This is a genomic window from Agrobacterium sp. LMR679, assembly GCF_027157905.1.
Taxonomy (GTDB): domain Bacteria; phylum Pseudomonadota; class Alphaproteobacteria; order Rhizobiales; family Rhizobiaceae; genus Agrobacterium; species Agrobacterium leguminum.
On the sequence record NZ_JAPVOJ010000002.1, the window covers coordinates 333,709 to 562,125 of the forward strand.

Below are 228,417 nucleotides of genomic sequence, written 5' to 3' on the forward strand. Positions count from 1 at the left end.
CCGGCCCTTATGCCGATCTCGCCGGATACGATTATATCGTGCAGGGCATGTCCGGCTTCATGTCTATCACGGGCGAAGCCGACGGCCAGCCGATGAAGGCGGGCGTGGCGGTGGCCGATATCTTCACCGGCATCTATTCGGTATCGGCCATTCAGGCGGCTCTGATCCATGCCATCCGCACCGGCGAAGGCCAGCATATCGACATGGCGCTTCTCGATGTGCAATCGGCCGTGCTCGCCAACCAGAACATGAACTATCTGATTTCCGGCAAGCCTCCCGTCCGGCTCGGCAACGCCCACCCGAATATTTCCCCCTATGAGGTGGTGCCGACGGCTGACGGTTTCCTGATCCTTGCGGTCGGCAATGACGGCCAGTTCCGCCGCCTTTGCACCATTCTCGGCATCGGCGCGATTGCCGATGACGAACGTTACGCGACGAACAAGGCCCGCGTGGCCCACAAAGCGGAAGTCCGGCAAATCGTTTCCACCGAAACGCTGAAATGGCAGAAGCGCGATCTTCTGACCGCCTGCGAAAAGAACGCCGTCCCCGCCGGGCCGATCAATTCCATCGAGGAAATGTTCGCCGATCCGCAGGTGAAGGCGCGCGGCCTCCGCGTCGATCTGGAGGCGGAAGACGGCACCGTCATCCCCGGTGTTCGCACACCCATTATCATGTCGCAAACGCCGCTGCGCTATGAACGCCCAAGCCCGAAGCTCGGCGAACATCAGGCGCAGGTGCTGGCCGAACTGGAAAACATCGAAAGGACCACGACGCCATGACTGCAGCCGGAATGAAAAGAACAGGCGGGCAACTGATCGTCGAAGCGCTGAAGGCCAATGGCGTCTCTCGCGTTTCCTGCGTTCCGGGCGAAAGCTATCTCGCTGTGCTGGATGCGCTTTATGAAAGCGGCATCGAAACCGTGGTCTGCCGCCAGGAAGGCGGCGCTGCGATGATGGCAGATACATGGGGCCGGCTGACGGGCGAACCCGGCATCTGCATGGTGACCCGTGGACCGGGTGCCACCAACGCCTCGGCGGGCCTGCACATCGCAAGGCAGGATTCCATTCCGATGATCCTCTTCATCGGCCAGGTTCAGCGCGAAGCGCGTGAGCGTGAGGCCTTTCAGGAAGTGGAATATCGCCGCGCCTTCACCGAATTCGCCAAATGGGTGGGCGAGATCGACGATGCCCGCCGCATTCCCGAATTCGTCACCCGCGCCTTCACTGTTGCCACCTCCGGCCGTCCCGGCCCGGTGGTTCTGACGCTGCCCGAAGACATGCTGGTGGAAGAGGTCGAAGCGCCTGAGGCAAAGCCCTATACTCCGGTCGAGGCACATCCCGGCCCGTCGCAGATGGCCGCCTTCGCAAACATGCTGGGCGAGGCAAAGCGCCCGGTCTTCATCATCGGCGGCACCCGGTGGTCCGAGGAAAGCGTCGCAGGCTTCAAGGTTTTTGCCGAAAACAACAAGCTGCCCGTCGGCTGTTCCTTCCGCCGCCAGATGCTGTTCGATCACTTCAGCCCCTCCTATGTGGGCGATGTCGGCATCGGCATCAATCCGGCGCTGGCCAAGGAGATCAAGGAGGCCGATCTCGTGGTGCTGCTCGGCGGCCGCCTCTCCGAAATGCCGTCTTCCGGTTATACGCTGCTCGACATCCCCTACCCGTCGCAGAAACTCGTCCATATCTATCCGGAAGCCGAAGAGCTTGGCCGCGTTTACCGTCCCGATCTCGCAATCTGCGCCGCACCGGAAAATTTCGTCGCTGCCCTCTCCTCCATCTCGCTTCCGGCAAAAACAGCATGGGCCGAGCGCACGGCCGCCATGCACGCTGCTTATCTCAACTGGTCCACCCCACCGCAGACCGGCCCCGGCGCGGTGCAGATGGGTCCGATCATGGACTGGATCGAGGCCAATGTGCCCGAGGATGCGATCTTCACCAATGGAGCGGGTAATTATGCCACCTGGGTGCACCGCTTCCACCGCTTCCGCCGCTTCAACACGCAATCGGCCCCGACATCAGGCTCGATGGGTTACGGTCTGCCGGCGGCGGTCGCCGCGAAGCACCTTTTCCCCGAGCGTGAGGTGATCTGCTTTGCCGGCGACGGCTGTTTCATGATGCACGGACAGGAATTCATCACCGCGGTCCGTTACGGCCTGCCGATCATCACGGTACTGGTCAATAACGGCACCTATGGCACGATCCGCATGCATCAGGAGCGGGAATATCCCGGACGTGTCAGCGGCACCGATCTTGTCAATCCGGATTTCAACGCCTTTGCCAAAGCCTATGGCGGCCACGGCGAAACGGTGGAAAAGACCGAAGACTTCGCCGCCGCCTTCGAACGGGCGCGGGCCAGCGGCAAGCCGGCCATCATCGAGGTGAAGCTCGATGCGGAAGCCATCACGCCGACGCGTACCCTGACGCAGATCAGGACCGGAAGCTGACATTATGCATGGACACGGCTCCGGCATGGTGTAAATCCTGACGCTCGCTTGACGTCATCCTCGGGCTTGTCCCGAGGATCCAATCACGTATCGTAAAGTTCATCGGTTGCAGATGCTCGGGACAGGCCCGAGCATGACGAAAGAGGGATCTCGCACTTCTTTCAGCAGCCCTTTGGATCAGGAAACGACATGCCGGATGCAGCCTCTCCCGTCATCACCCCGCGCGGCGCAAAAATCGAGCCCTCGGCGGGCGCGCCTTTCGAGGCCGTGCGCGTGGCCCGGGATGTGCTGCACACTTCCCGCACGGCAGCGCTTGCGACCCTCGATCCCGTCAGCGGTTATCCCTACACGACCGCCACCAATATCGGCATCGAACCGGATGGCACGCCGTTCTTCTTCGCGGCGGGGCTGACGCTGCATGCCCGCAACATGGAGGCGGACGCGCGCATCTCGCTGACGCTCGCCCCCTTCGGCAAAGGCGATGCACTGACGCTGCCGCGCCTGACACTGGTGGGCAAGGCGGAGCAAATCGACCCGGATGAAGCGCCGCTCGCCATCGCGCGCTACATTGCCCGCTACCCCAAAGCGAAACTTTATCTCTCCCTTCCCGACACGAGGCTTTATCGGCTGCGGACGGAAGGTGTGCAGATCAATGGCGGCCCGGCCCGCAATGCCAGCAACATCACCCCCGCCGATCTGCGCACCAATCTCTCAGGCGCAGACGAACTGATGGCGGCGGCGGAAAGCGAAGCAACCCGCCTTAACGCCATCAAGGGCGAAGCGGCCCGGCTTGCCGTTCTGGCCGGCGCAAAAAGCGGCCGCTGGACGATCACCTCCATCGACCCGGATGGTATCGATCTCGCCTCGGCCAGCGATCTGGCCCGGCTTTGGTTTGAGGAGCGGGTGACGACGTTGAAGCAGTTTGAGAAGGCGCTTGCTTCGCCGGTGAGGTGACGGACGCAAGCGATTCAAAAAACATGAAAATTGCTTCTACTTGGCATTTTGTGGCCATGTCGCCACGCCGCGCCGTCACCCCGGACTAGATCCGGGGTCCAGCGCGATCAAGTCCTTGATCGCGAAAGACTCTTTTCACGGCGCAGACGCGCCGTGGCTGGATGCCGGGTCAAGCCCGGCATGACGGGGAGCGTTTTTGACCCCATCCCATCAAAAAAGGCCGGGCCGCATTCCGCGACCCGGCCCTTTCTTAAAAACTCAGACGGATGCTCAGAGAGCAGCGGTCACGATGAATTCAACCTTGTAGTCCGGCGTTGCCAATGGTGCGCCGCTGGTGGCGCGGGCCGGCGGGTTTGCCGGGTCGATCCAGCCTTCCCAGACAGCGTTCATTTCGCCGAAGGTGGACATGTCGGAGAGGTAGATGATCGTCTGCAGGATCTTCGACTTGTCCGAACCGGCAGCGGCCAGCAGGCGGTCGACTTCAGCGAGAGCGGACTTGCTCTGTTCCGTAACGCTCGTGCCCTCGCCAACCTGGCCGGCCAGATAAACGGTGTTGCCGTGAACGACGGCGCCGCTCATGCGCTTGCCCGGCTCGATACGCTTGATGGTCATGGAAAACTCCTGTTGATTGGCATTTAAAACAAAATGAAGCGCGAAAAATCAGCCGCGCAGGTGATGGGTCTTTTCGTAAATCGCCGTGGAGCGCGCGCCGGAACGGCAATAGCCGAGCATCGGGCGCTGCAATTCGTCCAGCGCATCCACCATGCCGGCAACGGCGTCGGCGTCGACGCCATAGCGACCGACCGGCACATGCATGATGGTGAGGCCAAGCTGTTCGGCACGCTCGGCAATATCGGCGAAAAGCGGCTGGCCGTCTTCTTCACCATCAGGGCGGTGGCAGACGATCGACTTGAAGCCGAGCGCCTTGATCTCGTCGAGATCGGCGACGCTGATCTGTCCCGTTACCGAATATTCGTCGTCTATGCGCCTGATATCCATGTCATGCCTCCGCTGAAACCGGCGTCCGCGCCGCTGGCACGCTCTCGCCACCCTTAGAAATCCGCATCCGATGTAAGGGCTCAAAACCCATGCGTCAATGATGTGGTGTCCTCATTCGGTACGGCATTCAGAGGATGGAAAAGCGCAGGCCGAAGGAGCGACTTTGACCCGGCTGGACAATATTGAATTCGCCGGCGGCCTCAAGCTCGCTCCGCCCCACCCAGCGATGCGAAACCGGCTCGATGCCGAGCACATTGGCGGGCTCCTGCTGGTTCCGCCACATCTGCAGATAGGGCAGCGTCTCCGTGCGAAAATGCACGGTCAGCGTCTTCCCGCCAATGGCCGCGACGGGACCAAGCTTCAATTCCGCCCAATCATCATTGCCGGCGGGAACACAGAAAACATTGCCCGGCTCCTCGCCGAAACGCCAGCCATGGCCGCCGTCATCCAGCATCACACCCTTAAGCCGCACGGCATCGTCAAACAGACGAGCACCGATATTCATGTGATACATCAGGAACACCGGGATCGGCCGCTCGGACGTGTTAACGATCCGGTCATCGAGGCTGACTTCGCCGCTTTCCCCGTCGATACGCCATGTCCGTTCCAGAAGTGCGGTGCCACCATCGGCAAGCTTCACGGGAACCTCGACGCGCGCCAGTGCATTGGACTCATGAACATCGAACGCGATGATCGTCGCGGGATGGGAGGAAAAGGATCCATGCAGCGGATATCGACGCCCCTCACCGTCGCCATGGATCGGCTCGGGATGGCGGATATGGTCGGGGCCGCAGGTGAACAGAAAGCCTTCCAGCGAATGGTCGATGCGCGCATCGCCATCGTCGGGGATGGCGCGGCCGGGCGCGATGTCGATGCCATCGACAACACAGGCGCCGATATCGAAAACGGAGGTTTCATCGAGGAAAATGCGTGGCGATCTGCCGGCCTGAAACGAACGCAAGACAACCTCCCTGTGGCAGTAAAAACGCATGAATCACGGAAACGCTACTAGTCGTGACGGAAATTAAGATTGCATTAACCGCGAATTCACCTTTTTCACAATAGGGTCAAGATTGCGGTGTGTTTATCGGTGAACAAGCAAGGGATAGCAGAATCGTGAAACAGTTTCTTAACGCAGCTCTGGGTCTGACAGTCGCGCTGGTGGCAGCTATCGCCCCGCTACAGGCTGGCGCGCAGCAGCGTTATGGCGATCAGCAGACGATGCTGGTCACTCCGGACGGTCGCGTTCTCGACTTCATGCCGGAGCGCGGCGATATCGTCATCAGCCGCGATTCCATGGGACGCACGGTGTTTTACGACCAGTACGGCAATCTTCTCGCCACCGAAATGCCCTCCGGCTACCAGCAGCGGCAGCAGGCGCGCCAGCGCGACACCACCTATTATCCGCCGGCCCCCGGCGGCCAGTATCGCGAGCCGCAGCGCGACTACGGCTATCAGGACAATGGCAGCGTGCGCGATTACCGCGAATATCGCGGCGACGGTTCCGACGAGAATTTCTATACCGGCTCCGTTCCCGCACCCGGTGCGGTGGAAAGCGGCCCGCTCGGCCAGCCGATGCCGGGCGAAAGCACCACGGCCGCCGTTCCGCAGCCGGACCACCTGATCGAGCGCCATACGCCGGTAACAACGCCGGTCAATCGCTCGCGCCAGGAAATCGTCGCGCTTCAGACATTCCTTGATCGCGAGGGCATCTCGCCCGGCGTGATCGACGGCAAGATGGGCGACAACGTCAACAAGGCGATTGCCGCCTGGCAGGACATGACGGGCGAGAAGCTCGACCCCAACAATTCCGATGACATTCTGGAGCGTCTGCGCGCTTCCGGCGGCATGCCTATTGTCGACTACACCATCACCGCCGCCGACGCCGCCGGCCCCTATGTCGCCTCCATCCCGGACGACTATGCAGAGAAGTCGCAACTGCCTGCCCTCTCCTTCACCTCGACTTCGGAAGCGCTCGCCGAACGCTTCCACATGGATGAGAACTATCTGAAGGAACTGAACCCGGGCATCGATTTTTCCGTTCCCGGCACCATCATCAAGGTCGTCAATCCGGGCGAGACGAAAAAGGGACAGGTTGCCCGCATCGTCGCACATAAGGGCATCAAGCAGGTCTTCGCCTATGGTCAGGACGGCAATCTGATTGCCGCCTATCCGGCCACCATCGGTTCCACGGATACGCCCTCACCGAGCGGCACGCACACGGTGGAGCGCATCGCGCTCAATCCCGGCTACACCTATAATCCGAAGATCAACTTCAAGCAGGGCCAGAACGACAAGATCCTGCAGATCCCGCCGGGTCCGAACGGCCCGGTCGGCACGGTCTGGATTGCCCTGTCGAAGCCGACCTACGGCATTCACGGCACGCCGGAACCTTCGAAGATCGGCAAGACAAACAGCCACGGCTGTATCCGCCTGACCAACTGGGATGCAACGGAACTGGCAAAGATGGTCCGCCCCGGCGTAGTGGTCGAATTCGCGGAATAGGATCGACCGGAATAAAGAGAAAAAGCCCGGCGGTTTGGTCCGTCGGGCTTTTTTCATTTGGCGGCGTTTCAGTCGTGCTTTTCCGTCAGGAAATACAGCAGGGCGGCCACCGGCAAGGCGAAACCGATCCATGAGGCGGCTTGCCATTCGCCGACAGCATAAGCCCAGCCGCCCACGGCGGAACCGATTGCGCCGCCCATGAAAAACGTCGCCATATAGATGCCGTTCAGGCGGCTGCGGAATTCCGCCCCCAGCGTGAAGATGGCGCGCTGGCCAAGCACCAGATTGGTGGTGACGCCGAAATCCAGAACGATGGCAGCGACCACCAAGATGGCGAGCGCCAGATGCGAGCCTTCGGGCGCAAGATGCGTGATGGCGAAGGAGAGCGCCACCGCCACCAATGCAAGGAAAGTGGCCGCACGGGTCCAGCCGCGATCGGCCATCCGCCCGGCAATTGGCGCAGCCACGGTGCCCGCAGCCCCGGCAAGCGCAAACAGCGCGATCTCACCCTGGCTCAGGTTGAAATGCGGCCCGCTCAGATAAAGCGGCGTCGTGGTCCAGAACAGGCTGAAAGCGGCAAACAGGAAGGCATGGTAAATTGCCCGCCGCCGCAGGATCGGCGTGTGGAGGGCAAGCCTGCCCATCGAGGCCATCAGCGAGCCGTAACCCAGCCTTGCCTCCGGCATGCGCGGCGGCAAAAGCCGGAAGAGCACGACGGCAAGAAGCGCCATGACTGCCGCCGACGTCAGGAAGACGCCGCGCCACGAAACGACTTCCGACAGCAGGCTGGAGACCGGCCGCGCCAGCATGATGCCGGCCATCAGCCCGCTCATGACATTGCCGACCACCCGGCCGCGAATCGCGTGCGGCGCCATGTGGGCGGCATAGGGAACGATGACCTGCACTGCGACCGAACTGACGCCGACCAGAAAGGCCGCAATCAGAAACGGGGCCGCATGCGGCGCGAATGCCGCTGCCACAAGGGAAAGCACCGCCATCGAGACGGAACCGACCACCAGCTTGCGGTTTTCAACGAGATCGCCAAGCGGCACGACGAACAGCAGGCCGACACCGTAACCGATCTGCGTCAGGGTCACGATCAAGCCTGTAGCGCCGGCGGAAAGACCAAGCTCCGCCCCGATGATGCCGGCAAGCGGCTGGCCATAATAAAGATTTGCGGCAATCAGTCCGCAGGCTGTCGCCAAGAGGAACGTCAAGGCCGGGGAAATGGATGTTGCCTCGACATCATCCCCTTCAATTACACGCGTCGTCATCATTTTCTCCAATATGGAAACAATCGTTTCCTAAATAGTCACAAAATCAATCGGCAAGCTTCATGGCGATATCCACCACGGCCACCATGTCTTTGAGGCTTCGCCCCGTTTTTCCCACCACACGCATGCCGTACATCATGCACAGCATCGCCCGGGCGAGATCGTCGGGATCGGCCTTCGAACGCACGGAACCATCCTTCTGCCCTTCGGCAACGAGGCGGGCGACAATTCGCTCCCTCGCCTTCACCGCCCGCTCGACCACGATTGCAATATCGTCATCCAGAGCCGCCAGATCGGCAGCAGCACCAACCACCAGACATCCGTCAGAGCCGACACCGCCATGCGACCGTTCCGCATAGAACATCAGGCCCGCTCTCAGACGCTCATAACCGGTGTCACAACCGGCCACCGCCGCCTCGAAACGCTCTGTCTGCACGATCCTGTAGCGCTCCATCGTGGCGATGAAGATGGCTTTCTTGTCCTTGAAAGCCTTGTAAAGACTGCCCTGCGCCAGTTCCATCGCATCGGTGAGATCACCGACGGAGGTGGCATGATAACCGCGTCGCGAAAAAACACGGATCGCCCCATCGAGCGCACGGTCGACGTCAAACTCGCGCGGCCTGCCGCGATGGCGCTGTTCCGGTGAAAGGGTCTGGTTGATATTGCTCATGGCCGGAATATAGGAAACGATCATTTCCAAATCAAGCAAATAATGAAGCCATCGCTGAAAAGCGACGACTGACACGCCGGCAAGCCTGACGGCCGCCAATGGTCCGAGGCAGCATCATCCGTCTGCGGTTATGAGCGCCGCAGACGGATCGAAAATTGAAAGCAATATTTCAGGCGGCTTTACGGGTGAAAAGGCGCGCGGGTGGCGTACCGAGCCGCAACAGGCGTTTCGGCAGCAGGCCAAGCACTTCGTCCGCGAATGCTCTGGCATTCTCGACCGCCTTGTCGATATTGCTCACCTTGGTCTTATCGAGACAGAGAAGCGTGCCGCCAAGGTCGAAAATATCGCGATAGGCGGCTCTCTCGACGATCGGGGTGTTGAGAACCGAGACATTTTTCTCGGCCAGCAGCATCTTGACCAGCAGCAGCGAACGCGTCGCCACCATGGCGTTGACCCGCGTCAGCACGATGGAATGGGCAATCTCCTTGCCCATCTTTCGGTTCAGAAATTCGATATGGTCCAGAACCTCGGCGGCCCCGCGTGCATCCATGGCGCAGCCCTGAACCGGGATCAGCACATGATCGGAAATGCCAAGAGCCATGGTCAGAAGCGGGGTCTTCGCTCCCGGCAGATCGATGATGAAACAGTCGGTGCTGGTTTTATTCACGCGAATATGGCCCTCAAGCGACGCCATCGTCACATGCGAAATCACCGAAAGATTTTCGATATCGCCTGATAATTCGTGCCAGCGGGAAATCCACAATTGCGGATCGGCATCCAGAACCGTCACGCGGTGACCGCTGCGGGCCAGTTCGGTTGCCAGAAGCAGCACGGCGGTGGTTTTTCCAGCACCGCCCTTGGTATTGGCGAAAGTGATGACTGACATGACACCCCTGTTGGTCAGAGCCGTTTCATGCTCATTCACGCACCGAAGCAATTCATGGTGCTTTCCACAATCTTAACGAACAGGGTTAATAAAAGGCTAAGAACGGTTATGCCGGGCAACGAAAAGCCCGCGACCGGGTCGTCGCGGGCTTCTCCAGTTCAGTGGATTACATCAGCTTGCGGCAGGAGCCCACATCGTCCGCCCGCAACCGGCCGGCTTTAAGATCTTCATATTTGGGCAGATTCAGCGAACCGCCCAGCCTTTTCTCAACGGTATTGCGATCAAGCGAAATCATGCGCCCGGCACTGGTGAAGGACACGATGCCATTTTTTCCGGAATAGGCCATGGTCGCGCGCATCTCGCAAAAATAGCGGTCAGAACCTTTAGACAGGTTCCAGCCTCGAATTCCCGCCTTGTTGCTCGAGAGGGCTCCAACTTTGTAGCCCTGCCCTGACAGTTCCTTAAAAGAAGCAGCCTGCGCAACGACAGGCGCCCCCAACAACGCCACCGCGATCAGTGACGAAAAAAGTGAGAATCTCGCAGTCACTCTGCCCAACCTTTAAAAGCAATCCTCGAACAACTTCCTGGTATTTTCCAGCGTCATCGGCACTGGATTACCACCGCAGCTCGGATCCTTGATCGCTTCCGCCGCCAGTTCGTCGATACGATCCGGCTTGATGCCCATGGCGGTCAGGTTTTCCGGTACGCCGAGTTCCTTGCGAAGCTCCAGCACGTAATCATAAAAACCGTCGAAACCGCCGGAGATACCGAGATAGGCGGCCGCGCGGGCAATCTTGTCTTCGATGGCAGGGCGGTTGAAGCGCAGCACCGCCGGCATGACGACGGCATTGGTCATGCCGTGATGGGTGTTGTAGACAGCGCCTATCGGATGCGAAAGCGAGTGAATGGCGCCAAGGCCCTTCTGGAAGGCCACCGCCCCCATCGCCGCCGCTGCCATCATATTGGTGCGCGCTTCGATATCCGTGCCGTCCTTGTAGGCGCGCGGCAGGAATTCCTTGACGAGACGCAGGCCCTCCAGCGCCACGCCGGCGCTCATCGGGTGATAGAACGGCGAGGAATAGGCTTCAAGGCAATGGGCGAAAGCATCCATGCCCGTGCCGGCCGTGATGACCTTCGGCATGCCGACCGTCAGCTCCGGATCGCAGATGACGACGCCCGGCAAGAGCTTCGGATGGAAGATGATCTTCTTCACATGGGTCTGCGAATTGGTGATGACGCTGGCGCGGCCGACTTCCGAACCCGTACCAGCGGTTGTCGGAACGGCGACAATGGGCGCGATCTTGGAAGCATCCGCCCGGGTCCACCAGTCACCGATATCCTCGAAATCCCAGACCGGGCGTGTCTGCCCGGCCATGAACGCGATGGTTTTGCCCAGATCAAGGCCAGAGCCGCCGCCGAAGGCGACGACGCCGTCATGGCCACCATCGCGATAGGCTTTCACGCCGGCTTCCATGTTGATCTCGTTGGGGTTCGGATCGACCTCGGCGAAGATCGCCCGGCCGAGGCCTGCCTCTTCCAGCACATCCAGCGCATGCGCGGTGATCGCCATATTGGCAAGGCCGCGATCCGTCACGAGAAGCGGCTTCCTGATGCCGAGCGTCTTGCAGGCTTCCGCCAGTTCCTTGATCCGGCCACGGCCAAGCTTGACGGCGGTGGGGTAGCTCCAGTTGGCGACGATATTCATTTCGTGACTTTCTTCAGATGGTAGGACTTCGGGCGGGTCAGGTTCTGGAAACCGAGGACGGAAAGTGAACCGCCACGGCCGGTTTCCTTCACACCGGTCCAGCAAAGCGCCGGATCCAGATAATCGGCGCGGTTCATGAACACGGTTCCGGTCTCGATTTCGCGGCCGATCCTTGCTGCCCGTGTCGCATCCTGCGTCCAGAGCGAAGCGGTGAGGCCGTATTTGCTGTCATTCATCAGCGCGATGGCTTCATCGTCGTTCTTGACCTTCATGATGCCGATGGCGGGACCGAAAGTCTCTTCGGTCATGAATTCCATGGAATGATCGACATTGACGAGGATCTGCGGCGCGACATAAGCACTCTCGCCATCATCGGCCGGGAAAAGCGTCTGATCGACCAGCGCCTTGGCGCCCTTGGCAACGGCGTCGGCAATCTGCGCCCGCACCACCTTGGCAAACCGCTTGTTGGCCATCGGCCCGAGCGTGGTTTCCTGCTCCAGCGGATTGCCGAGCTTGTAGTTCGAAACCCACGCCACCGACTTCTCGACGAATTCGTCATAGAGGTTTTCATTGACGTAGATGCGCTCGATACCGCAGCAGCATTGCCCGGAATTATAGGTGCCGCCATCCATCAGCGTATCGACGGCGGCATCGAGATCGGCATCCTCCATCACATAACCGGGGTCCTTGCCGCCGAGTTCAAGCCCGAGGCCGGTGAAGGTGCCGGCAGCGGCGCGCTCAATGGCGCGACCGCCTTCCACCGAACCGGTGAAATTGACGAAGTTGAACAGGCCCTCGGAAATCAGCGCAGAAGTCGTTCCATGGTCGAGGAAGACGTTGATGAAGACATCATCAGGCACCCCAGCCTCGACAAAAGCCCGCACCATGCGTTCGCCGACCAGCAACGTCTGCGCCGCATGTTTGATGACCACCGTATTGCCGGCCATCAAAGCGGGCGCGACGGTGTTGATCGCCGTCATGTAAGGATAGTTCCACGGCGCGATGACGAAGACCACGCCATGCGCCTCGCGCTCGATGCGACGTTCGAAATTGCCGCTTTCCTCGATGACGAGCGGCGCCAGCGCATCGGCGGCAATCGACGCGACATAATTGGAGCGCTCGTTGAAGCCCTTGAACTCGCCGCCATAACGAACCGGTCGGCCCATCATATGCGCCAGTTCCGGCACAACATCCGCCACCATTTCGTTGAGGCGCGCCACACCCTTCAGAACCAGCTGAACGCGGTCCTCAAGCGGACGTCGAGCCCAGTCTTTCTGCGCCTTGCGCGATTTCGAAACGGCGGCCCGCGCCGCCTCCAGCGACATCGCCTCCCGCTCGGCATAAACCGAGCCGTCGATGGGCGAGATATTCTGGATCATGGTCATGATATTTTCCCGTAATGATTAGGCCCGTTCAAAACCGCGCGCCACTTCCCAGTCGGTCACGCGGCGGTCGTATTCTTCCTGTTCCCACCGTCCGGCATGAACGTAATGATCGATCACATCGTCGCCGAAGGCGTTGCGCAGCATTTTCGATCCGTCCAGAAAGGCAGTGGCGTCACGCAGGGTCTTGGGTATCTCGCGCACATCCTTGCCGCCATAGGCGTCACCGACAAAAGCGGGCTCAAGTTCAAGTTTATTTTCGATGCCGTCAATGCCCGCCGCAAGAAGAGCCGCCATCGCGAGATAGGGATTGAGATCGGATCCGCCGACACGGCATTCGATGCGGATGCCCTTCGTGCCCTCGCCGCACAGGCGATATCCGGCCGTGCGGTTGTCGAGGCTCCAGATCGCCTTGGTCGGCGCAAACGTGCCGGCCATGAACCGCTTGTAGGAATTGATATAGGGCGCGAGGAAATAGGTTATCTCGCTGGCATGGGCGAGAAGCCCGGCAACATAATGCCGCATCAGCTCCGACATGCCGTGTTTGGCGTCCTTGTCGAGGAAGGCCGGCGTCTTGCCGTCAGCGCTCCAGAGAGACTGGTGAATATGCGAGGAACTGCCGGCGGCGTTGTAATTCCACTTGGCAAGGAAAGTCACCGCCTTGCCCTTCGACCACGCAATCTCCTTGGTCGCGTTCTTGATGATGGCGTGCCGGTCGGCCATGGTCAGCGCTTCGGCATAACGAACGTTGATTTCCGCCTGGCCGGGAGACGCCTCACCCTTGAAGTTTTCAACCGGAATACCGGCGCCCTGCAGGCCCTTGCGCAGCGCCCGCATGACGTCCTCTTCCTTGGTCGTCTGGAAGATGTGGTAATCCTCGTTGTAACCGCTGGCGAGGTTCAGGCCCTTGTAACCGCTGGCGCGCGCCGCGTCGAAAGTCTGGTCGAACAGGAAAAATTCCAGCTCGGTCGCCATGAAGGCTTTCAGCCCCATGGCCTCCAGCCGCGCCACCTGCTTTTTCAGCAACGCACGCGGCGAATGCGGCACCTCTTCATGGGTGTGATGGTCAAGCACATCGCAGAGCACCAGCGCCGTGCCTTCCAGCCACGGCACGCGCCGCAGCGTCGAAAGATCGGGTTTCAGCACATAGTCGCCATAACCCTTTTCCCAGCTGGAGGATTTATAGCCGGGAACGGTCTCCATCTCCATGTCGGTGGCAAGCACGTAATTACAGCTATGGGTTTCCTCAAAGGCGCTTTCAACGAAGAATTCGGCCTGAAATCTCTTGCCCATCAGACGCCCCTGCATGTCGACAAGGCAGGCCAGAACCGTGTCGATGCGCCCCTCGGCGACATCCATTTTAAGCGCGTCGAATGTATAGCTCGTCATTTTGTCCGTTCCCTTTATTGTCGTGGCCGGGCGGCCGGCATGCGGCCGCCCGTTTGTTTGAACATCAGGCCTTTGCAGCCGCTGCGGCAACCGCAGCCTGCTTGTGCTCCAGCGCGAATTCCTCTTCCGGCGACAGGATGAGGCGATGGCGTCCGACAAAGGCGAAATAGGCAATCGCCACGGCGAACCAGACCGCCACCCAGAGCACGCCCTTGGTGAAGTTCGGATCCTGGATCTGGTAAAGCAGCGTGACGATGGCGATGATAACGGTCAGCACCGCGCCCGGAATGCCGAAGGGCGAACGGAACGGCCGCTCGATATGCGGCAGGTTCTTCCTGAGCAGGATGAAGGAAATCGCCTGCATGATGTAGGAGAACATCGCACCGAACACGGCCATGTTCAAAAGTACGCTGCCGATGATGCTGCCGCCCTGTTCCGCACCCAGCGCGAACCAGATGACGAGCATGACCGCGAGACCGACAATCGCGCCGGAAATATTGGCCACGTATGGCGTGCGGTATTTGGAATGGGTGATCGACAGCACCGTCGGGAAGTAACCCGCACGCGACAGCGAATAGATCTGGCGACCCTGCGCGTAGAGGATCGTGTGGAAGCTGGCGATCAGGCCGGTAAGCGCGACGAGACCGAGCAGCACCACGCCGCCATCGCCGTAGATCGCCTTGAAACCATCGAGCAGCGGCTCCAGCGAGGAGCCGAGATGGAAGGCGCCGACGCCCGGCAGGGACGGGTTGAGCAGCACGATCATGAAGGCCGAAACCATCAGCGTCACCATGCCGAGGATGATGCCCTTTGGCATGTCGCGCTTGGGATCGACCGATTCTTCCGCCGCCAGCGGCAGCTGCTCGATGGCGAGAAACAGCCAGACCGCGAAAGGCAGCGTGGCGAGAACGCCCGAGAAGCCGAAGGGGAAGAAGGAACCGCCGCCCTCCGGCAGCTCCACCGCCTTACCGTCAGGTCCGACACCGATATTGAGCGCGAAACGCGAAAAATCGATGTTCGGGATGGCGCTGATCCAGAAGAACACCAGAACGGCAAGCGAAATCAGCGTGATGACCAGCGTCACCTTGAAGGAAAGCTCAAGCCCGAAGACATTGAGCGCAAGGAATATCGCGTAAAATGCTATCCACACGAAGGGTGAATAGGCCGGATCGAGGCCCAGAATGGAGTTCACATAGGCCGTGATGAAGGTGACGACGACCGCCGGCGTCAACACATATTCGACATTCTCGCAAAGTCCGGTGATGAAGCCGCCCCATGGGCCCATGGCCGTGCGGGCAAAGGAATAGGCCGCACCCGTATGCGGCAAGGCCGGGCTCATTTCCGCGATCGAAAATGTCAGCCCGAGATACATGATGGCGATGATGATGCCCGCCACCAGCATGCCGCCCCAGCCGCCGGTGGAAAAGCCGAAATTCCATCCGGAAAAATGCCCGGAAATGACCGCGCCGACGCCGAGCGACCAGAGCGACCACACGCCCGCATAGCGGGATAGTCCGCGTTTTTCGAAATAGGATGCATCAGCCTTCTTGTAGCTGACGCCTGACGATGAACTGTCCATGCCCTTCTCTCCTGAATAAGAAAAAAACAAGCCAGTCAGCCGTTATTGGCCGATTGTGCCCCAGTTTTTGGCCTCACCCGGGAGTCTCCCGCGATTGGCCGCACGCACTTGCTGTTCCCTTGCCGCTTCGTGTTTTTCCGGCTGCATGGCCGGTTTTTATAAAATGGCGGCAGTCTCATCTGGCAGCCGGCCCCGGTGTTTTCACCATCGGCCGGCCATAGCTCCCTCACTCATCGATAGATGAGAGCGCCTTCCCCATAAGCTCGTGGAGAAAACCGGCGATTGCCGCCTGCTCTCCTTCATTGGTGATGAGATCGTTGCGGATCTCGATCATGACGTTCAAAAGCCCGTCCGGCAGCGCATGCAGCCGCAGCGTATGCGTCACGCCGTCTTCCGGGCCATAGGGATCGTTACGGTTGACCGTAAGCGAGGACCCTTCGGCGCCCGCCAGCATCGCATCCGCGAGACGGCTGTCGGTATCGTGCAGGATGCCGATCTCAACCTTTCGGAACCGGCCGTGATAAACCGGCGTGAAACTGTGGATGGTCACCACCACCACGTTACGGCCATCCGCCTGCCGCGCGGCGATGATCTCGCTCACCCGGTCATGAAACGGCACATAAAGTGCTGAGGTGCGGGCGAACCGCTCCGCTTCGCTGAGATCGAAATTGCCGGGAATATCGTAAATCTCGCTTTTCACCGGCATGGCGGAAGGCGATTCGGGCGGCCGGTTGCAATCGTAGACAAGGCGCGAAAATCGCTGGTAGACGAGCGTGGCGTCAAACTTTTCCGAAAGCAGCCGGGCAACGGCCAGAGCGCCCGGATCCCACGCCGCATGGCTCGAAAGCACCTCCGGCGAAAGACCCAGTGTACCGAATTTCTGCGGGATGGTGGCGGAGGCATGTTCGCAGACGAGAAGGACGTCGCCCTTAGCCCCAGCATTCTCGATGCCGACGGCCTGCCCTTCCGCTTCTGTGAAAAACCGTGACCGCACCGTCATGCACGAACCCCGCCCGGAAACCCCGCGCTCCGTCAATACCGAAAAGAATTCTTCACATTATTGCGAGTGTCAAATGGAATTTTGAAATTTTCTCTTCATTTTCCCATTGACTCGATAGCTGGCACAGATGTTTATTTTAGCCATGCACCGGCAGAAGACCGGAAGGGGAAAAATTTGCGCAGCACGACGGCGACCGTGTCGGATGTCATCCATGCCCACTACGATGCGCTGACCCGTTCGGAAAAACGGCTGGCGGAGAGCCTGCTCGGCAACTACCCCGTCTCCGGCCTCGGCAGCATCACCACCATTGCGGAAAATGCCGGCGTTTCGACGCCGACGGTGGCGCGCATGGTGCAGAAGCTCGGCTACAAGGGCTATCCGGAATTTCAGGCGCATCTGCACCAGGAACTGGAAGCGACGATCTCCGGCCCCATCGCCAAACATGACCGCTGGGCGACCAATGCGCCCGGCCTGCACATTCTCAACCGCTTCGCAGATGCCATCACCGGCAATCTGCGCGATACGCTGAGCGATCTCGACACCGCCGTCTTCGACAATGCCGCAGCGCTGCTTTCCGACCGCAAGCGCAGCATCTATTTCGTCGGCGGACGCATCACCGGTGCGATTGCCGAATATTTCTTCACCCATATGCAGGTGATCCGGCCGAAGACGGCGCTGATGTCGTCGAATTCCAGCGCCTGGCCGCAATATATGCTGAACATGAGCGCCGGCGACGTGCTCGTTATCTTCGACATCCGCCGCTACGAGCACGACATGACGACGCTGGCCGAAGTGGCGAAAGCCAACGGCGTGCAGATCATTCTCTTCACCGATCAATGGACATCGCCGGTGGCGCGCCACGCGCTGCACATTTTCCGCGTCAGGATCGAGGCTCCCTCGGCATGGGATTCCTCCGTTGTCACCCTGTTCGTGGTCGAAGCCCTGATCGAAGCGGTGCAGAGCGGCACCTGGGATGAAACCAGGGAACGCATGAATGCACTGGAAGGCCTGTTCGAACAGACGCGGCTGTTCCGCAGGCCGCAAAGAACATGAATTTGCATAGCCGGCATACGACTTGACGCGGATGCCGCACGCTGATTGGATACCTGCGATCGCCGCCAGCACGATAAAGCAGGGGAAAACACCAAGCTGGGGAACGCATCTGATCTAACGGACGACAACGGGCAACTCCCGCAATTGCAGGCACACAAGCCTGATAATGGCGGAAAACGAGTGTAAAGTGGCGGAATCCGGATAAATAAATTGCAATCCAGCCGTCACATTAGCTTCATCGAGAATCCGTATCAGCGTCCGCAATATGAGAACACGAAGAGGAGAAAAAAGTGATCTCTCACTGCCGCCGACTGCTTGCTACGACCACCGCACTGGTCATCGCTTCCACCGCGATCGCCGCCGCTGAGCCGAGCGCCGAACTGATCGCTGCCGCCAAGAAGGAAGGCATGCTGACCACGGTCGCGCTGCCGCACGACTGGTGCGGTTACGGCGACGTCATCGCCGCTTTCAAGGCGAAGTACCCGGAAATCACCGTCAACGAACTGAACCCGGACGCCGGCTCCGCCGACGAAGTCGAAGCCATCAAGGCGAACAAGGACAACAAGGGCCCGCAGGCTCCTGACGTCGTCGACGTCGGCCTCGCTTTCGGCCCGCAGATGAAGGCCGAAGGCCTGCTGCAGCCTTACAAGGTCTCCACCTGGGACGAAATCCCTGACAACGTCAAGGATCCGGAAGGTTACTGGTACGGCGACTATTACGGCGTCATGTCGATGTTCGTGAACAAGGACCTCGTCAAGAACACGCCGAAGGACTGGGCCGACCTGCAGAAGCCGGAATATTCCGGTCAGGTAGCGCTTGCCGGCGATCCGCGCGCCTCCAACCAGGCGATCCTCGGCGTTCTCGCCGCCGGTCTTTCCACCGGTGCAAAGTCTGGCAAGGAAGCCGGTGAAGCCGGCCTGAAATATTTCGCCGACCTCAACAAGGCCGGCAACTTCCTGCCGGTCATCGGCAAGGCCGGTACGCTGGCGCAGGGCGCGACCCCGATCATCGTCGCCTGGGACTATAACGCCCTTTCCTGGAAGAAGACGCTGAACGACAACCCGCCGACGGAAGTCGTCGTCCCTGAGAAGGGCGTTCTCGCCGGCGTTTACGTGCAGGGCATTTCCGCCTACGCGCCACACCCGAACGCTGCCAAGCTGTGGATGGAGCACCTCTATTCCGACGACGGTCAGCTCGGCTGGCTGAAGGGTTATTGCCACCCGATCCGCTTCAACGCCATGGTCAAGGCCGGCAAGGTTCCGCAGGAACTGATCGACAGCCTGCCGCCGGCAGCAGCCTATGAAAAGGCGATCTTCCCGACGCTCGAGGAAGTCGACGCCAACAAGGCTGCCGTCACCGGCGGCTGGGACAGCGTTGTCGGCGCGAACGTGAAGTAAACTGTTGAAAACGCACCCCGGCCGATCAAAGCCGGGGTGCTTCTTTTATAATGAATACCTTAATAGACAGACCGTTTTGAAAGCGGCGTTTGGGGACAAGGCATGTCATCGACCAACACCGGCGGACCTTCCGACGCGGGCAGAAAACTGCCTCTTCACTGGATAGGGATCGTACCTTTTGCCGTTTTTGTTCTGCTGTTTCTGATTCTGCCGACGATGAAGATCGTCATCGGCGCGTTTCAGCGGACGGATGGCAGCTTCACGCTGGACAATATCGCCGGGCTTTTCACCTCCTCCATCCTTGCGGCCTACTGGATTTCGATCAAGATCAGCCTCGCTTCGGCGGCGCTGGGCTGCCTGATCGGTTTTGCCGTGGCGGCCGCCGTGGTGCTTGGCGGATTGCCGCAGCGCATTCGCGGACCGCTTCTGACCTTTTCCGGCGTCGCTTCGCAATTTGCCGGCGTGCCGCTCGCCTTCGCCTTCATCGCCACGCTTGGCCCGGTCGGCCTCCTGACCGTCTTTCTGAAGACGCAGGTCGGCATCGATCTCAGGCTCCTCGGCTTCAACATCCTGTCCTTCTGGGGTCTCACCGTCACCTATCTGTTCTTCCAGATACCGTTGATGATCCTCATCATCACGCCGGCGCTGGACGGGCTGAAACGCGAATGGCGCGAGGCTGCGGAAATCCTCGGCGCAACCGGCCTGCAATATTGGCGCATGGTGGCCTTCCCCATCCTGCTGCCGTCGCTGCTTGGCACCATGTCGCTGCTCTTCGCCAACGCCTTCGGCGCGGTGGCGACCGCAATCGCGCTCACCGGCTCCTCGCTCAACATCGTGCCAATCCTGCTTTTCGCACAGATTCGCGGCGACGTTCTCGGCAACCCGCATCTCGGCTACGCGCTCGCCTTCGGTATGATCGTCGTCACCGGCATCGCCAATGCGCTTTATATCTGGCTGCGCGCCCGCAGCGAAAGGTGGCTGAAATGAAGCGGTTTTTCGCCTGGGGCGCGCTGATCTTCGGCCTGCTCTATTTCGCCCTGCCGCTGATCGGCATGACCAACTTCTCGCTGAAAATGCGGCGCGGCGAATATTCCTTCGACGCCTATGCCAAGGTGCTGACCGATCCGCGCTTTCAGGAAACCTTCAGCTATTCCGTGGTGATGGCGCTGTTCACCATCGTCTTCGGGGTTCTGCTGGTGGTGCCCACCGCCTATTGGGTGCGCCTGAAACTGCCAGGCCTGCGCCCCTATATCGAGTTCATCACGCTTTTGCCGCTGGTCATTCCGGCCATCGTCATCGTCTTCGGTTACATCCGGCTTTACAACACGTCGAGCTGGCTGCCGCTGACCGGCACGAGCTTCGGCACCAACCTGCTGTTGATGTTCGGTTATGCCACACTGGCCTTGCCCTATATGTACCGCGCCGTCGATACCGGCCTCCGAACCATCGATGTGGCGACGCTCACGGAAGCGGCTCAGAGCCTTGGCGCGGGCTGGACGACCATCCTCTCGCGCATCATCCTGCCCAATGTTCTGGTCGCCGTGCTGTCCGGTGCGTTCCTGACCTTCGCCATCGTCATCGGTGAATTCACCATGGCAGCCCTTTTGAACCGCCCGGCCTTCGGCCCCTACATGCAGCTGCTTGGCGCCAACCGCGCCTATGAACCGGCCGCACTTGCCGTGATTTCCTTCGGCATCACCTGGGGTTGCCTGGGTCTGATCCAACTCGTTTCACGCTACCAGAAGGGCGCGCCTCCCAAGGCCTGAGGACAATATTTCATGAGCTTTTTGACACTTAGCAACATCAAGAAATCCTTCGGCTCCGTGCAGGTCGTGCATGATTTCAACATGGCCATCGAAAAGGGCGAGTTTGTCTCCTTCCTCGGGCCATCGGGCTGCGGCAAGACCACCGTGCTGCGCATGATCGCCGGCTTCGAAACCCCGAGCGGCGGATCCATCGTCATCAACGGCAAGGACCAGACGGCGCTCAGACCGAACCAGCGCAATATCGGCATGGTGTTCCAGGCCTATGCGCTGTTCCCCAACATGAATGTTTATGAAAACGTCGCCTTCGGCCTGAAAGTCGCCGGCAAGCCGAAAGCCGAGATCGACGCCCGCGTGAAAGAAATGCTCCAGCTCATCCATCTGGAGCATCTCGCGGACCGTTACCCCTACCAGATGTCCGGCGGCCAGCAGCAGCGCGTGGCGCTTGCCCGCGCGCTCGCGCCGAAACCGGAAGTGCTTCTGCTGGACGAACCGCTCTCCGCGCTTGACGCCAAGATTCGCGTGTCGCTGCGTGAGGAAATCCGCCAGATTCAGCAGAAACTCGGCATCACCACCATTTTCGTAACCCACGATCAGGAAGAGGCCCTGTCGATTTCTGACCGCATCGTCGTCATGAATGGCGGCCGCGCCGACCAGATCGGCTCCCCGTTCGATATCTACAACAAGCCCGCGACCCGCTTCGTCGCCTCTTTCGTCGGCACGCTGAACCTCATCGACGCCGCTGTGGTCGATTCCTCATCCAACACCATCCGTGTCGGAGAGCAGCAGATCACCCTCCACAGGCCGGTCGATGCGGCAAATGGCGAAAAAATCACCCTTGCCCTTCGGCCGGAAGCGGGCTCGCTCGGCAGCGATGCGAAAGGCGATGTCGCCATTTCCGGCCTCGTCACCTCCAGCCAGTTCCTCGGCTCCGTGATCCGCACCCGCCTCGATCTCGGCGGCTCGACCCTGTCTTTCGACATGTTCAACGATCCCGGCACAGCACCGCCCGCCGTCGGTGAGCAGGTGACGCTGAAATTCGCAGCCGGCGACCTGATGGTCATCAAGGACTAAAGCGCTTTTCCAGACGTAAAACCGCTTCGCCCATTTGCGGGAAATGGTAGAGCAGGTATGACTTCGAACCTGCATACCAACCATGTGAGGCCATGATGCGCGCGCTTTTTTACGAACTGTTCGGCGAGACCCCGGTTGTCGCGTCCCTGCCCGATCCGGAACCGACCGATGGCGGCGTGGTCATCGAGGTAAAGGCGACCGGCCTCTGCCGCAGCGACTGGCACGGCTGGATGGGGCATGACCCGGATATTCGCCTGCCGCACGTTCCCGGCCACGAATTCGCCGGCGTGATCGCCGCTGTGGGCAGGAACGTCACCCGCTTCAAGACCGGCGACCGCGTCACCGTGCCCTTCGTTTCCGGCTGCGGCCATTGCCATGAGTGCCGTTCCGGCAATCAGCAGGTCTGCGAGGCGCAGTTCCAGCCCGGTTTCACCCATTGGGGTTCCTTCGCCGAATATGTCGCCATCGATTATGCCGATCAGAACCTCGTGCATCTGCCGGATACGATGAGCTACGCCACCGCCGCCGGCCTCGGCTGCCGTTTCGCCACCTCCTTCCGGGCCGTGACCGATCAGGGGCGCCTGAAGGGCGGCGAATGGCTGGCGGTCCACGGCTGCGGCGGCGTCGGTCTTTCCGCCATCATGATCGGCGCTGGCCTCGGCGCGCAGGTCGTCGCCATCGACATTGCCGAAGACAAGCTCGAACTTGCGCGGCAGCTTGGAGCAAGCGCCACCATCAACAGCCGCGCGGTTGCCGATGTTGCCGAGGCGGTTCGCGAGGTGACGGGTGGTGGTGCACATGTCTCTGTCGATGCGCTCGGCCACCCGCAGACCTGCTGCAACTCCATCAGCAATCTGCGTCGGCGCGGCCGCCATGTGCAGGTGGGGCTGATGCTGGCAGACCACGCCATGCCCGCCATTCCCATGGCGCGGGTGATCGCGCATGAGCTGGAGATCTATGGCAGCCACGGCATGCAGGCGTGGCGTTACGAGGACATGCTGGCGATGATCGAAAGCGGCAGGCTCGCGCCGGAAAAGCTGATCGGCCGCCACATCTCACTGACTGAGGCAGCAACCGCCCTGCCCGCCATGGACAGCTTCAGGGAAAGCGGCATCAGCATCATCGACCGGTTCGAATAGTGCAGGCTCCTGAGACCGTCTGAGGTTTAAGGATTCCGCACCGATCAGGCGCTCCTGCGTCCGAATGTCCGGACCGGAGCGGCTCCCGGGGCAGACGCGTGGACCGACGATGCTGCCGGGATACGCGCCGCGTGATCCGTCTGGCTATCGCTCCATTGACGGTTCATCAACTGCTTCTTGCGGACCTCCAGGGGGTCGGGAGTGTCCTCCTCCTCCTGCCGCTGACTTCCCGCAACTGCGGAGATCGTCGCCAGTCGCGAAATCCACCGCACTAGCTGCATGCCCTTGTGAACAAGCACAAAGATACCAGCAATTGCGACCGCTATGATAATCACAAGGTTCCAGGGCGCGTCGCTGTCCCTCGCCGCCCGCTCCATGCGGTCTTTTGTCGTCGGATCAAAACCAAGCGTCGCCTTCAGCCTGGCGATATCCGCATCGCTGAGCCTGCTGTACCGCTCGCCACGATACAGCACATAACCGCTCCTATCCCCGCTGTTGAGATAACCAACGTCGAATGCTTCCCCGTCGCGAAGAAAAGGCTCGTTGTCCGGCAGATCATAAACGAGATCGACGGTCTCGCCGCCGCCGAATCCGGGGATGACAAAAAAACGGGACTTCCGCGCCTCAGCTTCGCTCACGAATATCGCGGAAAATAGAAACGCGACCGAAAAAAGCGCAGTATGCTTCATTCACTCTCTCCAAAAACAACGAGAATGATGACAACTGGCATTACTGAATTAATTTGAAGTATATAATTACGATAACATCTTAAATTTAAGATATATATTGCATATATCTAATGTAGATCGATTTATTACTTATAATTAGACCCACTAATTTATAATAAAATGGACTTCTAACGATGCGACATGACGTATCTCCGCCAACGCTATAAACCATTGGTGCGAACAGCGCCCCACGTTAAGCCGCAATCACACGCAATTGCTTTGAGCATAGCGCCGCGATGATGCGACAGAGCGCAACGTCGGCGAACATGACGGATGAGATACAAGGAACGCGACATGCTGTTTCTCGATAGCGTAACCAAGAAAGAAACCCCGGGCGGACGGGATGAATATCCTTTCTCGGTTCCGGCGCTGCGCCATCTGGAACGCCTCGAGTTCAAGACGCCGATCACCTTTTTTGCCGGCAATAATGGTTCGGGTAAATCGACGCTGCTGGAAGGGCTGGCGGCGGGAATGACGGCCTATGCCATCGGTAATCACGGCCAGGTTGCCGGCGACCTCTACCTTCAGCATGCCGAAACCGTGGCGAAGTCCTTCTATTTCGCCCGCAAGAAATATCCGAAAATCCGCATGTTCATGCGCGCGGAAGACGTGCTTGGTTATATCCGCCGGCAGAACGAGGATGCGCTGGACGATTTTCGCTGGGAGCGGGAAAAGGCCCTCAAGAAGGGCGAAGACTTTCCGGAAGAAACCCCGGATACGTTTCGCAGGATCGTCAGGAACAATGTCATCGACCGGCGTTCCCATGGCGAAGGATTTCTCGATATCATGCAACAGCGGCTGCATGGCGCCGGCCTCTATTTTCTCGACGAACCGGAAAGCCCGCTTTCGCCGCAAAAGCAGCTCGAACTGGCGGCCCTTATCCGTGACGCCGCCGATAGCGGCGGTCAATTGATCATCGCCACCCATTCGCCGGTGCTTTTGGCCATTCCCGAGGCGACCATCTATCATTTCGACGCAGACGGCATCACCGAGCGCCTCTATGACGAGCTGGAGAACATCAATTTCCTGCGCCGCTTTCTTGATCGTCCCTCGAAATACCTGAGCGATTGAGCGTCGATTAGGCTTGAAATCGCGCCGCGCTTGCCGCATGCCCATAAGTAATACGTAATTTAGAAAAGAAGCAGCTTCATGTCTCCCACCACCACACCGGCGGCAGCCCGGCCCCTCAACGGTCAGGATTACAGAACTCTTGGCCTTTCGGCCCTCGGCGGCGCGCTGGAATTTTACGATTTCATCATCTTCGTATTTTTCGCCACCGTCATCGGCCATCTGTTCTTCCCGCCGGAAATGCCGGACTGGCTGGTGATGATCCAGACCTTCGGCATCTTCGCCGCCGGTTATCTGGTGCGGCCGCTGGGTGGCATCGTGCTGGCGCATTATGGCGACCGTTACGGCCGCAAGCGCGTCTTCGCCTTCTCCATCCTGCTGATGGCGCTCTCGACCCTCGGCATGGCGCTGATGCCGACCTATGCCACCATCGGCGTGGCCGCCCCCATCCTGCTCATCATCCTGCGCATGCTGCAGGGTGCCGCCATCGGCGGTGAAGTGCCGGGCGCATGGACCTTCGTTGCCGAACACGTGCCCTTCCGCCGCGTCGGCCTCGCCTGCGGCTTCCTCACATCGGGCCTTTCCTTCGGCATCATGCTGGGTTCGCTGATCGCCTTCGCCATCAACTCGCTCTTCACACCGGAAGACGTGGCCGGTTACGCCTGGCGCATCCCCTTCCTGCTCGGCGGCATTTTCGGCCTCATCGCCGTTTATCTGCGCCGCTGGCTGGAAGAAACGCCGATCTTCACCGAGATGAAGAAGTCGAAATCGCTGACGGACAAGCTGCCGCTCGGGCTGGTGCTGAAGCACCATATGCGCGGCGTGGTCATTTCCGCCCTGCTGACCTGGGTTCTCTCGGCCGCCATCGTCGTCACGACGCTGATGACGGCCACCTTCCTGCAGAAGCTTTACGGTTATACCCCGACACAGGCGCTAGCCGGTACCAGCTTCGGCACGCTGTTCCTGATCTTTGGCGTCATCATCGCCGGCGGGCTGATCGACCGTGTCGGCTCCGGCATCTTCTTCATGGGGGCGAGCATCTTCTTCGGCATCGCCACCTTCACCTTCTACAGCTATGCCGGCACATCGCTTCAAACCATGTTCGTGCTTTACGGCGTCATGGGCCTGTCGGTCGGCATGGCGGGGGCCGTACCCTATGTCATGGTCCGCGCCTTCCCGGCCTCGGTCCGCTTCTCGGGTCTCTCCTTCGCCTATAACGTCTCCTATGCCGTCTTCGGCGGGTTGACGCCGATTGGCGTGACCACGGCGCTCGCCGTCAACCCCATGGCCCATGCCTGGTACCTGGTCTTCATCGCCGTCCTCGCCTTCGCGATCGGGCTCTATCTTTACCTGCGCGGCAGCGAGGTCGAGAGCCATGTCGGCATCGAGGAACTGGCGGCGTTGCGGTCTTAAACACCCAATGAACGCAAAAAGCGCGGGCAAGACCCGCGCTTTTTTATTGAATGGCAGCACACCGAACCATCACGCCGCGCTGTCGATTTCCTCCGCGCCGTTCGTCGGCACGTAATTGAGGACAGGACCGAGCCAGCGCTCCACCTCTTCCACCGGCATGTCCTTACGGCGCGCATAATCGAGAACCTGATCGCGCTCCACCTTGGCGACACCGAAATAATAGCTCTCGGGATGGCCGATATAGATGCCGGAGACGGAAGAGCCGGGCCACATGGCGTAGCTTTCCGTCAGTTCCACACCCGCCGCATTGGTGGCGTCGAGCAGGGCGAACAGCGTCTTCTTTTCGGTATGGTCGGGCTGGGCCGGATAGCCGGGTGCCGGGCGAATGCCGGCATAGGCTTCGCCAATCAGCTCATCGCCGTTGAAGTTTTCCTGCGGTGCATAACCCCAGAACTCCTTGCGCACCCGCTCATGCATGCGCTCGGCAAAGGCTTCCGCGAAACGGTCGGCCAGCGCCTTGACGAGGATGGACGAATAATCGTCATTCGCCCGCTCGAACCGCTCGGCAATCGCCACTTCCTCGATGCCCGCCGTCACCACGAAACCGCCGACATAATCGGCAACGCCGCTATCGACAGGCGCGACGAAATCGGAGAGCGCCACATTGGGGCGACCGTCGCGCTTGGAAAGCTGCTGGCGCAGCGTGAAGAAGGTCGCCAACTCTTCGCCGCGGCTTTCATCCGTGAACAGCCGGATATCGTCGCCCACCGCATTGGCCGGCCAGAAGCCTATCACCGCGCGCGGCCGGAACCACTTCTCGTCGATGATCTTCTTCAGCATCGCCTGCGCATCGCTGTAAAGCTGCCGCGCCGCCTCGCCCTGCTTTTCATCATCGAGAATGGCCGGGAAACGACCCTTCAATTCCCAGGTCTGGAAGAAGGGCGTCCAGTCGATGTAACGGGAAAGCTCTTCAAGATCGTAAGTCTCGAACACCCTGGTGCCGAAGAATTGCGGCTTGACGGCGCTATAGGCCGACCAGTCGATCTTGTGCGCATTCTCGCGGGCGCGGGAAAGCGGCAGGCGCTGCTTTTCCCGCTCATTGCGGGCGTGCGCCTCCGCCACCTTGGCATATTCGCTGCGAATACCATCGATATAAGCGGGCTTCTGCTCGGCGGAAAGAAGCGCCGACACGACGCCCACCGCACGCGAGGCGTCGGTCACATAGATTGCCTGTCCCGCCTCGTAACGCGGATGGATTTTCACCGCCGTATGCACGCGGCTGGTCGTCGCACCACCGATCAGGAGCGGAATGTCGAAACCCTGCCGCTCCATTTCGGCCGCCACATGCACCATCTCGTCCAGCGACGGGGTGATGAGGCCGGAAAGGCCGATCACATCCACCTTTTCGGCAATCGCCGTCTCAAGGATTTTCGTCGTCGGCACCATGACGCCGAGATCGATGATCTCGTAATTGTTGCAGGCGAGAACGACGCCGACGATGTTCTTGCCGATATCATGCACATCGCCCTTGACGGTCGCCATAAGCACCTTGCCGGCGGCACTGCGCTCAGACCCGCCATTCAGGCGCTTTTCCTCTTCCATGTAAGGAAGCAGCACGGCCACGGCCTGCTTCATCACACGGGCGGATTTCACCACCTGCGGCAGGAACATCTTGCCGGAACCGAAGAGATCGCCGACCACATTCATGCCGGCCATCAGCGGCCCTTCGATGACGTGCAATGGACGCTCCGCCTTCTGGCGCGCCTCTTCCGTATCGGCCTCGATATAGTCGGTAATGCCGTTGACCAGCGCATGTTCCAGCCGCTTCTCGACGGGCAGTTCGCGCCAGGAAAGGTCCTGAACCTTGGTATCCTTGGCGCCCGTGCCACGGAAACGTTCCGCGACCTCCAGCAAACGCTCGGTCGCATCTTCGCGGCGGTTCAGCACCACGTCCTCGCAGGCCTCACGCAGTTCCGGATCGATATTGTCGTAAACCGCAAGCTGCCCGGCATTGACGATGCCCATATCCATGCCGACCTGAATGGCGTGGTAGAGGAACACGGCATGCATCGCCTCACGCACCGGCTCATTGCCGCGGAAGGAGAAGGACAGGTTGGAAACGCCGCCGGAAATATGCGTCAGCGGCATGGTTTCGCGGATGGTTCTGGTGGCCTGAATGAAATCCACACCGTAATTATTGTGTTCCTCGATACCGGTCGCAACGGCAAAGACGTTGGGATCGAAGATGATGTCTTCCGGCGACAGGCCCGCTTTCTCGGTCAGGAGCTTGTAGGCGCGCGAGCAGATCTCGACCTTGCGCTCGTAAGTATCGGCCTGCCCGACCTCATCGAAGGCCATGACCACGACCGCCGCACCGTAATTATGGACGAGCCGCGCCTGCTGGAGAAACTTCTCCTCGCCTTCCTTCAGCGAAATCGAATTGACGATCGACTTGCCCTGAACGCATTTCAGGCCGGCCTCGATGATCTCGAACTTGGATGAGTCGATCATCACAGGCACACGGGCGATATCCGGCTCGGCGGCGATGAGGTTCAGGAACTCCACCATCGCCTTTTCGGAATCGATCAGACCCTCATCCATGTTGATGTCGATGATCTGCGCACCGTTTTCCACCTGATCGCGGGCAACAGCCAGCGCCGCCGTGTAATCACCGGCGGTGATGAGCTTGCGGAAGCGGGCCGAGCCGGTGACGTTGGTGCGCTCGCCGACATTGACGAAGGGAATGTCCTTGGTCAGCACGAAAGGCTCGAGGCCCGAAAGCGACATGAAGGGCTTGTGCTCGGGAATTTCGCGCGGCTTGTAGCCTTTCACAGCCTCCGCAATCGCCCGGATATGCTCCGGCGTCGAACCGCAGCAGCCGCCGACGATGTTGACGAGACCGTCCCGGACAAAGCCCTCGACCTGACGCGCCATCATCTCAGGTGTTTCGTCGTATTGGCCGAATTCATTCGGCAGGCCGGCATTCGGATAGGCGCAGACGAAGGTATCGGCCACGTCAGACAGTTCCTGAAGATGCGGACGCATGGCGTCGGCACCCAGCGCGCAGTTCAGGCCGATGGTGAAGGGATTGGCATGGCGCACCGAGTTCCAGAACGCCGAAGGCGTCTGGCCGGAAAGCGTGCGGCCGGAAAGGTCGGTGATCGTGCCCGAGATCATCACCGGCAGGCGGATGCCCTTCGCCTCGAAACGCTCCTCGCAGGCAAAGATCGCCGCCTTGGCGTTCAGCGTATCGAAGATCGTCTCGATGAGGATGATGTCGGCGCCGCCGTCGATCAGGCCATCGATCTGCTCACCATAGGCGATACGCAGGTCGTCGAAACTGACGGCGCGATAACCGGGATTGTTGACATCAGGCGAAATGGAGGCCGTGCGGTTGGTCGGGCCGATGGCGCCCGCCACGAAACGGCGGCGGCCATCTTCCCGCTCGGCGCGCTGGGCGGCGCGGCGGACAATCGCGGCACCCTCGCGGTTGAGGTCGTAGACGGCATTTTCCATCTCGTAATCGGCCTGCGCGATGCGTGTGGACGAAAACGTGTTGGTTTCGAGAATATCCGCACCCGCCATGGCGTAGCGATAGTGGATGTCTTCGATGGCATCAGGCTGGGTCAGGATCAGAAGGTCGTTATTGCCCTTCTGGTGACAGGCACAGCCGATAAAACGATCGCCACGAAAATGGTCTTCGTCAAAACCCAGCCCCTGGATCTGCGTGCCCATGGCGCCGTCGAGAATGAGGATGCGTTCGCTGGCGGCTTCGCGCAACGCCTTGAAAATTTCCGCGCCGTCACGCTTTGCCCCTTCAGGGCCGAACAGATCGTCAAACACGGGCACACTCCTCATTTCGATTTGCAAGATCGCAAGCCGTCAAGTCACATAAAGATATGTTTATGTCAATATATCTTCAAGGGACAGGCATGGCTTTGCGCAGTTGCGGCACGTTACGAAATATCGCTGACAGATGACAGGTTTATACGGCAAGGATATAAGCCGAAGCAGCAAACCGCATGGAGGACGAGAATGCCCGAGGACGATCACAACAGCCGCAACTGGAACACCCTGCCCTGGCATCGCCAATGGCTGGTAAAACAGGCCGAGGGACTTTTCGATTTCTTCCAGTATCGCGCCGTCAACCCCGCCGGCGGCTTCTTCGATCTCGATGCCACGGGCGCACCGCTGCAGCCAAACGACCCCGTGCGCGGCATCCATGCTTCGGCCCGCATGGTGCATTGCTTCTCCATCGGCCACCTGCTTGGCCGCCCGGGCTGCGGCGATATCGTCGATCACGGCATGACCTATCTCTGGAACAGGCACCGCGATGGCGAGCATGGCGGTTATTTCTGGCAGGTGAACGATGCCGGCCCGGTGGACGCCACCAAGCAGGGTTATGGCCACGCTTTCGTGCTTCTGGCCGCTTCTTCCGCCAAGACCGTCGGCCACCCGCTGGCCGACAAGATGCTGGCCGATATTACCGAGGTTTTGGAAACCCGCTTCTGGGAAGAAAAACACGGCGCCATCGCCGAGGAATTCCATCGCAACTGGTCGCCCATCGAGAATTATCGCGGCCAGAACTCCAACATGCACCTGACCGAGGCGCTGATGGCGGCCTATGAGGTCACCGGCGACAATAGCTACCTCAGCAAGGCGGAGCGCATCGCCGATCTCGTCATCCGCCGCCGCGCCGGCGAGCTGGACTTCCGCGTGCCGGAGCATTTCGACGAGAACTGGACACTCGACAAGGAGTATCGCGGCAACGAAATGTTCCGCCCCTCCGGCTCCACCCCCGGCCACTGGCTGGAATGGGCCCGCCTCATCCTGCAATTGTGGGTGCTGGGAGAGCGCCGACACGACTGGATGCCGGTGGCCGCTAAATCGCTGTTCGTGCAATCCATGGCGCTCGGCTGGGACCGGGAAAAGGGCGGCTTCTTTTATACGCTCGACTGGAACGACAATCCCGACAAGCGGGCCAAGCTGTGGTGGCCCATGTCCGAGGCGGCGGGCGCTGCCCACTTCCTCAACGAGAACCTGCCGGCGGACAACTTCTATGAAGACAGCTATCGCCGCATCTGGAGCACCATCGCCAACAACTTCATCGACCATGCCAATGGCGGCTGGCATGAGGAGCTGACGGAAGATCTGGTTCCCGCCCACACGCTGTTCCCCGGCAAGGGCGATATCTACCACGCGCTTCAGGCCTGCCTCATCCCGCTTTTCCCGGCGACGGGAAGCCTGACGAAGGTGATCAGGGAAAGCGGCGGGGATTATTGAGGCGCGCTGCGCAACCGTTCGTCATGCCGGCCTTGAGCCGGCATACAGCCACGGCGCGTCTGCGCCGTGAGAGGAGCCTTTCGCGATCAAGCACTTGATCGCACTGGACCCCGGATCAAGTCCGAGGTGACGATGTATGGCGACGTCTCAAAACCCGATGGTTTCCTCGAAATCGTCCCAGGACTGGTACATTTCATAACGCCCGATACCGGGGATCGGCACATGCCCGTAATAGGGCGAAAGCTGGAACTCTGCAGCCGCCTCGCTCTTGCCGGCCACGGCGGCCACATAGATGGCGGAGGCGAGCCCGGTGCGGTTCGCGCCATGTTCGCAATGGATGAGGATCGGTTTTTCCGCATTGCGCAGCACGGCCGCCAGCGTTTCCGAATCTTCCACCGAGACCTTTTCGCTTGAACTCAGCGGATAATCGACAAGCCGGATGCCGTTGTTCTTGGCCGCAAGACTTTCGGCATCATACCAGCCTTCACGCTTTTCATCGCGCAGGTTGATGATCGTCTTGATGCCATAAGCCTTGGCATAGGCCGCGATGTCCTTGCCGCTCGGCTGGGCGGAACGATAGAGTTCGCCGGGAATGACTTCGTGAAAATTTCCGGTCAGTTGACCGATGCCCATATGCGCACCCGCCAGAACCGGCAGGGCGACAAGGCCGATGGCGGTTATTTTCAGAAACTTCAGCACAATACGCAAAACATCAACCCGCGACATTCATCGAATGGAGGGGGAAATGGCATCGCAAATGGACGAAAACAAGTCAGCGACTGCCCCAGCCGGTTCCGTTGCGAACGATGGCAATTCACCCATCCGCCTGAAACCTCTGTGATGCAGGGATTTTTCGGCCGCGGCTCACCGGCGCGAAATTTTTCAAAATGCCGTGATAACCGGCAGCCGCACGAACCGCTCAGTCGAACTCCGCGGAAATGACGGTGACACGCCATTCCAGCCGTTGCGGCTCCACCCTTTCATTGTTGCGCATCCGGAACGCCCGGCAGGCCGAGAAAGTCTCCCCGGCCTCGATCCGTCTTTCGCTCACCTGATAGGGATCGAAGGAAACGGAGGCACGGAAGGCCGGTTCGAACCCTTCGAGCGTATAGGTCAGCCGCTGTACGGCGACATTATTGTCGTTGCGGAAGCTGACGCGGATCGGCAATGCCGCATCCGGGCAGGCCGCATCGAATCCGGCGCTCGCGACGATATGGTCAAGCCGCTGGTTGCCGCGCCACCAGTCATAAATCACAAAGGCGGCGGTGGCCGTCCAGATCAGCAACAGGCAGATGACAACGGGTTTGAGATGCCGCGGAAATGCAATGAGGGTGAGAAGAAGAATGGCGCTGAGAACGGCTCCGACAATCACGTCGCCCCTCCTCCGCTAAAATAAAGCCTCATGCGATCTCATCCTCCCATGCCCTTTCCGCCCGCAACGATCCCCCTCACCGGGAAGCCGCAACGGTGTAGTCTCAACCGCAGCTCATGCCGCCGGCAATGCAGCGAAAAGCATCGGCACCGCCATAGTCTACCACAACTCTATGGTCGCGCCCTGCGCTGTCAAGACAACCAAGCGTGACGTCGGCCGGCCGCCCTGCCGGACTTTTGACGAAACGGCGAAGGGAACCAAACACGGCCAAAGACGTTCGCCGCATCAGAACAGCATGGCGGGGCGATAAAAAGCCGCGATCCGGGGCAAGACGGCCAGCAAAGCCGGGAGGACAAGAGCGCCTCTTGGAACCGCCGAACCCCGACCCATATTAAAAGCAGCTAATCTATGCTATGGATGTCAGTCAGCTCAGGGAGAAAAACGATGAAAACGCTGATCGTAACGTCACTCCTGGCCCTGTCGGCCAGCACCGCAATGGCCGCGGATGCCGTCTACGAAACGCCCGCACCTCCGGTCGCGCAGGAAACCCTGCCCGTCTTCACCTGGTCTGGCCCCTATCTTGGTATTCAAGGCGGCGCGGGCTGGGCGAATGGCGATTTTTCGGCGGGCGGTCCGGTCGCCTCGGATAATTTCGACGGCGGCATTCTGGGCGCCTTCGTGGGTTACAATTACCAGTTCGACAATAATCTGGTCCTCGGCATCGAAGGCGACGTCGATTATAACTGGAACGACAATGACTATGCGGGCACCGAAATCGGCACCGACTGGCAGGGCTCCGTTCGCGGCCGCGTCGGTTATGCGTTCGACCATGCCCTGCTCTATGCCACCGCCGGCTGGACCGCGACACGCGGCTTCATCGAAACGCCCGGCGCCGGCAAGGACAGCACCACCTTCAACGGCTATACCGTTGGCGCGGGTCTGGACTATGCCTTCACCGACAATGTGTTCGGCAGGCTGGAATATCGCTACAACGATTATAGCGACAAGGACATCTTCGGCATCAACACCGATGTCGACCAGCACACTGTGAAGGTCGGTCTCGGCGTGAAGTTCTGATCGCGACCAATCGATTTCGACAAAAAGCCCGGCCATACGCCGGGCTTTTCCGTTACTGAAAGCCTGAACCGGCTTGAATTCTTACATTCTGAAATCAGAAAAATATGAACTGTGCTGAAATGGAATATTCACAGGCCGTTCACCCGTCCCGTGCCATGATCCGGGCATAATGAGCCTCTATCTCCCGAAGCAGGCTTATGGAGTAGCCCCGATGAAAAAGATAATTCTTTCCACTATTGCCGCGCTGGTCGCCACCGGCAGCATTTTTGCATCCTATGGCACCGCTGCCGCGCAGGACTATCCCTATCGCCCGCGCTATGACCGTGGCTACGACCGCGGCGGCCCACCCCCGCCGCCCTATCGCGAGCACCGCCGCCACAATGACGGCGCAGCGATTGCCGGCGGCCTCGCCGCAGGCGTCATCGGCGGCCTGATCGGCGGCGCCATCGCCAACAGCAATAACGGCCCGCGCTACTACGAGCCGCCACCGCCGCCCCGCCCGCGCTGCTGGTTCGAAGACCGCCGCGTTCCCAATTCCTATGACGGCGGCTGGCATACGGAAAGTATGCGGGTTTGTAACTGACATTAAAGCTTTCTCGATCCGGCTTGCCCCATCGGCACGCCGGATCGGCTCCGACGCATTCATTCCGCAGCCGGAACTTGCCATCGGCATAGCAGAGATCACGCCTCAGACGTGACAGAGGCGCGCTCGCGAAGAGCCACAAAACATCCCAAGCAATTGATCTTGAAAGAAAATGGTGGGCCCGGAGGGACTCGAACCCCCAACCAAGCGGTTATGAGCCGCCGGCTCTAACCATTGAGCTACAGGCCCTTTTCGGAAAAACCAGTCCGAAACACCGATTTCGCAATGGCTCGAATCCGGTGGGTCACGCTCTAACGTAATTTTTTGAGCCCGACAAGCCAATGATGCTTTCGCAAAGCAGTGCCGCCGTATTAGCTACACAATCTAAGGCAATACCCTTCAAAGGGACTCAATCAACGAGGAAACACCATGAAGACAAAAACGGCCCGCCTTTTCGCACTCACCGTAATGACCGCAGCAGCCATGATGCCGCTCGCCGCCCAGGTGTCTGCGCAGGAGGCTACCCCGCGCGAAGCCACCATCAGTGTTTCCGGTGAAGGCCAGTCGGCCATTGCCCCCGATATGGCGATCCTGTCCTTCAGCGTCGTCAAGCAGGCGGAGACCGCGGCTGCGGCGCTTACCGAAAACTCCAAGGCGCTTGCCGATGTTCTGAAGGCGCTGAAAGAGGCCGCCATCGAGGACCGCGACCTGCAGACCAGCAATTTCTCGGTGCAGCCGCTCTACAAGCACTATGAACCCAAGGATGGCGTCTATGTCGCGCCCGAGATCACCGGTTATCAGGTGTCCAACGGCCTGACCGTGCGGGTGCGCGACCTGAAGAAGCTCGGCACGATCCTCGATACATCCGTCAAGCTCGGCATCAACCAGGGCGGCGACATTACCTTCACCAATGACAAGCCCGAAGCGACGGTGACCGAAGCCCGCAAGCTGGCCGTTGCCGATGCTCTGGCCAAGGCGAAAACGCTGACGGAAGCGGCAGGCGTGAAGCTTGGCCGGGTCATTCAGATCAGCGAAAACTCGCAGCGCCCGATGCCGGTACCGGCGGGCATGATGCGCGCTTCGATGATGAAGGAGGCCGACAGCGTGCCGATCGCTTCGGGTGAGAACAACTACAGCGTGGTGGTCAACGTCACCTTCGCTCTCGAGCAATAAGATCGACGGCGGGCGGCGCCCAGGCGCCGCTCCTGCCCCATCTCGCGTTCACCCACTCGCATAACCCGAAATGAAATGCCCCTCGCCTGCCTTTCCGGACAAGCGAGGGGCATTTTTGATCCATCTGCCGTACGGGGATATCGGCAGATCGATAAGGTCGCCGCTGTTAGCGGCGGATGACATATTAGCGGCGGATGACCGGGCAGCCGCGCTCATTGGCGAAAACGACGCGGTCACGGCCGCGACGGTCGAAGCCTGCAACCACGACACGGCGCGGCGATACATCAACGACGCGGGCGCGGCGAAGGCCCATGCGGCTCGCTTTTTCTTCCGCCAGCCAGGGCGCGCAGCCACGGCGCGGGCGATCCGGGCGACCCCAGCCGGGACGATGGCCATAGCCATCCTGAACCTGAACTCTGAACTGAACGTCCGAGCCTGCGGAAGCCGCCGGCGCAGTAAAGGAAATTCCACCGAGGGCGATGAGGGCAGCCAGGCCGGCTTTTGCGAAGGTGCTGAACATGAACTCACTCCGTTTGTTGCTTTGCCGACAGGGGAACATCCCCCGGCGATTGACGAGACCCTAGACCCGCCCGCCTGAATATCAGCAGAACCGAATGTTCAGCAGGCGTTCAGGGAGGTTAACGCGGAACGCCTTGATCCGGATCCAGCTATCACGGCGAGATATGCAGCACGATTTCGCGCCGATGCGACTCATCGCGGTGTTCGAAAAGATAAAGGCCCTGCCAGGTGCCGAGCACGAGCCTGCCATCGCTGATCGGCACGCCGATGGAAACCGTGGTGAGCGCCGATTTGATATGGGCAGGCATATCGTCGGGGCCTTCGAGCGTGTGGATGATCCAGCGCATGGAAGGATCGTCGGAAGGCGGCACGAGACGGGAGAAAAACACCGTGAGATCGCGCCGCACATCGGGATCGGCATTTTCCTGAATAAGCAGCGAGCAGGATGTATGGCGGACGAAGATCGTCAGCAGTCCTTCTTCCACGCCGGCGTGGCTGACGAATGCCTTGGCCTCGGATGTGAATTCATAAAGACCCTGCCCACGGGTAGCGACGATCATTTTTCTCTGCGGCACATTTTTTCCTTCAACGCGTTGGAACAAAATCGGCGCTGCCAACGTTTCAGCATGTCAAATTGTATCCGATGACGTAAGGGATACGACAATTGCGTGACGACGGCTTATAAAAGCAGAACGGAAAACCGGCGTCACAGTTGCAAAAAACGGGGAAGGGTTGGCACTATCAGAATGAATTATTCAAGCTTACCCGTTCCTCGACGAACAAAACACTCCCCGTACAAGACAGGCACAGGGTGCGAAAGACTTATTCATGGCCCCCAGTGACTATCATGTCGACCTGACCAATTGCGACCGCGAACCCATCCACATCCCAGGCTATATTCAACCGCACGGCTGTCTCATCGCCTGCGACAACGCCATGCGCATGGTGCTGCGGCATTCTGAAAACTGCCGCGAACTGCTGGGCGTCCAGGGCGATATCAATGGCAGGACCGCCGAGGAGGTGCTCGGCAAAAAGCTCGTCCACGATCTTCGCAATGCGCTCACCGTCACCGGCAGAACCACGCGCCCCGCCATGCTGCCCGCCATGGAAATGAGCGACGGCCGCAGTTTCGATATTTCCCTGCACCGCTACAAATCCACCACGATCATTGAATTCGAGCCCTCCCGCAGCGAAACGCAGCCGCTCGGCACCGCGCGCAAGATGGTGGACCGCATCCGCGAGGCGGACAGTGTCGAAAGCCTGATCTCCAGAACGACGCGGCTGATAAAGGCGACGCTCGGTTACGACCGGGTGATGATCTATCGTTTCGAGGAAGACGGCGCCGGCAAGGTCGTGTCGGAAGCGAAGCAGCCGGAGCTGGAAAGCTTTCTCGGTCAATATTTCCCCGCCAGCGACATACCCCAGCAGGCCCGCGCGCTCTATCTCAAGAACACATTGCGCATCATCTCCGATGCCAGTGGCGCCCGGGTTTCCGTCCTGCCGGCGCTCGACGCATCGGGCGAACCTCTCGATATGTCCTTTGCCCATCTGCGCAGCGTCTCGCCCATCCATTGCGAATATCTTCGCAACATGGGTGTTGCGGCTTCCATGTCGATTTCGGTGATTGTCGACGGGGCGCTCTGGGGCCTGATCGCCTGCCATCATTATTCCCCGCGCGTGCTGACCATGCCGGTCCGGATCGCCGCTGAAATGTTCGGAGAGTTTTTCTCCATGCATTTGCAGGTTCTCAAACAGAAGCGCAGGCTCGATACCGTCCACCATGCCCATGCCGCGCTTGACCGCTTCCTTCGGCTTGCCGCCCATCACGCCAACATCGAAGAACTGCTGATCGACAGCTTTCAGGATTTTGCCGATCTGATGCCCTGCGATGGCGTCGGCCTGTGGGTGGGAAACAACTGGCACGGCCATGGCGCAACGCCGCCGCATGACGCCATTCCAAGGCTGGCGCGCTTCGTCGCCTCAACATCGGAAGGTAAGGTCTGGGCGACGCACGCGCTGTCGCAGGCCATACCGGAGGCGGAAATCTATGCCAGCACGGCAGCCGGAATGCTCGCCATTCCGCTGTCGCAGGTGAAAAACGACTACCTGCTGTTTTTCCGCAAGGAGATCGTGCAAAACCTGAACTGGGCCGGCAATCCGGAAAAATCCTATGAGACCGGCCCGATGGGCGACCGCCTCACCCCGCGCAAGAGCTTTGCGATCTGGAAAGAGACGGTCCGCCTGCAGGCGCAGCCCTGGTCGGAAGCCGACCGGGAGATCGCGGAAGCGGCGAGGATCGCGCTGGTCGAGGTCGCATTCCATCACAGCGAGCTGATGGCGGGCGAAAGAGAACGCGCGGAAGTGCGCCAGCGCATGCTGAACGAGGAGCTAAACCACCGCGTCAAGAATGTTCTGGCCATCATCAAATCGCTGGTCGGCAATCCCTCGCAGGAGGGCAAGACCCTGCAGGAATATGTGACAGCGCTGAAGGGCCGCATTCAGGCATTGTCCTTTGCCCATGACCAGATCATTCGCGGTGAAGGCGGCGGCGCGCTTCGCGATCTTCTGGATGCCGAACTGTCGCCGCATCGCTCGCCGGAAACGGTTGTGAAACTGACCGGCCCGCAGGTGACGCTCGATTCGCGCGCTTTTTCCGTCATGGCTCTTGTTCTGCATGAGCTGGCGACGAACGCCGCCAAATACGGCGCGCTTTCGCAAAATGGCGGGCAATTGCACGTGCGCTGGACCCTCGACGAGAACCGCGATTGCGAGATTGAGTGGCGCGAAATCCTGCCCACCAAACTGCCCCCGCCATCGCGCGCGGGCTTCGGCACAGCACTCATCAGCCGCAGCATCCCATACGATCTCGGCGGACGCAGCACGTTACGCTATTTGCCTGATGGGCTGGAGGCGGAAATTCTCCTGCCCTCCCGTCACGTTTCCTCGGCCACGGCAGTCGCCGACACGCAAACCGAAGATGAAACCGCGCCGCAGCCCAGACGCTATAACCGGGAGGAGCCGTTGAAAGTATTACTCGTCGAAGACCAGATGCTGATCGCCATGGATGTCGAGAACATGCTGGAAGACAACGGCATCAAGGCAATCGAAACGGCAACCTCCTCGGCAATGGCCATTGAAAAATTGAAGACCTATGTGCCGGATGTCGCCATTCTCGACATCAATCTCGGCTCCGATACATCGATCCCCGTCGCCCGCGAACTCCACCGCCGCGGCGTCCCCTTCCTCTTCGCCACCGGTTATGCGGATGGCAGCATGGTGCCGGATGAATTCGGTACCGTGCCGGTGATCAGGAAGCCCTATGATGAGGATGCGCTGATGGCAGGCATTGGGCTGCTGGTGGGGGATGCGGAGCGGGTTTAGGAGACTTATGTGAACGAGGCTTCCTGATTGGGAAAACCCGCCCTCACTGAAATCTCGTAAAGCCCCGCTTTTTCGCGTCTTCCGGGCTGACCTCATTTCCGATTTTAAACCGGAATTCCGTCACGGTGTAGTTTTCCAGATCGACTTCGCACTGGAACGAGACGTCATGCCAGCCATTGCCCGTGTTGAAGGCGCCGCCGGAAGCATCGATCGAATTACCGGAAATCCTGCCGCCCGTGTCCGAATAGGGGATCATGCCTCTGGCGGCAAATCCCGCGCCCTGAATCTGGGCCAGGGCTTCGGTGCTGCAAAGCTGAACAACGCGGCGACGCGGTGGCAGATCGCCAAACATCTGGCGTCTCTGGGCCGGTGACAGCATGGACGAAGACAGGAGGTTTTTGGCCACCGGAAGTTTCGCGGGCTTCTTTTCCGTCACTTCCGCCGGCTTTTCCTCAGCCGGCTTTGCCTGCGGCACGGGCGGCTGATCGGGCTGCGCTTCTTCCTTCACCGGTGAAACCGCGATCTCCCCCTGTGCGGCGGAAGCCTGAAGATCGCTGTTGGCGGCAGGAGCTGCGGGCTTTTCCTCAGCCGTTTTTTCAGGCTGGCTTGCAGGCTCCTCGGCAGGCTCGGTCTTTTCCGTTTCCTCCGTCTTGCCCGGCTTGTCCTCGGGGTCCGCCTGCGTTTCCTCCGGCCTCATGGCGATGGCAGGCAACGTCGCCTGCGGCTGCGGCAAAGGTTTTGCCTCTTCCGCCGGAGGAGCGGGCGGCGGCGGTGGGGGTTGCGGCTTTTCCTCTTTCGCCTTCTCTTCACCCGGCGGCGGGGCCTCCTCCGCCTTTTTCTCCTCGGGCGGAGACACGAGATCGACGCTGATGCTTTCCGGCTCCTGCGGCTCGGCTATCCGCTCCGGCAGCTCGAAAAAGAAAAGCGCGACGACGGCAAGATGCAGCAGCACGGAGACGGGCACAGCCCATCCTCCCCTCCGCCATTTGCCTGCCGAAATCTGTTGCATCTCATCGAACCAAATCGAACCCGGGCTTATCCAGCAAAAGCGGAATGCCTGTTTTCACACATAAGGCTTGTCGCAGAGTTCGCCAGTGCGGGAAACAAAAAACCCGGCCAGCACTGACTGACCGGGTTCAATTTTAAAGGAAGCGGAACGCTTAGCTGTCGAGGAAGCTGCGGAGCTTTCGCGACCGGCTCGGATGCTTCAGCTTGCGCAGCGCCTTCGCTTCGATCTGACGAATACGTTCGCGCGTGACCGAGAACTGCTGGCCGACTTCTTCCAGCGTATGGTCGGTGTTCATGCCGATGCCGAAACGCATGCGCAGAACGCGCTCTTCACGCGGCGTCAGCGAAGCCAGAACGCGGGTGGTCGTCTCGCGCAGGTTCGCCTGAATGGCGGCGTCGATCGGCAGCAGCGCGTTCTTGTCCTCGATGAAGTCACCGAGATGCGAATCCTCTTCGTCGCCCACGGGGGTTTCGAGCGAAATCGGCTCCTTGGCGATCTTCAGAACCTTGCGCACCTTTTCCAGCGGCATGGCCAGCTTCTCGGCCAGTTCTTCCGGGGTCGGCTCGCGGCCGATCTCGTGCAGCATCTGGCGCGAGGTGCGAACGATCTTGTTGATCGTTTCGATCATATGCACCGGAATACGGATCGTGCGGGCCTGGTCGGCAATCGAACGGGTGATCGCCTGCCTGATCCACCAGGTCGCATAGGTGGAGAACTTGTAACCGCGACGGTATTCGAACTTATCAACCGCCTTCATCAGGCCGATATTGCCTTCCTGAATGAGATCGAGGAACTGCAGGCCACGGTTGGTATATTTCTTCGCAATCGAGATCACGAGACGCAGGTTGGCCTCAACCATCTCCTTCTTGGCGATACGTGCTTCGCGCTCGCCCTTCTGCACCATCGAAACGATGCGGCGGAATTCGGCGATGGAAATGCCGGTTTCCGTGGAGAGGTTCTGGATTTCCTGACGGATTTCCCGGATCGTGTTGCTTTCCTCGCGGGCGAATTCCTTCCAGCCACGGGCGGCCAGATTGGCAATCGACTTCATCCAGTTCGGATCGAGTTCCGCACCGTGATACTGCTCAAGGAAGCTGTCGCGCTTGACGCCGTAGGATTCGGCGAGGCGCAGCAGCCGGCCTTCATTCTGCATCAGACGCTTGGAAATGTCGTAGAGCTGCTCGACAAGGCTGTCGATACGGTTCTGGTTCAGCGACAGCGACTTGACGGCCGTGATCAGCTGATCCTTCAATTCCTTGTAACGACGCTCCTGACCGGAAGACAGGGTGCCGGTGCAGGCCAGACGCGCCTCAACCTGCTGGTCCTGAAGCTTGCGCAGCTTCTTGTAGGTATCAGCGATGGTGTCGAGCGTTTCCATGACCTGCGGGCGCAGTTCGGCTTCCATCGCGGCAAGCGAAAGATTGGACTCGTCGTCGTCCTCTTCTTCCTCTTCCGGCGGCAGGCCATCGCCGCCGACATCCGTCACATCCTCGTCGCCGGTCGGCGCGCGCAGCTTGCGGGTCTTTTCCTTCTCTTCGGCAGCCTTGCGGTCCGCCTCGATCTTTTCCGGGCTCTGGAACTGCGGAGCCGCCTTGGCTTCCGGACCGGAATAGGTGGTTTCGAGATCGATGATCTCGCGCAGCAGCGTCGTGCCTTCGTTCAGTTCGTCGCGCCAGATGATCAGCGCCTGGAACGTCAGCGGGCTTTCGCACAGGCCCGAAATCATCGTTTCGCGGCCAGCCTCGATGCGCTTGGCGATGGCGATTTCGCCTTCGCGCGACAGAAGCTCGACGGAACCCATTTCGCGCAGATACATGCGCACCGGGTCGTCGGTACGGTCGGTCGGTTCTTTCTTCTTGGCGGTCGCAAGCGCGGTGCCGCTGGAAGGGGCAAGTTCCCCACCCTCGGAATCGTCGCTATCGGAATCGCTGTCGTCGTCGCTGCTGGCGGCTTCCTCGGCGTCCTCGTCCTCGATGACATTGATGCCCATGTCGGACAGCATCGCCATCGTGTCCTCGATCTGCTCGGAGGTCACCTCTTCAGACGGCAGAACGGAATTCAGCTCGTCCATCGTCACATAGCCGCGCTTCTTGGCGGCCTTGATCATTTTCTTGACCGCGTCATCCGAAAGGTCGAGAAGCGGGCCGTCCGTCGCACCGTCGCGTTCGTTTTCTGCTTCTTCGTTTTCTTTGACTTTGGTTGCCATCTATCTCGTCGCTTTCCCTGACGCTAACACCTGTTCCGCCGCATCGCCGTCCGCCCCTTGAGCATCCGGCGCATTGCCGCGAATCACTGTCAGACACCTAACGGAGTGATCTTTAATTGCCGATTAACCACGGCAGCCTCAGGCAGAATGCAAAGACAGTGCACCCGGAAATGCTTGCTCATGCAATTTCTATCCGCCAAGGCTCATTCCACCTTACTTTTCCTGAAATGGTGATTCCCGCTATTTCCCGCCCCGTCAAGCCTTTGAGGGCGAGACAGCCAAGGAAATTCTTAAAAAGAGCCGCATTTTGCGGGTTATCACCAGACTATCCCCTATTTAGGACGCCTGCCGCAAAAGGCAACCCCAAACACCTTTCAATTCTGCCGACCACCCTCAGCCATGGCCGACGGCCGGCCCCTTCACCCGGCCGGACATGACCCCGAAACCATCGATGATCGCCTCCTGATTTTCCATGCGGCCGATTTCCAGCTGCACTTCGGCCAGCGCCCGCACCAGCAATGTACCGCGTTCGTCATCCGTCGCCTCGGCGATTTCCCGCTCCAGTTCCTTTTTCTGCCAGAGCAGGGATTTCGTCCTCTTATGCAGGGAAAGCGCCTGCACGTAACCCTCGCGCGCATCCTCCATCGCCGCCTGCTCCGTCGCCGTCCACAGGCGGGCATTGCGAACCTGCTGATCCATGGCCTTCAAAAGCACCTCGAAACCCTGCTGCGACAGGCGCTCGATCAGCCCTGCCCGCGAAATCTCCGCCGCACTTTCCGCCGCATAGGTCAGCACCGTCGACCACAGGCGCTGCAGATCGCGGTTCTCATAGTCGATGGCGGCGATCTCGTCATATTCCTCGAGCAGCAATTCGGGATGGTTGACGATGGTGATGGCGAGAACGCTTTCCCGGAGCGAAGGCTTTGTCTGATAGCCCCTGACGAGACCGGATTGCACCAGCCGGTCTGAAATGCTGCTGGCCGGCGCGGCCATCGCCCCGCCCCGCCCCGGCGCATTGCGCTGGAAACCGCGTCCCGCCGGCTGCGCGCCGTTGCGGCGGAAACTGCCGTTCTGAGCCCCGCTTTGCTGAAAACGCGGCTGGAAAAAGCCGTTCAGCCTGTCGCGCATATCCTGCTGGTAAAAACGGCGCACCGTCTCGTCGCCGATAACGGCCACGATCTGCCGCAACCGGCTTTCAAGCTGCGCGCGTTTTTCCGGCGTATCGAAAGTGACGCCGGAGGTCTCGCGGCTCCAGATCATCGCGGCCAGCGGCTTGGCTTCAGACAGCACCCGGTCGAAAGGTGCACGTCCCTCCAGCCGCACGAGATCGTCCGGGTCCTTTCCGTCAGGCAGAAGCGCGAAGCTGACGGAACGATCCGGCTTGATATGCGGCAGGGCAAGATCGGCCGCACGGTTGGCGGCGCGAATGCCGGCGCCATCGCCATCGAAGCAGAGAACCGGCTGCGGCGACATTTTCCAGAGAAGGTCGAGCTGGCTTTCCGTCAGCGCCGTGCCGAGCGGCGCGACGGCATTTTCCACACCCGCCTGATAGAGCGCGATGACATCCATATAACCTTCGACGGCGATGACCGAACCGCCGGCCGCCTGCGAGGCGCGCCGGGCGCGGGCGAAATTGTAGAGAACATTGCCCTTGTGAAAGAGCTCCGTTTCGTTGGAGTTCAGATATTTCGCCACCGCATCCGCGGCCATCGCACGGCCGCCGAAAGCGATCACCTTTTCCCGCGACGACAGGATCGGGAACATGATGCGGTCGCGGAAGCGGTCGTAGGAGACCGGCACATTCTCATGCACCACCAGCCCGCAGGCCTCCATCTGTTCCTTCGTCACGCCCTTGCTCGCCAGATGCTCTTTCAGCGCATTGCGGCTATCGGGCGCATAACCCAGTCGGAAAGTCTCGATGGTGCGCCCGGTCAACCCGCGATCGCGCAGGTAAGCCCGCGCCCGTGCACCGAGCGCGGTCTGTAACTGGTCCTGAAAGAACAGCGTCGCCATTTCCATGACGTCCTGAAGCGAGGTGCGCTCACGCTCGCGCTTTTCCGCCTGCGGATCGGGCTGCGGCATGGAAATGCCGGCCATATCGGCAATCTGCTGCACGGCCTCCGGAAAACTCAGGCCCTCAAGCTCGGTCAGAAAGCGGAAGTGATCGCCGGAAACGCCGCACCCGAAACAATGATAGCGCCCCTTGCGGTCCTCGCAGTGGAAGCTCGGACTTTTTTCGCCATGGAAAGGGCAGCAGGCCCAATAATCCCCGCGCGACGTGTTGGTCTTCTTCTTGTCCCAGGACACACGTCGGCCGATCACATCGGAGATGTTCACGCGGTCGCGTATCTCATCGAGGAAAGAATTGGAAAAGCGCATGGGTTACCTATTCGAGGCCAGTCTTTCATATAAGCGCAGAAAAGCCGCAATACAAAACGGGCAGGTAAATAATACCCACTATTCACAGGCGGTGTTGACATTGATGTATATACAGATGAACATACAAAAGTGGCGCATGAGGGCCTTTGAAGTGGAACCCGTTTCAGGCTGCTCATGGACATTGTGACGAAAGATTTCATTTCCTTTGAATGGGATGAAAACAAGCGGCAGATTAATATTCAGAAGCACGGCATCGACTTTCCACGGGCGGCGCGGGCGCTTTCGCAACCCCATCTGGAAAGTCGCTCCGATCAAAACGGGGAAAGTCGTATTCTGGCGATATGCCCGGATACAGACGATCTCATCGCCATCATTTATACGATGCGGGGCGAGGTTTGCCGGATCATATCAGCAAGGGCGACGAGGAAAAATGAGCGAAGAACGTATCGTCAGATATTCTCCGGATGAAATCCGCAAAAAGATCGCCAAGGGCGAAGATGGAACCGACTGGGCGCGCGTCGACGCCATGACCGACGAGGACATCGAACGCGCCACACGTGACGACCCGGACTGGGCGGGCTTTGAGGATATCGACTGGTCAAAGGCTGAGGTGGTTTTCCCCACAGCCAAACAATCCATTTCCATCCGTGTCGATCAGGACGTCGTGGACTTTTTCAAGTCCACCGGCAAAGGATATCAGACACGTATGAACGCCGTTCTGCGCCATTATGTGCATGAACAGAAAAAGCGGCAGGGTTGAAGACAGCAAATCGCCATTGCGCCTGCTTCGGGCAAATTTATGGCACCGCAGCATCACCCAAAATTATGTTTTTGTAATTTGAGCAAGCCGAAGCGGCGATGTAAAAACATCAGCGAAGGCAGCAATTGACCTCCGTATAATCTGCCGACGCCCGCAGGCACGTCCCCCGAAAAAAGCCTGTGAAGGATCGCATTTTGATCCGCCGGAATGCGTTTTCGTCGACAGAAAAAAGGCAGGGCAGCCCACATCTGCCCTGCCTTTACTTTTTAAGGATGCCCGAACTTACTTCAGCAAATCCTTGACGACGCCGGAAGCCTTGGCGAAGTCGATCTGACCGGGATAACGCTCCTTCAGCGCATTCATGCACTTGCCCATGTCGCGCAGGCCCGAGGCGCCGGTCTCGGTGATGACGGCCTGGCAGAGTTCGCGCACCTTCTCGGCCGGGATTTCTTCCGGCATGAATTCCTTGATGATGACGATTTCCTCGCGCTCCTGAGCGGCAAGCTCGGGGCGGCCGGCGCCTTCATAGATGGTGGCGGATTCTTCCCGCTGCTTCACCATCTTCGTCAGGATCTGCATGATATCCTCATCGCTGACGGGGTCCTTGCCCACGCCGCGATTGGCGATATCGCGATCCTTGATGGCGGTCTGGATGAGGCGCACGGTCGAGGTGCGGCGTGCATCACGAGCCTTCAATGCGTCCTTCAAAGCGTTTGCGAACGTGTCGCGCATCATTTTTCTTCTCCTTAGGAAAGCGCTTTCCGCAGCTTCTCGATACGGAAACTTTCCACCTCATTTTGCGAAACGACATAAACGAGCAGACACGCTCAAGCAAATCAAATGCATAAGACCTTGAAAATACGGTGGTTTAATTCCACGTAAATCTTGGCCCTGCGGTTGACCGCTTGGGCTGCTTTCGTTATTTTCCGGCACCTGCACGAGATTTTAACGAAGGGTCGGAACGCGAGCTTTATCGCGCGCCCCTTTATGTCACGAAGCCTGCGACAAAAATGGCCCCTTCCCCCCTGCCTTTCAAGAGGCGGGGTGCGAAGCGGCAGAAACGGAACGAGATGACCGAGACAGCGCCCTGGACTACCCGCAAACCGACCGCAATGCTTGTTCTTGCCGATGGCACGGTGATTGAAGGAACGGGCATCGGCGCAACCGGCAAGGTTCAGGCCGAAGTCTGCTTCAACACGGCGCTGACGGGTTACGAGGAAATCCTCACTGACCCTTCCTATCTCGGCCAGATCGTCACCTTCACCTTCCCGCATATCGGCAATGTCGGCACCAATGAGGAAGACATCGAAGACCTGACGCCCGCCGCCCGTCGCGGCGCCGTCGGCGTCATCTTCAAGGCCGATATCACCGATCCGTCGAACTTCCGCGCTGCCAAGCATCTCGATGCCTGGCTGAAGGCCCGCGGCGTCATCGGCCTTTGCGGCATCGACACCCGCGCGCTCACCGCATGGATCCGCGAAAACGGCGCGCCGAACGCGGTCATCGCCCATGACCCGAACGGCGTCTTCGACATCGAAGCGCTGAAGGCGGAAGCCAAGGCCTGGAGCGGCCTCGTCGGTCTCGACCTCGCCATCGAAGCGACCTCCGGCCAGTCCTCCACCTGGTCTGAAACGCCGTGGGTCTGGAACAAGGGTTACGGCACGCTCGGCGAAGCCGATGCGAAATATCACGTCGTCTGCGTGGATTTCGGCGTCAAGCGCAACATCCTGCGCCTTTTCGCAGGTCTTGATTGCAAGGTCACGGTCGTTCCGGCCCAGACATCGGCCGAAGACATTCTGGCGCTGAAGCCGGATGGCGTGTTCCTGTCCAACGGCCCGGGAGACCCGGCCGCGACGGGCGAATATGCCGTGCCGGTCATCCAGAACCTCATCAAGAGCGAGCTGCCGATCTTCGGCATCTGCCTCGGCCACCAGATGCTCGGTCTCGCCGTTGGCGCAAAGACCGAGAAGATGCACCAGGGCCACCACGGCGCCAACCACCCGGTCAAGGACTTCACCACCGGCAAGGTTGAAATCGTCTCCATGAACCATGGCTTTGCGGTCGACACCAAGTCGCTGCCCGAAGGCGTCGAAGAGACCCATATCTCGCTGTTCGATGGCACCAATTGCGGCCTGCGCATCGTCGGCAAGCCGGTCTTCTCCGTCCAGCACCACCCGGAAGCATCGCCCGGCCCGCAGGACAGCCACTATCTCTTCTGCCGCTTCGTCAACCTGCTGCGCGAGAGACAAGGCGAGGCAGCGCTCGCCGAGCGCTGATACCTCGTAAAATCAGGAAAGATTGTACGGCCCGCTTTTCAGCGGGCCGTTTGCATTTCACGCTTCACCAGAAGGATGAAGCGGATGGTGAGCAGAACGGCCGCCGTCGAAAGGCCGATCACGAAACCGAACCAGACGCCGCGCCCGCCAAAGCCGAGCGGAAAGGCCATGGTCCAGGCAAGCGCCAGCCCGATCGGCCAATAGGAAATCAGCGCCAGCATCGCCGGAATGCGTGCATCCTTCAATCCGCGCAGCAGGCCCGCCGTGACGGCCTGAATGCCATCGACAAGCTGGAAGATGCCGGCGATCACTACCAGGCTGCTGGCATAGGCGAGCACTTCCGCCGCCTCTGGCAATTTCGCATCCAGGAACCATTTCGCCAGAAATTCCGGCACGGCCGCAAACAGTATGCCGCCGCAAATGGCAATGCCGCAGGCAATCGCATAGACCATGATGGAGGCGCGGATGAGGTTCTTGAAATCCCCCTGACCGCGGGCGATGCCCACCCGCACGGTCGCCGCCTGCGAGAGGCCGAGCGGAATCATGAAGGCAATGGAGGCGAGTTGCAGGGCGATGCCGTGCGCCGCAAGCTGCACGGTGCCGATCTGCCCCATCAGGATCGAAGCGGCGGCGAAGAGCGTCACTTCGGCAAGGATGGTGATGCTGATCGGCAAGCCGAGGCGCAGCACTTCGAAGAGCGCATGCCAGTCCGGCCGCCAGAAACGCACGAACAGCTCGTATTTTTTGGTTTCCTCCCGCGTCTGCACATAGGCGACGATGAAGATGAAGCTGAAGGCATTGACGATGACGGCAACGACGGCAGCACCGTTCATGCCCATGGCCGGCAATCCGAAATGGCCGAACACCAGCGCATAGGCAAGCAAGCCGTTCATCACCAGCATGATGATGGTGACATAAAGAATGATGCCGGCGCGCCCGATGGCGCTGACGAGCCCGCGCAGGACATAAAACAGCAGCGCCGGCAAAAGGCCGAACTTGGCGATGGCGAGATAATGACCGGTCAGCGCCGCCACATTGGGGTTCTGCCCAAGAGAAATGAGAATGCGCTCGGCATTGAAGAAGATCGGAAGGGCGAGCACCCAATAGGCGATTGCCACCCACATGCCCATGCGCAGCGAGCGACGGGCCGCCGTCGCGTCTCCCTGCCCGTAGGCCTGCGCTACCATCGGCACCACGGCCACGGAAAAGCCGGAGCCGAAAATGAAGACGACGAAGAAGAACTGGCCGGCCAGCACCATGGCCGCCAGCTTTTCAGCGCCAAGCTGTCCGACGATGACCATATCCGTTGTATGGATGCCAAGCTGTGCGAGCTGCGCACCGATGAGCGGAATTCCCAGCGCAAGCGTAGCCTGAAAATGCGAAAACCACGACCCCGATCCGGACGGAACGGTTTCTGCAACAACCGACGAAGACATTGTAATTCACCTGAACTTTGGCCGTTGCCCGCGAATTGCGCAACGGCAGCATGGTGATGAATAAAATATTCCCTTCCTGCACGCAACCTTTGCGGATGAGTGATCAAAATTTACGCAAACGAATGGCCCCGCGCCGGCCTCGGCGTAAACGACATGACATAAGATAAATTTAGCTGAATTTTACCATTCCGCTTTATTCATTAGAACATCGCGTAGTTCTTTTAAATCACAAGCTGCATGATGCAGAATATTCCCGCCTTTCTGGCATGTCTTTCCCACCATTTCACAAGATGAGCCGAACGGTACATCCTGTTCCAAGGACGTGTAGCTTGCCCAAAAAAACCAACCTCATGACACGCATCCTCTTTGCGGCGTCTTCGCTTGTCGTCGCCGCCTTTGCCGGTTTTTCCTTCTACATCGACAGCCTGCAGCACCGCGTCACGACGGAAGCGGTGGCGGAAAATATCGATTCTTCCGGCAAGCAGGCCGCGCAAAGCATCGCCAACTGGCTGAATGGCCGCATCATGCTGACGGAAACAGTGGCAAAGACGCTTGCCAAGCTTCCCGAGGAAGAGGCGAAGCTGCGGTTTCTGGAAAACGACGTTCTGACCGCGCAGTTCATGTCGACCTATTTCGGCAATGCCGAAACGGGAAGCTTCACCACCTTCCCCAAAACGCCGCTGCCGGAAGGATATGACCCGCGCAAGCGTCCGTGGTATCTGGATGCGGTCAAGGCCGGCAAGACGGTTCTGACCGAACCCTATAACGACGCCTCAACCGGCGGGCTCATCATCACCGCTGCCATTCCCGTCTCCATCGACGGCAAGCTGGCCGGCGTGACGGGCAGCGACTTCTCGCTCAATTCGCTGGTCAACATGATCAAGTCGGTCGATGCTGGCACGGACGGATATGCGTTCCTCGTCAGCAAGGACGGCAAGATCCTTATTCACCCCGATCCGAAATTCGTCGACAAGCCGCTGACCGATCTCTTCAAGGTCAATGCGCCGGCCATTTCCTCCGCCATTTCGCAGACGGAAATCGACGGCAAGGGCAAGATCGCCAGCTTCATTCCGGTTGCCGGCCTGCCCTCGGTCGACTGGTATCTCGGCTTTGTCGTTGATTCCAATGTTGCCTATGGCGCCATTGGCCAGTTCCGCCTGGCGGCGACCATCGCCACAATTCTCGCCGCCGCGATCATGATCGGTCTTTTGGCCACCGTGCTGTCCCGCTTCATCGTTCGCCCGGTGACGCAGATGACGTCAGCCATGGAAGGCCTCGCATCCGGCAATCTCGAGGTCGCCATTCCCGGTCAGGAGCGCACCGACCAGATCGGCTCCATGGCCGCAGCCGTCGCCGTGTTCCGGTCGAACGCCATGGAACGCCTGCGCCTCGAGGGCGATGCCGAAGAAAACCGCACGCTTTCCGAACGGGAGCGCAGCGAGCGCGAAAGACTGGCGGCAAAGGACGCCGCCGACATCCAGTTCGCGGTCGATTCGCTTGCCCATGGACTGGCGCATCTTTCCGATGGCGACCTCAACTACCGCATCGACACGCCCTTCGTGACACGCATCGACCGCCTGCGCGATGATTTCAACAATTCCGTCGCCAAGCTGAACGCAGCGCTCAGCACCGTCGGCCAGAACGCCCGCGCCATCGACGCCGGCGCCGGCGAAATCCGTCAGTCCGCCGACGATCTGGCGCGGCGCACCGAGCAGCAGGCCGCTTCCGTGGAAGAGACCGCGGCGGCGCTTGAGGAAATCACCACCACGGTCAAGGATTCCGCCCGCCGTGCGGAAGAAGTCGGCCGTCTGGTCGACCGCGCCCGCAACAATGCCGAACAGTCCGGCGTCATCGTCGAAGATGCGGTGCGCGCCATGGAGGGCATCGAAAAATCGTCGTCCGAGATCAGCAACATCATCGGCGTGATCGACGAGATCGCCTTCCAGACCAACCTTCTGGCGCTGAATGCCGGCGTGGAAGCTGCGCGTGCGGGTGAAGCCGGCAAGGGTTTTGCCGTCGTCGCCCAGGAAGTGCGCGAGCTTGCCCAGCGCTCCGCCAATGCGGCGAAGGAGATCAAGACACTGATCAACGCCTCAACGTCGCAGGTGCAGTCCGGCGTCGACCTCGTCGGCAATGCCGGCAAGGCGCTGGAAACCATCGTTCGCGAAGTGCAGGAGATCAATCGCCACATCGACGCCATCGTGACGTCGTCGCGCGAACAGTCAACCGGACTTCAGGAAATCAACACCGCCATCAACACCATCGATCAGGGCACGCAGCAGAATGCCGCCATGGTCGAGGAGCAGACGGCCGCAAGCCACGGGCTCGCCTCGGAAGCGGCGGCGCTCAACGAGCTGCTCGCGCAGTTCCAGCTCGCCACGGCCACCCGGCGGCAGGCGGAATATGGGCGCGCCGCTTGAGGGGGAGACAATATTGGCCGGATCGCTACTGCAACCAGATCACGGCCGACAGTCACCCGACGTCATCCTCGGGCTTGTCCCGAGGATCCAACCACGCCTCGTTTAAAAGATACGTCGCAGATACTCGGGACAAGCCCGAGCATGACGGAGGTGAGGTCTTGCGCCTTTCTCACCCTCATGGCCGGAGCGATCCGGCCATTTTTTTGTCCACCCTCATAATAGTCGGTTCCCGCCATTCACACGATCCGCTAGAGCTTGATCGATCACGATATGCGGAGGGATTCATGCTGGAACTGATTTGGCGCGGCATTGCCATGGGCATTGGCGGCACCGTGTTTATGGATATATGGGCAATCGTGCTGCACCGGTTCTTCGGCCAGTCCGCGCCAAACTGGGCGCCGGTCGGCCGCTGGTTCTGGCACGTGCCGAAAGGTACGATATTTCACGATAGCATCGCCACGGCGGAACCCTATGAACATGAACTGGCGCTCGGCTGGATTTCGCATTATGCCGTCGGCATTGTTTATGGCGTCATTCTTGCGCTGGTGGTCCCGGCCGCGTGGTTTGCCAATCCTTCGTTCATTGAGCCGTGGATCGTCGGCATCATAACGGTCGGTGCGGGCTGGTTCCTGTTGCAGCCGGGGCTCGGCATCGGCTGGGCGGCGTCGAAGACCCCCAACCCGAACAAGGTCCGCTTTCTCAACCTTGTGGCCCATACGGTTTTCGCCCTCGGCATGTATGCCGTGGCGCTTTTGATGCGCTAAATGAAAAGGGGGCTGAAAAGCCCCCTCTCCTGTCCGGTTCTCAGATATTCGCCGAGAACGTATCGCAATCTTCGACACGGCCGCTCTGGAAACCGCGCTTGAACCATTCCGCGCGCTGTGCCGAGGTGCCGTGGTTGAAACTGTCAGGCACCACATAGCCCTGGGTCTGCTTCTGCAGCGTATCGTCACCGATCTGGTGAGCGGCGTTCAGCGCTTCCTCGAGGTCGCCGGTTTCGAGAATGCCCTTCTGCTCGGTGAACTTGCCCCAGATGCCGGCATAACAATCGGCCTGAAGCTCGACGCGCACCGACATCTTGTTGGCATCCACCTGGCTCATCGACTGGCGGCGACGGTTGAACTCCGGCAGGACGCCGGTCAGGTTCTGGATGTGGTGGCCCACCTCATGCGCAATCACATAAGCCTGCGCGAAATCGCCGGCCGCGCCGAAACGCTGGTCCAGTTCCTTGAAGAAGCTGGTGTCGAGATAGACCTTACGGTCGCCCGGGCAATAGAACGGGCCGCTGGCGGCGGAAGCATAACCGCAGGCGGAAGACACCTGACCGGAGAACAGAACCAGCGTCGGCTTCTGATAGGTCTCACCGGCGGACTGGAAAATGCCGCTCCACGTATCTTCCGTCTCGGCCAGTACGGTGCGCACGAAAGCCGTCGTCTCGTCCGACGACTGGCCTTGCGGACGCGTGCCAGCCTGCTGGCCGCCGGATTGCTGCGTGGTGCCGCCGCCATCCAGTGAAATATCGCCGCCCGAAAGCAGCGTCAGCGGATTGATGCCAAGCACCCAGCTTATCAGCAGGATGACCAGAATGCCGCCAATACCGATACCGCCGCCGCGCCGCCCGATAGGCACACGCATTCCGCCACGAGAAAAAGGATCGCTACCGCCTGGCCCCGATCCCGCCGACATGCCGCGCCGGTCCTCGATATTGTCCGACTGGCGGCGCCCTCTCCATTCCATGCTATTCTCCCGGCGGATATCGCCTTAACAAGCTGCCTTATAACGGCACTATAATACATCTTGTTCCGGAAGGAAGCGTGGCCTCTCTCAGGCGGCTCGCCGTCTTTGCCTGAAGACCGCGACGAACAGGAAAACAAACAACAGGCCGCCGACCAAAAGTGTCAGAAAATCATCCCCGCCATTGCCGAAAACAACCTCGTTCATAATACGCGTGGGAAGGAAGGTGAGGCCGCCCGCTATGACGATACCGCCGAGATAGACGCCCTGCATGATGCGCATATGGTGCTTTATTTCACCCCTGCGCGCGAAATAGACCGATTGCAGACAGCCATATATGGTGAAAATCGACATCAGGTGGATCGGGCTGAAACCGTAGAAAACATTCAGCTCATGTATAAAAAATGTCGAGAACGACGTGACAATCATCAGGACAACCCAGATCTTGCCAAGCAGTCGATGAAAAGGCGTGCCTTTCGGAGAGAATAAAACCACCGCACCGATGATGGCGGCGGGAATGACCGTCGCCACATGCAGTTGAACGGCGAAAGGCGCATCAAGAAGAGGCTGAAGGGACATTTATCTCACCCGGTTGAACTCGGCGGCAATTTCAGCGAAACATGGCGCGGCTCAACCGGAATGGCGCAAACAGCGGGAGAATTTCGTGAACGGCACTGTCGTGCAATCCACGCTTCGCCAATTGCAAGCGATGGGGCGTTCCCGTTCGCTGTGGAGCACGTTTCTCGCCATCCTCTTTCTCTTCATCTTGACCGGTCCCTATGGTACGGGCCAGAAAATGACCTTCTGGCCAAGGGCTGCCTATTGGACCCTGCTTTTGGGCTCGGGCTGGATCATTACCACCGGTTTTTCGGCCTTCGCCAATGCCGCGCTGGCTCGGGCGCTGACAAGCCCGCTTGCCCGGATGATGGCCGGAGCCATCGCCGCCGCCCTGCCCATCGGCGCAATCATAACCCTCGCCAACCATGCGTTTTTCGCGCAATCCATCGACACGGCATCGATTGGTGAGGATGCGCAGGCTGCGCTGCCGCTTTGCCTTATATTCTGTTTCCTGAGTTATCTGACCGCCGGTCTCGGGCATAGAGACGAACCGGTGGAAGCGGCTGAGGCGGAAAACCCGCCATCGCCGTCAGTCAGGGAGCGCCCGGCCATTCTGGATCGTCTGGAGCCGGCACGGCGCGGCCCGCTGCTGCGGCTTTCCGTGGAAGACCATTATACCGAAATCGTCACCACACGCGGCAGACAACTCGTTTTGTTGCGTTTTGCCGATGCGCTGCGGGAAATCGGCGATACGCAGGGCTTGCAGGTGCATCGCTCCCACTGGGTGGCAGATGCCGGCGTGGCCTCGCTGCTGAGAAAGGCAGGACGTCTTTATGTGGTGATGCAGGACGGCACGGAAATTCCCGTCAGCCGCTCCTATAGTGCAGCGGTCCAGGCCCGTTTCACCGCACACGCCCCTGCCGGTTAAGAGTTTCTGTCGATTCCGGAATTTATGGGGTTCCGTTCTCAAAAACATTTGCCTATAAGCCGCTTCTAGCCTGAAAACATTTGAATTGCGCCCCCCGACCGGTGATCCTTCACCCTGGCCGGTGTTTTGCGCAACCGAAAAGCGGAACGAGAGAGCCATGCCGAAGCGCCAAGATATCAAGTCCATCCTCATCATCGGCGCGGGACCGATCGTCATCGGTCAGGCATGTGAATTCGACTATTCCGGCACACAGGCCTGCAAGGCGCTGAAGGAAGAGGGTTACCGGGTCATTCTGGTCAACTCCAACCCGGCGACGATCATGACCGATCCCGGCCTTGCCGACGCCACTTACGTCGAGCCGATCACGCCGGAAGTCGTGGCAAAGATCATCGCCAAGGAGCGTCCGGATGCGCTTCTGCCGACCATGGGCGGCCAGACCGCGCTCAACACCGCGCTCTCTCTCAAGCGCATGGGCGTTCTCGACCGTTACAATGTGGAAATGATCGGTGCGAAGCCCGAAGCCATCGACATGGCCGAAGACCGCGCCCTCTTCCGCGAAGCCATGGCCCGCATCGGCCTTGAAACCCCGCGCTCCATGCTGGCAAACGCCACCGAAATCAAGGACGCCGACCGCAAGAAGCACGAAGCCGCCCGCACCGAGCTGAAGGGCAAGCTTTCCGGCCCCGATCTCGACAAGGCGCTGGACGATCTCGAAAACCAGTGGAACCTCGGCGAAACCGACCGCAAGCAGCGCTACATGGCCCATGCCATGGCAATCGCCGCGCAGGCAATCGATCATGTCGGCCTGCCGGCCATCATCCGCCCGTCCTTCACGCTCGGCGGCACCGGCGGCGGCATTGCCTATAACCGCTCGGAATTCTTCGACATCGTCTCCGGCGGTCTCGACGCCTCGCCGACGACGGAAGTCCTGGTCGAAGAATCGGTTCTCGGCTGGAAGGAATATGAGATGGAAGTCGTCCGCGACAAGGCGGACAATTGCATCATCATCTGCTCCATCGAAAACATCGATCCGATGGGTGTCCACACGGGTGACTCGATCACCGTCGCGCCGGCGCTGACGCTGACCGACAAGGAATACCAGATCATGCGCAACGCCTCGATTGCGGTGCTGCGCGAGATCGGCGTGGAAACCGGCGGCTCGAACGTGCAGTTCGCCGTCAACCCGAAGGACGGCCGCCTCGTCGTCATCGAAATGAACCCGCGCGTCTCGCGCTCGTCGGCTCTGGCATCGAAGGCGACCGGTTTTCCCATCGCCAAGATCGCCGCCAAGCTCGCCATCGGCTACACGCTGGACGAACTGGAAAACGACATCACTGGCGGCGCGACACCTGCTTCCTTCGAACCGTCGATTGACTACGTCGTCACCAAGATCCCGCGTTTCGCCTTCGAGAAATTCCCCGGCGCTTCGCCGATCCTCACCACCGCCATGAAGTCGGTCGGCGAAGTCATGGCCATCGGCCGCACCTTCGCGGAATCGCTGCAGAAGGCGCTGCGCGGCATGGAAACCGGCCTCACCGGTCTCGATGAAATCGAAATCCCCGGCTACGAGGAAGGCGAAGGTTCCAAGAACGCCATCCGCGCCGCCATCGGCACGCCGACGCCGGACCGCCTGCGCATGGTCGCCCAGGCGCTGCGCATGGGCATGAGCGAAGAGGAAGTCCACGAAAACTCGAAGATCGATCCGTGGTTCATCGCCCAGTTCAAGGCCATCGTAGACATGGAAGCCCGCATCCGCGAGCATGGCCTGCCGCAGGACGCCGAAAACCTGCGGATGCTGAAGGCCATGGGCTTCTCCGACGCCCGCCTCGCCAGCCTGACGTCCAAGCGCCCGAAGGAAGTGGCCGAGCTGCGCAACAGCCTGAACGTCCGCCCGGTCTTCAAGCGCATCGACACCTGCGCTGCCGAATTCGCGTCGCCCACCGCTTACATGTATTCGACCTATGAAATTCCCTTCGTCGGCGCAGCCCGCTCGGAAGCGCAGGTTTCGGATCGCAAGAAGGTCGTCATCCTCGGCGGTGGCCCGAACCGTATCGGCCAGGGCATCGAGTTCGATTATTGCTGCTGCCACGCCGCCTTCGCGCTGAAGGATGCCGGCTTCGAAGCCATCATGATCAACTGCAACCCGGAAACGGTTTCCACCGACTACGACACCTCCGACCGCCTCTATTTCGAGCCGCTGACGGCCGAAGACGTGATCGAGATCATGCGCGCCGAACAGGAAAAGGGCGAGCTGGTCGGCGTCATCGTGCAGTTCGGCGGCCAGACCCCGCTGAAGCTCGCCGAAGCGCTGGAAAAGAACGGTATCCCGATCCTCGGCACCGCGCCTGACATGATCGACCTTGCCGAAGACCGCGACCGCTTCCAGAAGCTGCTGATGAAGCTGGATCTTGCCCAGCCGAACAATGGCATCGCCTATTCGGTCGAGCAGGCCCGCCTCGTGGCTTCGGAAATCGGCTTCCCGCTGGTCGTTCGCCCGTCCTACGTTCTGGGTGGCCGCGCCATGCAGATCATCCATTCGGAAGGCCAGCTCCAGACCTATCTGCTCGACACGGTTCCGGGCCTCGTCCCCGAGGACATCAAGCAGCGTTACCCGAACGACAAAACCGGCCAGATCAACACCCTGCTCGGCAAGAACCCGCTGCTGTTCGACAGCTACCTGACCAACGCCGTGGAAGTGGACGTCGATGCGCTGTGCGACGGCGAAAGCGTCTTCGTCTCGGGCATCATGGAGCACATCGAAGAAGCCGGCATCCATTCGGGCGACTCGGCCTGCTCGCTGCCGGTCCGTTCGCTGTCAAAGGAAATCGTTGACGAGCTGGAACGCCAGACGACCGCGCTTGCCAAGGCGCTCAATGTCGGCGGCCTGATGAACGTGCAATATGCCATCAAGGACGGCACGATCTACGTTCTCGAGGTCAACCCGCGCGCCTCGCGCACCGTGCCTTTCGTCGCCAAGACCATCGGCGCGCCGATCGCCAAGATCGCCGCCCGCGTCATGGCCGGCGAGAAGCTCGATCCGGCGATTGCCGCTTACGGCGAAAAGCCCGATCCGCGCAACCTGAAGCACATTGCCGTCAAGGAAGCCGTCTTCCCCTTCGCCCGCTTCCCCGGCGTCGACATCCTGCTCGGACCGGAAATGCGCTCGACCGGCGAAGTCATCGGCCTCGATACCGATTTCGCGTTGGCCTTCGCCAAGAGCCAGCTCGGCGCAGGCGTCGACCTGCCCCGCTCCGGTGCAGTCTTCGTCTCGGTGCGTGACGAGGACAAGGAAGGCGTTCTGCCTGCCATCCGCATTCTCGTGGAAAGCGGCTTCAAGGTGCTGGCCACCGGCGGCACCCAGCGCTTCCTCGCCGAAAAGGGCATCAACGCCGAAAAGATCAACAAGGTGCAGGAAGGCCGTCCGCACATCGAAGACGCCATCCGCAACCGTCAGGTCCAGCTCGTCATCAACACCACCGACAGCAACAAGGCGATTTCTGACTCGAAGTCGCTGCGCCGCGCGACGCTGATGCAGAAGGTGCCTTACTATACGACGATGGCCGGCGCGGAAGCGGCAGCGCTTGCCATCAAGGCGCTGAAGGCCGGCAATCTGGAAGTAAAGCCGCTGCAGAGCTACTTCCAGTAAGCTGCGGGAACCCCAGGTTCCAACGCTGAATGAAAACAAAACGCCGCGGGTCACCATGCCCGCGGCGTTTTGCATCGCGTAATCCTGCTGCAATTCATTACCGGTATCAAAACATCAGGTTCGAACGAGGCCCATGATGTCCCTATTCCGCAATGACGGATCGCCCGCAGCCATTCGCCGCGGCGTTGCCAAAGCTCCGGCCAAATGGTCCATTAAGATGCTGAATCGCCCCGCCATCCGGTCCCGGCGATGGGAACATCTGGCCCCGATAAGCCAAAACGCCTTGAGGAACTGACCATGGCTGGACGTCCACCGGGACCGGAGCGTGTGGCTTTTCCGCTGCGGATCGAACCCGCAATATTGAACATGATCCGGCACACCGCGAGCGGTGAATTGCGCAGCGTCAATGCCCAGATCGAGGTTCTTCTGAAAGAGGCCCTGTCCCGTCGCGCCACGGCGGATGAAGCAGACAAGCCGCCCTTTTAGACCGAAGGGCAACAACGACGCTACACGACAAAAAGACGCGGTGCGGCCCTGCGGAAAGATCGACGGCCCGCAGCCCCGCCTATGCCGCCTGCGCCTCCCGAACGCAATTGCGCCCTTCCATCTTCGCGCGGTAAAGTGCGCGATCCGCCATTTCCGCGAGCGTCTGGAGATCGCAGCGCATCTCGCCAGTGGCGGCAACGCCGATGCTGATGGTGACGCCGACGCGCAGGCCGCCGCAATCGACCTCGGTTACCGCAATCGCATCGCGAATGCGTTCGCCGATCATGCAAGCCTTGCGAACGCCGGCGCCCGGCAGGTAGATGATGAATTCCTCTCCGCCGTAACGCGCCAGCACATCCCCGCCGCGGATGCTGCCGCCGATGCGCTTCGCCACTTCCTGCAGGACGCTATCGCCGACGGCGTGGCCGAAACGGTCGTTGATCGACTTGAAGTGATCGATATCCAGCAACATGGCCGCATCGGCGGGATCGGGCGTCGCAGGCATGGTCTGGAAGAAGAAGCGCCGGTTCTTGACGCCCGTCAGCGGGTCGGTATTCGCAAGAACCAGCAGTTTGCGTTCTGACCGCTCGGCTACAAGCATCATCACGAACAGGGCAATGGCGAAGTTCAGCATGATGATGAAGAAGAACGCATTGACCAGATTGATGGTGGCAAAATCGGGGAAAAGCACGCTTTTCACCACCGATAGCGAAATGAGACCGGAGATGCCGGTGATCCCACCCAGCGCCAGACGCGAGAGCAGCGGCTCCCTGCGCCATCTGGCGAAAAGCCCCAATGCCCCGGCGAGATAGGCGAGCGACGCGCAGCCATTGAAGAGCGCCGCGCGATACGCATTATTGTCCGCCACCTGCTGCGCGACAACCATCGCCAGCACGGAGATGAGGCAGACAAGGGATACGGTCCGTCGGTCGACGGAACGCCCATCGCTCAACGCCTTCAAGCCGAGCCAGATCAGCGCGTACCCCACAATACCGAAAACGACACTGCCGAGCCGCCATAAGGCGGGCGACAATATTCCCCATTCGCCGTAACCGGCAAGCGTGGAGCCAATCGCCATCGAGGCGAAACCCGCCGCAAGGGGGATGGGACCGCGCAAGCCGCGATTGGTCATTTTCAGATAGATAAAACTCAAAAGCCCAACGATGTAAGAACACTTTTGCATCAGTATGACTGTCGCAAGGTCGAGTTCACCCAACATGATTTGTCCATACGGTAAATAAATTCGGAGAAATCAATTATAATAGAAAGTATAAAATTTCAATAAAAATAACAGATAAATAATCAGCGAATGATACTACTGCAAGTTTTGGCCAGAGACCTGAATAAATCCCCAGCGAGCAAATAAAAATTCATTAGAACATTCTAATAAAACTAATATCTTTCTTGAACCGCATCATTTCCACCTCTTTCGCCTGCCCATCGGCAAGGCGCAGGAGATAAGACGGGTGCACGGTGACAAAAAGCGTTCGGCCCTCCTCCATCGGCAGAGGACGGCTCCGAATCTCCGAGAGTTTTTCCTTGCCGCCGGTCAGCGCATAAAGCGCCGTTGCGCCCATGGCAACGATCAGTTTCGGCCGAATAAGCGCGATTTCCTGATTGAGCCACCAGCGGCATTGCTCCACTTCGCCCGCATTCGGCCGCTGATGGATGCGTCGTTTGCCGCGCGTTTCGTATTTGAAGTGTTTGACGGCATTGGTGACATAAAGCTTTTTGCGCTCGATACCGACATCGGCAAGAGTTCGGTCGAAAAGCTGGCCGGCCGGGCCGACAAAAGGCTTTCCAGCGAGATCTTCATGATCGCCCGGCTGCTCGCCAACGATCATGATTTCCGCATCCTCCGGCCCCGAACCGAAAACCGTTTGCGTGGCGCTGCAATGCAGGGGGCAGCGGGTGCAATGGCCAGCCTCCCGCGCCAGCGATGCGAGCGTGCCGTCCGGCACGGGTTGCGGCATCTCCCGTGCGGCGGCCGCAGCCTGCAGGCGATGGTGAAAAGGCTGCGGCTGGCTTGCCGCCCTGGCGGCCATCTCCAGCACCCGCGCCTCCGCACCGAGGATGAGGTCGGGAATGAGATCGGCTTCCGGCAGGTTCTTCCAGTATTTTTTCGGCATCTCCGCCGTCATGGCTTTGATCTTGAGGCGCGCCGGATTGAATATATTGGCATAATAGGTCCGCCAGAGTTCATCCGTCTCGTCCGTCAGATCAGGCTTCGCCGCCGCCTCCCGCGAGGTTTGCAACTCGCTTCCATCCCATCGGGCAGACCCTTTCGGCGTGGCGATCAGCCAGTCCATATCGGTAAACCGTCGCTGGAAAAACGCTGCCGTTCGCTCGACGATGAAATGATCCGGCTCGAACCAGGCCACGAACCGCCGTCGCCCGCCCTGCCCCTGCGGCAAGGGCAACTCCTTGAAACGGACGAAAGCCGTCATCTTGTGACAATCCCGGCGCACCGATTTTTCAAGCAAGCGGGCCTCTGCAACATCCGGATCGGACTTGAACTGCAACAGGGCGCGATCCCGCTTCAGCCGCCACAACAACCGGTAAAGCAGCGCAAACCGGCCGGGATCGCCGTGGCAGATGACGGCCTGCGCCAGGGCCACGAACGAGGCCGGAACGGAAACCTGCCCATTGCCGGCATCGACCGTCGGCAAGGGCTCACCGGCGAAATCCAGCATCCCTGCCCCGTCATCCCGCAACCGCCAGTCAATCGTCTCCGGCCGAATATCGGCGGCAAGGGCCGCACGCGCGGCATCGCGCCACTCGCCGAAATCGCCCCGCCCTTCCAGAACTGGGCCATACATCACAACAACGATAATTGTTCAGGCTGCGGTGCAAACATCGCCCGCAAATCCGGCCGCTCGGTCAGCTTGCCCGGCGTCCAGCCCTCGGCGACGATGAAAGCCTTCACCTTCTTCACGGAAACACCGAAACGCGCGATATCCTCCAGCCGCAGCCGCCGGAACCGCCGTGACGAGAGAACGGAGGCCACCGTCTTGGTGCCGAAACCGGGCACACGCAGCAGCATTTCCCGATCCGCCGCATTGACGTCCACCGGGAAACGGTCGCGATGTTTCAGCGCCCAGGCGAGTTTCGGGTCGATATCGAGATCGAGCATGCCGTCACCGCCGATCGCCGTTATCTCGCTAATATCGAAGCCATAAAAGCGATACAGCCAGTCCGCCTGATAAAGCCGGTGTTCCCGCATCAGCGGCGGCTTGATGAGCGGCAGGTTTTTCGACGAATCGGGAATGGGGCTGAAGGCCGAATAATAGACGCGCCGCAAGCCGTAGCTGCCATAAAGCCGGGCGCTGGTGGAGAGAATGGTGCTATCGTCAGCGCCATCCGCCCCCACGATCATCTGCGTGCTCTGCCCGGCCGGCGCAAAGCGCCTGGTCTTGCGTGTCCGGACGGTCGGCTCCCCGGCCTCCTCGATCTTCAGGCGGATATCGGCCATGGAGCGGCGAATATTGACAGGCTGCTTTTCCGGCGCGAAACGGCCAATTCCGCTATCGGTCGGCAATTCGATATTGATCGAGAGACGATCCGCATAAAGCCCTGCCTCCTCGATGAGCCTGGGCGATGCTTCGGGAATGGATTTCAGGTGAATATACCCACGAAAACCATGGGTAACGCGCAACTCCCGCGCCACGCGCACCATCTCCTCCATCGTATGATCGGAGGAGCGGATGATGCCGGAGGACAAAAACAGCCCCTCGATATAGTTGCGCCGATAAAACTCCAGCGTCAGCCAAACCACCTCTTCCGGCGTGAACCGCGCCCGCTCGACATTGCTGGAGGAACGGTTGATGCAATAGGCGCAATCATAGATGCAGAAATTGGTGAGCAGGATTTTCAAAAGCGAAATGCAGCGCCCATCCGGCGCATAGGCATGGCAGATGCCCGACCCTTCCGTGGAGCCCAGACCGCCCGATGCTGCGGAGTTGCGTTTTGTCGTGCCGCTGGATGCGCAGGCGGCGTCGTATTTCGCCGCGTCGGAGAGAATGGCCAGCCGTTGCCTGATCGACTTCTTCATAGGTATGTTCACTATATGTTCCATAGACGAATGTCAATGACATAGGCTAAGTCATTGATTACGTAATGAAATATGCACGCCTCAAATTTGCTGGCATTTCGCTGTCGTCTTCTGATATAGTCGGCTCAGTTATGATTTTGGCATGGTTCCGGAGTTCCCCTCCGGAACCTGTTTCTTTTTGTGTCTGCAAGTAAAGCGACCGGAATGCGAAGGATAAAAAAATGGTAGAAAAAGTACCGATGACTCAGGGTGGATTCGTCAAGCTGCAGGAGGAGCTGCGCTGGCGCCAGCAGGAGGAACGCCCCCGTATCATCGAGGCGATTGCGGAAGCGCGCGCCCATGGCGACCTTTCGGAAAACGCCGAGTACCATGCTGCCAAGGAAGCACAGAGCCACAATGAAGGCCGCATCACCGAACTCGAAGACCTGACCGCACGCGCGGAAGTCATCGACCTTTCCAAGATGTCGGGCTCGAAGATCAAGTTCGGCGCCACCGTCAAGCTTGTGGACGAGGATAGCGACGAGGAAAAGACCTATCAGATCGTCGGCGACCAGGAAGCCGATGTGAAGGCCGGCCGCATCTCCATCTCCTCGCCCATCGCCCGCGCGCTGATCGGCAAGGAAGTCGGCGACAGCATCGAAGTCAACGCTCCGGGCGGCGCCAAGGGCTACGAGATTCTCGCGGTTCAGTGGGGCTGATGCCCTTACATGCAATGCGCCCCATGCGGGCGCATTGCTTTTCTTGACGTTTTCAATCCCCCGAATTAGCCGCAAAGACGGAAGCCCATCTTGTCCCACGTCAGTCTGAAAGATGTGCAGGTGCTTGCGCCGAACTTCAAACGCAGGCTTTCCGGCGTCACCTCCACCATCGTTCAGCTCATTCCGGTGCAGAACCGGCTGGGACAGAAGGTGGCCGTCATCGGCCCCGGCCTGCCGCCGCATCTGCCGCATGTGCGCTTCCGCGATTTGTGGCGGCTCTGGCAAAACGGCCCGCAGGGCGGCCCGCGCATCTGGCATGCCCGGCGCAACCTCGAAATGTTGCCGGGTCTTTTCATGCGTGACGTGCTGCGCATGAAGGTGAAGCTGCTGTTCACCTCGGCCGCACAAAGGCGGCATTCCGCCTATACGCGTTTTCTGATTTCGAAGATGGATGCAGTGGTTGCGACCAGCACCCGCTCCGGCTCGTTTCTGGAAGTACCCCATCGCGTCGTCATGCATGGCGTCGATACCGACCTGTTCCATCCGGCAACCGGTCCGGAAGACACAATCGCGGCAACCGGCCTGCCGGGACAATATCTCATCGGCTGCTTTGGACGGGTGCGCCACCAGAAGGGCACCGATCTCTTCGTGCGCGCCATGATCGAGCTTTTGCCCGCCCATCCGCAATGGACAGCCATTGTTTCCGGCCGCGTAACGGCGGAACATAAAGCTTTTGCCGAAGCACTCGAGGCCGATGTCAAGGCCGCCGGCCTTTCGGATCGCATCGTATTTCAGGGTGAGGTGGACGACATCAAGCCGTGGTACCGGCGGCTGACGCTCTATGTCGCCCCATCGCGCAATGAAGGTTTCGGCTTGACGCCGCTCGAGGCCATGGCGTCGGAAACGGCCGTCGTCACCAGCACTGCCGGCGCCTATGAGGAAATGATCGTCAGGGGCGAAACCGGTGCAGTCGTCGAGGCGGGTGACTATGCATCGCTCAGGGATGCGATAAGGACCTATCTTGTCGACCCGGCTCTGGCCGAGAGCCATGCAAAGGCCGGCCTTTCGCATGTACGCAGCACATTTCCGCTTGAAAAAGAGGCCACGAGTCTCGGCGAAGTCTATGAGGCTTTGCGGCGCGGGTAACGCATCTTAAGGCAGGAACAAAGCCTGCCGCTCAGATTTCCACGAGACCGACGCGCTTGACCTGCCGGATGGTGAGCATGGTGCGCACCGTATCGACGTTTTCGTCCGCCGTCAGAACCTCGATGACGAAATCCTGAAACTCGGTCAGGTTTTTCGCCACGCAATGCAGCAGGAAATCGCTCTCGCCCGATACCATCCAGGCCTGGCGCACCAGCGACCAGCCGGCGGTTGCCGCCGCAAAAGCCTTCAGGTTGCTATCCGACTGGCGCTTGAGGCCGACCATGCAGAAGGCGACGAGATCGAAACCGAGCTTCGGCGCGTTCAACATGGCGTGATAACCCTCGATCACGCCCGCTTCTTCGAGTTTGCGGACACGCCGGAGGCAGGGCGGCGCGGAAATACCGACCCTTTCGGCCAGTTCCACATTGGTCATGCGCCCGTCGCGCTGCAATTCGCGCAGGATTTTCAGATCGATGGCATCGAGTTCGACGCTGGTCACGGAGGAGTACCTCGTTAAGCTGTAGAACTTCCTTGTACTATTCGGCGCGGGATTCGCAACATTATGCCACCGCCCGGTCACAAAATTGCGCGCGCATCCACAACTGCCTTGTTGGTAACGCAAGGCTGCCCTTGAATAAAGACACTAGACAACCTTAAATACCGGGCAACGAAGGGGTTGTGGCCTGTCCGCCGTCATGCGGCTCCAGGGCCCGGTGTCGAAAGGCGCTGCCAGGGAAAGGCCCCGTTATTGAAAGGAACGCTTCCATGTCTGCCCGCCACACGAAGGTATTGATCATCGGCTCCGGTCCCGCCGGTTATACCGCGGCGATCTACGCGGCCCGCGCAATGCTGAAACCCGTGCTGATCGCCGGCATGGAACAGGGCGGCCAGCTGATGATCACCACCGATGTCGAGAACTATCCGGGCTTTGCCGATCCGATCCAGGGCCCGTGGCTGATGGACCAGATGCTGAAACAGGCGACGCATGTGGGCGCGGAAATCGTCAGCGACCTCGTCACCGAAGTTGAAACCAATGTACGGCCTTTCGTGGTCAAGACCGATTCCGGCCAGGTCTGGACGGCCGATACGCTGATCATCGCCACCGGCGCCAAGGCCAAGTGGCTCGGCATCGAGAGCGAACAGCATTTTCAGGGCTTCGGCGTTTCCGCCTGCGCCACCTGCGACGGTTTCTTCTATCGCAACAAGGATGTGATCGTGGTCGGCGGCGGCAACTCCGCCGTGGAAGAAGCGCTGTACCTCGCCCATATCGCCAAGTCGGTCACCGTCGTTCACCGCCGCGATAGCTTCCGCTCGGAAAAAATCCTGCAGGAACGGCTGTTCGCCAAGGAAAACGTCAAGATTCTCTGGAACACGGAAATCGCCGAAATTACCGGCGCGCCCGCAAAGCCGCCAATGCCGCCTTCCGTTTCCGGCGTGAAGCTGCGTGACACCAAGACCGGTGCGATCAGCGAATTCCCCATCGACGGCGTCTTCGTCGCCATCGGCCATGCGCCGGCGGTCGAGCTGTTCAAGGGCAAGGTGAAGCTGAAAGACAACGGCTACATGTGGACCGCCCCCGATCCGACGGCGACCGACGTGGAAGGCATTTTCGCGGCCGGCGACGTCACCGACGACATCTACCGTCAGGCGATCACCGCCGCCGGCATGGGTTGCATGGCCGCGCTGGAAGCGGAACGTTATCTCACCGCGCATCAACCGCTTGCTGTCGCAGCGGAATAACCGAAAGGCAGGATAGGCATGGCAATGCCATTGGACTGGGATAAACTGCGCATTTTTCATGCCGCAGCCGAAGCAGGGTCTTTCACCCATGCTGCTGACAAGCTGCATTTGTCCCAGTCGGCCATCAGCCGTCAGGTCAGCGCGCTCGAGCAGGATGTCGGCGTCAAGCTGTTCCATCGCCACGCCCGCGGTCTCATCCTCACCGAACAGGGCGAGTTGCTGTACCGCACCGCCCATGACGTGCTCTTGAAGCTCGAAACCGTCAAGATGCAGCTCACCGAAACGACGGAGAAGCCGAGCGGCAAGCTGCGCGTGACGACCACCGTCGGTCTCGGCCAAGGCTGGCTGACGGACAAGGTGCAGGAATTCCTGCAGCTCTATCCGGAAATGTCGATCCAGCTCATCCTCGACAATGAGGAGCTGGATGTGAACATGCGTCACGCCGACTGCGCCATCCGCCTGCGCCAGCCGCAGCAGTCGGACCTCATTCAGCGCAAGCTGTTCACGGTGCACATGCACGTCTATGCCGCACCGTCCTATATCAACCGCCATGGAGAACCGCAGTCGATCGAGGATCTCGACAACCACCGCATCATCTCCTTCGGCGAACCGGCGCCCAACTATCTGCTGGACGTCAACTGGCTGGAAAATGCCGGACGTTCTTCCGACAATACGCGCACGCCGCATCTGCAGATCAACAGCCAGACCTCGATCAAGCGCGCCTGCCTGCTGGGAATCGGTATTGCCTGCTTGCCGGATTATATCGTCGGCCGCGATCCGGGCCTCATCCAGCTTTCGCTCGCGGCAGATATTCCGTCATTCGATACCTATTTCTGCTATCCGGACGAAATGAAAAACGCTGCAAAGCTGAAGGCTTTCCGTGACTTCATCGTCGCCAAGGCTCGGAACTGGAACTTCTGACGTTAAAATAATCGACGTCAAAGGATAATCTTTCAAATTCAAAGCCTTACAAAGGCAGAAGCAAGAGGGGCGCACAGGCGCCCCTCTTCAGCTTTGCACATAAAATATACCGGAAATATCGAGGGCTGCGCGGTGCGCATGCCTGACCTGCACAAAAAAGAGTTGTTTCGTGCACAAAAAAGCACCATATCGCTCTCAGCTGATGCACACGGTGGCTTTTCCTCCCAGTTCCACCGCATCAGCTGTTCCCCTCTGGAGGTTTTTGACCTTCACACTTAAAGGGCCCTGGATCCATCCGGCGGCCCTCTTTTTTTACCCGCAAGAATTTTCTCCAATTTGGCGAAATATCGCATGATGCAACCTTGTTTTGCATTATTCCCACACCCATATTTTAGTCAGCTGTCACGCTCGCCCAAGGCACGCGACAGCTGTTCCCCTCTGGAGGTTTTGACCTTCAAACTTATCAGGCCGCGGAGATATCCAGCGGCCTTCTTTGGAAATGCCTGCCCGCGCCCCCCTCGATCCTCACAGACGATCCTCACAGAGACGTGACTTGTATATCGATGATGACCGATATAAATATCGGACATGCCAGATATTGAAGAAACACCGATGAACCCGGAGGAAATCCTCAAAGCCCTTTCGCACCCCGCAAGGCTGAAATTCCTGGAATGGCTGAAGTCTCCGGAAAGTCACTTCTGCCAGGAACATCCGCTCAGCATGGGTGTATGCGCCAACCAGTTTCAGATCAGCGGTCTGTCACAGTCCACCGTCTCGTCGCATCTGGCGGTGTTGCAGGCGGCCGGCCTGATAAGGTCGAAAAAGGTCGGGCAATGGGTGTTTTTCGAACGCAACGAGGAAACCATCGACGCCTTCCGCAATTATCTGCAAGCCAATCTCTGAGCCTCCCAAGCTTTGAGCCTCGGGGTGACGGACCGGAGACCGCAATGCGGCTTTCATTCCGGCACCCAATCAGAAAGACAGCGCGTCCCCCGCGCAATTTCGCCAACCGACCAGAAAGTGAAGTCGCATGACAAGTCTTTTCGAACCGGCACAGGCCGGCGATATCGCACTCGCCAACCGTATCGTCATGGCCCCCCTCACCCGCAACCGTTCGCCGGGCGCCATTCCCAACAATCTCAACGCCACCTATTACGAGCAGCGCGCCACAGCCGGGCTGATCGTCACGGAAGGCACGCCGATTTCCCAGCAGGGCCAAGGTTACGCTGACGTTCCCGGCCTCTACAAGCGGGAAGCGATCGCGGGCTGGAAACAGGTTACCGATGGCGTGCATTCCGCCGGTGGCAAGATCGTCGCGCAGATCTGGCATGTGGGCCGCATTTCCCACACCTCGCTGCAGCCGCATGGCGGCCAGCCGGTCGCGCCTTCCGCCATTCCGGCCAAGTCGAAGACCTATATCATCAATGATGACGGCACCGGCGCTTTTGCCGAAACCTCCGAGCCCCGTGCGCTCACCATCGACGATATCGGCCTCATCCTCGAGGATTACCGCAGCGGTGCCCGGGCAGCACTGGAGGCCGGTTTCGACGGCGTCGAAATCCATGCCGCCAATGGCTACCTGATCGAGCAGTTCCTGAAATCCAGCACCAACCAGCGTACGGATGATTATGGCGGCTCTATCGAAAACCGCGCCCGCTTCCTGCTCGAAGTTGTCGATGCGGTGGCGGAAGAGATCGGCGCAGGCCGTACCGGCATTCGCCTCTCGCCCGTCACGCCCGCCAACGACATTTTCGAAGCCGATCCGCAGCCGCTTTATAATTACGTGGCGGAACAGCTCGGCAAGCGCAATCTCGCCTTCATCCATGTCGTTGAAGGCGCAACCGGCGGCCCGCGCGATTTCAAGCAGGGCGACAAGCCTTTCGATTATGCCGCCTTCAAGGCCGCTTATCGCAATGCCGGCGGCAAAGGCCTTTGGATCGCCAATAATGGCTACGACCGTGAGAGCGCCATCGAGGCGGTTGAAAGCGGTAAAGTCGACGCCGTGGCCTTCGGCAAGGCCTTCATCGCCAATCCGGATCTGGTGCGCCGCCTGAAAAACGACGCGCCGCTCAACGAGCCGAACCAGCCGACCTTCTATGGCGGCGGAGCGGAAGGTTACACCGACTATCCGGCGCTTGCCTGATAAAGGATAAAGCAAAGACGCCGCACTGCCCGAAAGCGGTGCGGCGTTTTCTTTCAGCGCAGGCTTCGCGCCTGCCGCGCGGCAAAATCAGAAAACGCGCCCATGACGAAGGCGTTGGGCACGTGCAGCGCCTGCAGGAAGCCATTGCCCGTTTCCCGGCCGATGCTCATCAGGGCCACCTGGAGACAGTAAAGACCAAGCAGGACCAGCGTGCGGCCAAGGTTCGGCCGCAGATCGTCATATAGGGAAGCGAGAACCGCCAGTGACAGGATCGGAACGGCGATCAGAAAGCCGAGCCCCTTGTGCAGCGAAAGCAGCGATCCATCGTAATAGATCGACAGCCCGGCCAGCAGCACCTGCGCGAAGATCAGCACCGGCACGCTTGCCGAAATCACGGCAAACACGCGACGCCGGGCCGACATCCCTCGCAACCGTGGCCATCACACCCTGCCCCCGGCATCGGCCGGATGCGGAAGGCTCGACGGCTGTGGCCTCTGTTCAAGACAGCCGAGGCTCGCCAGTGTCGTCGCTACCGCGAGGTCGATCTGTGTTCTGGGTTCCGTTCCGAGGAAATCCATGAGCCTGCGATTGCTCATCCGGATCGGCATCTGCCAGAGATATTGCATTTCCAGCACTTCGCGGAATAGGGGAACGAAGGGAGCGGCCAATTTGATGCCCGACCAGGATAGCTGCCGCCTCTTGACCGGATGACCGACAACCCGCTCGATGGCCTCAACCAGTTGCAGCCCGTCGAAATCCCAGAAACCTTCCATGTGATAGACGGCGAAAACCGGAAGCTCGCCTGCGCGGTCCAGCAGCCGGCCAATGGTCTCGGCGACATCCGGCAGATAGGCCCATTGATGCCCGGCATAGGGTGCGGCGGGATTCTGGACACTCCGGACCGGCTTTCCGGGCTTCACCAGCATCTGCGAAAACCAGTTGTTTCTCGCGTCCGGCCCAAAAAAATCCCCGGCGCGGACGATCAGCACCGGCACGCCGCGCATCGACGCCATTTTCAGCCGCCGCTCCATCTCGACACGCAGCGCGCCCTTGCGGGTAAAAGGCTTTTGCGGACTGTCTTCCGTCAGAAGCGGAAAGGCGTCCGGGCCGAAATTATAGACGCTGCCCGGAAAGACGATTCTCGCCCCGCAGGCCTCGGCGGCGGCAATGGTGTTGTCGAGCATCGGCAGCACCTGGCTTTCCCAGTTGCGATATCCGGGAGGATTGACCGCATGGACGATGAGGCTCACGCCTTTTGCCGCATCCATCACATCCTGCCGGTTCATGGCGTCCCCGGTCACACGTTCGACGCCGTCCGTAGGGCCCGTTGACGTCCGCTGGCGCGTCATTGCCCTCACCCGCCATCCCCGTTGCTGCAGCATTCTGGAGACCTGACTGCCGACGCCGCCATTCACCCCCAAAATCAGGGCCAGAGGCCGTTCATTCCGCGCTGCATTTGCGTTGTTTTCATATATCATCGCCGTACTCCTTGTTGTGGGCTGGAGTATCGTCCCGTTCCGCGATATACGAAATTATCGAAATGAGTGGAGCAGCTATACAAAATCTTATGACTAGAAACCGTGACATCAGCTGGGATTTCTATCGTACCTTCCTCAGCGTGCTGAGCGACGGTTCGCTGTCCGCCGCCGCCCGCGAGCTTGGCATCACCCAGCCGACGGCGGGACGTCACATCGGCGCGCTGGAAGAGGCCGTCGGCTTTCCGCTGTTCATCCGCTCGCCGCACGGGCTGATGCCGACGGAAGCGGCGCTTGCGCTCCGCCCCTATGCGGAAAATCTGGCGGCGACGACCGCCGCCCTCATGCGCGCGGCCTCCGGCGAAGTCGGCAAGATCGAAGGCACGGTGCGCATCAGCGCAAGTGATATCATCGGCGTGGAAATGCTGCCGCCGATCATCACGGCCATGCAGGAGGTTCACCCGCGGCTTGAAATCGAGCTTTCACTCTCCGATACGCTGGAAGACCTTTTAAGGCGCGAGGCGGATATCGCCATTCGCATGACCGAACCGCAGCAGGATGCGATCGTCATGCGTTATATCGGCAATTTCCGCTTGGGATTTCATGCGACGCGCGACTATCTGGCAAGAGCCGGCACCCCGAAGAGCATGGAAGATCTGAACCACCACCGGATGGTCGGTTTCGACCGCAAGACGCCTTTCATTCGGGCGGCCATCCAGCGGATGCGCTCGCTCGATCCGGACATACCCGATATTGAGGAAATTTCCTTTGAAATCCGCGCCGACAGCAATCTAGCCCAGCTTGCCATGATCCGCGCCAGCGCAGGCATCGGCGTCTGTCAGATCGGTCTGGCACGCAAGGATCCCCGGCTCGTTCAGGTTCTTCCGAAAATCGACATCCCGCTCCACACATGGGTCGCGATGCATGAAAATCTCAAGACCTCGCCGCGATGTCGTGCCGTGTTCAGCGCCCTCGTCGAAGGCCTCAAGGGGCATCTTAAAGAAACCGATCCGGGCGCTCCGCCGAAACGGCGCTAATGCCGAACAACTCCCGGCAAAGTGATCCCGGCTTTGCTGGGAATCCACGGATCGCCGATCAAAACGGTCTGGCCTGCTGCGTCGTCTTGTCGACCACCTCAGCTTCCGGCCGGTCGCCGCCCTGGCTGTATTCTTCATGCCAGTGGCCGCTCTCATCCTGATAGCTGATTTCCTCGTCATCGCCCCCCACCTGCTGTTCGGCGGCGACGATGCGCGCAGCCTCGACGGCATCCGCATAAGAAGGGAATGTTTCGGAATAAGCGCCGTTCATGCGGTAGGCGAAGCCTCCGTCATGTTCGACGATTTCATATACCACTTTGGTCATGCATGGTCCTCCTGTCTCGGTAGGCGACATGGCAACCACAACCGCGTTTCAAGCATTGCACCCGATGGGACACCGCGGCATGAGCAGCATGTCCTGCAACACCACTATCCTACCAAAAGCATTCAAGCGCAAATCCTGCTTGATCTGGGAGACGATACGTCACAGCCTGAGCCGATCAGGGGGAAGGGAAATCGATGGCGGGTTCTATTCTGAAACAGGAGCGCATGCTGCTGCTGGCAATACCGGCGGCAATCGTCGCCTATCTGGCCGAACATGCAATATTCGAAGCCGGAAAAACAGCGGCGCTTATCGCCGCGGTGGCGCTGATCGGGCTCATCGTCCTCATCTCCATGCGGGTTGCCCATCACGCCGAAATCCTCGCCACCAAGGTCGGCGACCCTTACGGCACCATGATCCTGACGCTGTCGGCTGTCGCCGTGGAAGTGCTGATCCTCGCCATTATCATGAGCGAATCCAGTTCGCCCACTCTGGTGCGGGATACGATTTATTCCGCCGTGATGATCGACATCAACGGCATTCTCGGTCTCGCGGCGCTGCTCGGCGGTCTTCGCCACGGCGAGCAGCCCTATAATGACGATTCCGGCAAGACCTATGGCGTAATGATCCTCACCGCCATGGGTATTTCGATGATCGTGCCGGAATTCATCCCCAATGAAAGCTGGCATGTCTACTCCGCCTTCACCATTGTCGCGATGATCGCGCTTTACGCACTGTTCCTCAAAATGCAGGTCGGCCCGCACAGCTATTTCTTCAGCTATGCCTATCCACGCAAGGCGCATCCGGCCGGCCAGGCATCGGACGGCCATGCGGAAGAGGAGGACGAAGGCAGCGTACCGCTCTCCATCGGCCTCATCATCGCCGGCGTGGTGCTGATCGGTGTGCTGGCGGAATTCATGTCGGCCTTCTTAAGCGAAAGCCTCGAGGGCACCAGCGCGCCGCCGGCGCTGATGGCGGTGGTGGTGGCGACGATCTCGGCATCGCCGGAAATCCTCACCGCGCTCCGGTCCGCCTTGCGCAATCGCATGCAGGCCGTGGTCAATATCGCCATGGGCGCATCCCTGTCGACGGTCATCCTGACCGTGCCGGTCATGGAAGGTATCGCGCTCTATACCGGCCAGCCTTTCATCATGGCGATGACGCCGGTTCAGACCGTCATGGTCTTCATCACCCTCATCGCCGCCGCCATCAATCTCAATGACGGCGAGACCAACGCGATCGAAGGAATGACGCATTTCATTCTCTTCGCCACCTTCATCATGCTGCTGTTTCTGGGGCTTTGACCAAAACGAAAAAAGCCCGGCATCGCTGCCGGGCTTCTTCATTTGAGATCACAACCGATCAGCGGCAATCGGCGCAGAAGCGCTGGATGCGCTTGCAGGCCTCTTCCAGCAGCGCTTCCGACGTGGCGTAGGAAATGCGGAAGTTCGGGCCGAGGCCGAAAGCCGATCCCTGCACGACGGCGACGCCTTCGGCTTCCAGAAGCTCGGAAACGAAATCCGTATCCGTCTCGATGACCTTGCCCGACGGCGCGGTCTTGCCGATCAGGCCAGCGCAGGACGGATAAACGTAGAATGCGCCTTCCGGAGCCGGGCAGCTGATGCCCTTGGCCTGGTTGAGCATGGAGACGACGAGGTCACGGCGGCCTTCGAAGATTTTCTTGTTCGCCGGAATGAAATCCTGCGTGCCGTTCAAGGCTTCGACAGCGGCCCATTGCGCAATCGAGCTTGCGCCCGAGGTCTGCTGGCCCTGGATCATGTCCATGGCCTTGATCAACGGCAGCGGGCCGGCAGCGTAACCGATACGCCAGCCGGTCATGGCATAGGCCTTGGAGACGCCGTTCATCGTCAGCGTGCGGTCATAGAGCGAAGGCTCGACTTCGACCGGCGTGACGAATTTGAAATCGCCATAGGTCAGGTGCTCATACATGTCGTCCGTGAGCACCCAGACATGCGGATGCTTGACCAGCACGTCGGTCAGCGCCTTCAGCTCGTCATGCGAATAGGCGGCGCCCGAAGGGTTGGACGGCGAGTTGAACACGAACCACTTGGTCTTCGGCGTGATCGCCTTTTCCAGCGCTTCCGGCTTCAGCTTGAAATTATCTTCCAGCGTAGCGTCGACGAAAACCGGCGTACCGCCGCAGATCGCCACCATTTCCGGATAGCTGACCCAGTAGGGCGCCGGAATGATGACTTCATCGCCGGGGTTCAGCGTCGCCATGAAGGCGTTGAAAAGGATCTGCTTGCCGCCCGTGCCGACAATCGTCTGCTCCGGCTTGTAGTCCAGCCCGTTTTCACGCTTGAACTTGTCGGCAATCGCCTTGCGCAGTTCCGGAATACCCGAAACCGGCGTGTATTTCGTTTCGCCGCGCTTGATGGCGTCGATGGCCGCTTCCTTGATATTTTCGGGCGTATCGAAATCCGGCTCGCCGGCGCCAAGGCTGATCACATCGCGGCCCTTCGCTTTCAGCTCACGGGCTTTCTGGGTAACGGCGATGGTGGCGGATGGCTTTACGCGGGAGAGAATGTCGGCAAGGAAGGCCATTTTTAATCGGTCCTATTGGGGTTGACATCGGCAGAGGTTGGAAAACTTGTCATCTGCGGCATTTTCTATGTCGAAAGACAGGCCTTCTTTCAAGGTCAAAAGCCGGCTTATGTGCTGCATCGCAGAATTTAAACCTTCCTTAACCCGGAAGTAACGCTTGATACGCTACATTCGCGAGCCTAGAGGTCGTGTCTCTATAGCTGGTTGAAAAATGGCGCTCAAAAGCATCTTTTCCAGTCTTGTCCGCGAGGTCGATGGCACATGGTCCACGGCCTATAGCACCTTCAACCTGAAATCGGCCCTGCAGCCCATTTTCCGCCGCACGGCGAGCGGTATTCTCGACATCGATTCCTTCGAGGGTCTGGTGCGTCCCCATCGCAATGGCGAGCCGGTGACGCCGGGCGAATTCTTCTCGCTGGTCGCGCCGGAAGACATCGAAAATATCGACAGTATCCTGCGCACGATCCACATTCTCAACACCGGCAGGCTCAACCGGTCCCGCGCCCGCATCTTCGTAAACTTCCATCCGGGCCTGTTCCAGACCCCGGCCAAGATGCGCCAGGAAGTGGAGCGCATGCGTCTTGCCGCCCACGAGGCCGGCATGACGGCGGATCGCATCGTCTGCGAAATCTCCGAGAAAAAAGCCTCCGACACGCAGATGGTCGCCGACTTCGCCTACCACATGCACGATATCGGCTTTCGCGTGGCGCTCGATGACTATGGCGCGGGCGATTCCGACATCGACCGGGTGAAGCTCATCAAGCCGGACTATGTGAAATTCGAAGCCGGCTGGGTGCGCGATTTCATGCAGAATTCGGCGGGTGCCGCCCTTCTCCGCGTCATCGTCAGCCAGTTTCGCGCCGATGGCATAGAGCCGGTCTTCGAAGGGCTGGAAGCTGCATGGCAGGTCGATCTGTGCGAAGAACTCGGCGTCCTGTTGATGCAGGGCTACGTACTGGCAAAGCCAGAACTTGCCCCGACTAGTTTCGACACACGTTTCCCGGAACTCGGCAGTGAATATTTCGCCTCGTCAAGGGTGGAAAGAGGCCCTGCGCCACCGGCATTTTTCCGGGAAGAACGCCCCGCCGATCCGCACCCGCTGCGCCAGACCCGGACCTTCGGAAAACGCGGCCTGTGACGCCAAATCCGGCCAAACGGCTCTCCTAACCGGCTTTGCCACAATATTGCCGCAATAAATGCCGCGGAACGCCAGAATTCGGTCTCCAAGCCGTCCATTTCGAAGCCTCTTTTATCCTTTAAGAACAGGGACAAGAGGCGACAGCCATGTTTACCAACGATCGGACTTCCGTTGAAAGGTTAAGGGCGCAGAGAACGCTGTTTTCCCTCTGGATGGCCGTTGCGGCTTTTCTTGTCATCGTCACCATGGCCGCCGGCATCGCAACCTCGGCCAATGCGGCTGCCCAGGCGGTCGATACCCTGCATACTTCCGCCATTCCGCAGGTGGCGGCGACGACGAAGGCGGGTCCCCACATCCTGCTCGTCGTCCTTTCGGCCGCGGCCTTCATCGGCCTCGGCATTGGCGGCCTGACGCTCACCCGGCGCAGCCTGAAGGACGAGGCCCGCCGCTACAAATAAGCGGCCCTCCCCTTGACTTGCGGCATCGGCAGCTTGCTGCTAAAGCACCCGGAAACAGTCATCCGCATCGCGGATCGATATTTCAAAAATCCCCGAATTGCCACGGCCGCGACTGAATGATCTTCCGGCCCTGCCGTGCTGGTGCCAACAATGACGCGTATTCAGGCCAATATGCTGCTTCTGCTCGCCGCAGCAATCTGGGGAGGCGGCTTCGTCGCGCAATCCTCCGCCATGGCCTCCATCGGCCCGTTCTGGTTCGTCGGCCTGCGTTTCGCCATTGCCGCCATCGCCGTGCTGCCCTTCGCGCTCATGGAAACACGGTCGCTGAAATCGCCGCCGCGCCGGCGCGAAATCGGCAGCTTCATCCTCGTGGGTCTGGCCCTGTTCGGCGGCGCCACCACCCAACAGGTCGGGCTCCTGACCACGACTGTCACCAATTCCAGCTTCCTGACCGGGCTTTACGTCATCTTCGTACCCGTGATCGCCGTCGTGCTTTACCGCCGTCATCCCCACTGGATCGTCTGGCCATGCGCGCTGATGATGCTGGGCGGCATATTCCTGCTCTCCGGAGGCGCATTCGAGGCGCTGACCACGGGCGATATTCTCAGCATCATCTGCGCCTTCTTCTGGGCGATCCAGATCACGCTTGCCGGGCGCTTCGTCTCCGAAAGCGGAAGGCCGCTGGCGCTTTCCTGCACCCAGTTCGCCGTTTGCTCCCTTCTTAGTTGCATGATCGGCGTTGTGTTCGAACTGATCAGCATGGCCTCCATCGAGGCGTCGCTGGCGGAAATCCTCTATGTCGGCCTCGTCTCCTCCGGCCTCGCCTTCGTTTTGCAGGTCATCGGCCAGCGTTACACCACCGCCCCGCAGGCCGCGATATTCCTGTCCTCGGAAGCGCTTTTCGGCGCTTTGCTGGCTTCGGTGTTCCTGAAGGAAACCATTTCAAGCGCCGGCTATATCGGCTGCCTGATCATATTCGTCGCGATCCTGATCGTGGAACTGGTGCCGGAATTGACGCGCAAACGGCAAAAATCCATGGCTGGAGCGGCCTGACGCAAAAAGAACTTATTTTTCTCGTTCCGCCGTAAATCCAGATAGGGCATTCAAATTTTGCCGTGAAATCCTGCGGTAAACGGCAATTATTTCATCAATTGTCGCTTCTGCGGAAAAAATATGCGATTGCGCAATCTTATTCTACCGCAGGTTTTTTATCTGACAAAAAGCCCGTGAAAACTTTTGCTTGCCAATTTTCGATAAACGCATCACTCTACCGCGGTTCGGGCAATTTGCGAGCATGGGAAGGCCTATAATTTTGCGCACTGGGGACGCTATAAACCTCGGGCGGTGGGACGAAAAACGTTGGATGAGAACGCCATTACTTCCCGCTGCGAAGGTCCATTTTCTCAATAGTCAAAAACTGCCTGCCAACGCCCACGCGGGGCAAAACTGTAATGCTGCCTGTAGCTGAACGCGGGCAGAGCGAAAAGGACCTGATGCATGGCCGAAACTGGCACCGTAAAATTCTTCAATACAGACAAAGGCTTCGGCTTCATCAAGCCAGACAATGGTGGCGCTGATATCTTTGTTCACATCTCTGCCGTACAGGCTTCTGGCCTGTCCGGACTTTCAGAAAATCAGAAAGTGAGCTTCGACACGGAACCGGATCGTCGCGGCAAGGGGCCGAAGGCAGTCAATCTGCAGATTGCTGGCTGACCCTAAAACGGCTTTCTTTTCTAGTTGAAGCCCGGCAGGAATGCCGGGTTTTTTTGTGCGGTCCAGCAGGACTTAGAGCATTTCCAGGAAACGTGGAATCCGGTTTTCCGTCTGGAAATGCGGAAAACTCTAATGGGCCAGCACTCAGAGCCCTTTGAGATAGGGGTTGGTGAGCCGTTCCTCGCCCAGTCGTCCACCCGGGCCATGGCCGCAGATGAAACCGACATCGTCACCCAGCGGCAAAAGCTTGTCGCGAATGGACGCCATCAATTGCTCGTGGTTTCCGCCCGGCAGGTCCGTGCGCCCCACCGATCCCGAAAACAGCACGTCGCCGACATGGGCGAAGTTCTGATTCCGGTTATAATATATGACGTGGCCGGGCGCATGACCCGGGCAATGATAGACCTCGAAGACGTGGTCCCCAAATGAGACCTTGTCGCCTTCCTTCAACCATGTATCAGGCACCACATTCTTCAGACCGCTGATGCCGTATTTCTCCGCCTGCACCTCGATCCTCTCCAGCAGAGGCCGGTCGTCCTCATGCGGGCCGATGACCGGCAAGGAAAGTTTCGCGCGCAGTTCGTCGGCGCCACCGGCATGATCGAGATGCCCGTGCGTCAGCCAGATTTCCTTCAGCGTGATGCCGTTTTCAGATACGACCTGGAGAATGACGTCCACATCCCCACCGGGATCGACGACGACGCCCTCCTTGGTGTCCTGATCGAACAGGATGGTGCAATTCTGCTCGAATGGCGTGACCGGAATAATGCCCGCCTGCAATTTTCCCATATCCTGTGTCTCCTGTCTGAAAGCTCCCGCCTCCTATAGCCCGCGACCGGGTGCGGCACAATGGCGGCGGAAAAGACGCCGGCTTTCAGTGACTGTACCATTCTAAAAATCATCGTGGAAACAGTGCGATAGCAATAGATCTTCGGTCGTTGACGGGAATTGCCGGCAAAAAATGTGGAACGCCCCGATGGTTGCGACGTTCTAGCTCCAGTCTTGAAAGGAGTGAGACACATGGACAAGACGCTTAAAATGCTCATGGCTGGCGGCGCCTTCGCCTTGATGGCCGGTTTCGCGAACGCCGCCATGGTCGCCACCACCGCATCGGATATTTCCGTTCGCTCGGGCCCCGGTGAAGACTATCCCGAAGTGGGACTGGCCACCCGCGGCAGCAACGCGGTTCTGGATGGCTGCATGGAAGGCAGCAGTTGGTGCCGCATCGAAGTCAACGGCCTGCGCGGCTGGGCCCATGCCGATTACCTGAATGTCATGTATGAGGGCTCACCGGTCATTCTCGAACAGCGCCGCTCCGAACTCAGCGTGCCTGTGGTGACCTATGAAACGACCTCGAGCGTACAGGCCGAACCCAATGCCGGCGACCCGAATCTCGGCCGCGTCGGCGAGGTCGATCCGCCGCAATCGGTGATGACCTATATTGACGAACATCCCGCAGACACCGTTACTTATGACGGCGACATAGCCGTCGGTAGCGTGTTGCCCTCGGATACACGTCTCGTCGAAATTCCGGACTATCAATATCGTTACGTCCGGGTGAACGACGTGCCGGTTCTGGTCGAGCCTTCGACGCGACGGATCGTCTACGTCTATCAGTAAACGCACGCCGGACATCAAGAGACGGATGAAGAGCGCGGAGTTTCCGCGCTCTTTTCTATTTCCGGTAAAGGCCACTCAGGATTCCAGTTGCACCCGCACCCGCGCCATATTATCCACCGCAACAGAAAATGATCGCGGCATTCTCCCGAGCGGACGCATTTTCGGCTATGTTTACAGAATATTGGCGCATCGACGCCTGTCAGCCTATGATCAGACAGCCGCAGAATATGAAGGAACCGTAGTGCCACCGCAATCGCTTAAAACCGCAGCCGCCAGGCAGACACCGGCACTCCCGAAGGTTGACGACGGCAAGATCGACTTCGACACGATTGAGGCGCTGTTTTTCGCCTATCGCGATTTCGTCTCCGATCCCGATGTCATTCTGTCGAAACTGGAATATGGGCGGGCGCATCACCGTGTGGTCTATTTCGTCAGCCGGCAGCCGGGCATGACGGTGGCGGATCTGCTCGATACGCTGCAGATCACCAAGCAGAGCCTTGCCCGTGTGCTGAAGCAATTGATCGACGACGGCTACATCCGCCAGATGGCGGGCCCGGAAGACCGCCGCCAGCGCAGGCTTTACCCCACGCTGACGGGCCGTGAACTGGCGCTGGCGCTGAGCGAGCCGCAGTCGCGCCGCATCGACCGCGCGTTGGAAGGTCTCGGGCCGGACGCCCGCGCCTGCGTGCGCAAATTCCTGGCGCAGATGCGCAGCCCGACGACGACAACCACCGTGGAGGACGAGTGACGATGGCGACAGCACCGACAAAACGTCCACCGGCGGATGACGATGCGGCCCATCTCCTTATCGTCGACGACGATGCCCGTATTCGCGATCTTCTGCAGCGCTTTCTGGGCGACAAGGGCTATCGCATCTCCGTGGCGGCAGATGCCGCCGAAGCACGGCGCAAAATGGTGGGCATCCGTTTCGACCTGCTCATCCTCGACGTGATGATGCCGGGCGAAAACGGACTTTCGCTGACCCGTTCGCTGAACGAGGACAAATCCGTGCCGGTCATCCTTCTGACCGCCCGGTCGGAAGCGGATTCGCGCATCGCCGGGCTGGAAGCCGGAGCGGACGATTATCTCGCCAAACCCTTCGACCCGCGCGAGCTCGTCCTTCGCATCAATAACATCCTGCGGCGCAATACCTCGCCCGATACGCCCAAGATCGAACAGATCATGTTCGGCCCCTACAGCTTCTCCATCCCCAAAAAGGAATTGCGGCGCGGCCCCGAAACGATCCGCCTGACGGATCGCGAGCAGGAGATCATGCTGCTTTTTGCGCTGCGCGCCGGCGATACCATTCCCCGCCACGAGCTGGTGGAAGCGGAATCGGAAGTGGGCGAAAGAACCATCGACGTGCAGATCAACCGTCTTCGCCGCAAGATCGAGGACGACCCTGCCAATCCTGTTTATCTGCAAACGGTGCGCGGCATCGGTTACCGCCTGAGCGTGGACTGACGAGCACCCAACGAAGGGCGAACGCACGGCCATGGCGAGCCTCGATTTTCTCAGCACGGTCAGAAACAGCGGCGTGGCCAAGGCCTGGCGCATGTCGGGCAGATGGCTGCGCCATTGGCTGCCAACCGGCCTCTACACCCGTTCGCTGCTCATCATCATCCTGCCGATGATCCTGCTTCAGGCCGTGGTCGCGGCCGTTTTCATGGAACGTCACTGGCAACTCGTGACGGAACGCCTCTCCTCCGCCGTGACGCGCGATATCGCCGCGATCATCGAGCTTCTGCAGACGGACCCGGAGGAAGACGACTATCAACGCGTCATCCGCATCGCCCGCGACAAGCTGGATCTCAGCGTCTATATCGAACCGAAGACAGACCTGCCGGCCCCGAGACCGGAGCCGCTATTTTCGATCCTCGACAGGATCCTCGCGGATCAGCTGACGCAGCAGATCGGCAGGCCGTTCTGGATCGATACCTATGGCAACGGCTCGCTGGTGGAAATCCGCATCCAGCTCGAAGACAAGACCCTGCGCGTCTTCACCCGCCGCAGTTCGGCCTATGCCTCCAACACCCATATCTTCCTTGTCTGGATGGTCGGGGCATCGCTGGTGCTGATCGCCATCTCCATCCTCTTCCTGCGCGGGCAGATCAAACCCATCGAAGCGCTCGCCAAGGCGGCAGAAAACTTCGGCAAGGGCCAGAAGATCAGCGGCTATTCCCCACGCGGTGCGGATGAGGTGCGGCGCGCGGGCCTCGCCTTCATATTGATGCGCGAGCGCATCGAACGGCAGATGGAGCAGCGCACTGCCATGCTGAACGGCGTCAGCCACGACCTGCGCACGATCCTCACCCGTTTCAAGCTGCAACTGGCGCTCGCAGGGGACAATCCCGACCTCGAGGGGCTCGACAAGGATGTCGAGGACATGCAGTCGATGCTGGAGGCCTATCTGACCTTCGCCCGTACCGATGTCGAAGAGGATGTCGGCACGCTGGAGCTTCCGGCCCTTCTCGAAAAAATCGGCCATGATTTCGAGCTGCACGGCAAGAAATTCAGCTACGAGCTTTATAATATCGAGAGGATCATCGCGCGGCCGAACGCGCTGTCCCGGCTCGTCGCCAATCTGGCCGAAAATGCACGGCGCTACGCCGGCAATCTCCACATCGATATCCGCAAGGCGCCGCGTTCCATCATCATGACATTCGACGATGACGGGCCGGGCATTCCGGAGAGTTCACGCGAGGATGTGTTCAAGCCGTTCTTCCGGCTGGACGAGGCGCGCAACCTCAATGCTTCGGGCACCGGCCTTGGCCTTTCCATCGTCCGCGATATCGCCCGCAGCCACGGCGGCGATGTGACGCTCGATGAAAGCCCGATGGGTGGATTGCGGGTAATCGTCAAAATTCCGGCTTAGAGTTTTTTCGCTTTTCTTCGAATCGCGAAAACACTCTAACTCCTTGTTCCAGCGCATTTCCGGACGGAAAACCGGGCTCCACTTTTCCTGGAAATGCTCTAGAGCACCGGGTCGAAAAGTGTGACTCGGACTTGCCGTTTCCGTCACTCCGGCACTGAGCCGTCGTGTTCCATCAGCACATTTTCTCGCCGTTCGGCACCGGGCGCTCGACGGCGGCAAGCACGATATCGCCATTGGCATCGGCAAAACCAAGCGTCAGGACTTCGGACCGGAAAGGGCCGATCTGGCGCGGCGGAAAATTCACCACGCCCAGGACCTGCCGGCCGACAAGGCTTTCCAGCGTATAATGCACCGTGATCTGCGCCGAAGATTTCTTGACGCCGATCTCCGGCCCGAAATCGATCTTCACCTTGAAGGCAGGCTTACGCGCCTCGGGAAAAGGCTCGGCTTCGATGATGGTGCCGACGCGGATATCGACCTTCTCGAAATCGGCATAGGAAATTTCACCGCTCATGGCCCGCCCCTTTCAGCCCGCCAGTTCTTCGGCGCGCGTTTTTGCGGCAGCGACCGCCCTGTCGAACAGGGGCTGCATGCCGTCTTCGGCCATCAAAACGGAGAGCGCCGCAGCCGTGGTGCCGCCCGGCGAGGTCACATTCTGGCGCAGGCGCGCCGCCTCGTCGGAGGATTGATGCAGCAGCTCGCCGGCGCCGGCCACGGTTTCGCGTGCCAGACGCATGGCCACATCCGCCGGCAGACCGGCCTTTCGGCCGGCTTCGGCCATGCATTCCACCAGATAGAAGACATAGGCCGGGCCGCTTCCCGAAACCGCGGTCACCGCGTCGATATCGCTTTCGGCATCCACCCATTCGACCGGGCCGCTGACTTTCAGCAGCCCGTCCACCACCGTTTTAAGCTCCGGCGTCACCAGCTCGTTGGCATAGGCACCCGTGACGCCACGGCCGACCATGGCCGGTGTGTTGGGCATGGCCCGCACGGCGGCAACCTTGCCGAAATGCGAAACGAATGTGCCGATGGTCGTGCCCGCTGCAATCGACACGACGACCGTATTCGGGCCCAGCAGGGGTTTCAGTGAGGGCAGCACGGCTTCCATCATCTGCGGCTTCACCGCCACGAAAAGAATACCGGCCTTGACGCCCTCGGGCACGCTTTCGCTATGGGCGGCTCCGGCTTCCGCAATCGTCGTCCGCATGGCGTCGGAAGGGCGCGGATCGATGACGATGACCTGCGATCCCGGCACACCCTTTTTCAGCCAGCCTGAAAGCAGAGCGCCGCCCATGTTGCCGGCGCCCACCAGGACGAGCGGCCCGGAAGCCTTATATACCATCTTACGCTTCTCCGACGGTCTCGAACATGACCGCTTCGATTGCACTTTTCGCATCCAGCCCCGACCAGACGACGAACTGGAATGCCTGATAATATTGTTCGCAGGCCTCCAGAGCGCTGGAAAGCAGCACTTCCACCTGCTGGTTGTTCGGTTCGGCGCCGCCCGCCAGAAGCAGGGACTGGCGGAAGATCACCACATCTTCCTGCCGCCACAGATCGAAATGCCCCATCAGCACCTGACCGTTGACCTGGGAGAGCAGACGAATGACTTCGTTGACGCGCTGGTCCGGCACCTTGATGTCGAAGGCGCAGGCAAGATGCAGCGCCTCGAACTCTTCCATCCATGAAAAGGAGACGTGATAGTCGGCCCAGTGACCGGCGACAGTCATGGCGATCTCATCTTCGCCCGAACGTTCGAACGACCAGTCGTTCGAGGCGGCGACGATCTCGATCATGTCCACGGGATTGGACTGACGCTCAATTTCAAATTCTATCAGACTCATGCGGCACCTTCTCAGCCGGTAGGAATGTCCTGTTTTGAACGCCGGGCACAAAACGCACATACAAACCGGGATAAACATTTGAGACGATTGCCCGACACCACCAGAATTACGCATTCACCCTGTCTGGAGCTTACCAGGTCTTTTCGAATCATCATTTAAAATCAGTGTATAATGGCCGAGTCCTGCTGCCACCCCTTCCCCGCCATTTTTGCTTTTTGAACAGTGGATATCTCCTCCCCCATCACCTCAGGCGAGATACATAAGCGACTCTGCCGATTGCGTTTTTTGGAAGTGTCCACAGGCCCCAAAAAATTCGCGCCGGGGGACCTGTTTTTAACAACCGGGAGTCATTTCGGGCGGAATGGGCCGAAAACAAAAAGTCCCGGAATCGCAAGCGATCCGGGACCCATCGGAAAAAGCGTTAAAAAATCAGTCCTTGGCGGCGGAAAGCTTCGCTTCCAGAGCCTCGATGCGGGCGCGCAGCGCGTCGTTTTCATCACGCGCCTGAATGGCCATTTCGCGAACGGCATCGAATTCCTCGCGCCGGACGACATCGAGGCTGTTCAGCCAGCGATCCGCCTGCGCATGAAAAGCGGCTTCGGCTTCCTTGCGCACACCCTGCGCCGCGCCGGCCGCATCGGTCATCAGCTTGGCGAATTCATCCAGAAAACGGTTGGTGCCTGTCGTGCTCATGGCGCTCATCCTTCGTCGGTTCAGGGGCATCGTCTTGCCCGCTGTTGCTAGCCTTCAGGTAGGCACTCCATCGCCGCCTTGCAAGCGAAATCGAAAAATCGCAAGAGCTTGCATGGCCTACGGTATCTTGAACCGGAGCTTGAAGAATCACCTTGACCGCCGCCATCGCAATCGCCATTTTCCTTGACGTCAGGGAGACCGGTGAGCATCATCGCCCGGCCCCTTTAGGCAATGGCTCGTTCCGTTGTCCGCCCCGCAACGATGACGGAATATACGGATTGTCAGCCGCTCCCACCCAACTCGCCATCATGCCCTTCCCCAATATCGATCCGGTAGCGCTGTCCCTCGGCCCGCTTTCGATCCACTGGTACGGCATCGCATATGTCGCGGGCATCATGCTCGGCTGGTTTTATGCTCGCCGCCTCGCCCGCACGGATCGCCTGTGGCCGAACGAGACGTCGCCGATCTCGGCGCAGCATCTTGACGATTTCATCCTCTGGGCAGCCGGCGGCATCGTGCTCGGCGGGCGCATCGGCTACATCCTGTTTTACGATCTCGCCGCGGTCGCCGCCAATCCCATCAGGGCGATCGAGATATGGAATGGCGGCATGTCGTTCCATGGCGGCCTGATCGGCACCACCGTCGCCATGATCCTTTTCGCCCGCAGGAACGGCATTCCGGTCTGGAGCATGTTCGATGTCGTCGCGGCCGTAGCACCCATTGGCCTGCTGTTCGGGCGCATCGCCAATTTCATCAACGGCGAATTGTGGGGACGCATCGCCGACGTGCCATGGGCGGTCGTCTTCCCGACCGGCGGCCCCTTCGCGCGGCATCCGAGCCAGCTTTATGAAGCGGGTCTCGAAGGCCTCGTGCTCGTCATCGTTCTGGCAATCGCCATCTATGCCTTCAGGGCGCTGAAGACGCCCGGCGTCGTCACCGGCATCTTCGTCTGCGGTTACGCGCTGTCGCGCATCTTCGTGGAGTTCTTCCGCGAGCCGGACGCCCAGATCGGTTATCTCGCCGGCAACTGGCTGACCATGGGCATGGTGCTCTCCACGCCGATGTTCGCTCTCGGCCTCTGGGCGGTTCTGCGGGCGCGCAGCGCAGCAAAAAGCGCCTGAACGGTATGACCCGCCATGACGACACCGCTCGCGCAACGCATCAAATCACTTATCCGGCTCAACGGTCCGCTTAGCGTTACCGACTTCTTCTCGCTCTGCCTCGCTGACCCGGAGCACGGTTATTACAGGAGCCGCGAGCCCTTCGGCCGTTCGGGCGATTTCATCACCGCACCTGAAGTCAGCCAGCTTTTCGGCGAAATGCTCGGCGTTTTCGTGGTTCATGCCTGGCAGAGGCACGGCGCCCCCATGGAAACGCAGCTGGTGGAAATCGGCCCCGGCCGCGGCACCATGATGTCGGACATGCTGCGCGTCATCCGCCGCATCGCACCGCCGCTTTACGAGACGATGCAGGTGCATCTGGTGGAAACCAGCCCCCGCCTTTCCGCCATCCAGAAGGAGACGCTGGCCCCACACGCGGACAGACTGACCTGGCATGACAGTTTCGACGACGTGCCGGAAGGTTTCCTGCTCCTCGTCGCCAACGAGCTTTTCGACGCCATTCCGATCCGGCAATTCATAAAGACGCCGCAGGGTTTCCGCGAACGGGTCGTCAGCCTCGACGCCAATGACGAACTTGTGTTCTCGACCGGGCTTGCCGGCATAGACCCGGCCCTGCTGCCGCCCCAGCCGGAACGGCAGCCGATTGGCGCCGTATTCGAGATTTCGCCTGCCCGCGAAGCCGTGATGACCGCGATCTGCCAGCGCATCTCCGCCCATGGCGGCACGGCGCTCGCCATCGATTACGGCCATCTGGTCGCCGGTTATGGCGATACGTTGCAGGCCATGCGCAACCATGCCTTCGACCCGGCGCTTGCGCATCCCGGCGAAGCCGATCTCACCAGCCATGTCGATTTCGAAAGCCTCGTGAAAACAGCCGAAGCAACCGGTGTACACGTCAACGGCACCCTGAGACAGGGCGACTTTCTCTATGGCCTCGGTCTCAAGGAACGCGCGGCCGCACTTGCCGCCAAGGCCACGCCCGACCAGACGCTGGAAATCGCCGAAGCGGTCAACCGCCTCGCCGGCGAAGGCGCCGGCAAGATGGGGGAACTTTTCAAGGTCATCGCCGTTTCAAGTCCCGCGCTTCATCTCCTGCCGTTTCGCGCAGTGGATTGACAGCGCAATCACCTCTGGGCCAACATCGCCGCGACACACGAAGCAGGCACACTGCATCACACACGCCGCGCAACGCCGCGGCAACCGGAAACATCTCGCTTAACCGTACCTCACTGGCCAACAGCGATATTCTCCAAGGAACTCCCACACCATGCAGAACGCAACGCTGCCGCTCCCCATCCAGAGTCCCCTGCTCGCCGACTATAGCAAAAACCGTATTCGTCACGGGTTTTTCACCCGGCAGGGCGGTGTATCGGAGGGGCTTTATCAGGGCCTCAATGTCGGCCTCGGCTCGCATGACGAACCGGAACGAGTGCAGGAAAACCGTCGGCGCGTGACAGAATGGTTCGGCCTGTCGGCGGAGCGCCTCGCCACCGTGCACCAGATCCATTCCCCCGATGTTCTCGTGGTCGATGAAACCTATGACGGCAGCCGCCCGCAGGCCGACGCCATGGTAACCGCGACACCGGGTTTCGTGCTTGGCGTGCTGAGCGCCGATTGCGGCCCGATCCTGTTTGCCGATGCGGAAGCCGGCGTCGTGGGTGCGGCACATGCCGGTTGGAAAGGAGCGCTGTTCGGCGTGCTCGAAAACACCATCGAGACCATGACGACGCTCGGCGCCAGCCGGGAGCGCATCGCCGCCTCGCTCGGCCCTTCGATCAGCCAGAGCAATTATGAGGTCGGTCCGGAATATGTGGCGCGTTTCACCGATATCGATCCGGCCTATGCGGATTATTTCGCCGGGACGGAAAGGCAAGGCCACGCGTTATTCGACCTCAAGCAATTCACCATCGACCGGCTGACGAAAGCCGGTGTGAAGGCGGAAAATCTCGGCCTCTGCACCTATCCCGACGAACATCGCTTCTATTCCTACCGCCGGACCACCCACCGCGCCGAACCGGATTACGGGCGGCAGATTTCCGCAATCGCAATTCTGGAGGACTGACATGGCCCTGCATTTCGAGCTTTCGGAATTCGATTCCCGCCGCGAGCGTCTGCTCGCGAAAATGGCCGAGGAGAAACTGGACGCCCTTCTGCTTTTCGCGCAGGAAAGCATGTATTGGCTGACCGGTTACGATACGTTCGGCTACTGCTTCTTCCAGACGCTGGTGGTCAAATCGGACGGCTCCATGACGCTTCTGACCCGCTCGGCGGATCTGCGTCAGGCCCGCAATACCTCCATCATCGAGAATATCCTGATCTGGGTCGACCGGCCCAATGCCGACCCGACGCTCGATCTCAAGAACCTGCTGAGCGATCTCGACCTGCTGGGCGCAAAGATCGGCGTCGAATACGACACGCACGGCATGACCGGCCGCGTCGCCCGCCTGCTGGACAACCAGCTCGCCAGCTTCTGCCAGATGAGTGATGCTTCCTATCTGGTCAGCACCCTGCGGCTCGTCAAAAGCCCGGCCGAGATCGCCTATGCGCACAAGGCGGGCCAACTGGCCGATGCGGCGCTGGACGCGGCATTGCCGCTCATCAAACCGGGTGCGGACGAAGCCGCAATTCTCGCGGCGATGCAGGGAGCGGTTCTGGCCGGCGGCGGTGATTATCCCGCCAATGAATTCATCGTCGGTTCCGGCGCGGATGCGCTGCTGTGCCGTTACAAGGCCGGCCGCCGCAGGCTCGACGCCAAGGATCAGCTCACACTGGAATGGGCCGGTGTCAGCGCCCATTACCATGCCGCCATGATGCGCACAGTAGTGATCGGCGAACAGGACTTCCGCCAGAAGGAGCTCTACAGCGCCTGCCTGCAAAACCTCACCGCCATCGAAGAGGTGCTGCGGGCGGGCAAGACGTTCGGCGATGTCTTCGACGTCCATGCCCGCGTTATGGATGAACGCGGATTGACCCGTCACCGGCTGAACTCCTGCGGTTATTCGCTGGGCGCGCGCTTCTCGCCGTCCTGGATGGAGCATCAGATGTTCCACGCCGGCAGTCCGCAGGAGATCACCGCCGACATGACGCTCTTCGTGCATATGATCGTGATGGATTCCGATTCCGGCACGGCCATGACGCTCGGCCAGACCTATCTGACCACCGACGGCGCGCCGGAGCCGCTCTCGCGCCACAACCTCGATCTTCTCACAGCTTAAATCGCCGCCGGGTTTGACAGAGCGGGAAAACCGCCCTTACATTGCGCCACCTTGGGCAAGAAGGAGCGGAACATGAGAGGGAAAATCGCATGAGCCGGACGGGGTTCACCCCCCTTTTTCCGGCCATCATTGTTCCAGCGATGATGCTGGCCCTGTCAGGCTGCAACACGACGGAAGCGCTGACACCGCAGGTGGATGTAGGCCACAATGCCTCGCAGTCGACACCCGTGACCCAGGGCGATCTCGACCAGATGGCCGCCGCCGCCGACCGCGCGCCCACGGGCGCTCCGGCAACCGCAACATCCGTTCCCGCCTATGCACCGCAAAACTCGTTGCAAGCGCAGGCACAGGCGCTGTCCAACGGCAGCCAGTATGGCGAGCCGCTTCGCCAGAACCAGACCGCAACCCAGCTACCCGCCGCCGCTCAAACCGCACCCGCACAGCAGACGGCATCGCTTGCACCTGCGGCTTCCGGGAATTCCATCCGCTTCCTGCCGATCATCGGAGCGCCGGTTCAGGCGGTAACGCCGCTCTCGCGCCAGCTCGGGGCAGAAGCGCGGGCGAAGGGGCTGACCATCCGGGCCTCCAACGACAATTCGGCTGAAAACATCCTGAAGGGATATTTCTCCGCCTTTGCCGATGGCGCCAAGGTCAATGTCGTTTACGTCTGGGACATTCTGGACGCCAATGGCGTGCGGCTTCACCGCCTGCAGGGGCAGGAAACGGTGGCGGCAAAAGGTAGCGATCCATGGGCCGCCGTGACCGACAGGGTCATGCAGGATATCGCTGCAAAAACGCTCAACGACTATTCGTCTTGGAAGCAGTCTCAACAGGGATGAGGTGAAAACGGCGGGAGAAGTCACAGAGATTTCACGAAAATCATTGCGAAAGCGCGGAGTCCTCTTGCAATCGGAAGCAACAGCGCTATTAAGGCGCGCATGGCAACAAGGCGTATCCGGCAAAGGCTTTTCAGCCGGATGTTCCTCCCCTTGAACGACGCTTGGTTACGGTGGATTGAGCCCCGTGATGCAAGGCGATGGCATGGAAACAGGCGGCCGCAATGAAGGTTTTCGCAGGCAATTCGAACCGGCACCTTGCCGAAGCGATCTGCAAGTATCTTAACGTTCCTCTCGGAAATGCCACTGTAAAGCGGTTTGCTGACCAGGAAATATTCGTAGAAATCAGCGAGAACGTGCGCGGCGAAGACGTTTTCATCGTCCAGTCCACCTCCTTCCCGGCAAATGATCATCTGATGGAACTTCTCATCATGATCGACGCCATGCGCCGCTCCTCGGCAAAGCGCATTACCGCGGTGCTTCCCTATTTCGGTTACGCCCGCCAGGACCGCAAGGCCGGCCCCCGCACTCCGATTTCCGCCAAGCTCGTCGCCAATCTGATCACCGAAGCCGGCGCCGACCGCGTTCTCACCCTCGATCTCCATGCCGGCCAGATCCAGGGTTTCTTCGACATTCCCACCGACAATCTCTTCGCAGCGCCCATTCTGGCCCGCGACGTGAAGGACCATTACGACACCAACAATGTCATGGTGGTTTCGCCCGACGTTGGCGGCGTGGTTCGCGCCCGTGCACTCGCCAAGCGTCTAGACTGTCTTCTGGCCATCGTCGACAAACGCCGTGACCGTCCGGGCGAATCCGAAGTCATGAACGTCATCGGCGATGTCTCCGGCAAGGACTGCATCCTCATCGACGATATCGTCGATTCCGGCGGCACGCTCTGCAACGCCGCCGAAGCGCTGCTGAAAAAGGGCGCCACCAGCGTTACAGCCTATATTACCCACGGCGTGCTTTCCGGCGGCGCGGTTGCCCGCGTGGCCTCCTCGAAGCTGCGCGAACTCGTCATCACCGACAGCATCCAGCCGACCACCGGTGTCCAGTCCGCGCACAATATCCGCGTGGTCAGCACCGCTGGCCTGCTCGGCGAAGCGATCAATCGCACAGCCCAGGAACAGTCGGTTTCCGGCCTGTTCGACTGAGAAACTGCGGAAACCTCGGCAATCATTCTGGGACTTGGCGAATTGCCGCCCGGTTCAGATTTCCGGGCAGGCTGCGGTCCATCTTGAAATCGCTGGTTGCCTCGACGTCATCCTCGGCCCTGTGCCGAGGACCTAGTCACGTTGAATAAAATCAACAGGTCGCAGATCCTCGGGGACAATCCCAAGGATGACGCAGGAGTGTCTGGCGCGCTTCGCCATTCACCTCATTGAAGCGAACTCGAAGTTTCTTTTTAAGACGATGCCGCACCCGCATCCGGCGGCCGTTGCAGACGTGAGGCTGCGGCCTTTATTTTCGGCCACCAGCGCCGAACCCGGGTCAGGACGGCATGGCGACCGTTACGCCAGATACTGACCGTATCGGCTGTGACCGCATCGCCGGTAAACAGATGGCGATGACGTCCGATCACCAGCGCCCGGTAGAGAAACAGGGTCGTGAGGGCGGAAAACAGGATGGACATCACCACATCGCTGAGGAAATGCCCGCCGGCCGCGATGCGCAAGCCGGACATGAGAACGACCATACCGGCAGCGATGCTTCCCATAACCAACCGCCCGCGGCGTTGCAGCCGGGGCCAGACGAGCACGCAGAGCGGCAGGAAAAAACTGGCGATCAGCGCGGTTTCGCCGGAAGAAAACGAGCAGTTCGAATAACATTGCGCACTGTACTGGAAAGGCGGCGTGAAAAGCTGCTGCCCGCCGAATTCGGTGACGCTGAATGGGCGCGCACGACCGATGGTCGCCTTCAGCACACCATTGACGAGAAGCCCGGCGCAGAGGATCACCGGCCCGCACAGGAAGGCCCAGACCCGCCAGCCGGTTCTTTGCAGCGTGCCCAGCCGAAGATTGCCGACAAGAATCACGAAAGCCAGAAGGGTGGCAAGCTCCGTACCTTCGCGCAGCGTATCCCGCAACCATTCGGGAAACGGTTCGCGACCGGACCATGGCTGCTCGACGGGCGAGAAAAACAGGGCGGAGAATCTGAGATCGACGGAGGGAAAGGTCGCGAACAGGATGACGAGCGCCAATGTGGCGAATGTCACCCAGATCGTGATCCGCATATGCGAAAGATCATTGTCCATTGCTGCCCTCCGGCATGCATCGCGGCAGCAGACGCCAGAGGCCGATTTCCCTGCCCTCGAGGAAACCCGGCCCGGCGGTCCAGCGAGCGACAGGCGCCTCGCCGGCAAGGCAGGCCGGCAGGCCATCCGCACTTGCCAGGAACAGGGGATTTTTCGCCTCGCCGGGTTTCAGCGGGTAAAGAAGCGCATAGTGGCTGGAAGGCACGCCGGTTTCGGGCAGTGCGCGCGTCATCACCTGCTTCTCATCCCGGAGCTGGTAAAAAAGCTCGGCAAGTATCGAACGGTCGGTAGCGACGATGGCGTCCGCACCCGCCTCGCGCGCCCGTGACAGGCCGGTCGACACCAGCTCGGCGCGCCCGAGATACCGCGCCATCGCCAGTTCACCTTTCGGCAGGCGCAATTGCGTTCCGGCAATGGTCATCAGCGGCAGCGCGACGGCCACGATGCTACCAAGCACAAGCGTGGACACGATAAGCCAGCGCCGCGACGCCAGAACCGGCACCGCCAGAAGCACGCCGGCCGCATAGGCCCCGACCGCCCAGTTGGCGAGCGCCCGCGACATCAAACCCTGCGCGGTAATCAGCAGAACGATCGGCACCGAAAGGGCGACCAGCGCCCGGGTTTCGGCATTCTTCGCACGAATTGTTGCGACGATCATGCCGACGAAAACGAACGGTCCGACCACGCCCGCCTGCGAAAAGAAGAACTCCAGCGCGGAGCCGATCTTCAGCTGGACGCCATGCCAGTTCGCATTATCCGCCGTATGGCGTGCGGTCATGAAATCATGCGCCGCGTTCCACCACAGATTGGGCGCGATGACGGCAACGCAGACGAGCGTAGCAATTACCGCGTCACGCAGCCGGATGCGCCACGCCTCACAGAGCCAGCCGGCAGCGATGAAGCAGGGCAGAAAATAGATCATCGCATATTTCGACATCAGCCCGAGGCCGAAACAGAGACCGAGGGCGATGCTCCAGCCCAACGCCGCCCTGCCCTCGCTGCGGGCCAGCGCAAGCTTCCGCACGGAGATCATCGACAGCACGATGAACAGCATCATCGGCGTATCGGTCGAGATCAGCAGGCTGCCGAGCGTTACGGCCGGCAAGGTCAGATAGATAAGGGCGGCCAGGGATGCAAGCCTGACGTCGTAGATCATGCGGCCGAGCGCAAGAATGGCCGCCGCCGCCACGCCATGCACCACGGGCGCGGCCAGCCGCACCTGAAACGTGCCCTCGCCGCCGCCGAGAACGGTTGCCGCGCGAATGAGCCAGCCGATCAGGGGCGGCTTGGAATAGGCGCCGAGCGCCATCTCCCTGCCCCATAGCCAATATTGCGCCTCATCGACGAAAAGGTCGGTGCGGTTGAAGGCCAGCCCAAGGACGCGCAACGCGGTTACGAGGACAATCGCTGAAAACGCGAAGGTCAGCCATCGGCGCTCATCGCCTGCCTGCGCATAAGGCAGGGTCGCCGCCTCATGCATGCTGGCGGCGTTCTGCATGAATCAACCAGAGATTTCGGGCATAGATGAAAAGGCCGGACGCCTGACCCAGAATAAAGACCGGATCGCGCCGCCAGATGGCGTAGGAAAGCAGCACCAGACCGCCGAGAACGGAAAAATACCAGAAGGCCACCGGAATGACCGAGCGGTTCGCCCGTTCCGAAGAAATCCATTGAACCAGAAAACGCATGGTAAACAGCATCTGGCCCATGAAGCCGGTGCAGACCCACAGAAATTCCTTCCAGCTGTTCACATGCAGCATGGACCATAAAGCCGGTGCATTCACGGCGATGTCTCCGTTTTGAAAGTTTCAGCCCAGCTTGACCGCTTTCGCCGGCGCAGTAGCCAGGCGACGCCGATCAGGTCGTGGATGCCGACAAGCGCGCGGCCGATATTGGTGTAATGGGAATTTCCGTGCAGCCGCGCCCGGTGTGTGACGTCGACATGGGTGACCTGCCAGCCGTCGCGATTGAACAGCGCCGGGAAATAGCGGTGGTGATGATCGAAATAGGGCAAGGCGAGATAGGCGTCGCGGCGGAAGGCCTTGAGCCCGCACCCGGTGTCGCGCGTGCCGTCCTTTAAGATCCGCGCCCGAAGCCCATTGGCGAAGCGGGAGGAAAGACGTTTTCCAAGCGTATCGCGCCGACCGACACGCTGGCCGGCCACAAGACCGAGCCGGCTGGGAGCGCTGGCGGAGAGAAGCGGCGCGAGAAGAGCCGGCAGATTGTCCGGCGGGTTCTGCCCGTCTCCATCCAGCATGCAGATGACAGGCGCACGCGCCGCCTGCACACCGCTGTGGATCGCCGCAGACTGTCCGCCCTGACGATCATGCCGGACGAGCCGCAGCATCGGGTAACGATCGCCAAGCGCAAGCACCGCATCGGCCGTGCCGTCGGAAGATGCGTCGTCCACCACCACGATCTCGAAGGCGCCGACGGGCTGGCAGGCGGCAAAAATCTCCGCCACGAGCGTCTCCACACTCGCTTGCTCATTGTGCATGGGCACGACAACGGCGAAATCCGGCCTCGGTTTCACGCTGGCTCCGTCATATCCGTCCGCACTCAGTCCGCAGACATCATTGATATTGGCGAGAGAAGGAGCGCGGAAAGCTTGCATGAACATGAACAGCCGTTGAACTTCACTCGATATGCGCCCGTTCTATTGCAGTTTTATTACGGGAAACGCGTCAGTGGCGGCCGGCTATTTTTTCACGGCATGCGGGAAACAATCGTACAATTCCCAGCGCTTTTAACGCGGCCGTAAACAATTTTTGCCACGGTATGGCCACGTTTTTTTGGGGGAGGAAACAGGATGCCGGGTGTAAATCCGACTGCTGTCAAAGCTAAATCATTGTCGATAAAGGCCAAATTCGCGGCGCTCGTCACGGGTGCAACGCTGGTTTCATGTCTTTCCGTGGGGCTGTTGTCCTACGAGATGGGAAAGTCGGGACTGATCGACGCCAGCGAAATCAGGCTCGAAACGGTTGCAGGCAACCAGTCCAAGCAGCTTGATGCCTATACTTTGCGCGTCGAACAGAGCATTTCCGAACTGTCGCAGAACGCCGCGGTCGCACAGGCGCTGGAAACGATGACCACCGTTGTGCCGACGGAAAGGGATGCGATCATCCAGGCTTTCCGGCGCGAGGGCGTCTCCGAAGAGGAGCGCGCCTCTTTCAATGGCGAAGGCCTGCGATTGCTTTACGCCATTCGCCACGCCACCATCAACGCCGCCATCGCCAGCGTCTGGCGCAACACCCGTGTCAGCGACATCTATGTGATCGACAAGACTGGCCTCATTATTTACACCGTGACCAAGGGGAAGAACTTCCTCACCAGCGTGACGGAACCGCAGAACGCCGCGATCAAGGACCTGTTCGACCGCATCGAAGCCGGCAAGGACGGCGTGGTCAGCACCACTGGCTTCAGCGGCGGCGAAAATGATTCGGCCATGATCGGCATGCCGCTCGCCGTCTCCAACTGGGGCCAGCTCCAGCGCAAGGGCGCCGTCATCATGCGCATCGCCGCTGATCGCATCGGCGCGGTGGTGACGCCCGAGGAAACCGGCAAGACCATCGATGACGCCGTTCTCCTGAGCGCCGACGGCAAACGTCGGGCAGGCGTACTCTCGGGCGGTGCTGACGCTGCGGTTTCCGAAAGCCTCGCCGCCCTTTCCAACGCAAACAACGCCGGAACGGTGATGGCGCAGACACCTGCGGGCAACATCTTCTATGCCTATCGCCCGGTCTCCGTCTTCGGACAGAAACATCTTCTGGCCATCGGCCAGCAGGAAAGCAAGGTTCTCGCCGCCGCCAACGATCTCGCCTTCTGGGCAACGGTTGCGACGCTGGCTGTGCTTGCGATCATGACGCTGATCGGCATTTTCGTTTCCGCAAGCCTCACCAAGCCGCTGACCGGCCTTGCGGGGCTGATGGAGCGCCTGAACGGCGGTGAAAACAACATCGAGATCAAGGCCGTTTCCCGTGGCGACGAGATCGGCACCATGGCGCGCGCGCTGGAATCCTTCCGTCAGGGCATTCTGGACAAGCAGCGCATGGAAGCCGAATCCCATCGCAAGAGCGAAGAACTGGACGAAGAACGCGCCCAGCGGGAGATGGAAAAGGCAAGAAGCGCGAAAGAGCTGGAAGAGGCTGTCGACGCACTTGCCACCGGTCTTGCCAATCTTGCGGCCGGCAGGCTCGATCTCCGCATCGACAAATCCTTCGTGCCGTCGCTCGATCATCTGCGCATCGACTTCAACAACTCCATGGCGGGCCTGGAAGCGACCATCTCCAACATCGGCGAAAGCGCCAATGCCATCCGCTCCGGCTCCGGCGAACTGAAAAGCGCGTCGGAAGACCTGTCGCGGCGCACCGAACGCCAGGCCGCAGCACTCGAGGAAGCGGCAGCAGCACTCGGAGACATGACGCAGGCCGTCAATCTCTCGCTGTCACGCTGCAATGTCGCCGTCGAGGCGACGGCGGGCACGATGCAGGATGCGCACAAGTCCACGGCCGTCGTTAAAGAAGCGATCGTCGCGATGGAACGCATCGAGACCTCGTCGGCCAAGATCCGCCAGATCATCGACGTCATCGACCAGATCGCCTTCCAGACCAATCTGCTGGCGCTGAATGCCGGTGTGGAAGCCGCCCGCGCCGGCGAAGCCGGCAAGGGCTTCGCTGTGGTGGCGCAGGAAGTTCGCGAGCTTGCCCAGAAATCGGCAGCCGCCGCCCGGGACATCACGACGCTGATCGCCACCTCGGCGGGCGATGTGGAAAGCGGCGTGGCGCTGGTGCTGAAGACGGGTGAAAGCCTCGAGCAGATTCAGAAACGCATCCAGTCGGTCAACGACCAGATCGGCGAGATCGCCACCGCATCGCGCGAACAGTCCGGCCGCCTCAGCGAAATCAACGCCTCCGTCAACGAACTCGACCACGTAACGCAGCAGAACGCGGCCATGGTGGAGGAAACGACGGCGGCCGCCTTCTCGCTATCCAGCGAGGCGGACGGCCTGACCGAACAGGTGGGGCAGTTCTCGGTCGGCGGCGCCCGCCAACGGGACCAGCGTTACGCGGCATAAACCGCAACGAAAAAAGGCCGGAGGCGAAACCTCCGGCCTTTCTGTTTGAAGCCGGGCTCCCAGGGGCCGAAGCCCCTGGGAACACGCCGGCGACCTGGCACCACAGCCCCTCGCCGGCTTCCGGGGAGGACCTCAGAAGAAACCGACCTTGTTCGGGCTGTAGGACACGAGCAGGTTCTTGGTCTGCTGGTAGTGATCGAGCATCATCTTGTGGGTCTCGCGACCGATGCCCGACTGCTTGTAACCGCCAAAGGCAGCGCCCGCGGGATAGACGTGATAGCAGTTCGTCCATACGCGGCCCGCTTCGATGCCCCGGCCGGCCCGATAGGCGATGTTGGTATCGCGGCTCCAGACGCCTGCGCCCAGACCGTAAACCGTGTCATTGGCGATTTCGAGCGCCTCTTCCACCGTCTTGAAGGTGGTGACGGAAACGACAGGACCGAAGATTTCCTCCTGGAAAATCCGCATCTTGTTGTTGCCTTCGAAGACCGTCGGCTGGATGTAATAACCATCCTTCAGATCGCCCGTCAGCGTCTTGCGGTCGCCGCCGGTCAGAACCCTGGCGCCTTCCTTCTTGCCGATCTCCAGATAGCTCATGATCTTGTCGAACTGTTCCTGCGAGGCCTGCGCGCCCAGCATGGTCGACGGATTGAGCGGATCGTCCTGGCTGATGGCCTGAACCCGCTTGATCGCCTTTTCCATGAAGCGGTCATAGATCGATTCATGCACCAGCGCACGCGACGGGCATGTGCACACCTCGCCCTGATTGAGCGCGAAGAAGGCGAAACCTTCGAGCGCCTTGTCGAGGAAGGCATCGTCCTCGTTCATCACATCGGCGAAGAAGATGTTCGGCGACTTGCCGCCCAGCTCCAGCGTGATGTTGGTGACGTTGTCGGCCGCATAACGCATGATTTCCTTGCCGACCGAGGTGGAACCGGTAAAGGCGATCTTGGCGATGCGGTTGCTCTGCGCCAGCGGCTTGCCGGCTTCGAGGCCCGTGCCGTTGACGATGTTGAGGACGCCGGGCGGCAGCAGGTCTTCGATCAGTTCCATCACGATGAGAATCGAGGCCGGTGTCTGTTCGGCAGGCTTCAGCACCACGCAATTGCCGGCGGCAAGCGCCGGCGCAAGCTTCCACGCGGCCATGAGGATCGGGAAGTTCCACGGAATGATCTGGCCGACGACGCCGAGCGGCTCATGGAAGTGATAGGCGACGGTATCATTGTCGATTTCGCCGATCGTGCCTTCCTGGGCGCGGATGCAGCCCGCGAAATAACGGAAATGGTCGATGGCGAGCGGAATATCCGCATTGGTGGTTTCGCGCAGCGGCTTGCCGTTATCCCAGGTTTCGGCCCGGGCGATGAGATCGAGATTGTCCTCGATCCGCTGGGCGATCTTGAGCAGGATGTTGGAGCGCTCGGTTATGCTGGTCTTGCCCCATTTGTCGCGAGCCTTGTGGGCTGCGTCGAGCGCGAACTCGATGTCGGATGCGTCCGAACGCGGCACTTCGCAGATCTTGTGGCCGGTGACCGGCGAAAGATTATCCATGTAGCGGCCGGATTTCGGCTCCACCCATTTGCCGCCGATGTAATTGCCGTATTTCAGCCTGAAGGGCGCTTCGCCCGCTTTCTGCTGAACCTGAATGTTCATGATTTCATCCTCCCTGATGAAAACGATCCGCAGCGGACCGCATGGGAGGAAGGTGGGCCTAGATGGCGCGGTTCGGTAGAGGGGCGGCGCGGTTCCGCAGCGCACATTGTCTCACATCTGCGACAAAGGCGCCTCGATCCGGCATGATTGGCCGGATCGCCCCCACACGCACCTCAATGCACGTCGAATTTCTTCATCTTGCGGTGAAGCGTGGCGCGGCTGATGCCGAGCAGCGAAGCGGCCTGCGTGACATTGCCGTTGGTGCGCGACAACACGCGCCGCAGCGCCGAGCGTTCCGCTTCCGCAAGATCGGAACCGCCATCGTGGCGCTGTTCCTGAAGAACATCGGCGGCGGGCAGTCCCTGCGCGATGCGGGCATCGTCCAGCTTCAGCGCAAGGCGTGCGGCACGGGTCGCACCCAACACGAGATCGTCCTGATCCACGGCCAGCAGCGACAGCGCCGCTCCGAACCCGCTCGGCACCACGACGATGCGCGCACCCGGAAAGGCACGGCGGAAAAGATTGCCCTCGATACGCTGTGCCGCATCCTTCACCGCCTGGGTGACGAAGGAGAAAGTCATCTCGTTGATGTCGTCGCGGCAGGTGGAAATATCGAGCGCGCCCGTCACCCGGCCGGTGTGATCGCGGATGGGAGCCGTGGTGCAGCAGAGTTCGGTATTCGACGTGAAGAAATGCTGATCGCGATAGACCACTACCGAGCGCTCATCCACCAGCGCCGTGCCGATGCCGTTGGTGCCCACGCTTTCTTCGCTCCAGACCGCCCCGGACCAGAGGCCAAGCGCCCGGAAATCACGATCGTCGCCCGAGGCGCCGCGCCGCTCCAGCGCAACGCCCTGCGCATCGGTCAAAAGCAGGCAGCAGCCGGATTTGCCGACGCTTTGGAAAATGCGGTCGAGTTCATCCGTGCTTTCGGCAATCAGGCCGGCCGCACTTTCGCGGGCGCGGCGGAACTCATACTCGCTGAGAAAGATCGGCTTGCGGTTTTCCTCCGGTGCAAGATGATGTTTGACCATGCAGCGACGCCAGGAGGCGACAATCGGAGAACTTGCGGCGGCGGAACGATGGCGCGCGGTTTCATACACGCGTTCCGCATGGGCGATGTCTGTCGGCATACGCTCCTCCCAAAGCTTTTCGGCGATGGTGCGCTGGAAGCGGCCATGTTTCAACAAAAAATTTCGCGACCGGCCTTGCTGGGCGCGGCCGCGGGCTGCGCCAGACTATCGGACCGCCTTGAAATAACGCCGGCCGGCGGTCACGTCCGTTTCATCCTCGGCCGAAAGGAACGTATCGTCCACGAGATTGGCGATGGAGGTCAGCGGTCCAGGCTTGCCGAAAAAGAAGCCCTGCACCTGCAGGCAGCCTTCACGCCGCAGGAACTCGATATGGGCCTTGGTTTCGACCCCTTCCGCAAGCACCGGAATATTGAGGCTATGCGCCAGGATGAGCGTCGAGCGAACGATCGCCTCCGACTGCACGTTGGTCGACAGGCCATCTATGAAGGCGCGGTCGATCTTGATCTTGTCGAAGGGGAAGCTCTGCAGCGTCGAAAGCGAGGAATAGCCCGTGCCGTAGTCATCCATGGCGATCTTGACGCCGAGCGACTTGAGTTTGCGGATGGTGACGAGCGCGTGGCGATGGTCGGCGATGATGCTGCCTTCGGTGATTTCCAGTTCCAGCCTTTCCGGCGCGAGCCCCGTCTCGGCGAGAATTTTCTCAACCTTGTCGGGAAAATCATTATCCGCAAGCTGCTGCGGCGCGACGTTTACGGCGATGGCGAGCGATTTTTTCCACTGAGCGGCCTGCGCGCAGGCTTCTCTCAGAACCCATTCGCCCAGTTCGACGATAAAGCCGGTCTGTTCGGCGATCGGAATGAACTCGGCCGGGGAGACCATGCCGCGTTCGGGATGGTTCCAGCGCAAAAGCGCCTCGAAACCGACGATGCTGCCGCTTTTTGTGTCGTTCTGCTGCTGGTAATAAAGCTCGAACTCTTTATTGGCGAGGCCGCTGCGCATGGCGATGGCCAACGCATTGCGCTCACGCGCGGCCTCGTCCATGGATTTGTCGTAAAAGCAGATCGTATCGGAACTGCCGCTTTTTGCCCGGTACATGGCGACATCCGCCTGAGCCATCAGCGTATCGGCATCGATGGAGCCGGTATTGCGAACCGATATGCCGACGCTTGCGCCGACGGAAAATGTCTGTCCGTTCCATTCCACCGGCTTGCTGATCTGCTCGATCAATCGCTGGGCGAATTCCGCGCCGTCGGCGCGGGTGTAATAGGAATGGGTCATCGCCACGAATTCATCGCCGCCCATGCGCGCCAGAAACTCCCCGGTCTTCAGCACGGAACTCGCGCGGTCGGCGATGGCGCGCAGCACGGCGTCGCCTGCCGCATGGCCATGCACGTCATTGATTTCCTTGAAACGGTCGAGATCGATGGACAGAAGCGCGGTATGCGCGCCCAGCGAGACATGGCGCGTGCGGCGATTGAGATGTTCAATGAATGCCGCCCGGTTGGGAATGCCCGTCAGCGGATCGTGCAACGAAAGATGGCGATAGCGGGCAACCGCCTGCTGGGTGGACTGCGCATCGATGACATAGGTGGAGAGCCCGAGCGCCAGAAGCAGAAGCGTCACCGCAATGGCGCCTCCGCCCATGATCGCTGGCGGCAGCAGGTTTTCCGGAATGACGATGCGCGGGTCGAAGGCGAAGGACATCGACGCCATGCCGGTATAATGCATCGAGGCGATGGCCAGGATGAGAAACGCCACCGCGCTATACTGGCAGAAACGGTTGAGGGGCCGGGAAATGCGATTGACCGCAATGGCGCCCAGCACCGCCCCCAAAATCAGCGAGGCGACGACATAGGCCCGATCCCAGAAAATCATGCCCTGAACATTGTAGGCGGCCATGCCCGTGTAATGCACCGCCGCAATGCCGAGGCCGAGGACGACACCACCGGCTTCCACCAGCACGCTGCGCCCGCCATAGGCGGAAATGCCGAAACCGGCAGTCGTCGTGGTAATGGCGATCAGAAGCGACAGCCCGGTGAGATAGGGATCGTATCCGACATCGCCCGCTGCGACATAGCCCAGCATCGCCACGAAATGGGTGGTCCATATCGCCGCCCCGCCATTGACGCCCGCCAGAAACAGCCAGTTGACCTTCTGCACCCCCGTCGCCAGCCGTGCTTTCGAAAAAAGGCGCATCGAAACGAAACTGCCCAGCATGCAGACGAAGACTGCTGCGGCGGTGTATCGATAGTCGTGATCGATGGTGAGGCACTGGAGAACTTTGAGCATTGTCATCTACGCAATTGGAATTTTGCATAGCCTTATCATTCGCCAAGTTTTCACCGGGTTTATGTGCATGGATAAGCATATATTAAAGGTTGCAACAAGCGAGTGAATTAGTAAATTCTAATAAAATTATAAAGCGGCACCCATCAAAAACGGGCCGCTCTTGTCTTTATGTCCCGTTTGTATTATAGCGCCCGCACCCGTGTAGACACCCTTGGAGGCAACGCGGGCGGGATGGCCTTTGGCCTCTCCGGTTCAGGCCGCTTCGTTCGGCATGAACTCTCCATATAACCTCGAAAGGAATTGCCATGAGCAAAGAATCGTATGAGCTCAAGGCCGAGGCGCGCGAACGAGTTGGTAAGGGGTCCTCTCGTGAACTTCGCCGCAACGGTTTGATTCCCGCTGTCATCTATGGTGACAAGCAGGCCCCCATTTCCATCGCGCTCTCGACCAACGAAGTCACCAAGCGTATCCACGCCGGCGGTTTCATGACGACGGTTGCGATCATCGACGTCGACGGCAAGAAGATCAAGGTTCTCCCGAAGGATTACCAGCTTGATCCGGTCCGCGACTTCACCATGCACGTCGACTTCCTGCGCGTTTCGGGCAACACGCTCGTCAACGTTGAAGTTCCGGTTCACTTCGTCAACGAAGAAAAGTCGGACATCAAGATCGGCGGCGTTCTGAACATCGTTCGCCACACGGTGGAATTCCACTGCCCGGCCAACGACATTCCGGAATTCATCACGGTCGATCTCGCTGGTCTGAAGATCGGCGACAACGTCCACATTTCGAATGTGAAGCTGCCGAAGAACATCACGCCGGTTATCGCCGACCGTGACTTCACGATCGCAACGATCGTCGCTCCGGCCGCTGGCGTTGCAGAAGAAACGACCGAAGAAGCTTCCGAGGAATAATCGGCGGCCGCAAGGCCGGACAGCTTTGAACAATGAGGCCCGTTCCGTTTTCGGAACGGGCCTTTTAGTCTTTATGAACTTTAAAACCAGAAAGCTTGCCATCCTCACCTGATACGGAACCCGTTTCAGTGTCGATTAACACTTCCATGAAACGATACCCTCGCGCTGTCGTGAAACACCGGCCGGGCTGAGGAAATGCGTGGGAAAACAGGCTTTTGCCGAAAATCCTCGCAAAACCCTCCGGGCGGACGAAGCGGAGCGCAGCAAGTCTGGGGCAAAGGGTAGCTGCAATCGAACATGGCTCATTCCGTCGAAAGTCGCTTTATCGCGATTGTTTCCGGCGCACTTCTTACAGTGGTCGCCCCGCTCTTCACGCTTTTGCTGACGCTCTCCTACCACGAGGCCATTCGCAGCCAGCGTAACCACCTTGAGATTTTGCTTTCGACCAATGCGCAGGCGCTTGCCCGGCCCCTGTGGGACCTTGATGACGACACCATAAACCAGATTACCGGCACCCTCATCTCCGACCCCATGATCAGGATGGTGGAGGTCAGGGATACGTCCGGCCAGCTCGATATCGTCCAGACGGCCGGCAGCGACATCATTCAGGATGCAGCCTTAACGACGCGCGAAGTGACCTACAAGACCACGAAGGGCTCCGTCACCGTCGGGCAACTGACGATCTATTACGACAATGTCAGCCTTCTGACCTCTTTGAGCCGCACCGAACTGGCCTTCATCACGATTTTCATCCTCGCCGTCCTCACCATCGTTCTTGCCGCCATCGCCGGCAACCGTTTCATGGTCATCCGCCCGCTGATGCGGCTGGCGGCCGCCATCGAGGCGACGCGGCGTCTCGGCTCGCGCCACCACGTCGACTGGCGTTCGAAGGACGAAATCGGCCGGCTGGCGAAAAGCTTCAATGAAATGCAGACCCAGCTCGAAAAGGAAGAGCTGGAGATCAAGAACGCGCATGAGCGCAAGACGGAAATCTACAACCGCACGCCCGCCATGCTGTTTTCGCTCGACAGGCACGACCGCATTGCCGCCGTCAGCGACTATTGGGTGCAGGCGACCGGTTACGACCGCACCCGGATACTCGGCCTGAATTTCGCCGATCTCATCCATCCCGATGACCGGCTTCTGTTCCAGCAGCGCAAGACGGCTCATCCCTTGCCCGATGCCTCGCATAGCGGCATTACCGTGCGTTTCCATTGCATGGATGGCAGCGTCATGGATGCGCTCATCCTCGAAAAGGCCCTCGATTCCGGCGATGCGGCCCATCAAAGCACCTGCCTCTGCGTCATGACGGACGTGACCGAACTGCGCCAGTCGGAAAAGCGCAACCGCCAGCAGGCCATTTCCGACCACCTGACCGGCCTTTTCAATCGCCAGGGCTTCGAGGCCATTCTTGACCTGCAGATCCGCGATGCGGACCGCAATGGCAGCGAGCTGGCCTGCCTGTTCATCGACCTCGACCGGTTCAAGGCGATCAACGACAATCTCGGCCATGCCGCGGGCGACGCCGTTCTCAAACAATTCACGCTGAAGCTCGAACCGCTGCTGACGCCGCTGGACAGCGCATCGCGGCTTGGCGGCGACGAATTCGCCATTCTTCTGGCCGGCGACAAGGTGGAAGAGCGCGCCCTGCAATTCTGCGAGCGCATCTGCGCCATGCTGGACACGCCCTTCGAGATCGAAAGCAACAGCATCCGCCTCAGCGCCAGCATCGGCATGGCGGTCTATCCCCTGCACGCCGCGAGCGCCTCCGAGCTTTTGCAGAATGCCGACATGGCCATGTATACCCGCAAGCGCACGGGCAAGAACGGCTCGCAGGTCTTCGACAGTTCGATCATGGACCGGGCGCGCGAACATGCGGAGCTGGAACGGGATATCGCGCAGGCACTTTCCGAAGACTGGTTCGAGGCCTATTTCCAGCCGATTCAAAACCTCGCCACCGGCCAGACGGCGGGTTTCGAGGCGCTGCTGCGTCTCAACCACCCGGACAAGGGCCTGCTTTCCCCGGCCGCAATCGTCAGCCTTGCGGAGGAAAACGGCACTATCCACCGCATCGGCAATGTCATTCTCGATCAGTCTATCGCCAATCTCGCCAGGCTGTCGCGCCTGCCGGGCATGGAACAGACCTATGTGGCGGTGAATTTCTCGCCGTTGCAATTCGAACCGGGATTGCCGACGCGCATTGCCGGCGTTCTGCACCGCCATGGCATTCTTCCCAGACGGCTGGTCATCGAGATCACCGAAGCCGTTATCATGAAGGACGATCCGCAAATCCGGGCGATCCTCAATGCCATCCACCAGCTCGGCTGCCGCATCGCGCTGGATGATTTCGGCACGGGTTATTCCTCGCTCAGCTATCTCAGCCGTTTTCCGGTCGATATCGTCAAGATCGACCAGTCCTTCACCCGCTCGATCTGCGACGACAGGATGGACATCAGGCAGCGCAACCGCATGCTGGTCGAAGGCATCGCGGCCATCTCGCACAAGATGAATTGCGCTGTCATTGCCGAAGGCGTCGAGACGGACGAACAGAAGGCGCTTCTGACCGATATAGGCGCTGATTTCGGGCAGGGATATTTCTTCGCGCGTCCGCAGCCGGTCGAAAGGCTGATCGCCTCACTCGACACGGCGTCCGGGCAAAACCGCGCTGCGGCGCGGCAAGCATGAACCGGCAGGGGGCAGCCATGGGATTGATCCGCTTTTGTCTGATCTTTCTTGCGCTCGCCACTCCGGCCAGCGCGGCCAAGCTCTTCCTGACCACCGAGGTCTATCCGCCCTATAATCTGCAGGCCAGCGACGGCAGCGTGCGGGGTGTCTATTTCGACCAGCTCAGAACCGTGCTCGAGGACACCGGCACCGGTTACGAGGTCGCCGTCATGCCCTGGGCGCGGGCCATCGCACTGGCCAGAACGCAGGCCATGCACTGCGTCTTCGCCGCTGCGAGAACGCCGGAGCGGGAAAAGCAGTTCAAATGGGTCTCGCCGATCCATATCGACCGCAACATTCTCGTGGCGCGCCGCAACGCGAATATCGAAGCCTCCAGCCTTGAGGAAGCCAGGAAATATCGGGTGGGAACCCAGCGTGGAGATTACACCGAAGCGCTTCTGGAAAAGCTCGGTTTCCCGCAGGTGGATGTCGGCGCGGATTTCGAGATCACGCTTCACAAGCTGAAGGCCGGCCGCATCGACCTGATGCCGATGTCTGAAAGCACCTTCAAAAGCCTGCCCGCCGACACTTTCAGCGAAGTGATAACTCTCTCGCGGCAGCAGCTTGGGCTTGCCTGCAACAAAAGCGTGCCCGACGAGGTCATCGCGAAATTACAGGCCCGGCTGGACAGGCTGATCGCCGATGGAACGCAGCAGCGGATATTCGACCGCTACAATCTCGTCAGCCCCTGAGCCCATCCGAAATTCCATAAAAAGATTGACAGCCGGCGGTTTTCGGGGTGGTGACAACAGCATCATCTGGCAACACGCGGACATGCCCCATGAAGATCATCGCAGGCCTCGGCAATCCCGGCGCGCAATATGCGGGAAACCGTCACAATATCGGCTTCATGGCCGTCGATGCGCTGCAGCGCCTGCCGTCCTTTGCGCCCTGGTCGAAAAAATTCAAGGCGGAGATTTCCGAAGGCGAAATCGGCGGTGAAAAGGTCCTGCTGATGAAGCCGCTGACCTATATGAACCTTTCGGGTGAGTCCGTCGGCGAAGCCATGCGCTTCTTCAAGCTTGCGCCGGCAGACATCATCGCCATCCACGACGAACTGGATTTGCCGGCCGGCCGCGCCCGCATCAAGACCGGCGGCGGCCATGGCGGCCATAACGGCCTGAAATCGCTCGACGCTCATTGCGGCAAGGACTATCGCCGCCTGCGTCTCGGCATCGGCCATCCCGGTGACAAGGAGCGTGTGCACGGCCATGTGCTCGGCGATTTCGCCAAGGCAGACCGGGTCTGGCTCGATCCGCTTCTGGACGCCATTGCCGATAACGCCGCCATGCTGGTGAAAGCCGAGGATTCGCAGCTGATGAACAAGCTGGCGCTGGCCACGGGCAGCAAGCCGGAAGCCGAAAAGCCGGCCAAGGCAGCCAAGCCCGCCGCACAGTCCCACATCCATCAGGCACGCAACAGCGCCCAGCCGAAAAAGCTGCCGGAAACCGGCCCGATGGCGGAAATGCTGAAACGCATGTTCAGCAAGAAGGACTAGATCGCGAATGTCTTCGGAGCCCTCCGTCCTTCGCGCAGCCGGAGCCGGCGATCTGGCCGGATTGCTTGACCTTTACCGGGCGCTCAATCCGTCCGACCCAGAAATGACGGCAGAAGAAGCGAACACGGCTTTCGCGGCCATGCTCGCCCAGCCGGGCCTGACCGTGTTTCTTGCGACTGAAGGCGAAGAAGCGGTCGCCACCGCCACGCTGCAGATCGTTCCGAACCTGACGCGCGCCGCCCGCCCCTATGCCCTTATCGAAAACGTGGTGACGCTGGAAAACCGTCGCGGCCGCGGATATGGCCGTGCGGTGGTGCGCCATGCCGTCGAGGCGGCTTTTGCGGCGAACTGCTACAAGGTGATGCTGCTGACCGGGCGACAACGCCCGGAGGTCCACGCCTTTTACGAAAGCTGCGGTTTCGTGCAGAACAAGACGGGCTTTCAGATAAGGCAGGATTAACGCTCACTCCTCCGGCTCGGTGGTGAACATCAGCGGAAATCCCGCTTCCTTGCCGAGGTCGGTCGCTTCCTTGGCCTTGGTCTCGGCGATATCGCGCTCGCAGACAACGACGACCGCGCTGCCGAAGCGGTGCGCCGTCATCATCACCCGGTGGCCGGTCTCCTCACTCATGCGGAAGATGGCTTTCAGGACGACGGTCACGAAATCGCGCGGCGTATAGTCGTCATTCAGCAGAATGACCTTGTAGAGCTTCGGCCGCTCCAGCTTCGGTTTGACTTTCGGTTTCGGCTTGAGATCGACAGGACTGTCACTCATCATGGTCGCTCGTGCCTGTCGCTCATCGCGGTTGCTCATGGAAAAACCCCGTTGATGACGAAAGATCGATCGCTTGACCCGCTTATATTGCGCCGCAACCGTGGCATCGGCAACCCTGCCCGAAATTCCGCACCATTAAAGAGGCTTTGCCCGCACAAATCGGCCCGCGGGCTTGACCTTGCCCTGCCGTTTCCGCAAAAGGCTCCTCAACGAATTCTTTCAAACGGACAGGTTTCGAGCCATGGGCTTCAAATGCGGTATCGTTGGATTGCCGAATGTCGGCAAATCCACTCTCTTCAACGCGCTGACGAAAACGGCAGCGGCGCAGGCGGCCAACTATCCCTTCTGCACCATCGAGCCGAATACCGGCGAAGTGGCGGTTCCGGATGCGCGCATGAAAATCCTCGCCGACATTGCCGGCTCGAAGGAAATCATCCCCACCCGCATCTCCTTCGTCGACATCGCCGGCCTGGTGCGCGGCGCATCGAAGGGCGAAGGCCTCGGCAACCAGTTCCTCGCCAATATCCGCGAAGTGGACGCCGTGGTTCACGTTCTGCGCTGCTTCGAGGATGACGACATCACCCACGTCGAAGGCCGCATCAACCCGGTGGCCGATGCCGAAACCATCGAGACCGAGCTGATGCTTTCCGATCTCGAAAGCCTTGAGCGCCGCACGGAACAGACCCGCAAGCGCGCCACCGGCAAGGACAAGGAATCGCTGGCGCAGCTGCCGCTGATGGAAGCATCGCTCAAGCTTCTGAACGAGGGCAAGCCAGTCCGCACCCTGCTCTCCACGCTGGATGCCGAGGAACTGCGCATCCTTCAGGGCCTCAACCTCCTGACTGCGCACCCGGTTCTCTACGTCTGCAACGTCGCCGAAAGCGACGCCGTCGACGGCAACGAACATACCAAGGCCGTTGCCGAAATGGCCAAGGCCCAGGGCGCAGAATCCGTCGTCATCTCCGCCGCGATCGAATCCGAAGTCGCGCAGCTTCCCGATGAAGAGGCGAAGGAATTCCTCTCCGCCCTCGGGCTTGAGGAAGCAGGCCTGGACCGCCTGATCCGCGCCGGCTACAAGCTGCTCGATCTCATCACCTATTTCACCGTCGGCCCGAAAGAATGCCGCGCCTGGACCATCGAGCGCGGCACCAAGGCCCCGCAGGCCGCCGGCGTCATCCACTCCGATTTCGAACGCGGCTTCATCCGCGCCAACACCATCGCTTACAACGACTATGTCGCCTTCAAGGGCGAAGTCGGCGCGAAGGAAGCCGGCAAGGCACGCGACGAAGGCAAGGAATATGTGGTTCAGGACGGCGACGTCATCCACTTCCGCTTCAATACCTGATCTGGGTTGAGGTGAGGACGGTCGGGGCGTACTCGCCCGGACATCGCGGCACGGTTTCTTCTCCCCGCCGGGGAGAAGGTGGCCCGAAGGGTCGGATGAGGGGGCAAGCTCTCCGTATATCTCTACCCTCGCCCCTCATCCCGCTGCCGCGACCTTCTCCCCCTCGGGGAGAAGGAACAAGCAGCACCCGCTCGCCCCATTCCTCCGCATCGCATCCCCGATTTGACCTTTACGTAAAGGGAAAAATCATTTTAGATGCCGCCGATATTGACTGTGCGAAGGGAGGAAACCATGACGCCGGTCGCGACATATGCCTATGAGGATTTTTCCGTCGGTCGGGAATTTCCTTTGGGCCCGCAATCGATTTCCGCAGAGCAGATCATCGCCTTCGCCAGCGAATTCGACCCACAGCCGATGCATCTTTCCGAAGAGGCTGGCCGCCAGAGCATTCTCGGCGGGCTGGCGGCTTCCGGCTGGCACACCTGCAGCCTGCTGATGCGGATGATGGCGGACAGCTACATCTCGAATTCGACCTCACAGGGCAGCCCGGGCATCGATTTCGTCGACTGGAAAAAGCCGGTTCTGGCGGGCGATACGCTTGTCGGAAAATCCATAGTGCTGGAACAGCGGCCCTCCGCGTCGCGCCCCGGCATCGGCCTCGTGAAATTACGCCACGAGCTTTATAACCAGCGCGGCGTTCTGGTATCGCACGGCGAAAACACCGTGATGTTCCTGATGCGCGGCAATGGAGGCGTTGCAGCATGAAACTGGCAGAACTTTCTCCCATCGGCGAACGCGTCACCCTCGATACGCTGCATTTTTCCGCCGAAGACATCATCCGTTTTGCCCGCGATTTCGATCCGCAGCCCTTTCATCTCGACGCGGAGGCCGCAAAGAACAGCGTTTTCGGCGCTCTCTGCGCTTCCGGCTGGCACACCGGCGCAGGCTGGATGAAATGCTTCCTCTCTCACTGGGCCAAAGAGGTGAAAAGGTTGAAGCTACAGGGCCTTGAGCCGCCCAAACTCGGCCCCTCCCCCGGCTTTCGCGAACTGAAATGGAAAAAACCGGTCTTTGCCGGAGACGATGTCACCTATTTCGTGACCCTGCTCGACACCCGAGCGCTGGAATCCAGAGCCGGCGTCTGGCTGAACACCACATTTAACGAGGGCGTCAACCAGTCTGGAGAGACGGTGCTGACCTTCCAGAGCGGCGTTCTGGAATTCGAATAGAAAAGTGTCGGGGCAATAGCGTCACCATTGCCCCGTTACCATCTCAGTGGCCGGAAAACTCCACCAGCGTCCGCACCTCGACACCGAGGTCTTCCAGCTTCTTGCGGCCGCCGAGATCGGGCAGGTCGATAACGAAACAGGCGGAAACGATCTCCGCGCCCATCTGCCGCAAAAGCTTGACCGCACCTTCGGCAGTGCCGCCGGTGGCGATCAGATCATCGACCAGAATGACCTTTTCGCCCGGCTGGACCGCGTCCACATGCATTTCCATTTCGTCGACGCCGTATTCAAGACTGTAGGCGACGCGGACGGTGGTGTGCGGCAGCTTGCCCTTCTTGCGGATCGGCACGAAACCGGCCGACAGCTGATGCGCCACCGCCCCGCCCAGAATGAAGCCGCGTGCTTCCATGCCAGCGATCTTGTCGATCTTCGTTCCCGCATAGGGCTGCACGAGTTCGTCCACGGCACGGCGAAAAGCGCGGGGGTTGCCGAGCAGCGTCGTGATATCCCGGAAGATGATGCCCGGCTTCGGATAGTCGGGAATGGAGCGGATGGCAGCGGAGAGCTCCGAAGCGATAACGGTCATGGTATTTCCAGTTGAGATAAGGGAAATGGATCAGAAGGTTCGGGCCACCCTATCAACTTGACGGCTGCGGACCAACTAAAAAGGACCGGCGCTCATTCCGCCGGCGACATTCCCTCGATCCGCGCCCAGGCAGGGCAGACATCCTCGAAGGAATGCGACAGGGGCCGCAGCGCCTCGTCGTCCCTGTCATCGAAACTTCCCGAGACCAGCGCAACCGTCGGCGCGTCGTCGATGGCGCCAAGCGTGCTGCCGCAGATCGGGCAGAAGGCCCGGCTGGAATAATCGGAGGATCGGAAAGTCGAAGGCGCGCCGCCCTCTCCCGTCCATGTCACCGCATCCTTCTCGAACTCCACCCAGGCAAGGCTGGGGGCGCCAGAATGCCGCTGGCAGATATCGCAGGAGCAAGTGTGCGGATTACCGGGCTCGCCCTTCGCTTCGAAGCGGATGGAGCCGCACAGGCAGCCGCCGTTACGAATTTTCGTCATTTCCACCATCCCTCTCGACACATGAAAAGGCCCCCACGGAAGACCGTGGGGGCCAATGACTGACAGGCATCTTCTGAATGCCGATCAATGTTCCTTGTTGGCGTAGACCGATTTCTTGGTGAGATAGATCAGCGCCGTGAAGATGAACAGGAACACCATGACCATGAAGCCGGTGCGCTTGCGCTCTTCCAGATGCGGTTCTGCCGCCCACATCAGGAACGCAGCAACGTCCTTGGAATATTGGTCCACGGTCTGCGGTGCGCCGTCGTCATAGGTTACCTGATCGGCACTGATCGGCGGCGCCATCTTTAAGGAAGTGGCGCTGACGAAGTACGGATTGAAGTGCGTGCCTTCCGACACCTTGTACTCCGAACCATCCGGGTTTTTTATGCCGGCAGGCGGATCCTGATATCCGGTCAGCAGCGCATGGATGTAATCCGGGCCGCCTTCCTGGTAACCACCGACGATCGGGATCATGTCGATGATGAATTGCGGAAAGCCGCGCTCCACGCCACGCGCCTTGGCGAGCAGCGACATGTCGGGCGGGGCCGCTCCACCGTTGGCGGCAGCGGCCGCCTCATGGTTGGGGAAAGGCGAAGGGAAATGATCGGAAGGCACGGCCTTGCGATTGTACATTTCGCCATCGGCGTTCGGCCCGTCCTGCACTTCATATTCCGCGGCAAAAGCCTTCACCTGCTCGTCCGAATAACCGAGATCCTCCAGCGTGCGGAAGGAAACGAGGCTCATGGAATGGCAGGCGGAGCAGACTTCCTTATAGACCTTCAGGCCGCGTTGCAGCTGGCCCTTGTCGTATTTGCCGAAGGGTCCGGCAAAGGACCAGCTCTGTTCCTCGGGCTTGATGACCGGGAAGTGATTGCCGGCGATCGCATGCGTGGCCTGGGCGGCGAGATCGTGGCTCTCCTCCGCCGCCGAAGCGACGGTGACGGAACAGCCGATGGCGGCGAAAAGCGCGATGCTCGTGAGAAGCGTCTTCATTGTCGTCATCCTTCCTTCGCGCTCAGACTTCGGCAGCCGCAGATGCGGCACCCGTCTTGGCGGCGTTCTTTTCGAGAACGGCCTCGGTAATCGAATTCGGAATACGCCGGGGCGTTTCGACCAGACCGAGGATCGGCATGATGACGAGGAAGAAACCGAAGTAATAAAGCGTGCCGAGCTGCGAATAGCCGACATAATTGCCTTTCAGCTCGCCGGTGAGCAGGCCGATCAGGCCAGTTCCTTCCGCCGGGCGTGAACCCAGCCAGCCGAGCATGATGGCATTGACCACGAACAGCCAGAAGAACATCTTGTACCAGGGGCGATAGACGGCGGAACGCACCTTCGACGTATCGAGCCAGGGCAGGAAGAACAGCACGACGATCGCGCCGAACATCACGAGAACGCCGCCCAGCTTGGAATCGATGATCCAGATGTTGAAGGTGATGGCGCGCAGCATGGCGTAGAACGGCAGGAAGTACCATTCCGGAACGATATGCGCCGGCGTCTTCAGCGGATCGGCCATGATGTAGTTGTCGGGGTGGCCAAGGAAGTTCGGCATGTAGAATACGAACCAGGCATAACCGATCAGGAACACGGAAACGCCGAGTGCATCCTTCAGCGTCGCATAGGGCGTGAAGGGAACCGTGTCGGTCTTGCTCTTCACTTCAACGCCGGTCGGGTTGGTCTGGCCGGTCACATGCAGCGCCCAGATGTGCAGGATCACGACGCCTGCGATCATGAAGGGCAGCAGATAGTGAAGCGCAAAGAAGCGGTTCAGCGTCGGCTGGTCCACGGCAAAGCCGCCGAGCAGGAACTGCTGGATCCATTCGCCGATGGCGGGGAAGGCCGTGAAGAAGCCGGTGATGACGGTTGCGCCCCAGAAGGACATCTGGCCCCAGGGCAGAACGTAGCCCATGAAGCCCGTCGCCATCATCAGCAGGAAGATCACGCAGCCGAGAATCCAGAGGATTTCGCGCGGGGCCTTGTAGGAGCCGTAATAAAGGCCGCGGGCGATGTGCAGGTAAACCGCGATGAAGAAGAACGACGCACCGTTGGCATGCATGTAGCGCAGCAGCCAGCCGTGGTTGACGTCGCGCATGATCTTTTCGACGGAATTGAAGGCGACCGTCGTTTCGGCCGCATAATGCATGGCCAGCACGACGCCGGTGAGGATTTGCACCAGCAGCATGACGGAAAGCATCGCGCCGAAGGTGTAGGCGTAGTTCAGGTTACGCGGGACAGGATAGGCAACGAAGCTGTCATAGATCATGCGCGGCAAGGGAAGCCGCGAATCGATCCACCTTTCGATGCCGGTGGACGGCTGATAACTGGAATGACCACTCATGAATATCTGTCCCCTTATCCGATCTTGATCACGGTATCGGATGTGAATGCAAATGTCGGGATGGCGAGGTTTTCCGGCGCCGGACCCTTACGTATGCGGCCCGCCGTATCGTAGTGCGAGCCATGGCAGGGACAGAACCACCCGCCGAAATCGCCGGCCTGGCCGAGCGGAACGCAACCGAGATGGGTACAGGAACCGACCATGACGATCCAGTTTTCCTTGCCCTCGCCGGCGGAGCGGTCGATATCCGTCGCCTGCGCGTCGACGGCGATGTTGGCATTGCGCGCCACGGGATCCTTCAGATCGCCGAGAGCGACGGCCTTGGCTTCCTCGATTTCCTTCTCCGTGCGGTTGCGGATGAAAATCGGCTTGCCGCGCCACTTCACGGTAAGCGACATGCCCGGCTCGACGGCCGTGACATCCACCTCGATGGAGGCGAGCGCCAGCGTCGATGCATCGGGACGCATCTGGTCGATAAAGGGCCATGCGACGGCGGCAGCACCGACAGCGCCCGCCATTCCCGTCACTAGGTAAAGAAAATCGCGACGGGTCGGTTCACCCGAAGCGTCGTGATTGGTTACGTGCTCGCTCACCGCTACACCATCCTCTGCGCTGTTTTTGCCGTAAATCGCATGAGTCCTCCCGCTATGATTTGATCCAAGACAAACTCCGTCCCATCGTCCTGGTCATTCTCGCGGCATTTGAGAAACCGCGTCATGTGTTTGATCGCAAAATATTGACTGACTTGGCAAGAGCAAAGCACACAAAGCTGCCGTAATTCTGCCGGAGGGGGCCGATTTGGCTCGCATTTTTTCGCCGTCCTTGGCAGGCGGGCAACATTGTGCGCATCCATGCACCATGTTAGGAGACTTCAAGGGAGAGCGCGGAAAGCAGGGATTCGGATGACGGCGAAGCTCTCTTGCATGGTCTCCACGGCGGTGGCTGCCGTTCTTTTCGTCGCCAGCCTGCGTTATGTGACGGATTTCTGGCTTCTCGCCTTCGTCACCAGTTTCCAGCTGCACATCGCCATCGTCTGTATCCTGCTCTCATGCCTCGTTTTCTGGCTGACGCGCGACGCGGTTTCGGCGCTCCTCGTCGTCTGGTCGCTTGCGCTCGCCATCCATGCCATTGCCATGCTTCTGGAATTTTCCACATCCGCCACCCCCGCGCCGGGCGCCAAACCCTTCCGGCTGCTCTCCTTCAACGTGCTGATGGACAATGCCGCCAATGCGGATGCAATTGCCGAGAAGATTGTCGAATCGGGTGCGGATGCGGTCTATCTCTTCGAGGCGGCGGCGCTGAAATCGGCCCTGCCGCGTCTTCAGCAAACCTATCCGCACAGGCTTGGCTGTTACACCGGAACGCCCGGATGCGATCTGGTCATCCTGTCAAAAAGACCGTTGCTGGAAGGCCGTTTCCACAGCCTCAGCGATCTTCGGCGGGACCGGTTCGCCATAGCCCATATCGATCTCGACGGCACGGAGCTGACGATCGCTGCCGGGCATATCACCAAGCCCTATTTCGACGATTATCATCGCGATGAACTCGATGAAGTGAGTGAAATTCTCTTTCGCGTCACCGGGCCTCTCATTCTGGCCGGAGATTTCAATTCGGCCAGCATCGCCCCTGACATGCGCGCTTTCCTCGCCGCCAACGATCTGAAGAAAGCGATCTTCGAACCCGCCACATGGCCGACGGAGGCCGGCCGCTTCGGCATCACCATCGACCACATCTTCGCCCGCGAACCGGCGACGCTGATGAAAACCACCCGCCTGCCCGACAGCCTCGGTTCCAATCATTATGGCCTGATGGCGGATTTCATGATCGGGAAATAGCCAAAGGCCTTATTGCGCCGCTTCGTCCGCGGCAAGGAAACCGCCCGACTGCCGCGCCCAGAGTTCCGAATAAAGACCGCCCTGCATAACGAGATCGGAATGGCTGCCCTGTTCGACGATGCGCCCCTGATCCATCACGATCAACCGGTCGAGAGCCGCGATGGTCGACAGGCGGTGGGCGATGGCCAGCACCGTCTTGCCCTGCATCAACTCGTCCAGATTGCTCTGGATCGCCGCCTCCACCTCCGAATCGAGCGCCGACGTCGCCTCATCGAGCACGAGGATCGGTGCGTCCTTCAGCATCACGCGGGCGATTGCGATGCGCTGTCGCTGGCCGCCGGACAATTTCACGCCGCGTTCGCCCACATGTGCGTCGAACCCCTTGCGACCGCGCTGATCCTCGAGCCTGGCGATGAAATCATCCGCCTTGGCTCGCCGCGTCGCCTCCTGCAATTGCGCTTCGATCGCGTCTGTACGGCCGAACAGGATATTGTCGCGAATGGAGCGATGCAGCAGCGACGTATCCTGCGTGACCATGCCGATATGGGCGCGCAGCGATTCCTGCGTCACCCTGGCGATATCCTGCCCGTCGATCAGGATGCGGCCTTTTTCAACATCGTAAAAACGCAGGAGCAGATTGACGAGGGTGGATTTTCCCGCCCCGGAGCGTCCGACGATGCCTACCTTCTCGCCCGCCCTGATTTCGAGATTGAGATGGTCGATGACGCCGTTCGCGCGCCCGTAATGGAAGCTGACATTTTCGAAACGGATGCCCGGCTTCCTGACCTCCAACACCGTCGCCTCCGGCGCATCGACGAGACCGATCGGCTGCGAAATCAGCTCGGCGGCATTCTGCACCGTGCCGAAATTGCGCATGATGCCGTTGAACTGCGTCATCAGCCGCCCGAGCAGGAAATTGAGGCGCAGCACCAGCGCCAGCGTGAAGGCGACAGCACCGGAACTGATCTTGCCGGAAAGCCACAAATCGATGCAGAGTGCGGCCATGGAGGTGATCATCACGCCGGACAGCAGCGCCATGGAGGCGCGCACGCCCGTGATGAACCGGGTGAATGTCATGGTCGCATGCTGGAAAATGTCGAAACCCTGCCGCATGTAGCGGTCATTGGCGTCGTCGCGCCCGAACAGCCGGAGCGTCTGGATATTGCTATAGGCATCCACCATGCGGCCGGAGAGCATCGAGGCGGCTTCCGCCGTTTCTTTGGAATGGTAGCGGATGCGCGGCACGAAATAGCGCGCCAGCAGCGAGAATATGCCCACCCAGACGACGACGACGACCGCAAGCCGCCAGTCCAGCCCGCCAATCAGGAACAGCATGGAAACGGAATAAATGCCGACGAACCACACGCTTTCCATCAGCGAGGTGACGAGATCGCCCGCCGCCTGCCCGCCCGACCAGACCTTGGTGACGATGCGGCCGGAAAAATCGTTCTGGAAAAAGGTCAGCGATTGCCGCGCCACGTGCATATGGGATTGCCAGCGCACCAGATTGTAAAAACCGGGCGTGATGATCTGCTGATCAACCAGCGCCGTTACCATGGTGACGATAAAACGCACGACGCCGATAAGCACCAGCATGCCCACCAGCTCGCCGCCATGGGCCGCAAGCAGCCCCGCCCAGCCCTCTTCCGGCTTTACCGTCGAGAGAATATCCACCAGCCGCCCGACGAACCAGAACAGCGCCGCCTCGATGGCCGCGGTCAGCCCGCCGAGCACCAGCATGGCGAAAAACGGCGCCTTGGCCTGCGAGATGTAAAACCAGATAAAGGCGAACGTGCTTTCAGGCGGCCGCAAATGGTCCTTGCGGGCGAAGGGCTTTATCCAGTTCTCGAAAAACTCGAAGATGCGGGTAATAACCATGATCCGGATATAGGCGGATTCCCGGAGCGGGAACAGCCGCGAAGGCTTCGGGAAGAGATTATATTTCGGTAACATTCGGGGAATGAAAAAGGGCGGGGAATGTTCCACCGGCCTGAGACTGATGACAACCTTCCTTCACGCCGGGCGTCATCCTCGGGCCTGTCCCGAGGATCTAACCACCTGTCCAATATTCAACGGTGGCAGATGCTCGGGACAGGCCCGAGCATGACGGAGGAGAGGTTTTCAGCATTTGTTGTCAACCTGAGGGCGGGAAACCCGCCCTCCGTCTTTCCTTACTCTGCCGCCACTTCCGCCTCATGGTCGGCGATGAAGCCGCCGGACTGGCGCCGCCACAGGTCGGCATAGATACCGCCCATCGCCACCAGTTCCGCATGGCTGCCCGCCTCCACGATCCGGCCCTTGTCGAGAATGATGAGCCGGTCCATTTCCGTCAGCGTCGACAGGCGGTGGGCGATCGCGATCACCGTCTTGCCTTCCATCAGCGAGAACAGGTTTTCCTGGATCGCCGCCTCGACTTCGGAGTCGAGCGCCGAAGTCGCCTCGTCCAGCACCAGGATCGGCGCGTTCTTGAGGAAGACGCGGGCGATTGCGATACGCTGGCGCTGGCCGCCGGAGAGCTTCACGCCGCGTTCGCCCACCTGCGCATCGAGGCCCTGACGGCCATGCATGTCGACAAGGGTTTCGATGAAGTCCCAGGCATTCGCCCGCTTCGCCGCCGCGATCACCTGCTCGTCCGTGGCCTCGGGGTGACCATAGGCGATGTTGTCGCGGATCGACCGGTGCAGCAGCGAGGTATCCTGCGTCACGACGCCGATCAGCTCGCGCAGGCTGTCCTGCGACACCTTGGAAATGTCCTGACCGTCGATGGTGATCCTGCCCGCTTCCAGATCGTAGAAGCGCAGAAGCAGGTTCATCAGCGTCGTCTTGCCCGCACCCGAACGCCCGACAAGACCGACCTTTTCGCCCGGCTTGATGTCGAGCGTCAGCCCGTCGATCACGCCCTTGTTCTTGCCGTAGTGGAAACGGACATTGTCATAACGGATCGCGCCCTGCGGGGCGGCGAGCTCAGGCGCTTTCGGAACGTCGACGATATCGTGCGGCTTCGTCATCATCGACATGCCGTCATAGACCGTGCCGATATTTTCGAACAGCGAGGTGACTTCCCACATGATCCACTGCGACATGCCGTTGACGCGCATGGCAAGGCTGATGGCGATGGCGACCGAACCGGCCGTAACCGAACCCTGCATCCAGAAATAAAGACCGAGCGCCGCCGTGGAAAACAGCACCAGGGCGTTGTTGAGGTCGATCAGGATGTTAAAGCCGGAAATCTTGCGCATCTGGCGGTGAACCGTGCCGAGAAACACGTTCATGCCCTCACGCGCATATCTTTCCTCGCGACCCGCATGGGAAAACAGCTTGATCGTCGAGATGTTGGTGTAGCTGTCGACGATCCGGCCCGTCATCATCGAGCGTGCATCGGCCTGCTCCTGCGCCAGCCGGCCGAGCTTCGGCACGAAATAAGCGAGGATGGCCATATAGATACCGAGCCAGACCAGCAGCGGAATGACAAGCCGCCAGTCCGCCGCCGCGACCATGAACAGCATCGAGACGACGAAGCTGATCGCATAAACGAAGACGTCGATCACCTTCAGCGCCACTTCGCGGATCGCCAGCGCCGTCTGCATCACCTTCGTGGAAACGCGGCCGGCAAACTCGTTGGCGAAGAAGTTCATGGAATGGCGCAGCAGGAAACGGTGCATCTTCCAGCGCGCAATCATGCCGAAATTGCCGGCAAGCGTCTGGTGCATCGTCATGGTGTGGATCGCGCCCATCAGCGGCAGCACGAAGAGCACCAGCGCCGCCATGCCGATCAGATGCCAGCCCTCATCGGCAAAAAACGTCTCGCGATTGGCCGTGGAAAGCCAGTCGACGATATTGCCGAGGAATTTGTAGAGCATGGCTTCCGCAATCGCGATGCCCATGGACATCAGGCCGAGCAGCAGGAGCCATGGCCATGCGGGCTTCACATAATGCCACAGGAACGGCAAAAGCTTCTTTGGCGGCACGGAGGGCGCCGAAGAGGGAAAAGGATCGAGGCGTTTTTCAAACCAGCCAAACATAGGCCAAGCTCCGGCAATCAATCGCTCCATCGTGACATGGTGAGCGGACACAAATATGGCTCACGACGGAACGGAAAAGTCTTTGGATATGGCCGTGACAGCCACATGACGAATCGAAAAATGGGAAACGCGGGCGAACCGCGGAGTAACACCTAAGCCAGCAGCGGCACGACGGGGGCCGGGAGGCGAATGCGAATATCATTTGGCATGAGAACCTCCCTTGGCTGGTGTTGAAGATATGGCCTTGTAGCGCAAAATTTAGTCAATGACCAGTCGGAAAGACACCGAATACGCGAGAAAACACGCAGGTGCCGCCCAAAGGCGAACGGGCGGAGATGACCCCGCGAGGTCTCCGCCCGTTAAACGATGCGCACGTCGCCCTATTCGGCCGCGTCCTGCGCCTCCGCGCTTTCATAGCTCGCAATCAACTCGACCATTCCGGCCTGCGTATGCCGCTTCAATTCCCGGCGGTCGCTGGGCTGCGGCGCAAAGGTAACAGTCAGCCCCGTGTCCCTTATCGTGCCGATGGCGAAGGACGCACCGGACAGCATGCGCACGCCTTCATGCAGCCAAAGCGGATCGGTGGCGAAATGCTGGCCGATGCCGACCACGACGGGAATGCCCTGCCAGTGCGACATGCGGTCGTAATGGATGTGGCCCGCAAGAATGCCGATGACATCATGCTCGAACAGCACCTCGTCCAGCGCCTCGGTATCCGCGAAGGAAAGCGATTCCCACTCCGCCTCCGGGCGGTCGAAATCGAGCGCCGGCGCATGGTGCATCACCAGCAGCTTCGGCAGTTCGGGGTGGTTTTCAAGTTCGTCCTCGAGCCATTCGATCTGCCCCGGCTCGAAAGCACCGCCGACCTTGCCCGGAACGCTGGTGTCCATGACAATGATGTGGATGCCGGCAATGACCTCGGCATGGTCATAGGGCTCGTCCAGATCCTCATGGCGGTCGAGCATGACCGGATAAAAACCGTCGCGGCGGTCGTGATTGCCGAGCGCGAAGAGCACCGGCATATCGAGTTCCGCTTCCGCCATCAGCCGCTTGAGTTCCTCATAGCTGCCGGCATCGCCCCTGTTGGTCAGATCGCCGCTGGCGACGATGAATTCAGGCGGCGGCACGAGCGCCTTGATCTGCGCAAGCGTCGCGGAAAGCGTGGCCGAGGTTTCGGAATATAGATCATCGTCCTGCACCTGCGGATTGCCCACATGCAGATCGGTCAGATGGACGAAATTCACCCGTTCGGACATGATGTCCTCCTGTTGTTGCGTGCAGAAAATCCGGCTCGAAACGGCCTGTCCCGACCATTCACGATGGTCCGGGCAAACCCGACGATGCGCTGGTGAATGGGTAGCCGCCCTGTATGTCACGCGAATGAACATTGAGCCGGGAACAACGCCTCAAAGGGACTTTTCACAGCATAGCTGTCGCCCGGCCCCTGCCCGTGATAATCGGACGGGCACCCCAATCGCAGTGAGACGTCCATGCCCGATACCATGCCCGAAATCAGGATCGCCCTTTACCAGCCCGATATTCCCGGCAACACCGGCACCATCCTGCGGCTGGCCGCCTGTCTCGGCCTCGGCGTCGATATCATCGAGCCGGCGGGCTTCGATATTTCCGACCGTAATCTGAAACGGGCGGGCATGGATTATATCGCGGCGGCGGCGCTGACGCGCCATGTCAGCTGGGACCGTTTCGAGGAATGGCGGGCAACCACCGGCCGCCGTCTCGTTCTCGCCTCCACCAAAGCCGCCCTGCGCTATACGAAGATCGCCTACCGCAAGGATGACATCCTGCTTTTCGGCCGCGAAAGTGCGGGCGTACCGGACCATGTGCATGAAAAGGCAGAGGTGCGAATCATCATCCCCATGGTGGCGGGACAGCGCTCCATCAACGTCGCCATGTCGGCGGCGATGATCGCCGGCGAGGCTTTGCGTCAGGTGGCATGGGCATAGGCGCCATTTTTAACGCCAATTTTTCGGGCAAATACAAAATTTGACCGTTTTTACTTCAAAACTGTCGCAACCCGGCCTGTACCGGGGGCATCGAGGCTCCTATACTAATTAGCCGGACAATAAAAATCGTGCTCGCCGGAACCATCCGCCGGCGGGTGTGAGGAGACGTCGCATGCAATCCACCATTGTCATCGTCAACCTTCTCGGCGCCGTCGCGCTGCTGCTCTTCGGCCTTGCCCAGGTCAAGGATGGCGTCACCCGCGCCTTCGGCATGAAACTGCGAAGCGTGCTGGCCACCGGCACCCAGAACGGTCCGCGCTCCTTCTTTTCCGGCTTCTTCGCCACCGTCGCGCTGCAAAGTTCGACGGCGACCGCGCTCACCGTCGCCTCCTTTGCTGAACGAGACCTCATCAGGCCGCGCATGGCGCAGGTGGTGCTGCTCGGCGCCAATGTCGGCACCGCCGTTACCGCATGGATCGTGGCAGCCGGGGTGGAATGGCTGTCGCCGCTGTTGATCCTTGCGGGCATTGTTTTGAAAAAGGGCAGTTCCAACGCCCGGCAGGGCGGCGGAACGGCGCTGATCGGCATCGGCCTCATGCTTCTGTCGCTGCATCTGTTGAGCGGCGCGACAGAACCGATGCGCACCTCGCCGGCTCTCGGCGTCTTTATCGGCCTGCTTGACGGGGCGTGGCCCGTCGCGCTGATCTTTTCCGCCGTGCTCGCCTTCGTTTCGTCTTCCAGCCTCGCCGTCGTGGTGCTCATACTGTCGCTGGCCGCCACCGGCACGCTTTCCACCGGCCTCATCATCGTGCTCATTCTCGGCGCCAATCTCGGCGGCGCCATTCCGCCGGTCATCGCCACGCTTTCCGGCCCCGCCTCGGCGCGGCGCATCACCATGGGCAACCTTCTGGTGCGCACCATTGGCTGCCTCATCGCCCTGCCACTCGCCTCCTATGGCGCGGAGTTCCTGCAGCAATTGCCGCTTTCGCCTGCAAAATTGCCGGTCGACGCCCATCTGATCTTCAACGTCATTCTGGCGGCGCTGGCCTGGCCCTTCTCCGGCCTCCTGTCCGACCTGATGGCAAGGCTGGTGCCGGGCGATCCGAAAGCCGAAGACGGCCCGAATTTCCTCGACCAGCAGGCACTGGACATGCCGGTCGTGGCGCTTGCCAACGCCACCCGGGAAGTCTTAAGCGTCGGCGACAGCATCGAGCGGATGCTGATCCGCGCCGAAAACGCCTTCAAGCATAATGATCTCGCACCGCTTCAGGAGGTTTCCCTGCTCGAAAACAAGGTCGACCGCCGCCAGCAGGAGGTGAAGGTCTATCTGTCGCAGCTGGGACGCAAGGGGCTTTCCGACGAAGAAGCGCGCCGTTCGATCGCCATCATCGATTATGCCATCAACCTCGAACATATCGGCGATATCATCGAAAAGGGCATTTGCGAGCAGATCCGCAAGAAGGTGTTGAACAGCTTCAAATTTTCCGATGACGGTTATGAGGAATTGAAAACCCTGTTCGACATGACCATCGAGAACCTGCGCGCCGCCCAGAGCATTCTGGTAACCGGCGATTTCGAGCTCGCCCGCAGGCTGATGGAAAGCAAGGTGGATATACGCCGCCTCGAAAAACAGTCCTCCAACCGCCATCTGGAGCGGCTGCGCGACGGGCTGGCGGAAAGCATGCAGACCAGTTCGCTGCATCTCGACATGCTGCGCGACCTCAAACGCATCAACGCCCATATCGTCACGGTGGCGCATCCCATTCTGGATGAAAGTGGCGTGCTGATCGAAAGCCGCCTGCGTTATGCCGAGCCCCGCGCCTGAAAGCATTTCCGGGGAAATGCGAAACCGCTCTAAACTTCAATCGGCAGAAGGAAGCCGTCGCATGGTGAATTCGATGCGGTCGCCTTCCAGTTGCCGCCAGCTTTCCACTTCCGTCCAGTAGGCCGCTTTCGGAAAGCTGTCGAACCATTCGCGCGCCTTGGCGCGGGCTTCCTCGCGTCCGAGACAGAAGGTCTGCCGCACGAACATGCCATTACGTGTCTTGTCGTCGCCCGAGCCTTCACGCGCCTTGCGGTGATTGGCGATCCTGCGCTTCAGCCCGTCCAGGGGCGGCGGTCCGGTAAATTTCGTCATGATATTCACCTCTGGCACCTACATCGATAAAGATAGTGCCCGCATGTGAACTTGGCGAGTCGAATTTGTGCGCGGGGCCTGCACCTGCTAGACGCGACAGGGAATCGACTTCACCAAAGGAGAATACGCATGGAACGGCCAATCTTGCCGAAGGGCTTGCCCGACGACATCGAAGACAAGAAGGCCCTTGCCCAAGCCTGGTTCCAGCATCTGCGCGACACCATCGTTAACTCCTTCGAGACCCTCGAAAACGACCTGACCGGCCCTCTTTCCGATCAGGAGCCCGGCCGTTTCGTCCAGAAAGACTGGCTGCGCGACAATGGCGAGGGGGCGGCGGCAAGATGTCGATGATGGAAGGCCGCGTCTTCGAGAAGGTCGGCGTCCACACCTCCACCGTCTATGGCGAATTCTCGCCGGAATTCCGCAAGCAGATACCGGGTGCGGAAGAAGACCCGCGTTTCTGGGCCTCCGGCCTCTCGCTCATCGCCCATCCCGTCAACCCCAATGTGCCGGCCGTGCACATGAACACCCGCATGGTCGTCACCACCAGCCACTGGTTCGGCGGCGGTGCGGATCTGACGCCGGTGCTGGGACGCAGACGGACGCAGGAAGACCCGGACAGCCAGCTTTTCCACCGTGCCTTCGAAATCACCTGCAACCGCCATCCGGTTGCCGATTATCCGCGCTACAAGACGTGGTGCGACGAGTATTTCTTCCTGAAGCACCGTAACGAAGCCCGCGGCATCGGCGGTATCTTTTTCGACTGGCTGCACCCGCAGGAGCAAAATGGCGGCTGGGACGCCAATTTTGCCTTCGTGCAGGATGTCGGCCGCGCCTTCAATCTGGTCTATCCGAAAATCGTCCGCGCCAATTTCAACCAGAACTGGACGGAAGAAGATCGTGACGAGCAGCTCATCCGCCGCGGCCGCTATGTGGAATTCAACCTGCTTTACGATCGCGGCACGATCTTCGGCCTGAAGACCGGCGGTAACGTCGAATCGATTCTCTCCTCGCTGCCGCCGGTGGTGCGCTGGCCCTAAAAAACCTCACGCAAATTTGACGCTCATCAGCCAATTTGTCGCAAATAGCGCAAATTAGGACTTATGGAAAAATCAAGGCAATGATAGTCTCCTCCCCGCAGACGTACTGGAGGAGCTATCGTCATGATTACTTCGAACAGCATGCCTATCTCTGCTTCCCCCGAGGGAGCGCCACAATCCATCGATACCCCGGAATTGATCGACCGTCTGGCAGCGGAAATGCGCGCCACGGGTGATCGCGAACTGCCGCATTCCTTTTATGTCGAACAGGTAAAACGCTCGCTGGCCGGACAAAAAACGGCATGGCGGGCAGCCAATGACGAAATGCCTCGTACAAAAATTCCGGCAGCCGGCACATCCTCTGTTTTCCAGTGCTGGGCGATGCCCGAATAGGGGCCTGAATAAGGTCGAAGGACGCCGCTCTGGAACATAAGCGGTGAACATTCGTTTCCTGTCGGAGGGACAGCAGGCAATTGAATTGCTGTCCCTCGCTCTCGCACATTCTTCCTGTCGAAAATCGATTCCGGTTTTCGACAGGAAGAATGTGCAGACTCAAGATGTTAGAGCGTCCTTTATGCGTCCGAACGGATGCATGGCGCTCTAAAACAGGGAGGCAAGACCATGAGACTGTTTGAATGTGGAACGCTCGTGCCCGGCTGTGCCTGGCACACGCGCGCAGATGACGACGCCGAAGTTGTGCGCCGCACCGTGGAACATATGCGATCGGCGCACGGCGAAACCGTCATCCGCGAGAACATGATCGAAAACATCAAATCCCGCATTCGCGACGAGGCAAATGCGGCCTGAGCCGCAACGCCGCCGTCGCTGACCTCAATTCTCCAGCATATCCTTCAGCCGGGCGGTCAAAGCTGCCCGGTCGAGTGAGAAATTGACGTCGATCCACTTTTCCTCGAGGCTTTTCAGCACTTCGCCCACCTTCGGGCCGGCCTCGACGCCCGCGGCCATCACATCAGCACCGCTCAGCGGAAAGCCCGGTTTGTGGAATTTTTCCGCCCGCGCCAGCAAAGTCGAAAGCCGCGCCACTTTCTGCATGGCGGTGTCGCCAGCCGAAAGATCGGCACGGGCCGAAGCAAGCGCCAGTTTCAGCCGCGTCTTCACGCCTTCGACGCCCTGACGATAAAGCAGCCGGTCGAGCGCCGTCTCCTTCAGCTCGGGATCAGCCGCCGGAGCCGAAGCCCAATGGGCAAGATAACCCGCCTCGGCTTTCGACAGCCGGAGGCGCGCGGCAAGGGCGGCCAGCCGGTCCCTGTCCGGCGGCACGATGGCGGCAAGCCGCAGCATCGGGTCCACTGCCCAGCCGAGAGCCTGCTCCGTCGCCACCAGCCCGTGAATGGCATCGATGCCCCATTTTTCCGTTTCGGGCAGAATTTCCGCCAGAACACCCGATTGCCGCATCCACAAAAGAGCGCGGGAAGGATCGCGGGCGGAAAGCAGCTTTTTCAGCTCGCTCCACACCCGCTCGGCCGAAAGGGTGCCCAGCTTGTCCTTGGCCCGCGCGCTCGCCCGCAAGCCGTCCGCATCCGGGCGACCGGAGCCATAATGGGCGAAAAACCGGAAAAACCGGAGAATCCGCAGGTAATCTTCCGAAATCCGCATCGCCGCATCGCCGATGAAGCGCACCGTGCCGGTCTCGATATCAGGAAGACCATCGACAAGGTCGATGATCTCACCCTTTTCGTCGGCATAGAGGGCATTGATGGTAAGGTCGCGCCGCTCGGCGTCGGTCTGCCAGTCAGTGCCGAAGGCTACCTGTGCGTGGCGGCCATTGGTTTCGACATCGCGGCGCAACGTCGTCACCTCGAAACCTTCGCCATCGATCACCAGCGTTACGGTGCCGTGCTCGATGCCGGTCGGCACCGCTTTGATGCCCGCAGCCTTGGCCCGAGCAACAACCACGTCAGGGGTCAGCGTCGTCGCCATGTCGACATCGACCACCGGCAGGTCCATCAGCGCATTGCGCACCGCGCCGCCGACGATCCGCACCTCGCCGCCATCCGCATTCAGAAGCGTAAAGATGCGCTTCAGCGCCGGTTTTTCAAACCAGTCCCGCCCGGCAAGGCTATTCATGTATAAAACCTCTCGTAAATCGTTCGCACGATGCCCGCCGTAATGCCCCAAATATAGCGTTCGCCATAGGGCATTTCGTAGAAAAACCGCTCCTTCCCCTGAAAGATGCGGCTGCCGCGGCCGTGATTGGCCGGGTCCATCAGGAAGGACAACGGCACCTCGAAAACCTCGTCCACCTCAGTGGGATTAAGCGTTAAATCAAAGCCGGGGCGGACGACTGATAGCACCGGCTTGATGCGAAAACCCGTCCCAGAAATATAATCCGGCAGGCGCCCGACCGTTTCCACGAAAGACCGCGACAGGCCGATCTCCTCTTCCGTCTCGCGCAGCGCCGCCTCTTCCGGCGTGCGGTCCTCGGCATCGATGCCGCCGCCGGGAAAGGAAATCTGGCCTGAATGCTGGCGCAGGGTTGCGGTGCGCTGGGTGAAAATCACCCGCGCATCGTTGCCATCGTCGATAACCGGTATCAGCACTGCGGCATCCTTCAGCCGGATGCCGTTGCCAGACAGCACCACGCCCGGATTGAGCACATGGTCGCCATTTTCCCGCTCGGCCACGCCCTCGCCTTCCTGCAGCACCCGGCGGCGGAAATCGGTGGCGGTAAAAGCCTTGAGGCCCGTTGTCATCATCGTCATTGTGAAAGCCGTTCCAGTTCCTTGGCGGGCATCACCGGAAAGATCACCCCGCCCGAGCGCACCGCAAACATGTCGACGCCATCCACGTCGATCACCTCGCCGAGTGCCGCGAGATCATACATCACGGCCCGTGAGACGAGCGCCTCCAGCCGGCCGCGCACCAGAAGATAGGGTTTCAATTCGCGGTTTTCACCGAAAATTTCAAAGCGCAGCGGATGCTCCGGCCCTGCCTCCACCACGTCGCCGACATTGGTGCGAAAGGTCAGCAGGGATTCGCCATCCGCACCAGCGGAAGTCACCGTCATTTCCACGGCGACGAAGGGTGCATCCACCACCCGGATGCCGACTTTTTCCACAGGAGTTACAAGATAGGTTTTACCGTCCTCATCCTTGCGCAGAACCGTGGAAAACAGCCGAACCAGAGGTGCCCGTCCGATGGGTGTCCCGAGGTAGAACCACGTGCCGTCAGCACGGATTTCCATGTCGAGATCACCACAAAACGGCGGATTCCAGCGCTCCACCGGGGCCGGCCCCCGCTTGGCGTCGCCGCTCTGTTCGGCGGCACGGGAAATCATCGCCGCAAGCCCCGCCGCATCACCAGCCGAATTTATCGTCTCCGCTGCCATATTCGAGTCTCGCTTTGCCGATAAGGAAATACTAAGTCACGACATAGTCATTCGAATGGCGCTTGTCAGCGGCCAAGAGAGCAATAAGCTAGATGCAGCGCAAAATCCGCCCCGGTTGGCAACCAGCAAAACCGGGATGCGAATGCGACAGCGGCGAAGGTATGAGGAGAGCGACATGGGCGTGATGAATACCGGCGAAACCCTCGATGAAAAGGCCATCGTCGCCTCGGCCGAAAAGGCGCTTTCCGACATAGCGGCCATCCGCACGGAGGTCTCCAAGGTCATTTTCGGCCAGGAAAAAGTGGTGCAGAACACGCTTCTCGCCATCCTCTCCGGCGGCCATGCGCTGCTGGTCGGCGTTCCCGGCCTCGCCAAGACAAAGCTCGTCACCACGCTCGGCACCGTCCTTGGCCTCGATGCCAACCGCATCCAGTTCACACCGGACCTGATGCCTTCTGATATTCTCGGTTCCGAAGTCATGGATCAGGACGAGAACGGTCGCCGTTCCTTCCGTTTCATCAAGGGTCCGATTTTCGGCCAGCTGCTGATGGCCGACGAAATCAACCGCGCCAGCCCGCGCACGCAGTCCGCACTTTTGCAGGCCATGCAGGAATATCACATCACCATGGCCGGCCAGACCTATGAGCTGCCGAAGCCGTTCCACGTTCTCGCCACCCAGAACCCGCTGGAACAGGAAGGTACCTATCCGCTGCCCGAAGCCCAGCTCGACCGTTTCCTGCTGCAGGTCGATGTCGGTTATCCCGAGCTTGCCGCGGAACGCCAGATCCTGCTCGACACGACGGGCACCGCCTCCGGCGAAGCGCGCGGCGTGATCGGTGCCGAGCGCCTGATGGAAATCCAGGCCCTCATCCGCCAGATGCCGGTCAGCGACAAGGTCGTGGACGCGATCCTCTCGCTCGTCCGTTCCGCCCGCCCCGGCCATGGCAACAAATTGACCGACAAACACGTTGTCTGGGGTCCGGGTCCGCGCGCCGGCCAGTCGCTGATGCTGACGGCCCGCGCCCGTGCGCTCTATGAAGGCAGGCTCGCCCCGTCGCTGGACGATGTCCATGCGCTGGCCGAACCGGTGCTGGAACACCGCATGGCGCTGACCTTTGCGGCCCGCGCCGAAGGCATGTCTGTGCGCGATGTGATTGCGGCCCTCGTGGAGCAGGCGAAGAATTAAAAGCACGCGTGCCTAACCTTTCGCGAAAGGAGTGCCTGTGGCATCCATCGGCCAGATCGTAGACAAGACGCCGGGTAGCGAAGTTCTGGCGCGCGCGCGCCAGCGTGCCGCACTGGTGCCGGACTGCATGGTCGAGGCAAAACGCATCGCCAACACCGTCACCGCCGGCTGGCACGGCCGCCGCAAACGCGGCATCGGCGAAAATTTCTGGCAGTTCCGCCCCTATGCCGAAGGCGAAAGCCTGTCGCGCATCGACTGGCGGCGCTCGGCCCGCGACGACCATACTTATGTGCGCGACCGGGAGTGGGAGGCAGCCCACACCATCTGGCTCTGGGCGGACATGTCGCCGTCGATGATGTTCAAATCCACCCTCGGCTCCGTCTCCAAGGAAAGCCGGGCGCTGGTACTGATGCTGGCGCTGGCGGAAATCCTGGCGCGCTCTGGCGAACGCATTGGTTGCCCCGGCATCATGGAGCCGGTCTCGGCCAGAAACGCCGCCGAACGGCTGGCCGCCGCCATCATGCACGCGCCGCTGACAACGGGTATGCCGGAAACAGGCATGATCCGCGGCGCGAGCGACATTGTTCTGATTGGTGATTTTCTCGATGATGCGAAAAATGTGATGGAGAAGATTTCGCCGCTCGCCCGGCGCGGCCTGCGCGGCCATGTGGTAGAAATCGCCGATCCGGCCGAAGAAACCTTCCCCTATTCCGGCCGCACCGAGTTTACCGATCCGGAAACCGGCGAAAAACTGGTGTCTGGCCGCGCCGAGACCATTCGCGAGGATTACACCCGCGCCTATCTCGCAAGACGCGAGGCGCTGTCCTCTTCACTGCGCCGTCTCGGCTGGAACTTCGTCTTCCACCGCACCGATCATCTGGCTTCCGAGGCGCTTGTGGCCGTTCACATGTATCTTTCCGGCGCGCCAGCACAGGGCGGTGGGCACCGATGAGCGCATTGCCTTTCGTCTTCACCAGCCCCTACATCCTCTTCGGCTTGCTGGCGCTACCCGCCATCTGGTGGCTGCTGCGGCTCACCCCACCGCGCCCCAAGGCGGAAGTCTTTCCGCCGCTGAAGATATTGGCGACGGTGCTGAAACGCGAGGAAACACCGTCGAAAAGCCCGTGGTGGCTGACCCTTTTGCGCATGGCGCTTGCCGCCGCCGTGATTTTTGCGCTGGCCGATCCGGTGGTGAACCCACGGAACAACAGCATCGCCGGCAGCGGCCCGCTGGTGCTGGTGGTCGATAATAGCTGGGCCTCCGCGCCCGACTGGGAAAGACGCGTGGCCACCGCTCAGGCCCTGATCGGCGATGCGGAGCGCGCCGACCGCCCCGTCTCCATCAGCTTCACCGCCGATGCCGAACATGATGCCGTATCGGGAACGACAGCCGTGGCGCTGGAAAAGCTCGCCGCAGCAAAGCCGAAGCCGCTCGTTCCAAATCGTATCCGCACGGCGGAAGCCATTACCGAGGCGCTGAACGGCACGGCCCCCGGCACGATCGCCTATATTGCCGATGGCGTTCAAACCGCGCAGGATGAAAGCGCGATGAGAACGCTTGCCAGCCTCTCCCCCGCCGAATTCCGCATCGTGAAGGGCGACGGCAAGGCGATCACCGCCATTACCGGCGCCACCAACAATGCCGATGCCATGAGCGTCACACTGTCGCGGCTCGATACCGCCGAAGCCGCCCGGATAACCGTCAATGCGCAGGACAGCCAGGGCCGCATTCTCGCCAACGGCATCGCGAACTTCGCGCCCGGCGCGGCCGAAACCACGGCGACGGTGGAAGCACCCTTCGAACTGCGCAACGATTTCGCCCGCCTCTCCCTCGAAGGCGTGTCGACGGCGGGTGCGGTGCATCTGCTGGATGACGGTTTCCGCCGCCGCCGCGTGGCGTTGCTGGCCGGCGAAACCGGCAATGATTTCCAGCCATTGCTGCAGCCGCTTTATTATATCAGCCGTGCGCTTCAGCCTTTCGCCGATCTCATCCCACAGCGACAGGCCGATCTGGCGCAGGCGATCCCCGAAATCCTGCAATCCAATCCTTCGGTTATTGTCATGGCCGATATCGGCCGTCTGCCGCAGGAAACCTATGAGCCGATGCAACGCTGGCTCGCCGGTGGCGGCACGCTGATCCGTTTTGCCGGACCGCGCCTTGCCGCAGCCCCGGCCGACGATCCGCTGGTGCCTGTAACACTCAGACAGGGCGAACGCGCGCTTGGCGGCGCGCTCTCCTGGGCCGAGCCGCAACCGCTTGCCGATTTCCCGAATTTCGGCGCCTTTGCCGGCATGCCGAAGGCCGATGGCGTCCTCGTCAAACGTCAGGTTCTGGCCGAACCGACGCCGGATCTGGCTGAGCGCACTTGGGCAAGCCTTGCCGATGGCACGCCGCTCGTCACCACCCGCAATGTCGAGGCTGGCCGCATCGTGCTCTTCCATGTCAGCGCTGAGGCGAGCTGGTCTGACCTGCCGATCTCGGGCCATTTCGTCGATATGCTGCGCCGTATCGTGCAATTGTCGAAGGCGGGCGGCGCTTCCGCCAACGCAAACGCCCCGGCTGCCGCCCTTCCGCCCTTCCGGCTGCTGACGGCCGAAGGTGCGCTTTCAGCCGAGATCGGCACTGCCCGGCCGCTGGAAATGCGTGCCGGCCAGCCGCCCCGCACCGGTTTCGACAATCCCCCCGGCCTCTATGGCACGGAGGATGGTTTCGTGGCTCTCAACCTCCTGCCCGCAGGTGCGACGCTGCGCCCGCTCGACATGTCCGCCGCCGGTGTCAGCACCACCAGCGAAGCCCTGATCGGCGAAACCGCGAAATCGCTGCGCCCGGCGCTCTTCATCGCCGCCTTCCTGATGCTGATCGCCGACAGCCTGATCGTGCTCTTCATGAACGGAGCCTTCGCACGCTTGCCGAAAGCCCGCAGCGCCACCGCCGCCACCGTGCTGCTGGCGCTCGGCGCCTTTGCCGCCATGTCGCCAACCGACGCCCGCGCCGACGATCCGAAACCCGGCGACGAGCAGATTTTCGAGCGGCTGGACACTACCCATCTCGCTTATGTCCGCACCGGTGAGGATGATGTCGACCGCATTTCCGAGCAGGGTCTCCAGGGTCTCAGCGAATTCCTGACCTGGCGCACGACACTGGAACCCGGCCAGCCGGTTGGACTCGATATCTCCAAGGATGAATTGTCCTTCTATCCGATCATCTACTGGCCGGTTTCCGCCACGGCACCCATGCCCTCAAGCGCCGCCATCTCGCGCATCGATGCCTATATGCGCGCGGGCGGCACCGTGCTGTTCGACACCCGTGACCAGTTCTCTTCGCTCGACACCGGCGCGACCAGTCCTAACGGCGAACGCCTGCAGGCGATCCTCGCCAATATCGATATCCCACCGCTGGAGCCTGTCCCGGAAGACCACGTTCTGACGCGGTCCTTCTATCTGCTCACCAATTTCCCCGGCCGTTACAATGGTTCGCCGCTCTGGGTGGAATCGCGACAGGGAGCCGCCAAGACCACCTCCGGCCTCTCCTCCTCCGGCGATGGCGTGACGCCGATCATGATAACGGGCAATGATTTCGCCGGCGCCTGGGCCGTCGATCCGCAGGGCGCGCCGGTTCTGCCAACGGTGCCGCCGGACGAGATGCAGCGCGAACATGCCTTCCGCTCCGGCGTCAACATCATGATGTATATGCTGACCGGCAACTACAAGGCCGATCAGGTCCACGTTCCCGCACTTCTCGAACGGTTGGGGCAGTGACATGACATTGACCTTCTCCCCCTTCCTGCCGTGGATCGTGATCGCCGTTCTGGCCGTCGCCGCTCTTGCGCTCTCCTTCATCGGCCTGTGGCGTGGCGTGCGCGGCGCATGGCTGCGCGGGCTGGCGCTCGCCGCCTTGCTGGCTGCCATCGCCAATCCGCTTCTGACGCAGGAGGAACGCGAGCCGCTTTCCACCATCGTGCCCGTCATCGTCGACCGCTCGCAGAGCCAGGACGTGCAAGACCGGCCGCAGATGACCGATACGGCGCTCACGACGCTGAAAGACCGGCTGTCGCGCTTCCCTCGCATCGAACCGCGCATCGTGGAGGTGCGCGACGATGGCGAGAGCGATTCCCCCTCGACCCAGCTTTTCTCGGCGCTTTCCTCCGCCGTTTCCGATGTCTCACCATCCCGCGTCGGCGGCGCGATCTTCCTCAGCGACGGACAGATCCACGATATCCCGAATGCCCTGCCCAATGCCGAACAGGCGCTCGGCTTCCGCGCCCCCGTGCATGGGCTGATCACCGGCAAGGCCGACGAATTCGACCGCCGCATCGAGATCGTCCGCGCCCCGCGCTTCGGCATCGTCAATGAAGAGCAGCAGCTGACGCTGCGTGTCTTTGATGACGGCCGCCCCGCAGGCGGCGGCTCGGCAGAAGTGACAGTGAAGATGAACGGCGAAGAAATCGCCACGCTTCAGGCCACACCCGGCCAACCGACGCCGTTCAGCTTCAAGGTTCCGCGTGGCGGCAACAATGTCATGGAATTTTCCGTCGCCGAGCTTCCCGGCGAAGTGACTGCTGCGAACAACCGCGCCGTTCACCTGATCGAAGGCATCCGCCAGAATCTGCGCGTGCTGCTCGTCTCCGGCGAGCCGCATGCCGGTGAACGCGCCTGGCGTAACCTCCTGAAATCCGACGCCTCGGTCGATCTGGTACATTTCACCATTCTGCGCCCGCCGGAAAAACAGGACGGCACGCCGATCAACGAACTCTCGCTGATCGCCTTCCCGACCCGCGAATTGTTCGTCGAGAAGATCGAGGATTTCGACCTCATCATCTTCGACCGCTACCAGCATCGCGGCGTGCTGCCGATCCTCTATTACGATTACATCGCCCAATATGTCGAAAAGGGCGGCGCGCTCTTGATTGCCGCAGGCCCGGAACATGCCGGTCAGGATTCAATCGCCATGACGCCGCTCGCCTCCGTGTTGCCGGCTCAACCCACGGGTCAGGTGCATCAGGCGGCATTCTATCCTCGCCTTTCGGAAGCGGGTAAGAAGCACCCTGTCACCCGCGGGCTGGATGGATCGGCCAACGAGCCGCCGCAATGGGGCCGCTGGTTCCGCACCATCAGCGTTGACCCGCCGCAGGGCCAGACCGTGATGCTGGGCGATGGGCAGGACCCGCTTCTCGTGCTGAACCGTCAGGGCGAAGGCCGTGTCGCCATGCTTCTGTCCGATCAAGGCTGGCTGTGGGCGCGTGGTTTCGAAGGCGGTGGCCCGCATGTGGCGCTTTATCGCCGCATCGCCCACTGGCTGATGAAGGAACCCGAGCTTGAAGAAGAGGCGCTGACGGCGCGGGCCAATGGCCGCACATTGCAAATCACCCGCCAGACCATCGGCGACGATCCCGGTCAGGCAAGCGTGCGTTTCCCTCCGGCAAGACCGAAAACATGGCCTTCACCACCACCGAGCCCGGTCTTTACAAGATCGAGCGCCGCATGGACGAAACCGGCCTGTTCGAAATCAAGAACGGCGATTTCACCACCCTCGTCCATGTCGGCGCGGTGGATGCGCCGGAATTCAAGGCGATGATTTCGACGACAGAGACGCTGAAGCCGCTGGCCGACGCCACCAGGGGCAGCGTGCACCGTGTCGCCGATAATTCCGGCCGCATCGCGCTGCCGGATATATTGCCGGTGCGGGGTGACATCAGGGTTGCCGACGAGGATCGCATGCTGATACGTCTGACCGACGAGACGGTGCTGAAAGGCGTCAACACCCTACCGCTCTTTGCCGGTTTTGCCGGACTTGCCGCCCTGCTGCTCGCCTTCTCCGCGCTGTGGTGGCGTGAGGGCAGGTAAGGGCGTTTCCAGCGAAAAGCTCAAGGCGTTTCACGTCTCGGAATGGAAAACGGGAAACGGCCGCCGCCCGGCGGCCCGGGAAGATGAACATGAATTTCGTTTTGAGCGACATCGCGGATGCAGAGGCCGAAAAGGCCATTCGCGATCCGCTGGTGGCCTATAATCTCGCCCGTTTCGGCGAAAGCGACAAACGCGAACTCAACATCACCATTCGCGATGACGACAATATCGTCACCGGCGGTCTGGTTGGCCATACCGCTCGCGGCTGGCTCTACGTGCAGCTTCTTTTCGTGCCGGAAACCATGCGCGGTCAGGGCACAGGCCCGAAGCTGCTTGCCATGGCGGAGGCGGAGGCCAGAAAGCGCGGCTGCATGGGGGCCTATATCGACACGATGAACCCGGATGCCCTGAGAACCTATGAGCGCTACGGTTTCACGAAGATTGGCTCGCTTGGCCCCCTTTCCAGCGGCCAGTCGATCACATGGCTCGAGAAACGTTTCTAGCAGGTGTTGAAAATCGTCGACGACCGCGCGTGTCGTTACCCCCTCTGTCCTGCAGGACAGAGGGGGTAACAACACCCAGCGCCGTCGATGATTTCAACTGTCGTGTACTGTGGAAGCAGATTAAATGCGACGCGCTTTATCTCTTTGTTTTTATGCATGTCTGCCAAAACCGCTGCACAGTTTTGGGAGACATGCTTTAGGCGGCGATCCCCGATACCCCACCGTCCACCGTTCGGCCCATGGCCTCGCGGATTTGCTGGCGAAGCCACACGGCTCCGGCATCCGCATCTGTCTGCAATGTCCAGACCATGGCGACCGGCGGGAAACTAAGCGTCACCGGCACGGGGCTTATTTCCAGCCCCAGCATTGGCGCATAACGCAGCGCGATGCGTGAGGACACGGTCGCCAGTACCGCCGAGGACCGCGCGGTCGCCAGCACCGAGAGGAAATCCGGCGCGGCCGCGACGACATCGATTTCCAAGCCGCTCAGTTCCAGTGCATCCTTGATGCAGCCATGCAGGCTGTCCGTCTGCGATATGACCGCATGTTTCGCCTCCATATAGGCATCCAGCCCGACGGGATTGGGCAGATCGAGCAAGGCCGGGTTGAAACAGCAGAGCACGCTGGAGGAATAAAGCGGCTCGCAATGGTGGCGTTGCTCCTTCGAATAGGTGCATCCGACAGCCATGTCGATCACGCCCGTATCGAGCATCGCGGTAATTTCCTGCTCTTGCCCGCTGCGGGCCAGGATGCGGATACCGGGCGCAATCTCCCGCAGCCGCGCCGTCAGATCCGGCAAAAGCAACAGCTCCACCTCGCTCGACATGCCGAGCCGGAACGTGCGGCGCTCGGTGGCCGGATCGAACACATCCGCCGTCAGCACCGCCGCCTGCGCCTGCCTGAGCGCCTGGCGCACCGGGCCGGCCAGATGGAGCGCCCGTGCCGTCGGCTTCATCTCCTGCCCCACGCGGATGAAAAGCTCATCCTGAAACAGGGTGCGCAGGGTAGAGATATTATGGCTCATGGCCGGCTGCTGGATTTTCAGCCGACGCGCGGCGCGCGTAACGTTCATCTCCTCCATCATCGCATCGAAAGCGATGAGAAGATTGAGGTCAAAGGAACGGAGATTGAAATGATCGATAGTTTGCATAAGTCACATCGATTTGATTGCTGACCTCCCTACACTTAGCTGGAGTGCGGAAAGTTTCAAGACATTCCCTCAACCCAGGAGCCCCCAATGCCGTCCCGTCGCTCACTTCTCAAAGGCGCCGCCAGCACCATCTTCGCCGCCCCTTTCGTTGCCCCCGCCGTCGCATTCGCCAAGGCGCCCTTGGCCGCCACACAGGCACCCGGCTTTTACCGGCTGATGGTCGGCAAGGTGGAGGTCACCGCCCTTTCGGACGGCGTCATCGCGCTGCCGCTCGCCAAGATTTACACCAACACCACGCCGGAACATGCGGCAAAGGTCTTGCAGGACGCTTTCCTGCCGGAACAGACACCTACCTCGGTCAACGCATTTCTCGTCAACACCGGAGACAGGCTTGTGCTGATCGACGCCGGCACCGGCACCTATCTCGGCCCATCCCTCGGCAGGCTCGTCGCCAATATCGAGGCCTCCGGTTATAAAACCGACGAGATAGACGATATTGTCCTCACCCATATCCACACGGACCATTCCGGCGGGCTATCGGCAGATGGCAAACGCGTCTTTGCCAATGCGACGCTGAGGGTCAATGCGCGCGAAGCCGGGTTCTGGCTTGATGAGGCAAAAGCCAAGGCAGCCCCTGAAGCGCTGAAGAAGGGTTATGCCGAAGCCAAGGAAAGCATCCAGCCCTATATCGACGCCGGTAAATTCGAGACATTCGGCGACAATGCCGCGCCGGTTCCCGGTCTCGGCTCTGTCCTTTACGCTGGCCACACGCCCGGACACAGCGCTGTCGTTCTCGAAAGCGATGGCCAGAAAATCGTCTTCTGGGGCGATATCACCCATGGAGATATCCTCCAGTTCGATGAGCCGGATGTGACCATCGAATTCGACGTCGACCAGAAGGCCGCCGTGGTCGCGCGCGATCTGGCATTCCGGCAGGCGGTGGAAGGCAGATATCTGGTGGCCGGCGCGCATATCGCCTTCCCTGGCATCGGCCATGTGCGCGCCGACAGCACCAATTACGATTGGCTGCCGGTCAACTACACGGCCCTGTAAGGTGCGAAACAGCCTGGCCTGTTCCTGAACGGGTCAGGCCATTGCGCCGGCACGACGCGTCAGCTCAGCGCCACCTGCCGCGTTTCCGCATTGATCATCGTCGCGGCAATGGCGGCAAGCACCAGAAGACCGGCGAAGATGCCGATCGCGACACCAAAGCCCTGCGCAATGGCATAACCGAGCAGCGTCGGCGCCAGCAGGCCGCCAAGCCTTGCCATGGCGCCCGCAGCCCCCATGCCGGTCGCCCGCGATTCCGTCGGGTAAAGCTCCGGCGTATAGGCATAAAGCGCTCCCCAGGTGCCAAGCAGCGCAAAACTCATGATGAGAAGCGAGGCGGCGATCATCGCGCCGGCTGACGCCAGCGTGAAGAGCAGGCAACCGAGCGCGGAGAGCAGGCAGAAACCGATCAGCGTCGGCTTGCGGCCCCATTTTTCGACGCCATAGGCGGCAAGCGCATAACCGGGGATCTGCGCCAGCGCCACCAGTACCAGAAAACCATAACCGCGCACGAAGCCGAACCCGTCTCCGGCCAGTTTCGCCGGCATCCACGTAAAGACACCGTAATAGGAAACGGAAACGAGGAACCAGATGGCGAGGATCATGATGCTGCGCTGCCGGAGCGCCGGTGAAAATATCCCCTGCCCCTTGGCCACGTCAGGCTGGGAAAGCCCGGTCCCGGCATCGAGCGGCGCGCGGCCATTCGTCACCAGCATGCGGTTGACGACGGCCTTGGCTTCCTCCAACCGCCCGCTGCGCAGCAGGTAAAGCGGCGATTCCGGCACCAGAAAGCGCAGGCCAAGGCCGAGAACCGCCGGAAAAGCCGTCACGGCGAATATATACCGCCAGGCATCGGCAACACCGGCAAGGCTGGCGCCCCAGGCCGCCAGCGCCACGATCAGCGTGCCGACAGCCCAGAAACCCTCCAGAAAGACCAGCCAGCGCCCGCGATTTTTGGCGGGCAGGAATTCGGCCATCATCGCATAATCCACCGGCAGCGTGCCGCCCACGGCAGCACCGGTGAGAAAGCGCAGAACAAGCAGGATGGTGAAATCGGGCGCGAACACCGAAAGCACGCCGAACAGCGCATCGCAGGCCACGGTGACGATCAGCACACGGCGACGTCCATACCGATCCGCCAGCCGCCCGAAACCGGCAGCACCCAGCAGCATACCGAAAAAGAACGCCGTGCCGGTCTGCAGCGCCTGCGGCACCGTCAGCCCGAAGGTGGCGGCAATCGAGGCGGCGGTGAAGCCGACGGCCAGAACCTGCATGGCATCCGCCGCCCAGACGAGGCCGAATATGCCCATCAGCCGCCGCTGATAGGCGCCTGCACCCGCGCGCTCCAGCGCATCGTTCATGGTAATAGCCGTCATGCCCCGCCCCTTTGCAGAAATCGACTTTGACTTGCTATCGTATAGGCGGAGGAAACGGAATTGAATTCTGTGGAGGGAGACGCCGTGTTTCGAGACAGACCATCGGAAGAAGATTTTACCACACAAAAAGATGTGCACGGCAGTCTCGATGTTTGCCATAGCGCGCAACACCCCTTCCGTCATGCCGGACTTGATCCGGCATCCAGTCACGGCGCGTCTGCGCCGTGAGAAGAGTCCTTTCAGCCCAAAGACTTGGGCTGGCTGGATTCCAGCTCAAGGCCGGAATAACGGGATTTATGTTGCGCTAAGAAGCACAAAGCTCTCGGATACACCCTCAGCCGTAAACCCTGAGCGGCTCCTCAAAACCCTCATCTTCCGCCGCAGCCACCGGCATCACGGCCTCGCATTTGCGCCAGCCGATCTTGCCCTTCAGCCGCTGGTGCACGTCATCGCCAATCGGCACGACGAGCACCCGGTTCGGGTCCACCGGGCCCGGAAAATCGAGCGCCGCATAAGCGACCTTCTCGAAACCGAGCGGCATGTAATAGGGCGGATCGCCGATGAGGATCACGGCTTCGGAGCCCTTCCGCCGGGCGGCGGCAATGGCGATCCGCACCAGTTCCCGGCCGATGCCCTTGTTCTTGTGCGAGGGCCGCACCGCAAGGGGCCCGAGCATATGGCCCTTCACCCCGCCCGCCAGAACCGGCGTCATGCGCACAGAAGCAATGGTTTCGCCATCATCGGCGCAGACGAAGGACAGCGACCGGTCATGCGGCCCCTGCTCACGGATGCGCGCTGCGGCACGGGTGTGCCGGCCGGGACCGAATGCTTCTTCGTTGATGATGTCGATGATGGCGTCGTGCGACGCGTCCTCGGTGAGGTAGACAAGATCGTGCTTGGACATGAAGAGACCGAAACTTCCAGAATGCGGATGCGACAATAGGTGACGGCTGCGCCGGTAAGGGCGTTCAGGAGCGTCAGCGTCGTCGGAGCATCCGTGGTTCGATCATAGTCAGCAATTTCCTCAGATTTGTGAAAATTGCAGTTATCAGGAAAATTCCGACCCGTCCAGAACAAATCTCTACGCTATCCCATTCAGTTCCCACAGGACCGGAAACGCATTGTTCAACGCCTTGCGGGTTCGCGGGCCAGTGCAGAACGGTTAGGATCGCTCAAAAGGAAACAATCAAGGAGATCGTCATGGGCATGCTGGTGGAAGGCGTATGGAAAGACGTCTGGTATGACACCAAGGAAACCAAGGGGCACTTCAAGCGCAGCGCCTCGCAATTCCGCAACTGGGTTACAGCGGATGGCGCACCCGGCCCTTCCGGAGAAGGCGGCTTCGAGGCGGAGAAGGACCGTTACCACCTCTATGTCTCCTTCGCCTGCCCCTGGGCGCACCGCACCCTGATTTTCCGGAAGCTGAAAAAGCTGGAAGACCTGATTTCCGTTTCCGTCGTCGATCCGCTGATGCTGGAAAACGGCTGGGAATTCAAGCCTGAGGGCGAGCGCACGCCGGGCGCGACCGAGGATCACCTCTTCGGCTCCTCCACACTCTGGCAGGTCTATACCAAAGCAGACCCCAAATATTCCGGGCGCGTCACCGTGCCGGTGCTCTGGGATAAAAAGCGCGGCACCATCGTCTCCAATGAATCGGCGGAAATCATCCGCATGTTCAATTCCGCCTTCAACGATCTCACCGGCTCGCAGGCAGATTATTATCCCGAAGCGCTGCGCGCCGAGATCGATGCGCTGAACGACGTCATCTACGACACCGTCAATAACGGCGTCTACAAGGCCGGTTTCGCCACCACGCAGGACGCCTATCAGCAGAATGCCGTGAAGGTGTTCGAAACGCTCGATATGCTGGAGGACCGCCTGAAGGACCGGCGCTTCCTGTTCGGCGCGGAACAGACGGAAGCGGACTGGCGCCTGTTCACGACGATGGTGCGGTTCGACCCCGTCTATGTCGGCCATTTCAAATGCAATATCCGCCGCATCCACGACTATCCGCACCTGACGGGTTATTTGCGCGATCTTTACCAGACGCCCGGCGTGCCTGACACGGTGGATATGCGCCACATCAAGGAGCATTATTACCGCAGCCACCGCACCATCAATCCCACCGGCATCGTGCCCGTCGGCCCGGAACTGGACCTGACCATGGCCCATGGCCGCGAGGCGCTCTCCTGACGGAGAGCCGCCGCCGTTACCAGTGGTCAGCGATCGCCGCCTCGCCGGCAAGCTCGGCAAGGCGGCGGCGGGTTGCGGCCGTCACCCCTTGGGGCAACTCCGACAGGTCGAAAAAGCCGCTTTCGGCAATTTCATGATCCGGTTTCTTCAGCTCGGTCTGGGTGACCTCCAGCCGATAGAGCGCCACATGATCGCGATTGCTGCCTTCCAGATTGAGATAAACATGGAAAAGCTCCGGCCTGGAAGCCGCTTCGAGATTACCTTCTTCGCGGATTTCCTTGTGGAGCGCCATCAGCAGGGTTTCACCGCGCTCCACACCGCCGCCCGGCAGATACCAGCCCGGCAGATAAGTGTGCCGCACCAGAAAAATCCTGCCCTTTTCATCGAAACAGGCCGCACGCACACCGAGGGTTGCGCCGCGCGTGAACAGAAAAACGAAATGCAGAAAACGGATGAAGACACGCATATGGAACGGACGGGCCTGCCGCCCGGTTGTCTCGTCATTCACCCTGGTTTCTCCCCGCCTGCCGGCTTTTATTGGACGCGCGGCATATCATAGGTTATCTCTGCCGCCATGTTCAAACTTGCGCATATTTCAGACGTCCATTTAGGGCCACTGCCAAAACTCACTTTCCGCGAACTTGCATCCAAGCGTATCACCGGTTTCGTCAACTGGCACCGCAACCGCCGCAAGCATCTCTTCACCGATACGCTGGAAAAGCTGCTCGACGATCTGGAGACAAAGTCTCCGGATCATCTGGCTATTACCGGCGATCTCGTCAATCTTGCGACAGGCATTGAAATCCGCGCCGCCGCCGACTGGCTGGAGGAAGTGGGCGATCCTGAAAAGACATCCGTCGTTCCCGGCAATCACGACGCCTATGTTTCCGGTGCGCACGACAAGGCCATGCAGGCCTGGTATCCCTATGTTCGCGGCGATGGCGACCCGCCGGAATGGGACGACGACCGTAAAATCTTTCCCTATATGCGCGTGCGCGGCCCGGTCGCACTGATCGGCTGCTCCACCTCGATTGCGACGCCACCCTTTTCGGCAACCGGCTATTTCGGCAACCGGCAGGCCCGCGCCACGGCGGAGCTTTTGAAAAAGCCGGTGAACAGGGGCTATTCCGCGTGGTGATGATCCATCACCCGCCGATCCGCGGCGCCTCCCCACCCACAAGCGCATGATCGGCATCCGCCGTTTCGCCGCGGCGCTCGGTGTCGGCGGCGCGGAACTCGTGCTGCATGGTCATACCCATCTCAACACGGTCTACTGGCTGAATACGCATCACGGGGAAGACCACATCCCGGTTGTCGGCATCGCCTCGGCCAGCCAGGGGCCGGGTGGGGAAAAACCGCGCGCGGCCTATAATCTCTTCCACATTTCCGGTGGTCCCGGCACCTGGAACGTTACCTGTGAGCGCCACAGCCTTGATGAGACGGGGACGGGCGTGGCGCTGGAGGATGTGCGGGTGTTTTATGACAACGGGCGGCCGTTGGGGTTTTCATTGCGGGGGAATAGCGTTCGCTGCCGTGAGGTTGGAGCGTGTGGCTTCACCCCCTCTGCCCTGCCGGGCATCTCCCCCTCAAGGGGGAGATCAGCAGGAAGCGCTACCGCCATTTCATTCACAAACGTTGAGATGGGCGAGACCTACCCGCGAGTCGATCTCCCCCTTGAGGGGGAGATGCCCGGCAGGGCAGAGGGGGGGTAAAGCCCCACCCTCAAAGCCCTCTTACCGCGCCCGCTCTTCCAGCACCCGATTGGCCGCCGAAACAATCGCCTCCAGCGAAGCCGCCACAATATTCGTGTTGACCCCCGCCCCGAACAGCTTCCCGCCCGGATGCTCCATCTCGACATAGGCAATAGCCGAAGCATTCGAGCCATGCTGCAGCGAATGCTCCGAATAATCATTCACTGACAGGTCAATTCCGAGATAGACCGACAGCGCATTGATGAACCCGTCAATCGGGCCGGTTCCCTTGCCCTCGATGCGCTTCACCTCGCCATTGTCGGTGATCTCGGCGGCAACGATGCGCACGCCCTTGAAATCGCCGGCCGGATAGGTGTGGTGATCGACGAACCTGATGCGCGCATTCGGCTGCGTCACATAACGCTCGATGAAGCGCTCATAGATGCGCTTGGCCGGCAGCTCCACACCCTCTTCATCGGTGATGCGCTGGATATCCTCGCGGAATTCCACCTGCAGATCGCGCGGCAGGTTGATGCCGTAATCCTGCTGGAGAATATAGGCGATGCCGCCCTTGCCGGATTGCGAGTTGATGCGGATGATCGCCTCATAGGAGCGGCCGACATCCTTCGGATCGATCGGCAGATAGGGCACTTCCCAGACGGGATGGTTGGCGACCTTGATCGCCTTCATGCCCTTGTTGATCGCATCCTGATGCGAGCCGGAAAAGGCGGTGTAAACCAGCTCGCCGACATAGGGGTGGCGCTCGGGGATCGTCATCTCGTTGGAATATTCATAGACCGCCTTGATGCGCTCGATATCGCGGCAATCCAGTTCAGGATCCACACCCTGCGTATACATATTCAGTGCCAGCGTCACGACGTCGACGTTGCCGGTGCGCTCACCATTGCCGAACAGCGTGCCTTCGACACGGTCCGCACCGGCCATCAGGCCCAGTTCGGTCGCGGCAATGCCGGTGCCACGGTCATTGTGCGGATGCAGCGAGATGATGACGTTTTCGCGATTGTCGATATTGCGGCACATCCATTCGATCTGGTCGGCATAAATGTTCGGCGTCGCCATTTCCACCGTCGACGGCAGATTCAGGATCAGCTTGTTGTCGGCCGTCGGCTTCACCACCTCGACCACGGCGTTGCAGATTTCCAGCGCCACTTCCAGCTCGGTGCCGGTAAAGCTCTCGGGCGAATATTCGAAGCGGTAACCGCCGCCGGCCTTGGCCGCCATATCGGTGATCATCTTGGCCGCATCGACGGCGATCTGCTTGATGCCGTGCACATCCTTGCCAAACACCACGCGGCGCTGCAATTCCGAAGTGGAATTGTAGAAGTGGATGATCGGCTTGTTGGCGCCTTCCAGCGCCTCGAAGGTGCGGGTGATCAGCTCCGGGCGGCACTGCACCAGCACCTGCAGGGAGACATCGTCAGGCACATTGCCCTCTTCCACGCACCAGCGGGCAAAATCGAAGTCCGTCTGCGAGGCGGAAGGAAAACCGATTTCGATTTCCTTGAAGCCCATTTCCAAGAGCAGCTTGAACATGCGGGCCTTGCGGTCGTGGCCCATGGGGTTGACCAGCGACTGGTTGCCGTCACGCAGGTCCACCGAACACCAGATAGGGGCCTTATCGATGGTTTTGCCCGGCCATGTGCGGTCGGGGATATTGATGGTGGGATAAGGGCGATACTTCACGCTCGCGTCAGCCATGCCTTTGGAAATATTGGTAATCTTGCCGTCCATTTCGCTTCCTCCTTGCGCAGTCCGCGGGCTTCTTCAAGCCATCGGCGGATGCGCGGCCCTTGAGGGCCTAAATCCAGTATAAAATGAGATTTCGAGATGAGGAGCGTTTGCACCAGCGGGCTTTCGGCCGCCGGGCGCTCCTCACTGGACCCGGCAACCGCGTGTAAGGTCGAGGCTAAGAAGCGAGAGTGCACCGCACGGCGAGGCCTTCGCAGAAATCTGCGCGCTCATGCCAAAAATGGTTGCGATGCTGTGGCTCATGGCGATGTGTATAAACAGCGGCTGGCGGTCTGACAAGTGATCTTGTGCCGTGCGCCGGTTATTTTCCCTGCCTGCCGCTCTCCAGCCTTTCGGCAATCCATTCGGCCATCAGGGATTGTCGTGTCCTGCCAAGGCGCACCGCTTCCGCATCCACTTTCCGCAAAAGCTTTTCAGGCAGATCGATATCGACATGCACCATTTCCAGTCCCGGACGGCTTGCCTTGGACCAGTCGAGATAATCGTCGATGTCTTCACCATCGTCGAATTTCCTGTCAAATTCTTCAGCGCTGATCGTCTTCATAACGCTGCCTTTCCTTGTCTCTGGAACGCCTGACGGAGATGATACGCAACCGGTCATTTCTGTAAGTGTAAATGGCGCTCCAGCACTTTCCGCGTAATTGGGCGACCATAATATACCGCTCTTCCGACGTGGTTTCGAGAGGAACGACGAGTCTTTTCTCGTCCAGCCAAAGCGCTCTTGCCTCGACGAAATCTATTCCGTGTTTGTCTTTGTTACTTTCACTTTTGGCAGGATCGAATTCGAAATCCATAAATAGTATTTCTTTAAAACAATAAGCTCCCTATCTAACCACGCTTCACCATCCGCTGCAACGCCATCATCAGCCCGCCGCCGATCAGCCCCCAGAAGGCCCCGGAAATGCCGCCGAAGGAAAGGCCCGAAGCCGTGATGAGGAAAGTGATGGCCGCCGCCTCGCGGGTTTCTGGCTCCCTGAACGCTGCGACTGCGGAGCCGGAAAAGGCGCCGACCAGTGCCAGCCCCGCCACCGCCTGAATGAGAATGGGCGGCGCCAGCGCCACGAAGGCGGTGACCACGCCCGCCAAAAGGCCAAAAATAATATAGCCGACACCGCCGATGATCGCCGCCCAGTAACGCCGCTTTGGATCGGGATGGGCGTCCTCGCCAGCACACATGGCAGCCGTAATCGCCGCAAGATTGACGGCATGGCCGCCAAAGGGTGCGGAAAGCAGCGAGAAAAAGCCGGTCGAGGCGAAAAGCGGTCCGGGCTGCGGATCGTAATGATTGACCTTCAGCACCGCGATGCCGGGAATATTCTGCGAGGCCATGGTGACGATGAAGAGCGGCAGCGCGATGGAGACAACCGCGTGGAGACTGAAGACGGGCGTTACCCACTCCATCGGCGGTTTCAGCGATTGCGCCACGCTGTCCAGCGCACCCGCCGGAATTTCGACGCCAAAAATCATCACCAGCACGAAGGCGGCAAGGGCGGCGGGCACGGCGAACAGTCGTTTAAAGGCTCCCACCACGATCCAGGCGAGGATGATGGGCAATCCCAGCGCCGGGTTGAAGCCGATCGCCTTGATGGGCGCAAAACACAGGCCGATGATGACGCCGGAGAGCATGGCATTGGCAAGCGGCGCGGGAATGGAGGCGACCGCCTTTCCCAGCGGCCGGAACAGGCCCGCGATGATGATCAGGATGGCGCAGATGATGAACCCGCCGACGGCCGCCGGAAAGCCGCCCTCGATGACGCCGGTGGTCGCAAGCAGCGCCGCACCCGGTGTCGACCAGGCGATGCTGATGGGAAGCCGGGTGGCGGCGGAGAGAATAATGGCGCAAAGCCCCATCGCCACCGAAAGCGCCATCAGCCCCGACGCCGCCTCGAAATCCGTCGCGCCGACAGCTTTCAGGCCCTGCAGCACGACGGCGAAGGAGCTGGCGAAACCGACAAAGGCGGTGAGGCAGCCCATGAACAGGCTCTGGACGGAAAAATCTTTCAGCATGAAGCACTCTGCGGCCTGCTGTCTGTCGCAAACAACCGCAGCGGTCCGCATTGGCGACAGGCAGAAACAAAACTGAAGCGTGACGCGCGAATCCGGGGATGGCGACACGCTTTGGATGAAGCGTGATTATATTCAGGATCAAAAAAGACGCCGCTTGGCAAGATGAGCCGCCACACTTCAGGTACGGCAGCATGGAAAACGTCATCAAAGTTTAGCGGCACGGCGCTAATCCTCCCTGCACCACAACCGGTCATCCGCCACAAGAGGGACCCTTGCCAATGCTGCGCATCGTCACCACCGTCGCCTGCTGTTTTGCGGCTTTGCCCGCCGCGGCCCAGACCCCGCCGCCGCCGGCCTTTCTCGGCCAGATCGTCGTTCCATCGGGCCTCTCCATCGATGGCGTCACCTTCGGCGGCATTTCCGATCTCGCTTTTGACAGCGAAACCGGGCGTTATCTCGCAATTTCCGATGACCGTGTGGAAAAAGGGCCGGCCCGTTATTACGAGCTGGAGCTGACTGTCGCGGAAGGCGCCGCCACGCTCAACATCGCCGCCACGCGCGAATTGAAGGACGAGACCGGCGCTGCTTTTGCGCCAAAGGGCATCGATGCGGAAGGCATCGCGCTCGACCGCAAGGGCGGCAAGCTCTACTGGTCCTCCGAACGCGACCTGAAGAACCAGCCGGCGCTTTACGTCTCGGACCTCGACGGCAGCAATGTGAAGCGGCTGGAACTGCCAAACGCCTATCTCGTCGATGACGCCAAGACCAGGGGCGTACAGAACAACCTCGCTTTCGAAGGCCTGACGCTGATGCCCGGCCGGCTGATCGCCGCCACCGAAAATGCGCTCACCCAGGACGGCCCCAAGGCGACCCCGCAGGCGGGCAGCCCGGCCCGCATCCTCGTCATCGACACGGCGACGCTGAAACCGGTCGCCGAGCATGTCTATGTAACCGAGCCTATCTCTAAGACGCCGACAGCCGCCGAGCCGAAATATAACGACAACGGCCTTTCCGCCATCGCGGCCCTGCCGGATGGCCGTTTCGTCGCCGTCGAGCGCAATTTCGCTTCCGGCGTGGGCAATCACATCCGCTTCTTCATCGCCGACATGTCCCGCGCCGACAATATTCTCGGCAAGGACAAGATCGATCCCGCATCCGTGGCCGCCGTATCCAAATTGGCCTGGTTCGAAATCAACGAAGGCGATTTCGGCCTCGATATCGACAATATCGAAAGCTTCGCCTTCGGCCCGGTGGTGGATGGCAAGCAGCTCTTCGTCATCGCTTCCGATGACAATTTCAACACCGGCAAGCAGTTCACCCAGTTTGCAGCTTTCGCAATTCCCGCCAATCTGGGTCAGTGAAATCCACATGAAGCAGAATGCCGGTTCTGGACCATGTCCGGGCCGGCATCGGCAATCATGCCTTCACCAGCGGAGCAGACGGGAACCGGCAAAAGCGCCGATGATGCCGGTCAACAAGATGCCCAGAGAATACCAGATCAGCACGAAAGCCATGCCGTTTTCGGTGCAGAACCACGAATAGACCCACGCCCCGGCCGCACCCGCGGCGATGCCCGCGGCAAAACCCGCAAGCCTGGGATCAGCGGGAGCCGAACGCTTGAGAGCCGCGAAATTCGCGATAAACAGCGGCAGTGCGAAAGCAACGATCAAAAACGGGCAATGCAGCGCCGACGATCCGAGAATGAGGGTCCTGTAGGTGCCGGGCACGGCAAATCCAAGCTGGACGAGCGCGATGACCGCCATGGCGACAAAAATCAGCGCAAGCCACACAAACAGGCAGCCCCTGTCGCCTTCCGGCCGCGCAAGACGCATGAGGGCGAAAAATGCAGCCACGGCCAGCAGGGCATTATAAGCGGATTTGACCCAGAAACCCGGTTCGGTCATGGCGTCATTCATATCGCTGCGAAGCCCCAGAATGACGACCATCAGCAGCAGCGAAACGCCGAGCGCGGGCAAGGCGGCGAACGCCAGCCTCCGCTCCAGCGCAAAAGCTCGTACGGGTTTCAGATGGCCCGCCAGTTGATCGATGATGTCTTCCGTCTTCCTCACGTGTCCCCCCGCAACTTTGCCGCCAGGACTTTCAGCGTTCTGTGAATACCGACCCTTGCCGCAAGCTCGGTCTGGCCGGATTTTTGCGCCGCTTCGGCAATTGAGTGACCTTCGAGCTTCACCCTTCGAATGAGATCCCGTTGCCGTTCCGGCAACTCGTCGAGCAGCCGCTCCACATCCATGCGGGCCGTGACCGCATCGACGGACGGTTCCGCCTCCAGCGTTTCATCGAGTTCCACTTCCGCCAGCATTCGGGCGCCCCGGCCCCGATAGTGATCGATGAGCTTGTAGCGCGCTATCGAAAAGAACCAGGCCGTGAAGGGCCGCGCACGGTCATAGGTCTCCCGCTTGGCGTGAAGCGACAACAGGGTTTCCTGCACAAGATCTTCGACATCGCCTCTGGCGGCAGCAGCCATGCGCCGGCCGTAATAGGCGATCAGCAGCCGTCTCAGGGCATGAAGCAAATGCCTGTAGGCGCCTTCGTCCCCATCGAGGGAACGCAGCATCAGCATTTTCAGTGTTTCTTCCGAAGGGCTGCCAGTCATCGTCACTATCGGGTTATTCGCAATCGGCAGGATATTGTTACATAGTGGCTTTAAAAAAATCTCGCCCGAACTTGTCGTCACAAGCGCGTGAAGATGTAACGGTCGGCCTTTCCCGGCCGAATGGACAATCGTGAGCCCCGGCACGATGCCGGCGGACATTCAACGACGTCCAGAGGAGACCCTTCATGACCCGCATTTTCACCGCCATTGCCGCCGCTTCCCTTCTGTCCGCTCTTTCCTTCGCGGGCATCGTCCATGCCGATGGCATGAAAACCGATACGATGAAGAAGGATACCATGCATAACGACACCATGAAGACGGAGACGATGAAAAAGGATGGCATGTCCATGGCCGGCAAGAAGGCCAGCAAGAAGGATTGCATGGACAAGGCCGGCATGGAAATGGACAAGATGAAAAAGGCTGACATGATGAAGGCCTGCGACATGATGAAATAACACCGGCCTGAAAGGAAAAAGCCCGCACCGGTTTTCACCGATACGGGCTTTCTCGACTGAAAAATCGAAAACTCAGAGTTCCGACTGGCTCTCGACGATCTTGCCGACGAGGCCGTAGTCCTTGGCCTCTTCCGCACCGAGCCAGTAATCGCGGTCGATATCCTTGGCGATCTTTTCTTCGCTCTGGCCGGTGGCCTTGGAGAAAATCTTGATCAGGCGCTGGTTCATCTTGATGATTTCGCGGGCCTGGATTTCGATGTCGGACGCCATGCCGCGCGTACCGCCGGAGGGTTGGTGCAGCAGGAAGCGGGTGTTCGGCAGGCAGAGGCGGCGTTCCTTCGGCACCGAAACGTAAATCAGCGCGCCGGCGGAAGCGACCCAGCCCGTGCCGATGATATAGACCTTCGGCTTGATGAACTTGATCATGTCGTGGATGGAATCACCCGATTCGACATGGCCGCCCGGCGAATTGACGTAAACGCGAATGTCGTCGTCGCTGGCGGCGGCAAGAGCCACGAGCTGCGTGCAGACCTTCTGCGCCAGTTCCTGCGTGATGCCACCATAGATGAAGATCGAACGCGACTTGAAAAGATTCGCTTCCGTTTCCTTGCCGATCGGCAGTTCCTTGCTCTTGTCGTCTTCGTCTTCGTTCATCAACGGCTCTCTCCAGCAAAATTCGTGCATGCCCTTCGGACATAGTGCGACTTGTTACGTAAGGCAATGAGAGAAAAAGGCAAGGTTTGCCCGCCAACAATAAACAGCACCCCCGGCAGATGACGCATGGACAGCCTGTCGGCCTTCGCGATATCGTTGACGCCTCATTGCAGCGCCGCCTGCCGCGGGAAGCCCCAAGATTCCGTTGCGGACGGCCATAATTTCAAGAGGGAACCATGCTGAAAAGACTAAGCCTCACTGCCGCCGCACTGGGCGTTACCGCCCTGCCCGCTTTCGCCCATTTGAACCCGGAAGAACACGGCTCCTTCATGGCCGGCGTCTCCCACCCCTTCTTCGGTGCGGACCACATTCTGGCGATGGTGGCCGTCGGCATCTGGGCCTCGCAGATCGCCGTGGCGCAGGGCGACCGCAAGGCGTTGTGGATCGTGCCTTCCGCCTTCGTCGGCACCATGGCCGCCGGCTTCCTGATGGCGGTTTACGGCATCGGGCTTCCCTTCGTCGAACCGGCCATTCTCGCCTCCGTCATCGGTCTCGGCCTGCTCGTTGCCATGGCGGCAAGGCTTCCCACGGCAGCGGCGGCGGCCGTTGTCGGCGCTTTCGCGCTTTTCCATGGCCATGCCCATGGCGGTGAACTCGGCAGCGCCGGCGCGCTTCAATTCGGCATCGGCTTCATGATCGCCACCGCCATCCTGCATGCGGCCGGCATCGCGCTCGGCCTCGGCATTGCCCGTTTCGGTTCCGCAGCCAGCCGCACCGTCGGCGCGCTGACGGCGATTGCGGGTCTCTCGCTCGCCTTCGGCGGCTGAGGATCATTACCGAAATTTAAAATTCGGGCCGCTTTGAAAAGCCAGAATTGTGGCCTACCTCCTTATCGTGGATTTTCGCTTCACGGTAAGGAGGCATCATATGTCACCGGAAGAAAGCCAGCTTCTCAAGGCCCTGTTCGACAGGACCAGAACCGCATCCGCCACCCCGCGTGACCGCGAGGCGGAAACATTGATCGCAGACGCCGTGCGCGATCAGCCCGCAGCCCCCTATTATCTCGCCCAGGCGGTCATCGTTCAGGAAAAAGGGCTGGAGGCGGCGGCAGCCCATATCAAGCAGCTCGAAGACCGTATCCACGCGCTGGAAAGCGGCAACCCGGCCCCTCAGGCTGCGGCGCAGGGCGGATTTCTCAGTTCCATCTTCGGCACCGGCCAGCCGCAGCCGCCGGCACCCACGCCCGCCCCTGCCCAGGCTGCCCCGCAAACCTCATGGCGCAACGATACCGCCGGCCAGACGGCCGGTCCCTGGGGATCGCCAGCCGGCCAGCAACCCGGCGGCCCGTGGAGCCAGCAGTCCGCCGCAGTCGGGCGTTCTGCAGGCGGTGGCTTCCTTCAGGGTGCGCTTGGCACCGCCGCCGGTGTCGCCGGCGGCATGCTGCTCGCCAATTCGCTGAGCGGGATTTTCGGCAGCCACATGTCGTCGCTCGGCCTTGGCTCGCCCTTCGGCGGCGGCAATGCTGCGGGTAACGCGCCTGTCGAGGAAACCGTCATCAATAATTATTACGGCGACAGCGCCAGCCCGCAGAACAACGACGATGACGATATCCAGCAGGCCGATGACGACAGCGCCGACGACGCGGATGTCGATTCAGGCGACGACGGTTCGTTCGCCTGAACCTTTAGTCCCGTAAAAGCCGGATCAGCCGCGACCGCGATAGGTGGGAACGCCCTGATCCGGCAGCCACACGCCTTCGGGGGCCGGTCCGGTCTGCCAGAACACGTCGATCGGAATGCCGCCGCGCGGATACCAGTAAGCGCCGATGCGCAGCCATTTCGGCTGCAGCAGCTCCACCAGCCGCCTGGCGATATAGACCGAGCAATCCTCATGGAATGCGCCGTGATTGCGGAAGGACTGTAAAAACAGCTTCAGCGACTTTGATTCCACCAGGAAATCGCCCGGAATATAGTCGATGACGATATGGGCGAAATCCGGCTGGCCGGTCATCGGGCAAAGCGAGGTGAATTCGGGCGCGGTGAAGCGCACCACGTAATCGGTGCCGGCATTGCCGTTCGGCACCTTTTCGAGAACGGCCTTTTCCGGGCTCTCTGGCGTATCGACCTTCGTGCCCAGCTGCGACAGGCCGGAAACATCCGTCACGGACATGGAAAACTCCTGTTTTTCAAACAATCACTTTGACGCCATGCGCCTTTTCGCCTTCCGGCTCGACGTGAATGGCAAGGCTGGCGCCCGGTATGACGTCCCTTATGGCATCTTCAAGGCGGTCGCAAATATCATGCGCCTCACGCACCGTCATGACAGCTGGAACAACGACGTGAAAATCGATGAAGGCGGCCGAGCCGGCGCGGCGTGTCCTCAGATCGTGTACGCCGATCACACCGCCGGAATGTTCGGCGATGGCCTTCTTGATCGCCTCGTCCTCTTCCGGCTCCACGGCCCGGTCCATCAGCCCGCCAAGCGAATGCAGAATGACCTTGGATCCCTGGAACAGGATGTTGATGGCGACCAGAATGGCGAGCAGCGGGTCGAGAATGGCATAACCCGTCAGAAGCGCCAGAACGAGGCCGACGAGAACGCCCGCCGAGGTCACGACGTCGGACATGATGTGATGGCCGTCGGCGGCCAGCGCCGGTGAGGCGTGTCTTTTGCCGACACGGATCAGGATCGTCGCCCACACGGCGTTGATGACGCCCGCCGCCGCATTGATGGCAAGACCAAGGGCCGGCGCTTCCGGCAGCCTCGGGTTGAAAAGACCGCCCCAGGCCTCCTGCACGATCAGGAGCGCGGCAACGACGATCAGCACACCCTCCACGACGGCGGAAATATATTCCGCCTTGTGGTGGCCGAACTGGTGGTCGTCATCGGCGGGCTTCTGCGCGTACCGAATGACGAAATAGGCGATGAAGGCCGCGACCACGTTGACGGTCGATTCCAGACCGTCCGATAAAAGCGCGACCGAACCGGTGACCCACCAGGCCACGAGTTTGAGACCCAGTACGCCGAACGAAAGCGGGATGCTCCAGAATGCGAGCTTCCGGACCAAAGCGTTGCCTTCACTGTTCATTTTTGCCCCCGTGCGGATGCGAACGAATTGCATGACCGATTGCCAAAACGCACGAACCGCGCGCACGGGGTCTCCGTGCGCGCGGTTCGCTGTTTGCGCGTTCTATCGTTCAAACGGAGAACAAGGTCAAGGGCCTTGCGCTCACGCGTAAAACATCACTCTTCGCTTTTCTGCTCGCAGAAACGAATGCGGTTGCCGAACGGATCGGTCACTTCCATCACATCGCCCCATGGCAGTTCTTCAACGCCCGGCTTCATGAAGCGATAGTCTTTCGCCGCCAGTTCCTGTTGATAGGCGTGAACGCCATGCATGGTGGCGAAGATGTTGGAGCCCGGCGTCGCATCTCCGTGATGGCCGCTGAGGTGAAGCCCCATCCCGGCCCGTGAAACCTGCATGTAAAGCGGGAAATTATCGCCGAAGCGATGTTCCCAGTCGACCTCGAAACCGAGAAAATCGACATAGAACTCCCGCGCCTTGGCCTCGTCGAAGATTCTGACGATCGGGAATATCCGCCCGAAGCCGATGTCTCCAACAGTCTGTTTCCCGGCATCTTCCATGCTGCCCCAACCCCTTTTCCGGCCGTAAAACGATACCGGCCGCACAAGGTGCGGCCGGTAGGATCAGCTTACTCGGCTGCGACGATCTTGCCGTCCTGCCACTTGAACAGCGAGAAGGCCTGCGACGTCAGGTCGCCGTTTTCGCCGTAGGTCACCTTGCCGATTGCGGTCGGGAAAGCGTCACCGCTTTTCAGGGCCGTGGCGACGGCTTCGGAATCCTTGGCGCTTCCGGCCTTCTCGATGCCGGCCTTCAGCACTTCGACGGCAGCATAAGCGTTGAGCGTGAAGGCTTCCGCCGGAATGTTGGCGGCCTTCAGCGCTTCGGCAGCGGCCTTGGAATCGTCGTTCTTCAGCGCGTCCGAAGCGTTGGTGAAGATCGTGCCTTCGCCAGCCTGCGAACCGATGTTCCAGAACTCGCTGTTCGACAGGCCGTCACCGCCGATGACGGCAGCCTTGGAGCCGATATCCTTCAGCTGGCGCACCAGAAGACCCGCTTCCGGATGGTAACCGCCGAAATAGACGATGTCGGCATTGTCGGACTTCAGACGGGCCGTCAGCGCGCCGAGATCCTTTTCGCCGGGTGTCAGCGCATCGTAGAGAACTTCGGTAACGCCACCGGCATTCAGCGTGGTCTTGAAGGCGTCTGCCAGACCTTTGCCGTAAGCGCCCTTGTCGTGAATGATGGCGATCTTCTTGTCCTTGAGATTGGCGAGAACATATTTCGCCGCAACCTCGGCCTGCTGGTCGTCACGACCGCAGGTGCGGAAAACGTTGGAAAGGCCACGGTTGGTCAGGCCCGGCGCGGTCGCCGTCGGCGTTACCATCAGCACGCCGTTTTCGGCAAAGACATCCGATGCCGGAATGGCGACGCCGGACGTCACCGGACCGACGACGAAGTGGATGCCTTCGGCAACCAGCTGGTTGGCCGCGGAAACGCCCTGCTTCGGCTCACCGCCGTCATCGGCAAGCTTCAGCACGACCTGTTCGCCGAGGATGCCGCCCTTCTTGTTGATTTCATTGACTGCCGTCTGGGCGCCGTTCTTCACCTGGTCGCCATAGGCGGCGACAGGACCGGTGAGTGGCGCAATCAGGCCGATGACGATTTCGGCATGAGCAAGGGGTGCGAATGCGAAGGACGCTGCAAGCGTCACGCTGGTCAATGTCTTCAGTTTCATCCTGGTGTCTCCTTAAAGGGGGTCGCGGGACCCGGTGAGCGCCATGGGCGCCGACCGAATGAAACTATCGGACGCCTCCCGGCGAAAACTCGTTCCATTTTTGAATTCCGAGCCTTCCACTCAACTCATACGGAAGGTTTGATGATTTATGCAAGTCACTTTGCTGGATTAGCTCTATTAGCGGTAAATCAATCGCCGGATCGGCCATGATTGCGCCATCTGAATGGACGCATCGACCTTCCGTAAACGCTTGGCGTTTGGCCGCCGCTGGAGGATAATGCGCCATGATCGCAGCAGATGAAGAATTTCTGACGGGCCTGCCCGTCTTCCGGCATTTTGAAGACGTGGCCGACCCGGCGCTTTATCGCGCCCTGCCGCCGGGGTGGGGGCTGGCCATCGCCGATATCATTGATTCGACCTCGGCAATCGGCACCGGCCGCTACAAGGCCGTCAACATGGCGGGTGCGGCGGTCATATCGGGCGTATCGAACAGTCTCGGGCGTCACGATCTGCCCTTCGTTTTCGGCGGCGATGGCGCCGCCGTCGCCGTGCCGCCCCACGGGCTCTCTGTCGCACGCACCGCGCTTTCGAATGTACAGCGCTGGGTGAAGGACGATCTCGATCTCGCCATGCGCGTGGCGCTGGTTCCCGTCGAGGATATTCGTGAAAATGGTTTCGATATTCGTGTCGCGCGTTTTCAGGCGAGCGAGGATGTTTCCTACGCCATGTTTTCGGGCGGCGGCAACAGCTGGGCGGAAGCGCGGATGAAGGAGGGACAATATGCCCTGCCCGCGGCCGAAACGGGCGAGCGCCCCGATCTCACCGGTCTTTCATGCCGCTGGAACCCCATTCCGGCCACCCATGGCAAGGTGGTGTCGATCATCGCCGTGCCGGGGCCGTCGCGGGACATGCCGGCATTTCGCCAACTGGTCGTTGATCTTGTCGATCTGGCCGAACAGGACGCAAGACACGGCCACCCCGTGCCGGAGGATGGGCCGAAACTCGGTTTCGTTCGCGAGGGTCTCGGCCTCGAAGCCCGGGCCGGCGCTGCCTATCACGATGTCTGGGGCAAGATGCGCCGCTCGTTTCGCATTCTCGGCGAGTCCCTGCTCGTCAATCTCTTGAGCGTGACGGGGCTATCGTTCGGACCGTTCAATGCGGTGCGCTACCGGCGTTCGGTCGCGAGCAACACCGATTTCAGGAAATTCGATGACGGCCTGAAGATGACAGTGGATATCGACGCCGCACGGCTCGAAAAAATCCGCGCGCGGCTGGAGCAGGGCCGCCTCTCGGGAAGCTGTTATTACGGCCTGCACGAACAGGATGCCGCATTGATGACCTGTATCGTTCCGTCTCCGCTTTCGAGAGACCACATGCATTTCGTGGATGGTGCCGACGGCGGATATGCGGCTGCGGCAAGCCGTCTCAAGCAGCAGATGCTGGTTGCCGCACCGGCCTGAAAACCGCGCCAATACACAGCCCCCGATCCCTATGCCGGATGCAACGCAGCGAAGGTGGCTGAAAAGAAAAACCGGCGTCGTGCGCCGGTTTCAATCGAGTGGTGCTGCCGGGCCTTAACAGGGCCGTGGGATCACGCAGCGGTCTTGCTGCTCTTCTGCGCCTGGCAGTAAATTTCCTCGAGGGAGGCGAGGATCTTTTTCACGGATTCGGAATTGCTGGAATAATAGATGGTCTGCGCATCCCGTCGTGTCTTCACCAGCCGCTGGGCACGCAATTTCGAAAGATGCTGCGAGAGAGCGGACTGGCTGAGACCAACCTGTGAAGCGAGAACACCGACCGGCACTTCCGTATCCACCAGCGTGCACAAGATCATCAGGCGCTTGGGATTCGCCATGGCTGAGAGCAAGTCTGCAGCGGCGATGCTATGTTCCGACAGAGATTGGTTATCCATACGCTCAAGTCTCCTGATGACAGTCGAAAAAGACGGTCATGGTGGCTATTATAGGTGTTCCAAAAGGTGTTTTTATAATTCAGTCGATACGTTGTATATACCTAAATCTTGCTTATATCGTGTCCCTTTCAAAGACTATTCTTCACCGGTTATTTACTTAAAATATTGTGACCAAATTATCAGCTTTTTGCCTGTTTTTTGTCAATTTCATGATAAACACATGTATTAGCAGCAGTATTTATAAGCAATAAACGATCAAAAGTTGAGCGCCTCAATCTTAACACCCGATGCCGGATTTTGGGGTGACAATCTATTACCACCTTAAATTTAGCAGCGAGCTAAAGAATCTAGATTAACTTTGCGCAATTTTCTCTAAGTTTGCAATATGATTTTTATTAGTAATTATTTTCATGCATAACTTGTGATATCAAAAATATTCTTTGCTACCGTGGGAAGGTATAACTTGCGCCGCGAAGATCTTCTGGAAACAGAAAAAGGGCCCTCCATGGAAGGCCCTTTCTTTTTCAGACAGGCGAATCACTATTTTTTGCGGTGACGTGTCAGCCCCGCCACGACTTCATCGGCGGAAATCGTGCCGACGATCGCACCATTGTCGACGACGCCGATCGCGCCGGAATGTTTTGACAGCGCATCGAGAATATCGATCAGCGGCGATGACGGACGGGCGGTGGCGGCGACTGTCATCTGGCCGTTGCGTTCGTCCACCCCACGCTTCATCACATCGGCGGCGGTCAGCATGGAGATCGGGTTCATGTTCTGCACGAAATCCGCGACATAGGGCGTGGCCGGCTGCTTGACGATCTGCTGCGGCGTTCCGCACTGGATGATGCGTCCGCCCTCCATCATGGCGATACGGTTGCCGATGCGGAAGGCCTCGTCCAGATCGTGGCTGACGAAGAGGATAGTTTTCTTCAGCCGGCTCTGGAACTCCAGAAGCTCGTCCTGCAGGCGGCTTCTGATGAGAGGGTCGAGCGCCGAGAACGGCTCGTCCATCAACAGGATCGGCGCTCCGGTGGCAAAGGCCCTCGCCAGCCCCACACGCTGCTGCATGCCGCCGGAAAGCTCTCCCACCTTGCGGTCGGCCCAGGCGGAGAGATTGACCAGTTCCAGCTGCTCGGCCACCATGCGCTTGCGCTCGGCTTCCGGCACGCCGGAAAGCTCAAGCCCGAAGCCGACATTGTCGGCCACATTGCGCCAGGGCAGAAGGCCGAATTGCTGGAAGACCATGGAGACCGTGTGCATGCGCAGATCGCGCAGCGCTTTCGCCGTCGAGCGATAGGGATCGACATAGCCGGTTTTTGTCTTCACGCCGACATTGCCGCGCACCACGGGCGCAAGCCCGTTGACAGCCCTGAGCAGGGTCGACTTGCCGGAGCCGGAAAGCCCCATGAGCACGAGTATCTCGCCCTCGCTGACCGAGAGCGAGGCATTGGCGACGCCGAGAACCAGTCCGGTTTCGGCATTGATCTCGTCACGCGTGCTGCCCTTGTCGATCAGCGGCAGCGCCGCATCGGGCCGGTCGCCGAAGACGATATCGACATTTCCGAAGATGATGGCGTCACTCATAGATCATCCTCCGCGCCGGGAAGGCGAAAAAGCCGGTCGAGAACGATCGCCAGTATGACGATGCACAGTCCCGCTTCGAAGCCCATGGCGATATTGACGGTGTTCAGGGCGCGCACCACGGGTACGCCGAGACCATTGGCGCCGACGAGGGCGGAAATGACCACCATCGACAGCGACAGCATGATCGTCTGGGTAAGGCCGGCCATGATCTGAGGCGCGGCGAAGGGAAGCTCCACCTTGCGTAATGCTTGCGAAGGCGTGGCGCCAAACGCGACGGCCGCCTCCACCAGCGCCGGCGGCGTCGAAACGATGCCGAGACGGGTGAGCCGCACGGGAGCCGGAATGGCGAAGATGACGGTGGCGATGAGCCCCGGAACCATGCCGAGACCGAACAGCACCAGCGCCGGGATGAGATAAACGAAGGTGGGGATGGTCTGCATCAGGTCCAGCACCGGGCGCATGCCGGCATAGATCCATTTGCGCCGCGCCGCCAATATGCCGAGCGGTATGCCGATGATCATGCATACGGCGCTGGCGGCGATGACGAGCGCCAGCGTTTCCGTCGTCGCCTTCCAGTAGCCCAGATTGATGATGAGCAGCAGGCCGAGCGCCGTGAAGACCGGCATGCCGACGGAGCGGCGCGTCCAGGCGGAAAGCGCCGTCAGGATCGCCACGATGATGAGCGGATGCGGCGCCTGCAGCACATAAAGCAGGGCGTTGATGACGCTTTGGAAAATGAAGGAAAGCCAATCGAAGAAAAAAGCGAGATTGCCGGTCAGCCAGTCAATGGCCTCCTTGGCATATCGGCCGACGGGCAGGCGGTTTTCAGGAGCGCTGAGCCATTCCACGGTAAGAAAAGACCTTTCGTGAACTAAAACAATTCCGGCAAAAGTGCAGAGCGGTTTTGCGTCCGGAATTGCGCAGACAACAAAGAAATAGAGCATCGTCATCCCGTTTCACGGGGATTGCTCCAATGCAGAAATGACGGCCGGCAGCGGAACTGCCGGACGCGGTGCTGGCGCATGACCTTCAATGTCTGAAAATTCACAGGCAAGGTCATGCATGGGCATCGTTATTTCCCGCTGATCCGGCCTGCCGCGCAGGCCGGATGCAGTCATGCATCGTCTTGCGGCTTAGAGGCCGAGAGCCTTCTTGGCGGCAGGCAGGGCGTCAGCGCTGCCGTCCTTGGTCTTGACGTTGGCGAGCCAGGGCTCGATCGCCGCCGGGTTGGCCTTCAGCCAGGCGGTTGCAGCCGCCTCGCCCTCAAGGCCGTCATTCAGGATCTTGCCCATGATCTCGTTTTCCATGGGCAGGGAAAATTGCAGGTTCTTGAGGAAGGCGCCGACATTCGGGCACTCCTCGACGTAACCCTTGCGGACATTGGTATGGATCGTCGCGCCGCCGAGATTGGGGCCGAAGACCTCGTCGCCGCCGGTCAGATAGGTCAGCTTGAAATTCGCATTCATGGGATGCGGTTCCCAGCCGAGGAAGACGATGGGCTCGCCGGATTTTTCGGCGCGCGCCACCTGGGAGAGCATGCCCTGTTCGGACGACTCGACCACCTCGAATGACTTCAGACCGAAACTGTCCTTGGCCACCATGTCGAGAATCAGGCGGTTGCCGTCATTGCCCGGCTCGATGCCATAGATCTTGCCGCCGAGATCGGCGCTGTGGGCGGCGATGTCCTTGAAATCCTTGATGCCGAGTTCGGCGCCCTTGGCGTTGGTCGCCAGCGTGTATTTCGCGCCGGTCAGGTTTTCCCGCAGCGTCTCCACGGATTTGTCTTCGCGATAAGGCGCGATATCGCCTTCCATGGTCGGCATCCAGTTGCCGAGGAAGACGTCGATGTCCTTGTTTTTCAGGGATGTGTAGGTAACGGGTACGGAGAGAAGCTTGACGTCGGTTTCATAGCCAAGGCTTTTCAGAAGCACGGTGGCGGTCGCCGTCGTGGCGGTGATGTCGGTCCAGCCCACATCGGAAAAGCGCACTGTGCCACAGCTTGCCGGTTCCGCAGCGCCGGCCGCACTGAACGTCATGGAGGAGATTGCTGCGGCCAGGGCCAGACAGCGGCTTCTATTTGCAAACATATGGCTTGCTCCCTGTTTTTTCGTTCCCTTGCCATTATCAATATCTGCCGGACACAATCAACTCGCGTGCATTTGCGTGCTTTGGCGCACCGTTTGCGACAAAATGGTGAAAATGTCGGTATTCAGCGGTGCAATGTCGAAAAAGGGCAGACCGTAGAAATCTGTGTTTTTCCAACGGCCATACTTTTCAATCCGCGTCTTCGCCGTCAAAAGACGATGGATGCAGCATCGGCTGGAAAACCGGGACAGGTTTGTGAGGCACGGTGTGCCGATTGAAGAGGTTGGAGCATTCCAACGCACGTCGGAATGATGCAACGGTGCTCCGGGAGTGGATAATGGCAAAACTCTATTTCAATTATTCGACGATGAATGCCGGCAAATCGACCATGCTGCTGCAGGCATCCTACAATTATCAGGAGCGCGGCATGCGCACACTGATCTTCACGGCCGCCTTTGACGACCGGGCCGGCGTCGGACGTGTTGCCTCGCGCATCGGCCTGTCCTCCGACGCCCTGACCTTCGATGACAATACCGACCTGTTCGCCGAGGTAGCGGCCCTCCACGCTGAAGCGCCCGTCGCCTGCGTTTTCGTTGATGAAGCCAACTTTCTCTCCGAACACCATGTCTGGCAGCTTGCCGACATTGTCGACAGGCTGAACATCCCGGTCATGACCTATGGCCTGCGCACGGATTTTCAGGGAAAGCTCTTCCCCGCCTCGAAAGAACTGCTCGCCATTGCCGATGAGCTTCGCGAAATCCGCACCATCTGCCATTGCGGCCGCAAGGCGACGATGGTGGCCCGCTTCGACAATGAAGGAAAGGTCGTGACGGAAGGCGCGCAGATCGATGTTGGCGGCAACGAGAAATATGTTTCCTTCTGCCGCCGCCACTGGGTGGAGACGTTCAAGGGCGAGTGAACGTCTGCGTCCGGTTGCCGCATTTGATTTTCCGCAAAGATGGCTCCCCCGCTCCTGGGCTAAGACGACGGCGACACATTCGCGTGGATGTGCTTTCTCTCAGGAGCAAAACTATGCAGAACAAAACTGCCAAATTCGCCGGCCTCGCCATTCTCGCAGGTCTTTTCGCCTTTCCCGCCCTTGCCGCCGAAATCGAAGTGAAGATGCTCAACAAGGGCAGCGACGGTCAGGCGATGGTCTTCGAGCCCGCAACCGTCAAGGCCGCCGTCGGCGACGTCATCACCTTCGTCCCGGTCGACAAGGGCCATGATGCGGCAGCCGTGAAGGACATGATCCCCGAGGGTGTCGCAGACTTCAAGGGCAAGATGAACGAGACGGTGAAGTTGACGGTCGAGAAGGAAGGCGCCTACGTCGTCAAATGCACACCGCATCTCGGCATGGGCATGATCGCGCTCGTTGTGGTCGGCGATGCCGCGCCGGCCAATCTCGACGCCGTCAAGAACGGCAAACTGCCGAAAAAGGCGCGCGACCGGCTGAATGACGAGATCGCCAAGCTCGGCCTTTGAGGACATATCCCTTCGGTTCCGCGGCGGCTGTTACTCTACAATCGGTGTGGAAAGCCATAATGGCCGGCGCGGACCGCAGGTTGAGAAAAGTTTCGCAATCATGTTGTATCCCGGTTGACCGGGACATATCTGGAAGACAGTAAATGACCGCGGTTTATACGAAGCGCCGAAGGGCGCGGGCGGGCCGCGTGTTTTTCTTCCGGCGTCCAGCCCCACGGGCAGAGGAGACTATGACGACATGATCGACCGGATCACCGCTTTGATTCAGGCAGCCTTCAGCGCCATCGGCAGGGCCGCCGGTCTTCTCGTCGCCTGGCTTTTGTGGCCCTTCATGGCCGCCCATGGCTGGTACAGCGGCCGCAACTGGCTCATCAAGGGCCCGATCGCCCTCATCGTCATTTTTCTTGCCGGCTTCTACGGATATTTCATCTGGCAAACCCAGGTCTGGACGAATTTCGACCCGGATTACGTCGCTCGCTACAAGCTTGAAGAGCGCACCGTGCCTGCCGGGCAGGAATTGCCCGCCGCCGCCCCGGCGGGTGGCGCAACCGGCGCCGCCGCAAACACGTCCGCACCGGTCTGCCAGCGTTCGGCCATCGTCGACGCAGCCGCCGATCTCACCGATTTCAACGTCAACCAGAACGCATGGATTTCCTCCATGCTGCTCTACCGTCTCGGCCTTTTCGGCATGGACTGGGACAGCACGCCGTTTCTGGACAACAAGGCGTCTTTCCAGCGTGGCGTAAACCAGGCCGTGCGCCGCACCTCGGTGGAACTGGTGGATACGCTCGGCCGCGTGCGCGGAACCTCCGGCATCAACAACAATCTCCAGGAAGCACGCGGGAACATGCAGTTCAGCGAATATTCCTGGTATTTCGGTCTCGAACCCTTCGGCCCGAAGACCCCGACCCCCAGCTATTACCGCGCCGCCATCCGCAGCTTCCAGGCCTTCAACGGCGAGCTCGCCGCCTGCAAGGCCGTCTTCGATACACGCGCCGACAACCTCATCCAGTTCATCGACCGTATCGCCGGCGATATCGGCTCCACGTCTGCAATTCTGCGCGAGCGTTCGGAAAACTATAATGGCGGCTGGTTCGATACGCGCGCCGACGACCGCTTCTGGTTCGCCTATGGCCAGCTCTACGGCTATTACGGCGTGCTTTCCGCCGCCGGATCGGACTTCGCGCAGGTCATCCGCGAGCGTAACCTGACCAACCTGTGGAACGACACGCTGTTGCAGACCCGCGCAGCCCTGCGCATTCAGCCGGCAATCATTTCCAATGGTGAGGAAAGCGGCTGGATCATGCCCTCGCACCTCGCCACCATGGGATTTTACGTTTTGCGGGTTCGCTCTAATCTCGTCGAGCTTCGCTCGGTTCTCGACCGGTAAGGCGAGGCCTGCCGGGAACGACAGGGTCGATCAGTCTATCAGGCCAAGGCGTATCGTCTTGGCCACCAGCTGGGTGCGGTTGACGCAGTCGAGCTTGCGGATGGCGTTGTTCATATAGGCATTGACGGTGTGTTCCGAGATGGACAGAAGCTCGGCGATCTCCACGGAGGTCTTTCCCTGCGCCGTCCAGCGCACAACGTCTAGTTCCCGCTTCGTCAGCGGCGACGGACCTTTTGAGTTGGTGCGGCAAAGCCGGTCATAAACCTCCAGCGCATGCAGCACGATCATGCTCAGTTCGTTGAGCGCGGCTTGCGGCAGAATATCGCGATCGCCCGCGAAATTCATCAGATGCCGGTTGCCGTACATGCCGTGCACCGGCACCATCAGACCGGACGTAATGCCCATGCTGCTCAGCGAATCCGCCGCATCCACCAGCGGTCCGCAGGCAATATCCGGATCCTGCAGCGACCAATATTGCGGCATCATCGATGACGCGCCACGCTTGATGACGGGACAGTCCCCAAGTGCGCCGTCCCTGGTCATCGCATTCACGACCCAGACGGGCAGGCTGCTTTCGACAACCGTTGGCAAGGCATAGGCATTCTGGCCGCCGGGTAACCGCAAAAGGGTCACATAGGCATAACCGAAGGCGCGCATCACTTCCCGCAGCGCCTCCAGCCATTGGGATTTGTCGGCCGCAGCCGACAGATCGTCGCAAAGTCTGGCCTGACGTTCCGTCTTCACCATTCACACACCCTCGACACGCCGGGACGCAGCGCCCGGAGCGAGAAACATGCGGCGTGGCCAGAACGGGGTTGCGACCTTCATATCGGCTGGACCATCCTGATCAAAGCACCGGCTTTTCGGATTTGTCTTTCGGCTTGGCCATCAGTTTTTCCAGAAAACCGAGCATGACCGCCGAGACGACAAAAGCCAGATGGATGATGGTGAACCACATCAGCTTGCTGTCCGAATACTGACTGGCGTTGAGGAAGATTTGCAGCAGGTGGATTGACGAGATCGCCACGATCGACGACGCGACCTTGATTTTCAGGCTGCCGGAATCGAGCTTGCCCAGAAAGGAAACCTCGGCATCGGCATCGTCGAAGCGGCTGACGAAGTTCTCGTAACCGGAAATCATCACCATGACGATCAGGCTGGCGACCAGCGCCGCATCGATCAGACCCAGCATGGCGAGGATCATGTCCGCTTCGTCGTAGGTGAAAACGTTCTTCGCAACTTTCAGAAACTTGAGCGCGAAGGAAAACGCATAAACCGCCAGTGCCGCGACGAGCCCGAGATAAAAAACGACGAGCAGCCAGCGGCTGGAGAGGATGATCCGCTCAACGAGCAGTTCAAGAGACTTCATTTCCGTATCCGATTAATAATCTGTTTATTGTTGGGGCATGGTTTGTTTCGCCATGTAAACTGGCTGCGAATATCCTAGCAAGCGGCAATGTCGGGACTTTCACCGTACCGTGGCGTTTTCACACCCCATTCACCCGTGAGGTTCGAGAGCGGACAAGCGTCATATTTTTGCAACATACTGTTATGCTTTAAAACATGATGCAAAAAGTCATATATAATATGTTGACAGTTATCATCATGTTTTTTAGTCCTCGCTTATCGGCTCGCCCGTAACAATCAAAACAGTTTCAGCCGCGGCGGCAAGCGCGGCGTGCTTTCGCACGCCGTGGCCCATTCGCGCGCCTACCTGGGGGTACTTAATGTCCATTTCGCGCACGCATTCCGCGCTGCTTCTGTGCACTGCCATCTCTCTTCTGCCGCTTGCCGGCCCCGCGCGGGCACAGGATGCCGCGTCGCAGGCGGACGGCGCCACCACGCTTGAAAGGATCGTCGTCAAGGGCAAGCGCGTCAAAAGCGCCAATGCCGTCGCCGACACGCCGCTGGCGAGCCAGACCACGGCGGAAGATATCCGCAAGAAGGACATCGGCAGCATCAAGGACCTCGGCAACAGCACGGAGCCGGGCGTCGATTACGTCGATGCCAAGCCCGGCCGGCCCGGCGGCCTGTTCATTCGCGGCCTCGGCGGCGCACGCGTCGTCACCTTGATCGACAATATTCCCGTTCCCTTCTTCGAAAACTTTGCCCGGCAGGGTCAGGCCACCACCACATTGAGCAATACGAATTCGAGCTTCGATTTTTCCTCGCTCTCGACGGTCGATGTGGTGCGTGGCGCAGATTCCAGCCGTATCGGCTCCGGTGCTCTCGGCGGCGCGCTGGTGCTGCGCACGCTCGAGCCGGAAGACCTGATCGGCGAAGGCAGGGACTGGGGCGGCGTGGCCAAGACCACCTATGACAGCGAAGACAGAAGCGTGGGCGGATCGCTCGCCGTCGCCAAGAAGATCGAGAATACCTCGGTCCTGTTCCAGGGCTCCTACAAGCGCGGCAACGAGACGGACAATAAGGGCACGGCCGATGTCTACGGAACGCGCCGCACCAAGCCCAATCCCGCCGACACCTATGAAAGCAACCTGATGTTCAAGATCCGCCAGGATCTTGAAGGCGGTCACCGCATCGGGCTGACGGCCGAGCGTTATTCGCTGAGAAACCGCAGCGACATGAAGACCCTGCAGGGCGTCAGCGTTTCGGGCTCGACCTACCGGATCGGCGACTACCGGGGCTACGAGGATACCGAGCGCGATCGCGTATCGCTCGATTACGAATACGAAGCGCCCTCGACCGACGGCTTCATCGACGCCGCCAATCTCTCGCTCTACTGGACGCGTCTTTCCAAGGAATCCGGCGCGGGTGACCGCCTCACCAACAATTCGCTCTATATTCGCGAAGACAGCATGCGCAACAGTGCATTCGGCATCGTCGGCGGCCTGGAATCCGGCTTCGAGCTTGGCGGCGTGCAGCACACGGTCCGTTTCGGCGGCAACGCCATGACGACCGATTTCAGCCAGGAGCTTTACGCCAACACGGCCGGCGTGACGTCTTCTTCTCAGTCCGACATGCCTGACGTGAGCGGCAAGAGCCTCGGTCTTTATCTCGATGACGAGATCGCCTTCGGCAACGGCTTCCGCCTGACCCCCGGCCTGCGCTTCGATTCCTATGACTACGACCCGGACGGCTCGGTTTCCAGCAATGGCGGCTACAGAACTTTCGGCCTGCCGACCGGCAACAGCGGCTCGCGCTTCTCGCCGAAGCTTCTCGCGACCTATGACGTCACACCGGAACTGCAGCTCTTCGCCCAATGGTCGATGGCCTATCGCGCTCCGACGATCAACGAACTGTACCTGAATTTCTCCAACATCAGCTCCGGTTACGCGGTGGTCGGCAATTCGTCCCTCAACCCCGAGACCAGCAACGGTTTCGAAATCGGCGCGAACTACGCCTCCGGCGACCTCACGGGAAGCCTGACGCTGTTCCACAACAAGTACAAGAACTTCATCGAGCAGTACACGACCTCGACGACGCTCTTCCCCGGCTTCGGCGGCAGGGGCAACGGATCGCTCTTCACCTATCGCAACCGTAACAACGTCGAAATCTCCGGTGTCGAAGCCAAAGTCCGCAAGGACCTCGCAAACGGCTTCTTCGCCCATGCTTCGCTCGCTTACGCCTATGGCAAAGACACCGACACCAACGAATTCATTCGCACGGTCGCGCCCTTCAAGTCCGTTGTCGGCATCGGCTACGAGCAGGACGTCTGGGGCACGGAATTTACCGGTGTCTTCTCCTCCGGCATGCGTGACGACAGGGTGGCCAACACCTTCGACGCCCCCGGCTACGGCGTCTTCAACCTGACCGGCTGGTGGGAACCGGAACAGACCAAGGGCCTGCGCATCCAGGCCGGCATCTACAACCTGTTCGACAGGAAATACTGGAATGCCGTCGGCGTTCGCGACGTGAACCCGAATTCCGTCAGCACCGTCAACCAGCCGGTGGACTTCTATACGGAAGCCGGACGCACCTTCAAAATCTCTCTGACCCAGAAATTCTAAAACCGGGCAGAAACATCATCTCCAGTCGGGGCGGCCTTCGGGTCGCCCTTTTTTTCTCAGCGGCAATAGAGATAGCCACCCTTGCGCTCCAGCACGTCGAGATGCAGGTGGTCCTGATGGGTGGCGTCGCTGCCGGGGGAAAGAACCGTGCGGAAAAACAGGCAGGCGGCGGCCGTAATCGTGCGCTGGAAAGCGCCTTCCGGCGTTCCGTCCTCACCCCGCGGCTTCATCACCAGCGGCTCGCCCTTATCGAAGGCGATCGTGGAAATATCGACGGCATTGCCCTTGGCATGTTCGGAAATCTTGCCGTTTTCCGCGCTGTTGCGGTTGCGGCAGATATAGGTCGAGGCATTGGCGATGGCCGTCACCTTTTTCTGCGGCATAGCCAGAGCCGCCGCCGGCACCATCATCTCCTTTGTCCAGCGGGAAAGCGCAAGCGCGGTTTCGCAGCGCATTGTGCCCGATGGTTCCAGCTTGATGCCGGGTAGAACCATGGAAAGCTCGACAGGCGCTTCAATGCCGCATCCCTGCTCCGCATCGCGGATCGGCCCAAGCTGCTTGAACTCGGCGCCGATATCCTTCAACGCGCCAAGGCACGCCTGAAGCGCGGCCGGATCTTCCGGTTTCACCGGCTCGGGCGGCTTCTCCTCTGGTTTTGCGGCGTCACCATCCGATTTCCGTTGCTCGCCCTCCTCTTTGCCCTCACCCGCCTTGCCTTCGACGCCTGTCTTGCTGTCATCGGCCCCCTTGTCTGCCGGCGTCTTGCCATCATCCGGTTTCCGCTCTTCCAAAACCTGCGGTTTCGGGGCCGGTTTCGGCGCTTCCGTGGGGTTTTGCGGCGGCTCGTCGGATGGCTTTTCCGAGGGGGTGGCGGATTGCCCAGCGCCCGGTTTCGGTTGCGGCACCGGCACCTGCGCCGGCGGTTCAGAGGCGGAAATCAGTGCGAGGCTTGTTACCAGAAGACACAGGCGATGAAGCATTTTTCGGGGCTCTCCTGACCGTTTCGGCAGGGGTGCAACGCCGCGACGGCGCGTAAGGTTCATTCCCTCACCGAAATCCGCTTGCCAAGGCGGATCGTGCGCGCTAACAATTTTTTCATGAACATCGTGTCTAACAACATTGCTAACTGGTGGTGGGGCAGCTTTTCGCGGCCTTGACCAGTCATGTCTTCAGACAAAGTCCAAGCCGCCCGAATTTTCAGGCGGCTTTTTTGTTATTATGCCGCCTGTCATCGGGCCTGAACAACGGGAAGTATGAGAGAAATGGTAACGATCATTCAGGATGACGGAGCGGAAACCTACGAGACGAAAGGCGGCATCAAGGTCAGCCGAAAGCGTCGGCCCGCCGATTACGCCAGCGCCATCGATAATTATATCGAAAAGCTCGATTCCCATCGCGGCGCGGTTTTTTCGTCCAACTACGAATATCCGGGCCGTTACACCCGCTGGGATACGGCCATCGTCGATCCGCCGCTCGGCATTTCCTGTTTCGGCCGCAAAATGTGGATCGAGGCCTATAATGGTCGCGGCGAAGTGCTGCTTTCTTTCATCACCGAGAAGCTGAAGGCGACGCCCGATCTCACGCTTGGCGCTTCCACCACGCGCCGTCTCGATCTCACCGTCAACGAGCCGGACCGCGTCTTTACCGAAGAAGAACGCTCGAAAATCCCGACCGTCTTCACGGCGTTGCGCGCCATCGTCGACCTCTTTTATTCGAATGCGGATTCGGCCATCGGCCTGTTCGGCGCCTTCGGTTACGATCTCGCCTTCCAGTTCGACGCCATCAAGCTGTCGCTGGCGCGCCCGGAAGACCAGCGCGACATGGTGCTGTTCCTGCCGGACGAAATTCTCGTCGTTGACCACTATTCCGCCAAGGCCTGGATCGACCGCTACGATTTCGAAAAGGGCGGCGTGACGACGGACGGCAAGTCCTCCGACATTACGCCCGATCCCTTCAAGACCACGGATACGATCCCGCCCAAGGGCGATCACCGTCCCGGCGAATATTCCGAACTGGTGGTCAAGGCCAAGGAAAGCTTCCGCCGCGGCGATCTGTTCGAGGTCGTTCCCGGCCAGAAATTCATGGAGCGTTGCGAGAGCAATCCGTCGGCGATTTCGCGCCGCCTGAAGGCGATCAATCCCTCGCCCTATTCCTTCTTCATCAATCTCGGCCATCAGGAATATCTGGTCGGCGCTTCGCCGGAAATGTTCGTGCGCGTCTCCGGCCGCCGCATCGAGACCTGCCCGATTTCCGGCACTATCAAGCGCGGCGACGATCCGATTGCCGACAGCGAGCAGATCCTGAAACTGCTCAATTCGAAAAAGGACGAATCCGAACTCACCATGTGCTCGGATGTGGACCGTAACGACAAGAGCCGCGTCTGCGAGCCCGGCTCGGTAAAGGTCATCGGCCGCCGCCAGATCGAGATGTATTCGCGCCTCATCCACACGGTGGACCACATCGAAGGCCGCCTGCGTGACGATATGGACGCCTTTGACGGCTTCCTCAGCCACGCCTGGGCCGTTACCGTTACCGGTGCGCCGAAACTCTGGGCCATGCGCTTCATCGAAGGCCATGAAAAGAGCCCGCGCGCCTGGTATGGCGGCGCCATCGGCATGGTCGGTTTCAACGGCGACATGAATACCGGGCTCACGCTGCGCACCATCCGCATCAAGGACGGCATTGCCGAGGTGCGTGCGGGTGCGACGCTGCTTAACGATTCCAATCCGCAGGAAGAAGAAGCCGAAACCGAGCTGAAGGCATCCGCCATGATCGCCGCCATTCGCGATGCGAAAGCCACCAACGCCGCTTCCACCAAGCGCGACGCCGCCAAGGTAGGCACCGGTGTGAAGATCCTGCTCGTCGACCACGAAGACAGCTTCGTGCACACGCTGGCGAATTATTTCCGCCAGACGGGCGCGACCGTCTCCACCGTCAGAACGCCGGTTGCGGCAGAGGTGTTCGATCGCTTCCAGCCCGATCTCGTCGTGCTGTCTCCCGGACCGGGCAGCCCGACGGATTTCGACTGCAAGGCGACGATCAAGGCCGCCCGCGCCCGCGAATTGCCGATCTTCGGCGTCTGCCTCGGCCTTCAGGCACTGGCGGAAGCCTATGGCGGCGAACTTCGCCAGCTTGCGGTGCCGATGCACGGCAAGCCATCACGCATCCGCGTGCTGGAACCGGGTCTCGTCTTCTCCGGTCTCGGCAAGGAAGTGACCGTCGGCCGTTACCACTCGATCTTCGCCGACCCCTCCACTCTTCCGCGCGATTTCATCATCACGGCGGAAAGCGAGGACGGCACGATCATGGGCATCGAACACGCCAAGGAACCGGTGGCCGCCGTTCAGTTCCACCCGGAATCGATCATGACGCTCGGCCAGGACGCCGGCATGCGGATGATCGAGAATGTCGTGGTGCATCTGACCCGCAAGGCGAAGACGAAGGCCGCATGATGGCTGCTGCCGACGCCATCAGCATCGAACCCATCCGGGCGGAGCACGTTGAAAGCTTTCACCGTGCTCTCGATGCGGTGTCGCGCGAGCGGAAATATCTGAGCTTCCTGGAGGCACCGCCGCTCGATTCGGTCCGCGCCTTCGTTCTCGACATGATCGAAAACGACCATCCGCAATTCGTGGCGATTGCGGATGGCAAGGTGGTCGGCTGGTGCGATATTCGCCGCGAGAGCAGACCCACCCATGCCCATCGCGGCACGCTCGGCATGGGCATCCTGCCGGCCTATCGCGACAAAGGGCTGGGTGGACAGCTGATGCGGCAGACGCTCGATGCCGCGCGTCAATGCGGGCTGCACCGTGTGGAACTGAGCGTGCATGCGGACAATGCCCGGGCAATCGCGCTTTATGAAAAGATCGGCTTTGTGCATGAAGGCCGGGGCCGTGACACCGTTCTGATCGACGGGCGTTACATCGACAGCCTGAACATGGCGATCATCTTCGGCAACTAACCCCTCGGCAGCGAGGCGGAAATGCACAGCGCGAATTTCTTCAGCAGCTGCGTGTCGAAATGCCCTTCCCGCCGCAGCATCCAGGTCAGCGCGTCATTCGCCGTCCACGGCTTCTTGTAGGGCCTGACCGAGGTGACGGCGTCATAGACGTCGCAAATCGCCGCGATACGCGCATAGAGGCTGATCTGGCTGCCCGCACGGCCGCTCGGATAACCGCCGCCATCCATCCGCTCATGATGATTGAAGCAGACATCGAGCACCATCTCCGGCATCTGCACATTGCGCGACAATATATCCCGGCCGAATGCGGGATGGAGATTAATGATTTCCCGCTCGCTGGCGCTCAACCCTTCCGCCTTGTTGAGGATCGATGAAGGGATTTCCACCTTGCCGATATCATGCAGCAACCCGCTGATGCCGAGCAGATTGACCGTTCCCCTGTCGAGCCCGAGATAATTGCCGAAGAGGATCATCAGCCCGCTGACGGAGACCGAGTGCACGAAGGTCGTTTCATCTTTCGATTTCAGGCGGGTGACGCCGATGAAAATCGCCGGGTTCGACTGTACGGCATCGGAAATCTTGCCCGCCGTCGCAGCCATGCCCTTCAGCGAAACACCACCGCCGGCTTCTGCGGAAGCAAAGGTCTCGGCAATCGCATCGGCGGCCGAGCGTACGGCGTGGGTAACCGCAGCGACGGTTTCCGGGCAATTGCCCGGTTGCGACGAAACCGCCACGGAACGCGCGCTGCCTTCGGTATCGTATCCCCTGGCCGTGTTGATGACGATGCTTTCGGCGCCGCTTGATTTCAATTGACGCATTAATTCCTCGTGCCGCAAAAGAAAGCGGTGCCGCTTTAAAAATCCCTGGTTCGAAAGCGTTCCTTCGACCGCTTCGATAAACATGCCAATCGTCAGTTGCTGGGTGGAAATTCGTTTGAGCATCAGATGCTTTTATTTTCCTTCCCGGGAATGATAACCTGAAACCGTAATTCGTAAAAATGCCGACGCGCAACCGGCTAAGCTATAAAGGTGAAGTCAAGTCTTCCCAACCCTGCCTAAACTTGCACCTCGGAAGATTAGATAACACAAATATGAAAATTTTTTACTCTGGATATATTTAAAACTCAAAGAATCAATCCGAATAGACCAAGAAACAACCACAGAATGTAAATAGTGAAAATTCTCGCATACGACGTAAATCAGGAGCCGAAGAAACCCGCATGAATTCCAGACTTGAAACGCGCATCGATCAGGGTACGGGCCGTGAACCGGCGGACATGGTTCTCAAGGGCGGACGCTTCTTCGACCTCGTCACCGGAGAACTCGTCGCCTCGGATATCGCCATCTGTGGCGACACCATCGTCGGCACCTGCGAAAACTACAAGGGGCGACAGGAAATCGACATTTCCGGAAAGATCGTCGTTCCGGGTTTCATCGATACGCATCTCCATATCGAATCGTCGCTGGTGACACCGCACGAATTCGACCGCTGTGTTTTGCCCTATGGCGTTACCACCGCCATTTGCGACCCGCACGAGATCGCCAATGTTCTCGGCGTAGATGGGCTTCAGTTCTTCCTCGACAGCGCCATGGAAACCATCATGGATATCCGCGTGCAGCTCTCCTCCTGCGTGCCCGCCACCCATCTGGAAACCGCCGGCGCCGATCTGCCCATCGAAAAGCTGCTGCCGTTTCGCGATCATCCAAAGGTCATCGGGCTTGCCGAATTCATGAATTTTCCGGGCGTCATCCACAAGGATCCGGTGTGCATGGCGAAGCTCGAGGCCTTTCAGGGCCAGCATATCGATGGGCACGCACCGCTTCTCTCCGGCACGGCGCTGAACGGCTATCTCGCCGCCGGCATCCGCACCGAACATGAATGCACGAGTGCTGCCGAGGCGCTGGAGAAAATCCGCAAGGGCATGCATATTCTGGTGCGCGAGGGCTCGGTCTCGAAGGACCTGCACGCCCTGATGCCAATCATCACCGAACGCCTGTCGCCCTATCTGGCCCTCTGCACGGATGATCGCAACCCGCTCGACATCGCCGAACAGGGCCATCTCGACTATATGATCCGCACAGCGATCGCCAGCGGCGTGGAACCGCTCGCCATCTACCGCGCCGCCTCCATTTCCGCCGCAAAAGCCTTCGGCCTGCGCGACCGCGGCCTTGTCGCACCGGGCTGGCGCGCCGATCTCGTGATCGTCGACAGCCTGCAGAATTGCAAGGCGAGCATGGTGCTTTCCGGCGGCCGGATCGTCAACGACGCCCTCTTCGCCACGCGCAAACCGGTCGCACCCGTCGGCCTCGACAGCGTCAAGGCAAGACCCGTGCTCGCCTCGCATTTCGGCGTGCCGGTCACGGAGGGCGAAAGCCCTGTCATGGGCGTGCTTCCCGGCAAGATCATTACCGAGCATCGCCGCTACAGGCTGCCGACGGATGGCAACCAGACCACCGTCGATCTTGAGAACGACATCATCAAGGTCGCCGTCATCGAACGCCACGGCAAGAACGCCAACCATGCCAATGGTTTCGTTCAGGGCTTCGGCCTGAAAAAGGGCGCCATCGCCTCCACCGTCGGCCATGACAGCCACAATATCTGCGTCGTCGGCGTGAGCGAAGACGACATGGCGCTGGCCGCCAACCGTCTCGGCGAAATCAAGGGCGGCTTCGTGGTGGTGGAAGACGGCAGGGTGACGGGCGAGATCGCTTTGCCCGTCGCCGGACTGATGAGCCTCGAACCCTATGAGACCGTTCGAGACACGCTGCACACGCTTAGAAAAGCGGCCTATGCGCTCGGCACGACGCTCGAAGAACCCTTCCTGCAGGTCGCCTTTCTGCCCCTGCCCGTCATCCCGCATCTGAAGATTTCCGATATGGGCATGGTGGATGTGGACCGGTTTGCGCTGATCTGACGGTGGCTTGCCGACCGGAGGCAGCGGAAAACGCTCAATCCGCGTTTTGAGGCCGCGAGAGCGGCCTCATGCTTTCGTCTCCGAAGGCCAGGTGACGTAATAATATTTGCCCGCGACCCTGCCAAAATAGGCGTGTTTTCCCGTCGCATTGTCGACATAGCTACCGCTTCCATCCCTGGAAAGCGCACCGTCTTCGCTGCGCTTCAGCTGCGTGTTGAGGAAATCCACCCAGTTGGTCTTGGCAATGTCAGTGGCTGTCGTCGGCTTGGCGTTTTTCTGGTTCGGATCCCACGCATTGATCGTTTTGCCCTGGGTGGGGTTCGAAACCTGCAGGGCCCCACGCTCGAGAGCGCTCATCATCGACCGGGCGCGCAGATATTGCGCCGGATCGTCCCCCGCCAGGGAAAGCTTGGCCCTCAGATTCCGCATGAAGTCGGGCGATGCGATATAGTCGGCTGACGAGGTTTTGGGGGCTGGTTTCGGTGTTGATGCGCGGGCTGCCGATTGTCCGGAAAGGAAGACCTCTCGGATGGATGGAGGGGCGGCCTTAGCTTTGGCGCGCGGCGAGGTGGAATTCGCGGTATTGGGCTGATTGAAATTCTTGATTGAAACGGACATGACAATCCCTGCTTCACTTTATGGGTGGAGACCGAAAAATCTGTAGGTTTCAATGATTAATACTGGAAGCTTGCCCAAGGCTCGCCAACGGCGAAGTAAATGTGAAAAAATTACTGCGTAACCATTACCAAAATGAATATATTTAATTTCCAATCATGAATTAATCCAATTTGAAAATGTTATAAATTTCATCAATACTTAAATAGTACTATTCACCACCCAAGACGCGATCATGGCAACGCATGTGATCGCCGGAAGGCGCCCGCGAAGACTGACATCATCCGCTGACTGAACAATGCCGGGAGGTTATGAACCCAGAGGCAGAGACTTGCGAAAATAAACCACCCGCTGCGTTTCCTCAAATCCCAGCGCCGCATGCATGCGGTGTGAATCGACATTGGAAATATCGGCATCGGAAGCAAGCTCGCTCACACCCTTGCTGGTCGCCCAACGGGTTACTTCGGCAATCAAAGCAGCCGCAACGCCCTGTTTGCGAAATGCCTCCTCCACGTTGACGCCTTCGAGAAACGCCACGGGCGAGGTGTCGCATCCGTTGACATAATCGTGCCGCAGGCTGGCTTCGGCAAAACCGATGGCCATGCCCGCCGGATCATAGGCAATAAATCCAATCTCATTGTCGGAGACGCCCTGCAACTCCACCCGGTGTTCGGCGGGTGAAGCATCCGGCCACAAACGGTGCCGCAGAAGGGACCACTCATCGAGCGATGCTTCGCCAGCCGTTTCGATGACAAATTGCCCGTTCATGCAACGACCCCGCAAAACACATCCAGCCCCTCGAGCTTCACGACACCCGCATCGAATAGCGGTGCGAAACCCGGCATCGGCAGTATATCGGTGACCCGCATGGCCTTCGGTATCGGGAATTCCACCGGTTCGCGGGTGAGGTTGAAAACGAAGAGCAGTTTTTCATCGCCCTTCTGGCGCGTGAAGGCCAGCACATCGAGATTGGTCTTGATGAAGTGCATATCACCGTCGCGCAGCGCGCCGTGACCTTTTCGGAAGGACAAAACCGCGCGGTAATGGTTCAGAACCGAGTCCGGCTTGCGCTCCTGCGCGTCCGCAGCCTGCATGGCATGAACATAGGGCACCGGCAGCCAGGTCTTTTCAGCGCTTGAAAAGCCGGCATTCGGCTTGCCGGTCTCCCACACCATCGGCGTGCGGCATCCGTCCCGCCCCTTGAAGGCGGGCCAGAAGCGGATGCCGTATGGATCGCGCAGATCCTCGAAGGCGAGTTCCGCCTCGGTCAGACCCAGTTCCTCGCCCTGATAGAGACATATGGAACCGCGCAGGCTGGCGAGAACGCAGATGGCAAGCTTCGCCACCCGCACCTGCTCCTCCGCACTTTCGGAAAAGCGGCTGAGGTGGCGCACCACATCGTGGTTGGAAAAGGCCCAGCACACCCAGCCATCCGTCACCACCTTGCCGAAGGTCTCGACCGAGGCGCGCAGATGCTTCGCGCTGAAATCCGGCCCCAGCAGGTCGAAAGTGTAGCACATGTTGAGCTTGTCATTGCCGGACGTATAGGCCGCCACCGTCTTCAGCGACCGCGCGCCGTCTCCCACCTCGCCCACCGTGGCGCGGCCCTCATAGTCGTCGAGCAGCCCGCGAAAACGCTTCAGGAAAGCCACGTTTTCCGGCCGCGTCTTGTCGTAGAGATGGTCCTGCATACCATAGGGATTGACGTCGGAAGCATCGAGACCGAAACTTTCCTCGTCGAAAAGCGGCGGGTTGTCGCGCAAAAGCTTGTCATGGAAATAATGGTTGACGGTATCGAGCCGGAAACCGTCCACCCCGCGATCCAGCCAGAAACGCACGGTTTCGAGGAGCGCATCCTGCACCTCGCGATTGTGGAAATTGAGATCCGGCTGTGAGGCGAGGAAGCTGTGCATGTAATATTGCTTGCGCACGCCGTCCCATTCCCATGCCGGGCCGCCGAAAACGGAAAGCCAGTTGGTGGGGGCGGTGCCATCCGGCTTGGGATTGGCCCAGACATACCAGTCGGCCTTGCTGTTGGTGCGGCTCGCCCGGCTGTCCACGAACCATGGATGCTGGTCCGACGTGTGCGAGATGACCTGATCGATGATGACCTTCAATCCCAAACGGTGCGCCTCGGCCATCAGCGCGTCGAAATCGGCAAGCGTGCCGAACATAGGATCGACATTGCAATAATCGGAAACGTCATACCCCATATCGGCCATGGGCGAGGTGAAGAAGGGCGAGAGCCAGATGCCGTCGACACCGAGCGAGGCGATATAGGGCAGGCGTTTCGTCACCCCGGCAAGATCGCCGAAACCGTCGCCGGTCGTATCCTGAAACGAGCGCGGATAGACCTGATAGATCACCGCTCCCTTCCACCAGTCCGATTGCGCTTGGGGTTTGTGGACCGGGGCATGGGTTAGCGGCATGGGCGATCTCCTGATGGTGGCCGGCGCATGTCTCCCAAAAGTGTGACGCGGTTTTGGGAAAGAGACATGCGTAAAAGAGACACGGCGCTTTCGCGATTCGAAGAAAAGCGAAAGCGCCGTGGCACGAGAATATAAAGCTGTCGCCGCCGCGTAAACCGGAACTTCGCACATGCACAAACGGCCACAACCGCCCTTGTCAGCGGCGCGCACTCGTCGTAAGCCGCATGGCTGGAAAAAACGGGAGGATGACGGCGTGGGCGGACGGTTTCTGTCGATTGGCGAATGCATGGTGGAACTGTCGCAGGCCGGCAACGGGCTGCTGCGCAAGGGTTTTGCCGGCGATACGTTCAATACCGCATGGTATGCCCGGGCCTGCCTGCCGGGCGACTGGTCGGTCGATTATTTCACCGCACTCGGCGACGATCCTCTCTCTGAAGATATGCTGGCCTTCATCGCGGAAGCCGGCATCGGCACGGAGAAAATCCGCCGCATAAAGGGCGGCACGCCCGGCCTTTACCTCATCAACCTGAAGGATGGCGAGCGCACCTTTAGCTACTGGCGCAACGCCGCCGCCGCAAGGCAGCTGGCCGCCGATGCGGACCACCTGCGCAGGACGGTGGAAAGCGCCGATGTGGTCTATTTCTCCGGCATCACGCTCGCCATTCTCGCCTCCGCCCATGATGTCGATACGTTCCTCGCCGAACTGCGCCGCGCCAGGGCAGCGGGCAAGCTGGTGGTCTTCGACCCCAACATCCGCCCGCGCCTGTGGGCGGATAAGGATACGATGCTTGAGACCATCTCCAACGGCGCACGCGCCGCAACGCTTGTCATGCCAAGCTTCGATGACGAGGCGAGCCATTTCGGCGATGTCTCCGTGGAAGCGACCATCGACCGCTACCGTTCACTTGGCGTCGAGAACATCGTCGTGAAAGACGGCGCCAAGGGCGCGACGCTCGATTTCGGCGGTAGTCGCAGTCACGCCCCGGCGGTGAAGGCTGTGGACGTGGTGGATACGACAAGCGCCGGCGACAGCTTCAACGGCGCTTTCCTCGCCCGCTATGTGACCGGCAGCTCCCCGGAGGAAGCGGCCACCTTCGCGGCAAGGGCGGCGGCAACCGTCATTGGTCACCACGGCGCGCTGATCAGCCCCGAGCTGCTGCCGCTGGTGGGATAAGGCTCCGTCGCACCGGGGAGGCGCCGTGAACAACCGCAACTTCTGCGCAAAAACCACGCTTCCCCGCCGTCACACACCCTGACATGATCCTGTAACACGCACGCCGCATATACGGGCAGAAGCCGGGCAATGGGGATTCGCCCGCGCGCAGATGAGCAGGATCAGTGTTTCATGACGAGAATCACGATTGTCACAGATGCCTGGCACCCGCAGGTCAACGGCGTGGTTCGCTCCATAGAAAACACCAATACCGAACTCGCGCGGCTCGGCGTCGATGTGCGCATGGTCACGCCGCAGAGTTTTTACAGCATCCCCTGCCCCACCTATCCGGAAATCCGCCTCTCGGTCGCGGGTTATCGTCGGGTGGCGGCGGAGATCGAAAAAAGCCAGCCTTCCTTCGTGCATATTGCGACGGAAGGGCCGCTGGGTTTCATGGCGCGGCGCTGGTGCGTGAAGAACCGCATGCGTTTTTCCACCAGCTATCACACCCGCTTTCCCGAATATGTGGCGGCGCGCTTCCCCGTGCCGGAAAGCTGGCTTTACGCCTTCGTGCGCTGGTTCCACAATGGCGGCAACACCTGCATGGTGGCGACGCCGAGCCTTGAGACCGAACTGGAAGCGCGCGGCGTGCGCAACCTGAAGCGCTGGAGCCGCGGCATCGACGCCGAGCTTTTCCATCCTCGCCCGAAAGCAAAACTGCCTTTCGACCTGCCGCGCCCGATCTTCATGACGGTGGGACGTGTGGCGGTGGAGAAGAACCTGCCGGAATTTCTGGAACTGGACCTGCCGGGTTCGAAGGTGGTCATCGGCGATGGCCCCGCCCGCCATGAATTGCAGGAGAAATATCCGGACGTTTTGTTCACCGGCGTCAAGACCGGTGAGGAGCTGGCCGACGCCTATGCGCAGGCCGATGTCTTCGTTTTCCCCTCGAAGACCGACACGTTCGGCAACACCATTCTGGAAGCGCTGGCAAGCGGCGTGCCCGTGGCCGCCTTCCCCGTCACCGGACCGATCGATATTCTCGGCGGCAACCCGGCAGCCGGTGCGCTGGACGACAATCTTCGCGATGCCTGTCTCGCGGCGCTTCATTGTTCGCCGCAGGAGGCGCTGGCGCTTTCCAGAAGCTACAGCTGGGAAAAGGCCTCGCGGCAGTTCCTCGACAATGTCATCCACGCGGCGGGAAAATCCCTGCCGCTGCTGTCGCGTTCTCAACTTGCATGAGGGCGATCCCCGAGATTCTGTTCGGGAACGGTGGACGAAACGAAGCGGGAATGTCACAAGGCAATCAGGACGCGACTGCCGTTATCTTTAGAACGGGGTCGGGCTGCTGATTGACGTCAGGCGGCTGCCGCGAGAACACGCTGGCCGTCCTCTGTTTCCGGATGATACCGCCATTTTCAGATGCTGCTTCAGGATAAGGGAAGAAGCTCTTTCTGCTGGGCTGCGCACCAGTGATTGATCTTCTCGATGATGTCCTTTGCAGCAATCGGCAGGGCGCTGTCGGGTATGACGGCCACCGTCCCATGGAAAACCAGCACCAGACTGTCCGGCGGCGTGAGTGCGAGATGGTAGCGCGCCCAGCTCAACTGCACGGTGTCCAGTCTTGTGACCTGCTTGTAGCCGTCGGGTCCTATCTCGACCTCTGTGTGAGGCGAATACATCCGATCATTGGCAATATTCCAATGTGCCAGGACCTCGTAGTAGGATTTCATCTCCCGTCTGGCGCCTTGCCAGATAATGTACCAGATGGTGAGGGCCACAAACGGTGCGGGTGCAAACACCCAATAACCGACAACCGGCCAGACGCCCGGAAACCACGGCAGGCTTATGGAATAGATGAAACCGGCAGCCACTCCCGCAAATATCGACAGCTTCACTCTCGCCGAGGCAAAATGGCGAGCCCAGGCCTTGTCGAAAATCATGCTGTAATTTTCATAGGCCTGATGTTGATAGCCGTGGACATAGTCGGGCACATGTTTCGGATCGGGCGTGAAGCTTATTGAAATGGTGTCATCGGCCATAGGAACACGTCAATCCCGTCGCTGTTGAAGCCCAGTCTGCGTAGCAACATTGCCCTTATAAATCAAAAGACCTTTTGCTGACAAAACCTTCGGGATCGACGCCCTGCGGCTTAACCTGCCTTCACCATGCTCCGGTGAGCATCTGGCCGGAAAGCGGCACGGTCCGCGCCTTGCCGTCGCGATCCGTTACCGAAAGCGATGCGGCCATCTGTTTCGGTGACTTGCGGAACCAGTTGGCGGCAACGCTCGCCATATCGCCGATCATCGCCTGTTTGTGCCAGTCGGCAAAGCGCTTGGCCGTGGCTTCAGGCTCGGAGCGGTAGAAGAAATCGCCGGATTGTCCGAGATCGTTGATGGATGCCGCCATGGCGACAAGCGGCCGCTGGAACATTTTCGCCGGCACGGAAAGCCCATCGGCGCCTTCCGAAAATGCCGGGGCCATGAAATCGATGGCCCAGCCATCCGCCTCCACCCAGCAGTGGAAGTTCTCGCCCGCACCCGTCACATAACCGTCTTCGCGGTGATCGGCGAACAGCAGCACGGTTCCACCGAGATTATAGGCCGCAAGCCCGCCCTTCGGCACCGCCTTCACCTTGTAATGCTGCTGCAGGATGAAGGCGCCGAAGGTGCTGAAATACATGGAGGCCGAGGCGGGATCCGCATTCTGGCTGATGAGCAGGCTGTTGATGACGCGGTAAATCCGGTGATAATCGGTCTGCTTGATCAGCATGGTCTTTTACTCTTCAAAACCGGGTAAAATTGGGACGAGCGGATGCCCCTTGTTTCTTCTCCCCGAGGGGAGAGAAGTCCGCGGCAGCGGGATGAGGGGGCGAGGCCAGCAGTATACGGAGAGGTTGTCCCGCTCATCCGGCCCTTCGGGCCACCTTCTCCCCGATGGGGAGAAGAAATATGCCGCATCGTTGCGCCCTAAAACCGAAGGCCGATTACCGCCTCTTCTTCGCCTTGCTCTCGAACGGATTGTCCGAACCCCGATAATGCACACGGATCGGCACGCCCGGCATGTCGAAATCCTTGCGCAGACCGTTCACCAGATAGCGCGTATAGCTTTCCGGGATAGCTTCCGGCCGCGTGCAGGAAATCATAAAGGCCGGCGGGCGGGCCTTTACCTGCGTCATATATTTCAGCTTCAGGCGACGGCCGGAAACGGCCGGCGGCGGATGCTGCGTGGTCTGCGAATCCAGCCAGCGGTTGAGGCGGGCGGTGGAGATCCGGCGGTTCCAGACCTTGTCGGTATCGATGATGTTCTGCATCAGCCGGTCGAGGCCATAACCCGTCTGGCCGGAAATCGGCACGGCGCGGATGCCACGTGCCTGCGGCAGAAGCCGCTCGGTCTTTTCGCGCAAATCGGCCAGATAGGCCTGCGGGTCTTCCACCAGATCCCATTTGTTAAAGGCGAGCACGGCGGCGCGGCCTTCGCGGATGACGAGATCGACCAGCTGCAAATCCTGCTTTTCGAAGGGGATGGTGCTGTCGAACACGATCACCACGGTTTCGGCAAAACGGATGGAGCGCAGCGAATCCGCCACCGAAAGCTTTTCCAGCTTCTCCGTCACCTTGGCCTTGCGGCGCATGCCGGCCGTGTCGAACATCTTGATGGTGCGGCCGCGCCAGTCCCATTCGACCGAAATACTGTCGCGGGTAATGCCGGCTTCCGGGCCGGTCAACAGACGGTCTTCACCGAGGAAGCGGTTGATCAGCGTCGACTTGCCCGCATTCGGCCGGCCGATGATGGCGACGCGCAGCGGCTTGGTCTCATCGTAAACCGGCTCTTCGTCTTCCTCGTCCTCGCTGCCCGGCTCGCTGCGCGGCAGAACGATATCCGTCTCCGCCTCATCCACCTCAGGCGGGAAAGCGACGTCCTCGCCGATTGCCTCGACAATGGCGTCGCGCAGGTCGATCATGCCCTGACCGTGTTCGGCCGAAATCGGGCAGGGATCACCGAGGCCGAGCGTGAAGGCGTCGTAGAAACCGGCGTCCGAGCCGCGCGCTTCGGACTTGTTGGCCACCAGCACCACCGGCTTGCCGCGACGGCGCAGCATCTCCGCCAGCGTCTCGTCGGCCGGCGTCAGGCCCGCCTTGGCGTCCACGACAAACAGCGTCACATCGGCATCGTCAATCGCCGCTTCCGTCTGCGCCCACATACGGCCCTGAAGCGTTTCCGGCCCGGATTGCTCCAGACCGGCTGTATCGATGATGGTGAAACGCAGGTCGACAAGCTTCGCCTCGCCGGGGCGGCGGTCGCGGGTCACACCCGGCGTATCGTCCACCAGCGCCAGCTTCTTTCCGACGAGACGGTTGAAAAGCGTGGACTTGCCGACATTGGGGCGCCCGACTATGGCGACGGTGAAGCTCATTGATCCTGGTTCCTTAAAGCACGTCTGCCCAAAACGTTACCTGTTTTGGGCAAAGGACATGCGTAAAATAATGAGTTGGATCGCTTTGGCAATGCACAGAATGCCGGCGCGATCCTGCGTGGCGCAGCGGCGTTAGGCAGCCTTGCCGGAAGCGGTGATATTGTCGAGCATGATCTGCGCGCGGTTCGTCACGTTGCGCGGCGCCTGCGTGTCGCTGACGATCTGCTCGAACCATTGTTTCGCCTTGGCGAAATCGCCGGCCTTGTAGGCGGCGAGACCCAGAGCTTCGCGGGCGGAGGCGCGCATGGTCTGGCCCTCGGCGCTGAGCGGCTCCGCCAGCGCCACGACCTGATCGTAGGTGCCGTTATCCACCAGCAGCCAGGCGGCGCGCACCTTGGCGGTATCGCGGAAGACCTGCGGCGCGGATGTATCGTTGCCGATGGCGGTGAAGGCGGCGATGGCGCCGGCCGCATCGCCCTTCTGCGACAGCAGCGTGGCCGAGCGGAACTTCGCGAGAACCGGATAATTGCCGTGACCGGAGGTTTCCAGATCGGCGAAGGCCTTCAGCGCCTCATCCGTCTTGTTGTCCGAAGCGAGCTTCAGCGCCGCAAGGAACTGGTCGCCGGAATTGGAAGCGCGGCTGGTGTTCCAGTATTCGTAGATACCGGCGCCAGCGGCGCCGACAACCACGAGAATAGCGGCGCCAACGACCACGATACCGTATCGGCCCCAGAAGCGCGACAGCTGCTCGGAGCGGATCTGCTCGTTCACTTCGCGGATAAAGGTATCATTTTCGTTTGCCATCAAATTCTCCGTTACCCGCGCGGAGATCGTCGCCGATCCATCCGTTCGCGGACATACCAAGCCGCTTACCCGGGTCAGCAAAAGCAAGACCGACCGGGTCATGGTCGGCCTTCTAGCCTATTTTGCCTGATATGTAAGGGGGAAACGTTGATTTCCTACAGGACGATGGGCTGAACGCCGATCAACCATTCGTGCAGTTTCAGGATGAATGCACCCCACAGGACGATGCCGCCGACAATGGCCACCAGATCGTAGCGGCCTGAAACGAAGTCCCGGACCACTTTTTCGCCCGCCCGTTCCCTGCGCTTCAGCGAAATCCGCATCACCACGCCCCAGGCGAGGAACGATGCGAAAAGGAGGATGGAAGACGTCTCGCCATTGGCCAGAAGATGCGCGAGCGCCCAGATCTTGACCGAGAGGATGAGGGGATGCTTCGTCTTCACTGCGATGTGGCCAGCCGGGATGAGGCTGGCGATAAGACAGATCATCGCCGGCAGCATCAGGGTCACCGCGAGATGGCTCGTCCAGACCGGCGGATACCACACCATTCCGGTTTCCTGCCGCGCTTCGCCAAAGGCATAGATGACGAGGCCGAGCGTGATGAGGCTGACAAGCGAATAGACGCCCTTGAAAGGGCCTTCGCCCATCGACGCGATCATCCGCGCGCGAAATTGCGGTGCGACCACCTTCAAAAGATGCGTCAGCAGGAACAAGGCAAGACAGAGTGCGAGAAAAAGCATGAAACACGGTCCCCCGGGTGGAACGAAGCGGCCCTATCACCGCAAGCTGCAACAGGAATTAGGCCGAAAGTCACGAAAACGCCAGACTATTCAAAGCTTCGCCTTATTCCACCCGCAAAAGGCCACGGTGTTTCATATGACGGATAACTGATGTTTCGCCCATTTGCCGCCTTTTCCCTGTCGCTTCTCGCCGCCCTTCCCGCTCTTGCGCAGGAGGCTGAGAAGCCGAAGCAGCTCGTCATCGTGTCCTTCGACGGTGCGGGCGACAATACGCTGTGGGAAAGAAGCCGGGCGACGGGCAAGCAAGTCGGCGCGCATTTCACCTATTTCCTGGCCTGCACACTGGTAATGGACAGGAAGACCAGCGCCAAGACCTATCAGGGACCCGGCCAGAAGGCGGGTCGCTCCAATGTCGGTTTCGGCCAATCGCCGGAAGAGGTGGAGGCAAGGCTCAGAAACATCTGGGCCGCCTATCGCGAAGGTCACGAGATCGGCAACCACACCTGCGGCCATTTCGATGGCGGGCAATGGACCGCCGAACAATGGGACGGCGAATTCACCACCTTCACCAGCACGCTGGAAAACGCCTGGCAGATGATCGGCAAGAAGGGCGAGGAACCCGAAGGCTGGCGCGAGATGGTGAAAAAGATCAATGGTTTCCGCGCGCCCTATCTCTCGCAGGGGCCGGCGCTGACCGAAGCGCAGAAAAAGCACCGTTTCGTTTATGACGCCACCAGCATTACCAAGGGACCGGAATGGCCGGTGGAGCGCGACGGCATAGAGCATTTCGGCCTGCCGCTCATTCCCGAAGGTCCGGGCAACCGCCCGATCATCGCCATGGACTACAATCTCTTCATCCGCCACTCCATCGGCGTCGAGACACCGGATCGTTCGAAGGAATTCGAGGACCGCGCCTATACGGCTTTCCGCAATGCATTCGACAGACAATATAATGGCGAGCGCATTCCGCTGCAGATGGGCTTTCACTTCGTGAAGATGAATGGCGGCGCCTATTGGAACGCCTATGAACGGCTGCTGCGCGAAGTCTGCGGCAGGCAGGATGTCGCCTGTGTGAGCTATGCCGAGGCGATGCCGATGATCGAGGCGCGGAAGAAACAGAAGACCGAGGGGTGAAGCCTCTCGATTCATGAAAAAGGCGGCCGTCTGGCCGCCTTTTTGTTTGCTCAGGGGCGGTTCGCCGCCAGTTCGCCGTCCTCAGCCTCGCGTCGCAGATAGCGCTCATCAATATCCGGCAGCGGCTTGTCACCGATCGCGGCTTCGAAGGCCACAAGACGTTTGTGGATGGAAAGCAGTTCGATGATCGTCGACCAGTAATTCACCAGATACTGGAAGGAATTGCTGACCTCACCGAAGGCCGTGGCGATCTGCTGCCAGATGCCCATGGTGATCCGCCCGGCAACGAATGTCGGAATCAGGATGAAGTTCAGGAAGATCGCATCGAGCTGGCCGTAGGAATAACGTGCCACGTTGAAATAGAGATAGTGCCAGTACATGCGGAAATAGTTTCTGCGCACATTGGCGAACAGCTCCCGCACCGTTACGGGATCGGCCCGGTCGGCATGGTCCTCGCCATAAACCAGCTCCTTGCGATAGGCCGCCTCCACACGCTGGTTGCGGAAGTTAAGCCCCGGCAGCTTGATACCGGCAAGCGCAAGCAGCGCGGTGCCGAAGATCGACCAGACGATCGCCAGCCAGAAAAGCGCGTGCGGAATGGCGCCGATGACCGGCAGGTCGCCCACATGTTCGGACATGCGGAACAGGAGCGGCAGGAACACCACCAGCGTCATCACGGAATTGATGAGCGTGACGCCCAGCCCTTCGAGAATATTGGCGAACCGCATCGTATCTTCCTGGATACGCTGGGATGCACCCTCGATATGGCGCAGCTTGTCCCATTTCGACATGTAGTAGTCGTTCATGGCCGTACGCCAGCGGAACACATAATGGTTGGTGAAGAAGGCGGTCACCACATTCATCACCACGCCGACAGCGCCGATCTCAAGGAACTTGAGCTGATAATCGTAAAACTGCGCGGCCGTCACGTCGCCTTGCTTGGCGAGCGCATTTTGCAGAAGATCGAAGAACGGGCCGCGCCAGTTGTTCAGCGCCACGGAAACCTGCACCGCAAAATAGGCGATGAAAATGATGAAGGCCGATCCCCAGATGGACCATGCGGTCCATGGGTGATCCTTCGCGACCAGCTGCCATGTAATGCCGAATATGGCGACGAAGATCGTGAAATAGAGATAGAACCAAAGATTGTCGGGCGAGAAGAAATAGGCGAGCCCGATGGGCGCGGTCTGTCCGGGCGCCAATGGCGGCAGGCCGATGGCCGCGCCGATCTGCGGGCCGACACTGTACCAGACAACGATGCACACGATTGTCCACAGCGCGGCCGACGTGAAGAAGATTTTCGGTTTGGGAAAGAAGGAATGAAACACGTTTCGAACTCACGCGCGTTTGAAATCAGCCATTATTGGCGAAGCACTTATTGGCCCGAACCTAGGGCAGAAATTTGTGCACAGCAATGAAGAAGCGCTGACCTTAACAAGATGTAAGGCGCAGATGGCCGGCGATGCCCGCCGGAAACACCGAATTAGAGACAGGAAAAGACGGCCCGCAGCCTAGCGCCGCCGCTCCGTGGCGAGCACCGGCAACATCAGCAGAATGCTGACGACGAGCACAGCGGAAGCAAGAATGCTGGGCGCGGTAAAACTTCCCGTCGCCTCGGCAATCCAGCCGGCGGCCAGCGGCCCGACAATCTGGCCCGTGCCGAAAGCGGCCGTCATCAGCGCAAAGGCGCGACGCGGGCTCGGCCCGGCAAATTCCCGGCCGAGCTGCAGGCCATAGGCGGTGATGACCATGAAGGTCAGCCCGAGAAGCAGGCCTCCGACGAGAACACCCGGCACCGGCGGCAGCATGACGGAAGCGAAGACGCCGGCGGCTTCCATGGCAAGAACGATGACGAAGGCGCGTTTCAGCCCCTGCGATTTCAAGACCGGTTTCCAGAGGAAAAGCGAAATGGCGGCGGCGCAGCCGGTGATGAACCAGGCCAGAAACTCCACGAAAGCGCCGGCAGCGGCCATTCGGGCAATCGCCACGATGAAGGTGGCGGTGATGACGTAACCGAAACCGAAAAGCCCATAGGCCAGCGTTGTCAGGAAGAGCGGCCGCGTCCAGTTGAGCTGCGGCTCCGCCACCGAGGATGCATGTCGCGGCGGGCCTGCGGGCAGCACCCGCCAGACGAGAATGAATGTGATGAAGGAAAAGACAGCGCCTGCGATCCACTCCTCTCGCCATGAGGAGCCGCCACCGTCAAAAACAACGCCGATCAGATAGACCGCAAGCGAGGAGATCGCGATGCCGGCGCCGACGCCGCCATAATGCAGCGCCTGAATGCTGTCCCTGCCCGCCTTGACGGCATGGCCGATAACGATCTGCGAGGTGAAGATCATGGTCAGCGCGCTGGCGACGCCGGCCAGAAACCGGATGACGGTGAAGGCCGCAACGGAGTTGAAAGCGGCCATGGCAAGTAACAATGCCCCGGTGGAAAACAGGCCGCAAAGCGCCACCAGCCGTTCCCGCCCCGAACCCCACGAATAGGCCGCCAGAACCGCCCCCGCCAGATAACCGGCGAAGTTACCCGCCGCCACGATCCCCGCATCCCCCGCCGAGAGCGGAACATCCGCCATCATGCCGGGCAGAATGGGGGTGAAGGAAAAGCGGCCGAACCCCATGGCGGAGGCCATCATCAAGGCCCCGGAAAATCCGAGTGCAGTCAGATGTCTGGCGGAAAGTGGCTTGTCGATGCTCATTCAAGGCTTATCGCAACGGGGCGGATAAGGGACAAGCGAGTTATTTTGATCGGCGTCATAAGCCGCCTTTATCGGTCACGCGGTGAGCGTCGGTGCGCTCCGAGGGTGCCGTGTATTCTTCTCCCCGAGGGGGAGAAGGTGGCCCGAAGGGTCGGATGAGGGGGAAACATTGCCGGACTTCGGAGAGCTTGCCCCCTCATCCCGCTGCCGCGGACTTCTCCCCGTCGGGGAGAAGAAACAAGCGGCACGAGCTCGCTCCGACCTTAAAAGCGAGGGTGACGGAGGCAGGTGTAGCCCTCACTCAGCCAGCGTCAGCACCAGCGGCCCGTTCTTCGTCGCAACCACGGTGTGCTCATACTGCACCGTCGGCGCACTCGGATCGCTATAGAGCGTCCAGGGATCGTCATCGCCGTCTTCGGCCCAATAGGCGCCCGTCGAGAGAAACGGCTCGACGGTAAACACCATGCCTTCCTGCATGATGCGCCGCTCGTCCTTGTCCGGCCAGGTCGCCAGTTCCTTCGGCTCCTCGTGCAGCGAGCGGCCGATACCGTGGCTGGCGAGATTGGTGATGAGCGTATAGCGGTTCTTTTTCGCAAAAGCGCCGATGGCATTGCCGATATCGGCGAAAGGCCTGCCGGTTTTCACCTGCTGCAGGCCCGTCCACATGGCGCGCTTGCCATCGCGGCACAGGCGCTCGATTTCCTTCTTCACCGGCGGCACGGCGAAAGACGAGCCAGTATCGCCGAAAAAGCCGTTCTTCACCGCGGAGACATCGATATTGACGAGATCGCCCGCCTTGATGATGCGTGGCCCCGGAATGCCGTGGGCCACTTCCTCATTGACGCTGATGCAGGTCGCGCCGGGAAACTTGTAGCAGAATTCCGGCGCCGATTGCGCACCGTTATCCTCCAGCACCTTGCGGCCGATGGCATCCAGCTCGGCCGTGGTGATACCGGGTTCCAGCGCGTCCGCCATGGTCTGCATCGCGACGGCGCACAAACGGCCGATGTCCTTCAGCAGAACCAGTTCTTCTTCGGTGGAAATGACCATGTCTCTGTCCGTCGTTCTGTATGGCGGGTCTCAAAACGCCCGCCTTGGCAATCATCAGGCCGTGGCTTTCACCGGATCGGCGCTCCCCGTCAATTCTTTTCTGACGATCGGGGCGACTTTCGTACCATAAAGCTCGATGCCGCGCATGATCTGATCGTGCGGCATCAGGCCGATGGCCATCTGAAGCAGGAAGCGGTCATTCCTGAACACGCCATGCGCCTTGATGATCTTTTCCGCCACCAGCTCCGGCTCGCCGAGGAAGAGATTGCCCTCCGGCCCCCGTGCCGCATCGAAATGCGCACGGTTCGTCGGCCCCCAGCCGCGCTCGCGGCCGATGCGGTTCATCACCTCCGCCTGCGGGCCATAAAACTGGTCCGCCGCCTTGTCGGTGGTGTCGGCAATGAAGCCGTGCACATTGATGCTGGTGCGCAGCTTGGTCTTTTCCTGCCCGGCGCGGCGCGCAGCCTCGTGGTAAAGATCGAACAGAGGCGCAAAGCGGCGATATTCGCCGCCGATGATGGCAAGCGCCACCGGCAGACCCATGGCGCCAGCCCGCGCCACCGATTGCGGCGTGCCGCCAACGGCGATCCACACCGGCAGACGGTCCTGCAAGGGACGCGGATAAACGCCGCGTCCGTTAATGGCGGGATGCTTGGTGCCGGACCAGGTGACGATTTCCTGCTCCCGCAGCGCCAGAAGCAGATCGAGCTTTTCGGCGAAGAGCACATCGTAATCCTCGAGATCGTAACCGAACAACGGGTAGGATTCGATGAAGGACCCGCGCCCCGCCATGATTTCGGCGCGGCCGTTCGACAGGAGATCGACGGTCGAAAACTGCTGGAACACCCGCACCGGATCGTCCGAACTCAGCACCGAAACGGCGCTCGTCAGGCGGATGTTCTTCGTCTTCACCGCCGCCGCCGCGAGCACGGTGGAGGGCGAGGAGACGACATAATCCGGACGGTGATGCTCCCCGAGGCCAAAGACATCGAGCTCGACCTGATCGGCAAGCTCGATCTCTTCGATGAGCTCCCGCAGCCGGCGCGCGCCTTCCGGCCCACGGCCATCGGCGGGGTTGGGATTGACATCCGCGAATGTGTAAAGACCGAGTTCCATAGATGATACCTCTGTTTGCTTGCCTCAGAGATAGGGACGGAAGCACCGGCAGGCAAATGCAGAATCTGGCGCAAAATCTGGATGCTTAGCTTCGAAAAAATGGATGGGCGCGGCCTGTTTCACCGCGCAACCGGGCTCCCCGAAATGGCGCCCGAAATGGCGATTGCCAGCCCGCCCCCTTTGGGCATACCTTGCTTAAACATGTGCGAAGTAATGCAAAAAGGGGAAAGCATGCATCGGACAGTTATCGTGACGGGCTCTACAAGCGGTATCGGCCTTGCGATTGCGCAGCGATTTGCGCGGGAGGGCGCCAATATTGTGCTGAACGGTTTCGGCGATGAGGACGAGATCGAAAAACTTCGCCTTTTGCTGGAAGCGGAAAGCGGCGGGCGCGTGCTTTATCACCCCGCGGACATGACGAAACCGGACGAGATCGCCGATCTCATTCAATCCTCGCACGAAAAACTCGGCTCTGTGGATGTGCTCGTCAACAATGCCAGCATCCAGCATATCGCGCCTATCGAGGAGTTTCCGACGGAAAAATGGGACTGGATCATCGCCATCAATCTGACCAGTTCCTTCCATACTATGCGGGCTGCGATACCGCTGATGAAGAAGGCCGGCAAAGGCCGTATCATCAACATCGCATCCGCCCACGGTCTCGTCGCCTCGCCGTTCAAATCGGCCTATGTGGCGGCCAAGCACGGCATCATGGGCCTGACGAAGACGGCGGCGCTCGAACTTGCGCAGACCGGGGTTACCGTCAACGCCATCTGTCCAGGTTATGTGCTCACACCGCTCGTCGAAAAGCAGATACCGGAAATGGCGAAGGTGCGCGGCATCAGCGAAGAAGCGGTGAAGAACGACGTGATGCTGGAACTGCAGGCGACCAAGCAGTTCGTCACCGTCGACGATGTGGCCGCCGCCGCGCTGTTTCTGGCAAGCGACGCCGCAAGCAACATTACCGGCACCCATATTTCCGTGGATGGCGGCTGGACGGCGCAATAATTGCCGAACTTTCTTTCCGTTTTGGAAACAATGAATTGCCAAAACGGAAATCGATATACACCTGCGGGCGTGCATATGATGCGCAGGGATAATGACAAGAAACCGGCTCGGCAGCCGGTCAAAAAAGCAGGGCATTGCATGAACGACGCGATCAGCTTCATCCTCAACAGCGAAACCATTTCGCTGAAGGATTTCGGACCGACAGACACGCTTCTCGATTATCTCCGCATCAGCAAGCGGTTGACCGGGACCAAGGAAGGTTGCGCCGAAGGCGATTGCGGCGCCTGCACGGTGCTGGTCGGGCGGCTGCTGGATGGTTCCTTGCGTTATGAGAGCGTCAATGCCTGCATCCGCTTTTTAGGCTCGCTGCACGGCACCCATATCGTGACGGTGGAGCATCTGGCCGCCCGCGACGGCACGCTGCACCCCGTGCAGCAGGCGATGGTGGATTTCCACGGGTCGCAATGCGGTTTCTGCACGCCGGGCTTCATCATGTCGCTTTACGGCCTGTGGCTTGCCAGTGAAAACCCCGGCCGCGCCGACATCGAAAAGGCGCTGCAAGGCAATCTCTGTCGATGCACGGGTTATGAGCCGATAGTCCGCGCCGCCGAAAAGATCGCCGCTGCCCGCCCGAGCGCGCTGTTCGACCCGCTGCAACGGGACCGCACCGATATCATGGCAAGGCTCTGGGCGATCCGCGCCAATGAAACGATCACCGTCACCCACGGCGAGGACCGCACCATCATTCCGGCGACACTGGCCGAACTGACCGAGATTTACGCTGCTGAGCCGAAGGCGACCATCGTTGCCGGCTCCACCGATGTCGGCCTGTGGGTGACGAAGCAGATGCGGGCGCTGAACCCGGTGATCTTCATCAACAATCTCGGGGATCTGCAAACCATCGCCGTGGATGAAGAGGGCGTGACACTCGGCGCCGGCGTCACCTACAGCCAGGCCTTCAAGACCATTGCGGAACACTTCCCGCCGCTTGCCCGACTGTTCGACCGCCTCGGCGGCGAGCAGGTGCGCAATATGGGCACCATCGGCGGCAATATCGCCAACGGCTCCCCCATCGGCGACACGCCGCCGGCGCTGATCGCACTGGGGGCGACGCTGACCTTGCGATCCTCCTCCGGCAACCGCAGCCTGCCGCTGGAAAGCTATTTCATCGATTACGGCAAACAAGACCGGCTGAGCGGCGAATTCGTCGAAAAGCTTTTCATTCCGTTCCGGAAACCGGAAAGCAGCTATGCCGTCTACAAGATTTCCAAACGGCGCGACGAGGATATTTCCGCGCTCTGCGGCGCTTTCAACCTGACGCTCGATGCCGACGGCGCGGTAGAAGACATCCGCATCGCCTTCGGCGGCATGGCCGGCACGCCCAAACGGGCGGCGCATCTGGAGGCAACTCTTCTCGGCAAGGCGTGGTCGCAGGAAACCATCGATGCGGCGCGCGATGCGCTGGACGAGGATTTCACACCGCTGACCGACTGGCGCGCCACCGCCGAATATCGCCAATTGACGGCCAAGAACCTGCTGACGCGGTTCTTCCTTGAGACTTCGGGGAGAAGCAGGAACTCAGCCGTTTCTCGCTGGAGGAGGCGTGATGATGGCGATGGCAACCTGCTCAACCTCCCTCATTCCTGTGCTTGTCACAGGAATCCAGCCAGCCCAAGTCCTTGGGCTGGAGGGATTCTCTCGCCGCGCAGACGCGCGTCGGCTGGATTCCTGTGACAAGCACAGGAATGAGGGTGGGTTATCGTTTCTACACACCGATTCTGACTGCGAAGGAGAGGCTTGAACCATGGACACCACAAGCTTCGACAAGACCAAGACCGAAATCGACGGCCCGATGCACGCCTCGCTCCGGCACGATTCCGCCCATAAGCATGTGACCGGCAGCGCCGAATATATCGACGATATTCCCGAACCCGCCGGATTGATCCATGGCGCGCTCGGCCTTTCCGACCGGGCACATGCCGAGATCCTCTCGATGGACCTCTCGGAAGTGGAAAAAACACCTGGCGTGCTCTGGGTCATGGTTGGCAAGGACGTGCCCGGCGAAAACGATATCTCTTCCGGCGGCCGTCACGACGAACCGCTGCTTGCCGAAACCAAGGTGGAATTCCACGGCCAGCCGATCTTCGCGGTTTTTGCCGAAACCCGCGATATCGCCAGAAAGGCGGCCCGCAAGGCGAAGATCACCTATAAGGACCTGCCGCATTTCACCGATATCGACACGGCGATTGAAAATGGCGGCGCGCTGGTCATCGATCCAATGACACTGAAACGCGGCGATGCCAAGCTGGAAATGGATGTCGCACCGCGCCGCCTTACCGGCACGATGCGGATCGGCGGGCAGGAGCATTTTTATCTCGAAAGCCACATCGCCATGGCCGTGCCGGGCGAGGATGACGAGGTGACATTGTGGAGTTCCACCCAGCATCCAAGCGAAATCCAGCATATCGTCAGCCACATCCTGCAGGTGCCGTCCAATGCCGTCACCGTGCAGGTGCGCCGCATGGGCGGCGGTTTCGGCGGCAAGGAAACGCAGGGCAACCAGTTCGCCGCCCTCTGCGCCATCGCTGCCAAGAAGCTGAACCGGGCCGTGAAAATCCGCCCGGACCGCGACGAGGACATGAGCGCCACCGGCAAGCGCCATGATTTCCGCGTCGATTACGAGCTTGGCTTCGATGAGGAAGGCCGCATCCACGCCGTCGACGCCACCTATGCCGCGCGCTGCGGTTTTTCCTCCGATCTCTCCGGTCCGGTCACGGATCGCGCGCTGTTCCATGCCGATTCCAGCTATTTCTACCCGCATGTGCATCTCACCTCGCGGCCGCTGAAAACCCACACCGTCTCCAACACCGCCTTTCGCGGTTTCGGCGGGCCGCAGGGCATGCTGGGGGCAGAACGGTTCATCGAGGAGATCGCCTATGCCGTTGGCAAGGACCCGCTCGATATCCGCAAGCTGAATTTCTACGGCGAGACCGGCTCCGGCCGCACCACGACGCCCTATCATCAGGAAGTCGAAGACAATATCATCGCCCGCATCGTCGAGGAGCTGGAAACCTCCAGCGACTATCGCGCGCGACGCGAGGCGATCATCGAGTTCAACAAAACGAGCCCGATCATCCGCAAGGGCATCGCGCTCACCCCTGTCAAATTCGGCATCTCCTTCACCATGACCGCCTTCAATCAGGCGGGCGCGCTGGTGCATATCTATAATGACGGCTCCATCCACCTGAACCATGGCGGCACCGAAATGGGCCAGGGCCTTTACACCAAGGTGGCGCAGGTGGTGGCCGATGCCTTCCAGGTGGATATCGGCCGGGTGAAGATTACAGCCACGACGACGGGCAAGGTGCCGAACACGTCGGCCACCGCCGCCTCCTCCGGCACCGACCTCAACGGCATGGCGGCCTATGACGCCGCCCGCCAGATCCGCGAGCGGCTCGTCAAATTCGCCACTGAGAACTGGAATGTGCCGGAAGAGGAAGTCGTCTTCCTGCCGAACCGGGTGCGCATCGGCCTTGAGGAAATCGCCTTCAACGATTTCATCAAAAAGGCCTATTTCGCCCGCGTGCAGCTCTCCGCCGCCGGTTTTTACAAGACGCCGAAAATCCACTGGGACCGCGCCGCCGGCCGTGGCACGCCGTTTTATTATTTCGCCTATGGTGCGGCCTGCTCGGAAGTGTCGATCGACACGCTGACCGGCGAATACCTGATGGAACGCACCGATATTCTCCATGATGTCGGCAAATCGCTGAACCCGGCCATCGATATCGGCCAGATCGAGGGTGCCTTCGTGCAGGGCATGGGCTGGCTGACCACCGAGGAATTGTGGTGGGACGGCAAGGGGCGGCTGCGCACCCACGCGCCTTCCACCTATAAGATCCCGCTCGCCTCCGACCGGCCGAAGAGCTTTAGCGTCAAGCTGGCGGAATGGGCGGAAAATGCCGAGCCCACCATCGGCCGTTCCAAGGCCGTGGGCGAACCGCCCTTCATGCTGGCGATCTCGGTTCTCGAAGCCCTCTCCATGGCCGTCGCCTCCGTCGCCGATTACAAGGTCTGCCCGCGGCTTGATGCACCGGCAACGCCGGAGCGGGTGCTGATGGCGGTGGAACGGTTGAAGAAGGTGTGAGGGAGGACGTACCCATGCGGCCTCGCCCCTCATCCGTCCCTTCGGGCCACCTTCTCCCCGGCGGGGAGAAGAAATTTGCCGTGCTGTCTCGCACTTCCTGAAAGCATGTAAGGTGGGCAGGGCCAGTGCTCCGGGTTTCTTCTCCCCGCCGGGAGAAGGTGGCGCAAAGCGCCGGATGAGGGGGCCAGCCTCAATGCCTGACACCCCCTGTCCACTTTCCTAGCCCGCCCTACCCCCGCAATCCTCGTCGAAATCGAGTCCGTCAAAGGCTCATCCCCGCGTGAGGCCGGCACCTTCATGCTGGTCAGCCAAGACGCCATCTGGGAAACCATCGGCGGCGGGCAGTTCGAATATATGGCGATAGACCACGCCCGCGCCATGCTGCGAACAGGTGCTGCCGAAGACCGCATGGATATTCCGCTAGGGCCGGAAATAGGCCAATGCTGCGGCGGTCGCACCCTTATCCGCTTCCGGCGGATAACGGCAGAGATCGCTGCCGGGCTTGAGGCGCGGCTGAAGGGCGAAACCGAACAGCAGCCCGCCGTCTTCATTTTTGGCGCAGGTCATGTCGGCAAGGCACTGGCAGATGCCCTGTCACTGCTGCCCCTGACCCTGACGGTGGTGGAAACCCGTGAAAACGAGCTGCACGATCTTCCCTCAGTGGTGGCGTCCATATTGACCCCCATGCCGGAAGCATTCGTTCCGAGAATCCCGGCAAACGGCGCGGCCATCATCGTCACCCACGATCACGCGCTCGATTTCCTCATCGCGAAGGAAGCGCTTGCCCGCGACGATCTCGCTTATGTCGGCATGATTGGTTCGAAGACCAAACGCGCCACCTTCGCCCATTGGCTGGAACGGGAAGGTGAGCCCTCTTCCCGCATTGCAAAGCTCACCCTGCCCATCGGTGGCACAAGCGTCAGGGACAAACGCCCCGCCGTCATAGCGGCCCTTGTGGCAGCCGAGTTGCTGCAAGCATTTTCCGCTGCCGAAACCCGTCACAGCGAAAATCGACACGGCCATCCTCAAGGCCAAGATCGCGCCTGAGCCCCTCCGGCAGGCTTTCATCCGCCAGATTGTCGGGTTGAAGGCTTTCAAGAGTAAACCGTTCCGCTGTCCGCAGACCCGCATGCAGGCGGGACCACGCGCGCAAGAGTGCTGTGCGCATGTTCGTCTCCATTCAAAAATGTCAGAAGCTCAGTTGATGAATTGAGCTAAAAATGCTCTGTTTTCCGGAGAAAAACCAATGAAACCTTCGGCAATTGGCATAAAGAGAACTTATCCATGAAAATGTCCCGCCAGTTTCCCCTCAATGCCCTGCGGGTGTTCGAAGCTGCCGCAAGGCATCTGAGCTTCACCAAGGCCGGCGAAGAGCTGGGCATGACCCAGACGGCAGTGAGCTATCAGGTGAAACTGCTGGAGGAGAATATCGGCGAGCCGCTCTTCATCAGAAAGGCGCGGCAGGTCTCGCTGACCGAGGCCGGGCAGAAACTCGCGCCGAAAGTCGCGGAAGCCTTCAATAATCTGCGGGAGGCCGTCGACAATGTGCGCGACACGTCCGACGCGACCCTGACAATCCATTCCACCGCTACCTTCGCCTCACGCTGGCTTTCGCGGCATCTGGGTGCTTTCCAGCTCGAACATCCCTCGATTGCCGTGCGGCTGGACACATCAAGCGCATTGATCGATTTTTCCCAGTCGGACTGCGATGTCGCCATTCGCTGGAGCAAAGATAACGGCAAAGGGCTGATCTATCATCAATTGCTGCGCGGCGTTTACACGCCGATGCTGCATCCGGGACTTGCCGAAAGCATCGGCGGATTGCACAAGCCGGAAGACCTGCTGCGCCTGCGCATCATCGATCCCGGCGACATCTGGTGGAGCCAATGGTTTCGGGAAGTGGGTGTTGAAAATCCCGGCCTCGACCGTTATCCCCGCAGCCGCCTCAATGTGCAGGCCTTCGAAGCCGCCGCCGCAATTGCCAGCCAGGGGGTGGCCATGCTCACCCCGGAACTCTATGCCGATGAGATTGCGCTCGGCCGCCTGTATCAACCCTTCGAGCACCTCAGCAGCGAAGGAAAGAACTATTGGCTGGTCTACCCCGAAAACCGCCGGAACATCCGCAAGATCAGGCTGTTCCGCGACTGGATATTGAAGCGGATCGAGGAAAGCCGGCCGCAGCAACTGCCTCAAAACCCCATGTCCGGCGCATAAAAACAGCGCGGCGTATCCTCATCCGGAAACAGGCAGAGATGATATTCGCCATCCTCGGATCGTCTTGCCTCGCGCTGCGACCAGTTGAAGACGTGGCGTCGCGTGACCATGCGGTGATCGCCGGGTGCGAGCGAGACCTCGTAACCATCGGGGGTCACGCGGACGCTGCGCGTGGGGATCATCTGGCAGTCGCCGGTTTCGGCGTCGCCATTGCAGCAATAGCTTTCATATTTGAACCCCTTATGGGATTCATGGGCAAGCGCGGTGGCGCTGAACGCCAAAAGCAGGAAGAGGACCGTCAGAACAAGGCGCATCGGCATGGTCTCCGTTGAAACAACGGCGGCTGCCGGAAGATCATTGCGTCCCTTTATTCAAATTTCACATCAACACCCACCCGGACACAACGGCACCGGGAACTGCGATACCTGCCCCCTGATCTGCCCCTACCCAGGGTTCGCAGCGCCCGCTTTCGGAAGAACCGCCAGCGAAACATGTCATGGAAGCCCTGCGCATCGGCGTAAAACCGGAATGGATTTCCGGCAAGGCGCCCCGCAGGACTCCGCAGCCTTATATTTTAGCACATCGGCAGACTGCACAAAGGATAATAGCTGAGTCGCGTTAGCCAGCTAAGCACAAACTATGCGACAGGAATAAGCGGCTGCAACTTTACCGGGCCAATCCTTACGCAGAATGAACTCAACAGCGATTGCGGACACAAAAGGCGTCAGATTGTGAACAATCACCTCCGGCTCTCTGCTTTTCCCTTTCCTAACGGTCAAATTTCTCGCAAGGTGCGCTGCACAAGGATCAGGGGAACCGTATGTACGAATACGCCATTGCGTGGGAATGGATGGCCTTTGCCGTCCGCTGGCTCCACGTCATCACCGCCATCGCCTGGATCGGCTCGTCCTTCTATTTCATCGCGCTCGATCTCGGGCTGGTCAAACGGGCGCATCTGCCGCCGGGGGCTTATGGCGAGGAGTGGCAGGTGCATGGCGGCGGTTTTTACCACATCCAGAAATATCTGGTCGCGCCTGCCCAGATGCCCGAACACCTGACATGGTTCAAATGGGAAAGCTACGTCACCTGGCTTTCCGGTTTCGCCATGCTCTGCATCGTTTATTATGGCGGTGCCGATCTCTTCCTCATCGATCATTCCGTGCTGGCGCTCACCCAGTTCCAGGCCATCTGTCTGTCGCTGGCATCGCTTGCCATCGGCTGGCTGTTTTACGATTTCCTCTGCAAATCGCCGCTCGGCAACAATACCTGGGGCCTGATGATCGTGCTTTATGTCGCGCTGGTGGCGATGGCATGGGGTTATACGCAGGTCTTCACCGGCCGTGCCGCCTTCCTGCATCTCGGCGCGTTTACCGCCACCATCATGTCGGCGAACGTGTTCTTCATCATCATTCCCAACCAGAAGATCGTCGTCGCAGACCTGATTGCCGGACGCACGCCGGACCCGAAATATGGCCGCATCGCCAAACAGCGTTCACTGCACAACAACTATCTGACGCTGCCCGTCATCTTCTTCATGCTGTCGAACCATTATCCGCTGGCCTTTGCCACGCAGTTTAACTGGATCATCGCGGCACTCGTCTTCCTAATGGGCGTCACCATCCGCCACTGGTTCAACACCACCCATGCCCGTAAGGGTAAACCGACATGGACCTGGCTTCTCACCGCCCTCATCTTCATCGTCATCATGTGGCTTTCCACCGTGCCGAAAGTGCTGACCGGCGAGGAGGAGCAGAAGGCCGCCACCCTCTCCCCCATGCAGCAGCAATTCGTAACCGATGCCCATTTCGCCAAAGCGCGCGATGTGGTTCAGGGCCGCTGTTCCATGTGCCATGCGGCCGAGCCGGTGTGGGAAGGCGTGCCCTTCACACCCAAATCCGTGAAGCTCGAAACCGACGAACAGATCGCCGCCCATGCGCGCGAAATCTATTTGCAAGCCGGCCGCAGCCATGCCATGCCTCCCGGAAACATCACCGCCATCACCCCGGATGAGCGCAAGGTGCTGACCGCCTGGTATGAAAGTGCGGTTTCCGGGGCTGGAAAAGCCGAAGGAAAAACTGAATGAGCATGGTTCTGCTGCGTGGCCGCCTGCTGAGCTTCCGCCGCGCGCCGCTCTCCATCGACGATACGCAAAGCTATCTCTATATCGAAGACGGTGGCCTGCTGATCGAAAACGGCAGGATCGCCGCCATTGGCGAATATGCCGATATCCGTAAGACAGCCCCCGAAGACGTCGAGGAAAAGGATCACCGGCCGCATCTCATCGTGCCCGGCCTCATCGACATGCACCTGCATTTCCCGCAGATGCAGGTTATCGGCTCCTATGCCGCCAATCTGCTGGAATGGCTGAACACCTACACCTTCCCGGAAGAATGCCGCTTCGTCGAAAGCACCCATGCCCAGCGCATCGCCACGCATTTCTACGACGAGCTGCTGCGCCACGGCACCACCACGGCCGCTGCCTATTGCTCGGTGCACAAGACCTCCGCCGACGCCTTTTTCACTGAGGCCATGAAGCGCAACATGCTGATGGTGGGCGGCAAGGTGATGATGGACCGCAATGCCCCGCTGGGACTGCTGGACACGCCGGAAACCTCCTATGACGAGACGCGCCAGGTGATTACCGACTGGCACGGCAAGGGCCGCAACCACGTCGCCATCACGCCGCGCTTCGCCATCACTTCCACCCCGAAGCAGATGGAAGCCGCCCAGGCGCTGGCGCAGGAATTCCCCGATCTCTTCATCCAGACGCATCTCTCGGAAAATCTGGACGAGATCAAATATACCTGCGAGCTTTACCCCGAAGCGACCGACTATACCGATATCTATGTGCGTTACGGCCTGATGGGCGCCAAAACCCTGCTCGGCCACGCCATCCACCTCTCGGAGCGCGAAGCGGACGTGCTGTCGGAAACCGGCGCGGTGGCCGTACATTGCCCCACCTCGAACCTCTTCATCGGCTCCGGCCTGTTCCCGATGAAGAAGCTGCAACGGCGCGAAAAGCCTGTTCGTATCGCGGTTGCCACCGATATTGGCGGCGGATCGAGCTATTCCATGCTGCGCACCATGGACGAGGCCTACAAGATCCAGCAATTGCTGGGCGAGCGCCTGAACCCGCTGGAAAGCTGGTATCTGATGACGCGCGGCAATGCCGAAGCGCTGTCCATGGTCGACCGCATCGGTACGCTGGAGGCCGGCACGGACGCGGACATCACCGTGCTCAACGCTTACTCGACACCCGCCATGGCGCTGAAGATGGAGGTGGTGAACAGCCTGACGGAAGAGCTGTTCCTGATGCTGACCATGGGTGATGACCGCACCGTGGTGGAAACCTATGTGGCCGGCAAGGCGATGAAAAGCGTGCTGGCATAGTTCGGCTGAGGCCGAAACATAAAGCTGCTAACTCGTTTACATCCGTCACATATTGGATCGAGCGTGTGCCGCCTCTTTCTTCTCCCCACCGGGGAGAAGGTGGCCCGAAGGGTCGGATGAGGGGGCAAGCTCTCGGCCTATCGTTGCCCTTGCCCCCTCATCCCGCTGCCGCGACCTTCTCCCCGGCGGGGAGAAGAAACGAGCTGCACCCGCTCGATTCTTAGTGATCGCCCGACGCCATCCCGGCCGAAATGCGAATGACCTCTGGAGTGCACCGTGCCGGATTTGGACACAACCACCATGCTCATGGTCTTCGCGACCTTCATCGTCGCCGGCATCGTCAAGGGCGTGACCGGCATGGGGCTGCCGACCGTCGCCATGGGCGTGCTCGGCCTTTTCATGCCGCCCGTCCTTGCCGCCGGCCTGCTCATCCTGCCGTCCTTCGTCACCAATATCTGGCAATTGCTGGCCGGGCCGGATTTCAGGGCCATCGTCGCGCGGCTGTGGCCGATGATGATCGCCATCGCCGCCGGCACTCTCATCGGCATCCGGCTGATGACGGCAGGCACCGGCGTCTGGACCACCTCGGCGCTCGGATTATGCCTCGCGACTTACGCGGCCTACAGCCTCTTCGCCAAACCCCTCTCCGTTCCGGCGCGGCTGGAATCCAGGCTCTCGCCGGCCATAGGGCTGACAACCGGCCTGCTGACCGGCGGCACCGGAATTTTCGTCGTGCCCGCCGTGCCCTATATCCAGTCGCTCGGTTTCAACCGGGACGATCTCGTGCAGGCGCTCGGCCTTTCCTTCACCGTTTCGACCATTGCGCTCGCCGTCGGCCTAGCCTCCCAGAATGCCTTTCACATCGAGCATCTGTCGCTATCCGCGCTGGCCGTCCTGCCGGCTCTTGCCGGAATGTGGCTTGGCCAGAAGATCCGTTATATCGTCAGCCCCGCCACATTCCGGCGCTGGTTCCTCATCTGCCTGCTCATACTGGGAGCCGAGCTGTTTTTGCGGGCTTTCTGGTGATGAGCCCTGTCGATTTTGATGTTGCAGCCGTCCCATTCATGTTATGTGAAGCCATCATTCAAATGTGAAGGCTTTATCCATGGGCAAAATCCTGACCATAGCGGACCTGAAAAATCAGGCCCAGCGCCGTGTGCCAAAAATGTTTTTCGACTACGCCGATAGCGGCGCATGGACGGAAGGCACCTACCGCGCGAATGAGGATGATTTTTCCAAGATAAAGCTGCGCCAGCGCGTGCTGGTGGATATGATCGACCGGTCGCTTGCCACAGAAATGGTCGGCGAGAAGGTTTCGATGCCGGTGGCCCTCTCCCCCACCGGACTGACCGGCATGCAGCACGCCGATGGCGAAATGCTGGCCGCGAAAGCAGCCGAAGAATTCGGCGTGCCCTTCACGCTCTCCACCATGAGCATCTGCTCCATCGAGGATGTCGCTTCCGTCACTTCGAAACCCTTCTGGTTCCAGCTCTACGTGATGAAGGACCGGGATTTCGTCAATAATCTCATCGACCGGGCGAAGGCCGCTGGCTGCTCCGCACTGGTGCTGACGCTCGACCTGCAAATTCTCGGCCAGCGCCACAAGGATTTGCGCAACGGCCTCTCCGCACCGCCGAAATTCACCCCGAAACATATCTGGCAGATGGCGACCCGGCCGAAATGGTGCATGGACATGGCCCGCACCAAGCGCCGCAGCTTCGGCAACATCGTCGGCCACGCCAAGAATGTCTCTGACCTCTCCTCGCTCTCCTCCTGGACGGCGGAGCAGTTCGATCCGCGCCTTTCGTGGAAAGACGTCGAATGGATCAAGGAACGCTGGGGCGGCAAGCTTATCCTCAAGGGCATCCTTGACGAGGAGGACGCCCGCGCCTCGCTCGATACCGGCGCTGACGCCATCATCGTCTCCAACCATGGCGGCCGCCAGCTCGATGGCGCCCACTCCTCCATCGCCATGCTGCCGAAGATCGTCGATGCCGTCGGCGACAGGGTTGAGGTGCACATGGATGGCGGCATTCGCTCCGGTCAGGATGTGCTGAAAGCCGTGGCGCTCGGCGCCAGGGGCACCTATATCGGCCGACCGTTCCTTTATGGCCTCGGTGCCGGGGGCAAGCAGGGTGTGACAACGGCGCTCGAAATCATCCGCAAGGAGATGGATGTCAGCATGGCGCTTTGCGGCAAGCGGCTGATTACGGATGTGGACCGCAGCGTTCTGGCTTGACTCACTTAACCGAAAAACCAATCCAAGAGGCTTTTCATAAAAGGCCAAACTTCTTCTTTAAGAATGGCTCTAATCGACTCGCGGCAAACAACATCGACTGACTTTGTTGCAAGCCAAAATGCGCCCGTCGGAGCTTTTCTGGTTTTTTGAGTTTTTTTACGCAAAGAGCGCATGGGTGCCATCCTTTTTTCAATGGATGCACTCATGCGCATATCACTCATCAATACAGGAACAAATGAGGAACACAAGTGAATTTATTTAGAACGGAACATTTGCCTCAATGCCCCACCGTCTTCGAAAACACATTCACGATCACCACCCCCGTCACGATAAACCCGAGGCCGACAACGGCGGCGATATCCAGCGTCTGGCGGAACACGAAATAGCCGATGCCGGAAATCAGCACGATGCCGAGCCCGCTCCAGATCGCATAGGCCACGCCGACTGGCAGCGCCCGCAGCGTGAACGACAGCAGATAAAAGGCCGCACCGTAAAACAACGCCATCAGCACCGTCGGCAACAGCCGGGTGAACTGCTGCGACTGCTGCAGGAACGAGGTGGCGATGACCTCGCAGACAATGGCCGCGACGAGCGCCCCGTAGGTGAAGATAGCCGCGTTCATTGTTCCATTTCCTTTTTCGTCTGGGCGATCATCCGGGCTCTGAGAGCCGCCCTGTCGCCACCTGCCCTGCCGTCATCGGCCAGAAGATCGGCAAACCAGATGCCGTCCGCCGCAAGCCTTACGAGTTCCAATACCACCCCCTCATCCGTTTCCTTATGACGGATGAGACGCCCTTCGAACCAGCTGGTCCACATGCGCCTGAGCGACGGTTCACCGACCATCGAAACCGACAATGCCGCCCATTGCCTGCCCGATTCCCGGTCGCGATCGGCGAAAACCGCGTTCACATAGGCCCTCGTGAAGCATCCGTAAGCTTCACAATCCTGTGAGATGAGCACGTCGATTTCCGCGTCCAGCGCCGAAAGAAGGTCCGCCATCACCGCCTCCAGCAAAGCCTGCTTGGAGGCGAAATGATGAAACAACCCACCCTTCGTCACTCCCGCCGCATCGGCCACCGCCTGCACGGAAAGTGCTGCAACACCCTGCTCGGCAGCGAGTTTCGCCGCGCAATCGAGAAGACTGCGGCGAACGATCTCAGGCTGCTTTTTTCGTTCATGTGCATTTTTCATATTTCGTAACATACCGGACGGTTGGTTTCTTTGCAAGGAAATTGTGAGGGCTGCCGCCGGCTTGAAATTCATACTTAATTAAGCATGAAAGCGATCTCTAAAGTTTTAGCGGTTTTGTTGCCGGAAAGTGTCAGTAAAACTTCGCTCATCGCGGCGGCCGAACAAAAGGGGTGAATTATGTCGGGAACGATCAAACGGGGAATGGCGGGCGCATGGGTCTTCGCACTCGCCTTCTTTTGCGCGATCCTCTCATTGCAGGCATCGCCTGCACAGGCCGGTTACGCCCATTTCATCATGGATGCCAATACCGGCAAGGTTCTGGCCGCCCGCAATGCTGACGTGCTGAACCACCCGGCCTCGCTCACCAAGATGATGACGCTTTACATGACCTTCGAGGCGCTGCACGCCGGCCGCATTCGCTGGGATCAGAAGATAAAGATGTCCAAGAATGGTGCAGCCGTCATCCCCTCCAAGCTTTATGTGCGTCAGGGCCAGACCTTCACCGTGCGCGAAGCCGTTTATGGCATGATCGTCAAATCCGCCAACGACATGGCGGAAGGCATGGGCGATCATCTCGGCGGCTCCGAGGCAAGGTTCGCCGAGATGATGACCCGCAAGGCCCGCCAGCTCGGCATGACGAAAACGGTGTTCCGCAACGCTTCCGGCCTGCCCAGCAAATCGCAGGTGACGACGGCGCGCGACATGGCGAAACTCGGCCTGGCGCTGCAGCGCGACTTTCCCAAGGAATACGATCTCTTCGCCATGGAATCCTTCAGTTTCCGGGGAAAACGCATTCGTGGCCACAACAATCTGATGTATCGTTATCAGGGCATGGACGGCATCAAGACCGGTTATACCAATGCTTCCGGTTTCAACCTCGTCAGCGCCGTCAATCACAATGGCCGCCGCGTCGTCGGCGTCGTGCTGGGCGGCAAGACCGCGCGCAGCCGCGATGCGCAGATGGCCGCCCTTCTCGACAAGGCCGTGCCGCAGGCATCGAGAAGCCGCAACACCGAACAGCTCGTTGCCAGCGCCAATGTCAGCCGCACCTTTGCTGTGACGCCCGCAGCCGCGCCCGCCGCTTCAGTACCGCCCGCCTCCGTACCATTGCCGATGTTCGCCGAGCGCCGCCAGGATCCGGTCGCCATGCAGATCGCCACGGCGAATAACCGAATGGCCGACATGATGCAGGTTTCGGCCATCCCGCGGCCGGCTCCCGCGGCGGCCTCCGCCAGCCAGAGAAGCCGCTGGGAAGTGCAGATCGCCGCCACCGACAGCGAAGCCGCCGCCCGCTCGCTGCTCGCCAATGCCCGCTCCAACATCGCCGGAAATTATGCCGGGATCGCGCCCTACACCGAAGCCGTGCAAAGCGGATCGGCAACCCTCTACCGCGCCCGTTTCACCGGCTTCGAAGACCAGTCTTCGGCGGTTTCCGCCTGCAAGGAACTGAAGGCGCAATCTTATTCCTGCGTGGTGATGACCAGCGAGGGGTGAGGATCAGCGCTTGAGCCAACCGCTCGCCAGCGCATCGGAGAGATGCGGAATCCCATTGACCTTCGCCATTTCGGCCATGGCCATATTGTCGTAACGGATATTGCGGAAATAGACCTGCCAGCCGCGCCCGGTCTCTTCCAGCACGGCATAGGTGGCAAGCGGATGACCGGCCTCGACGTGATGGTCGAAAGGCGTGTCGTCCTTCCAGCCGGGGCAGCCGACGCTGCCGGGATTGACGATCAGCCGGCCGTCGGAAAGCTGCACGGTGCGGGGAATATGGGTATGGCCACACAGCATCAGCGGCTGCGCGATGCCTTCCGCCATGGCTTCGATTTCGGCGAGCGGCCGCAATTTCAGAACGCCTTCCGGCGACAGCGTTTCCAGCCAATATTCCAGATCGTCACGCGGCGAGCCATGGCAGCAATAGGCGACATCCTTGAACACCATGCTGAATGGCAGGGTTTGCAGCCAGTCCAGATGGGCGGCGCTCAGCTGCGCATGCGCCGGCCTTTCCCAGCTTCCCATCTCTTCCGGCGCACGCTCGATCAGTTCCCGGTCATGATTGCCGCGAATGCTGGGAATCCAGTTGCTAACAAGTACATCGCCGGTAAACCCCGCTTCCAGCGGGCCGCTGAAACAATCGCCGAGATTGACGATATCCTTGATGCCAAGCCTCGCGATATCCTCCAGCACGGCTTCAAGCGCGGCGCAGTTTCCGTGAATATCGGCAATCGCGGCGAAGATCATGGCGGTCAGCTTCCTCGATAGGTGGAATAGCTATAGGGCGAAAGCAGAAGCGGCACATGGTAATGGCCGCTCTCATCGGCAATGCCGAAGCGGATTGGGATAATATCGAGAAAGGCCGGCTCCGGCAGCGCGACGCCCTTGCCGCGCAGATAATCGCCGGCATGGAAAACCAGCTCATATTCACCGGCCCTGAAACTGTCGCCGGCAAGCAGAGGCCCGCCATCGACACGGCCGTCGCTATTGGTCTGCACCGTCTTCAGCTTCTCGCGCCGATCGCCGGAGAGCCGGTAGAGCTCGATCGTCAGCCCTTCGGCAGGCGTGCCATGGGCGGCATCGAGGACATGGGTAGTCAAACCGGTCATGGCTTGGGCTCCGCGATCATATAGGGCTTATCGAAAAAATACTCTTCCAGATTGTTACCCGGCCCATCGCGGTCGGCAACCAGAAAATCCGAAACCGCCTGCAACGGCATCAGCGGATAATGCCAGACATTGCGGCGGTAATTCACGCCCTGATCGCCCCGCGCCAGAAACACCTGCGGCCGCCCCGGCCGGCCGCCATCGTCATCGGCGACGACCACGAGGAAAGGTCGGCCGGAAAGCGGCGAAAAACTCTGGCTGCCGAGCGGATGCCGTTCCATCATCTCGATTTGATGCGGAAAGGCGCGCGGCTGCCCGCGGAAAATATTGAGGATGACACGCGCGCCCTCACCCGCCGCCTCCGGGGCTGCGAGCGCATGGTGCCGCTCGGTCTGGCCGCCATTGATATGCCGCATGGAAGAGGGTGTCGTTTCGATCACATCACCGAAGGATGCGAATGCCTCTCTGGTGAGAGGTTTTATGTCGAGAAAATCAGTCAAATGTCATTCACCTTGGGCATGCCAGTTTCGGAGGAGGGAGAGTTTGTCCAGAAGGTCCGGTATAGCCGTCTGTGTCGTATCCCAGACCGTTTCAAGATTGATGCTCATATAACCATGCGCGATCCTGTTTCGCATGCCGCGCATCTTGACCCACGGAATATCGGGAAAATCCGCCACGAAAGCGGGGAACTCTTCCATGATGCGGGCGGTCGTTTCGTCAATAATCAGAAGGTTCATCGCGACCGCCCGTTGGCGGACGAGATCAGCCAAAAATTCATCCTTTGTGTTCGACCGGACAAAGTCGATGGTTTCCGAAGCAACCTGCCTGATATCCTGAAGATAAACATGCAGCCGCTCGACGCTCATACAGGCTTCGCTTCCTGCAGAACCTTCACACGGACGCGCTCGGGAAAGTCCCCCGGCGTCAACAGATGAATTTCCGTGCCGCGCATGATGGCCGATAGCTCTTCCAACAGGCCGCCCAGATCGAACAGGGTTGCCCCCGGCAGCGCATCCACCAGAATGTCGAGATCGCTGTCTGGCCGGTCCTCGCCGCGGGCGACGGAGCCGAACACGCGCGGGTTCGCCGCGTTGAAGCGCTTCGTCGCTTCGCGGATCGCCGCCCTGTTCTTTTCCAGCACCTCGGACGGTCTCATGATCTCAATCTCCAGACCCATCATTATAACGAAACGGCCTCATTCTCTCCGGCATCATATCAAAAAATCACTCACCCTCAGCATACCAGTTTCGGAGGAGGGACAGACGCGCCTGCAAATCCGGAATGCTCTGCGTTATCGTTTTCCAGACGACCGAGAGCTCCGCCCGGAAATAATCATGCACGATCAGATTGCGCATACCCTTCATCTTGATCCAGGGGATTTCCGGGTGCTGCTGTAAAAATGCGGGGTAGTGCTTATCCAGCTTGGCGACCGCCTCGCCAATCAGGGCAAGACCCATCATGACCGCCATCTGCGTCCGCGTGTCGGAAGAAAAAGCGGCCTCATCCATATCCTGAATGAAATCCTGTATTCTGGAGGCGGCAACATCCATCTCCTTCAGATAGAGCAGAAGCCGATCCGTACTCATACCGCTTTGGCTTCCTTCAGAACGCGCGCCCGTATATCCGAATGCAGGCCGCCTGAGGTGACGACGTCGACCTCCACACCAAGCAGCGCCTTCAATTCCTCCAGCAAACCGCCGAGATCAAACAGTGTTGTGCCAGGCAGCGCATCCACCAGAATGTCGAGATCGCTGTCTGGCCGGTCCTCGCCGCGGGCGACGGAGCCGAACACGCGCGGGTTCGCCGCGTTGAAGCGTTTCGTCGCTTCGCGGATCGCTTCCCTGTTCTTTTCCAGCACCTCGGACGGTCTCATGATCTTCATCTCCAGACGGCGCGATTCTAGCAGAACGGCCACCACTCGCCAATTCAGCCTTCCGGCAGCATCGCGGAAAGGCGCAGCCAGGCGATCTTTTCCACCTGCGCCGTCGCCGTCTCAAATTCTTCGGCTGCACCGTTGCCGATGCGCGTCTCGAATGCCGAGAGAATATCGTGCCTGTTCAGCCCCTTGACCGCGATGATGAAGGGAAAGCCGAATTTTTCGGTATAGGCGCCGTTCAATGCGGTAAAACGGGCGTGCTCTTCCGGGGTAAGCCGGTCCAGCCCCGCACCGGCCTGTTCGTTGCGGCTGTCGGCCGTCAACTCGCCCGCAATCGCCAGCTTGCCGGCCAGATCGGGGTGCGCCCGCAACACGCCGAGCCTTTCCGCCTCGGAAGCGCCGCGAAACTGCGCGCCAAGCGCGGCGTGAACCGCCTTCGCCGTCAGTTCCAGGCCGGCTCCGCCGGCATCATAGGCCCGTTCGGCGATGAAAGGCGAATGTTCGAACACGCCGCCGAAACGGGTGACAAAATCCTCACGCGTCACCATCAAAGCACCTCCGGCTTATGATGTTCATGCCAGTGACGGGCGATCTCTATGCGCTGCGGGATCCACACTTTCTCATGGCCAAGCACATATTCGATGAAACGGCGAAGTGCTGCCGCGCGGCCGGGACGGCCGACAAGGCGGCAATGCAGGCCGACGCTCATCATCTTCGGCGCGCCTTCGATACCTTCCTGGTAAAGCACGTCGAAAGCATCCTTCAGATAGGTGAAGAACTGATCGCCGGAATTGAAGCCCTGGGGCGTGGCGAAACGCATATCGTTGGTTTCGAGCGTATAGGGAATGATCAGGAAAGGCTCGTCCTTCGCATCCTTCACCCAATAGGGCAAATCGTCGGCATAGGAGTCCGACGAATAGAGGAAACCGCCCTCTTCCATGACAAGGCGCAGCGTATTGTCCGAAGGCTTGCCCTGATACATGCCGTAAGGACGCTCGCCGGTAACCTCCGTATGCAGACGCACGGCTTCGACTATATGCTTGCGCTCTTCTTCTTCGGAAAAATCCTTATATTCCAGCCAGCGATAACCGTGGCTGGCGATTTCCCAACCCGCTTCCTTCATCGCCGCAACGGCTTCCGGGTTGCGGGCCATGGCGGCTGTCACGCCATAAACGGTGGTGGTGACGCCAAGACCGGTGAACATGCGCCACAGCCGCCAGAAGCCGGCGCGCGAGCCATATTCATAGATCGATTCCATGTTCAGGTTGCGCTGGCCGGGCCAGGGCTGGGCGCCGACGATTTCCGACAGCAGCGATTCCGACGCCTTGTCATTGTCGAGAATGCAGCTCTCGCCGCCCTCCTCGTAATTGATGACGAATTGCACGGCGATGCGCGCGCCGCCCGGCCATTTCGGATCGGGAACATTGCGGCCATAGCCCACCAGATTGCGGGAGTAATTTTCGGAAATCATGCAGCCACCCAGACCATCTCTCCCAAGGCGGAAACCGATTTCGGGAGACATAAAACAGACCTCCGAAGCGCGATGACCCGGAACGGGGAGAACACACGCTTCAGATATGCGATATCCGAACGGTAGCATCCGCATCCGGAATGTCGAGATCAATCTTGCCGACATTCCGATGCTTTTTTGTATACGATTACTCCGGAGCGCTATTCAGGCGATCTTTCGGGCAGAAACGCGGCCCATGGGGTGAAGCGAGTGTACCCGGAAAGGCGCGCCCGGCTCATCCTCGATGAAAAGCGCAAGGCTGGAAAACTGCAGAGATCGCGTCAGCAGCGGCTCGAAAACCTTGCGCACGGCCCGCTCTATCCTCTGGCTGCTGGACGCTTCCACACCGCCGGTCAGCGACATCTGGAACCGGAACTCGTCCATCACATGCGGGCTGCCCCAGCGATGCAGATTGGTGAGCTGCGATGCCGAAAGCCGGTCCGGATCCGCGCGCTCGATTTCCGCGTCGGAGAGCGGCGCCCGGTAACGGTCGAATTCCTGCACCACGCGGGCGGCAAAAAAATGCAGCACTTCGCAGGGGCGCTCGGGAACGAGGCTGAAGACATTCTCCTGCCTTGCCACCACCAGTTGCGGCAGCGTGAAGGGCTCCTGCCTGCCGGAAAAATACATCAGGTCGCGCAGAAGCGCGGCCTCGGAATGGCCCTCCGCAAGACGGAAGGGAGCCTTGATCGTGCCGTGGAAACCGTAACGGCGCGGCAGCGCCGTATGGTAGGAAATCTCCTGCATGCCGAGATCGATCATGCCCGGCGGCTCCACCGCCTGACCGGAATAGGCATCGCGCCCCAACCACGCGGCGGCCGCCTGCGTCAGGGGGTCATTGGGGGAAGGCGTGAAATGAATGGCGTATCGCATGCGCTGTCACCTCGCCGCAAAAGCGGACAAACCGGCCTCGTTGCAGGCCAGCAGATAAGTGATTTGCGTGACAGATTAACGACGTAAGCGGCCTGATCAGAACTTTCTAAAGTCCGCGACGGCAATACTCACGTGTTGTTGAAGGTGAAAGCCCGAGGGGATGACAGGTGTGTGACCGCACACGCTCTGCAACGCCGCATCGGCAAGAAAATGCGCAAGCCCGAAGCTGACCTTGAAGCCGCCGGTCAGCGCAACGAGCTTCGGATGGCCGGGGATCGTGCCCACCATCGGGTCCCTCCCCACCGCCTTCGGGCGCAGCCCGGCCCAGCGTTCCAGCACCGGCGCGCCGGCAAGCGAGGGGACAACGGCAGACGCGTCCGCCAGCAGTTTTTCGAGCTTTTCATCGGTACTGAAGGGATCGGAAAAACAATCTTCGCTGGTACTGCCGATCGCGACGGTGCCATCCTCATGCGGCACGATATAAAGACCGTTCAGGAACACGACCGGCATCGCCGGGTCGGCCGCCGCGTCGAGAAGCGCCGCCTGCCCCTTCACCGCCTGCCCCAGCGTCACGCCAGCCTCCAGGCCGAGGGCGTCGCGGATCAGGGGGAAGGAACCATGGCCGTTGGCGATGATGACATGGCCGAAAGAAACCTCGTCGCCCGATGAGAGCACCGCCCGCCCGGCATCCGCGTCGAGCGAAAGAACGCGGTAACCTCCCGCCAGCCGCACATGCCGCGCCATGCCGAGAAAAGCCGAAAGAAGGGCGATCATCGCACGTGGCGAGACCCGCGCCGCCAGCGTATCGAACACGAAACCCGCCTCACCCGCCGCCTCATCCACCCAGCCCGCGACCGAAGGCCTGTCGCCGACATGCCAATGAAACCGGCGCTCGCCCGACACCCAGTTCTCCAGCGCATCCCGTTCGTGCCGTTCGGCAATGGCGCGCAGGTGCGGCTTCGGCAGCGGAATGATACGACCTGCGCGGCGGTAGCCGGCGGAAAGCCCGGTCTCCGCTTCCAGCCCGGCAATCTCTTTTTCCAGCGCAACCAGGGCATCGAACTGGAACTGTTTCTTGTCCGACCAGCGGTCCGGCATATGCGGCATCAACGCGCCCAGCAGCCCGCCGCTGGCGCCGCCGCCGGGGCGATCCGCCTCCACCAGCAATGTATCGATGCCGAGCCGTTCCGCCTTGACGGCGGCCCATAGCCCCATGATGCCGCCGCCGACGACGAGAAGCGGCACGGAGGCCGGCAATCTTGGAGATTGACCCTGTTCGAAAGCGGGATTATCGGCTTTAGCCATGAAACATTCCAACGAAAATATCACAGAGACCGGCGCAGCGGCCGGTTCACCGGCCGGGGAAGTCCCCACCGCGCTCGACTGGCGTGACGGGGATATGCCCTATTCACTGGCCTTTGACGACCATTTTTATTGCCAGACGGATGGCCGGCTGGAATGCGGCCATGTCTTCCTCTCCGGAAACGGCCTGCCAGAACGTTGGCTCGAACGGGAGGGCGCCTTCCGCATCGGCGAACTGGGCTTCGGCACCGGGCTTAACCTCTGCGAGACATGGCGCCAGTGGAAAGAGATGCGCAACGGCCGCTCCAGTCTGCATTTCATCTCCTTCGAACTCTACCCGATGAAGGCGGAGGAAATCGACCGGGCGCTGTCCCGCTGGCCGGAAGTGGATGCCGAACGCAAGGCGCTCACCGCCCTCTGGCCCGCCGAGCCGAAAGGACGGGTCGAAATCCAGCTCGATGACGAAACACGCCTGACGGTGGTCTGTGGCGAGGCGCTCGCCGGCATTTCCGCAAGCGAGGAAAGTTTCGACGCCTGGTTTCTCGATGGCTTCGCACCCGCGCGCAATCCGGACATGTGGTCGCTGGAAATCATGCAGGCGCTTTTCGCAAAGACGGCGCCCGGCGGCACATTCGCCACCTATGCCGCCGCCGGCTTCGTTCGCCGCAACCTCATCGCCGCCGGTTTTGAGCTGGAGCGCCGGAAAGGTTTTGCCGGAAAGCGGGAAATGCTCTGCGGGACCAAACCCTCCGACTGACGCCAAGCAGAAGCGTGTTCCAGTCGAAAACTCACACGCCCGGCACGTCGCGGCGCGGCATGTTGTCGCCCAGCCATTGCGCGATCTTGTCTTCGAGCGTTTCCGGGCTGATGGGCTTCGACAGATAATCATCCATGCCCGCCTCCAGGCATAGTTCCCGATCCGCCTCCTGCGTATGGGCGGTAACGCCGATGATCGGCACATGCCTGCCGTCGGCGGCGGTCCGTTCCGCGGCGCGGATGGCCTGCGTCGCCTGATGTCCGTTCATGACCGGCATCGAGACATCCATCAGGATGATGGCGGGATTATTCTCCTGCCAAGCCTGCACGGCCTTCTTGCCATTACCGACGATCAGAAAGCGCAGACCCGCCTGCTGCAATATCTGGGTGAAGACAATCTGATTGACGTCATTGTCCTCGGCCACCAGCACATCGACAAGGCTCGGCCGATGCCGCGCCGGCACCGCCGTCGATGCGGCATCGCGCTGCTTTCTTTCGGCGGAGCCTTTTTCCGGCCGGACGGCGCCGTCACCGCGACCTTCACGCGGGACCGGCGCTTGCCGGGCGCGTTTCAGCCGCACATCCCGCACCACATCGAACAGGGTGGAACGCAGGAGCCGCGCCCGCGCCGGCTTCATCAGATGCGCCTGCACATTGAGATCGGTGAACAGCGTCTCGTCGCCGACGACATCCATGGAGGTCAGGAAAACAATGGCAATGTCGTCAAAGCGCGCATCCGCCCGGATCCGTTCCACCACATCCAGCCCGTTCATGACAGGCATATGATAATCGAGAACGATGGCGTCGATGGAAAAACCGAGCGACGACGCCTCCGCAAGCACGGCGATGCCGGAAGGCCCGTCTTCCACCGCGTGGCCGTCTATGCCCCAACTGCGCAACTGCTCCGTCAATATGCGGCGATTGACGTCGTTATCGTCGATGACGAGCACGCGAATATCGTCGATCGCCACGGAAAGAAGCGGGAGATCGCGCTGTCTCTCGGTCACCTGAAACGGAATATTGACCTCGAAGGTCGATCCCCTGCCGACATCGCTGACGACCTTGATCGCGCCGTCGAACAGGCCGACGAGACCGACCGTGATCGCCAGCCCCAGCCCCGTTCCCTCGTGCCGGCGCGTGGCGGAACCGTCGACCTGGCTGAACTTGTCGAAGATGGTTTCGAGCTTGTCGACCGGAATGCCGATGCCGCTGTCTTCGACGCGCAGTGACAGGATGGCCTCGGAGGCTTCCGCCGAACGCGCCGAAAGCTCGACCAGCACATGCCCCGTTTCGGTGAACTTGACGGCGTTTCCAACGATATTGGTGACGATCTGCCGAAAGCGGCCGGCATCGCCGATGACCTTGCCGAAGACGGAAGCATCGATCCGGACGATCAGCTCTATGTCCTTTTCCAGCGCCGCCGAGGACAGCAGCGACACCACATCCTCGACCGCCTCCGCCGGATCGAAGGGCACGCTGCGCAGCCTCATCTGCCCGGCCTCGATCTTCGAGAAATCGAGAATGTCGTTGATGATCGTCAGAAGCGCATTGCCGGATTTGACGATGATATCGGTGAAGGTCTTCTGGCGCGTATCCAGATTGGACTTGGCCAGAAGCTCCGCCATGCCGAGAACGCCGTTCATCGGCGTGCGGATTTCATGGCTCATATTGGCCAGGAATTCCGATTTAGCCCGATCCGCCGCTTCCGCGCGTGAAAGCAGCCGCTGCAATTCCTCTTCACGCAGCTTCATCTCGGTCACATCGGTGACGATGATGAGCCAGTAATTGCCGGAACTGTTGGTGGCCTCCAGATTGAGCCAGCTTTTGCCGGCGACATGGATGAGCCAGGAAAACGGCCGGTTGGCGGCGATATTCTCCCTCCAGGCGCGCAGCGTCTCCGCAGCCTCCCCGGCCGTGCCGAAATCGCCGCGCCCGGCGCAATGGGCGAAGAAACCCGACCAGTTGCAGCCCTTTTCCAGAAGATGCGGCGGCACGTCGAACATGCGCGCCATCGCCTCATTGGACATGATGATCGTGCCCTGCTCGACCAGCACCAGCCCCTGCGCCATGGCGCGCGTGGCACCCTGCATATATTCGCCGACCCGCTCCAGTTCGGCCGTCGCCTTGCCGATCTCGACGTCGCGCATGCGGACATCGGTGACGTCGGCATAGGTGCTGAGGATTTTTCCGCCTTCGAGCCGGGTTTTCGAAATGACCGTAACCTTGCCGCTTTTGCTGCGCACCTCGCGGGGCGCAAAGACCTCCTCCTTCAGAAGCCGCTGCACCCGCTCGCCATAGACCTCATCGAAAGGCCTGTCGCCATAGTCATAAAGGCCGCTGTCGAAATTCATCTCCATGAATTCGCGATAAGTTTTGCCGACAAGCGACTTCTCGCCGCCGATCTCGCCCCAGACCTCATAAAAGAACGGATTGACATATTCGATGACGAGATCGGCGCTGAGCAGCAGCACGCCCACCGGCAGGGCATGGAGAACCGCTTCGAGCTGGCGGTGCAGCGTCTCAGCCTCGGCCTGCGCAGCGATCAGCGCCTTTTCCCGGTCCTGCAGCAGGCTGGCATCGGTGACCGAGCCCACCAGATAGTATTCGTCGTCCGGCGTCGCGACCCGGCCGAGCCTTGTGATGACGGGAATGGCGCCGCCATCCGCAAGCGGAACGCTTCCGGTCTTTTCAATGGCTTCCCCGGTTCGCAGAATATGCTCGTTTTCCCGCTGGAACTGCGGGCCTTCCTCCGGAAACATCTCGCATTCGGTCTTGCCGATATGATCGGCGAGGCTGCCGCCCAGAAATTTCTCATAGGCCGCATTGGCAAAGGTCAGCCGCCTGTCCTGATCCCTCAGGAACACGCCGACCGGCAATTGCTCAAGCGCGGCGCGCAGAAGCCAGGTCTCGCGGATCTGCGTGCTCAGAAGCGTCTCATGCGCCTTGAACTCGGTGACATCCACCCGCAGCCCCACCAGCATGCCGTTTTCCAGCCGCTTGTTGACCATGCGCACCCAGCGGCCATCGGCAAACTGCTCCACCCTTTCGAGATAGGGCAGTGAAAAATCCCGTAGCTGCTCCTGCATCCACCCTTCGAACGCCGGATCGCCGTCCTTCGCATCGCGATAGCCGCTCGAAAAATAAATCGCCGTCATCAACGTCTCGAGCGGGACGCCGGCCTTCAGGTCGACGCCAAGCGCGCCGTAGAATTCCCTGAAGCGGGTATTGCAGTAGACCAGCCGGTTTTCGCGGTCATAAATCACGATACCCGCATCGACGAGATCGATCACGCCGCTGCCGAACAGCAGGTCCGAAGCGCTATCGGCTTGCGGAAAAACCTCCACGGTGGCGGACGGCATGTCCTCGAACGCTTCGAACAGGAACAGATTGCCGTCGTCACCGGTGAAACGTTCGCAGCGAAGCGTGTATGGCTTGGACGCGCCCCCACCATGGCAGGCAATCATCTCATCCGTGGCGAAAACCAGCGAGCGGCGCTCCCTGTCCTCGCGCTCGGCATCGCGTATATCGGCGGAAAGGGAAAGGCTGGTGTGTCCCTTGAATGCCCCGGGCGGACGCCCCATGACCCGGGCATAGGCGGAATTGACCGCGATATAGCGAAGTTCGCTGTCCTTGATGCACGCGGGCAGGTCCAGGGCGGCCACGGCCCTGCAAGCCTTTTCGAGCAACCCGCAGCTTTCGGTCAATCGATACTCCACACCTTGCAGTCCATTCCTGTCGAATCAAATATTTCCGGACGCCGTCGCAAAAAACGTTATGTGAGAAAATCGATCTTTGCTATGTATCCGACGGCGCCGTTACCCTTTTTTAACCATAATTCTTCGCGTGCGCCCGTGCCGTCCCGGCAATCGCCGGCTACCGGTACGCATGGCTGCCATGCAGCCTTCAGCGGCGGCGTTACAAAACTATCGCTTGACTTTGACGCGCAAAACGCCCACATGGCCCTCAAGCTTTCACCTTCGGCAGCCGCGTGAGCTGCAGCGTATGACCGGAAAGACGTCCTTAAAAAGGAATCTGGCCCGCATGAAGGAAAAGCGCAAAGAATACAGAAGACGGCATGTGCCGCACTGATGCGCAGAAAGTTATTCCAACCCACAAGTTCCCAATTCACGCGGGGTTCTTGACGCCGAAACCGCCGGACAGCAGCCCTGTTCCGGACGATTGGTTTTTGGCGCCCCGAAAGGCATTATATTGACCAGTTTTAGCGAACTCGGCCTCTCCGAAAAGATCGTGGCCAGCGTTACCCAGCTTGGCTATACGACCCCTACTCCCATTCAGGCAAAGGCCATTCCGCTGCTGCTCGAAGGCCGTGACCTGATCGGCCTCGCACAGACCGGCACCGGCAAGACCGCCGCTTTCGGCCTGCCGATCATCGAAATGCTGATGAAGCAGGCGGACCGCCCGGCAAACCGCACCTGCCGCACCCTCATCCTCGCCCCCACGCGCGAGCTGGTGAACCAGATCGGCGAAAACCTGCGCTCCTTCGTGAAGAAGACGCCGCTGCGCATCAACCAGGTGGTTGGCGGCGCATCGATCAACAAGCAGCAGCTTCAGCTGGAAAAGGGCACGGACATTCTGGTGGCGACCCCCGGCCGCCTGCTGGACCTCATCGCCCGCAACGCCATCTCGCTCTCCAAGGTCACCTATCTGGTGCTCGATGAAGCGGACCAGATGCTCGATCTCGGCTTCATCCACGATCTGCGCAAGATTTCGAAGATGGTGCCGGCCAAGCGCCAGACGCTGCTCTTCTCGGCCACCATGCCGAAGGCGATCGCCGATCTCGCCCACAGCTACCTGACCGATCCGCTCAAGGTGGAAGTGACCCCGCCCGGCAAGGCAGCCGACAAGGTGGAGCAATATGTTCACTTCGTCGCCGGCAAGAACGACAAGACCGAACTTCTGAAGAAGTCGCTCAACGAAAACCCGGATGGCCGCGCCATCGTGTTCCTGCGCACCAAGCATGGTGCGGAGAAACTCTACAAGCATCTCGAACATATCGGCTTCAAGGTCGCCTCCATCCACGGCAACAAGAGCCAGGGCCAGCGCGAGCGCGCTCTCAAGGGCTTCAAGGATGGCGAGATCAAGGTGCTGGTGGCAACGGACGTCGCTGCCCGCGGCATCGACATTCCAGCCGTCACCCACGTCTTCAACTATGATCTGCCGGAAGTGCCCGACGCCTATGTCCACCGCATCGGCCGTACCGCACGCGCCGGCCGCGACGGTATCGCCATTGCGTTTTGCGCCCCTGACGAAACCCGCCTGCTGCACGACATCGAAAAGCTGATGAAGATCGATATTCCGGTCGCCTCCGGCGAACGTCCGGCAGGTCTTGCCAGCCCGACGCGCCCCAACAACAACCGCGGCGGCCGCAACAATAATGGCGGCCATCAGCGTGGTCCCCGCGAAGGCGGCCGTCACAATGGCGAATCCCGCCCCTCGCGCCACCATGCTCCGCGCGACGCGGACAACGATCTGGAAGTCACCTCCGACTTCAAGCGCGTCAAGCAGGCTGAAGGCGAAGCAGGCCGCCCGGCCGGCCCGCGCAAGCACCGCCGCCCGGCCCGCAAGCCCGGCGGCAGCGGCGCCAACCGCCACGCCCCTGCCGGCGGCAACGGCCAGGAAAAACGCGCCTCCGGCAACGGCCATCGTGGCCGTAACCGCTAAGTTGCTCTAGTGGATTAAGGACGCCCGGCATTGCCGGGCGTTTCTTCTCCCCGCCGGGGAGAAGGTGGCCCGAAGGGTCGGATGAGGGGTAAGGTCTCCATGATCCGGCGAGGGCGCCCCTCATCCCGCTGCCGCGGACTTCTCCCCCTCGGGGAGAAGAAACAAGTGGCGAGCACTCGCCAATCAAGCCCTGCAGCCACATCCGGCCAGCGGGGCTTTTCTTTCCCTTCAACTACCCTGCGCGACCGGACGACGCCGTGACGGCAGGGTCATGGCCAGCACACCGGCAATGACGCAGACGAGCCCCACCCACATGGCAGGTGTCGGCATTTCCCCCAGAAACGCCATGCCGATGGCGACGCCGACCGGCACCCTGAGATAGGCCTGCGACGTGGTGCCGACGGAGCCCAGCGTCTGCATCAGCCGGAAATAGATCATGAAGGCGAGCGCGGTCGAAAAGACGCTGAGGCACAGGAGCGCCGTCAGTGACGCCGCCGAAGGCGACAGCGTCCAGGGCCGGTCGACGATCAGGCTCACGGGCAACAGGAAAACAGCGCCGCAGATAAGCGAGCCGGCGGCCGGCATGATAGGATCGAGCCCTTTGAAATTTTTACTGAAAATGGCCGCACAGGCATAGGAAAAAGCCGCCGTCAGCACGGCGAGCTGGCTCCATATCGCCTCGCCCGCGCCGCTCAGCGCTTCGACACCGATGATGAGGCACACGCCCGTCATGCCGGCAATGGTGCCGAACAGCTTGCGCCCGCTGACCGGCTCGTGCCGGATAACGAGTGCGGTGAGAAGAAAGGTGAAGATCGGCGTCGTTGCATTAAGAATGACGGCAAGACCGGCATCGATGCTTTGTTCCGCCCAGGCGATCAATGTGAAGGGCAGAACGCTGTTGATGCAGGCCTGAATGAAGAACAGCCGCCACGTCGCCAGATCCGTGGGCAGGCGCAGCCCGCGCAGCCGGATCACCGCAAAGAGCAATAGACCGGCGATCAGGGTTCTCGATGCGATGAAGGTGATCGGCGGTATCGTCTCCACCCCGATCTTGATGAAGGTATAGGATGCGGCCCACAGCGTGGACAACAGGGCGAGAAGCAGCAATTCGCGGGCGATGGGGTTCTGGGAGGTCACGGGTCGATTTTCCAACTGCGTTCAGGATGACCCGTTCTTAACCCGAAAACAAGCATCTATGCTTCGGCCACGGCCGAAGTTTCAATCCTCTTTCAAAAAAGCTCCGCACGGCGTCACCATGCGGAGCTTCGGTAAAAGAGATCGATGACGGATCGGGCAATCAGGCCCGGCGCTCATCCACCGAGAAGGCGCCCGGACCGGCAACGAACAGATAGAGGAAGATGAAGCAGAACAGGATGGCGGCGTCGCCACCGTTCAGGGCCGGGAAGAAATTGCTCGGCGCATGCGCCATGAAATAGGCGACCGCCATCTGGCCGGACAGGATGAAGGCGACGGGTCGTGTGAACAGGCCGATCAGCACGAGAATGCCGCCGACGAATTCCAGCAGTGCGGCGACAAGCATCAGGGTCGGCAGCGAGCCTTCCATCTGCGATGCCGGAAAACCGAACAGTTTCTGCGTTCCATGCGCCACGAAAAGCAGCGCCGTCATGATGCGCAGCGCCCCGAGTGCCTGCGGGCGATAGCGGGAGAGAGATTCGAAAGTTGCCATGTTCATGTGTCCCCGTTGAAGTGGTGCCGCGCTCGATACAGTGCATTTAACCCTTTATGGATACACGTCTCGAACACCGGAAATCACGTTTCCGATATAGCAGAACTCCCTTAAATACAGAAAGGGAGGCATTCTACACATGGTTGATTTTCAAGCATAAAATTGACCGTCTGCCGAAAAAATCAACTCAAGGATACAGGCATTTTCTGGCGTGGCAAAGGCGGAAAAATCCGCCTCTTCCTCACGCCTGCAAGACGACGACCTTCGAACCGACCGGCACGCGGCTGTAAAGATCGATGATGTCGTGGTTCAGCATGCGGATGCAGCCGCTCGACATGGCGTGGCCGATGGATTGCGGCTGGTTGGTGCCGTGCAGACGGAACATGGTGTCGTTGCCGCCGCGATAGAGATAGAGCGCGCGTGCGCCGAGCGGATTGTTCGGGCCGCCCGCCATACCGCCGGCAAACTTCAGATTGCGCGGATCGCGGCGCATCATATTCGCGGTCGGTGTCCAGGACGGCCATTCCGCCTTGCGGCCAATATAGGCATCGCCCTTCAGCGCAAGACCCTGCCGGCCGACACCGACGCCGTAACGCATGGCGCGACCATCGCCCATAACGTAATAAAGCCGCCGCGCCGGCGTATCCACCACAACCGTTCCGGCCGGGTGCCTGGTATCGTAGGTGACTTCCTGCCGGCGAAGTTCCGGCTTGACCTTGTCGAGATGCATGGCGGGAAGCGGGAATTTCTCCTCCGGCTTTGCCGCATAATTCAGCCTCTGCTGGCCGATGCCGGTATTCGCGCAGCCGGCCAGAAACAGCGGCAATCCGAACAGAACACCACGACGTGAAATAGACATGTAACCCCCGCCAAATCATGTGATTAACGAGAGGTATAATTTTATGGTTAACAAACCCCTAATATGAGGTTGTGGTAATTAGAGCATTTCCAGGAAAAGTGGAGCCCGATTTTCCGTCCGGAAATGCGGCAAAACAAAGAGTTAGAGCGCTTTCGCTACTCGAAGAAAAGCGAAAATGCTCTAACGTGCGACAACAGCTGCGGCAGGTCTGCGATTGGCGAGATAAACCCCTGTCACCGCCAGAACGGTGCCGGCAATCATGGCGGGTGTCAGCGTTTCCCCGAAAAGCAGTGCTGCTTCCACGGCCGCAAGCGGCGGCACCAGATAGATGAGCGAGGCGGCCCGCGAGACCTGCCCGCGGCGTATCAGATAAAGAAGCAACGCCACGGCGCCGATGGAGATCGCACCCACCGACCAGGCGAGCGTGGCGGCAAGGCCGAGGCTCCAGTCCACATGCCCATCCTCCAGCAGAAGCGCGAAGGGCACGGTGACCAGCAGCGCACCGACATATTGCAGCGTGGCCACCGCCATGATGTTTCCGCCATGGACGTATTTCTTCTGGTAGAGCGTACCATAGGTAACCGAAGTCATGCCCAGCACATTCACCGCCACGGCGTAGAGCGGCACCGACAGGCCGACAGCACCGGTGGCCATGACCTTCGGCAGCACGGCAATGGCGATGCCAGCAAAGCCGATGAGCAGGCCGGCGCGCTGCAAGGGCGAGATCCTTTCGCCGATCATGTAGCGGGCGGCCACCGCCGTCATCAGCGGCTGCAGACCGGCGATGATGCCGCCGATCGCCGCCGGCACGCCCTGCCCTATCGCCCACCAGATCATGCCGAGATAAAGACCGTGCAGGAAGACGCCGGACAGGATCGCCCGGAAGAGATCGACACGCCGCTCAGGCCACTGGATGGAGGAAAAGCGGCAGATCGCCCACAGCAGCGCCCCCGCCAGCAGATAGCGCAGACAGAGAAAGGTCAGCGGTCCGGTATAATAGACCGCATATTTGGCGGTGACCCAGCCGGTCGACCAGAGAAAGACGAAGATGGCCGGAGCCAGACGGTCGAGCGACATGGGAACATCCCCTGTGCCGCACGAACCCCGTAACCGGACACGGCGCGGGAAAGGCGGCGAATTGATATTTCTGCGGCTTCACGCAAACCGGCGAAGGATCGAACCGGGTATTCAGCAAGGCGGTATCCGCATCCCGGCGAAAGGTCAAAGGTGTTTTCGTGATCGCATCTTTCAGATTTTCTGATGCGACGCCCGATATTCATCAACCGAAAGCGACCGACTAAAATTTATGCATTCGCCCACGGCGCACACAGCACCGTCACCCCGATACGCGCCTCATCCCCGCGCAACCAATTTGCCAATGCCGCATTTATAGGCTGAAACCGAAAAAACGCTTCTTTTTTAAAACTCTAGAGCGGTGAAAAATCTTCGCAGGGAGCTCCGCATAGTTCTTGCATTGCATTTGGCGTTGTATTCATATGGCAAAAAAGGGGACATCGAAGTTGGCATTTGACGAAATGATAAATGCGGACGACACGCCGCGAAGCCCATATGAAAACTATAACGAGTGGTACAGCCGACAGGACAGGGCGCACCTGATCCAGAAATCAAAAGACGCGGAAAACATCTTTCGAAAAACCGGTATTACTTTCGCAGTCTACGGCCATGCCGACAGTTCAGAAAAACTGATCCCCTTCGATATCATCCCGCGCATCATCTCAGGACGCGAGTGGCGCAAACTGGCCCAGGGCATCGAACAGCGCGTCCTCGCCCTCAATGCTTTCCTCGACGATATCTACCACAAGCAGGAAATCATCCGCGCCGGCCGCATTCCCCGCGAAATCATCGAGAAAAACGAAGCCTTCCTGCCGGAAATGATCGGTTTCACCCCGCCCGGCGGCGTCTACACCCACATTGTCGGCACGGATATCGTCCGCACCGGCGAAGACCAGTTCTATGTTCTGGAAGACAATGCACGCACACCCTCCGGTGTCAGCTACATGCTGGAAAACCGCGAGACGATGATGCAGATGTTCCCGGAACTCTTCCATGAAAACCGGGTGCGCCGGGTGGAGGATTACCCCTATCTGCTGCGCCAGTCGCTCGCCTCGCTCGCACCGCCCGGCTGTTCCGGCAAGCCGCGCGTCGCGGTGCTGACGCCCGGCATCTATAACTCCGCCTATTACGAACATTCCTTCCTTGCCGACATGATGGGCGTGGAGCTGGTGGAAGGCTCCGACCTGCGCGTCATGGACGGCAAGGTCAAGATGCGCACCACCCGCGGTTATGAGGCGATCGACGTGCTTTACCGCCGCGTCGATGACGACTTCCTCGACCCGTTGACCTTCCGGCCGGATTCGGCGCTTGGCGTGCCCGGCATCATGGATGTCTACCGCGCCGGCAACATCACCATCGCCAATGCCCCCGGCACCGGCATTTCCGACGACAAGGCGATCTATTCCTACATGCCCGAAATCGTCGAGTTCTACACCGGCCGCAAGCCGCTTCTGGAAAACGTGCCGACCTGGCGCTGTTCGGAGCCGGACAGCCTCAAATACGTGCTCGACAACCTCGCTGACCTCGTCGTCAAGGAAGTCCACGGTTCGGGCGGTTACGGCATGCTGGTCGGTCCCACCGCATCGAAAAAGGAACGGGCGCTCTTTGCCGAAAAGCTCAAAGCCCGCCCCTCCAACTATATCGCGCAGCCGACGCTGTCGCTTTCCACCGTGCCGATCATGGTCAAGAACGGCATTGCGCCGCGCCATGTCGATCTGCGCCCTTACGTGCTGGTGTCGGACAAGGTGAAGATCATTCCCGGCGGCCTGACCCGCGTCGCGCTCAAGCAGGGCTCGCTGGTGGTCAATTCCAGCCAGGGCGGCGGCACCAAGGACACCTGGGTACTGGAGGATTAAGCCATGCTGGGCAGAACGGCAAACGGGCTCTACTGGATGTTCCGGTACATCGAGCGCGCTGAAAACATCGCCCGGCTGATCGATGCGGGTCTGCGCGTTTCACTGACGCGCTCGGGCAGCGGCGATGAAGACTGGGACGGCGTGTTGCAGAGTGCTGGCGTCCACGAGGCGTTCCTCGAAACGCACGACAAGGTAACGACGGCGGATGCGATCGATTATCTCCTGCGCGACAAGGCCAACCCGTCGAGCGTCCTCTCCTGCATCGAGGCGGGCCGCAACAATGCCCGCATGGTGCGCACCGCGCTGACGCGCGAGACGTGGGAAGCGACCAACGAATTCTGGATTGAGCTGAAGACCAGTCTCGACCGCAGGATAAAGGCGGCGGACATGCCGCAAATCATCGATGGCATCAAACACCGCGCCGGCCTGGTGCGCGGCGCTTTCCACGGCTCGATGCTGCGCAACGATCTCTATAATTTCTCCCGCATCGGCACTTTCATCGAACGGGCCGACAACACCGCCCGCATTCTCGACGTCAAATATTACGTGCTGCTGCCGGCGGTCGCGCATGTGGGATCGTCGCTCGACAATGCGCAGTGGGAATCCATCCTGCGTTCGGTCTCGGCGCACCGCTCCTATGGCTGGGTCTACGATGCGGAATACAAGCCGGCCAATATTGCCGACTTCCTCATCCTCAATGGCCGCATGCCGCGTTCGCTTGCCTATTGTTACGAGAAGATCGCCAGCAACCTCAATTACATCGCCGAGGATTACAGCGAGAGGCACAAGGCGCATGAAACGGCCGAGAGCATTCGCGACAGCCTGCGCGCGACGACCATCGCCCGGGTGATGGACGAAGGTCTGCACGAGTTTCTGGAAAGATTCGTCCATCGCAACGGGCAACTGGGACAGGAAATCACGGAAGGCTACCGCTTCTATCAATAAGCGCGTGGACGGGGACAGCTTATGCGTCTGAAAATCACCCATACGACGGAATATGTCTATGACGAGCCGATGCCCTATGCGTTGCAGCGGCTGCGCCTGACGCCGCAGACCGGCCCCGGCCAGACGGTGGAGAACTGGGATGTCTCGGTCGATGGCGCCACCGTCGAAGTGACCTATGACGACCATTTCGGCAACCGCGTTGCGCTGGTGGAAACGGAAGGCCCGCAGCAGCGGGTGAAGGTGGTGGCGAGCGGCACCGTGAACACCGAGGACAAGGCGGGCGTGTTCGGTTACCACATCGGCAATGCGCCGCTGTGGCTTTTCCTGCGCGAGACGCCGCGCACCAAACCGGGAAAGCTCGTGCGCGAACTGGTGAAGGTGAGCGCCGGCGACAGCGAGCTGGCCCGCCTGCATGACCTCATGGAAAATATTCACCGCAAGGTGGAGTATGTGCCGGGCGCGACCGATATCGAAACCACGGCGGAAACAGCGCTGGAAGCGGGCAAGGGTGTGTGCCAGGACCACGCCCATATCCTGATTTCCGCCGCCCGGCTGATGGGCCTGCCGGCCCGTTACGTTTCCGGTTATCTGATGATGGAAGAAGTGGAGGAACAGACGGCCACCCAC

209 protein-coding genes, 1 tRNA gene and 4 pseudogenes (2 of these 214 cut by a window edge) are annotated in these 228,417 nt (G+C 60.2%); 100 read left to right on the forward strand and 114 right to left on the reverse strand.

The features are described 5' to 3' along the window. The 3 genes from O3W47_RS12470 to O3W47_RS12480 all read left to right on the forward strand — a co-directional run. A protein-coding gene (locus O3W47_RS12470) for a CaiB/BaiF CoA transferase family protein (RefSeq protein ID WP_269313867.1) crosses the window boundary here: on the forward strand, window positions 1-779 show its 3' portion. It extends 424 nt beyond the left edge of the window; 779 of the gene's 1,203 nt are visible here — the last part of the coding sequence; its start codon lies beyond the left edge, outside the window; the stop codon is at window positions 777-779. Continuing rightward, entirely contained in the window at window positions 776-2,443 is a 1,668-nt protein-coding gene (locus O3W47_RS12475; RefSeq protein ID WP_269313868.1) for a thiamine pyrophosphate-binding protein, read from the forward strand. Before O3W47_RS12470 ends, O3W47_RS12475 begins: the two co-directional genes overlap by 4 nt. A 189-nt stretch (window positions 2,444-2,632) precedes the next feature. Further along, a complete protein-coding gene (locus O3W47_RS12480) occupies window positions 2,633-3,397 on the forward strand; it encodes a HugZ family pyridoxamine 5'-phosphate oxidase (RefSeq protein ID WP_269313869.1) in 765 nt (254 codons plus the stop codon). Between the two features lie 270 nt (window positions 3,398-3,667). On the opposite strand, the gene O3W47_RS12485 is transcribed toward O3W47_RS12480, so the two are convergent. From O3W47_RS12485 to O3W47_RS12495, 3 genes are all read right to left on the reverse strand, one after another. Next, window positions 3,668-4,009 carry a RidA family protein gene (locus tag O3W47_RS12485; protein ID WP_003494829.1) on the reverse strand — a complete coding sequence of 114 codons (342 nt, stop codon included), beginning with the start codon at window positions 4,007-4,009 and terminating at the stop codon, window positions 3,668-3,670. A gap of 48 nt (window positions 4,010-4,057) precedes the next feature. Then, window positions 4,058-4,396 (reverse strand): TIGR01244 family sulfur transferase, encoded by a 339-nt coding sequence (locus O3W47_RS12490; protein WP_003522797.1) that lies wholly within the window; start codon window positions 4,394-4,396, stop codon window positions 4,058-4,060. A gap of 127 nt (window positions 4,397-4,523) precedes the next feature. Further along, window positions 4,524-5,357, reverse strand: coding sequence for an aldose 1-epimerase family protein (locus O3W47_RS12495; protein WP_269313870.1), 834 nt, complete (start codon window positions 5,355-5,357; stop codon window positions 4,524-4,526). Between the two features lie 155 nt (window positions 5,358-5,512). Here O3W47_RS12495 and O3W47_RS12500 point away from each other — a divergent pair, with 155 nt between their 5' ends. Further along, window positions 5,513-6,901: a L,D-transpeptidase family protein gene (locus O3W47_RS12500; protein ID WP_174025232.1), complete on the forward strand. Its 1,389-nt coding sequence runs from the start codon at window positions 5,513-5,515 to the stop codon at window positions 6,899-6,901. A gap of 68 nt (window positions 6,902-6,969) precedes the next feature. Here the strand turns inward: O3W47_RS12500 and O3W47_RS12505 are convergent, their stop codons facing one another. The 9 genes from O3W47_RS12505 to O3W47_RS12545 all read right to left on the reverse strand — a co-directional run bounded on the left by O3W47_RS12505 (window position 6,970) and on the right by O3W47_RS12545 (window position 16,786). Next, window positions 6,970-8,175, reverse strand: a complete 1,206-nt coding sequence (locus O3W47_RS12505) for an MFS transporter (protein ID WP_269313871.1) — start codon at window positions 8,173-8,175, stop codon at window positions 6,970-6,972. 46 nt (window positions 8,176-8,221) lie between these two features. Beyond that, complete coding sequence (locus O3W47_RS12510; RefSeq protein ID WP_080818665.1) at window positions 8,222-8,869, reverse strand: TetR/AcrR family transcriptional regulator; 648 nt, start codon at window positions 8,867-8,869, stop codon at window positions 8,222-8,224. 145 nt (window positions 8,870-9,014) lie between these two features. Continuing rightward, window positions 9,015-9,731 (reverse strand): ParA family protein, encoded by a 717-nt coding sequence (locus tag O3W47_RS12515; RefSeq protein WP_269313872.1) that lies wholly within the window; start codon window positions 9,729-9,731, stop codon window positions 9,015-9,017. Between the two features lie 166 nt (window positions 9,732-9,897). After that, entirely contained in the window at window positions 9,898-10,278 is a 381-nt protein-coding gene (locus O3W47_RS12520) for a hypothetical protein (RefSeq protein ID WP_269313873.1), read from the reverse strand. Window positions 10,279-10,290: 12 nt separating this feature from the next. After that, complete coding sequence (locus O3W47_RS12525) at window positions 10,291-11,436, reverse strand: iron-containing alcohol dehydrogenase (RefSeq protein ID WP_269313874.1); 1,146 nt, start codon at window positions 11,434-11,436, stop codon at window positions 10,291-10,293. Next, on the reverse strand, window positions 11,433-12,821 hold the full coding sequence (locus O3W47_RS12530; protein WP_269313875.1) for an aldehyde dehydrogenase family protein: 1,389 nt from the start codon (window positions 12,819-12,821) through the stop codon (window positions 11,433-11,435). Before O3W47_RS12530 ends, O3W47_RS12525 begins: the two co-directional genes overlap by 4 nt. Window positions 12,822-12,839: 18 nt before the next feature. Continuing rightward, window positions 12,840-14,207, reverse strand: coding sequence for a glutamine synthetase family protein (locus O3W47_RS12535; protein WP_269313876.1), 1,368 nt, complete (start codon window positions 14,205-14,207; stop codon window positions 12,840-12,842). Between the two features lie 64 nt (window positions 14,208-14,271). After that, complete coding sequence (locus O3W47_RS12540) at window positions 14,272-15,786, reverse strand: amino acid permease (RefSeq protein WP_137452948.1); 1,515 nt, start codon at window positions 15,784-15,786, stop codon at window positions 14,272-14,274. Window positions 15,787-16,012: 226 nt separating this feature from the next. Next, complete coding sequence (locus O3W47_RS12545; RefSeq protein WP_137452947.1) at window positions 16,013-16,786, reverse strand: N-formylglutamate amidohydrolase; 774 nt, start codon at window positions 16,784-16,786, stop codon at window positions 16,013-16,015. A 174-nt stretch (window positions 16,787-16,960) separates the two neighbouring features. Here O3W47_RS12545 and O3W47_RS12550 point away from each other — a divergent pair, with 174 nt between their 5' ends. From O3W47_RS12550 to O3W47_RS12575, 6 genes are all read left to right on the forward strand, one after another. Beyond that, a complete protein-coding gene (locus O3W47_RS12550) occupies window positions 16,961-17,839 on the forward strand; it encodes a MurR/RpiR family transcriptional regulator (RefSeq protein WP_137452946.1) in 879 nt (292 codons plus the stop codon). A 290-nt stretch (window positions 17,840-18,129) separates the two neighbouring features. Next, the gene (locus O3W47_RS12555) at window positions 18,130-19,236 is read left to right on the forward strand and encodes an ABC transporter substrate-binding protein (RefSeq protein ID WP_137452945.1); all 1,107 of its coding nucleotides are present in this window, start codon (window positions 18,130-18,132) and stop codon (window positions 19,234-19,236) included. Window positions 19,237-19,338: 102 nt separating this feature from the next. Continuing rightward, window positions 19,339-20,223, forward strand: a complete 885-nt coding sequence (locus O3W47_RS12560; RefSeq protein ID WP_269313877.1) for an ABC transporter permease — start codon at window positions 19,339-19,341, stop codon at window positions 20,221-20,223. Continuing rightward, window positions 20,220-21,002, forward strand: a complete 783-nt coding sequence (locus tag O3W47_RS12565; RefSeq protein ID WP_127757289.1) for an ABC transporter permease — start codon at window positions 20,220-20,222, stop codon at window positions 21,000-21,002. Before O3W47_RS12560 ends, O3W47_RS12565 begins: the two co-directional genes overlap by 4 nt. Before the next feature lie 12 nt (window positions 21,003-21,014). Then, a complete protein-coding gene (locus tag O3W47_RS12570) occupies window positions 21,015-22,073 on the forward strand; it encodes an ABC transporter ATP-binding protein (RefSeq protein WP_137452943.1) in 1,059 nt (352 codons plus the stop codon). A 95-nt stretch (window positions 22,074-22,168) separates the two neighbouring features. Further along, window positions 22,169-23,212, forward strand: a complete 1,044-nt coding sequence (locus tag O3W47_RS12575) for a zinc-dependent alcohol dehydrogenase family protein (protein WP_137452942.1) — start codon at window positions 22,169-22,171, stop codon at window positions 23,210-23,212. A gap of 44 nt (window positions 23,213-23,256) precedes the next feature. Here the strand turns inward: O3W47_RS12575 and O3W47_RS12580 are convergent, their stop codons facing one another. Next, window positions 23,257-23,901: a hypothetical protein gene (locus O3W47_RS12580; protein WP_137452941.1), complete on the reverse strand. Its 645-nt coding sequence runs from the start codon at window positions 23,899-23,901 to the stop codon at window positions 23,257-23,259. Between the two features lie 333 nt (window positions 23,902-24,234). Between O3W47_RS12580 and O3W47_RS12585 the strand changes: the two genes are divergently transcribed. Both O3W47_RS12585 and O3W47_RS12590 read left to right on the forward strand, forming a co-directional pair. Beyond that, entirely contained in the window at window positions 24,235-25,011 is a 777-nt protein-coding gene (locus tag O3W47_RS12585) for an AAA family ATPase (protein ID WP_137453297.1), read from the forward strand. A gap of 78 nt (window positions 25,012-25,089) precedes the next feature. Beyond that, window positions 25,090-26,421, forward strand: a complete 1,332-nt coding sequence (locus O3W47_RS12590; protein WP_137452940.1) for an MFS transporter — start codon at window positions 25,090-25,092, stop codon at window positions 26,419-26,421. A 69-nt stretch (window positions 26,422-26,490) separates the two neighbouring features. Here the strand turns inward: O3W47_RS12590 and metH are convergent, their stop codons facing one another. Then, window positions 26,491-30,264 (reverse strand): methionine synthase, encoded by a 3,774-nt coding sequence (metH, locus tag O3W47_RS12595; RefSeq protein ID WP_269313878.1) that lies wholly within the window; start codon window positions 30,262-30,264, stop codon window positions 26,491-26,493. 192 nt (window positions 30,265-30,456) lie between these two features. On the opposite strand from metH, the gene O3W47_RS12600 reads away from it, so the two are divergent. Further along, window positions 30,457-31,704, forward strand: coding sequence for an AGE family epimerase/isomerase (locus O3W47_RS12600; protein ID WP_269313879.1), 1,248 nt, complete (start codon window positions 30,457-30,459; stop codon window positions 31,702-31,704). A gap of 147 nt (window positions 31,705-31,851) precedes the next feature. On the opposite strand, the gene O3W47_RS12605 is transcribed toward O3W47_RS12600, so the two are convergent. Together O3W47_RS12605 and O3W47_RS12610 are read right to left on the reverse strand one after the other, a co-directional pair. Next, the gene (locus O3W47_RS12605) at window positions 31,852-32,412 is read right to left on the reverse strand and encodes a dual specificity protein phosphatase family protein (protein WP_003522823.1); all 561 of its coding nucleotides are present in this window, start codon (window positions 32,410-32,412) and stop codon (window positions 31,852-31,854) included. A gap of 211 nt (window positions 32,413-32,623) precedes the next feature. Next, window positions 32,624-33,076: a hypothetical protein gene (locus O3W47_RS12610; protein WP_137003804.1), complete on the reverse strand. Its 453-nt coding sequence runs from the start codon at window positions 33,074-33,076 to the stop codon at window positions 32,624-32,626. A 444-nt stretch (window positions 33,077-33,520) separates the two neighbouring features. On the opposite strand from O3W47_RS12610, the gene O3W47_RS12615 reads away from it, so the two are divergent. Both O3W47_RS12615 and O3W47_RS12620 read left to right on the forward strand, forming a co-directional pair. Beyond that, on the forward strand, window positions 33,521-34,153 hold the full coding sequence (locus tag O3W47_RS12615; RefSeq protein WP_003522825.1) for an outer membrane protein: 633 nt from the start codon (window positions 33,521-33,523) through the stop codon (window positions 34,151-34,153). 211 nt (window positions 34,154-34,364) lie between these two features. After that, on the forward strand, window positions 34,365-34,736 hold the full coding sequence (locus O3W47_RS12620; RefSeq protein WP_035261012.1) for a hypothetical protein: 372 nt from the start codon (window positions 34,365-34,367) through the stop codon (window positions 34,734-34,736). Between the two features lie 173 nt (window positions 34,737-34,909). Here the strand turns inward: O3W47_RS12620 and O3W47_RS12625 are convergent. Beyond that, window positions 34,910-34,985: transfer RNA gene (locus tag O3W47_RS12625), tRNA-Ile, on the reverse strand. Between the two features lie 180 nt (window positions 34,986-35,165). Here O3W47_RS12625 and O3W47_RS12630 point away from each other — a divergent pair. Beyond that, on the forward strand, window positions 35,166-35,909 hold the full coding sequence (locus O3W47_RS12630) for an SIMPL domain-containing protein (RefSeq protein WP_137452936.1): 744 nt from the start codon (window positions 35,166-35,168) through the stop codon (window positions 35,907-35,909). A 184-nt stretch (window positions 35,910-36,093) separates the two neighbouring features. Here O3W47_RS12630 and O3W47_RS12635 read toward each other — a convergent pair whose 3' ends face one another. Next, window positions 36,094-36,429, reverse strand: coding sequence for a hypothetical protein (locus O3W47_RS12635; RefSeq protein ID WP_003522828.1), 336 nt, complete (start codon window positions 36,427-36,429; stop codon window positions 36,094-36,096). A gap of 151 nt (window positions 36,430-36,580) precedes the next feature. Continuing rightward, a complete protein-coding gene (locus O3W47_RS12640; protein WP_269313880.1) occupies window positions 36,581-37,003 on the reverse strand; it encodes a secondary thiamine-phosphate synthase enzyme YjbQ in 423 nt (140 codons plus the stop codon). 253 nt (window positions 37,004-37,256) lie between these two features. Between O3W47_RS12640 and O3W47_RS12645 the strand changes: the two genes are divergently transcribed. Beyond that, a complete protein-coding gene (locus O3W47_RS12645) occupies window positions 37,257-39,809 on the forward strand; it encodes an HWE histidine kinase domain-containing protein (RefSeq protein ID WP_269313881.1) in 2,553 nt (850 codons plus the stop codon). 43 nt (window positions 39,810-39,852) lie between these two features. On the opposite strand, the gene O3W47_RS12650 is transcribed toward O3W47_RS12645, so the two are convergent. The 3 genes from O3W47_RS12650 to dnaG all read right to left on the reverse strand — a co-directional run bounded on the left by O3W47_RS12650 (window position 39,853) and on the right by dnaG (window position 45,403). After that, a complete protein-coding gene (locus tag O3W47_RS12650) occupies window positions 39,853-40,773 on the reverse strand; it encodes a DUF930 domain-containing protein (RefSeq protein ID WP_269313882.1) in 921 nt (306 codons plus the stop codon). Between the two features lie 196 nt (window positions 40,774-40,969). Next, window positions 40,970-43,024: an RNA polymerase sigma factor RpoD gene (gene rpoD / locus O3W47_RS12655; protein ID WP_035260974.1), complete on the reverse strand. Its 2,055-nt coding sequence runs from the start codon at window positions 43,022-43,024 to the stop codon at window positions 40,970-40,972. A gap of 393 nt (window positions 43,025-43,417) precedes the next feature. Beyond that, window positions 43,418-45,403, reverse strand: a complete 1,986-nt coding sequence (gene dnaG, locus O3W47_RS12660; RefSeq protein WP_269313883.1) for a DNA primase — start codon at window positions 45,401-45,403, stop codon at window positions 43,418-43,420. A gap of 174 nt (window positions 45,404-45,577) precedes the next feature. On the opposite strand from dnaG, the gene O3W47_RS12665 reads away from it, so the two are divergent. Then, entirely contained in the window at window positions 45,578-45,871 is a 294-nt protein-coding gene (locus O3W47_RS12665) for a BrnT family toxin (protein ID WP_127757301.1), read from the forward strand. Next, window positions 45,834-46,163, forward strand: coding sequence for a BrnA antitoxin family protein (locus O3W47_RS12670; protein ID WP_127757302.1), 330 nt, complete (start codon window positions 45,834-45,836; stop codon window positions 46,161-46,163). The genes O3W47_RS12665 and O3W47_RS12670 overlap by 38 nt, the downstream gene beginning before the upstream one ends. 282 nt (window positions 46,164-46,445) lie before the next feature. Here the strand turns inward: O3W47_RS12670 and O3W47_RS12675 are convergent, their stop codons facing one another. Further along, window positions 46,446-46,898: a GatB/YqeY domain-containing protein gene (locus tag O3W47_RS12675; protein ID WP_127757303.1), complete on the reverse strand. Its 453-nt coding sequence runs from the start codon at window positions 46,896-46,898 to the stop codon at window positions 46,446-46,448. A gap of 335 nt (window positions 46,899-47,233) precedes the next feature. Between O3W47_RS12675 and carA the strand changes: the two genes are divergently transcribed. Then, window positions 47,234-48,439, forward strand: a complete 1,206-nt coding sequence (gene carA / locus O3W47_RS12680) for a glutamine-hydrolyzing carbamoyl-phosphate synthase small subunit (RefSeq protein WP_269313884.1) — start codon at window positions 47,234-47,236, stop codon at window positions 48,437-48,439. A 38-nt stretch (window positions 48,440-48,477) separates the two neighbouring features. Here carA and O3W47_RS12685 read toward each other — a convergent pair whose 3' ends face one another. Next, window positions 48,478-49,875: an MATE family efflux transporter gene (locus tag O3W47_RS12685; protein ID WP_269313885.1), complete on the reverse strand. Its 1,398-nt coding sequence runs from the start codon at window positions 49,873-49,875 to the stop codon at window positions 48,478-48,480. Between the two features lie 329 nt (window positions 49,876-50,204). Here O3W47_RS12685 and mcpU point away from each other — a divergent pair, with 329 nt between their 5' ends. Then, a complete protein-coding gene (mcpU, locus tag O3W47_RS12690) occupies window positions 50,205-52,295 on the forward strand; it encodes a methyl-accepting chemotaxis protein McpU (RefSeq protein WP_269313886.1) in 2,091 nt (696 codons plus the stop codon). A 284-nt stretch (window positions 52,296-52,579) separates the two neighbouring features. Further along, a complete protein-coding gene (locus O3W47_RS12695; protein WP_003522837.1) occupies window positions 52,580-53,059 on the forward strand; it encodes a DUF2938 domain-containing protein in 480 nt (159 codons plus the stop codon). A 40-nt stretch (window positions 53,060-53,099) separates the two neighbouring features. Here O3W47_RS12695 and ypfJ read toward each other — a convergent pair whose 3' ends face one another. After that, window positions 53,100-54,032: a KPN_02809 family neutral zinc metallopeptidase gene (gene ypfJ / locus O3W47_RS12700; protein ID WP_137003815.1), complete on the reverse strand. Its 933-nt coding sequence runs from the start codon at window positions 54,030-54,032 to the stop codon at window positions 53,100-53,102. 87 nt (window positions 54,033-54,119) lie between these two features. Continuing rightward, window positions 54,120-54,608, reverse strand: coding sequence for a DUF2306 domain-containing protein (locus tag O3W47_RS12705; protein ID WP_269313887.1), 489 nt, complete (start codon window positions 54,606-54,608; stop codon window positions 54,120-54,122). A gap of 85 nt (window positions 54,609-54,693) precedes the next feature. On the opposite strand from O3W47_RS12705, the gene O3W47_RS12710 reads away from it, so the two are divergent. The 3 genes from O3W47_RS12710 (at window position 54,694) to O3W47_RS12720 (ending at window position 59,647) form a co-directional block, all read left to right on the forward strand. After that, a complete protein-coding gene (locus O3W47_RS12710) occupies window positions 54,694-55,515 on the forward strand; it encodes a LytTR family DNA-binding domain-containing protein (protein WP_269313888.1) in 822 nt (273 codons plus the stop codon). Between the two features lie 157 nt (window positions 55,516-55,672). Next, the gene (gene carB, locus O3W47_RS12715; protein WP_003522842.1) at window positions 55,673-59,161 is read left to right on the forward strand and encodes a carbamoyl-phosphate synthase large subunit; all 3,489 of its coding nucleotides are present in this window, start codon (window positions 55,673-55,675) and stop codon (window positions 59,159-59,161) included. Between the two features lie 297 nt (window positions 59,162-59,458). Beyond that, complete coding sequence (locus tag O3W47_RS12720) at window positions 59,459-59,647, forward strand: hypothetical protein (RefSeq protein ID WP_031233516.1); 189 nt, start codon at window positions 59,459-59,461, stop codon at window positions 59,645-59,647. Between the two features lie 79 nt (window positions 59,648-59,726). On the opposite strand, the gene O3W47_RS12725 is transcribed toward O3W47_RS12720, so the two are convergent. From O3W47_RS12725 to O3W47_RS12735, 3 genes are all read right to left on the reverse strand, one after another. Further along, window positions 59,727-60,866 (reverse strand): GGDEF domain-containing protein, encoded by a 1,140-nt coding sequence (locus O3W47_RS12725; protein ID WP_269313889.1) that lies wholly within the window; start codon window positions 60,864-60,866, stop codon window positions 59,727-59,729. 154 nt (window positions 60,867-61,020) lie between these two features. Continuing rightward, window positions 61,021-62,466 (reverse strand): UdgX family uracil-DNA binding protein, encoded by a 1,446-nt coding sequence (locus O3W47_RS12730; RefSeq protein WP_269313890.1) that lies wholly within the window; start codon window positions 62,464-62,466, stop codon window positions 61,021-61,023. Further along, window positions 62,466-63,698, reverse strand: a complete 1,233-nt coding sequence (locus tag O3W47_RS12735; protein ID WP_269314832.1) for a putative DNA modification/repair radical SAM protein — start codon at window positions 63,696-63,698, stop codon at window positions 62,466-62,468. The genes O3W47_RS12730 and O3W47_RS12735 overlap by 1 nt, the downstream gene beginning before the upstream one ends. Before the next feature lie 221 nt (window positions 63,699-63,919). On the opposite strand from O3W47_RS12735, the gene greA reads away from it, so the two are divergent. Further along, window positions 63,920-64,396: a transcription elongation factor GreA gene (gene greA / locus O3W47_RS12740; RefSeq protein WP_003522847.1), complete on the forward strand. Its 477-nt coding sequence runs from the start codon at window positions 63,920-63,922 to the stop codon at window positions 64,394-64,396. 90 nt (window positions 64,397-64,486) lie between these two features. Further along, window positions 64,487-65,542 (forward strand): glycosyltransferase family 4 protein, encoded by a 1,056-nt coding sequence (locus O3W47_RS12745; RefSeq protein ID WP_174025274.1) that lies wholly within the window; start codon window positions 64,487-64,489, stop codon window positions 65,540-65,542. 31 nt (window positions 65,543-65,573) lie between these two features. Here the strand turns inward: O3W47_RS12745 and O3W47_RS12750 are convergent, their stop codons facing one another. Then, window positions 65,574-66,041, reverse strand: a complete 468-nt coding sequence (locus O3W47_RS12750) for an Lrp/AsnC family transcriptional regulator (RefSeq protein WP_020811379.1) — start codon at window positions 66,039-66,041, stop codon at window positions 65,574-65,576. Between the two features lie 266 nt (window positions 66,042-66,307). Between O3W47_RS12750 and trxB the strand changes: the two genes are divergently transcribed. The 4 genes from trxB (at window position 66,308) to O3W47_RS12770 (ending at window position 70,346) form a co-directional block, all read left to right on the forward strand. After that, on the forward strand, window positions 66,308-67,282 hold the full coding sequence (gene trxB, locus O3W47_RS12755; protein WP_269313891.1) for a thioredoxin-disulfide reductase: 975 nt from the start codon (window positions 66,308-66,310) through the stop codon (window positions 67,280-67,282). Window positions 67,283-67,306: 24 nt separating this feature from the next. Further along, window positions 67,307-68,203 (forward strand): LysR family transcriptional regulator VtlR, encoded by an 897-nt coding sequence (locus O3W47_RS12760; RefSeq protein WP_020011327.1) that lies wholly within the window; start codon window positions 67,307-67,309, stop codon window positions 68,201-68,203. 612 nt (window positions 68,204-68,815) lie between these two features. Continuing rightward, a complete protein-coding gene (locus tag O3W47_RS12765) occupies window positions 68,816-69,106 on the forward strand; it encodes an ArsR/SmtB family transcription factor (protein WP_003522852.1) in 291 nt (96 codons plus the stop codon). 127 nt (window positions 69,107-69,233) lie between these two features. After that, window positions 69,234-70,346 carry an alkene reductase gene (locus tag O3W47_RS12770; protein ID WP_003522853.1) on the forward strand — a complete coding sequence of 371 codons (1,113 nt, stop codon included), beginning with the start codon at window positions 69,234-69,236 and terminating at the stop codon, window positions 70,344-70,346. Window positions 70,347-70,399: 53 nt separating this feature from the next. Here the strand turns inward: O3W47_RS12770 and O3W47_RS12775 are convergent, their stop codons facing one another. Together O3W47_RS12775 and O3W47_RS12780 are read right to left on the reverse strand one after the other, a co-directional pair. After that, a complete protein-coding gene (locus tag O3W47_RS12775) occupies window positions 70,400-70,768 on the reverse strand; it encodes a DUF6220 domain-containing protein (RefSeq protein ID WP_269313892.1) in 369 nt (122 codons plus the stop codon). 18 nt (window positions 70,769-70,786) lie between these two features. Next, window positions 70,787-71,824: an NAD-dependent epimerase/dehydratase family protein gene (locus tag O3W47_RS12780; RefSeq protein ID WP_174025280.1), complete on the reverse strand. Its 1,038-nt coding sequence runs from the start codon at window positions 71,822-71,824 to the stop codon at window positions 70,787-70,789. Window positions 71,825-71,913: 89 nt separating this feature from the next. On the opposite strand from O3W47_RS12780, the gene O3W47_RS12785 reads away from it, so the two are divergent. Beyond that, on the forward strand, window positions 71,914-72,858 hold the full coding sequence (locus O3W47_RS12785; RefSeq protein WP_003522856.1) for a LysR family transcriptional regulator: 945 nt from the start codon (window positions 71,914-71,916) through the stop codon (window positions 72,856-72,858). 58 nt (window positions 72,859-72,916) lie between these two features. On the opposite strand, the gene O3W47_RS12790 is transcribed toward O3W47_RS12785, so the two are convergent. Further along, on the reverse strand, window positions 72,917-73,183 hold the full coding sequence (locus O3W47_RS12790) for a DUF2188 domain-containing protein (RefSeq protein WP_003522857.1): 267 nt from the start codon (window positions 73,181-73,183) through the stop codon (window positions 72,917-72,919). Window positions 73,184-73,377: 194 nt separating this feature from the next. On the opposite strand from O3W47_RS12790, the gene O3W47_RS12795 reads away from it, so the two are divergent. Then, window positions 73,378-74,484, forward strand: coding sequence for a calcium:proton antiporter (locus O3W47_RS12795; protein ID WP_174025282.1), 1,107 nt, complete (start codon window positions 73,378-73,380; stop codon window positions 74,482-74,484). 58 nt (window positions 74,485-74,542) lie between these two features. Here O3W47_RS12795 and O3W47_RS12800 read toward each other — a convergent pair whose 3' ends face one another. After that, window positions 74,543-75,745 (reverse strand): pyridoxal phosphate-dependent aminotransferase, encoded by a 1,203-nt coding sequence (locus O3W47_RS12800; protein ID WP_003522859.1) that lies wholly within the window; start codon window positions 75,743-75,745, stop codon window positions 74,543-74,545. A gap of 211 nt (window positions 75,746-75,956) precedes the next feature. Between O3W47_RS12800 and O3W47_RS12805 the strand changes: the two genes are divergently transcribed. The 4 genes from O3W47_RS12805 to O3W47_RS12820 all read left to right on the forward strand — a co-directional run bounded on the left by O3W47_RS12805 (window position 75,957) and on the right by O3W47_RS12820 (window position 79,054). After that, entirely contained in the window at window positions 75,957-76,883 is a 927-nt protein-coding gene (locus tag O3W47_RS12805) for an EAL domain-containing protein (protein ID WP_269313893.1), read from the forward strand. Between the two features lie 146 nt (window positions 76,884-77,029). Further along, window positions 77,030-77,341, forward strand: a complete 312-nt coding sequence (locus O3W47_RS12810) for a hypothetical protein (RefSeq protein WP_269313894.1) — start codon at window positions 77,030-77,032, stop codon at window positions 77,339-77,341. A gap of 150 nt (window positions 77,342-77,491) precedes the next feature. Further along, window positions 77,492-78,394 (forward strand): DMT family transporter, encoded by a 903-nt coding sequence (locus O3W47_RS12815; RefSeq protein WP_269313895.1) that lies wholly within the window; start codon window positions 77,492-77,494, stop codon window positions 78,392-78,394. Window positions 78,395-78,838: 444 nt separating this feature from the next. After that, the gene (locus tag O3W47_RS12820; RefSeq protein ID WP_003494703.1) at window positions 78,839-79,054 is read left to right on the forward strand and encodes a cold-shock protein; all 216 of its coding nucleotides are present in this window, start codon (window positions 78,839-78,841) and stop codon (window positions 79,052-79,054) included. A gap of 144 nt (window positions 79,055-79,198) precedes the next feature. Here O3W47_RS12820 and O3W47_RS12825 read toward each other — a convergent pair whose 3' ends face one another. Then, window positions 79,199-79,843 (reverse strand): MBL fold metallo-hydrolase, encoded by a 645-nt coding sequence (locus tag O3W47_RS12825; protein ID WP_269313896.1) that lies wholly within the window; start codon window positions 79,841-79,843, stop codon window positions 79,199-79,201. A gap of 231 nt (window positions 79,844-80,074) precedes the next feature. Here O3W47_RS12825 and O3W47_RS12830 point away from each other — a divergent pair, with 231 nt between their 5' ends. From O3W47_RS12830 to O3W47_RS12845, 4 genes are all read left to right on the forward strand, one after another. Next, a complete protein-coding gene (locus tag O3W47_RS12830) occupies window positions 80,075-80,674 on the forward strand; it encodes a DUF1236 domain-containing protein (protein WP_080816328.1) in 600 nt (199 codons plus the stop codon). A 241-nt stretch (window positions 80,675-80,915) separates the two neighbouring features. Then, window positions 80,916-81,422: a MarR family winged helix-turn-helix transcriptional regulator gene (locus O3W47_RS12835; protein ID WP_031234081.1), complete on the forward strand. Its 507-nt coding sequence runs from the start codon at window positions 80,916-80,918 to the stop codon at window positions 81,420-81,422. A gap of 2 nt (window positions 81,423-81,424) precedes the next feature. After that, window positions 81,425-82,138 (forward strand): response regulator, encoded by a 714-nt coding sequence (locus O3W47_RS12840; RefSeq protein ID WP_003522866.1) that lies wholly within the window; start codon window positions 81,425-81,427, stop codon window positions 82,136-82,138. A 31-nt stretch (window positions 82,139-82,169) separates the two neighbouring features. Continuing rightward, complete coding sequence (locus O3W47_RS12845; RefSeq protein ID WP_269313897.1) at window positions 82,170-83,549, forward strand: ATP-binding protein; 1,380 nt, start codon at window positions 82,170-82,172, stop codon at window positions 83,547-83,549. Between the two features lie 172 nt (window positions 83,550-83,721). Here O3W47_RS12845 and O3W47_RS12850 read toward each other — a convergent pair whose 3' ends face one another. The 4 genes from O3W47_RS12850 to O3W47_RS12865 all read right to left on the reverse strand — a co-directional run bounded on the left by O3W47_RS12850 (window position 83,722) and on the right by O3W47_RS12865 (window position 86,089). Then, window positions 83,722-84,063, reverse strand: coding sequence for a tRNA-binding protein (locus O3W47_RS12850; protein ID WP_003522868.1), 342 nt, complete (start codon window positions 84,061-84,063; stop codon window positions 83,722-83,724). Window positions 84,064-84,075: 12 nt separating this feature from the next. Next, entirely contained in the window at window positions 84,076-84,894 is an 819-nt protein-coding gene (gene proC, locus O3W47_RS12855) for a pyrroline-5-carboxylate reductase (RefSeq protein ID WP_127757813.1), read from the reverse strand. A gap of 1 nt (window position 84,895) precedes the next feature. Further along, window positions 84,896-85,396 carry a YbjN domain-containing protein gene (locus O3W47_RS12860; protein WP_003522870.1) on the reverse strand — a complete coding sequence of 167 codons (501 nt, stop codon included), beginning with the start codon at window positions 85,394-85,396 and terminating at the stop codon, window positions 84,896-84,898. Window positions 85,397-85,825: 429 nt separating this feature from the next. After that, complete coding sequence (locus tag O3W47_RS12865; RefSeq protein WP_003522871.1) at window positions 85,826-86,089, reverse strand: accessory factor UbiK family protein; 264 nt, start codon at window positions 86,087-86,089, stop codon at window positions 85,826-85,828. 308 nt (window positions 86,090-86,397) lie between these two features. On the opposite strand from O3W47_RS12865, the gene lgt reads away from it, so the two are divergent. The 6 genes from lgt to O3W47_RS12895 all read left to right on the forward strand — a co-directional run bounded on the left by lgt (window position 86,398) and on the right by O3W47_RS12895 (window position 92,418). Next, entirely contained in the window at window positions 86,398-87,210 is an 813-nt protein-coding gene (gene lgt / locus O3W47_RS12870) for a prolipoprotein diacylglyceryl transferase (protein WP_262535516.1), read from the forward strand. Window positions 87,211-87,225: 15 nt separating this feature from the next. After that, window positions 87,226-88,326 (forward strand): class I SAM-dependent methyltransferase, encoded by a 1,101-nt coding sequence (locus tag O3W47_RS12875; protein ID WP_262533383.1) that lies wholly within the window; start codon window positions 87,226-87,228, stop codon window positions 88,324-88,326. Window positions 88,327-88,477: 151 nt separating this feature from the next. Beyond that, window positions 88,478-89,272, forward strand: a complete 795-nt coding sequence (gene pgeF, locus O3W47_RS12880) for a peptidoglycan editing factor PgeF (RefSeq protein ID WP_269313898.1) — start codon at window positions 88,478-88,480, stop codon at window positions 89,270-89,272. 1 nt (window position 89,273) lies between these two features. Beyond that, window positions 89,274-90,425 (forward strand): M24 family metallopeptidase, encoded by a 1,152-nt coding sequence (locus O3W47_RS12885; protein ID WP_269313899.1) that lies wholly within the window; start codon window positions 89,274-89,276, stop codon window positions 90,423-90,425. 89 nt (window positions 90,426-90,514) lie between these two features. After that, on the forward strand, window positions 90,515-91,264 hold the full coding sequence (locus tag O3W47_RS12890; protein WP_262533391.1) for a hypothetical protein: 750 nt from the start codon (window positions 90,515-90,517) through the stop codon (window positions 91,262-91,264). Between the two features lie 221 nt (window positions 91,265-91,485). Further along, the gene (locus O3W47_RS12895; RefSeq protein WP_003522877.1) at window positions 91,486-92,418 is read left to right on the forward strand and encodes a ribose-phosphate pyrophosphokinase; all 933 of its coding nucleotides are present in this window, start codon (window positions 91,486-91,488) and stop codon (window positions 92,416-92,418) included. Window positions 92,419-92,669: 251 nt separating this feature from the next. On the opposite strand, the gene O3W47_RS12900 is transcribed toward O3W47_RS12895, so the two are convergent. From O3W47_RS12900 to O3W47_RS12915, 4 genes are read right to left on the reverse strand one after another with little or no spacing between them, the layout of a single operon-like run. After that, window positions 92,670-93,518: a phosphatase PAP2 family protein gene (locus tag O3W47_RS12900; protein ID WP_080816313.1), complete on the reverse strand. Its 849-nt coding sequence runs from the start codon at window positions 93,516-93,518 to the stop codon at window positions 92,670-92,672. Continuing rightward, the gene (locus tag O3W47_RS12905) at window positions 93,508-95,016 is read right to left on the reverse strand and encodes an ArnT family glycosyltransferase (RefSeq protein WP_262533395.1); all 1,509 of its coding nucleotides are present in this window, start codon (window positions 95,014-95,016) and stop codon (window positions 93,508-93,510) included. Before O3W47_RS12905 ends, O3W47_RS12900 begins: the two co-directional genes overlap by 11 nt. Next, window positions 94,991-95,278 (reverse strand): lipid-A-disaccharide synthase N-terminal domain-containing protein, encoded by a 288-nt coding sequence (locus O3W47_RS12910; RefSeq protein ID WP_031233742.1) that lies wholly within the window; start codon window positions 95,276-95,278, stop codon window positions 94,991-94,993. Before O3W47_RS12910 ends, O3W47_RS12905 begins: the two co-directional genes overlap by 26 nt. A gap of 20 nt (window positions 95,279-95,298) precedes the next feature. Beyond that, window positions 95,299-96,138: a glycosyltransferase family 2 protein gene (locus tag O3W47_RS12915; RefSeq protein ID WP_269313900.1), complete on the reverse strand. Its 840-nt coding sequence runs from the start codon at window positions 96,136-96,138 to the stop codon at window positions 95,299-95,301. 189 nt (window positions 96,139-96,327) lie between these two features. Between O3W47_RS12915 and O3W47_RS12920 the strand changes: the two genes are divergently transcribed. Continuing rightward, entirely contained in the window at window positions 96,328-98,592 is a 2,265-nt protein-coding gene (locus tag O3W47_RS12920; protein ID WP_142779541.1) for a methyl-accepting chemotaxis protein, read from the forward strand. 132 nt (window positions 98,593-98,724) lie between these two features. Here the strand turns inward: O3W47_RS12920 and adh are convergent, their stop codons facing one another. The 3 genes from adh to O3W47_RS12935 form a co-directional block, all read right to left on the reverse strand. After that, window positions 98,725-100,242, reverse strand: a complete 1,518-nt coding sequence (gene adh / locus O3W47_RS12925; protein WP_269313902.1) for an aldehyde dehydrogenase — start codon at window positions 100,240-100,242, stop codon at window positions 98,725-98,727. 173 nt (window positions 100,243-100,415) lie between these two features. Further along, window positions 100,416-101,375: a helix-turn-helix domain-containing protein gene (locus O3W47_RS12930; protein WP_003522885.1), complete on the reverse strand. Its 960-nt coding sequence runs from the start codon at window positions 101,373-101,375 to the stop codon at window positions 100,416-100,418. 105 nt (window positions 101,376-101,480) lie between these two features. Continuing rightward, window positions 101,481-103,565 carry a putative bifunctional diguanylate cyclase/phosphodiesterase gene (locus O3W47_RS12935; protein ID WP_269314833.1) on the reverse strand — a complete coding sequence of 695 codons (2,085 nt, stop codon included), beginning with the start codon at window positions 103,563-103,565 and terminating at the stop codon, window positions 101,481-101,483. 305 nt (window positions 103,566-103,870) lie between these two features. Here O3W47_RS12935 and O3W47_RS12940 point away from each other — a divergent pair, with 305 nt between their 5' ends. The 5 genes from O3W47_RS12940 to O3W47_RS12960 all read left to right on the forward strand — a co-directional run bounded on the left by O3W47_RS12940 (window position 103,871) and on the right by O3W47_RS12960 (window position 109,161). Continuing rightward, window positions 103,871-104,479, forward strand: coding sequence for a 50S ribosomal protein L25/general stress protein Ctc (locus tag O3W47_RS12940; protein ID WP_003522887.1), 609 nt, complete (start codon window positions 103,871-103,873; stop codon window positions 104,477-104,479). A gap of 297 nt (window positions 104,480-104,776) precedes the next feature. Beyond that, window positions 104,777-107,164, forward strand: a complete 2,388-nt coding sequence (locus O3W47_RS12945; RefSeq protein WP_269313903.1) for a putative bifunctional diguanylate cyclase/phosphodiesterase — start codon at window positions 104,777-104,779, stop codon at window positions 107,162-107,164. A gap of 17 nt (window positions 107,165-107,181) precedes the next feature. Further along, a complete protein-coding gene (locus O3W47_RS12950; protein ID WP_269313904.1) occupies window positions 107,182-107,895 on the forward strand; it encodes a substrate-binding periplasmic protein in 714 nt (237 codons plus the stop codon). 89 nt (window positions 107,896-107,984) lie between these two features. Beyond that, on the forward strand, window positions 107,985-108,701 hold the full coding sequence (gene pth / locus O3W47_RS12955; RefSeq protein ID WP_080816291.1) for an aminoacyl-tRNA hydrolase: 717 nt from the start codon (window positions 107,985-107,987) through the stop codon (window positions 108,699-108,701). 7 nt (window positions 108,702-108,708) lie between these two features. Beyond that, window positions 108,709-109,161, forward strand: coding sequence for a GNAT family N-acetyltransferase (locus O3W47_RS12960; protein ID WP_080816288.1), 453 nt, complete (start codon window positions 108,709-108,711; stop codon window positions 109,159-109,161). A 3-nt stretch (window positions 109,162-109,164) separates the two neighbouring features. On the opposite strand, the gene clpS is transcribed toward O3W47_RS12960, so the two are convergent. Next, on the reverse strand, window positions 109,165-109,476 hold the full coding sequence (clpS, locus tag O3W47_RS12965; protein ID WP_026363868.1) for an ATP-dependent Clp protease adapter ClpS: 312 nt from the start codon (window positions 109,474-109,476) through the stop codon (window positions 109,165-109,167). A gap of 241 nt (window positions 109,477-109,717) precedes the next feature. On the opposite strand from clpS, the gene ychF reads away from it, so the two are divergent. The 3 genes from ychF (at window position 109,718) to O3W47_RS12980 (ending at window position 112,050) form a co-directional block, all read left to right on the forward strand. Further along, window positions 109,718-110,821: a redox-regulated ATPase YchF gene (ychF, locus tag O3W47_RS12970; RefSeq protein WP_035260423.1), complete on the forward strand. Its 1,104-nt coding sequence runs from the start codon at window positions 109,718-109,720 to the stop codon at window positions 110,819-110,821. Between the two features lie 291 nt (window positions 110,822-111,112). Continuing rightward, the gene (locus O3W47_RS12975) at window positions 111,113-111,586 is read left to right on the forward strand and encodes a MaoC family dehydratase (RefSeq protein WP_065655710.1); all 474 of its coding nucleotides are present in this window, start codon (window positions 111,113-111,115) and stop codon (window positions 111,584-111,586) included. Then, window positions 111,583-112,050 carry a MaoC family dehydratase gene (locus O3W47_RS12980; protein ID WP_003523106.1) on the forward strand — a complete coding sequence of 156 codons (468 nt, stop codon included), beginning with the start codon at window positions 111,583-111,585 and terminating at the stop codon, window positions 112,048-112,050. Before O3W47_RS12975 ends, O3W47_RS12980 begins: the two co-directional genes overlap by 4 nt. 43 nt (window positions 112,051-112,093) lie before the next feature. Here the strand turns inward: O3W47_RS12980 and O3W47_RS12985 are convergent, their stop codons facing one another. From O3W47_RS12985 to petA, 5 genes are all read right to left on the reverse strand, one after another. Then, window positions 112,094-112,636, reverse strand: a complete 543-nt coding sequence (locus tag O3W47_RS12985) for an adenine phosphoribosyltransferase (protein ID WP_003494623.1) — start codon at window positions 112,634-112,636, stop codon at window positions 112,094-112,096. 92 nt (window positions 112,637-112,728) lie between these two features. Continuing rightward, on the reverse strand, window positions 112,729-113,121 hold the full coding sequence (locus O3W47_RS12990) for a GFA family protein (protein ID WP_080818658.1): 393 nt from the start codon (window positions 113,119-113,121) through the stop codon (window positions 112,729-112,731). Between the two features lie 84 nt (window positions 113,122-113,205). After that, window positions 113,206-114,117: a cytochrome c1 gene (locus O3W47_RS12995; RefSeq protein ID WP_127757800.1), complete on the reverse strand. Its 912-nt coding sequence runs from the start codon at window positions 114,115-114,117 to the stop codon at window positions 113,206-113,208. Window positions 114,118-114,139: 22 nt separating this feature from the next. Further along, complete coding sequence (locus O3W47_RS13000; protein WP_080816276.1) at window positions 114,140-115,462, reverse strand: cytochrome b; 1,323 nt, start codon at window positions 115,460-115,462, stop codon at window positions 114,140-114,142. Between the two features lie 14 nt (window positions 115,463-115,476). After that, window positions 115,477-116,055, reverse strand: coding sequence for a ubiquinol-cytochrome c reductase iron-sulfur subunit (gene petA / locus O3W47_RS13005; RefSeq protein WP_080816272.1), 579 nt, complete (start codon window positions 116,053-116,055; stop codon window positions 115,477-115,479). Window positions 116,056-116,364: 309 nt separating this feature from the next. Between petA and O3W47_RS13010 the strand changes: the two genes are divergently transcribed. Then, window positions 116,365-117,297: an endonuclease/exonuclease/phosphatase family protein gene (locus O3W47_RS13010; protein WP_269313905.1), complete on the forward strand. Its 933-nt coding sequence runs from the start codon at window positions 116,365-116,367 to the stop codon at window positions 117,295-117,297. A 9-nt stretch (window positions 117,298-117,306) separates the two neighbouring features. On the opposite strand, the gene O3W47_RS13015 is transcribed toward O3W47_RS13010, so the two are convergent. The 3 genes from O3W47_RS13015 to O3W47_RS13025 form a co-directional block, all read right to left on the reverse strand. Beyond that, window positions 117,307-119,250, reverse strand: coding sequence for an ABC transporter ATP-binding protein (locus O3W47_RS13015; protein ID WP_442864621.1), 1,944 nt, complete (start codon window positions 119,248-119,250; stop codon window positions 117,307-117,309). A gap of 218 nt (window positions 119,251-119,468) precedes the next feature. Beyond that, window positions 119,469-121,319: an ABC transporter ATP-binding protein gene (locus O3W47_RS13020; RefSeq protein WP_003523098.1), complete on the reverse strand. Its 1,851-nt coding sequence runs from the start codon at window positions 121,317-121,319 to the stop codon at window positions 119,469-119,471. 380 nt (window positions 121,320-121,699) lie between these two features. After that, on the reverse strand, window positions 121,700-122,575 hold the full coding sequence (locus O3W47_RS13025) for a phosphodiesterase (RefSeq protein WP_137003845.1): 876 nt from the start codon (window positions 122,573-122,575) through the stop codon (window positions 121,700-121,702). A 246-nt stretch (window positions 122,576-122,821) separates the two neighbouring features. On the opposite strand from O3W47_RS13025, the gene O3W47_RS13030 reads away from it, so the two are divergent. Continuing rightward, window positions 122,822-123,283 carry a tRNA (cytidine(34)-2'-O)-methyltransferase gene (locus tag O3W47_RS13030; protein ID WP_269314835.1) on the forward strand — a complete coding sequence of 154 codons (462 nt, stop codon included), beginning with the start codon at window positions 122,822-122,824 and terminating at the stop codon, window positions 123,281-123,283. Between the two features lie 172 nt (window positions 123,284-123,455). Continuing rightward, entirely contained in the window at window positions 123,456-125,108 is a 1,653-nt protein-coding gene (locus O3W47_RS13035) for a Na/Pi cotransporter family protein (RefSeq protein ID WP_080816260.1), read from the forward strand. Window positions 125,109-125,144: 36 nt separating this feature from the next. Here the strand turns inward: O3W47_RS13035 and O3W47_RS13040 are convergent, their stop codons facing one another. Then, entirely contained in the window at window positions 125,145-125,420 is a 276-nt protein-coding gene (locus tag O3W47_RS13040) for a hypothetical protein (RefSeq protein WP_003523094.1), read from the reverse strand. A 129-nt stretch (window positions 125,421-125,549) separates the two neighbouring features. On the opposite strand from O3W47_RS13040, the pseudogene hemF reads away from it, so the two are divergent. The 3 genes and pseudogenes from hemF (at window position 125,550) to O3W47_RS13055 (ending at window position 127,267) form a co-directional block, all read left to right on the forward strand. Continuing rightward, window positions 125,550-126,460 (forward strand): annotated as a pseudogene (gene hemF / locus O3W47_RS13045) (oxygen-dependent coproporphyrinogen oxidase). 123 nt (window positions 126,461-126,583) lie between these two features. Further along, the gene (locus O3W47_RS13050; protein WP_269313906.1) at window positions 126,584-126,853 is read left to right on the forward strand and encodes a hypothetical protein; all 270 of its coding nucleotides are present in this window, start codon (window positions 126,584-126,586) and stop codon (window positions 126,851-126,853) included. 228 nt (window positions 126,854-127,081) lie between these two features. Beyond that, window positions 127,082-127,267 carry a DUF1059 domain-containing protein gene (locus O3W47_RS13055; RefSeq protein ID WP_003523091.1) on the forward strand — a complete coding sequence of 62 codons (186 nt, stop codon included), beginning with the start codon at window positions 127,082-127,084 and terminating at the stop codon, window positions 127,265-127,267. A gap of 24 nt (window positions 127,268-127,291) precedes the next feature. Here the strand turns inward: O3W47_RS13055 and O3W47_RS13060 are convergent, their stop codons facing one another. From O3W47_RS13060 to O3W47_RS13070, 3 genes are read right to left on the reverse strand one after another with little or no spacing between them, the layout of a single operon-like run. Next, on the reverse strand, window positions 127,292-128,548 hold the full coding sequence (locus tag O3W47_RS13060; RefSeq protein WP_269313907.1) for a CCA tRNA nucleotidyltransferase: 1,257 nt from the start codon (window positions 128,546-128,548) through the stop codon (window positions 127,292-127,294). Then, window positions 128,545-129,183: an NUDIX hydrolase gene (locus O3W47_RS13065; protein ID WP_080816253.1), complete on the reverse strand. Its 639-nt coding sequence runs from the start codon at window positions 129,181-129,183 to the stop codon at window positions 128,545-128,547. The genes O3W47_RS13060 and O3W47_RS13065 overlap by 4 nt, the downstream gene beginning before the upstream one ends. Continuing rightward, window positions 129,180-129,809: a DUF1285 domain-containing protein gene (locus O3W47_RS13070; protein WP_269313908.1), complete on the reverse strand. Its 630-nt coding sequence runs from the start codon at window positions 129,807-129,809 to the stop codon at window positions 129,180-129,182. Before O3W47_RS13070 ends, O3W47_RS13065 begins: the two co-directional genes overlap by 4 nt. 175 nt (window positions 129,810-129,984) lie before the next feature. On the opposite strand from O3W47_RS13070, the gene O3W47_RS13075 reads away from it, so the two are divergent. The 5 genes and pseudogenes from O3W47_RS13075 to O3W47_RS13095 all read left to right on the forward strand — a co-directional run bounded on the left by O3W47_RS13075 (window position 129,985) and on the right by O3W47_RS13095 (window position 137,342). Further along, complete coding sequence (locus tag O3W47_RS13075; RefSeq protein ID WP_065113889.1) at window positions 129,985-130,995, forward strand: AAA family ATPase; 1,011 nt, start codon at window positions 129,985-129,987, stop codon at window positions 130,993-130,995. A 37-nt stretch (window positions 130,996-131,032) separates the two neighbouring features. Continuing rightward, complete coding sequence (locus O3W47_RS13080) at window positions 131,033-131,947, forward strand: DUF58 domain-containing protein (protein WP_174034300.1); 915 nt, start codon at window positions 131,033-131,035, stop codon at window positions 131,945-131,947. After that, window positions 131,944-134,754 (forward strand): DUF4159 domain-containing protein, encoded by a 2,811-nt coding sequence (locus O3W47_RS13085; protein WP_269313909.1) that lies wholly within the window; start codon window positions 131,944-131,946, stop codon window positions 134,752-134,754. Before O3W47_RS13080 ends, O3W47_RS13085 begins: the two co-directional genes overlap by 4 nt. A 1-nt stretch (window position 134,755) precedes the next feature. Continuing rightward, a pseudogene (locus tag O3W47_RS13090) lies at window positions 134,756-136,839 on the forward strand (hypothetical protein). Window positions 136,840-136,928: 89 nt separating this feature from the next. Continuing rightward, a complete protein-coding gene (locus O3W47_RS13095) occupies window positions 136,929-137,342 on the forward strand; it encodes a GNAT family N-acetyltransferase (protein ID WP_127757789.1) in 414 nt (137 codons plus the stop codon). 196 nt (window positions 137,343-137,538) lie between these two features. On the opposite strand, the gene O3W47_RS13100 is transcribed toward O3W47_RS13095, so the two are convergent. Next, a complete protein-coding gene (locus tag O3W47_RS13100; RefSeq protein ID WP_142845435.1) occupies window positions 137,539-138,492 on the reverse strand; it encodes a LysR substrate-binding domain-containing protein in 954 nt (317 codons plus the stop codon). An 87-nt stretch (window positions 138,493-138,579) separates the two neighbouring features. On the opposite strand from O3W47_RS13100, the gene O3W47_RS13105 reads away from it, so the two are divergent. Continuing rightward, a complete protein-coding gene (locus tag O3W47_RS13105; RefSeq protein ID WP_269313910.1) occupies window positions 138,580-139,545 on the forward strand; it encodes an MBL fold metallo-hydrolase in 966 nt (321 codons plus the stop codon). 59 nt (window positions 139,546-139,604) lie between these two features. Here the strand turns inward: O3W47_RS13105 and O3W47_RS13110 are convergent, their stop codons facing one another. Then, entirely contained in the window at window positions 139,605-140,918 is a 1,314-nt protein-coding gene (locus O3W47_RS13110) for an MFS transporter (protein WP_269313911.1), read from the reverse strand. 334 nt (window positions 140,919-141,252) lie between these two features. After that, window positions 141,253-141,822, reverse strand: coding sequence for a GNAT family N-acetyltransferase (locus tag O3W47_RS13115; RefSeq protein WP_080816230.1), 570 nt, complete (start codon window positions 141,820-141,822; stop codon window positions 141,253-141,255). A gap of 296 nt (window positions 141,823-142,118) precedes the next feature. On the opposite strand from O3W47_RS13115, the gene O3W47_RS13120 reads away from it, so the two are divergent. Next, entirely contained in the window at window positions 142,119-143,111 is a 993-nt protein-coding gene (locus O3W47_RS13120) for a glutathione S-transferase family protein (RefSeq protein ID WP_269313912.1), read from the forward strand. 16 nt (window positions 143,112-143,127) lie between these two features. Here O3W47_RS13120 and O3W47_RS13125 read toward each other — a convergent pair whose 3' ends face one another. Continuing rightward, window positions 143,128-143,619, reverse strand: a complete 492-nt coding sequence (locus tag O3W47_RS13125; protein ID WP_269313913.1) for an NUDIX domain-containing protein — start codon at window positions 143,617-143,619, stop codon at window positions 143,128-143,130. A gap of 66 nt (window positions 143,620-143,685) precedes the next feature. Between O3W47_RS13125 and O3W47_RS13130 the strand changes: the two are divergent. Continuing rightward, window positions 143,686-144,622 (forward strand): annotated as a pseudogene (locus O3W47_RS13130) (metallophosphoesterase family protein); the annotation flags it as partial. A 222-nt stretch (window positions 144,623-144,844) separates the two neighbouring features. Here O3W47_RS13130 and leuA read toward each other — a convergent pair. The 4 genes from leuA to O3W47_RS13150 form a co-directional block, all read right to left on the reverse strand. After that, complete coding sequence (leuA, locus tag O3W47_RS13135; RefSeq protein WP_269313914.1) at window positions 144,845-146,554, reverse strand: 2-isopropylmalate synthase; 1,710 nt, start codon at window positions 146,552-146,554, stop codon at window positions 144,845-144,847. A gap of 319 nt (window positions 146,555-146,873) precedes the next feature. Beyond that, window positions 146,874-147,116, reverse strand: a complete 243-nt coding sequence (gene brnA, locus O3W47_RS13140; RefSeq protein WP_170985846.1) for a type II toxin-antitoxin system BrnA family antitoxin — start codon at window positions 147,114-147,116, stop codon at window positions 146,874-146,876. Beyond that, a complete protein-coding gene (locus O3W47_RS13145; RefSeq protein ID WP_137003859.1) occupies window positions 147,097-147,366 on the reverse strand; it encodes a BrnT family toxin in 270 nt (89 codons plus the stop codon). The genes brnA and O3W47_RS13145 overlap by 20 nt, the downstream gene beginning before the upstream one ends. A 34-nt stretch (window positions 147,367-147,400) precedes the next feature. Continuing rightward, window positions 147,401-148,579: a benzoate/H(+) symporter BenE family transporter gene (locus O3W47_RS13150; RefSeq protein WP_269313915.1), complete on the reverse strand. Its 1,179-nt coding sequence runs from the start codon at window positions 148,577-148,579 to the stop codon at window positions 147,401-147,403. A gap of 278 nt (window positions 148,580-148,857) precedes the next feature. On the opposite strand from O3W47_RS13150, the gene O3W47_RS13155 reads away from it, so the two are divergent. Further along, a complete protein-coding gene (locus O3W47_RS13155) occupies window positions 148,858-149,940 on the forward strand; it encodes an esterase-like activity of phytase family protein (RefSeq protein WP_269314836.1) in 1,083 nt (360 codons plus the stop codon). A gap of 63 nt (window positions 149,941-150,003) precedes the next feature. Here the strand turns inward: O3W47_RS13155 and O3W47_RS13160 are convergent, their stop codons facing one another. Together O3W47_RS13160 and O3W47_RS13165 are read right to left on the reverse strand one after the other, a co-directional pair. Beyond that, window positions 150,004-150,648, reverse strand: coding sequence for an NrsF family protein (locus O3W47_RS13160; RefSeq protein ID WP_269313916.1), 645 nt, complete (start codon window positions 150,646-150,648; stop codon window positions 150,004-150,006). Further along, on the reverse strand, window positions 150,645-151,193 hold the full coding sequence (locus tag O3W47_RS13165) for a sigma-70 family RNA polymerase sigma factor (RefSeq protein ID WP_269313917.1): 549 nt from the start codon (window positions 151,191-151,193) through the stop codon (window positions 150,645-150,647). The genes O3W47_RS13160 and O3W47_RS13165 overlap by 4 nt, the downstream gene beginning before the upstream one ends. Before the next feature lie 185 nt (window positions 151,194-151,378). On the opposite strand from O3W47_RS13165, the gene O3W47_RS13170 reads away from it, so the two are divergent. Then, on the forward strand, window positions 151,379-151,648 hold the full coding sequence (locus tag O3W47_RS13170; RefSeq protein WP_080816201.1) for a pentapeptide MXKDX repeat protein: 270 nt from the start codon (window positions 151,379-151,381) through the stop codon (window positions 151,646-151,648). Between the two features lie 72 nt (window positions 151,649-151,720). Here the strand turns inward: O3W47_RS13170 and O3W47_RS13175 are convergent, their stop codons facing one another. Further along, complete coding sequence (locus tag O3W47_RS13175; protein ID WP_003523060.1) at window positions 151,721-152,302, reverse strand: ATP-dependent Clp protease proteolytic subunit; 582 nt, start codon at window positions 152,300-152,302, stop codon at window positions 151,721-151,723. A gap of 236 nt (window positions 152,303-152,538) precedes the next feature. On the opposite strand from O3W47_RS13175, the gene O3W47_RS13180 reads away from it, so the two are divergent. Both O3W47_RS13180 and O3W47_RS13185 read left to right on the forward strand, forming a co-directional pair. Next, complete coding sequence (locus tag O3W47_RS13180; RefSeq protein ID WP_142779573.1) at window positions 152,539-153,129, forward strand: HupE/UreJ family protein; 591 nt, start codon at window positions 152,539-152,541, stop codon at window positions 153,127-153,129. 100 nt (window positions 153,130-153,229) lie between these two features. Then, a complete protein-coding gene (locus O3W47_RS13185; protein WP_269313918.1) occupies window positions 153,230-153,982 on the forward strand; it encodes a DUF2076 domain-containing protein in 753 nt (250 codons plus the stop codon). Between the two features lie 24 nt (window positions 153,983-154,006). On the opposite strand, the gene queF is transcribed toward O3W47_RS13185, so the two are convergent. From queF to O3W47_RS13205, 4 genes are all read right to left on the reverse strand, one after another. After that, window positions 154,007-154,471 (reverse strand): preQ(1) synthase, encoded by a 465-nt coding sequence (queF, locus tag O3W47_RS13190; protein WP_080816191.1) that lies wholly within the window; start codon window positions 154,469-154,471, stop codon window positions 154,007-154,009. A gap of 16 nt (window positions 154,472-154,487) precedes the next feature. Next, complete coding sequence (locus O3W47_RS13195) at window positions 154,488-155,390, reverse strand: cation diffusion facilitator family transporter (RefSeq protein ID WP_269313919.1); 903 nt, start codon at window positions 155,388-155,390, stop codon at window positions 154,488-154,490. Window positions 155,391-155,545: 155 nt separating this feature from the next. Further along, a complete protein-coding gene (locus O3W47_RS13200; protein WP_269313920.1) occupies window positions 155,546-155,947 on the reverse strand; it encodes a glyoxalase superfamily protein in 402 nt (133 codons plus the stop codon). A 68-nt stretch (window positions 155,948-156,015) separates the two neighbouring features. Next, entirely contained in the window at window positions 156,016-157,122 is a 1,107-nt protein-coding gene (locus O3W47_RS13205) for a branched-chain amino acid ABC transporter substrate-binding protein (RefSeq protein ID WP_080816186.1), read from the reverse strand. A 284-nt stretch (window positions 157,123-157,406) separates the two neighbouring features. On the opposite strand from O3W47_RS13205, the gene O3W47_RS13210 reads away from it, so the two are divergent. Beyond that, complete coding sequence (locus tag O3W47_RS13210; protein WP_137452880.1) at window positions 157,407-158,582, forward strand: DUF3095 domain-containing protein; 1,176 nt, start codon at window positions 157,407-157,409, stop codon at window positions 158,580-158,582. Between the two features lie 131 nt (window positions 158,583-158,713). On the opposite strand, the gene O3W47_RS13215 is transcribed toward O3W47_RS13210, so the two are convergent. From O3W47_RS13215 to O3W47_RS13230, 4 genes are all read right to left on the reverse strand, one after another. Next, complete coding sequence (locus O3W47_RS13215; protein ID WP_003524068.1) at window positions 158,714-159,034, reverse strand: ArsR/SmtB family transcription factor; 321 nt, start codon at window positions 159,032-159,034, stop codon at window positions 158,714-158,716. Between the two features lie 540 nt (window positions 159,035-159,574). Then, on the reverse strand, window positions 159,575-160,621 hold the full coding sequence (choV, locus tag O3W47_RS13220; protein ID WP_065655676.1) for a choline ABC transporter ATP-binding protein: 1,047 nt from the start codon (window positions 160,619-160,621) through the stop codon (window positions 159,575-159,577). Next, complete coding sequence (gene choW / locus O3W47_RS13225) at window positions 160,618-161,469, reverse strand: choline ABC transporter permease subunit (RefSeq protein WP_269313921.1); 852 nt, start codon at window positions 161,467-161,469, stop codon at window positions 160,618-160,620. The genes choV and choW overlap by 4 nt, the downstream gene beginning before the upstream one ends. Before the next feature lie 285 nt (window positions 161,470-161,754). Continuing rightward, a complete protein-coding gene (locus tag O3W47_RS13230) occupies window positions 161,755-162,657 on the reverse strand; it encodes a choline ABC transporter substrate-binding protein (RefSeq protein WP_400156389.1) in 903 nt (300 codons plus the stop codon). Between the two features lie 386 nt (window positions 162,658-163,043). Between O3W47_RS13230 and O3W47_RS13235 the strand changes: the two genes are divergently transcribed. The 3 genes from O3W47_RS13235 (at window position 163,044) to O3W47_RS13245 (ending at window position 165,581) form a co-directional block, all read left to right on the forward strand. Then, window positions 163,044-163,625: a thymidine kinase gene (locus O3W47_RS13235; RefSeq protein ID WP_269313922.1), complete on the forward strand. Its 582-nt coding sequence runs from the start codon at window positions 163,044-163,046 to the stop codon at window positions 163,623-163,625. A 113-nt stretch (window positions 163,626-163,738) separates the two neighbouring features. After that, window positions 163,739-164,191: a pseudoazurin gene (locus O3W47_RS13240; protein WP_080816172.1), complete on the forward strand. Its 453-nt coding sequence runs from the start codon at window positions 163,739-163,741 to the stop codon at window positions 164,189-164,191. A gap of 238 nt (window positions 164,192-164,429) precedes the next feature. After that, complete coding sequence (locus tag O3W47_RS13245) at window positions 164,430-165,581, forward strand: DUF2333 family protein (protein WP_269313923.1); 1,152 nt, start codon at window positions 164,430-164,432, stop codon at window positions 165,579-165,581. A 30-nt stretch (window positions 165,582-165,611) separates the two neighbouring features. On the opposite strand, the gene O3W47_RS13250 is transcribed toward O3W47_RS13245, so the two are convergent. Both O3W47_RS13250 and O3W47_RS13255 read right to left on the reverse strand, forming a co-directional pair. After that, a complete protein-coding gene (locus O3W47_RS13250; protein ID WP_080816165.1) occupies window positions 165,612-166,328 on the reverse strand; it encodes a helix-turn-helix transcriptional regulator in 717 nt (238 codons plus the stop codon). 100 nt (window positions 166,329-166,428) lie between these two features. After that, a complete protein-coding gene (locus O3W47_RS13255) occupies window positions 166,429-166,950 on the reverse strand; it encodes a TIGR00645 family protein (protein ID WP_003524933.1) in 522 nt (173 codons plus the stop codon). A 358-nt stretch (window positions 166,951-167,308) separates the two neighbouring features. Between O3W47_RS13255 and O3W47_RS13260 the strand changes: the two genes are divergently transcribed. Further along, window positions 167,309-169,549, forward strand: coding sequence for a TonB-dependent hemoglobin/transferrin/lactoferrin family receptor (locus tag O3W47_RS13260; RefSeq protein ID WP_269313924.1), 2,241 nt, complete (start codon window positions 167,309-167,311; stop codon window positions 169,547-169,549). Between the two features lie 56 nt (window positions 169,550-169,605). On the opposite strand, the gene O3W47_RS13265 is transcribed toward O3W47_RS13260, so the two are convergent. After that, window positions 169,606-170,529 (reverse strand): extensin-like domain-containing protein, encoded by a 924-nt coding sequence (locus tag O3W47_RS13265; protein WP_269313925.1) that lies wholly within the window; start codon window positions 170,527-170,529, stop codon window positions 169,606-169,608. Window positions 170,530-170,811: 282 nt separating this feature from the next. On the opposite strand from O3W47_RS13265, the gene O3W47_RS13270 reads away from it, so the two are divergent. Then, window positions 170,812-173,001 carry an anthranilate synthase gene (locus O3W47_RS13270; RefSeq protein ID WP_065655671.1) on the forward strand — a complete coding sequence of 730 codons (2,190 nt, stop codon included), beginning with the start codon at window positions 170,812-170,814 and terminating at the stop codon, window positions 172,999-173,001. Then, complete coding sequence (locus O3W47_RS13275; protein WP_269313926.1) at window positions 172,998-173,510, forward strand: GNAT family N-acetyltransferase; 513 nt, start codon at window positions 172,998-173,000, stop codon at window positions 173,508-173,510. Before O3W47_RS13270 ends, O3W47_RS13275 begins: the two co-directional genes overlap by 4 nt. Here the strand turns inward: O3W47_RS13275 and O3W47_RS13280 are convergent. Further along, window positions 173,507-174,451, reverse strand: a complete 945-nt coding sequence (locus O3W47_RS13280) for an HD-GYP domain-containing protein (RefSeq protein WP_269313927.1) — start codon at window positions 174,449-174,451, stop codon at window positions 173,507-173,509. The two genes, O3W47_RS13275 and O3W47_RS13280, sit on opposite strands and share 4 nt — an antisense overlap. A 278-nt stretch (window positions 174,452-174,729) precedes the next feature. Here O3W47_RS13280 and ade point away from each other — a divergent pair, with 278 nt between their 5' ends. Continuing rightward, entirely contained in the window at window positions 174,730-176,424 is a 1,695-nt protein-coding gene (ade, locus tag O3W47_RS13285) for an adenine deaminase (RefSeq protein WP_269313928.1), read from the forward strand. A 66-nt stretch (window positions 176,425-176,490) separates the two neighbouring features. Here ade and O3W47_RS13290 read toward each other — a convergent pair whose 3' ends face one another. From O3W47_RS13290 to bglA, 3 genes are all read right to left on the reverse strand, one after another. Continuing rightward, complete coding sequence (locus tag O3W47_RS13290; protein WP_127757764.1) at window positions 176,491-177,042, reverse strand: hypothetical protein; 552 nt, start codon at window positions 177,040-177,042, stop codon at window positions 176,491-176,493. 306 nt (window positions 177,043-177,348) lie between these two features. Next, window positions 177,349-177,807, reverse strand: a complete 459-nt coding sequence (gene aac(6'), locus O3W47_RS13295) for an aminoglycoside 6'-N-acetyltransferase (protein WP_269313929.1) — start codon at window positions 177,805-177,807, stop codon at window positions 177,349-177,351. Continuing rightward, on the reverse strand, window positions 177,804-179,468 hold the full coding sequence (gene bglA, locus O3W47_RS13300) for a beta-galactosidase BglA (protein ID WP_269313930.1): 1,665 nt from the start codon (window positions 179,466-179,468) through the stop codon (window positions 177,804-177,806). The genes aac(6') and bglA overlap by 4 nt, the downstream gene beginning before the upstream one ends. Before the next feature lie 253 nt (window positions 179,469-179,721). On the opposite strand from bglA, the gene O3W47_RS13305 reads away from it, so the two are divergent. Beyond that, window positions 179,722-180,642, forward strand: coding sequence for a sugar kinase (locus O3W47_RS13305; RefSeq protein WP_170985844.1), 921 nt, complete (start codon window positions 179,722-179,724; stop codon window positions 180,640-180,642). A gap of 171 nt (window positions 180,643-180,813) precedes the next feature. After that, window positions 180,814-181,863 carry a bifunctional monoglucosyl/glucuronosyl diacylglycerol synthase gene (locus O3W47_RS13310; protein ID WP_035240305.1) on the forward strand — a complete coding sequence of 350 codons (1,050 nt, stop codon included), beginning with the start codon at window positions 180,814-180,816 and terminating at the stop codon, window positions 181,861-181,863. A 188-nt stretch (window positions 181,864-182,051) separates the two neighbouring features. Here O3W47_RS13310 and O3W47_RS13315 read toward each other — a convergent pair whose 3' ends face one another. The 5 genes from O3W47_RS13315 to O3W47_RS13335 form a co-directional block, all read right to left on the reverse strand. After that, complete coding sequence (locus tag O3W47_RS13315) at window positions 182,052-182,663, reverse strand: hypothetical protein (RefSeq protein WP_269313931.1); 612 nt, start codon at window positions 182,661-182,663, stop codon at window positions 182,052-182,054. Between the two features lie 121 nt (window positions 182,664-182,784). Continuing rightward, window positions 182,785-183,393 carry a DUF2026 domain-containing protein gene (locus O3W47_RS13320; protein WP_127757760.1) on the reverse strand — a complete coding sequence of 203 codons (609 nt, stop codon included), beginning with the start codon at window positions 183,391-183,393 and terminating at the stop codon, window positions 182,785-182,787. 214 nt (window positions 183,394-183,607) lie between these two features. After that, complete coding sequence (der, locus tag O3W47_RS13325; protein ID WP_003524225.1) at window positions 183,608-185,038, reverse strand: ribosome biogenesis GTPase Der; 1,431 nt, start codon at window positions 185,036-185,038, stop codon at window positions 183,608-183,610. A 132-nt stretch (window positions 185,039-185,170) separates the two neighbouring features. Further along, window positions 185,171-185,842 carry a tetratricopeptide repeat protein gene (locus O3W47_RS13330; protein ID WP_137003880.1) on the reverse strand — a complete coding sequence of 224 codons (672 nt, stop codon included), beginning with the start codon at window positions 185,840-185,842 and terminating at the stop codon, window positions 185,171-185,173. A gap of 155 nt (window positions 185,843-185,997) precedes the next feature. Continuing rightward, window positions 185,998-186,582, reverse strand: a complete 585-nt coding sequence (locus O3W47_RS13335) for an NnrU family protein (RefSeq protein WP_269313932.1) — start codon at window positions 186,580-186,582, stop codon at window positions 185,998-186,000. 150 nt (window positions 186,583-186,732) lie between these two features. Between O3W47_RS13335 and O3W47_RS13340 the strand changes: the two genes are divergently transcribed. After that, window positions 186,733-187,716 (forward strand): polysaccharide deacetylase family protein, encoded by a 984-nt coding sequence (locus tag O3W47_RS13340; protein WP_269313933.1) that lies wholly within the window; start codon window positions 186,733-186,735, stop codon window positions 187,714-187,716. A 50-nt stretch (window positions 187,717-187,766) separates the two neighbouring features. Here the strand turns inward: O3W47_RS13340 and sbmA are convergent, their stop codons facing one another. The 4 genes from sbmA to O3W47_RS13360 form a co-directional block, all read right to left on the reverse strand. Next, window positions 187,767-189,044 carry a peptide antibiotic transporter SbmA gene (gene sbmA, locus O3W47_RS13345; protein ID WP_080816126.1) on the reverse strand — a complete coding sequence of 426 codons (1,278 nt, stop codon included), beginning with the start codon at window positions 189,042-189,044 and terminating at the stop codon, window positions 187,767-187,769. A gap of 183 nt (window positions 189,045-189,227) precedes the next feature. Next, on the reverse strand, window positions 189,228-190,418 hold the full coding sequence (locus tag O3W47_RS13350) for an MFS transporter (protein ID WP_269313934.1): 1,191 nt from the start codon (window positions 190,416-190,418) through the stop codon (window positions 189,228-189,230). Between the two features lie 297 nt (window positions 190,419-190,715). After that, window positions 190,716-191,468: a type I methionyl aminopeptidase gene (gene map / locus O3W47_RS13355; RefSeq protein WP_003510360.1), complete on the reverse strand. Its 753-nt coding sequence runs from the start codon at window positions 191,466-191,468 to the stop codon at window positions 190,716-190,718. Between the two features lie 54 nt (window positions 191,469-191,522). Continuing rightward, window positions 191,523-192,584: an LLM class flavin-dependent oxidoreductase gene (locus tag O3W47_RS13360; protein ID WP_269313935.1), complete on the reverse strand. Its 1,062-nt coding sequence runs from the start codon at window positions 192,582-192,584 to the stop codon at window positions 191,523-191,525. A gap of 231 nt (window positions 192,585-192,815) precedes the next feature. On the opposite strand from O3W47_RS13360, the gene O3W47_RS13365 reads away from it, so the two are divergent. From O3W47_RS13365 to O3W47_RS13385, 5 genes and pseudogenes are all read left to right on the forward strand, one after another. Beyond that, window positions 192,816-193,592 (forward strand): 3-hydroxybutyrate dehydrogenase, encoded by a 777-nt coding sequence (locus tag O3W47_RS13365; protein ID WP_269313936.1) that lies wholly within the window; start codon window positions 192,816-192,818, stop codon window positions 193,590-193,592. Window positions 193,593-193,730: 138 nt separating this feature from the next. Further along, window positions 193,731-195,199 (forward strand): annotated as a pseudogene (gene xdhA, locus O3W47_RS13370) (xanthine dehydrogenase small subunit). Window positions 195,200-195,396: 197 nt separating this feature from the next. Continuing rightward, a complete protein-coding gene (gene xdhB / locus O3W47_RS13375) occupies window positions 195,397-197,736 on the forward strand; it encodes a xanthine dehydrogenase molybdopterin binding subunit (RefSeq protein ID WP_269313938.1) in 2,340 nt (779 codons plus the stop codon). Window positions 197,737-197,943: 207 nt separating this feature from the next. Beyond that, on the forward strand, window positions 197,944-198,783 hold the full coding sequence (gene xdhC / locus O3W47_RS13380; RefSeq protein WP_269314837.1) for a xanthine dehydrogenase accessory protein XdhC: 840 nt from the start codon (window positions 197,944-197,946) through the stop codon (window positions 198,781-198,783). A gap of 237 nt (window positions 198,784-199,020) precedes the next feature. After that, complete coding sequence (locus tag O3W47_RS13385; RefSeq protein WP_020810938.1) at window positions 199,021-199,950, forward strand: LysR substrate-binding domain-containing protein; 930 nt, start codon at window positions 199,021-199,023, stop codon at window positions 199,948-199,950. Here O3W47_RS13385 and O3W47_RS13390 read toward each other — a convergent pair. Next, window positions 199,926-200,264 (reverse strand): hypothetical protein, encoded by a 339-nt coding sequence (locus tag O3W47_RS13390; RefSeq protein WP_162936601.1) that lies wholly within the window; start codon window positions 200,262-200,264, stop codon window positions 199,926-199,928. The two genes, O3W47_RS13385 and O3W47_RS13390, sit on opposite strands and share 25 nt — an antisense overlap. 506 nt (window positions 200,265-200,770) lie before the next feature. Between O3W47_RS13390 and puuD the strand changes: the two genes are divergently transcribed. The 4 genes from puuD to O3W47_RS13410 all read left to right on the forward strand — a co-directional run bounded on the left by puuD (window position 200,771) and on the right by O3W47_RS13410 (window position 205,579). Next, a complete protein-coding gene (gene puuD / locus O3W47_RS13395; RefSeq protein WP_269313939.1) occupies window positions 200,771-202,033 on the forward strand; it encodes a urate hydroxylase PuuD in 1,263 nt (420 codons plus the stop codon). Continuing rightward, window positions 202,030-203,340 carry a guanine deaminase gene (gene guaD / locus O3W47_RS13400; protein WP_269313940.1) on the forward strand — a complete coding sequence of 437 codons (1,311 nt, stop codon included), beginning with the start codon at window positions 202,030-202,032 and terminating at the stop codon, window positions 203,338-203,340. Before puuD ends, guaD begins: the two co-directional genes overlap by 4 nt. A 306-nt stretch (window positions 203,341-203,646) precedes the next feature. Next, a complete protein-coding gene (locus tag O3W47_RS13405) occupies window positions 203,647-204,366 on the forward strand; it encodes a sulfite exporter TauE/SafE family protein (RefSeq protein WP_269314838.1) in 720 nt (239 codons plus the stop codon). Window positions 204,367-204,445: 79 nt separating this feature from the next. Then, the gene (locus O3W47_RS13410) at window positions 204,446-205,579 is read left to right on the forward strand and encodes an alpha-hydroxy acid oxidase (RefSeq protein ID WP_269313941.1); all 1,134 of its coding nucleotides are present in this window, start codon (window positions 204,446-204,448) and stop codon (window positions 205,577-205,579) included. A 5-nt stretch (window positions 205,580-205,584) separates the two neighbouring features. Here O3W47_RS13410 and O3W47_RS13415 read toward each other — a convergent pair whose 3' ends face one another. From O3W47_RS13415 to O3W47_RS13425, 3 genes are all read right to left on the reverse strand, one after another. Then, on the reverse strand, window positions 205,585-205,785 hold the full coding sequence (locus O3W47_RS13415) for a hypothetical protein (protein ID WP_269313942.1): 201 nt from the start codon (window positions 205,783-205,785) through the stop codon (window positions 205,585-205,587). 71 nt (window positions 205,786-205,856) lie between these two features. Further along, on the reverse strand, window positions 205,857-206,201 hold the full coding sequence (locus O3W47_RS13420) for a DMT family transporter (protein ID WP_059754268.1): 345 nt from the start codon (window positions 206,199-206,201) through the stop codon (window positions 205,857-205,859). Further along, window positions 206,198-206,782, reverse strand: coding sequence for a TetR/AcrR family transcriptional regulator (locus O3W47_RS13425; protein WP_174025351.1), 585 nt, complete (start codon window positions 206,780-206,782; stop codon window positions 206,198-206,200). Before O3W47_RS13425 ends, O3W47_RS13420 begins: the two co-directional genes overlap by 4 nt. Window positions 206,783-206,971: 189 nt before the next feature. Between O3W47_RS13425 and O3W47_RS13430 the strand changes: the two genes are divergently transcribed. Continuing rightward, on the forward strand, window positions 206,972-208,264 hold the full coding sequence (locus O3W47_RS13430; RefSeq protein ID WP_269314839.1) for a D-alanyl-D-alanine carboxypeptidase: 1,293 nt from the start codon (window positions 206,972-206,974) through the stop codon (window positions 208,262-208,264). Window positions 208,265-208,267: 3 nt separating this feature from the next. On the opposite strand, the gene O3W47_RS13435 is transcribed toward O3W47_RS13430, so the two are convergent. From O3W47_RS13435 to O3W47_RS13485, 11 genes are all read right to left on the reverse strand, one after another. Beyond that, the gene (locus O3W47_RS13435; protein ID WP_269313943.1) at window positions 208,268-209,011 is read right to left on the reverse strand and encodes a metallophosphoesterase family protein; all 744 of its coding nucleotides are present in this window, start codon (window positions 209,009-209,011) and stop codon (window positions 208,268-208,270) included. A gap of 5 nt (window positions 209,012-209,016) precedes the next feature. Further along, window positions 209,017-209,373 carry a hydroxyisourate hydrolase gene (gene uraH / locus O3W47_RS13440; RefSeq protein WP_127757906.1) on the reverse strand — a complete coding sequence of 119 codons (357 nt, stop codon included), beginning with the start codon at window positions 209,371-209,373 and terminating at the stop codon, window positions 209,017-209,019. Beyond that, complete coding sequence (locus O3W47_RS13445) at window positions 209,370-209,870, reverse strand: ureidoglycolate lyase (protein WP_080816078.1); 501 nt, start codon at window positions 209,868-209,870, stop codon at window positions 209,370-209,372. The genes uraH and O3W47_RS13445 overlap by 4 nt, the downstream gene beginning before the upstream one ends. 3 nt (window positions 209,871-209,873) lie before the next feature. Then, a complete protein-coding gene (locus O3W47_RS13450; protein WP_269313944.1) occupies window positions 209,874-210,236 on the reverse strand; it encodes a HepT-like ribonuclease domain-containing protein in 363 nt (120 codons plus the stop codon). Continuing rightward, window positions 210,233-210,526 (reverse strand): nucleotidyltransferase family protein, encoded by a 294-nt coding sequence (locus tag O3W47_RS13455; protein ID WP_269313945.1) that lies wholly within the window; start codon window positions 210,524-210,526, stop codon window positions 210,233-210,235. Before O3W47_RS13455 ends, O3W47_RS13450 begins: the two co-directional genes overlap by 4 nt. 67 nt (window positions 210,527-210,593) lie before the next feature. Continuing rightward, window positions 210,594-210,956: a HepT-like ribonuclease domain-containing protein gene (locus O3W47_RS13460; RefSeq protein ID WP_262533627.1), complete on the reverse strand. Its 363-nt coding sequence runs from the start codon at window positions 210,954-210,956 to the stop codon at window positions 210,594-210,596. Continuing rightward, complete coding sequence (locus tag O3W47_RS13465; RefSeq protein ID WP_035220685.1) at window positions 210,953-211,243, reverse strand: nucleotidyltransferase family protein; 291 nt, start codon at window positions 211,241-211,243, stop codon at window positions 210,953-210,955. Before O3W47_RS13465 ends, O3W47_RS13460 begins: the two co-directional genes overlap by 4 nt. Before the next feature lie 53 nt (window positions 211,244-211,296). Then, entirely contained in the window at window positions 211,297-211,794 is a 498-nt protein-coding gene (gene uraD / locus O3W47_RS13470) for a 2-oxo-4-hydroxy-4-carboxy-5-ureidoimidazoline decarboxylase (RefSeq protein ID WP_269313946.1), read from the reverse strand. Further along, window positions 211,794-212,717 (reverse strand): allantoinase PuuE, encoded by a 924-nt coding sequence (gene puuE / locus O3W47_RS13475; RefSeq protein WP_127757960.1) that lies wholly within the window; start codon window positions 212,715-212,717, stop codon window positions 211,794-211,796. The genes uraD and puuE overlap by 1 nt, the downstream gene beginning before the upstream one ends. Window positions 212,718-212,921: 204 nt before the next feature. Continuing rightward, window positions 212,922-213,629, reverse strand: a complete 708-nt coding sequence (locus O3W47_RS13480; RefSeq protein WP_003524263.1) for a DUF1045 domain-containing protein — start codon at window positions 213,627-213,629, stop codon at window positions 212,922-212,924. A gap of 96 nt (window positions 213,630-213,725) precedes the next feature. Continuing rightward, window positions 213,726-214,934 (reverse strand): NAD(P)/FAD-dependent oxidoreductase, encoded by a 1,209-nt coding sequence (locus O3W47_RS13485; protein ID WP_269313947.1) that lies wholly within the window; start codon window positions 214,932-214,934, stop codon window positions 213,726-213,728. Here O3W47_RS13485 and mnmD point away from each other — a divergent pair. Next, window positions 214,933-215,688, forward strand: coding sequence for a tRNA (5-methylaminomethyl-2-thiouridine)(34)-methyltransferase MnmD (gene mnmD, locus O3W47_RS13490; RefSeq protein ID WP_269313948.1), 756 nt, complete (start codon window positions 214,933-214,935; stop codon window positions 215,686-215,688). The two genes, O3W47_RS13485 and mnmD, sit on opposite strands and share 2 nt — an antisense overlap. A gap of 31 nt (window positions 215,689-215,719) precedes the next feature. Here the strand turns inward: mnmD and O3W47_RS13495 are convergent, their stop codons facing one another. Continuing rightward, window positions 215,720-219,391 carry a response regulator gene (locus O3W47_RS13495; RefSeq protein ID WP_269313949.1) on the reverse strand — a complete coding sequence of 1,224 codons (3,672 nt, stop codon included), beginning with the start codon at window positions 219,389-219,391 and terminating at the stop codon, window positions 215,720-215,722. Between the two features lie 505 nt (window positions 219,392-219,896). On the opposite strand from O3W47_RS13495, the gene O3W47_RS13500 reads away from it, so the two are divergent. Next, entirely contained in the window at window positions 219,897-221,369 is a 1,473-nt protein-coding gene (locus tag O3W47_RS13500; protein ID WP_080816057.1) for a DEAD/DEAH box helicase, read from the forward strand. 228 nt (window positions 221,370-221,597) lie between these two features. Here O3W47_RS13500 and O3W47_RS13505 read toward each other — a convergent pair whose 3' ends face one another. The 4 genes from O3W47_RS13505 to O3W47_RS13520 all read right to left on the reverse strand — a co-directional run bounded on the left by O3W47_RS13505 (window position 221,598) and on the right by O3W47_RS13520 (window position 224,992). Beyond that, window positions 221,598-222,506 carry a DMT family transporter gene (locus O3W47_RS13505; RefSeq protein WP_269313950.1) on the reverse strand — a complete coding sequence of 303 codons (909 nt, stop codon included), beginning with the start codon at window positions 222,504-222,506 and terminating at the stop codon, window positions 221,598-221,600. A gap of 160 nt (window positions 222,507-222,666) precedes the next feature. Further along, window positions 222,667-223,056 carry a DoxX family protein gene (locus tag O3W47_RS13510; RefSeq protein WP_269313951.1) on the reverse strand — a complete coding sequence of 130 codons (390 nt, stop codon included), beginning with the start codon at window positions 223,054-223,056 and terminating at the stop codon, window positions 222,667-222,669. 241 nt (window positions 223,057-223,297) lie between these two features. After that, entirely contained in the window at window positions 223,298-223,915 is a 618-nt protein-coding gene (locus O3W47_RS13515) for a L,D-transpeptidase (RefSeq protein ID WP_003520529.1), read from the reverse strand. Window positions 223,916-224,095: 180 nt separating this feature from the next. Continuing rightward, the gene (locus tag O3W47_RS13520; RefSeq protein ID WP_080816050.1) at window positions 224,096-224,992 is read right to left on the reverse strand and encodes a DMT family transporter; all 897 of its coding nucleotides are present in this window, start codon (window positions 224,990-224,992) and stop codon (window positions 224,096-224,098) included. Between the two features lie 443 nt (window positions 224,993-225,435). On the opposite strand from O3W47_RS13520, the gene O3W47_RS13525 reads away from it, so the two are divergent. The 3 genes in view from O3W47_RS13525 to O3W47_RS13535 are tightly spaced (at most 21 nt apart) and all read left to right on the forward strand, a layout consistent with a single transcriptional unit that may run on beyond the window. Then, entirely contained in the window at window positions 225,436-226,845 is a 1,410-nt protein-coding gene (locus O3W47_RS13525) for a circularly permuted type 2 ATP-grasp protein (protein ID WP_162936596.1), read from the forward strand. Window positions 226,846-226,848: 3 nt separating this feature from the next. Continuing rightward, window positions 226,849-227,790: an alpha-E domain-containing protein gene (locus O3W47_RS13530; protein ID WP_137003902.1), complete on the forward strand. Its 942-nt coding sequence runs from the start codon at window positions 226,849-226,851 to the stop codon at window positions 227,788-227,790. A gap of 21 nt (window positions 227,791-227,811) precedes the next feature. Then, window positions 227,812-228,417: the 5' portion of a transglutaminase family protein gene (locus O3W47_RS13535; protein WP_003520534.1), read on the forward strand. 216 nt of this gene lie beyond the right edge of the window; only the first 606 of its 822 coding nucleotides appear in the window; the start codon lies at window positions 227,812-227,814; its stop codon lies beyond the right edge, outside the window.

Excerpts from the sequence above, each read along its gene's own strand:
- O3W47_RS13350 (WP_269313934.1), bottom strand. The coding sequence starts at position 190,418 with ATGAGCATCGACAAGCCACTTTCCGCCAGACATCTGACTGCACTCGGA.
- ypfJ (WP_137003815.1), bottom strand. The coding sequence starts at position 54,032 with ATGGAATGGAGAGGGCGCCGCCAGTCGGACAATATCGAGGACCGGCGC.
- O3W47_RS13265 (WP_269313925.1), bottom strand. The coding sequence starts at position 170,529 with ATGCTTCATCGCCTGTGTCTTCTGGTAACAAGCCTCGCACTGATTTCC.
- O3W47_RS13185 (WP_269313918.1), top strand. The coding sequence starts at position 153,230 with ATGTCACCGGAAGAAAGCCAGCTTCTCAAGGCCCTGTTCGACAGGACC.
- O3W47_RS13230 (WP_400156389.1), bottom strand. The coding sequence starts at position 162,657 with ATGACGTTCAGTGCGGCCGGCGCTGCGGAACCGGCAAGCTGTGGCACA.
- O3W47_RS13435 (WP_269313943.1), bottom strand. The coding sequence starts at position 209,011 with ATGATCTTCGCCGCGATTGCCGATATTCACGGAAACTGCGCCGCGCTT.
- O3W47_RS12775 (WP_269313892.1), bottom strand. The coding sequence starts at position 70,768 with ATGTCGGCCCGGCGTCGCGTGTTTGCCGTGATTTCGGCAAGCGTGCCG.
- proC (WP_127757813.1), bottom strand. The coding sequence starts at position 84,894 with ATGGTATATAAGGCTTCCGGGCCGCTCGTCCTGGTGGGCGCCGGCAAC.
- O3W47_RS13165 (WP_269313917.1), bottom strand. The coding sequence starts at position 151,193 with ATGACTGGCAGCCCTTCGGAAGAAACACTGAAAATGCTGATGCTGCGT.
- greA (WP_003522847.1), top strand. The coding sequence starts at position 63,920 with ATGGTAGAAAAAGTACCGATGACTCAGGGTGGATTCGTCAAGCTGCAG.
- O3W47_RS13390 (WP_162936601.1), bottom strand. The coding sequence starts at position 200,264 with ATGCGCCTTGTTCTGACGGTCCTCTTCCTGCTTTTGGCGTTCAGCGCC.
- O3W47_RS12545 (WP_137452947.1), bottom strand. The coding sequence starts at position 16,786 with ATGACGGTGCGGTCACGGTTTTTCACAGAAGCGGAAGGGCAGGCCGTC.
- clpS (WP_026363868.1), bottom strand. The coding sequence starts at position 109,476 with ATGAGTGACAGTCCTGTCGATCTCAAGCCGAAACCGAAAGTCAAACCG.
- O3W47_RS12630 (WP_137452936.1), top strand. The coding sequence starts at position 35,166 with ATGAAGACAAAAACGGCCCGCCTTTTCGCACTCACCGTAATGACCGCA.
- O3W47_RS12990 (WP_080818658.1), bottom strand. The coding sequence starts at position 113,121 with ATGACGAAAATTCGTAACGGCGGCTGCCTGTGCGGCTCCATCCGCTTC.
- O3W47_RS13120 (WP_269313912.1), top strand. The coding sequence starts at position 142,119 with ATGGGCATGCTGGTGGAAGGCGTATGGAAAGACGTCTGGTATGACACC.
- O3W47_RS13105 (WP_269313910.1), top strand. The coding sequence starts at position 138,580 with ATGCCGTCCCGTCGCTCACTTCTCAAAGGCGCCGCCAGCACCATCTTC.
- O3W47_RS12895 (WP_003522877.1), top strand. The coding sequence starts at position 91,486 with ATGAAGGTTTTCGCAGGCAATTCGAACCGGCACCTTGCCGAAGCGATC.
- O3W47_RS13290 (WP_127757764.1), bottom strand. The coding sequence starts at position 177,042 with ATGTCCGTTTCAATCAAGAATTTCAATCAGCCCAATACCGCGAATTCC.
- O3W47_RS12820 (WP_003494703.1), top strand. The coding sequence starts at position 78,839 with ATGGCCGAAACTGGCACCGTAAAATTCTTCAATACAGACAAAGGCTTC.
- O3W47_RS12510 (WP_080818665.1), bottom strand. The coding sequence starts at position 8,869 with ATGATCGTTTCCTATATTCCGGCCATGAGCAATATCAACCAGACCCTT.
- O3W47_RS12535 (WP_269313876.1), bottom strand. The coding sequence starts at position 14,207 with ATGACGAGCTATACATTCGACGCGCTTAAAATGGATGTCGCCGAGGGG.
- O3W47_RS12685 (WP_269313885.1), bottom strand. The coding sequence starts at position 49,875 with ATGTCTTCGTCGGTTGTTGCAGAAACCGTTCCGTCCGGATCGGGGTCG.
- O3W47_RS12810 (WP_269313894.1), top strand. The coding sequence starts at position 77,030 with ATGTTTACCAACGATCGGACTTCCGTTGAAAGGTTAAGGGCGCAGAGA.
- O3W47_RS12865 (WP_003522871.1), bottom strand. The coding sequence starts at position 86,089 with ATGAGCACGACAGGCACCAACCGTTTTCTGGATGAATTCGCCAAGCTG.
- O3W47_RS13205 (WP_080816186.1), bottom strand. The coding sequence starts at position 157,122 with ATGAAACTGAAGACATTGACCAGCGTGACGCTTGCAGCGTCCTTCGCA.
- O3W47_RS12615 (WP_003522825.1), top strand. The coding sequence starts at position 33,521 with ATGAAAACGCTGATCGTAACGTCACTCCTGGCCCTGTCGGCCAGCACC.
- O3W47_RS13385 (WP_020810938.1), top strand. The coding sequence starts at position 199,021 with ATGAAAATGTCCCGCCAGTTTCCCCTCAATGCCCTGCGGGTGTTCGAA.
- O3W47_RS13150 (WP_269313915.1), bottom strand. The coding sequence starts at position 148,579 with ATGCTGAAAGATTTTTCCGTCCAGAGCCTGTTCATGGGCTGCCTCACC.
- O3W47_RS12695 (WP_003522837.1), top strand. The coding sequence starts at position 52,580 with ATGCTGGAACTGATTTGGCGCGGCATTGCCATGGGCATTGGCGGCACC.
- O3W47_RS13465 (WP_035220685.1), bottom strand. The coding sequence starts at position 211,243 with ATGAGACCGTCCGAGGTGCTGGAAAAGAACAGGGAAGCGATCCGCGAA.
- puuD (WP_269313939.1), top strand. The coding sequence starts at position 200,771 with ATGTACGAATACGCCATTGCGTGGGAATGGATGGCCTTTGCCGTCCGC.
- O3W47_RS12475 (WP_269313868.1), top strand. The coding sequence starts at position 776 with ATGACTGCAGCCGGAATGAAAAGAACAGGCGGGCAACTGATCGTCGAA.
- O3W47_RS12765 (WP_003522852.1), top strand. The coding sequence starts at position 68,816 with ATGAACCCGGAGGAAATCCTCAAAGCCCTTTCGCACCCCGCAAGGCTG.
- O3W47_RS13055 (WP_003523091.1), top strand. The coding sequence starts at position 127,082 with ATGAGACTGTTTGAATGTGGAACGCTCGTGCCCGGCTGTGCCTGGCAC.
- O3W47_RS13180 (WP_142779573.1), top strand. The coding sequence starts at position 152,539 with ATGCTGAAAAGACTAAGCCTCACTGCCGCCGCACTGGGCGTTACCGCC.
- O3W47_RS12915 (WP_269313900.1), bottom strand. The coding sequence starts at position 96,138 with ATGTTCATGCAAGCTTTCCGCGCTCCTTCTCTCGCCAATATCAATGAT.
- O3W47_RS12735 (WP_269314832.1), bottom strand. The coding sequence starts at position 63,698 with ATGAAGAAGTCGATCAGGCAACGGCTGGCCATTCTCTCCGACGCGGCG.
- carA (WP_269313884.1), top strand. The coding sequence starts at position 47,234 with ATGACCGAGACAGCGCCCTGGACTACCCGCAAACCGACCGCAATGCTT.
- O3W47_RS12560 (WP_269313877.1), top strand. The coding sequence starts at position 19,339 with ATGTCATCGACCAACACCGGCGGACCTTCCGACGCGGGCAGAAAACTG.
- uraH (WP_127757906.1), bottom strand. The coding sequence starts at position 209,373 with ATGACCGGTTTGACTACCCATGTCCTCGATGCCGCCCATGGCACGCCT.
- O3W47_RS13200 (WP_269313920.1), bottom strand. The coding sequence starts at position 155,947 with ATGGAAGATGCCGGGAAACAGACTGTTGGAGACATCGGCTTCGGGCGG.
- O3W47_RS12905 (WP_262533395.1), bottom strand. The coding sequence starts at position 95,016 with ATGCAGAACGCCGCCAGCATGCATGAGGCGGCGACCCTGCCTTATGCG.
- O3W47_RS12845 (WP_269313897.1), top strand. The coding sequence starts at position 82,170 with ATGGCGAGCCTCGATTTTCTCAGCACGGTCAGAAACAGCGGCGTGGCC.
- O3W47_RS12885 (WP_269313899.1), top strand. The coding sequence starts at position 89,274 with ATGGCCCTGCATTTCGAGCTTTCGGAATTCGATTCCCGCCGCGAGCGT.
- O3W47_RS13240 (WP_080816172.1), top strand. The coding sequence starts at position 163,739 with ATGCAGAACAAAACTGCCAAATTCGCCGGCCTCGCCATTCTCGCAGGT.
- O3W47_RS12795 (WP_174025282.1), top strand. The coding sequence starts at position 73,378 with ATGGCGGGTTCTATTCTGAAACAGGAGCGCATGCTGCTGCTGGCAATA.
- O3W47_RS12770 (WP_003522853.1), top strand. The coding sequence starts at position 69,234 with ATGACAAGTCTTTTCGAACCGGCACAGGCCGGCGATATCGCACTCGCC.
- guaD (WP_269313940.1), top strand. The coding sequence starts at position 202,030 with ATGAGCATGGTTCTGCTGCGTGGCCGCCTGCTGAGCTTCCGCCGCGCG.
- O3W47_RS12635 (WP_003522828.1), bottom strand. The coding sequence starts at position 36,429 with ATGTTCAGCACCTTCGCAAAAGCCGGCCTGGCTGCCCTCATCGCCCTC.
- O3W47_RS12875 (WP_262533383.1), top strand. The coding sequence starts at position 87,226 with ATGACGACACCGCTCGCGCAACGCATCAAATCACTTATCCGGCTCAAC.
- O3W47_RS12960 (WP_080816288.1), top strand. The coding sequence starts at position 108,709 with ATGTCTTCGGAGCCCTCCGTCCTTCGCGCAGCCGGAGCCGGCGATCTG.
- choV (WP_065655676.1), bottom strand. The coding sequence starts at position 160,621 with ATGAGTGACGCCATCATCTTCGGAAATGTCGATATCGTCTTCGGCGAC.
- O3W47_RS13425 (WP_174025351.1), bottom strand. The coding sequence starts at position 206,782 with ATGTTACGAAATATGAAAAATGCACATGAACGAAAAAAGCAGCCTGAG.
- O3W47_RS12900 (WP_080816313.1), bottom strand. The coding sequence starts at position 93,518 with ATGGACAATGATCTTTCGCATATGCGGATCACGATCTGGGTGACATTC.
- O3W47_RS13405 (WP_269314838.1), top strand. The coding sequence starts at position 203,647 with ATGGTCTTCGCGACCTTCATCGTCGCCGGCATCGTCAAGGGCGTGACC.
- O3W47_RS13000 (WP_080816276.1), bottom strand. The coding sequence starts at position 115,462 with ATGAGTGGTCATTCCAGTTATCAGCCGTCCACCGGCATCGAAAGGTGG.
- O3W47_RS12490 (WP_003522797.1), bottom strand. The coding sequence starts at position 4,396 with ATGGATATCAGGCGCATAGACGACGAATATTCGGTAACGGGACAGATC.
- O3W47_RS12950 (WP_269313904.1), top strand. The coding sequence starts at position 107,182 with ATGGGATTGATCCGCTTTTGTCTGATCTTTCTTGCGCTCGCCACTCCG.
- O3W47_RS12910 (WP_031233742.1), bottom strand. The coding sequence starts at position 95,278 with ATGCTGCATGTGAACAGCTGGAAGGAATTTCTGTGGGTCTGCACCGGC.
- O3W47_RS13110 (WP_269313911.1), bottom strand. The coding sequence starts at position 140,918 with ATGACGGCTATTACCATGAACGATGCGCTGGAGCGCGCGGGTGCAGGC.
- O3W47_RS12485 (WP_003494829.1), bottom strand. The coding sequence starts at position 4,009 with ATGACCATCAAGCGTATCGAGCCGGGCAAGCGCATGAGCGGCGCCGTC.
- O3W47_RS13060 (WP_269313907.1), bottom strand. The coding sequence starts at position 128,548 with ATGAATAGCCTTGCCGGGCGGGACTGGTTTGAAAAACCGGCGCTGAAG.
- O3W47_RS13020 (WP_003523098.1), bottom strand. The coding sequence starts at position 121,319 with ATGTTTGGCTGGTTTGAAAAACGCCTCGATCCTTTTCCCTCTTCGGCG.
- lgt (WP_262535516.1), top strand. The coding sequence starts at position 86,398 with ATGCCCTTCCCCAATATCGATCCGGTAGCGCTGTCCCTCGGCCCGCTT.
- adh (WP_269313902.1), bottom strand. The coding sequence starts at position 100,242 with ATGAACATTCAGGTTCAGCAGAAAGCGGGCGAAGCGCCCTTCAGGCTG.
- O3W47_RS12785 (WP_003522856.1), top strand. The coding sequence starts at position 71,914 with ATGACTAGAAACCGTGACATCAGCTGGGATTTCTATCGTACCTTCCTC.
- O3W47_RS13235 (WP_269313922.1), top strand. The coding sequence starts at position 163,044 with ATGGCAAAACTCTATTTCAATTATTCGACGATGAATGCCGGCAAATCG.
- O3W47_RS13030 (WP_269314835.1), top strand. The coding sequence starts at position 122,822 with ATGCCCGAAATCAGGATCGCCCTTTACCAGCCCGATATTCCCGGCAAC.
- O3W47_RS13145 (WP_137003859.1), bottom strand. The coding sequence starts at position 147,366 with ATGGATTTCGAATTCGATCCTGCCAAAAGTGAAAGTAACAAAGACAAA.
- xdhB (WP_269313938.1), top strand. The coding sequence starts at position 195,397 with ATGGACACCACAAGCTTCGACAAGACCAAGACCGAAATCGACGGCCCG.
- O3W47_RS12860 (WP_003522870.1), bottom strand. The coding sequence starts at position 85,396 with ATGAGTCTGATAGAATTTGAAATTGAGCGTCAGTCCAATCCCGTGGAC.
- O3W47_RS12720 (WP_031233516.1), top strand. The coding sequence starts at position 59,459 with ATGGCTGGACGTCCACCGGGACCGGAGCGTGTGGCTTTTCCGCTGCGG.
- O3W47_RS12815 (WP_269313895.1), top strand. The coding sequence starts at position 77,492 with ATGACGCGTATTCAGGCCAATATGCTGCTTCTGCTCGCCGCAGCAATC.
- O3W47_RS12600 (WP_269313879.1), top strand. The coding sequence starts at position 30,457 with ATGCCCGAGGACGATCACAACAGCCGCAACTGGAACACCCTGCCCTGG.
- O3W47_RS12480 (WP_269313869.1), top strand. The coding sequence starts at position 2,633 with ATGCCGGATGCAGCCTCTCCCGTCATCACCCCGCGCGGCGCAAAAATC.
- O3W47_RS13275 (WP_269313926.1), top strand. The coding sequence starts at position 172,998 with ATGATGGCTGCTGCCGACGCCATCAGCATCGAACCCATCCGGGCGGAG.
- O3W47_RS13010 (WP_269313905.1), top strand. The coding sequence starts at position 116,365 with ATGACGGCGAAGCTCTCTTGCATGGTCTCCACGGCGGTGGCTGCCGTT.
- O3W47_RS13330 (WP_137003880.1), bottom strand. The coding sequence starts at position 185,842 with ATGGCAAACGAAAATGATACCTTTATCCGCGAAGTGAACGAGCAGATC.
- O3W47_RS12570 (WP_137452943.1), top strand. The coding sequence starts at position 21,015 with ATGAGCTTTTTGACACTTAGCAACATCAAGAAATCCTTCGGCTCCGTG.
- O3W47_RS13530 (WP_137003902.1), top strand. The coding sequence starts at position 226,849 with ATGCTGGGCAGAACGGCAAACGGGCTCTACTGGATGTTCCGGTACATC.
- O3W47_RS13040 (WP_003523094.1), bottom strand. The coding sequence starts at position 125,420 with ATGACGAAATTTACCGGACCGCCGCCCCTGGACGGGCTGAAGCGCAGG.
- O3W47_RS12780 (WP_174025280.1), bottom strand. The coding sequence starts at position 71,824 with ATGATATATGAAAACAACGCAAATGCAGCGCGGAATGAACGGCCTCTG.
- O3W47_RS13320 (WP_127757760.1), bottom strand. The coding sequence starts at position 183,393 with ATGCTGATCAAGCAGACCGATTATCACCGGATTTACCGCGTCATCAAC.
- O3W47_RS13365 (WP_269313936.1), top strand. The coding sequence starts at position 192,816 with ATGCATCGGACAGTTATCGTGACGGGCTCTACAAGCGGTATCGGCCTT.
- O3W47_RS12975 (WP_065655710.1), top strand. The coding sequence starts at position 111,113 with ATGACGCCGGTCGCGACATATGCCTATGAGGATTTTTCCGTCGGTCGG.
- O3W47_RS12620 (WP_035261012.1), top strand. The coding sequence starts at position 34,365 with ATGAAAAAGATAATTCTTTCCACTATTGCCGCGCTGGTCGCCACCGGC.
- O3W47_RS13315 (WP_269313931.1), bottom strand. The coding sequence starts at position 182,663 with ATGGCCGATGACACCATTTCAATAAGCTTCACGCCCGATCCGAAACAT.
- O3W47_RS13430 (WP_269314839.1), top strand. The coding sequence starts at position 206,972 with ATGGCGGGCGCATGGGTCTTCGCACTCGCCTTCTTTTGCGCGATCCTC.
- brnA (WP_170985846.1), bottom strand. The coding sequence starts at position 147,116 with ATGAAGACGATCAGCGCTGAAGAATTTGACAGGAAATTCGACGATGGT.
- O3W47_RS13410 (WP_269313941.1), top strand. The coding sequence starts at position 204,446 with ATGGGCAAAATCCTGACCATAGCGGACCTGAAAAATCAGGCCCAGCGC.
- O3W47_RS13335 (WP_269313932.1), bottom strand. The coding sequence starts at position 186,582 with ATGCTTTTTCTCGCACTCTGTCTTGCCTTGTTCCTGCTGACGCATCTT.
- O3W47_RS12665 (WP_127757301.1), top strand. The coding sequence starts at position 45,578 with ATGGACATTGTGACGAAAGATTTCATTTCCTTTGAATGGGATGAAAAC.
- O3W47_RS12920 (WP_142779541.1), top strand. The coding sequence starts at position 96,328 with ATGCCGGGTGTAAATCCGACTGCTGTCAAAGCTAAATCATTGTCGATA.
- O3W47_RS13115 (WP_080816230.1), bottom strand. The coding sequence starts at position 141,822 with ATGTCCAAGCACGATCTTGTCTACCTCACCGAGGACGCGTCGCACGAC.
- bglA (WP_269313930.1), bottom strand. The coding sequence starts at position 179,468 with ATGCCGCTAACCCATGCCCCGGTCCACAAACCCCAAGCGCAATCGGAC.
- O3W47_RS13155 (WP_269314836.1), top strand. The coding sequence starts at position 148,858 with ATGCTGCGCATCGTCACCACCGTCGCCTGCTGTTTTGCGGCTTTGCCC.
- O3W47_RS12575 (WP_137452942.1), top strand. The coding sequence starts at position 22,169 with ATGCGCGCGCTTTTTTACGAACTGTTCGGCGAGACCCCGGTTGTCGCG.
- O3W47_RS12890 (WP_262533391.1), top strand. The coding sequence starts at position 90,515 with ATGAGCCGGACGGGGTTCACCCCCCTTTTTCCGGCCATCATTGTTCCA.
- O3W47_RS12760 (WP_020011327.1), top strand. The coding sequence starts at position 67,307 with ATGCCATTGGACTGGGATAAACTGCGCATTTTTCATGCCGCAGCCGAA.
- O3W47_RS12800 (WP_003522859.1), bottom strand. The coding sequence starts at position 75,745 with ATGGCCTTCCTTGCCGACATTCTCTCCCGCGTAAAGCCATCCGCCACC.
- O3W47_RS12565 (WP_127757289.1), top strand. The coding sequence starts at position 20,220 with ATGAAGCGGTTTTTCGCCTGGGGCGCGCTGATCTTCGGCCTGCTCTAT.
- O3W47_RS12935 (WP_269314833.1), bottom strand. The coding sequence starts at position 103,565 with ATGCTCAAAGTTCTCCAGTGCCTCACCATCGATCACGACTATCGATAC.
- O3W47_RS12985 (WP_003494623.1), bottom strand. The coding sequence starts at position 112,636 with ATGACCGTTATCGCTTCGGAGCTCTCCGCTGCCATCCGCTCCATTCCC.
- O3W47_RS12540 (WP_137452948.1), bottom strand. The coding sequence starts at position 15,786 with ATGGACAGTTCATCGTCAGGCGTCAGCTACAAGAAGGCTGATGCATCC.
- O3W47_RS12940 (WP_003522887.1), top strand. The coding sequence starts at position 103,871 with ATGAGCAAAGAATCGTATGAGCTCAAGGCCGAGGCGCGCGAACGAGTT.
- O3W47_RS12840 (WP_003522866.1), top strand. The coding sequence starts at position 81,425 with ATGGCGACAGCACCGACAAAACGTCCACCGGCGGATGACGATGCGGCC.
- O3W47_RS13050 (WP_269313906.1), top strand. The coding sequence starts at position 126,584 with ATGATTACTTCGAACAGCATGCCTATCTCTGCTTCCCCCGAGGGAGCG.
- O3W47_RS13025 (WP_137003845.1), bottom strand. The coding sequence starts at position 122,575 with ATGTCCGAACGGGTGAATTTCGTCCATCTGACCGATCTGCATGTGGGC.
- O3W47_RS12980 (WP_003523106.1), top strand. The coding sequence starts at position 111,583 with ATGAAACTGGCAGAACTTTCTCCCATCGGCGAACGCGTCACCCTCGAT.
- O3W47_RS13175 (WP_003523060.1), bottom strand. The coding sequence starts at position 152,302 with ATGAACGAAGACGAAGACGACAAGAGCAAGGAACTGCCGATCGGCAAG.
- uraD (WP_269313946.1), bottom strand. The coding sequence starts at position 211,794 with ATGGTGACGCGTGAGGATTTTGTCACCCGTTTCGGCGGCGTGTTCGAA.
- trxB (WP_269313891.1), top strand. The coding sequence starts at position 66,308 with ATGTCTGCCCGCCACACGAAGGTATTGATCATCGGCTCCGGTCCCGCC.
- O3W47_RS13520 (WP_080816050.1), bottom strand. The coding sequence starts at position 224,992 with ATGTCGCTCGACCGTCTGGCTCCGGCCATCTTCGTCTTTCTCTGGTCG.
- O3W47_RS12805 (WP_269313893.1), top strand. The coding sequence starts at position 75,957 with ATGGCGCTCAAAAGCATCTTTTCCAGTCTTGTCCGCGAGGTCGATGGC.
- O3W47_RS13015 (WP_442864621.1), bottom strand. The coding sequence starts at position 119,250 with ATGTTACCGAAATATAATCTCTTCCCGAAGCCTTCGCGGCTGTTCCCG.
- O3W47_RS13420 (WP_059754268.1), bottom strand. The coding sequence starts at position 206,201 with ATGAACGCGGCTATCTTCACCTACGGGGCGCTCGTCGCGGCCATTGTC.
- der (WP_003524225.1), bottom strand. The coding sequence starts at position 185,038 with ATGAGCTTCACCGTCGCCATAGTCGGGCGCCCCAATGTCGGCAAGTCC.
- O3W47_RS13075 (WP_065113889.1), top strand. The coding sequence starts at position 129,985 with ATGGGCGTGATGAATACCGGCGAAACCCTCGATGAAAAGGCCATCGTC.
- O3W47_RS12645 (WP_269313881.1), top strand. The coding sequence starts at position 37,257 with ATGGCCCCCAGTGACTATCATGTCGACCTGACCAATTGCGACCGCGAA.
- O3W47_RS12580 (WP_137452941.1), bottom strand. The coding sequence starts at position 23,901 with ATGAAGCATACTGCGCTTTTTTCGGTCGCGTTTCTATTTTCCGCGATA.
- O3W47_RS13070 (WP_269313908.1), bottom strand. The coding sequence starts at position 129,809 with ATGGCAGCGGAGACGATAAATTCGGCTGGTGATGCGGCGGGGCTTGCG.
- O3W47_RS13360 (WP_269313935.1), bottom strand. The coding sequence starts at position 192,584 with ATGGAACTCGGTCTTTACACATTCGCGGATGTCAATCCCAACCCCGCC.
- O3W47_RS13100 (WP_142845435.1), bottom strand. The coding sequence starts at position 138,492 with ATGCAAACTATCGATCATTTCAATCTCCGTTCCTTTGACCTCAATCTT.
- O3W47_RS13510 (WP_269313951.1), bottom strand. The coding sequence starts at position 223,056 with ATGGCAACTTTCGAATCTCTCTCCCGCTATCGCCCGCAGGCACTCGGG.
- leuA (WP_269313914.1), bottom strand. The coding sequence starts at position 146,554 with ATGGACGGCAAGATTACCAATATTTCCAAAGGCATGGCTGACGCGAGC.
- O3W47_RS13340 (WP_269313933.1), top strand. The coding sequence starts at position 186,733 with ATGTTTCGCCCATTTGCCGCCTTTTCCCTGTCGCTTCTCGCCGCCCTT.
- dnaG (WP_269313883.1), bottom strand. The coding sequence starts at position 45,403 with ATGCGCTTTTCCAATTCTTTCCTCGATGAGATACGCGACCGCGTGAAC.
- O3W47_RS12670 (WP_127757302.1), top strand. The coding sequence starts at position 45,834 with ATGAGCGAAGAACGTATCGTCAGATATTCTCCGGATGAAATCCGCAAA.
- O3W47_RS12995 (WP_127757800.1), bottom strand. The coding sequence starts at position 114,117 with ATGAAGACGCTTCTCACGAGCATCGCGCTTTTCGCCGCCATCGGCTGT.
- carB (WP_003522842.1), top strand. The coding sequence starts at position 55,673 with ATGCCGAAGCGCCAAGATATCAAGTCCATCCTCATCATCGGCGCGGGA.
- O3W47_RS12585 (WP_137453297.1), top strand. The coding sequence starts at position 24,235 with ATGCTGTTTCTCGATAGCGTAACCAAGAAAGAAACCCCGGGCGGACGG.
- O3W47_RS13095 (WP_127757789.1), top strand. The coding sequence starts at position 136,929 with ATGAATTTCGTTTTGAGCGACATCGCGGATGCAGAGGCCGAAAAGGCC.
- O3W47_RS13515 (WP_003520529.1), bottom strand. The coding sequence starts at position 223,915 with ATGTCTATTTCACGTCGTGGTGTTCTGTTCGGATTGCCGCTGTTTCTG.
- mnmD (WP_269313948.1), top strand. The coding sequence starts at position 214,933 with ATGAAACATTCCAACGAAAATATCACAGAGACCGGCGCAGCGGCCGGT.
- O3W47_RS13270 (WP_065655671.1), top strand. The coding sequence starts at position 170,812 with ATGGTAACGATCATTCAGGATGACGGAGCGGAAACCTACGAGACGAAA.
- ade (WP_269313928.1), top strand. The coding sequence starts at position 174,730 with ATGAATTCCAGACTTGAAACGCGCATCGATCAGGGTACGGGCCGTGAA.
- O3W47_RS12945 (WP_269313903.1), top strand. The coding sequence starts at position 104,777 with ATGGCTCATTCCGTCGAAAGTCGCTTTATCGCGATTGTTTCCGGCGCA.
- O3W47_RS12790 (WP_003522857.1), bottom strand. The coding sequence starts at position 73,183 with ATGACCAAAGTGGTATATGAAATCGTCGAACATGACGGAGGCTTCGCC.
- O3W47_RS13310 (WP_035240305.1), top strand. The coding sequence starts at position 180,814 with ATGACGAGAATCACGATTGTCACAGATGCCTGGCACCCGCAGGTCAAC.
- O3W47_RS12515 (WP_269313872.1), bottom strand. The coding sequence starts at position 9,731 with ATGTCAGTCATCACTTTCGCCAATACCAAGGGCGGTGCTGGAAAAACC.
- O3W47_RS13210 (WP_137452880.1), top strand. The coding sequence starts at position 157,407 with ATGATCGCAGCAGATGAAGAATTTCTGACGGGCCTGCCCGTCTTCCGG.
- O3W47_RS13485 (WP_269313947.1), bottom strand. The coding sequence starts at position 214,934 with ATGGCTAAAGCCGATAATCCCGCTTTCGAACAGGGTCAATCTCCAAGA.
- O3W47_RS13255 (WP_003524933.1), bottom strand. The coding sequence starts at position 166,950 with ATGAAGTCTCTTGAACTGCTCGTTGAGCGGATCATCCTCTCCAGCCGC.
- O3W47_RS12830 (WP_080816328.1), top strand. The coding sequence starts at position 80,075 with ATGGACAAGACGCTTAAAATGCTCATGGCTGGCGGCGCCTTCGCCTTG.
- map (WP_003510360.1), bottom strand. The coding sequence starts at position 191,468 with ATGGTCATTTCCACCGAAGAAGAACTGGTTCTGCTGAAGGACATCGGC.
- O3W47_RS12730 (WP_269313890.1), bottom strand. The coding sequence starts at position 62,466 with ATGTATGGCCCAGTTCTGGAAGGGCGGGGCGATTTCGGCGAGTGGCGC.
- O3W47_RS12675 (WP_127757303.1), bottom strand. The coding sequence starts at position 46,898 with ATGATGCGCGACACGTTCGCAAACGCTTTGAAGGACGCATTGAAGGCT.
- rpoD (WP_035260974.1), bottom strand. The coding sequence starts at position 43,024 with ATGGCAACCAAAGTCAAAGAAAACGAAGAAGCAGAAAACGAACGCGAC.
- pgeF (WP_269313898.1), top strand. The coding sequence starts at position 88,478 with ATGCAGAACGCAACGCTGCCGCTCCCCATCCAGAGTCCCCTGCTCGCC.
- pth (WP_080816291.1), top strand. The coding sequence starts at position 107,985 with ATGAAGATCATCGCAGGCCTCGGCAATCCCGGCGCGCAATATGCGGGA.
- O3W47_RS13480 (WP_003524263.1), bottom strand. The coding sequence starts at position 213,629 with ATGCGATACGCCATTCATTTCACGCCTTCCCCCAATGACCCCCTGACG.
- O3W47_RS12530 (WP_269313875.1), bottom strand. The coding sequence starts at position 12,821 with ATGACCATGATCCAGAATATCTCGCCCATCGACGGCTCGGTTTATGCC.
- O3W47_RS12825 (WP_269313896.1), bottom strand. The coding sequence starts at position 79,843 with ATGGGAAAATTGCAGGCGGGCATTATTCCGGTCACGCCATTCGAGCAG.
- O3W47_RS13065 (WP_080816253.1), bottom strand. The coding sequence starts at position 129,183 with ATGACGATGATGACAACGGGCCTCAAGGCTTTTACCGCCACCGATTTC.
- O3W47_RS13460 (WP_262533627.1), bottom strand. The coding sequence starts at position 210,956 with ATGAGTACGGATCGGCTTCTGCTCTATCTGAAGGAGATGGATGTTGCC.
- O3W47_RS13280 (WP_269313927.1), bottom strand. The coding sequence starts at position 174,451 with ATGCTCAAACGAATTTCCACCCAGCAACTGACGATTGGCATGTTTATC.
- ychF (WP_035260423.1), top strand. The coding sequence starts at position 109,718 with ATGGGCTTCAAATGCGGTATCGTTGGATTGCCGAATGTCGGCAAATCC.
- O3W47_RS13195 (WP_269313919.1), bottom strand. The coding sequence starts at position 155,390 with ATGAACAGTGAAGGCAACGCTTTGGTCCGGAAGCTCGCATTCTGGAGC.
- O3W47_RS13415 (WP_269313942.1), bottom strand. The coding sequence starts at position 205,785 with ATGAGTGCATCCATTGAAAAAAGGATGGCACCCATGCGCTCTTTGCGT.
- O3W47_RS13085 (WP_269313909.1), top strand. The coding sequence starts at position 131,944 with ATGAGCGCATTGCCTTTCGTCTTCACCAGCCCCTACATCCTCTTCGGC.
- O3W47_RS12850 (WP_003522868.1), bottom strand. The coding sequence starts at position 84,063 with ATGAGCGGTGAAATTTCCTATGCCGATTTCGAGAAGGTCGATATCCGC.
- O3W47_RS12705 (WP_269313887.1), bottom strand. The coding sequence starts at position 54,608 with ATGTCCCTTCAGCCTCTTCTTGATGCGCCTTTCGCCGTTCAACTGCAT.
- O3W47_RS13245 (WP_269313923.1), top strand. The coding sequence starts at position 164,430 with ATGATCGACCGGATCACCGCTTTGATTCAGGCAGCCTTCAGCGCCATC.
- puuE (WP_127757960.1), bottom strand. The coding sequence starts at position 212,717 with ATGATTTCCGAAAATTACTCCCGCAATCTGGTGGGCTATGGCCGCAAT.
- O3W47_RS12725 (WP_269313889.1), bottom strand. The coding sequence starts at position 60,866 with ATGTTGGGTGAACTCGACCTTGCGACAGTCATACTGATGCAAAAGTGT.
- O3W47_RS12590 (WP_137452940.1), top strand. The coding sequence starts at position 25,090 with ATGTCTCCCACCACCACACCGGCGGCAGCCCGGCCCCTCAACGGTCAG.
- O3W47_RS13260 (WP_269313924.1), top strand. The coding sequence starts at position 167,309 with ATGTCCATTTCGCGCACGCATTCCGCGCTGCTTCTGTGCACTGCCATC.
- O3W47_RS12505 (WP_269313871.1), bottom strand. The coding sequence starts at position 8,175 with ATGACGACGCGTGTAATTGAAGGGGATGATGTCGAGGCAACATCCATT.
- O3W47_RS13450 (WP_269313944.1), bottom strand. The coding sequence starts at position 210,236 with ATGAGCGTCGAGCGGCTGCATGTTTATCTTCAGGATATCAGGCAGGTT.
- queF (WP_080816191.1), bottom strand. The coding sequence starts at position 154,471 with ATGTCCGTGACGGATGTTTCCGGCCTGTCGCAGCTGGGCACGAAGGTC.
- O3W47_RS13455 (WP_269313945.1), bottom strand. The coding sequence starts at position 210,526 with ATGAGACCGTCCGAGGTGCTGGAAAAGAACAGGGCGGCGATCCGCGAA.
- O3W47_RS12930 (WP_003522885.1), bottom strand. The coding sequence starts at position 101,375 with ATGCCGACAGACATCGCCCATGCGGAACGCGTGTATGAAACCGCGCGC.
- O3W47_RS13250 (WP_080816165.1), bottom strand. The coding sequence starts at position 166,328 with ATGGTGAAGACGGAACGTCAGGCCAGACTTTGCGACGATCTGTCGGCT.
- O3W47_RS13215 (WP_003524068.1), bottom strand. The coding sequence starts at position 159,034 with ATGGATAACCAATCTCTGTCGGAACATAGCATCGCCGCTGCAGACTTG.
- O3W47_RS13170 (WP_080816201.1), top strand. The coding sequence starts at position 151,379 with ATGACCCGCATTTTCACCGCCATTGCCGCCGCTTCCCTTCTGTCCGCT.
- O3W47_RS13035 (WP_080816260.1), top strand. The coding sequence starts at position 123,456 with ATGCAATCCACCATTGTCATCGTCAACCTTCTCGGCGCCGTCGCGCTG.
- O3W47_RS12525 (WP_269313874.1), bottom strand. The coding sequence starts at position 11,436 with ATGAATATCGTCGCCAACTGGAGCTACCCCACCGCCGTCAAGCTTGGC.